Below are 230,686 nucleotides of genomic sequence, written 5' to 3'. Positions count from 1 at the left end.
TTAGGAGGTTATGCGATGACCCTAAAAGACAAGCGAATAGAATGGAAAGCGCGGTATGATGCCTGGAAAAAAAGCGGACAAAGTATATCTGAATGGTGCCGAGGGAAAGAAATTAAAACGCATCAGATGTATTATTGGGTGCAACAATTTCGTGAGCACGGCAAAACTTCCATCAAGAAAAGCGCATCCAGGGAAACACAATGGCTAACCGTTCAAATGGGTGATTTTCCACTTGTACCACCTCACGAGAAAGAACCAATCTTTATTCACGTTGGTTCTACCTCCATTGAAGTGCGATCAGGAACGGATATGAACTTACTCTCGGATATTATTCATGTTTTAGGGAAGTAATCACGTTCATGAATATGCCATTTGAAAAAGTGTATTTAGCTTGCGGTAGCACAGATATGCGTAAATCGATTGATGGACTTGCTGCCATTGTGATAGAATGCTTCGATTTAGACCCTTTTTCTCCTTGCCTGTTTGTATTTTGTAACCGAAAGCGTGATAAGTTAAAAATACTGCAATGGGAAGTCAACGGATTTTGGCTGTATTATCGTCGGCTTGAAAAAGGAACATTTCAATGGCCATCCGATAAAGACTTAACGCCTATATCTATTAGCCCACGTCAATTTCGCTGGTTGTTGGATGGTATGTCGATGAACCAGCACCAAGCACACAGAGAAGTACTAGCGCGCACGATTCTATAAAAAATTGAAATATAGAAATACGGGAATTCGACTAGGCAAGTCGGGTTCTTTTTCGTATACTAATTTTATGGATAAAACAGCGGAAACAAACAAGAAAACAATGGAATATTATCAAGAGCTCAACGAAAAGCTAGAGTTGGAAAAAGAAGAGTTAGAAGCAAAATTAAAATGGTATGAAGAACAATTTAGATTGCTTCAACAACAAAAATTCGGCTCTTCTAGCGAGAAGACCAATTCTGACCAACTGTCTCTTTTTAACGAGGTAGAGGACACTTCGGATTCCAACCATGAAGAGCCTACGGTGGAGACGATTACATATAAACGCAAGAAGCAAAAAGGGCAACGCAAGGAGCAATTAGACAACCTGCCTACGGAAACGGTAGAATACCGTTTACCTGCTGAGGAACAGGTGTGTTCGTGTTGCGCTGGTGAACTGCATGAAATGAGCACGCAAGTGCGTAAAGAATTAAAGGTTATTCCTGCGCAGGTGAAAGTGGTGGAACATGTCCAGTACGTCTATAGCTGTCGTCATTGTGAACAACATGAGATACAAACGCCTATTCAAACAGCTAAAATGCCAGCGCCTGTGTTTCCAGGGAGTTTAGCCTCTCCTTCCGCCATGGCCTATACGATGTCGCAAAAATACGTGGAAGGAATGCCGTTGTATCGCCAAGAGAAGCAATTCGAACGATTTGGCGTCTTTATTCCACGTCAAACACTAGCTAATTGGGTCATATATGGTGCGACCACTTGGCTTACACTCATTTACAAAGAGATGCATACCGCCCTATTAGAATTGGATACCATACATGCAGATGAAACAGTTGTACAAGTTTTATCTGAACCAGGTAGAAAAGCTACTTCCAATTCGTATATGTGGCTGTATCGCTCTGGACACACGGATGTGCCAATCATTTTGTATGAGTACCAGCAAACAAGAGCATCCAAACATCCACGACGATTCCTACAGGGATATCAGGGCTACTTAACAGTAGACGGTTACCCTGGTTATAATGGAATAAAGAATGTCGTACTGATTGGTTGCTGGGCGCATGCACGTCGTAAATTCACAGAAGCATTACAATCGCTTCCCGAATCTTCGACCACTACAGCGGTAAAAGCGAAAGAAGGCTTAGACTTTTGTAATCAATTATTCGATATCGAACGCGACCTAAAGAGCGTTAGCCCACAGGAACGTTATGAACAACGTTTGGAGCGCAGTCAGCCCGTGCTGGATGCTTTTTCAGCATGGCTAAAACAGCAAACGCCGCGTGTTCTTCCGAAGAGTAAACTAGGCAAAGCTGTTACCTATTGCCGTAAACAATGGGATCGCTTAGAAGGATTTTTAAAGGATGGAAGATTGGAGATAGACAACAACTGCGCAGAGCGGTCGATCAAGCCTTTTGTGATCGGAAGAAAAGCTTGGCTGTTTAGTAATACCGCCAAAGGAGCTACATCCAGTGCCATTGTTTATAGCATAGTGGAAACAGCGAAGGAAAGCGGATTAAATCCATTCCATTATCTTAGCTACTTATTTGAACGACTTCCCAATATAGATACAACAGATAGGGAACAACTAACCCGACTCTTACCGTGGTCAACCACGCTGCCTCAAGAGTGTCGTGTTCCTACGAAATCTAAGTAAATCTTAACATAGGCCCACATCTACATAATAGGTGTGGGCTGTTTTACGCTTACTTTAATGGCACATCAATAATTGGAGGGGAAGCGATAAACATGTGATGCGGATTTCCTGCTTTCTCAGCTACATAAGCCCAACCAACAGCACCCCCTCCACCGGGTTTATTTACTACGCCAATATCTTGCTCTATCATCCCTTCTTCCTCAAATATTTTGGCAGTCATTCTCGCAGTTGTATCCCAGCCACTCCCAGCACCAGCAGGAGCGACAACCTCAATCGATTCTTTTGGAGACCATTCCCCACTAACCGCTTTATTATTATTAGAACAAGCGATTAAAGTAACCATGCTTACAAACACTAAAATCAAACCCCATTTTTTTCCCAACGTAATCACCCTTTCATTTTTGTATAACAAACTCGCCTGTAAGTGCTTTTCATAGTAGAATCATTTGTTCATAGAGATACAAAAACTATCATGCCTTCACCCAAAAAAGTAGTTGAAAATAGATAATTCCCAAAAAGGTCGATTTTTAAAAAATCATATTTTCAAAACACCGTATATAGTTGCTTGTTCAATAAATGGAATACTATATGCCGACATGAAATAATCTAATGACCTTTTTGGGGTAAGAATCAATCAAACTTTTATCGCGCTATTGAAACAGTCACTTTTTAGGTGCACTAATCAATTCAAATTTTATTTGACTTGCTAGTAACCCCGTTGTGCATTGCATAATATTCATTTATATATTTCAATTTTTATAAGGAATTAGATCACTTCTTTATCATTTTGTTTTTCCTTATCAATAGCATAAAAAATATCTGGAAAAAGTTTTTTTATATCTTCGTTGAAAAATAATTCATACTTCACCATTGTATCTCGACCAGGATCAGCATCTCCTTTTTCTATTTTTCTAACATAGATAGTTGAAATACCCAATTCTTTTGCTAATTCTTGTTGAGTCAATTGATGCTTTTTTCTGAGCTGTGTAAGTGCTTTTCGTTCCATTAACTATTCTCCCTCCATTTGATAACTTTTTTATCATTACAAATACTATAAAAGATAAACTAATTATCGTCAATGATTTTTAGAAAATTTTATTATCATAGATAAACATTTTATCGGTTGTCCGTTATAATAGAGGTAATTTGAGGTGATCATGTGAAAAAGAACTCTCCTGTATTTGGAAATAGATTGAAATTTCTACGGAAGCAAAGAGATTTAAAACAGGAAGATGTTGCAAAATCTCTGGGTATTTCTCGTGCTAGATATTCCCATTACGAGAACAATCATGTAGAGCCAGATATAGAAATGCTTAAAAATTTATCACAATTTTATAATGTAAGTATTGATTACTTGGTAGGAAATAGCATTAAAAACAAGAATAAAGATGAAATTTTAAATATTGATCCAGAATTAGAACTCTGGTACAAAGAATTACCAAGCAATGGAGAGGAGGATATGCGACGTCTTAAAAAAATTTGGGATGTTTTTAAAGAGGAATAAAATTGGTGTCGTAAACTTTCTTCATTTTAGAGTGTATAAGAAATTTTTCTATTGGAGTTTGGTTTCAAAAAGGCGTTCAGAAATTTGCTTTATATAATACGTCAACAGATAACTAAAACTTTCATGACCGCCTTTTGTGTATTCATTAATTGTTCTAAATACAAAAATTTTTACATAATATACTTGGTGCGAACCCCAAGTGCACATAAAAACCCAGGGGGATTCGCACCAAAATCCGCTTGCTTTTTTGATGATTTTTGTAATAATATTGAAGATAATTAGTAATATTTAAGATTTTCAACTTAAAAATGGACTGTTTTTGATTATTTTTGTTAGTTTTTAGGATAAAATCGCAGTCGCACCTTATATAGGTGCGTGGATTGAAATTGTTAATTCTATTTTTGCAGGTTTTTTGTTTACGTCGCACCTTATATAGGTGCGTGGATTGAAATTTACAAGTAGTGAACGAAAGAAAAGTAGCGTTGAGGTCGCACCTTATATAGGTGCGTGGATTGAAATACATATGTACCAAAATCTAGAAACTCCATAAAATGTCGCACCTTATATAGGTGCGTGGATTGAAATTGTCCTTAAAGATTGACTATCTTTGTCGAATATCATGTCGCACCTTATATAGGTGCGTGGATTGAAATTTACTTTCTATATTTATTATACCACTAAATTTTTGTCGCACCTTATATAGGTGCGTGGATTGAAATATCAAGCTTACACAAACCCTTACGAATCATTTGAGTCGCACCTTATATAGGTGCGTGGATTGAAATTTGAGAGTCGCTTTATCTGGCGCTTCTTTAATTGTCGCACCTTATATAGGTGCGTGGATTGAAATACCCTTTCCGCTTCTAGTTGTTAAATGATAAGCTAGTCGCACCTTATATAGGTGCGTGGATTGAAATATCCTCTTTTCCGACTATTTTTATAGATAATTCTTCGTCGCACCTTATATAGGTGCGTGGATTGAAATACTATTAATTTTTAGATCCGTAATGCGTATTTATTGTCGCACCTTATATAGGTGCGTGGATTGAAATCCCTGTTTGGTAGTCCATAAAGTGCAAGCTGAACCGTCGCACCTTATATAGGTGCGTGGATTGAAATAATAATCCTGTAGACATCAAAAAAACATTTGCTAGTCGCACCTTATATAGGTGCGTGGATTGAAATACGATGTAATTACGAATCGTATCCTCTTTACTCGTCGCACCTTATATAGGTGCGTGGATTGAAATACGATGTAATTACGAATCGTATCCTCTTTACTCGTCGCACCTTATATAGGTGCGTGGATTGAAATCGTACCCGATATAGTTTTACGTATTTCTACTTTCATGTCGCACCTTATATAGGTGCGTGGATTGAAATATTTTTCGTCATCCTTTCGGCTTAAATTTGCGCAATGTCGCACCTTATATAGGTGCGTGGATTGAAATATCATGCCTATATGTCTTATCACCATAAATAACTTGTCGCACCTTATATAGGTGCGTGGATTGAAATTGGTTAAAAGAATATGTAGAACTAAACCTCAAACACGTCGCACCTTATATAGGTGCGTGGATTGAAATTACAAATTTTTTCACCATTTCGTTTAATTTCATTGTCGCACCTTATATAGGTGCGTGGATTGAAATCTTGCGGTCCTCTATCACCTTTTGGTCCTGTTGGGTCGCACCTTATATAGGTGCGTGGATTGAAATACACTGGGAGCTGGGTAAGCTCCTTGACGATGAAGTCGCACCTTATATAGGTGCGTGGATTGAAATTAAAGAAGCGCAACATTCATGTGAATAAACTGAGGGTCGCACCTTATATAGGTGCGTGGATTGAAATTGGTTGAACTCGTCAATCATGTCGATTTTGCGCCGTCGCACCTTATATAGGTGCGATGGAAATTACAGCTGGTATAATAGCCATTTTTAGCTTAAAATAATTCAGAATTATCCACCATATCCTTTATTGAAGATGTTTGTAACTTCCCCCTATAAATTTGTAGTTGCCACTAGTAAACCAAAGTTTTTAGTGATCAAGTATTAAAAACATACCTATACATAATTTGAAAACTTGCAGGTGTTTCTTAGCCATGTATAGAAGTCTACTATAATAAAAGAGTTAAGGGGAAAGGCGAGTTTTATTATTGAGACAAGAACTATAACTGGGTTATTTACATTTGTTTTATTAATGTGCATTTCAATGGCGAATATCAAGATTTGAAGCACCAAATCGGAAAGGAACATTTTTTTAAGTTCAATGTTAGAGGATATCCTGACGGTGATAACGGAAAAGCCGAATTGTATCTAAGCAAAACAACGTATTGTTTAAATTCAGTAAGCACGAGATGGTATGATTAATTATACTTGTAGCATAGGCATAACATATTAAGGGGTGATTCATTTGAAAAAGTATGCCAACCTTATACCAGTTTGCTTAGAGAATTGATGAAAACGCTCTGCTAATTCTCCACGATAAAAAGACTCCCCGTAGCTATCTGCTATTTCCTGTAATGTCGTTCCATGGTTTGGCGCGTACCATATTTCACCTGCTGCAGGTGCTTTTCCTTTAGGTGCAAAAGTTGTAAACCATTCTTTAAATAAATCATCTGTCAATTTCCGTTTATAAAAGAGCAAGTACCAACATCTGGTGAAATCATTGTACATTCAGATAAATATGAAATGATACCAGGAGATTATGTGTCTAAAGGAGAGCCAGAAATACAGTCTGTAGATACTCCCTCCGTATTGGAACTTTCCGAAGAATTCGAAACACTTACGGTCAATAAGAATAGTAGTATAGAAATTATTGTTAAAGAAAATCCATCACTTACTGTTTTTCAGTGGAACGAAGATGAACAAACAAAAGAAGTTGCTCTTAAAGACAATAAACTAAATGTCCCAAAAAAAGAAGGAATTTATATTTATGAAGTGAAAGCCAAGTGGGAAAACGGGGAGGCATCGTTTATATTTGATGTAGAAGTTAAATGACCAAGTACTATCATAAAGCAGTAAAAGCAAATATCTTGTTAATAACTCGCACCCGGATAAAAAATAACCATCTACTACTCCAACAAAGTTAGTTATTTTTAACAAACAGAAATGACTAGCGAAGGAAAAATATTAGAAAAAACCTGGCTTTCGCCAATTCTAATAGCGACAACCTTTGTAATTCTTATACTATCATCTACAAAATTCTATGTTTCCCTACAGTTCAAAAAACCGCACAAGATGTGCGGCATATTTTAAACAGTAATTAATCCAATAGCTACGGTGCTTGCTAAGAGAACAATACTAAGCCCCCATAGCCAAAACAGGGAATAGCGAATATGACGTCCCATTTCCAAGCCTGCCAATCCCAGAGCCAACCAGACTGCTGGTGAAAATGGACTAATAAACGTTCCAACAATATTGCCAACAATCATCGCATAACCAGTAGATAGAGAATCAATCCCAAAGCCAGTTGCAATTTGTTCGACTACTGGCATTAATGCGAAATAATACGCATCCGTGCTTAACAACAAATCAAATGGAACACCAAAGAAGCCGATAATTAAATGAATATACGGCGCAATGAATGCTGGGATTACTTTGACCACATCTTCTGCAATCGCATTCAACATTCCCGTACCAGTTAAAATCCCTAAGAAGGTTCCAGCTGCTAGTATAATTGTCGCCATCATTAAGGCATTTGGAGCATGAGCGCGCATGCGATCCATTTGATCTTCCATGTTTGGATAATTTAGCGGTAGCGCTAAGCTTACCCCAATCATAAATACAAGCCCTGCTGGGATAATGCCCCATACTAATGTCCCTACAACGGCAATGGCTAATAAAATGTTAAGCCCAAATTTCCAAGCAACAGTTTCTGACGCTTTGTTTATAGTTTCTGACGTACCGTCTACGTTGGTTACATCAGGCTCCATAGCTGCCGCCGCTTCTACGGATCCGTATGCTTTCGTAATCCGCCTTTTTTCCCGATATCCAAGAACAATCGCTAAAGCAATCATAAGTACAAGTCCAATGGCTTGAACAGGTATTAACGGTCTCCATAATTCCGTGACATCCATATTTAACACAGAAGCCGACCTGCCCAACGGCCCTGCCCATGGTAACATATTCATAATGCTTGCGCTTCCTGCAATCAATAGCAGAAGTAAATATGGATTCATCTTTAACTTTTTATAAAGCGGCAACAATGCTGGTATGGTAATAAGAAATGTAGATGCCCCAGACCCATCTAATTGAGCAATGGCAGCAATAAAAACACTACCAACACTAATTGCGATGACATTCCCCTGCGATACAGTAATCATCCCTCGAATTAATGGATCAAATAGTCCAACATCTTGCATAATACCGAAAAAAAGAATTGCAAAAATAAACATAATCGCAACATGTACAACATCGGCAATCCCATCATTAAAAAATGTTCCGATGTCTTCTAGACCAAATCCAGCAATGACTGCAGCTATGATAGGTGTCAACACTAATGCTATAATTGGCGCCACACGTCCGCTAATTAATAATAGTACAATAATAATAATCGTCAAAAATCCAATGATACTTAAAACTCCCATGATATCCCCCTTCTGCATAGCAAAGCGGTATGTAAAACCCCAAAGTCACGCAAATGTTATCTTCTAACGTTTTCTCAACTAGTTTTATGAGAAACAATGCTTTTCACGATACAAGTTAGCGAAAAGTATTAGATTAGTAATTAAAATATCACGGAATGTAAGCGGTTAAAATATTTTGTCGATAAGTATATTAACTATTATTTGTTTCATTTTGTTCATAAGTTTCACAAAGGACATAACGCCTTTCTGGTCTGCCTACATTTCCATACAGCAGTGTTGTCTTAATCTTTTTTAAGGAAACGAGATACTCTAAGTATCTTCTGGCAGTTGATCTGCTCGTCCCAATTTGTTCACTTAACTCCATAGCTGTAATTCCTTTTACCTTTTTAGTTTGAAATAGATTGGTAACTTCATCTAACGTAATTGAATCAATTCCTTTAGGCAACTGGCCATGCGTTTTTTTGGTAGGAGAGAAACCCCCAATCTGTCTTTCAATCAGACCATCAATTTCGTGCTGTTCTAAAACTTCTTTCGACATCAGATAACGACGCCTTTGTTGATACTGCTTCAACATCTTTGTAAACCGCTCTGCATCCACAGGCTTAATGATATAATCAATCACGCCACCACGTAGCACTTCCTCAATGACATTTTTTTCTATCGCAGCGGAGATCACCACAATATCTACTCGTTTACAGTGGGTACGCAATTGCCAAAAAAGTTCCAACCCTTCTACATCGGGGATATAAATATCCAATAATATGAGATCTATTTCTGCCCCTGGCTCTCGCAAATAATGATACGCTTCTTCAGCTGTTTTGACACTTTTTACAACCTGATAACCTTCTACTTGTTCCACAAATTGTTGATTGATCGCTGCAACGCGAAAATCGTCTTCAATAATTAGTACCTGTATCCCCTGTTTCTCCATGCCTTTCCGCTTCCCCTTTCGGCATAATGATGATAAAACGAGCCCCTCCTAATTCGCCTTCTTCCACTAAAATTTCTCCTCCAACACGTTCTACAAGATGTTTACTTAACGCTAAACCAACACCACGATGAGCCCCATCTTTGGTCGTATAACCTTGTTCAAAAATAGGATCGATATTCTGATGTGAAAGCCCGCTTCCCGAATCATCCACCTCTACAATGACATCTTCTCCAATATCTGTAAAGAGAACCGTCATGTTACGATTCGATTTTTCCTCCTTTTTCACAGACTCGATAGCATTCTCAAGCAAATTACCGACCGCTGTTAAAAACGCCCGCTGCTTTTCTCCAACAAAACTAGTAGAAAGCTGGCTCTCTGGATCAATCGCCATCGTAATGCCAAGTTCACTGGCTTGATCCCATTTCCCTTGAAGCAACCCTTGAACCATTGGATCAGCTACCTGTTCCAGTAAAAATCGCGAAAGTGTCGCTTGGGTTTTGTTTTCTTGCTTTATATATGTAATCGCTTCTTCCTGTTTATCTAGCTGTAACAAACCTAGAATAGTATGCAATTTATTGGAAAATTCATGGGTTTGTGCACGTTGGGCATTGGCATATTGTTTCATTTGCGATAACTCTTTTGTAATGCTTTCCAGCTCCGTTTTTTTACGAAATGTAGTAACTGCACCAATGATAGTATGTTGATGAAAGATAGGTGTTCGGTTTGTCAAAACAACGACATCGCCAAGGATCATCTCTTTATTAAAATGCTTCTCACCTGTTTTCAAAACATCAAATAACCCCGTATGAGGTAAAAATTGATCAACGGTTTTCCCTACATACGACCGCTTATCTATTTCTCGATCAAATAAAATAGTTTGCGCAGCATCGTTCATCATCATCATTCTTCCTTGGTTATCCACAGCAATAATGCCTTCATGTGTAGACTGTAAAATGGCCTCTTTTTGCAATAATAGTTGAGTGATTTCCTCTGGTTCCATTCCCGATAGCAATTTTTTTAAATACGTTGCAATCAGGATAGCACCTATAACCCCTATGAAAAGAATACCAAATAGCATTAACCAAACAGATCTAATTTGATCCTCAATAATATGTTGCACTTTTTCATTTAAAAATCCAACCGATACCACACCAATAATTTCTCCATCCTTATCTCTAATAGGTGTTTTTCCGCGAATGGATAATCCCAATGACCCTTCACGCTTCGAGATATATGACTCCCCCTCTTCTAAAGCACGAGCATTATCCCCACCAACCATTGGCTTTCCAATTTTTTTCGGGTCTGGATGTGCATAACGAATGCCCTCCTTATTTCCTATAACTATAAACTCTGCACCAATATTTTGTTGAAGGGGTCCGACAATATTTTCCATGACCGTTTCCGGACGCTCTAACTCAAAAGCATCGCGTACACTTGGCATATTCGCGACACTTTTAGATACGCTTAACGCCCGCTTTGCTATTTGATCTTCCATCGTTGTTGCTATAAATGAGCGAAGAAACAATCCAAAAATAACAAACATCCCTATAAGCAAGATACTTATAAGCATGATCATTTTCACCTTTAAACTGAAATATCGTTTATTAGCAATAATATCTTTCTTCTTATGTAGAATAAACATCTTTACGCCCCTTTTCATCCTCTCTCTTACTAGTATAATGACATGTTTATGATAGGAAGAAAGAATTTGCTTTAACGAACCGATTGTAGACAGGATAAAAAGAAAAATGGATGCTACTGTGAGCAAAATCTTCTCCCTTTGCAATTAAAAACACCCTTCTTTCGTCATATGAGGATATACTCATTTTTCAAAAAAATCCCTCTCTTCACTTTCATTTGCTAGTGGTCAACTATATACTATACATAACTAAAAATATGGTTCATATTGGTAAATCATCTATTTATCGGAGGCTAAAATGTGAAGAAGCAACGATACATTTTTTTACTACTATTATTCATAATTTTCTTAGGAGGTTGTCAAATGGCAAGCGAGAAAACAAAGAAGCCTTCAGAAATGAACCCCGAAGACCTGCCTGATGTGAGAGCATTTCAAGATGAATTTACCCGAGGTTTTTTACAATCGACAGAAGAAATAAGACCTGGCTATTATCCATTTTTGTCTGGAACGGGGAAATATGAAATGGATTTTCCTGAAGGTGGAATAATTAGCGAAAGAGCATATGCACGAAAAGAAAAGGTACATGAAGGATACTCTGTTCATATTCTAAGTGATGTTGTTGGAGGCGCTGACACTACAATTTTTTATTATTCTGATGATACGACAGATGAATTAGATATGAATTTAGAAAGCTTCAGTAGTAGGATTGGAAAAGATATAAACTATAAAGAAATAGCCGGAGATGGTCAGTCACTTTATTACGGAAACTTTGAGCGAAATGGATTTCATACTTACGCTGGGTATGTACAAAATGAAAAAGCTGATGGAGCACTTGAAATTATTTACCAAATTGATTGTAGGCAAGAGCTAAAAGAAAAATGCAATAAAAACAAAACAAAAAATGAAAAATACGTTTTGGATTGGCTGAAAACGATCCGCTTTATAGATGAGAATAAGGAAGTGAATATTTCATAAGCCAAAGAAATATATTACAAGAACACCTGCTATTTCCTCCACCCTAAACCTTCTTTCGTCATATGACGATATACTCATTTTTCAAAAAACCCCTCTCTTCACTTTCATTTGCTCATAGTCAACTATATACTATACATAACTGAAAATATGGGTCATATTGGAAAATGGCTTATTTATCGGAGGCTAAAATGTGAAGAAGCAACGATACATTTTTTTACTACTATTATTCATAATTTTCTTAGGAGGTTGTCAAATGGCAAGCGAGAAAACAAAGAAGCCTTCAGAAATGAACCCCGAAGACCTGCCTAATGTAAGAGCATTTCAAGATGAATTTACCCGAGGTTTTTTACAATCGACAAAAGAAATAAGACCTGGCTATTATCCATTTTTGTCTGGAACGGGGAAATATGAAATGGATTTTCCTGAAGGTGGGATTATTGGTGAACGAGGATATTTTGCAGATGATAAAGAGTATGAAGAACTCTCTGTCCATATCTTGAATGGCGTTGTTGGAGGCGCTGGCATTACTATATTTTATTTTTCAGACTACACGGCAGATGAATTAGACATGAATTTAAAAAGCTTCAGTAGTAGGATTGGTGAAGATATAAATTATAAAAAGATAGCAGGAGATGGTCTATCACTTTACTATAGCAACATTGATAAAAGTGAGTTTTATGCATACGCAGGATATATACAAAATGAAAAAGCTGGTGGAGCACTTGAAATTATTTACCAAATCGATTGCCGGCAAGAACTAAAAGAAAAATGCAATAAAAACGAAATAGAAAATGAAAAATATGTTTTGGATTGGCTGAAATCTGTCAGCTTTATAGATGAGGATAAGGAAGTGAATGGGGATGGGTCGTAGAATTATGCATTCACCGGAACTGCGGTTAAGATTAACTCAGTTAGGATACGATGATAAGTTATCGAAGGCGGAATTTACAGAAAAAGTAAAAAGAATATATTTAGAAGAAACAGGTAAGAAACTACATGCCGATGTTAAAGTATATACCTCAAAAGAGGCAAGAACTAGTAAACAATCCGGATATGATGGGTTGGCAATTTATTTAGATGCTAAGGAAAATAAAAAAGATGAATTATACATTGTTTCACAAGGGTCTACGGATATTAAAGATTGGGATTATAATATTAAAGCAATGTTAGCAGGAAGAGATATTCGGCAAGCTAATTCAACGAATAGATTTGTATTAGCCGCAAAACATCATTTTAAGCTCAATAATAATGAAAACTCAACACCTGTTATTGGTTTATCACATTCATTAGCTCATAATAATAATACCACTGCCCATTTAATGCATAATACTTTTGATAAAGTGTATAGTGTTAATGGTGCTCAAACAAATTATTATCAACTCTATTTCGCAGATAGAAAATTTGCAAATGATGTAAGAAGTTATTTTTCTATGTCATACGATAATCCTAATGCCATCTACGACATAGACCCAAACCAACTTCGACAATTTGCAGAAAACCACTATAAAGACAAAGCAAAAAATATCCACCAATTCATCTCAAAGGATGATCCACTTTATGCGGCAAGTGCTGTACGTGGTTTCTTTACACTTGGGAATGTCGAAATGGTGGACACCAACCCTAACTATCCAGGGTTGCGGTCACTAGTAGAGGATATTCCAGATGAAGTAATACAGGACTTTCAAGAACTAGCCATCCAGTACACCACTGCTTCTAACCAAGGTGGAATAAACGGAGTTATGCAAGAGATTTTTGGTGTTAATATGAATGTTGTAAACAAAATCGGTGATAATTCCCTTAAAACTTATATGACAAATCAAACTGAAATTGATGGAATGATCCGCCAGTTAGATAAAAAAGTGCCAGGACTACTTCAACAAGTAAAAACAATTACAAGTAATGCTAATTTAATTTTTGGTAGATTAGAAGATGCAGGATATATAACCAATGCACAAAGGCAACTTATCGTTGAAGAAGTCACCAACATAGAAACAGAGCTAGAAGGGATTCAAGAGACATTATCTAGCATAGTAGATGTGCGAGGCACTGGGAACTTTATCACACAAATCGGCGGGGACATTGCAGCAGCGCTAAAAATAAAGGGACATATGAACGCGATCAAAGATAGTCTCAAAGTGTTAAATCAAGAGGATCTTCTGAAGGTTTTAGATGAGTTAAAGGCTAGCCATAGTATTATGGAAGTTTTAAATGGTTTGTCGCATGGTAAAAAATCCTATTTAGGAACAGATATGCTTTTCACTACCAATCATGGGAATAAAGAAATAAAAGTAAATATTTCAGCCGCTTTGCGTATGTATCAAGAAGGAAAAACCGTTTTAGAAGAAAAGCTATCTAAGATTCGTCAGTTTCAAGCAGCAATAGATAGAGAAATTCCTAAATCCTATAACAGAAACAAATATAAAGTGATGCGCAAAATAGATGACATAGAGGCAAATCCTAGTGTATATACACATATTCTTAGAAAGCATCTTTACTTTTCACGATTAGATAAAAAAGTAAGGCGGATTCAAGTCCACGACGTATTTTTCCCATTAGAACATAAGAACCTAGATGAAGAAATATACGAACTAAAGCAAAGTGTACAAGAAAGCTATACATATATTGAAAATTATCGCAAAGCCATCGAAGATTTGTTTACGGAAGAAAAAGAAATCGCTACTTTATTTCGGTTAGTAGAGGGAGAATGACATGAAAGATATAGAATCAATTACAGTAACAGAAAAAATTGTTGCAAGCGAGAATCTCATGCATAAGAAGCAAATTCTACGTAAATACACAGAGGAGATATTTAAAATCGATAAGACTTTTTTCAATCTTATGGATGATATTATTGTCAATGAAGATCAAAAGGGTGAGATTGTGGAAGCAATGAAAGAAGAAACAAAAAAGTTAACGACGTACAATCGTAATTTACTAGAACACATCGATAAACGTATGAATAAGATTGTGCAAAGACTAGATGAACAAGTCGATGAAATAAAAAGCCAACGCATGACCATTACCTATGAAAATACACCGTCTGCGTAACATGCACTCCAGCCTGTGGTATAAAGGCAAATTATTCTCCCCCTATCAGTCATCATCCCCCGCCCTCACTGGAACATATATCTATAGGGCTGTCAGCTCCCGCTTTTGCATATGTGAACGGGCAGCGCAAGAACAGCCCCCTGAATATTTACCTATTCAACTGCATTTATTGATTTGGGGAAATGAATATGGCTTCACCACTGATAATCGTGGCCATCTGTTTGTTTGCGGACTTAACCGTTGAACTAACTGCTCGCATTCTATTTTTTTCGTGCATGCTCACGTTCTTTCCGCATGACCTGACCGTTTAATACAATTCACATTCCTTTTTCGTACCCAACGTAACAGTCATATCATTTCAGCAAATTTGAATTTATATGATATAATACATGTTTTTTCAGTATACTTCCCTGCTTCAGCTTTGGGTGATCAAAATCTTTTACATATTGCATACCTATTTTTCTCATGACATTTTGTGAAGGGGTGTTCACCTCAGCTGTAAAGCTATAAATATTAGTAAAACCTAACTTCGTAAATCCATATTGCAAACAAGCTGCTGCCCCTTCTGTAGCAAAACCTTTTCCCCAAGCAGCTTCTTTTAGTCGCCAACCCATTTCAATACAAGGTGTAAAATCAGCTGCAAAAGTGGCTCGATGAAACCCAATAAATCCTAAAAATTCATTCGTTTCCTTTTCTTCCACAGCAAAGAGTCCATATCCATTAGCTTTGATCTTATCTACGATTAATATGTAAAAAGCTTCTGTTTCTTCGGTTGATAATGTTTTAGGAAAATACCGCATCACATTTCCATCCGCATTAAGTGCCGCAAATGGAACTATATCTGTTTCATCCCAGTCACGCAATTTTAATCTAGACGTCTCTACATATAACATTTTTCACCTCACCTCTTTGAAAAACTTCTTTTCATATCATACAATTTTCCTACAAAACTGCTATGAATTGATACAAAAAACCAGCGTAAAAGTAAAACACGCTTCCACTGATTCTTCCTTTTTCTAGTAAACTTACTTACCATACTAATTAATCATCTGTCATTGTCTTTTTAAAGCAACTATACATGAACAACGCTGCAGCAAAAACCCAACCAGCAATAATTGCTAGTGGCATCCAAGAGCTCGTATCGTGGAATTCAATAGCTTGCATAATTGGAAAAGTATCAGTAATTTTCATAACGATCCCATCCTCGTCTAGCTGAAGAGAACCAAGGATAGGTGTAAAGCCAAACAAAAGCATGACAGGCATGGTATATGCAGACGTTGCAGAAATAGATTTAGAAAATAAGCCAATACCAATACCTAAAAATAGAAAGAACAAAAACAATAAAAGCAACGCAAGAATAGCTTTCCCGTTTAAGAATGGGTCACTCCCTATAATGGCTAAAGACACTGTTAAAGAGACAAAAGTTACGAGTCCGACGACGAGACTTTTACCAACAAGAATGTCTACCATGGAGGCAGGTGACTGAATCAGTCCGCGTAATGTTTTCTTTTCATTTTCTTCAGCCATCATGGTCATCATACAGGTTGACGTAACAGAAGAATACGCTATCCCTACATTTAGATACAAGAAATAGATTGGAAACTCTTCCCCATTACTCATCTGCTTATATAATAAGGCTAGTCCTATTGGGATAAGCGGCATCATCAATAGCATCATATTTTTCATAAAATCTTTTATATCTTTTTCAAAAATAGCGCTTATGCGTTGAATATTCATCATACCAGCTCCTCCCCTGTTACTTTCAAAAAGACTTGCCCTAATGTTGGTTTATCTGTCTGCATGGATTTCACCCGATTATATACAATCAATTCCTTTATTCGCTCTGCATTGTCTGGCGTATTTTTAAGCACAAGCCGCTCTCCTTCATATGTTTCGATATGAAAGGTGTGCGTTGAATGCTTGTAGCGAAGCTCATCGGGATCATCCAATTCGACTATTTCCCCTTCGTGAAGAAAAGCAACACGATCGCATAAGGAATTCGCTTCTTCCATATTATGCGTAGTTAGAAAAATCGTCGTTCCTGCTTCATTCAATTTCCGTAATCCTCGATGAATATGCGCCATATTTCCAGGATCTAAAGCAGATGTTGGTTCATCTAAAAACACGAGCTTTGGTTTATGAATGAGCGCTTTAGCGAGCAGTACACGCTGCTTCATTCCTCTGGATAATTTCGATACCGTTTTTCTGCGTTCATCATATAAATTCACCTCGCGCAAAATAGCATCTATTTGCTTTAAAGGCGCATGGTATAATTTACAAAATAATTTCAAATTGTCATAGATCGTTAAGCGCTCATAAAGGGAACTATTATCAGATAATATACCAATTTTGGATTTAAAATCAGCGGTTCTCATCTGTTTCGGACCCATTCCCATTACCATTACGCTACCTGTTGTTTGACCAAGTTCTCCCGTTAAAATTTTAATCGTCGTTGTTTTCCCCGATCCGCTTGGTCCAAGCAAGCCAAAGATTTCTCCTTCTTTCACATGAAATTGCACATCTTTCAGTGCTACATGTTGTCCGAACGATTTTTTCATTCCTTCCACTGCTATAATACTTTCCAATTGAAAACCTCCTTCGCTGAACTGCTTCTAGCTTAGCCGATAAAGCTAGCGAATGCAGCAAACGGAGGATGAATTGTACCTTTAAGAGGGTGAATTGTACCCTTGTTTTTCTACTCTCTGCCATCAATACGGCACTACCTTATTTAGCCAAGTTACCTTTTAATCTGCATTTTAGCTGAATGGTAACATAAATGCTGCGAACTGTACTAATCATTTGTCAAATACTCCAGTACCTAATAGCTTTTCTTCATATTGGTTAGAAAAACGTGCCTTACCGCCAAATACTCATGGCAAAATACGCTACGTTTTCCTATACGATCAACCTTCAAATAGGATGCTTTCCTATAGAAAGAAACACGCAAGCGCCCAATTAGCAACGTAGCGACTGGAACGAATCAACGAAAGATGTAAGAATCATGCCACTAAAACAGGGGGGGATGTCGACGCATGAAGGCAATACCGTTTTTAGTTGGCTTTCCTCTTACCAACGAACCATTGATGACTTAACTTAGGGCAATTGGTGAGTCACCTAAATGCTTGGTGCTGTAATCGGACGTGGCTTATTCAGTTATTTCCTTAGCGAAGCACCTAATTTTGTACTTTCTTATATAGGAAAAAGAAATGGTATGTACCCAGTTATTCATAATCACCACATGAAACGAACCTTACTTTAAGCTAAATTTGTCCTGAATTTCTTGTATTTTGGTTCGTGACAGCGGAATTGTCGATTGGGATTGATTATCAATTCGGAGAGAATACGTATTTTTTGACCAGGTAATAATTTCACGAACCTTTTGCAAATTAACAATGTAAGAACGGTGACAGCGATAAAAACCGTACACGGCTAATTTTTTCTCCATATCCCCAAGTGTGGCATCCAAGGCATAAGATGCATCATTTACAACGATCATCGCTTTCCCATCTTGGCTCTCAATATAATCCACTTCCAAAGGGTCAAACAAAATCATTTTATCATCGACCTTTGCTGGAATTTTGAAAAAACTAGTCGTCATTGATGTCCCAGCACTATTACTTTCATCTTCTTCACTTGCCTCTCCCTCATCCAGTTCAATTTGCTGGAGACCGCTTTTTTGCAATTTGTACGCTATATCACCGAGCAACAATGCGTGTTCCAGGTTTGAAACTAAAATTAACAGCGGAACTTGTTTTTCCTTTAACTTTTGTAACATATAGATAAAAGTATCCATTGTTCTCACATCTGCACCATGGATCGGTTCACGAAAGATCATCGGCTGCATGCCGCTCATGAAATACTTTGCGTAATAAACCCGACGTATTTCTGATTCCGTACAAGTGTGCAACGGCTTCTTTGCACTGCTTTGCAAAGCAAACAATACGAGAATTTCCGCTAAAGGCGTCTTACATTGGAACCATTTATGAAAAAAAACGATGTTTCCTTCTATGGTAAGACGTTGATACAAGCCTTCCTGTAGATCAAAAATAGAAAAATCACCATTATTTTGCAGGACTTTGGTCAGCTCCTCCTGCATATCCATGTCACTATAAACCGTAGCTGTATACGCCCCATCAATGGTGAGGGAAAACGACGGCAATAACTCGCTATCTATCATCTTTTCATGAATTGTAAACTGTGTCATATGCAAACCCCTGTTCAAACGAATAATCTTTTACAATGATTAGTATAACATGAAGTACTTTACAAAAGTTTATTCATAAGCGGGAAAAAACAGAATCCATAATAGCTATCTATACATATCAATTCTGTCTGAATAAGAAGGAAAAGACATGTCCAATACACTCCCCATCACTTTGCTTGGTTATAGATGGATTGCACCTGACATGTTCTTTTAGATTTAGTGTCACGCTATACGTTACCAATTTAGAATTTATTAAAAGCACGCATTTCCAAACGATGCTTTTCCTTGCTACAATTCCCTTCCTGTAAATGCCGGCAACGGGTCATAAAGTGTATTCCAATCGTATTTCATCTCTTCATCGGTTAGCAAACACTGATCCAACCCCTTGGTAATCATCTCTTTATCCATATCAACACCGATAAATACCAACTCCGTAAAACGGTCTCCATATTTATCATCCCAACGCTCAGCTAACTCAGGATCTTCATGCAAAATTTTCATTTGTTCCTGCTCAGGATAGGTTGCGATCCAATCTCCTGCACTTTGAATTGAAATGGAGGTCCCAGCCTGCGATAACAAACCAGATACATTATTTCTAGAAGCTAACCAAAAGAATCCTTTGGCACGAACGATACTGGCTGGGCATTCTTCCAACCAGTTCAACCAGCGCTCTGGGTGAAACGGCTTCCTTCTTCGATAAACAAAAGAGTAAATACCGTACTCCTCCGTTTCAGGGACGTGTTCCTCATTTAGTTCTTTTATCCACCCTGCCCCCTGACTTGCTTTTTCAAACGAAAATAGTCCGGTATTCAACACAGACTCCAAAGGAACTGTGCTATAACTAGTATCGATAATATGAGCTTCCGAATTCAACTGTTTTATTACTGCTTTTAATTCTTCTTTATCCTCTCTATCTACTAGATCTATTTTATTTAATAAAATAACGTTAGCAAATTCAATTTGGTCAATTAATAGATCAATAACTTCTCTAGCATCTTGCTCATCTACTCCTTGGTTACGATCAAGCAAGCTTTCGCCAGATCCATAATCATCCCAAAAACGATTTGCATCTACAACTGTCACCATCGTATCCAATTGACAATGCTCTCCAAGATTAATACCTAGCTCGTCGTCCTTATAAGTGAAGCTCTGAGCAACAGGGATTGGTTCAGACACCCCTGTCGATTCAATTACAATATAATCAATATCAAGCTTGGCTAACTTCTCTACCTCTTTAATTAAATCTTCTCTTAATGTGCAACATATACAACCATTTTGCAGTTCAATCAATTTTTCTTCTGCCCTACTAAACTTTCCTTGCTTCACCATATCTGCATCAATATTTACTTCGCTTAAATCATTAACAATAACAGCTATTTTCAGTTCCTCTCTATTGGTTAATAAGTGATTTAATAATGTCGTTTTTCCTGACCCTAAATAACCACTTAGTACAGTAACTGGTATTTTCTTCTGCAAAATATTCTCCTCCTATGCTTGTTGTACAATGCGTTTTGCTGCTTTTCTAGCTCCAACGATATTTCTTAAAACAGGTCCAATCTCTAATTCAGCAAGTGCCAAACAACAAAGCGACCTTGCTTCCATTCTAAAGAAGACAGAACAATAGGAAAGCCACAAGGAGGAAAATTCATTTGCTTGATACCTGGCTGGAGCCAATCTTCCCCAGGTATACCGCTTTCTGCACCTGTTGACAGTAAAAGAGAGTGAACTTTTATCGTCTCGCCATTTGTCATATAAATAGTCGAGTAGCCACACATCCTTAACTCCTCCACCTATAGATATAAGCAAGTCCCTCCTTTTTACCAACTCGACTTTTTCACACCTGGAATCTGACCTTTATGTGCATATTCCCTAAAAGCAATTCGAGACATTTTAAACTTTCTCATATACCCACGAGGTCTCCCAGTAATCGCACACCTTCCTGTTAAACGTGTAGGGGAAGAATCCCGAGGAAGTTTTCTAAGCGCCTCATAATCTCCTTTTTCTTTTAATTCTTTTCGTAGTTCAGCATATTTTGCTACCATTTGTTGTCTTTTCTTCTCTTTTGCAATTTTTGATTTTTTTGCCATTAATCTCACCTATTTCTATTATTTTTAAAATCAAATCCAATTTCATGTTTGGTCTAGTTTTATCATCTTAACTTACCGTAGCATCTCAATGGACTACCATTTTCTCTAACTTAGATGTTCCACGTGTAAGGGTCTTCCATCTCGGTCCAATCTTCTTCCATTTCTTCTGCAGTTAGTAAGCATTGATCAAGCTCCCTAATAATTTCTCCTTTTTCAAGGTCAACTCCAATAAATACAAGATTTGTCTTTCTATCTCCAAATTCTGGATCCCAATCATTTAAAATACTTGGGTTTTGCTTGATCGTACTGTCCTTTTGTTCTTTCGGTAGTGAAGCAACCCAATAAGAAACCGGTTCAACAGAGACGGATGGGCCAGCCTGGGAAAAAAGAAGAGCGAAATCATTTCTGGTGGCACACCAAGCAATCCCTTTAGCTCGAACGATGGATACAGGCATCTGTTTGATCCAATCATAAAAACGTTGCGAGTGAAACGGAAGTCTTCGTCTATATACAAACGAGTTAATCCCATATTCTTCTGTTTCCGGAGTATGTGCTTCTGGTCCTGTCATTAACTCCTTCAGCCACCCAGCTGATTGACTCGCTCTTGCAAAATCGAATCGACCAGTATGCAATATTTCTGCAAGATCAACTTCTCCGTAAGTGGTATAAATCATCTTAGCATCTGGTTGCAGTGTTTCGAATACCCTAGTTAAAGAATCAAGCTGTGCTTTTGTAACCATGTCGCATTTATTTAATAAGAGTACATCACAAAATTCTATTTGATCGATCAGCAAATCGGCAAGATTACGATCATCTGCTTCTCCTATTGCTTGCTTTCGATCAAGCAGACGATCACCAGACTCATAATCATGCCAAAAACGATAAGCATCTACGACAGTAACCATCGTATCCAGCTGACAGAATTGTGAAAGATCAATACCCAGTTGTTCATCAATATAGGAGAATGTCTGAGCAACTGGGACAGGCTCACTAATCCCTGATGATTCGATCACAATATAATCGATGTTTCCCCGTTTCGTGATTTTTTCTACTTCTATCAGTAGGTCTTCTCTTAACGTACAGCAAATACACCCGTTGGACATCTCGATTAAGTTTTCTTCAACCCTAGAGAACTGTCCTCCCTTCTCCACCAAACGTGCATCCATATTTAGTTCACTCATATCATTTACTATTACAGCGACTTTCATATTCTTTCGATTGTTTAAAATGTGATTCAGAAGCGTTGTTTTTCCTGCCCCCAAATAACCACTTAAAACAGTAACCGGGATTTTCTTCATCCATTTTTCCCCCTAGCATTCCATTAAAATATAAAACTGAGAAGTATTAGAGTCATTCGTTGTAAATTGTAAGCCTTACGATTTGAAGCTTAAAAAAATCTATTTTACAATACATGCACGAAACTGCATGGTAAGTTTTTCTTTATCGAGATTCTTCCCAATAAATACAAGCTCACTTTTACGTTGTTCATTGCCCCAATTATTTTTTACTTCCCCTGCAAAAATCATATGAACGCCTTGAAAAATAAACCGTCTATCTAACCCATCTATGTTTAATATCCCTTTATACCGATATAGATTTTCTCCTTGCAGTTGAACAAGATAAGAAAACCACATGTTGAGTTTCCTTAAATCAAGCGGTCTCAACTCCTGTATGGAGAAAGATGTTACTTTCTCATCATGATGACCTCGATCGGAGGAATAGGTGCTTAACGTGAATTTTTCATGCAGATTATAAGAAAAAATATTTACTACTTTATACAAATCTACCTGACTGTTTACAGATAAATGTGTAGAAGCAGCAGGGTTGATTCCATCCAAACGGGTTATTAGCTTTTCTAAATCCTCTTTCGTTACTATATCTGTTTTGTTTACAACAATCACATCTGCAAAAGCAATTTGAATTAATGCTTCATCCTTTTGGTCTAAATGGTAAGAAATATGTTTAGCATCAACAAAGGTACAAACACTGTCGATAACGTATTCCTCCACCATGCTCTCATCCATCAAGAAGGTTTGCACAATTGGCGCAGGATCTGCTAATCCAGTTGTCTCTATCACTATTCTGTCAAACTCAATCATGTTCTGTTCTCTTGAGAAAGAAAGCATAACCAATCCATCTATTAAATCTTTACGAACATTACAGCAGATACAACCGCTATTAATTTCGATAATTTCTTCTTTGGTTCTTTCAATGAGCTGATAGTCTATACCAATATCACCAAACTCATTCACAATAACTGCCACCTTTTCTTTCGTTTGCTCTAAAAGATGATTAAGAAAGGTTGTTTTTCCTGATCCTAAATATCCCGTCACAATAGTGACAGGGGTTCTCGTCTCCATTTACTTTAACATCCTCCCTTCCTCTCTTGATTAAAGATGGACATAAATAGTAGCTTCAAATTAATGGCGTATGCTCTGCCAAATTTTAAATCGTAATTATTACGATTTAATTATGTGCTACTTACTTTAACATGAAACATGCAAATGAGCAAGCTATAAAATAAAACGAGGTTTACTTTGTTAGGTAAGACAATTCAGATTCTAGCGCCGTGCCCCTTAAGCATCGTCTAGGTTATATTGCCAATTCTATTGATACAAGTGTAGGGGGCTGATAAAATCATAGTTAAAAGCTCATAAGACTTGCCTCAAAAATGAAGTGATATTTTTGCGTAAAATCTATTCGTTCAACTAACCAGAATCCCTCAAGGCAATTTCAGCAACTGAACGAAACTGGAATGGATATTATTTTGAAACACCATAAAAATCATCAGAATGAATTATGCAGTAAAGCTTTATAGAGAGCGAGATACAACTGTAAATCAAATTTGTGAATTTGGGCTTTATTTTATATAGAAAGCTCTCGGAAAGGAACAGTTGATGATTTATACCAAATATTAAATTTCATATAAAGGTGGAATTATATGCCTAAAATTGACAATATGTTAGCAATTCTATGGATGCTTCGTTCAGGTAAAAAAATTACTGCCAAACAAATTTCTGAAAATCTAGAAATAAATATAAGAACTGTGTATCGTTATATTGATACAATTTCAACAAGTGGCGTACCTATAATTTCAGAACCAGGACATAACGGTGGATACACTTTATTGAACCATTTTATGGAGGCACCTCTTTTTTTTGATTTGGAGGAGCAAACTGCACTATTTCACGCTGCTGTTTTTGCAGAAGAAGCTGGATATTATGGAGGTGAAGCGCTAAATAGAGCCATTTCAAAACTAAGTAAATACTCAAATCAAGAGCAGAAAACAAAAGTAAACCAACATTTTAATAGTCTTGAAGTAATAAGTCGATTAAGTTCACTCTCTAAGGAACCTTTTTTGAAGGAGTTGGAGCAGGCCGTAGCTGACGGGTACTCAGTAAAAATTCTTCACCATAAAAGCGGCAAAAAGCAATTAAATAATAGATTGATTGATCCGTACAGAATGATCTATTGGAATAATAAGTGGTATGTGATTGGGTTTTGTCATCTTCGAAATGATATCCGTAGTTTTAGAGTGGATCGAATTGAAAATCTAATGCTAACCGAAAATAAGTTTAACCCCCCAGAAAATTTTTCTGCACGTGACTTTTTTATGAAAAACCTTCTTCCAACTATAGAAGATAAGGAAGGAATTATTTCTTTGGTTATTAGTGGAGATAAAAGTGTATTGACTGATATTTGCCAACATTGGTTTTTAGGACATTATTTACAAGAACGGACTTCAAATCAAGCAGTTTTTCTGCTTGAAAAAGATATGATACATACATATGTACCTTATTTACTATTACCGTACAATAAATCTATTCAAGTTATTGAGCCAATCAGTCTAAAGAAGAGACTGATTGAAGTTCTTTCGGAATTAATTAAATTTCATCAAGTATGATAACTTCCCTGACGTTAGCTGTCAGGGAAGTTATATTATAATAGCTATATCAATTGGGATTGGAGTGTTATTAGATGCAAACAAAAAAAGCATTTTTATATGTATTTCATACCATGTCGGACTGGGAATATGGATATTTAATTGCTGAACTAAACTCAGGAAGATATTTCAAAAAAGATGTAGCGCCTTTAAAAGTAATTACAGTAGGAGCTAATCAAGAAATGATTACTACGATGGGAGGGTTGAGCATAAAACCAGATATTTCCCTTGATGAATGTACGCTTGAGAGTAAAGATCTATTAATTTTACCAGGAGGTACTACTTGGAATGAAGAAATTCATCAACCTATCTTAGAAAGAATTGGCCAAGCTTTAAAGCTTGGCACTATTGTTGCTGCAATTTGTGGTGCAACTGATGCCCTCGCGAATATGGGATACTTGGATACTAGAAAGCATACAAGTAATAGCTTAGAATATACTAAAATGGTCTGTCCCAACTATAAAGGAGAAAAGTTCTATAAGATGGAATCTGCGGTATCTGATATGAATTTAGTTACTGCATCAGGAATAGCCCCTCTGGAATTTGCAATGGAGGTACTAAAAACAATGGATGTATGTACACCAGATGCATTACATGCATGGTATAACCTAAATAAGACGCATAAACCTGAATACTTCTTCCAGTTAATGAATTTAATAAATAAAGGAAATAACTAAAAAGCTTAATTTCTCTAATTTTAATTTACAGAGAAGTTTGGCTTTTTAGTTTAGAATTTCATTACCGTTGTAAATCTGCATTTACTTGACGCTATCCCAATAAGAATGCACGTATATGTAGAGCTCACATACTATTATTAGTACTATCTTGTTCGAACGATATCCCCCGATTACAACTTGATTAACTGGTCATAGAGACTATTTGTTAATTTTTATTATTGAACAGTCGCCTTAGACTTTTTCCTGTAGATAACATATTAGAGCGCATATCTATACGGCAATATGCGCTCTTTGCACTTACACGAAATGTATTAATTTCATTACATTTTCACATCTTCAATCGACATGCTAAACGTTGGACTTGGAGGACGTGATGCAGTTTCCTCATCTAGTTTAGTCGTAAATAAAAAACCACTGATTAATAGAGCCCCACATGCCATTGTTAGTACTATTTTTTTCAAACGATACCCCTCCCGATCACAACTTAATTAATTGGTCATAACTGCTGTTTGCTAATTTATAATATTCAACAGACTCCTTATATTTCCCCTTTTCCTCTAGATGAGTAGCTAATAACTTCGCATAAAACACTAAATTGCTATAATCTCCTCGGCGTGTTAAATAAGGGATAAAATCATCCGTTAATATCGTTTTAAATTTTTTAAAATCATCGTAAAGTAAACATGTATATACTTGAATCATGTAATTGTGATATCCATTATAAAAGTCATTGTATTTACATTTTACTAATTCTAATATCTTCTTAGCTTGCTTTACGTACGCTTTTGCTTTTTCATATTCTCCAATCATATAAAGCTCCTGAACTAAATGAGTAAGTGCATCTAATTTAGTTTTATCCGCTAAATCTTTCGTTTCTATCGCTAATGTGTAATGTTTAATCGCTTCTTCTGAATTTCCCATCATGGAATAAAGGTAACCGAAATTATAATGCGCTAAATAAACGATTGTTTCATTCTTATTTAATTCTCCTAAGTGTAATGCCAAATTATAGTTTTTTATTGCAGCATCTAAATCTTTTACCCTTTGATATGATATACCTAATATAATATGACATTGCGCACAGTACATAAAATTATAATTCTGCTGAAATACCGTCATTGCACGATTCGCATAATCTACAGCCTCTAAATCTTCCCGAAGATAATTATGCGTTATCGATAATGCATAATGTAAATTAGCTATTTCTTTATCGGCAATATTAGCTAAACGAATAACTTTTTCTGCTAATTTATAATTTCGCAGTGCTTCTTGATGAACTTCCTTATGTGTATAATAATTTCCTTTAAATTTATGCCAATAATAGCTTTCTTCATAATTAAAGGAATCAGCCATATCATGCAGTTTATTCATTATATGTAAAGCTTTCCCTAAATCACGTAAGACGATATAATAACGTATGGTATGTATTTCAAACATAATCGTATGTTGATTAATTTTACGTTCCATTAATGGTTGTAATTCTTCATACTTTTCTGTTATCACCTTTTTATCATTCTTATCAAACAACATCTCGTACCATTCTTTACACTTCTCTTCTATTTCTCTATCTGTGTCTTCGGAAATTTCAATCCCTAATCGATCACAGAGTAACTGGAGAATTTCAGGGCTTGCATTTGTCTTTTGATTCTCTATTTTTGATAGATAGGACAAGGAAACGATACCCTCCGATAATTCTTCTTGTGTCATCTTGCATTTCAATCGGTGCAATTTAATAAATGAGCCAATATGCACTAGATTCACCCACTATCCTTAAACTAATAACTTATCTAGTTATATTATACCATTAATTCAGAAAAATCATATTGGTAAAATAATCTGATTTTATCGCGTTTTCTGAGCTGAATTACGCTAATAATTTGTTGATTTTCTTCAAAGAGGAAAATCAACAAATTATTTTTATCTGTTTAAATAAGAGGAAGAGTGGATATCTTACGTCACGTTAAATAAATATAAAAAAATACAGCTTTCACCAAAAGGGTTGGAAGAAGCTGCTAAACTATGAATAAGCTAACATGTTATATTCCTTTTCATGACTGTTTCAAGAAACCTTTCATCTATCTATATGGGAAATAATGCATACAACCATTAAACAGGTACACTAAAACCATTGTTCTTTTCTTCCGTTGATTGCTCCCCATTTTCCTTTATTTGTTCTTGAACCGTTTGGAGCTTCTCTTCTAACTTTATTAATTTTTCTTGCTTTCTTTCACTATAAATTCCTCTATTTGCATCTAACTTCATTTCACTTTCAAGCGTGTTTTTTTCCCGCTCTAGCCCTTTGAAAACATGATTCATTTTTTGCGTTTGATCTAATGCAAAGGCTTGGGTAAATAACTGTTCTTCCTCCGATTGTGGAGTCTCATTCTTCTTTACATCTTTTTCCTTCCCAAGTGCTTTCTCTTGCTCTTTCATCTGCTGTTTAACAATTTTATTGTCAAGTTCGGCAATTTGCTTTTCAAATTCCTTCAACTGCTCTTGAATGCTTTAATATCTTTTCCAGATTCAAGTGTTTTCTCCGTCAAATTCTGCTTCATCTCCACTAGAGATTCACGATGTTTCATCAAATTTTCGATGAGGAAATTCTTTTGTTGTCCTTTACTACCATTAAATAATTGAAGCGACTGACTGCTAATATACACACCGTCTTTTTTGGTATTGGATAAATTAGTATGGGAAGCAGCTGGAATAGATTTTGTAAAAAAAGGTACACTAACTCGCATTTCATTACTATGAATCTTCACTTTTGTTCCTCCCCTCTCTTTTATTATCGGGAGGTCTTTTTAAAAGTAAAGACAAGTGATACCTTTTTACAATAGCATCAGACTCATCAATAGAAACTTTTATCAAGCTAACCTTTGCTATAAACGATGAGTTTTAGATACTTATTCCTCGGACACTAGATAATAAATATGCAATACATCCATTTTAATCACCTATCCGTACTATAAAGTGACTAAGTGAATCGTCAAGCAATGTTTTGTTTTCATCTTCCCTAAATACTAGTAGTCCAAGCATATTGCACAAAGGCCTCTGAACGAAACCGAGATTTAATCAACAATTTTACAAGCTCAACTTTTCCATCATTGAAGTGAGAGTCTTTGCAGCACAATTTCAGAATCCACCATATTTTCAAACACTCATCTTCCTACATTTATTTTTCTTTCGTTTTCTTCCCCTAGCACCAAGTATCTCAATTCTGTCTCAGGTATCGCATGATATTCTTTTCGCTTCAGTAGATAAAAGCTTAATCCAAGTACAATCCAAATGACTAGTGCTACTCTAGATTCTATCCCCAAAAATGCCGGCGAACCTGGCACTAATAATAATCCAATAAATACCAAACTAAATAATGCACCTGTTAAAGCAAACAATTTTTTTACTGGGGCTACCTGTTTCTGAGGATTCCTTGCCCTATTTGACCATTGTAATAAAGAATAAGCTGTAAAACAGGTGTAAAAATATGCGATGGACACGCCTATAGAAGACATATCTACTACCCATAGCAATACTTCCCGACCAAACCATGGAGCTAGCATAGCAATGATGACGGTGAAAATGATTCCTGCATATGGTGTTTGGTACTTCGGATGCAGCTTGGAGAATATTTGAGGTAATATCTTCGCACGAGACATCGAAAATAATAAACGGCTTGTCGAAATAATAAATCCATTTAAACCAGTAAATATTCCCATACTTAATGCAACTGTTAAAATAATCAGACCTACAACACCAAGTTCCTGCTTAATAACAGTTCCTGTCCCCCAAATAAGTTGTTCGTTCACGACATCTAGCCAAGGCATTGGCATAGCAGTCGTTATTACCATGAGACTATAAATCAATGCCGCAGCAGTCAGGGCAAAAATAATCAGCCCGAACGCTTTCTTGGATGAAAAATTAAACTCTTCTGCAACCTGTGGCACATTATCAAACCCTACATACGCCCATGGAGCAATGGCGACAATCGAAATAATAGCTCCAAAAGTCGTTAATTCAGGATGAAATACAGGTTGGATATTTTCGAAACTAGAAGTAGGTGACACACTGACCATACTAAATAAAACAAGAATGCTTGCCACCATGACAAAACAGAAGATGAACTGAGCGCTACCAGTCAATCCTGTTCCACGGATATTAAAATAGGCAAAAACAAGTAAGGCGGTCGTGGCAATAAGAATTTCGGTAACATACACATCCCAACCGCCTATTTCATACAATTTATACGTTTGTACAAAGGAAGGAAATACATATTTAAACATTAATGCTAACGCAGATGCATTTAATGCAACAATACATATATACCCTAACGTAAGAAACCATCCACTTATAAAAGCATGCGTCCGCCCTAAACCGATAAATGCATAAGCAAATCCACCACCCGAAACAGGGTAGTGCTTAATCAAAAAACCATAACTTACAGCAATTACCATCATTAATAAGGCACCAATAACCATTCCAATAACCACACCAAGTGGGCCTGCTTGCCCCATCCAGTTGGTTGGTTGTACAAACGCCCCCCAACCAACGGACGAGCCTAACGCAATTGCCAATACCCATTGCGGTTTCATTGTCTTCTTCAACGTTGTTCTCTCTTTCATATTCTCCTCCATGTATGTCTAAGTCTGTTAACAAGTTGCATTTCATCATCGTCTTCTCTATTTTTATGAAAGAGGGAAAGCCTTTCTTCTAATAAGAACCTATGGACTCGAAATCGTTTGTAGTCTAAACTCCTGCTATCATATCATGAACTTTAGCAACTTCTTCAGCTGGGACTTGATAATAATAAATACCGCCAATGTTCGTGCCGCTTCCTTGCATCATATAGCTGTTCACATTTTTTCGTACGTCTTTATACCCGAATAACAAGTCTTGCATATCATCAAAATCCATATTTGTTGCCATGTTGTTACCTAATACATCAATTACGCCATTAATTTTATTCACAGAGCCAACGCTTGCACCCTTATTAATAATTCCTTCTATTACTTTGCGTTGTCGTTCTGTACGTCCGAAATCACCTGCAGGGTCTTGCTTTCGCATACGGACAAAATGCATCGTTTTATCGCCATCCATTTCTACAGGGCCTTTGGTAAAGTGATAATTGCCGTCATCCCATTCAACTTCATTATCGACATGAATCGTTCCTAATTGATCGACAAGTTCCTCTAAACCTTCCATATTCATACGTACATAGTAATCTAAGTCAATATCAAGGAAGTTCTCCACTGTAGCTACAGACATATCCGCCCCACCAAAAGCATAGGCGTGATTAATCTTATCTTGGACACCTTTTCCGACAATGGTCGTTCTTGTATCACGTGGTATGCTTACCAATTGCATGGTATCTTCTTTTGGATTTAACGAAAGCACCATTAACGCATCTGAACGCCCACGATCGCCGCCTCGTTGATCGACACCAAGCAACAATATATTTAATGATTCTGTCGCTTTAATTTTCTTTTTTGCTACTTTTGTATCAATAGCATCTACTGGTTCATTAATTTTGTCGTTTACAGTCGACTTCGCATTATTGTAAATCGAAAATGCATACGCACCCCCGCCAAGTACAAGAATTAATATAATCGCAAGCGGAATTTTCAGCCATAGCTTACGAGATTTCTTGCGTTCACTTCGTTTCATCCGTTTTCACCTATCCATTTCTTTTCTATATTTTCAGTTATTAATTTGTTGTATGCAACTATAATCCTACTTAAAAAGTATACCATAGTTCGTCAAACACAATTGACCTAATGACAACTCGAAGGCTGTCATTAGGTCTAAACTGTCATCATACGAGTGAATGATTAATCTCTACTAAACAAGTCTCTTGTATATACTTTATCAGCGGTATCACGAATGTGATCATCTAAACGGTTCGCAACGATCACGTCCGCTTCTTTTTTAAACGCTTCAAGGTCATTAACTACACGAGAATTGTAGAAAGTTTCTTCCTGTAATACTGGTTCGTATACAATAACTTCTACGCCTTTCGCTTTAATCCGTTTCATAACGCCTTGAATCGCAGAATGACGGAAATTGTCTGAATCTGTCTTCATCGTCAAGCGATAAATACCTACGACATTCGGCTTGCGATCTAATACCATATTCGCAACATGATCTTTTCGCGTACGGTTTGCCTCTACAATAGCTTGAATAATATTATTTGGTACATCTTCATAGTTTGCTAGCAACTGTTTCGTATCTTTTGGCAGGCAATATCCTCCATAACCAAATGATGGGTTATTATAATGCCCACCAATTCTTGGGTCTAGCGCTACACCATCAATAATTTGCTTGGCGTCCAAACCACGTAGTTCTGCATAAGAATCAAGCTCGTTAAAGAATGATACGCGCATAGCCAAATATGTATTAGCAAACAACTTAATTGCTTCTGCCTCTGTTGAACTTGTAAACAAGACAGGTATATCTTCTTTTTCTGCACCTTGAACTAATAAATCCGCAAAGGCTTTCGCCCGATCTGACTGCTCCCCGACAATAATGCGAGAAGGATGTAAGTTATCATATAAAGCCTTTCCTTCGCGTAAAAATTCTGGGGAAAAGATAATATTGCTCGTGGCGAATTCAATACTAATCTCTTTCGTATAACCTACAGGTACGGTAGATTTAACAATCATCACTGCATTAGGATTGGTATCTAATACATTGCGAATCACCGATTCAACGGTTGATGTATCAAAGTAATTCTTATCTGGATCATAATTTGTCGGAGTGGAAATCACCACATAGTCTGCATCTTTATATGCTTCTTCCATATCTGTTGTAGCACGTAAATTCAATTCCTTATTTTTAAGGAAACTATCAATCTCTGCATCGACAATAGGAGATTGTTTACTATTGATCATATCTACCTTTTCTTGCAGAATATCAAGTGCTACTACTTCATTATGCTGTGCTAAAAGTACGGCATTTGCTAAACCAACATACCCTGTTCCTGCAACTGCAATTTTCATGAGAAGTTCCTCCATTGGTTAAGTTCTTTGAGTTTACTAAATAATAACTTATAAACTCCAATAACTGAAGCCTTGTTTTTCACATTCTCTTTGTTCAAAAATGCTCTTAATATCAACAAGCACTTTTTTGTCTGTCTTAAACATTTTATTAAGCACATCTAACGTATAGTTTTCTTTAAACGTTTCATGTGGTACAGCTAAAACTACGCAATCTAAGTTGTTTAGTTCTTCTTTGTCAACCAGCGTAATGCCAAATTCATCGTAAACGTCTGTTGATTCAGCTACTGGATCATGAACGAGGACGTCAATACCATACTCTTTTAATTCGTTAATAATATCAATGACTTTGGTATTACGCACGTCAGCAACATTTTCTTTAAATGAAATACCCAAGATTGCAATTTTTGCATGATTGACTTCTTGTTTGGCTCTAATCATCTTTTTAATGATGTTGTTAGCAATAAATTTGCCCATGTCATCATTAATTTTTCGACCAGATAGTATGATTTGTGAATGGTAGCCTAGCTGTTCAGCTTTGTATGTAAAGTAGTAAGGGTCTACCCCGATACAATGGCCACCAACTAACCCTGGCGTAAATTTCAAAAAGTTCCATTTTGTTCCTGCTGCTTTTAATACAGCATTCGTGTTAATATCCATCTTATCAAATACCATAGCAAGTTCATTCATAAAAGCGATATTAATATCTCGTTGTGAGTTTTCAATTACTTTTGCAGCTTCAGCAACTTTAATGGACTCTGCCTCATGAATGCCTGCTTCAATAATAGAACCATATACAGCTGCAATTTCCCTTAAAGAATCACCATCACAACCAGATACAATTTTTGTGATTTTTGTTAAAGTGTTCACTTTGTCACCAGGATTAATACGCTCTGGAGAGTACCCAACTTTAAAATCTGTTCCAAACTTTAATCCCGATTCTTCTTCAAGAATTGGAATGCAAATTTCTTCTGTTGTCCCAGGGTATACAGTAGATTCATAAACGACGATAGAACCTTTCGTTAATTGTTTACCTACAGTTCTACTAGCACCAATAACTGGATTAAGATCCGGGGTCTTATCTGTATTAATTGGTGTAGGAACTGCTACCACATGAAATTTACATGGTGCAATATCCTCTTCCTTACTTGTAAATGACATGGTTGTACGTTTCACCATGTCATCTCCTACTTCATTTGTAACATCTACACCAGATAAATATTTATCCAGCTTTTTTTCATTTAAATCAAAACCGACAACATCAAATTTCTTTGCAAATTCAATAGCTAACGGTAGGCCGACATAACCTAAACCAATGACAGAAATCTTTTCTTCTTTGTTTAGAATTTTTTCGTATAAACTCATGGTTTCATGCCTTCTTTCTATAATTGACTTATTACTAGATATTATATCCTATAAATTAACTAGTCCTAAATTAATTTATAATAATCTACATACCATTCAGCAAATTTTTGTAACCCTTCTTCAATAGATGTCTTCGGTTGAAAACTAACTGCTTGTTGCAACTGTTCTGTTGAAGCATATGTAGCAGGGACATCACCAGGTTTGATTGGTTCAAATATTTTTTCAAAAACTACTTCTTTATGGAGTGCATTACTTAAACATTTTTCCAACGTTTCAATAAAGACCATCAACTTTTCTGGATTGTTATTTCCAATGTTAAATACTTTATGTTCCACTTCTCCCTTAGGAGGATTGCTTAATAAACGTTCAATACCTTCAACAATATCATCAATATATGTAAAGTCACGGTAAAGATCGTTTTCAAAATCACCATTATTAAAAATCTTGATTGGCTCTCCATTAAAATACTTGTTGGCAAAACCAAAGTAAGCCATATCTGGTCTTCCCATCGGTCCATAAACTGTGAAGAATCGTAACCCTGTAGCAGGTATCTTATACAAGTGACTATATGTATGAGCCATCAACTCATTTGATTTTTTCGTCGCAGCGTATAACGAAACAGGATTATCTACAAAATCAGTCTCTTCAAACGGCACTTTTTTATTAGCACCGTAAACGGAACTAGATGAAGCATAGACTAAATGATCTACTGGATGATTTCTGCAGGCTTCTAAAATATTATAAAAGCCTATTATATTGCTTTCTATATAGACATCTGGATTTTCAATAGAGTATCTAACTCCAGCTTGCGCAGCTAGGTTTACTACAATATTTGGTTTGTATTCTGCAAAAGTGCTCATTATTAGTTCTTTATCTGAAATATCACCTTGAATGAAAGTGAAATTCTCATAAGGCTTTAATTGTTCCAAGCGAGCTTCTTTCAGTTTCACATCATAATAATCATTCATGTTGTCTAAGCCGATCACAGTAAAACCTTGGTCCAGTAGTTTTTTTGATAAATAGAAACCTATAAAACCACTAGCTCCAGTAATAATAAATTTTCTGTTTAAAAAAGACTTATTATGTTTTATTTCCATAAAATGTATACACCCTTTTATATTTTACTAATAATTTTAGTTTTGTTTTTTAAAATATTGTAAATATCTTTAAAAAATATAGTAATCAAAAGAAATGTTGGGATGATTCCCACAACGATATTCCACCAAAAGTTTGTAATGAAAACTGAATATAGAGCATAACATGAAACTATTAGCGTCATAATATAAATTTTAATAGTTGGATAGTTTACCTTATAATACCGCTGTGATAGCTGTGTTCTAATTGTAAAGAATATTATAAAAGAAAAAGCTGTTGATATAGATGCTCCAAGAGCTCCGAATTTAGGAACCAAAACCCAATTCCCAAGAATGTTAAAACTACAAGCTATGACAGCTATTAGAATATGCATTTTTGTTTTTTTATAAAAATTAATACCTATTACAGTGGTTTCAGATATTGTATAAAATATAGGCATAAATACTAAAAATGGCATTATAGATGATGCATTTTCATATTCACTTCCTAACAAGCTAACAAGTACATCTTTTATAGAAATACTAACAATAGCCAATAAAAATAATATAAAGGAAATAATTATAGTAATCTGCCTAAAAAACAATCTATCTTCTGGTGCTTTCTCAAATTTTTCATATGCAACTGGCGTCCAAAACGTAGAAAAAGTCTGCCTCACCACCATAATGAGAGCAACCAACCTCATAGCCGCTGCATATAAACCCAATTCTTCAAAATCACTCCACTGTCTGAGCGCTATTTTATCAAACGATTCAAACAGCCAAGAAATAAAAATAGTCAACACAAAGGGAGCACCAAATTTAAAAATTTCCATCTGAGAATGCTTGGTTTCTTTGTCTCTAATATTGTTTAACTTCCAGAAATTCTTACCAATGTATATCCCTACTATAACTAATAGCATAATTGTAATTATTTTTGATAATATGAGAACCTCAAATTTATTACCCATAGCATAAAAGAATATCAATATAAAAGATAGGTTAAAAACTTTCTGGAGAATTTGAATTAAAGAGTAAAGATTACCCTTTTGTTGCATTCTTATTACTAATTGTGTGTACCTAAATAGTAATTGTGCAATAATACCTATGACTAACCACACTGCAACTTTTATACTTGGTTCTTCTACCAAAAAAAATGTAATAGGTTCGAACCAAGTAATAATAACTAAAGTTAACAGCAAAGTACAAAATAAAGGAATTCTTAGGGTTTTATATAATAATGCCCCACGCTTTTGAGAGTCCTCTTCATAAAAAAAACGAACAAAGGCTTGGTCTGCGCCAAATATAGTGATAATCATTCCAACTTTAAGAAGTAATTCAAACATAGTCACTTTCCCAAAAGCCTCTGGTGGAAATAAACGAGTTGTTAACATTGTGGTTGCTAACCCTAAAAATAACCCAATCAGACTTCCATAAGAAAATTTCAAAAAATTTTTCAGCAAACTTCCACTCATAAGTTACCTCTTTTATATAAATATAGATTATTAATTTACTATTTCTCAAAGAATTTAATATTGTATATTTCCATAACTTTTTTTAACTGCTTATCATTTTCTCCTTTGTCTACATTTGTTTTTGCTAAGCCGGTTTTTGCTGCAACTTTTGTAGAAAGCAAGCGAGGATATGACTTATGTACTTTTATAGTCGATGTCCCTTTTAAATAACTCATACACTTTAGCCATATATCATCTGCTGTAGGACAATATTTAATTATTGCATCTTTATTAAAAACTTCTTTACTTATACTACGTGGTGGGTATAAAGCACCTGCCCCATTAGTAGCCATAAGTAACATACTTGGACCAGATATTCCAGGAGATTGAAATAACCAATCTTTATAACTGTTTACATGATTATTTGTTAAAGTAATAAGGTGTGCACGATAACAAACTATATTGTTTGGGAATTCCTTATGTTTTTTTAGTAAATTTTCAACCAAATTTTCTGGTTGAAAAATATCATCATCTACAGTAATTATTAAATCATCATTATACTCTAACATAGTGTAATAATACTTTTTATGTGATTTGAGATCATCACAAAACCTTATTTCGAGCCCTCTATCTTTCATTTTCAGCACCTTTTTATTTATACTTGAAGTATTGGGAAACTGATCATGGGCTAGCCAAAGAATTATTTTATCTGGTTTTTTACTTTGTCTTAATAGAGATTCAAGCACAACCCATAAATTACCCATCCTTGGTGGAAACGAGGTTAAAGAAATAATTATTTTTTGAGAATCACTTGATTTATTTTCAGCTATTCCCAGTTTATTTGTGCGAAACACCGTATAATATATTGGTAAAAAAACTCTAATTGCTCGACTTAAGAATCTAAATGCATTTAATTTTAAAAATTCATTTTCTGTTTTTTCTGCTTGATATAAAATGTAATAAAAAAATCTAATAACCATTTTAACCACCTTATACAAATAAATCTATCAACTCTTGAAGAACAATATAAAAATTACAAATAAACTAAATCATTTAAACTAAACTAGCATCAATTACTATAATACCTATTTAATTTCACCAAAAAGATTGCAAAAATTATTTAATTAGGCTTAAGAACATACTTTCGTATTTTTTAACAATTATATTAGCCTCAAAGTATTCTGCTCTTTTATAACCTTTTTCTATATAATACTCTATTTCATCATTGTTTTGTAAGAGTTCATAAATTTTTTCAGCCATAGCATTATAATCTCCAACAGGAACTAACAAACCATATTTATTATTTTCAATTATCTCTCCAGGACCCGAATTACAGTTCGTTGAAATTACAGGTGTGCCAGTTGCCATAGATTCTACAATTACATGACTAAATCCTTCCCATTTTGAACTTAAAACAAATATATCGGCTTTTTTAATATATTTATATGGATTTGATTTAAAACCTATAAATTTCACTTTTTGGTGAATTTCTAAGTTATATGTAAACTGCACTAATTCTTTTAATAGTGGACCTTTCCCTACAATTACCAATAATATATTTTCTTTCACTAAAGTTAACTTTTTAAATGCTTTTAGCAATGTATAATAGTCTTTTGCTTCCGCAAGTCTACCTACGGATATCAGAATTTTGTTTGTTTCAAAATCCAAATCATCCTCCTCAACGTTTTCATCACTTAATTTTTTTATACTCGATATTTCTACTGGATTATAAATAACATCAATTTTATGTTTGTTTACATAAAAGTGAGTTATCAAATCATCTTTAACACCTTTAGATAGAGCAATGACTTTATTAGCAAAAACATTGTAAAAAAAGCTGGTGGTTAATTTATTAAAAAATGTAACCTTCTTTGATTGTGTTCGATTACTGGCTTCTCTTACAACTATCGGTATCTTTTTAAAAGTAAGTAGCTTTGAACAAATCAAAATAATATTATTTTCAATCAATGTACTAAATAACAAATCTGGCTTCTCTTGTAATATTGCTTTTCTTAATTTAAATATACAAAATCTTAATTTACTGGAGTTTAAATATTTAACCTTTACTTTATTAGACAACAAATTAATGTAATCATTGCCTTCAGCAGTCCCTAAGATTAAAATGACTTCAAACTTTTCTTTATTCAAATTATTTATTATATTTACAACAGTTCTTTCAGCTCCACCTCCTTTTAATGAGAACATAAAAAAAAGAATTTTATACTTCATAAAAGCCGCCCCTTCTCTATAATGAATAAAACGTTTGTATTTATCATGAATCTCTCACCATTCTTTTATATAGAGCTTGATATTTATTTGACATTGCCTTACCGCTTAAATTTTCTTTTATTATATTGGCTGCTGCTTTCTGCATAGCAGTATACTCATCTCCAGTTAATTTATTTAGTTTTTTTAATAGTTTAGATAAGTTGTTTTCAGTAAAGAGGTAGCCTGCTTTTGAATTATAGTTGAGTATCTCTTTATGAGGACCAATATTAGAAAGTAGAACTGGTACCTCTGTAGCAAGAGATTCTAACACTGTGTTTGGTAACCCTTCTGACTTTGAAGCAGTAATATAAAAGTCTGACAACCTCAAATAGTCACCAACATCACTTGTTGAACCTGTAAATATAATGTCATTTCTTCCTTTGGCAGCCTCCTTACACTTCTCTAATAGATTACCGTCCCCCACCATAATCAAAATACAGTTTTCTTCTTCAGACAATCTTAAAAATTCATTTATAATTAGTTCTGGTGATTTTCTTTTAATAAATGAACCTACTGATATAAACACTCTTTTGTCTTGGGAAATTCCAAACTTTTTTCGGAGTCTTGCCTTTTCAACTAAGCTCGCTTTTTTAAATTGAAAAGTATCAACGCCATTTTGAATAACATCAATTTCTAAACCATGCTCATTTAAAAATTTTTCTTTCAAAGTATAAGAGCAAAGAATAGGTTTAATAGATTTTTTTATAACTTTAAAATGTTTTTTAGCCATTAGATAGCCCTTTATCCTTCCAAACTTCATAACATAATCTTCAAAGGGGTAATTTCTTATTGTTGAAACAACTTTAAAATCTTTTAAATAATTTACAGCTATTTCATCTGCTCTTATCCCCTGTGTGTGGATGATATCAGGATCTAACTTGCTAATTTCATTTTGTATTTTTCGCCCTGCAATAAAAACTCCTTTTACTCTAGTCAAATTTAAAGATTTAACAGTTAAACCATGTCGCAAAAACTCTTGTAGCATCGAATCCTGTGGTTCTGGAGATAAAGTTATAATTGCACAATCAAAGTTAACTGCATCTAAATTTTTTACAATATTAAACAATTGATTTGTTGGACCGGTTCTCTTTAATGTGGAAACAATATAAAGTACTTTCATGCTATATCCTACTCTCATATTTAATGTATACAATTGAATACGTTAAAAAAAATATTATAGTTGGGGATCTTAAAGGATTGCTTATTATCAAAGCCGTAAAAACATATATTGAAACAAATAACAAAAAAATGACTGACCAATAATTGTTGGGATTGAATAAATACTTGCATAATATCACCATAATGCTTAAAAACAAAAAAACTAAAGCTAAAATAAATAACCATTTTCCTTGTGCATAGTATGTTAGATAGCCTGAATCAATTGATCCAAAAATTCGTATAGGAGATATTAATGTACCAATTGGGAATGTTGTATCCAAGATTTCTAATATATTATCCCAGTTAACTAGCCTAGCTTTCATTGAATAATCGTTTTCTAATCCATCTTGAAGCCTAATAAATCTAGAAAAAAACATATCAAATCCTACGGACTTATTTATAAAAAATAAAACTGCAGTACTTATACTGCTTATTATTATAAAAAACTTCCATGATTTGCGTATATTTATTAATAATGCAACGACTAGTATTACAGTAGCTGATATATAAGCCATGCGGGATGTAGAAACAATAATTAAAGTTAAAGCAGCCGCTGCATATAAAAGGTCTTTATTATAGTGGAACTTTCTATATTTAGCCAGAAAATAACTCATAGATATTAAGCCAAAAACAGATAAAGATGTTGTGTTAACAAAAAAACCACTAGCACGAATTCCATCAATAATTTGGAAATGTTCATCTACTGTCCATTGCTCAAAATATTTGGTAACTAGCATATTTTCTGGAAAATAGTTGAATACAACCAACAACTGAACCATGGAATATATAAAATTTGCAACAATTACTATTTTTAAACTGTTGGATATCCTATTATCAAGTATCTCTATTCCCTTAAGTCCATATAATAGGAAATAAACTATAATGGGCAAGTACAATATCAATATACGAAACCCACTAGCTATATCAGTTAAATCCGCAGAAAATGCTCCTATAATAGGAAGTATAGTTTCTAATAGAATAAACGGTATAATTGGTAGAAATATCTTTGGATGTATTCTAATTTCCTTACGTAGTATAATTAAACAGACTCCTATAAATATAAATGCGAAAAGTATAATGTCAGAAATCCTTATACTAATACTGTTTAAATTTATTCCATAAGTATAGCTAAAGCATAGGGCTAATAAATACAAAATAAGCATTTTTTGCATAAAGTTATGTGTTCTATTAATACTAAACAAAATTCTTTTTTTCACTTTATTCACCATATTTGCAGACCATCTTAAATAACATTAAGTATTAAAGAATATATCCCTTTAATAGAGTTAATAATCTGGTGTTAGAATTTTAAAATATATCATTGTTTATTAACGTTAATTTCATATATATTTCGCTTTCTTTCAAAAACTGAATCAATACATATTTTATTTCCACTTCTGCTCCATCTTGGATGGAGGTCACATCTCACATCGTTATCATATCTAAACGGAGCAAACACTTTAGCAATTGAACTGATATCATCGCCTTTTATACAATATACTGAAGCAATTCTTTTTCTATCTGGATATGTATCTGTTATTACCATTTTCCCATCAGGGGAAAAACTAGGATGTCCGTCTGATTGTAATTCAGGCCATAATTTCTGGTATGTACTTGTTTTATCTCTCATCAGATAGTAGCCATTACCTTCATTCTTCTTGTTAGCAAATGCAAGAATTTCACCATCATTCTTCCAACAACAATGGGATGTCATGTTATCATCGTTTAAATTATAGATATCAGACCCATTAATATTTGCTGTAACCAAACGAGTGTATCTGTTATTATTATTAATCCATCTATGCAAAACCATAAAACGATCGCCTGATGGGTTTATCATTATATGATTAACCTTATGCTCGGCGTTAACCATTTCAGTTCTTGGTTCAAAACCTGCAAAATCCGTATACTTTAAAATAGGTTTAGTTTGACCACTATTTAAATTTACATGCCATATGCAAAAATCATCCGGGCATTTCTCATTAACATATTTATCTTTTAAATTTGAATATCCATAACCGGGTCTCAGACGGTGTAATCTTGCAAAATCGAGAGTAAGTGCAAATTGTCCTTCTCTATCTACACTATAAACTGGCATTGCAATAATTTTTTCTTGTTTTGTCTCAAGGTTCAATATTACTGAACAATATTTTCCATCTCTAAAGTCGTTATAAATAATTCTCCTTGAATAGTCGGGACCTAGCCATTGTAGCATACAACCCTGCTGTACATTCCATGAACGAGTAGTACCTAATATTTGATAAGAATTATCGTTTTCAGTATCAAATAGCACTATTTCAGCAGGTTCATTCGGCGCTACCGACGAATATGAATTTTTTACTCTTAAGCAAAGCATGTACCTATCAGTTATATCCCACGGTGATTTGTCATAATAACCAAAGAAGTATTCCATACCATCATCTGGAGATATTCTTTTTATATCTCCTTTATATTTAATTTTAGGCGAGATAGCGTACATCCCTAATTGATATAATCTTTTAACCACTTTCTTCATCACAGGAAGTTTATTTAAGTATGCATTTAACTTTGCTTCTATTGCCATCTACATCAGCTCTTTCATTACTTCATTCTTTTTTTCTTAAAAATTTATTAGAAATCCACTCTAAAAATTTCAATGGTGCAATAAAAATTATAGCTTGACTTACTACTACTATAATTAAGTCAAATATAGAAGAATATCCTTTTTTCCAAAAGCCATAAATCATACTCACATAGCTTTTTATCTTTACCCAACTTTTTCTTCTAATTAAATTATCTTTATTTGCTCGAAATAACACCAGTGAACTATCTATATTTTCTGCTTTGTATCCTTTATTGAGCATTCTAACAAACAAGTCCAAATCTTGATTCCTTCTAAAATCCCCGTAGCCTCCACAAGCTAAAACTTCTGTTTTTTTATACATTACAGTAGGATGATTAAAAGGATTTCTCCTTCTAGAAAATTTCAAAATATCTTTATGTTTTATAGGCACTTGCCTAGAAGAATTGACATTGTTGGGATTTTCATAAAACTCGTCAATATGGGAACCTACAATGCTTAAATCTTCATTAGAATGAAACTTCTCTAACTGCAATTCGCACCTGTTTTTTTTAGATATATCATCTGTGTCCATCCTAGCAACGAACTCATTTCTACATTTTTTCAGCCCCTCATTTAATGCAAGCCCCAAACCAATATTTTGAGGTAATGAGACAACTGATAATAAATTAGGATATTCTGATTTAAATGAATATATCATTTCATCAAGTTCGTTAGTTAAGTCGCCATCCTTTACTAATACAATTTCATCTGGCGGAATAGTCTGTTCTAACATGCTATTAATACTGTCTTTAAGAAAAATAGGATTTTCTTTATAGTAAACAGACATCAAAACACTATATTTTTTGCTTTTCATTAACTGTTTCTCTCCATACTTTCTGTTAGTTTAATTGAATCATTAAAATCGATATCATAACAAATGTTATAAGACGACATCGATTTATCATAAATCAAATCACCAAACACTTTGTTCACAACATTAATGCCACCTAATATTTTAATGATAGGGTTAAATAGTTTTGTTAATATGATCTTTTTATCATGTTCTAGTGAAATTAATTCAACTAGTTCACTTGTATTCACGTAATCACTATTTTGCGGAAAAAACAATCCAGTTTTCTCCTTATCTATTAAAACTCGGATGAATTCAGATAAATTGTCGACATATATCATACTACGCTTATTATCAACCTTTGGAAATATTGGCGACTTAATAGCTATTTTTGCTAAACGTGGGTAATTACCCTTACAGTTTTTACCATAAATCATAGGCGGACGTAAAATAGCAAGTTTAAAAGAGCTATCTTCAAGCATTCTTATTTTTTCTTCTGCTTGGAGTTTTGATTTGCCGTAGTTTGTTTTTGGGTTAGGCACGGTATCAATGGTTATCTCTCCAGTTTCCATTCCATAAACGCTCATGGAACTAAGAAACACAAAATATGTAACGCCATTGTTTTTGGCTTTTTCAGCTAACTTATAAGTTAAATTTGTATTTACATCGTAGTATAAATTTGCATTTTCTTTTGTTTCTTTTCGATGCGCTATCCCCGCCACATGCAAAACAACATCATACTTGGAAAAGTCTACTTCTTTCCATAAATCATTTCGTAAACTAATCTTATCAATCTCGTATTGATCAGGGTACTGCTGCGCCCATTCTGCAAATGAATTGCCTACATAACTATTTTTTCCGGTGATGAGTATTTTTTTCATTTAGAAGCAGTCTCCTTATTGGAAGCCATTTCTTCCTTCGCTTTGGTACCTGTTCCGCCTTCTACAACACCGTCACTTTTTGCCACACTAATAAAAGTGCCAATAAAGCATTTTACATCAAAAAAGAAATTCATGCGTTCTACATATTCACCGTCAAGTTTAGCCTTTACTTCAATCGGCAGTTCATCTCTTCCGTTGATTTGTGCCCAGCCAGTTAATCCTGGTTTTACATCATTAGCTCCATACTTGTCACGTTCTGCAATTAAATCGTATTGATTCCACAACGCAGGGCGCGGGCCGATAACGCTCATTTGCCCTACAAAGATATTCCATATTTGTGGCAACTCATCAAGGGAAGTTTTTCTTAAAAACTTCCCTACTTTGGTTATATATTGCGCCGGATCCTCTAATAAATGGGTAGGTGTATCTTTTGGTGTGTCAATTCGCATCGTTCTAAATTTCAAGATATGGAAATGTTCTTTATGTAAGCCTACGCGTTTTTGTTTAAATAAGACAGGTCCTTTGGAATCGATTTTTATAGCGATCACCAATAGAAGAATGACTGGTGATAAGAGCACAATTCCAATAAAGGACAATAGAATATCTACCAATCTCTTAAACTTTAAATACATCATTTATGAGAATCCTTTCTATGAGAAAAATAGACTTGCAGTGCATCTATTTAAACTGACGCTTTTTCTTCCTGCACTTTCTCCACTAAATACTTCAATAAGTCGTCACGAATTTCTTCGTTTTCTAATGCTAAATCGATCGTTGTTTTCACAAAACCGAGCTTTTCACCAACATCATAGCGTTTTCCTTCAAAATCATACGCATAGACGTTTTGTTCTTCGTTTAGTTTTTGAATAGCGTCGGTTAATTGAATTTCACCACCAGCACCGATTTCCTGTTTATCTAAGTAGGTAAAGATTTCTGGCGTTAATACGTAACGTCCCATAATCGCCAAGTTAGATGGAGCAGTACCTTGTTTCGGTTTTTCCACAAAGTGATCGACTTGATAACGACGGCCTTCAATCGTATTCGGATCGACAATACCATACCGATGTGTTTCGCTATCTGGCACTTGCTGTACGCCAACGACAGATGATTGTGTTTCTTCAAATTGATCTATTAATTGGCGCAGCCCAGGTGTATCAGCTTGTACGATATCATCACCAAGTAATACGGCGAATGGCTCGTTGCCGATAAATTTACGTGCACACCAAACCGCATGCCCTAATCCTTTTGGTTCTTTTTGACGGATATAATGAATATCCACTTTGGAAGGACGTTTTACCTTTTCTAGTAAATCAAACTTTTCCTTTTTGATCAAGGAATCTTCTAGTTCAAAATTGTTATCAAAATGATCCTCGATCGCACGTTTACCTTTTCCCGTTACGATAATAATATCTTCAATTCCTGATTGTACGGCTTCTTCAATGATGTATTGAATGGTTGGTTTGTCTACAATTGGAAGCATTTCTTTCGGCATCGCTTTCGTCGCTGGTAGGAATCTCGTCCCTAATCCTGCCGCTGGAATGATCGCTTTTTTAATCGTACGCATGAATGAATCCCCCTTCTTCGTTTACGAACCTTTCACTGTGACATAATCATGTTCCATATAAACAATCTGCATAAGTGCATCTTTTAAATCTTTTCGAGTGTAGTTTTCAAAAGTATTCATAATTCCTCTAATGACGTCCTGATCGACAGCGGACGTTTTGCCAACGTAAATTTTTTCATAGACCGCTTCTGAATGTACTTCATCTTCGCCGAGCAGTTCTTCGTACATTTTTTCCCCTGGGCGAATGCCAGAAAATTGAATCGGAATTTCTGCTTCTGTATAGCCGGATAGCTTGATCAAATTTTTTGCGAGGTCGACGATTTTTACTGGTTCGCCCATATCGAGAACGAATATTTCGCCACCTTTCGCTAGTGTACCTGCTTGGATGACGAGTCGAGAGGCTTCTGGAATCGTCATAAAATACCGCGTCATTTCTGGGTCCGTCACCGTAACAGGACCACCATTAGCAATTTGCTTCTTAAATAATGGAATGACACTACCACGACTTCCTAGTACGTTACCAAAGCGCACTGCGGTAAATTTCGTTTTACTCCGAACTGCTAAGTCTTGAATGACCATTTCCGCAATACGTTTCGTTGCGCCCATCACATTTGTTGGATTGACCGCCTTATCCGTGGAAACTAATACGAATGTATGTATACCGAATGTATCTGCAGCTTCAGCGACATTTTTAGTACCAATAATATTATTCTTTACCGCTTCATGCGGGTTTTGTTCCATTAACGGTACATGTTTGTGCGCAGCTGCATGATACACAATGCGCGGTTTGTACGTTTCCATAATTTCAAACATCCGATCACGGTCTTGTACATCACCGATAACAGGTACGATTTCAATGCCTGCGTCACGATATTTTCCCCGTAATTCCATATCAATCGTATAAATGCTGAATTCGCCATGTCCTACTAAGATTATTTTACTCGGGGAAAATTTCATCACTTGTCGACATATTTCGGAACCAATCGACCCGCCCGCACCGGTGACCATGACCGTTTGTTCACTCACATATTTGGAAATCGCACGAATATCGAGCTGTACTGGTTCGCGACCAAGTAAGTCTTCCACTTCGACATTTTTTAAGCTGCTTACGGTTACTTTGCCAGTCATTAAATCTTCAATTTTCGGGATCATTTGCACTTTCGCATTCGTCTGGTTACAAAAATCTACAATTTTCTTCAATTGGCCATTACGAAGCGACGGAATGGCAATGACGATGTGTTCGATATGCATATCGCCAACCACTTCCGGGATATCTCGTACTTTCCCTTGAACTGGTATATTGTATAATTGCATTCGCTGTTTCGTTAAATCATCATCAACAAAAGCAACTGGTTGAAGCTCGGTTTCCTTACTCTGATCACGCAATTGCCGTGCAATCATTGCACCTGCTGCTCCAGCACCGACAATAAGTGTCGGTTTATGTTCGTGGTTATCTTTTATATATCTGTCGCGTACGACGCGCCAAACAAATCTAGAACCACCAATAAAGATAATATGTAACATCCATGTGACGAGCAATGCACGTCTGTAAATACTAAAGTCATTCGCAAGATATTGTACAATCGTTGCACCAAGAACAGAAAAAGTTACTGCTTGTACAATAGCGATTAACTCGCCAACACTGGCGTAAGCCCATACTTTGTTGTACAGCTTAAAAATGTACGCAAATACATGATGAAAAATTAAAAGTGCAACTGCGCTAATAATGATTGCGTCCATGCTGACAACATCGGTATAAGGGTATACGACCCACGATGCAATAAAAATAGCAGTCGTGACAATTACTGAGTCTAGCAACATCAATAGACCCAGTCTTGATTTGTACCCCATAAATAATACTCCTTCCTGTCTCTCTATTGCTGTAGAATAAGCTACTTGTAAATTGCCTCCGCCTAAAAAATAATCAGCAGGGAGGTATTCTTGAATTTTAGTGAACAATAAAGGAGAGATAGTCCTATAACAGTATTTAAAGCGAAGCGTGATCATGGAAACTTCACCAACAGAAGTCTCTTTTTTCAGTACTTGTTAATAGCAGAAAAGCGTAACGTAAAGAGAAATCATGTGTCACTTCGGCTATTTTGAAAGTGCCTACTTTCTATATGATTGAAACAAAATGAATTACTAAACAATTACATGCATTAAAAACAGCACCATTCGACACGCTGTCATTTTATGTATCTTTTTATCAAATAGATGCCGTAACACTTTCTGTTACTATGAAACAGTATATGTTTGGTAACAACCTTCAAAACGTCCAAAAAATAAAACAGCAATTCTATTTTAATACGTTTATGTAATAATTTCCAGTTAAACTACGTACAATGTTGTGCTTTAATCACATTCCTATAATACTATATACCCAGTCATATTATTAGTGACTTTTGCAAATAAAAGTCATAATTTTATAATCGCTTGTGAATAGAAAAAGCATCATAATGCTTTTTCGTAATGAAAGCGCTGTATCGATAACGTGACTACACCTATGGCATTTTTCACGAAATCGGCTTCTTTTCTAACAATTCCTTAAAATACGTGATGAGTTGCTTGCGATTATTCGTTTGAAACGTTTGATATATGCTACTAATATAATTTTTCACCGTACCCTCACTTAAAAATAATCGGTTGGCAATATCCTTATTTGAAACACCTTCTGTCAGCAAATAAGCAATATCTAGCTCTCGATTCGACAAATAAACCCCTCTATTTTTTAATGCCTCATCAAGCAACTCTCGTCTATCGAGTTTGCGTTCTAGTATACGTTTCGCCAAAATTTGTGCAGCCTCTCCAGAGAAGACAACCTCATCTTGCATAACAGAGCGCATGCATGCAATCAAATGCTCCCCGTTTAGTTTTTTTAGGACAACCCCGTCTGCACCAGCGTATATAGCAGCCACAATGAGATCTTCATCTGCAAATGAAGTAAGGACAAGAATTTTCACATTAGCAGCAGACTCTTTCATATGTACAATAAGTTTGATCGCATCTGTATGTGGCATATGGATATCAATGAGCACGAGATCTGGTTGATATGCTTTGAATTGAAGAATAGCCGATTTCCCATTTGTAGCTGTCGTAACAACTTGCATACCCTCTTCTTGGATTAACAATGCTTCGACACCATCCATAAAAAGCTGCTCGTCATCGACTAGCATGATCCGCATCAATGAACACCCCCCATTAAAAATAAAAAGGCTCTTTATTTCAAGTATGAAACAGGTTGGTGTGTTTCAAAAGAACCTACACCAACCTAGAGACTTCGGCACAAACCTTTATGCAATGTTGCATTTAAAAGAAGAACACCTTCAGAATTCCACTCACATTTCAAGAATAGTTGACTTTCTTTCGCGAAATCCGCAACTCGTTCACCGGGATTTCGATTACTAATTCATAGTAATCGCTCTCATACGTTAGAAATTCGCTCCCGTACGTTGATTCTTCAATCGCCATCTCCATGACATTCGCGCTTGTCCGCTCAATTTTCACCCGTCTCAACGTAAAAGTACTAACCTTCGCCGACAACTTGTTGCTATCTCATGCGGGTGAATTCACCGCGCTTCCTTATACGATTAAGTACAAACCTTAAAATAGACCAAGGAATTTCTTTTTCTTTTTCACTCGCATTGGCTCCAAGCGATTTACATGGTTGTTATCGACAAGTAGATTACTATTTTCTAGAAACATGTAATAATAGTCTGAGCCAAAGTTTTTCTTCACATCTTCAAACGCCTCTCGTAGGTAGAAAGAACGTGAAGTCGTATTATGCGCATCAGATGCAATAAAATGGGTTAAATTCGCTTCGATGATTTGCGTAGTAAACTTTTGAATATCTTTTCCAAACTTACCTACTACACTACCAGCTGTAACTTGGGAAAGTGCACCTTTGGACACCAAATCATATAATAGATTCGGATGTTCGAGAAGTGCTCGATTTCTTTCCGGATGCACAATTATTGGTGTATAACCTTCTACTTGAATATCAAATATAAGTTGTGTGGTGTATCGTGGTACAGCATCAGAAGGGAACTCCACAAAAAGGTATTTACCGTAGTTTAACGGGAGTAGTTCGTTTTGCCTAATGCCATCTACCATTTCCCCATAAATACGTGTTTCCTGACCAGGCAATACCGTTAGCGACACACCTTCTCTATTAAACAAATCATTTAATATTTCTACATGGTTTTCAATTTCCCAACGAAAATTATTGAAAGCACCATTTTGATGATGTGGTGTAGCGATAATAGTGTGAATCCCTTGGTCTATAGCTACCTTAGCCATTTCCAAACTATATTGTTCTGTCTTCGCTCCATCGTCTACACCTGGTAATATATGACTATGAATATCGATCACTTGTATTCACATCCTATGAATTAAACATTTTCTATTGAATAATTAGGTAGATTATAACAAATATAATTATAAATTGCACTTTAGAGAGACTAAACTTAAAAATATTTTTGCAAATTCGAATAATGCAACATTAGCTCGTCCGTATTCTCTTATCACTGACAAGAGTATTTCAAACACACGAAGAAATATTTTTTTTGGTTTCGTAACATGTTAACGACAATACTGTTTTTCAACGCTTTATTTAGGAAAAAAGTCGCCTTCAAGTGCTCTCATCGTTGGGACTGTTTTGAAATGCATGCATACATTCAAAACAACTCGCTTCATTTTGAAATCCTCTTTTTTTCACAATGACATGTAAACAGGAACTTCAACAAAACTCCTTATCCAAGAGAATAAGGAGTTTTGCTTTATTTTGCTCCGTAATAGTAATAATAATTGGACTGTTTCTTTTCACGGTCATTAAGCACTGCACCTAAAAGTTTTGCTTTAGCAGGCTGTAATGCTTCGATCGCTTTTTGCGCGCCTTCAATTTCCGTATGTTTGCTGCGAACGACAAGAATGGAACCATCTACAATGTTCGCCATAATTTGCGCATCCGTCACAGCTAAAACTGGTGGCATGTCGAAAATGACCATATCATAATTTCCTTTTAGCTCTTCTAACAAGTTTTTCATCTTCTTGGAAGCTAATAATTCAGATGGGTTCGGGGGTATAGGTCCACAAGACATTACATCCAAGTTATCTACATCGGTTCGCTGAATCACCTGATCCAAAGAGTTTTCTCCAACTAATAGATTACTAAGCCCCCGTAAATTATCGATGCGAAACGTATAATGTACTGTCGGTTTACGTAAGTCAGCGTCAACTAACAGCACTTTTTTTCCTTGTTGAGCGTATACAACAGCTAAATTAGCAATTGTCATAGATTTTCCTTCTGCAGGGCCTGATGACGTTACAAGTAAGGAACGGATTTCATTATCAACAGAAGCAAAGTCTATATTCGTACGAATCGTACGATACTGTTCAGAAATAGGTGATTTTGGATTTAATTTGGCGATTAGATGACGCATCTTCGTTCCAGGTCTAGACGGATTTTTTCCGCGTAACATGTTGGCTCCCCCTCTCCAGATTTCTTGGTTGTGGGCGGAATTGTTGCTCGCTAATATCTTTTTCTTGAACAGTTGAAATTGTGCCGAGGACAGGAATATCAAGGTGCTGCTCAATGTCGTCTTCGGTTGTAATTGTGTTATCCAAATATTCTAATAAAAACGCAATTCCAACACCAATCATCGCACCGAGCACAATTGCAATCGCTGTATTTAACATTGGATTTGGTGAAACAGGAGACGGATTTGTTCCAAGTTCTGCCTCCGACAAAATATTCACATTGTCGACATTCATGAGTTCTGGAATCTCATCTTGAAATGTAGTCACCGTTGTATTTGCCATTTCAACAGCACGTTCAGGACTTTCATCCGTAGCAGTTACCGTCACAACCTGTGACTGTTCCTCGCTAGATACTTGAATTTTTTGTGCTAACTGACCACTTGTCATGTCCAAGCCCAGTTCGTCTACTACCTGACTCAAAATGCGTGGGCTTTTAATAATGACATTATATGTATTAATGAGTTCCACGTTTGTTCGTATATCATTGACATTATATGGCGTTTCCGCATCTTGCTGGCTTTGGTTAACGATAAAGGAAGAATCTGCTTCGTATGTTGGTGTCAACACCAAATAGCTAACGACAGCGGCAATCACCGCAGCCCCAAATATACAAGCTAAAATAAGCAACATTCGCTTTTTTAAGACAGCAAATATCTCCTTTAAGGAAATCGTCTCTTCCATAAAGTTACCTCCATTTTTATTCTTCTATACATTGTTTTATGAATAAACCTAGTTATGAATTATAACATAAAACGACATAGAATAGTTGGTAAATTTATGAATTTGAAAAGATATGTTGCAAAAAAACGCTTGAATTAAACAGTAAACCGTTAAATTAAATTCTGATTACAAATAAACCTCGATATTTCGAACATGTTATCAAATCTAGCACTTCGTCAACATGCAACATGAATTACTAAAGTATTAAATATCTAGCGATTTAGGTCATAAGGCGTAGGTACTGCATCGTTTCAAGCAAGCGATAACAGTATCTAAGTACCCATCTTATTTAAGTCCTTTAGACCATGTACGATAAATTTTTCTAGAGTTACAAATCTAGTGCTTTTTGTTTCCAAAGCTACGATAATACCGTTCACATCCGCTCTATAATAACGTTTCGCTTACTATGAACTTTTTTCTCTCCTGTCCATTAATAGACGAAAGAACTAATTATATTTTTCTACTTTTTTCCCTAAAGTGATTTAACAATAGGGAAATTGAACCGATATAATATGAAAACACATCTTTTATACTGGTTCTTTAGTATGATTGGGTAACGTCATTAGTAAACAATTACTAATTTAGTAAAAAATATACAGCAAGAAACAACGTGGCAGTGCTAGTAAAGAAATACAGACACAGTAATTTGTTTAGTTTTATAAGAGAAAGGTTTTGTATCATCATCATTTCATGTCTGTACTAGGCGAATTTTGTCGTATTGAGTTCTTGGTTGGGAGAGGAATAGTAATTCATGCGTTCATGGTTATTCAGCAACATGGCAAAAGAAAAACTTTAGGGATTGCTCTTTTTTAGAATGAAACATGCCGAATGGGAAATTGCATTTTTAACATCTATGAAGCGTACGATTTCGCAAACAAACATGACTAGAAAAATAGTATGAAAAGTACTTTTGAACCAAACAACAAAGGGTTACTACCTAATATGAACTATAAGAAAGTATAAATTGCTAAAAGTTTATCGGACTCGCATTGGGGGAGCGACCATTTAAAAGGCACTTGCAGCGTTTTCGCTATAAAGAATTTGCGATAAGTCAAGTCTTTTATAAGAAATGAGACTGCGTCAAAGGTCATTGATTTTTTAACTTCCTCCATTTGGAGTGGTTAAAAAATATTTCAACATAAATAGGGAGGAATAATGAATGAATAATAAGAAAATGTTAATGTCTGTAACAGCAGGAGCAGCAATTGCATCAATCATTTTTACCGCGGAAGAGGCTGAAGCCGCATCCTATAAAGTAAAAAACGGTGATTCTTTGTGGAAGATTGCCCAAAAGTATAATACAAGCGTTTCAGAACTAAAATCGATCAACAACTTATCTAGTAGCTTAATCTTTCCTAACCAAATCATTGAAACAACCAAAAATGGAAGTTCTTCCAACCAGTCCAGTTCAAATAATTCCAGTACTCATTCCAATAACTCGAATAGCAGTTCTAGCAGCAATGCCAAGAAATACACTGTAAAACGCGGTGATACTTTGAGCGGTATAGCTTTCAAACACAATATATCTATACGAAACCTAATGAAATGGAACAATTTGAATTCCACCCTCATCTACCCTGGTAATGTTTTCGTAGTGAGCAAAAATGGGACAAGCAGTAATGCGGGATCAAGTAACCATTCAGGTGGAAATTCAAGCTCTGGAAGTAGCTCATCCAGCGGATCTAGTAGTTCCTCAAAGACGTATGTCGTTAAATCTGGTGACACACTATCTGGAATCGGAGCAAAATACAACGTATCAGTATCCAATTTAAAACGTTGGAACAACTTGCGCTCAGATCTCATTTTCGTCGGTCAAAAGCTTCATATTGGAAAAAAAGCAAACTCTAATTCTGGTAGCTCCAACGGATCATCAAGTGGAAATAGCGGAAGTGGCTCAACTGGAAACGCGAACGTAGATTTTAATGTCAATAAAGTCGTTAGCACTGCCAAAAGCTTTCAAGGTGTACCTTATGTTTGGGGCGGATCAAGCCCTTCTGGATTTGATTGTAGCGGCTTCATCCACTACGTCTACAATAAAGGTGGAAAAAGCATGGGCCGCACATCTAGTGACGGGTATTACAACAGATCCTATCACATTAACAATCCAAAAGTAGGCGACCTCGTTTTCTTCGCAGGCACCTATCGCCCAGGAATCTCGCATCTAGGCGTTTATTTAGGAAACAATAATTTCATTCATGCAGGAGCAAATGGCGTAGAAATTAGTAATCTAAATAACTCCTACTGGAAAAGCCATTTCGATAGCTTTAAACGTTTTTATTAACATAGACTACAAGATAAGTTATAAAGAAGCTTTGCAATGTTTTGCAAAGCTTTTTATCGTGGTTTCTGGTTAAATGGGTGGAACGTCCGGTAAAGGGAGGTTTCCTTGGACATGAGCGAGATTTCGCGCGGGATGAGCGTGTTCTACTCGGGCGGGAGCGATTTCCTGCGCGCGAGGGGCGTTTTCTACTCGGACAGGAGCGAGTTTCTGCGCGCGAGGGGCGTTTTCTACTCAGACGGGAGCGAGTCTCAGCGCGCGAGGAGCGGTTTCTACTCGGACGGGAGCGAGTCTCAGCGCAAGAGGTGCGTTTTCTACTCGGACAGGAGCGTATTTCAGCGCGCGAGGGGCGTTTTCTACTCGGACAGGAGCGTATTTCAGCGCGCGAGGTGCGTTTTCTACTCGGGCAGGAGCGAGTCTCCGTGCGCGAGGAGCGTAATCCACTCAAACGGGAGCGTTTTCAGCACACGAGGAGCGGTATTCTCTCAGACGGGAGCGAGTCTCAGCACGCGAGGTGCGTTTTCTACTCAAACGGGAGCGTATCTCCGCACGCGAGGTGCGTTTTCTACTCGGACGGGAGCGAGTCTCAGCGCAAGAGGTGCGTTTTCTACTCGGACAGGAGCGAGTCCCCATGCAAGAGGTGCGTTTTCTACTCGGACAGGAGCGAGTCCCCATGCAAGAGGTGCGTTTTCTACTCGGACAGGAGCGAGTCCCCGCATGCGAGGTGCGTTTTCTACTCGGACAGGAGCGAGTCTCCATACGCGAGGTGCGTTTTCTACTCGGACAGGAGCGAGTCTCCATACGCGAGGTGCGTTTTCTACTCGGACAGGAGCGAGTCTCAGCGCGAGAGGAGCGATTTCTACTTGGACGGGAGCGTATCTCAGCGCGCGAGGTGCAATTTCTACTTGGACGGGAGCGAGTCTCCGCATGCGAGGTGCGTGTTCCACTCGGGCAGGAGCGAGTTTCTGCGCACGAGGAGCGGTATTCTCTCGGACAGGAGCGAGTCTCCGTGCGAGAGGTGCGTTTTCTACTCGGACGGGAGCGAGTCTCAGCGCAAGAGGTGCGTTTTCTACTTGGACGGGAGCGAGTCTCCGCATGCGAGGTGCGTGTTCCACTCGGGCAGGAGCGAGTTTCTGCGCACGAGGAGCGGTATTCTCTCGGACAGGAGCGAGTCTCAGCGCACGAGGAGCGATTTCTACTCGGACGGGAGCGAGCCCCCGCATGCGAGGTGCGATTTCCACTCGGGCAGGAGCGAGTTTCTGCGCACGAGGTGCGTGTTCTACTTGGACGGGAGCTAGTTCCTGCACGCGAGGTGCGGTATTCTCTCGGGCAGGAGCTAGTTCCGCGCACGATGAGCGAGTTCAACTCAAACGGGAGCGAGTCTCAGCACGCGAAGAGCGTTTTCTACTCGGACCGGGAGCTAGTTCCTGCACGCGAGGAGCGGTATTTTCTCGGACAGGAGCGAGTCTCCGTGCGCGAGGAGCGTAATCCACTCAAACGGGAGCGTATCTTCGCACGAATGAGCGAATTAACCTCGATTAAAACGGCTTATTCGAACATGAGATTTGCCCTAGTTTATTCTGCTGTTTGTAAACTTAATTAGGTAATTTCCATAATTTATCCTTTTCATCAAAAATGAGGTTCATAGATTGAAGTATTCTGTTAGCGGTAAATCGTGAGGAAACATGTAAAAACTCCCTACATGTTTTATTTGTTATATATGGTTGTATGAGGAGAAAATAGTCTTTAATAGCTTGCCTATGGGCGTATCTCCATTTTTTACGACAAGGCTCACAATGCCAGTTCCCATGCACTCGTTGTAATTTCAAATTATTGCAATCTGAGCACTGAACTCCGGATAAAATCCATTTTTTATTTATGTTGTGTACTGCAAGAATATCTTTGTCGAACGTCATACTTTTTTCCGCAATTATCTTGCCAATTTGCGCATGAGCAAGAGGTGTAAAATCCTTATTCTTAAAAATGCGTTCATATTCACTAATTTTTTGCGGAATGAACTCAGCATGCATGACGGTTTCTCTAATCTTATTCTTATCTCCGTCGACTTTTATAACTGTACTAGGACGACTAATAGCTATAAAAGAGTAAATGGGAATATCTATATAATCGTGCTTATGAAGCCATTGTTTGAGTAGATTTGCCTGCGTTGTAGCTTGTGTAATAGGAGAGCGAAAACCTTCTTCTTTTGAACCGTTATAGCGTATGAGTTGATCGAAAAAAGTGTCAAATGTTAGGATGCCGTCAAAATTCTTTATTTCTATAATGTAAACTGCATAAGTAGTAATTACAATAGTGTCCATCTGAAATGAGTTTCCTCTAAACTGGAGCTGAACATTATAGAGAATGGTACTCCTATCTTTTAGCCGATCAGTTTGTCTATCTACTAATAATTCACCGTGATAACCTTTCAATTGTTTTCTAAAAGCTGCTTCAACGTCAGATATTTGATGAAAAGTAGGAGGCAGACGCCTTAATAGAGCTTCGTATTTTTTTAACACGATAGGATAAGTTCGTTTTCTTATAATCAACTTATATTACTCCTTCCCTTTTTCTTCATTCTATCGTAAAAAATGCAAACTGAAAAATTAGCAAAAAATACGATTTAATGCACAGCCAAGACTAATTCGCGCTTTTACATATAAATAGAGCGTTAACTTTTTAACAATAAGCTAGCAATCCCTATCTATTTTCCCATTTATCATATACATTGCATATTATTAATTTTTAATTGCTATAAGGAGCAATGTTTAGACGAACAGGAAGGAAATTCACTCAAACAGGGGCGAGGTCCACTCCGGCGGAAGGGAATTTTCGCGCGGGATGAGCGTTTTCTACTCGGACGGGAGCGAGTCTCAGCACGCGAGGGGCTTTTTCTACTCGGACGGGAGCGAGTCTCCGTGCGCGAGGGGCGTTTTCTACTTGGACGGGAGCGTATCTCCGTGCATGAGGTGCGGTATTCTCTCGGACAGGAGCGAGTTTCTGCGCGCGAGGGGCGTTTTCTACTTGGACGGGAGCGAGTTCCTGCATGCGAGGAGCGTATTCCACTCTGGCAGGAGCGAGTCTCAGCGCACGAGGTGCGTGTTCTACTCGGGCAGGAGCGAGTTTCTGCGCACGAGGTGCGGTATTCTCTCGGACAGGAGCGAGTCTCAGTGCGCGAGGTGCGGTATTCTCTCGGACAGGAGCGAGTCCCTGCACGCAAGGAGCGGTATTCTCTCGGACAGGAGCGAGTCTCAGCGCACGAGGTGCGTGTTCTACTCGGGCAGGAGCGAGTCCCCGCATGCGAGGTGCGATTTCCACTCGGGCAGGAGCGAGTCCCCGCATGCGAGGTGCGTTTTCTACTCGGACAGGAGCGGGTCCCCGCATGCGAGGTGCGTTTTCTACTCGGACGGGAGCGGGTCCCCGCATGCGAGGTGCGTTTTCTACTCGGACGGGAGCGTATCTCCGCACGCGAGATGCGGTATTCTCTCGGACAGGAGCGTATCTCCGTGCGCGAGGTGCGATTTTCTACTCGGACAGGAGCGTATCTCCGTGCACGAGGTGCGGTATTCTCTCGGACGGGAGCTAGTTCCAGCGCACGAGGTGCGTGTTCCACTCAGACAGGAGCGAGTCCCCGCGCGCGAGGTGCGGTATTCTCCCGGGCAGGAGCGTATTCCATATCTCGACGTACGGGGGGGCGACTTATCTCGGAGAAGTTGACGATGTTCAGTTTACACCAACTCCATCACAATATTATAAATGGTAATTAAAATAATGATTAACAGTGTTATATTAAAAATGCGTTCTACAACACTTGTGGATATTTTTTTGACTAAATTACTTCCAATCATTCCGCCAAGAATTCCACCAGGAACCATAAACCAAATCATGGATAAATCATAGGGCGCATATCCAGTCGAAATTGCTACTAAAATGAGTGAAGATAGTTGCGAGAAAAAGATAATAAATATGGAATTAATACTGGCATCCTTTGTATTCATAGAAAAAATGTATACTAACAGAGCAACATTTAAAGGTCCTCCTCCAATGCCTAAAAAAGCAGATAATAAACCAAGAATAAGCCCAATAAATAATATGAGGGCACGATTTTGCACCTGGTATGTTTTAATTCGATGATTATACTTCATAAAAATAAAGATAATGATTAATAAAATAGCTAATAGTATAGATTGAATCATACCTATAATTGTAGATAAGCCTGATTGGACAACGAAATAATTAAAAATGCCTTTTCCAATGAAACCACCTGCAATCGAGCCAATTGCAATGAATAAACTATTTGTCCAATTGATATGTAAACTAGAATTTCGCACTTTGACTATGGAAACGACAGACATAGAAAAAACTGTTGCTGCAGAAAGTATACCAATCGTCGATAAATCGTAATGCCCTAACATATCTAATAAAGGCTTCATAATAATTCCCCCGCCTAAGCCAGCCATTGCTCCAGCGGTGCAGGCGATCAACCCTATTAAGAAGTAAATTATAAAAATGATCATCATCTCACTTTCTAAGTTGTGGGGCAGTAAATTATGTCATGTTCTTCATGAAGCCGGACAGAGCGCGTTCGGTTGTTTGGTTACGCCATAGCATCAAATTTGATGCTTTCTTATCTTTCAAGAAAAACTTGGCTTATCGCCAATTGTTTATGATGAAAGCCGTCCGTTATCGTTCTCTGCAAACAGGCCACTGGTTATCCCAAATACCATATAGAGTATATAATTACCCAATAAAATCTCATTCTATTGGGTTTATTGAATGAAAGTCCATTGTTTTTCTTACAGATAAACCCGGAATTTGTATAAAAAATTCGTCTTCAAGTTCTTCCTTATCAGATGACGATCTTAATACTATACAGTTATAAAAAAAGCTTCCATCAGCACGGTTTTCTCTCACCCCCGCCAATTGTTTCGTACTTCAACGTATAACCTAAAAAGGAAGTAGGTGCTGCTATCTTCCCATCAGCTTCACTCACATCTACCGACATCTTACAGTAGAGAAACTTCAATGCATAAGTTGTTCTAATTGACTCTGCAATCCTTCACTTGACATCTTTAATACTTCAAGCGCCAATCTTACAGCACCTCATTTCGACATCCATGCAACATCTTTTATTTTAGCACAAAAACATAAAAATCTTGTGAAGGGTGTTTGAACAGCGATATTCTTCCTCTGTTTTGTTTCTTCATCAGCAGGTTATCATGATAATATGAACGAAAAGGGGGCTATTTTGCAAAAGAAGTTGCTGGCTAGTCGTCACACTCACTGCAAGTAAAATGAAATGCGCATTTTTTAGAAAAACGCGGCTTATCGCCAAATTAAACCTTTATGGATATGTAGTTTTCTTGTAACATGAACGAAAGGATAAAGTTTGTAAAGTAACTTGCTGCGCATCCTTTTTCCACTCAGCAGCCAATGCTAACAAAAAATTGTTGTTTGGTGACATTTTCGTTAACCAAACGCTTCTTCCTATTAAAAGGTAAACTTACATGCAGAAAGGATGTTTACATTGCAAAAAACATTTACACTTACAACGCATCGTCATACTGATATGATCGATATCACAATCCAGCTGGAACAATGGATTCATGAATTAAAGGTTATTAACGGAATGATGGTTGTATCTTCCTTGCATACAACTGCAGGAATTACGGTGAACGAAAATGCTGATCCCGATGTAAAAACAGACATGCTGATGCGATTAGATGAAATTTATCCTTGGGAACATGCAGAGGATCGGCATATGGAAGGCAACACTGCTGCACATTTAAAAACAAGTACGGTTGGTCATGCGCAAACGCTCATTATCCAAGATGGAAAACTTGTTTTAGGTACATGGCAAGGTGTTTACTTTTGTGAATTTGATGGTCCACGAAAGCGAAAATTTCATGCTATGGTGATTCCAGAATAAAAAAAATTGGAGAGAAGCTTTTAAAGTCGATCATAAAATAACTTGTCACACGCTCGAAGCAATGCAGTTTTATCTCAACACATTTAAGGGAACTTGTCCCATGGTTTTAAGAGGACAAGCCCCTCTTTTTAATCTGTTGGATAAATTTGATCCACCAAGCGGTTATGATACTATCATTTTGCTTATCCAATAGTGCTTTGTTCAACAGATGAAACAAGAAATGGTTCCTATTATCAAACTTGATGTTAGGAACCATTAAAAAAAGTCCTGCCATTACTTCGGTGTCAGTGTCGAAGTAGTCCTTCTTCGTTCTTTTCCAAAGTCACTTAAAAAACTTAGCTATCAAAGTCTTATATCGACAGAATACTATCGTTTTGCTTATACTATTAACCCGTAAAAAATTTGCTAAAGTACAAAAAAAAGCTAGTTTCGTTCCCTTTTTACTTGTCGTAATGGAAGTAAACTTCCTACGAATGCAATGGCAGCAGCAGCTAGAAATAATTTGTCAAAGCCGAAAACTGCTATTGTCGCCACACTACTAAAAACAAGCAAATCACAAACCGAATCAATAATAGACAGCAATGAGATCGTTGTTGCTCTTACCTTTGAAGGAATCATATCATTAGCTAATTGCGCATATACCGGGTAGCGTACAGCGCCAACAAATCGAAGCAAAACCATAATAAGGAGTAAAATCCAAAGATTTTCACGGTAAAAAGCCGCTAATAACAATCCGAATACGGCAAGAGCACCCGTTATATATAAAAATAGAATTCGAGAAATGCGAGATGTCATCCACCCAATAGACCGAGAAACGAAAAAGCTAAATACGGAAAGTCCCGCAAGCGAAAAACCAATGAAATAGACAGGCAAGCCGGCGTCTAGAAGTAACTTGTCACTAAAGTTATCAAAAATTGCTACAGATGGGATAAATACCAGTGTGATATTTAAAAACATCCATAACAGCTGAGGTGCTTTTTTTATCGCTAACATCCCTTCTTTCACTTGTTTAAAAGGATTTTCGCGATAGCTCCCATGTTCTGGTGGATTTTTTGCAAAAGTTAACAATACAATTTGCAAGCTTTGAAAAAAAACACCTAATGCAATAAGCAGGACAAATTGCTCATCTGTCAAATCTTGAGCTATAATAGCGCCTAGTATTAATACAATAACCATGACCATAAATTGCGCGGATTGGATAATTCCAAGTGCTTTATCTAGCATATTTTCTTCATTTGATTCTTTTAAAGATTCATAGATAAAAGCTTCATCAGCACCACTAAAAAACGTTACACTGAATCCACTTAAAAGACTACTAATGACAAATACCCATGGGTCGTATGCCCAAATTAACATTGCATGACTAATAATACTTAGAAATGCTCCAATCATAAACGACATTTTAGCACCATATCGATCCGCAAACATACCTGTTGGAATTTCACCAATTAATACGCCAGTACTCCAAAAGAGTAATAACCATAATATAGATGCTTCATCCAGTCCACGAGAAAAATAAAATAATGCTAAGACTGGTTGAATAAATCGAACACTGCCAAATAATTCCGCCCAAAATAACACACGAATGTTTCGTGAAGCTAATGTACCTTGTTTCAATGTTTCATCCTCCTGCTTCCTGTTTATTTCGCTATAAACAAGCAGGAGTGAACAACGATGGAATTTTTTTAACTCTGCTTACCCATTTTTTATCTATGCTATGCAAAAACCACATATATCCCATTTGAAATGACTTACAACTGAAAATAAAAAGCATTTTCAAGCGCGTTTTAAATACAACCGCTTAACTCCATGGACATTTTTGCAGACAGCATGTTGGGTAATCCGTTATTTTTCTTATCCTAATTTTTCACCCCTACTTGTTGGTTTGAGAAAAATCGTTTGTCTTTTTTGCACGTTAATGACCTCCTAACAAAATATATACTTTAATTATACAGAAGTGAATCAAATAGAAAAGACATAAATTTTTATAACTTAATACAGGTTAAACATTGAAGAAAATGTTTTTTAAACACAACTATCCAAAAAACCATAATACGGTGTAGTTTCATTAAATATCCACATAATATATGTAGCACAAAAATGTGTGACCCTTTTGCGAGAACGAAGATTAAGGGAGCGCGCAGATGCACGCTCCCTTTCATTTACTACTTCTGTCTATTTGCGAGATCTTGTTCCGCCATTTTTATCATACGCTTCACCATCTCGCCACCCACGGAACCATTTTCTCTTGCAGTAGTATCGGCTCCAAGATCGACATTAAATTCATTAGCGATCTCATACTTTAGAGAGTCGACTGCTTTTTCTGCACCTGGCACTTCTAACTGATTACGGTTTCGTCGAGCCATCGGAAACACTCCTAATGGGAAAAGTAGTAGAACAGTAAATACTGTTCAGTAATAGTATGCGTGGGTGCAGCTGGTACATACATGGCAATATAAGGATGCATGATTATGTGTCAATGCATTATCGCTATGTGATAACAGACAACTTTACGCTTTCAAATGCATTCAAGGTGAGTAACATCTTGATGTATAAGACGAAAAACTTCTACTTTTATACGCTGAACCAGTAAGCTTCTATTTTTTTGCCCCATAGTTATTTATATAGAACGCATGAATTATTTATTGAGCGACATTGATATATACCACACAAATTTCTAACCTCCGCTCGCACGGTTACCAACGATGGGCGGTTCTCGATATATGCCGAAACACTTTTACTTTGGCTTCGGTCCGCATCCAAAGCATCCATATATTTCTTTTCCCTGCATCATTCTTTATTGCAAGAACAAAGGCTCGGGGGCGCCCGGTTAGCAACGTAGCGAGTGGAACGAAACGGCTAAAGTTTTAGGAATCATGATGAGATGGTGTTGACGAACCAATGATGACTTATCGTAGAGCAACAGACAACTTTACGCTCTCAAATGCATACAAGGTGAGTAACAACTTGATGTATAAGACGAAATACTTCTACTTTTATACGCTGAACCATTAAGCTTCTATTTTTTTGCCCCATAGTTATTTATATAGAACGCATGAATTATTTATTGAGCGACATTGATATATACCACACAAATTTCTAACCTCCGCTCGCACGGTTACCAACGATGGGCGGTTCTCGATATATGCCGAAACACTTTTACTTTGGCTTCGGTCCGCATCCAAAGCATCCATATATTTCTTTTCCCTGCATCATTCTTTATTGCAAGAACAAAGGCTCGGGGGCGCCCGGTTAGCAACGTAGCGAGTGGAACGAAACGGCTAAAGTTTTAGGAATCATGATGAGATGGTGTTGACGAACCAATGATGACTTATCGTAGAGCAATGGAGTGAAGTCGCCTAGTTGCTGGGCGCTGGAGCCAGACGTGGCTAAATAACTTAGTAAGTTTATCCACAGCTGCAAATTTTTTTAATTTCCTAGACAACAAAAGAAAAAAAGCTTATCTCCTATTGGAGATAAGCTTTTTTATTATCTATTATAGACGAGTTACGTTAGCTGCTTGTGGTCCGCGGTTTCCTTCTACGATTTCGAATTCAACGTCTTGACCTTCTTCAAGAGTTTTGAAACCGTCAGCTTGGATAGCTGAGAAGTGAACAAATACGTCGTCTCCGTCTTCACGCTCGATGAAACCGAATCCTTTTTCTGCATTAAACCATTTTACTTTACCAGTCATTAAAATGACCTCCTTATTCAAATATCGTGCAAAGTAATTGAATCATGAATACTTTTACACCACTTTGATAAAGAGATCGTAAAGTATTATATCCAAACTTCAATTTCCTTTTGCACCTTTAACTTTACCCTTTTCTGAAACAAAATGCAAGTGTATACATCTAAAATTTGTAATATTTTTTTCCATTAGTAGTTTTTTTTGAAATTTCCCGCAAAAATATTACCTATTTCTGTATTTAAAAAGCACTGCAAAAACCTAAGACAATGCCTTTATGAGCATTATTTATACAACAACATCATAACCTTGTTCTTCCACTGCTTCCCGCATTGCTTGAATGTTTGTTTGTACATCATCATAAGTTACATCTACTTTTCCTGTATTTAAATGTACTTCTACTCCTGTCACACCTGGTAATGCTTCGAGTGCTCCTTTTACTGCTTTCTCGCAATGACCACAAGTCATTCCTTTTACATCTAAAGTTGTTTGCATAGCGCAAATCTCCTTTCAATATTTTTAAGATTTATCTTCAACAAGTCTGATCAAACAACAACTATCGATGCTTTTCGTACGAATAGCGTTTAATCAGTTCCTGTTGAAATATTTATAGAGAAGCTAATAGGGAAATGTTTTTTCCCTATAGCTTTACCCGCTTTAATCGTAAGGAATTTGATACGACACTTACAGAGCTAAATGCCATTGCCGCACCTGCAATCCAAGGTGCAAGTAAGCCAACTGCTGCAATCGGAATTCCTGCTGTGTTATAAGCAAAAGCCCAAAATAAGTTTTGGCGAATATTTTTTATCGTTGCATGACTTGCTTTAATCGCCTTTGGAATCAATAATAATTCGCCACCTAAAATAGTTACATCAGCAGCTTCTATTGCCACTTCTGTACCTGTTCCAATTGCAATACCAATATCAGCAACAGCTAATGCTGGAGCATCATTAATACCATCACCAACCATCGCTACATGCTTGCCCATTTCCTGTATCATTTTTACTTTATCCGCTTTTTCCTCTGGTAAAACTTGCGCAATCACATGATCAATACCAACCTGCTTGGCGATTGCCTTCGCTGTTCGTTCATTATCGCCTGTTAGCATAATAACTTCAAGTCCTCCGTCTTGTAGCTGACTAATCGCTTCTTTCGCTGTTTCTTTCACCGTGTCCGCTACGGCGACAATTCCTTCAAACTGACCATCTACAGCAATTAACATGGCAGTTTTCCCATTTTTTTCAAAGGATTGCATGGTCGTTTCTTCCTGCTGGTAAGCAATGTTGTATTTTTCCATTAAAGTCCTTGTTCCTACAAGAATCGTTTTTCCATTCACTTGCGCAGAAATACCGTGACCCGGTATTGCTTGAAATTCTTCCGTATCGAATAACTCCAAGCCCTTTTCTGTTGCCCCAGAAACAATTGCTTCTGCTAATGGGTGTTCAGAACTTTTTTCCGCACTTGCAACTAACTGTAAAACTTCATCCGTGCCCGTGAAATCTGTTATTTCTGGTTTCCCTTTGGTAATTGTTCCTGTTTTATCAAAAATGATAGCATCTAGTTGGTGCGTACGCTCTAAATGTTCCCCACCTTTAAACAAAATCCCCTGCTCGGCTGCTTTACCAGTTCCGACCATAATTGATGTTGGCGTTGCTAAACCGAGTGCACACGGGCATGCAATGACTAACACAGCGATGGATGCGACTAATGCTGGCTCCAACTCCCCTGGTGTCACAAAAGCAATCCAAATAATAAATGTGAGCATTGCGATACCAACAACAATTGGTACGAAATAACCCGAAATAACATCTGCCAAACGTTGGATCGGTGCTTTTGAGCCTTGTGCGTCTTCCACTACTTTTACAATCGAAGCTAAAGCCGTATCTTTTCCTACCTTAGTCGCTTCCATTTCTATTGTTCCATTTTTATTCATCGTTGCGCCAATTACTGTATCTTTTAAATTTTTTTCCACAGGTAAAGATTCACCAGTAAGCATCGATTCGTCAACAGCCGTACGTCCTTTGGTAACAACGCCGTCTACAGGTATTTTCTCTCCTGGCTTCACAATAAGTCGGTCACCGAGAACGACTTCTTCAACAGGTATCATCGCTTCTTCATTATTTCGAATGACACGTGCCTGTTTTGCTTGTAGATTCAATAATTTAGAAATTGCCATCGTCGTTTTACTTTTCGCTTTTGTTTCTAAATACTTTCCAAACAAGATAAGCGTAATTAAAATCGCACTTGTTTCGAAATAAAGATGTGGCATATAGTCAGGATTGCCAATCGTTTTTATTGCTTCATATAAACTATAAAAATAAGCAGCACTCGTTCCTAAAGCTACGAGTACATCCATATTGGCTGCTTTATTACGAAGATTTTTATATGCGCCGTCATAAAATTGCCAGCCAATAATAAATTGTACAGGTGTCGCTAAAGCAAATTGGAACCACGGATTCATAAAAATACTTGGTAGGCTAAGTCCAAACAAATGATCAAGCATCGTTACCAAAAGAGGTATAGATAAAATAGCCGATAGGATAAGTTTCGTTTTCATACGTTGGATTTGCTTTTCTTTATGGCTTTGCTTTTCTTCTTTATTTGCTCTTGGCTGGGCTTGGTAACCTAATTTTTCAACTATGCCAATCAATTTTTCTTCGTCAATGAATGACGGCTGATATTCGATAACAGCTGTTTCATTAGCAAGATTTACTGTCGCATTCTCCACACCTTGTTGTTTGGACAAGACTTTTTCAATCCGGTTCGAACATGCTGCGCAAGTCATACCCGTAATATCAAATTCAACCTTTTCCGTTTCCACACCATACCCTAGTTTTTCAATTTTTTCCGTAATATCTTCTAAGGAAACTTTTTCCGGATCGTAATTTAAGTTTGCTTTTTCGGTTGTTAAATTCACCTGTGCTTCTACGCCGTCCACCTTATTCAGTACTTTTTCTATGCGACTAGAACAGGCCGCGCAAGTCATACCAGTTACTCCAACTGTTACATGTTCCTTCTCTTGCATTCTCCTTCACCTCACTTATTGACTCATACCTTAAGAAAATAATATCGCTAAGTCTTTATGACGAGCAAATACACGATACAGCTTAAAGATTTTATACTTTAGATTATTTCGCCAGAAGGCTAAAAATTTTGCTTTTCAAAGTGAATATTTTTTAAAAGAACACTTTTAGGAGTGCATGACCTTTTTATTTGGACAGCTGTTTTAACACTTCCATTAATTCATCAATCGCTGCTTCCCCTTGTCCTGATTGTACTGCATGCGATACACAATGCTTCGTATGCCTTTCCGCAATGGAAAAACCTACTTTTTTAAGCGCTGCATTAATGGCACTAATTTGGACTAAAATATCAATACAATATCTATCTTCTTCCACCATTTTCTGCACGCCTCGAACTTGACCTTCTACCCTTTTCAGCCGGTTCGTTATCGCGGATATTTCATCCTTTGTTCGAGGCGTTACAGGATGTTCTGGTTTTGCCGTTGTCATCTATATCAACTCCATTTCTTATTTTTTACTACTCACACTTATACTATACCCCCCTATTGTATTTTATGCAATATGTATGCTTATGAAAAATGTATAACAAATATAAACTGCTGCAAAATTAAAAGCTGGGACTGAGTTAGAGATTATAACCACCCGTTTTTTGCCAATTTCTCAAATTTAAAATTACATCACCATGAACAAAGGCTCGGGGCGCCCGTTTAGCAACGTAGAAAGTGGAACGAATCAACGAAAGTTTTAGGAATCATGCTGAGATGATGTTGACGAACCAATGATGACTTATCGTAGGGCAATGGAGTGAAATCGCCTAGTTGCTGGGCGCTCGAGCCAGACGTGGCTAAATAACTTAGTAAGTTCATCCACAGCTGCTAAATTTTATAATTTCTTTGACCACAAAAAAACCTTTCCAGCAAAAATTTGCCAAAAAGGTTCATAGTTAGTTTCGTAAATAGCTTCTGCAACGAGTAGCCCTAAAATGCATAAACAAAAAACGCAATCAATCCTACCAAAATGGTCACTGCATATATCCAGATGAGTATTGGCACATTTGATTTCAACGATTTCGTTTCATATTCCATCGAACGTTGCAATTCACTTTGAGCGGTTTCACCTTCTGCTTCATATTGCTTCATTTTTCTCTCTTCCTGCTTAAACACGTACAACGTGCCCCCAAGAGCAACAAGAAATAAACAAAATAAGAAAATAATTAATGCCATATTCATAGTAATAATCCCCCCACGTTTACACGTATTTTCAATAAAAATTAACGATTGCTATGTCGATCATTACAATATACGTTTTATTATGTTCATTCGAGTAATTAGAAAAACGTGAATTAACGCCAAGCTTCCATGGAGAGTCTACGTTTCACTTAAAACTTCTAATTTCCTTAATATGAAATAAAACTTTTTAACATTGTAAGTTCTCGACTGCCCCTTCATTTATAGCTATCATAACTTTTACATGAATAGGAGCAATTTGCAATTCTTTTCAAGCAATTGTCAAAAAAAGTTAACGTTTTCATGATTTTCTGTCTACGCTAATTTGTATGGAAGGAATTATTTACTTATGCGTGCGCAATTTAGCCAACATGAGAATGGAGAGAGCAATTTTCCGAAGTATGGAGGGTTAATTCTTGCGTATGGTGAGCGTTTTTTCGTTCGAGGTGAGCGTCTTTACGCTCGGGCGAGCGCTTTTTCGTTCGAAATGAGCGCCTTTACGCTCGGGGCGAGCGCTTTTTCCTACGGAGCGAGCGTCTTTATGCTCGGGAGAGCGCTTTTTCCTACGGAGCGAGCGTCTTTATGCTCGGGCGAGCGCTTTTTCCTACGGAGCGAGCGATTTTACGCTCGGGGTGAGCGCTTTTTCCTACGGAGCGAGCGTCTTTATGCTCGGGCGAGCGTTTTTTCGTTCGAGATGAGCGTTTTTACGCTCGGGGCGAGCGCTTTTTCCTACGGAGAGAGCGTCTTTACGCTCGGTGCGAGCGCTTTTTCCTACGGAGAGAGCGTCTTTACGCTCGGGGCGAGCGCTTTTTCGTTCGAAATGAGTGCCTTTACGCTCGGGGTGAGCGCTTTTTCGTTCAAGATGAGCGATTTCATACTCGGGATGAGCGCTTTTTCGTTCGAGATGAGCGCCTTTACGCTCGGGGCGAGCGCTTTTTCCTTCGAGGTGAGCGCTTTTTCGTTCGAGGTGAGCGCCTTTACACTTGGGGCGAGCGCTTTTTCGTTCGAGATGAGCGATTTTACGCTCGGGGCAAGCGCTTTTTCCTACGGAGCGAGCGTCTTTATGCTCGGGCGAGCGCTTTTTCGTTCGAAATGAGCGTTTTTACACTCGGAGCGAGAGCTTTTTCATTCGGGATGAGCGCCTTTACGCTCGGGGCGAGCGATTTTTCATTCGAAATGAGCGATTTTACATTCGAGGCGAGCGCTTTTTCGAAGAAGGGCTTTTTAAAAAATGTGAAAAGCCACTCGTCCAGTTTTTTCCAATAGGCAATTTCTAATAATGGCTCATTTGTTTAACAAATTTATTCTTCCTTATTTATACTACCTCTTGTTTCGTTTCCAAAATTAAATTAGCATGTACGAGACGTTTTCGTACAGCGATTCCTATCCAGCTAGCTAATGCAGCTTTCATCAATCCAACGATGATAAATGGATAGACCCCAGCTACTAATGCTGCATTCCATGAAAGATCTAAAATAATTTTCAATTGCGTTGTCCCAAATGCTAATGTAATAAACATACCTATTATATTTGCAATTAAAGCATTTTGGAAACGAAAGCTTGTCTTTTCGAGAATGAAACCTGTAACATATGCTGTAGCAATAAAACCAAAAATATATCCTCCTGAAGGGCCGACTAACACATGTGCGCCACCGCTAAAGCCAGCAAAAACAGGCACCCCTGCACCTCCAATTACCGCATAGCAAATCATCGCTAACGCACCTTGTTTACTGCCTAAAATAGTTGCCGTAATTCCGACTGCTAAAGTTTGTCCACTTATCGGTATTAGTGGTAATGGTATTTCTATTTGTGCCAAAATAGCTGTGAGTGCTGCAAACAAAGCACAGTTAAGCATGAGGCGAAGTCTTTTTCGTTGCTGTTCCATGTTAATAAATCCCCCCATTTCACATAAACGTTCATGTTTTTTCAAAATTGTACTTGGAAAAAAGAATATTGTCAACTTCACTAACGTGATAGTTTACATTTAGAGTGAGCAATTTGTTGTTTAAACGTTCTATATTAGGGAGAAGCAATAATACGTCATTCAGTAAATGCCATTAATCGATGCATTTTTAAATAATTAAAATATAAATGAATATTGAATATAGCAAAGAGTACTAGAGATAATGATAGTTATTCAGTCTTCTTTTTCGTTTAAAAGTAACTTATTTTAAACCGGCTACTTCCTTATAGCGTTAAACGTACTTAACCAGGAGACGAGCGACTTTTACTCGTTCATGAGCGCTTTTCGGATCACGGCGAGCGCTTTTTCGACGTGATTGAGCGATTCTCGGATCATGGCGAGCTACTTTTACTCGTTCATGAGCGATTTTCGGATCACGACGAGCTACTTTTCGACGTGCTTGAGCGATTCTCGGATCACAGCGAGCGCTTTTTCAACGTGCTTGAGCGATTTTTGGATTACGGCGAGCGCTTTTTCAACGTGCTTGAGCGATTTCTGGATCACGGCGAGCGACTTTTACTCGTTCATGAGCGATTTCAGGATCATGGCGAGCGACTTTTACTCGTTCATGAGCGATTCTCGGATCACGGCGAGCGCTTTTTCGACGTGCTTGAGCGCTTTTCGGATCACGACGAGCGCTTTTTCAACGTGCTTGAGCAATTTTCGGATTACGGCGAACGACTTTTACTCGTTCATGAGCGATTTCTGGATCATGGCGAGCTACTTTTCGACGTGATTGAGCGATTCTCGGATCACGGCGAGCGCTTTTTCAACGTGATTGAGCGATTTCTGGATCATGGCGAGCTACTTTTCGACGTGATTGAGCGATTCTCGGATCATGGCGAGCTACTTTTACTCGTTCATGAGCGATTTTCGGATCACGACGAGCTACTTTTCGACGTGCTTGAGCGCTTTTTCAACGTGCTTGAGCGATTTCCGACGTGTGGGAGTGATTTTCTAATGATAGAAATGTGTAGTTTGAATCTATTCTTTCAAATAGATATACTTACAATACAAGTAATAATCAATGGAGAGGGGTGGCTTATGATGGGGCAACAAATTAAAGGAAAGACGGCGTATATTACAGGTGCTGGTAGCGGTATTGGAAGAGCAACTGCACTTGCTCTTGCTAAGGAAGGTGTTCATGTAGGCTTCATTGCGCGTACGGAATCCAAATTGGAAGCTGTTGCAAGAGAAGTAGAAACATATGGCGTTAATACCAGTTATGCTGTTGCTAATATAGCAAAGTTGGAAGAAGTAGAGGAAGCTGTTGCGAAGCTAGAAACGTCGCTTGGGTCTGCAGATATTTTAATAAATAATGCAGGTATTGGAGCATATGGCGATTTTCTAGAAATGGATCCAGAAACGTGGAAACAAACTATAGAAGTGAATGTTTTCGGTACGTATCACGTTACTCGCGCCGTCTTACCACATATGCTCAAGAAGAATCAAGGCGATATTATTATGATCTCTTCCAGTAACGGATTAAAAGGGACAGCAGGTTCGACTTCTTACAGCGCTTCCAAATTTGCCATTCAAGGTATGTCCGAAGCTTTAATGCAAGAAGTGCGCAGAAATAACATTCGCGTTTTCACATTAAATCCAAGCCTTGTTGCTACAGAGCTTGCTTTCGGCGAAAAGTTAGCGGAGAAAAATGACGATAAATACATGCAACCCGAAGATTTAGCTGAATACATGGTAGCCCAATTAAAATTGCATCCGAGAATGTTTATTAAACAGTCGTTACAATGGGCTACGAATCCGTTCTAAAAACCAAAACTGTTGCAGACGTTTAACAAAAACGATTTGCAACAGTTTTTATAATTTGCTTTTCGTTTCCTATTCAGAGACTTATAATTCTAATTATTGTAACGGTAACATCTTTTAACTCCAGTTAATTGGCATAACTAACCAGGGATTTAGGCACCAGCTTAGATCTTCCCCTTCTTAAAGCATGAGTTGAAATAAAACTGCTGCTCTCGTCTTTTCTTTTGTAGTCTGAAAAAGAATTCAACTAGATTTAAGAAGCTTTTTTTAGATTTTTCAATGTAACTGTTTCCGCTTGTACTAACCGCGGAGCACTACCTAAAATCACCACTAAAACAATTGCGCAAAAAACAAATGCACCTACAAAAGTCGTGCCATTGGCGATAAAAGAATAAACGAGTGGCGAAGTTCCCTTAGGAGCGTAATCCCCCCAGAAAATGACACCTGCAAGAAAATGCCAAAAATACCTTGCCATGCTGCCCACAAACACTGCTGCTACCCCCCATGTCAAGGCCACTTTTTTACGTCCATTTGCAAAACTTTTTTGAATGAATGGCGAGAGTAATCCTGCAAAACCAACGCTAGCAAAAGCAATAAAATATTCAATTAAAAATTGGGTCGGTGTGAGAATTGTTGCATCACCGAGCATCACCTGTAACAACCCCCATAAGAAACCCGCTAATATCCCTGCTAGCATCCCCCTCCGAAATGCAAGAATAAATATGGGTACCATAGCAAAAGAAATGGATATAGCTGGTGATAATTTAATGGAAGGAAGAAAATCCAAAATCATTGCGAATGCTGCAAAAAAAGCCGCCTCAACCATTACTAATAAGCGAATATTTTTCATTAAAAAAGCTCCCCTTTCACGGAAACCCCAAGGGAAGCATCATTGTTCGACGTAGTTGTTCATTTATTGTGTAGAAGGTAAATGCTTACAAATGCCCGCTTTACATACAGGATCTTCCTGCACCTAAATCGAACTAGCATTTTATGCATAAACCTAAACATTGTTGTCCACATCCCTACGCAAGTGCTAACTAAACAGGTTCAAAGGGTCTCAAACATTTCGTTTCATCTCAGCCAAATGGCTCCCCTTGTGGTTTCTATATATATGATTTTCATCTATTATAAGCGATAAATTGTTCTTTGAACAGTTTTTAGATTCTTTATAAACCAAAAATTTTTTCAACAACAAGTCGTGTTCACATAAATAGTCAGAAAAATAAAGCTAACTTCTTAAATTATTCTAGAGGTTGTGCAAATTTCTCAATTGGGGACGCATATTAAAACGTTTGTATCGATATGCGTATTTCATCAGTGCTTGCATTCCTATCGTCTAGGCGCCTTTTTCTGATTCCAGCACCCTAGGACTTATCTTTAGTTTCAGAACTCCAATATTAAGCGTACGTTGTTTCTAACACGCACATATCCATTGTATTTCTAATTCCGGCACTCATATCGAGCGTGTTTCTTTCACCAGCGTTCGCATACCCTAGCCACCTACGCACATTCCTCATGTTGGTGATAGTTTTTCGACGTTAAAAAGACATGTCTCATATACGGAGCAATGACCTGTCAAAGTCAAAGAAGTATATCTAACATGTCTACAACTAGAGAGCGAGTGATGACTCATTTTCATGTACTTTAAATAAAGTTCGTTTGAAAGATATAGAAAGATAAAACGAGGATCCTCGTTATGTCATGTTGGTAGTATAGCCAAAAGAAAGAATCGTAGGTGGTTTGACATGGAGCTTGGCGAGCACAATTGATGAGCCAAACATGCTATCATGGACCGCTACTCCATGTAAAACCTCTTAAACTACCTGCCGCTTCCATACACTAGTGAAGATAAATACCTATTTATCAATCTATCTATCTTTATAACGATCACTACTTCGTGTTTCATCGTACCAAGCAAATGTGTCGCCAAATCAGACAGATGAACCCAAAACTGTTCACATGCAAAACAGCAGGCTCAAAAAGCAACAGCTTATGCTTTTTGAGCCATCACGCCTTGACAACATTCGACCTGCTGTTTTCTCACTCATTTGTACCTCAAATTCATTCTTTACCTTTTTATTAGTTTACACCAACGCGGTCCCACGCACGAGCAACTTCCTGAGCAGCGCTTTCCCCATACAAATCTTGAGCAGATTGAACGAGTGCTTGCCTTGCATCTTGGAAACTACTATTCGGCGTTAAATAGGTCGTTAATGCACGATAATAAACTTGTTCCGCCTTACTTACACCTATACCATGAACAGTGAAATAAGCCGCTTTATTCGGAATTCCACTATTAATATGAACTCCACCCCAATCACCGTCTCGGGTGTTTGGTAAATGTTGATAATCGTTCATATGATCTGGCTGATTATACCTTGTTGGGTTAGCTAAACTGCGTAGTGCATCCCCTTCAATACCAGGTGTATATACATCTTCACCAATTAACCAATCACCATCCACAAAATAGGCAAAAACATCAGCAAACGATTCATTTAACGCACCAGATTGGTTGGCGTAGACAAGATCAGCTGTTTCGTCAATCACTCCATGTGTAAGCTCATGAGCTACAATATCATTTGCACCAGATAACGGAGCAAAACTTCTTCCATCTCCATTACCGTAAATGATCTTATCACCAAGCCATGCTGCATTATTATAGTTGTTTCCATAATCAACTATCGACCGAATTGTCGAACCGTTGTCATCATAACTAACCCGACCAAATGTATTATAGTAATAATCAAATACTTGTCCAGCATGATAATGAGCATCAACAGCCGCCTGTTGTTCTTGATTCGTGAAACGATTATCTTCATCTTTCACATAAACACCTGGAAGATTTCTATCGCCTCTTCCTTGATTCGTGAACGTTTCAATGACGCCATTCATTCGTTTTGTCGTATCATAGAGATAATAGTCCCCTTGATGATAAAACGTATTTAACTGTCGCTGATGTCCAAGGACACCTATTCCACTTCCAGTAGAAGAAATTTCTTGCGCCTGATTGATCGCTTTTAAAACCTCTCCACTCTCTGCATTCACCCAAATATTCCAGTACGCTGGTTCCGGTTTGGCAAATTGAAGCTCTACGCGGTATGCTAACGTGTACTGTTTATTATCATCATGATAGACAACTAAATCAGCAGTTTCTTCCAGCGTATTAAACGTTTCTCCAGTTAATGATGCCATTTTTTTATCTGCTTCACTACGCTTTATATCAATGTGTTTCCATGCATTATTAATTGCTTGTTGTTTAGTTAGTTTTTGTTTTTCTGTTAATTTTTCAGGAGCATTAGGATGAAACTCCCCGTTAATTGCTGTAATTTTTTTGTCTTTATTCACATGTACGGCAATTTTAGAATTATCTATTGGTATATTTTGAATTTTCGGTTTATAAATGTAATGAGTCATCCCTATATCATCTACATTAGATTCTATAAAATCTAGTTTTGTTTCCGAGTTAATTTTAAAGAGTTTTTTATTTTCTAGCAAAAACTTCCTTACATCTGCCTCTTTCGTCACTTTTCGTTCGGATAACTCTCCGTTAATAAACGAAGGCCCTTTTTGCTCATTTTCTTGCTCCCATTTCGTCTCAACATCTGAATTAATTTCCCATTCATCCCCTGAATCAGTAGCATGGGTTACCTGAGCATTACTTACAATTAATGTAGTAGCTAAGGTGATCAAACCCATTCGATGAAGCCATTTCTTTTGCATTTGCAATCACTCCTTTTTTGGAAACTATTGGTATTTCTTGTGGAATAATAGTATCGTAGATTGTATTATATGACAATGAATCAATCGGCTCATTCTCGGTTGAATGTTTAGGTATTAATACCTACAAAATTACTTAAAAAAGTCAAAACATAGACATTGGTTAAAAATTAAATTACATAAAAAATGTCACTTATATAGGTTTTTTGGGGAGTTTTTCATATTCTTTATACTACATCGTTTCATGCTCTCCTTTCATATAAAAATGTTCTATTATAAAAGTATTAATCTATAAATAGCGTGACTTATTTTATATTTTATAATTACAAATACCTATTATTTGCACACACTCTGAATTAAAAATGTTTGATAAGTTAGTCTACTATGCATCAATTTGTGTTATCATTAACAACTTAGGGTATATAAATGGTCATTTTAGTTACTTATATGGAAACATGTTGGACTTTTTTCATTTTTCAATTGTTCCACCTACTTCCTTTTTCATTTTTTTATGCTATAATTTGGATTACAACACATGACATATAAGGTATTATCTTACATTTACTACGTAAGACTTTATAAATCTCTTAACAGTTCCGATATTCTAATTACTATGACTAACAATGAAAAGGTAGGCGATACAAATCTTATACTAGTTGAACTATGTAGAAATATGATTTTCCCTTTGTGTGTCCTTACGCACCAATAATCTCGTTCACTATTTAACAAAATGAGGCGCTTGCTAACTACCAAAAGGGTAAAATTAGAGATTTTGACTATGTCGGGGGTCTACGATGAGTTATAGAACTACACCATTAGAAGAAGGTATTAAAAATCTTTATATGAAACTAGGAATTACAGAACCAGAATATCCTATTGAAGAACTTGCGGTAAAATTAAACATTTATATAAGTTACCAAAAAAAACCTTGCCTACAACAAAGAGGAACCATATATTTAAACCCTTATTTGTCGAGTGAAAAACAGAAAGAACTATTTTTTTATGAATTATCACATGTCCTTCCACATGTAGGGATACAATTATTTATGCCAAAATTATTTAAAAGTTTGCAGGAACATAAAGCAAACTATATTGCTCTACATTTAGCAATACCAACCTTCATGTTACAAAAGGTAAATTTCCCTCTATATCATGAAGATGCAATTGCAAATGTTGCTAACCAATTTAAAGTAACAACTGAATTTTCACAAAAACGGTTACATGAATATAGAAATCAAGTAAATCAAAACTTAAACATTCTCTAATAGTTGTTCTAGAAGTTATCATTCTACAATGAATTAATTTAAACAAGATGTATTTATTTAAAATTCATAATCTAAAGACGTTTCGCAAGTCGAAGTAAAATTTTTAAAAAGTTGTACTACATTTCAAAAAAATCGATGCGTCTATGAGGAAAGCGCATACTTTAAAAATTTACAAGCCTCCTTTATTCTCCAGGTTGTGTAGATGGTTTTTTGACATAAATGCTTTTCCAATTAGATGCAGTAAACCGATAAGAGGAGGAATAACGTTGAAAAAAATAGGCTTAACTTTTATTGCATTAGGGATTGTTTTTCTTGTAAAAAAAGGGTTCTCATTGAAAGTAGAAGTAAAGCGAACATAACAAATACGATATTGGTAAATCCAAGCTTACCGCTAAGCTTCCATGACACGATCCTTCGTCGTCTGTTAAAGTTCTATCCTTTTTATCGTGTATAACTTTCATGAAAATGCAAAAAAGATGGGGCATAAACAAAACGTATTTAAGCACCATCTTTCCTTCATATATTACAGGCTCTTCTCCCCTTTTAATCATTTTAGAGTTGTAAAACACCTGCATATCTTGTCAATATTCCCTTCCTTCCAAATAAAAACACCTATATATTGCGCTTTAAAAAATCGGTTTTCTCTGCCCGCCCACCGACGAGCAGAAATACAGCCATCGATATACAACTCGAAACTTTTACAAATCGCTTGTCGAATAGAAAAAACCATGACTCGTGCTCGATATATCGTGATTCACACGATTATGTCTTCTATGGATATTTCTATTGACAGAAATGATGAGCGACTGTTCTTTCCAACCCTTTTCTATATCTTTAAGTTGGGGATTCTAGGTGACATCTCCGCTTACATGTAACCTATCCAGATCTTAAACAAACTCCCTAAATTATGTGTCATGTTTTTCTTAATATAGTTATAACCTCTATGCTACTGGCTACACATATACCTATGGGAAATTTTATACTTCCTCAAAGTAAAAAATAAGGGAAACCCCCTATAGTATGAGAAGCTATTCAATCGTACAATAAATATAGATATGAAAAATAACTTTGTAAAGCGAGGGGGAGACATATGTCCAAACATTATCAAGTTCTCATCGTAGGTGGCGGTACTGCTGGCATAACAGTTGCAGCTCAGCTGTTACATTACTCCAAACATTTCAAGCATAAAATAGCAATTATTGAACCAGCAGAAGAGCACTATTATCAACCTTTATGGACACTTGTCGGGGCAGGTGTTTCTAATATCGAGACGACAAAACGATCCATGGAAAGTGTTATACCAGAAGGGGCAGACTGGATTCAGGAAGAAGTGGTTTCCTTTGATCCAACAAATAACAACGTTTACACCAAAGAAGGCAACCATATTCAATATGACTACCTTGTTGTTGCAGCAGGGATTGACATTAACTGGCAAGCAATAAAAGGATTACCAGAAACGTTAGGGAAAAATGGCGTTTGCAGTAATTACGCTTTTGAGCACGCTCCTTATACATGGGAAGTTATTCGTAACTTTACAAGCGGAAATGCTATATTTACGCATCCAAACTCACCAGTAAAATGCGGTGGCGCACCACAAAAAATTATGTATCTTGCAGAAGAATCTTTTCAAAAAACCGGTGTTCGGGATCAAGCAAATGTACTATTTTATTCGGCGAACCCTGCCATTTTTGATGTTAAAAAGTACCGTAATGCCTTAGAAAAAGTCATTGACCGAAAGCAGATTCAACCACACTTTCGTCATCATTTAATTGAAGTACGTGGCGAAGAAAAAGTAGCCGTTTTCGAATCATTAGAAACTGGCGAGCAACAAACCGTCTCCTTCTCCATGTTACATGTTACGCCACCAATGCAAGCACCATCTTTTATTAAGGATAGCCCAATTGCAGATGATGGAGGCTGGGTGAATGTGCACCCGTATACGTTACAACATACTCAATATGCGAATATTTTCGGCATTGGTGATTGTAGTAATTTACCGACATCGAAAACCGGAGCGGCGATTCGTAAACAAGCACCTGTTGTTGTACAAAATATTATTTCTTCGATAAAGGAAAAACCGCTTGCAGCAACGTATGACGGGTACAGCTCCTGCCCACTTGTAACAGGGTATAATAGCTTAATTTTAGCCGAATTTGATTATAATAAAAATCCACAAGAATCGATGCCATTTAACCAAGCAGTAGAGAGAAAAAGTATGTATTTATTCAAAAAAGATTTCTTGCCAATTATGTATTGGGATGGCATGTTAAAAGGAATTATGTAAACGGAGAAGGGGGATGAAACAATGCCACATACTGCTATCCATTCAGATGAAAATAAAGACCTTCTTCATGAGTTAAAACAACCGGAAATCCATCAAGCTTTAACGGGTATTATTCATCGGTTACCTGAAATCGAACGCACGTTACAATCGCTAGAGCAATTGACACAATTTTCGATGGATGTCGTAAAAGACCAAACTACGATGGAAGCTTTAGAGGAACGATTACAGTTATCTAGAATCGATGAATCATCATTGGAAGCGCTTGTCGCTTTATTAGCCAAACTGCCTACTATACTAGAAATGGTCGAGCAAATAGAAAAGATTGCCTTGTTTATCAAACATGTTGTCCATGATGAACAATCCATGGAGCAAATAAAAACATCGATGGCAGAGCTTCCGTTCATACAACAACAGAAGGAAGTAAAAGATTTCTTCGAAGCCGTGCAAACGAGACACGAATCGATCGAGCAACACATTTCTATTTTTACCATTATCAAATGGATGAAAGAACCTCATGTACAAAAATATTTAAAATATATGCAAGCTACTTTAGACGTTTTAAAAGCGAAAAAATAATCTAGTGCTGACGTTAAATTAAGCAGTAAATGTTAAAAATCAACGTGCTTTCAACAAGTCTTATTTAAATATGAGATATAAAAAGGAGTTGTCTATCATGTTATTACAATATTTTTATGATGATAAGTTAGCCCAAGCATCCTATTTGGTCGGATGCCAAGCAAAAGGAGAAGCGGTTGTTGTTGATCCAGCTCGTAACATAGAAGCATATTTATCTACTGCTGAAAAAGAAGGATTGAAAATTGTAGGTGTGCTAGAAACACATATTCACGCTGACTATGTATCTGGTGCTAGGGAATTTGCTGATCGCGTAGGCGCTACCTTGTACGTATCCGATGAAGGGGATGCAGATTGGAAATATGAAAACCTTAATAGCTTTTCTTATAAACTACTAAAAGATGGCGATATAATTACACTTGGTAATTTAACGTTTAAAGTCATGCATACACCAGGGCATACACCAGAGAGTATCTCCTTCTTACTAACGGATGGCGGCGCTAATGCCGACGAACCGATCGGCATTTTCACAGGGGATTTTGTGTTTGTCGGAGATGTCGGTCGCCCTGACTTACTAGAAAAAGCTGCTGGCGTGCAAGGAACGAGTGAACCTGGCGCAAGAGACATGTTCCATTCATTAGAACGATTTAAGCAGTTACCGGATTTCTTACAAGTTTGGCCAGCACACGGAGCTGGTAGTGCATGTGGAAAGTCGCTCGGAGCAGTTCCATCTTCTACTGTCGGCTATGAAAAACGATTTAATTGGGCATTACAGCACGAGAATGAAACGGACTTTATAAAAGCATTACTGGCAGGACAACCGGAGCCGCCTGTCTACTTTGCGATTATGAAGCATGTTAATAAAGTAGGACCAGCAATCCTTCGCGATCTGGAAAAACCAGAAGTTATAACTGATGGAAACCAAATTGAAACACTCTTAAATGATGGAGCACAGGTTTTGGATACACGTGAAGCAGAAGCATTTAGCCAGCAACATATACCAGGTACGATCAACATTCCATTTAACCCGTCATTTACAAATTGGGCTGGATGGCTCATCAATTATGACGAACCTTTATATTTGTTATGTGATCCAAATCAAACGGATGACATATTAACTGCCCTTCGCTCCATTGGAATTGATTTAGTTAGAGGATTTATGGATGCGGAGCAAGCTATCAAACAAGCGAAAAATCTAGAATCATATGCAAATATCTCACCACAAGAAGCGAAACAATTACTAAAAACAGAAGCTATCACGTTCATTGATGTTCGCAATCAATCAGAATGGGATGAAGGGCATATCGAAGGCGCAAAACACATCATGCTTGGAACATTAAAGAATCGCCTTGACGAAGTTCCAAATAATGGCACGATTCTCCTTACATGTCAGTCAGGTGGTCGTTCTGCAATTGGAGCGAGCTTATTACAAGCTAAAGGGTATAAACATGTACAAAACGTGACAGGCGGATATACTGCTTGGACGGAGCAAGATAGCTAAGCGAAAGAGAACGGAACACGAAGGTAACGGGGGTATGCTGGAAAAGAGTAGCCCCCTTTTCCAAATACTTATTCATGACGGAAGGTTTCGTTTGGTTGATACAAACATATACTCCTATAGGGCTTTGAATATACCAATCTAATCATTGACTCCCTTACTAAATCATTGGCTTGTACAATAACATACAAGCACAGATGCAGAAAAGAGGAAAGTCATCGCCTATAATGAAAGGAGAAGTGCTACTATTTTTTGTACGTAAAGGGGGTAATCGCCGTGTGTTCTATTCAATATGAGAATAAATATTTACATCAAATCTTCGAAAACATTCAAGATGGGATCATAATTATGGATCAGAGTCGTAAAATTTTAGCTATGAATCCTTCTGCAAAGAAATTAACAGGCTGGTTATTACATGATCGTGTACCGTATTGTTCTTTTTGTGAAACGCGTTTGTTACAAGGAAATGAAAATAAATGTTATTTAATTGCGCATGATGAAGTGCCTTATTTTCTTTCTGATATGCCGACGTATCATGGTAAAAAAATTAATGTGGAAATGAGCACCGCATTAATGTTCCACGATGCTACAACACATGAAAAAGAGTATTTACTTGTCTTACGCGACCAATCTCTCATGCAAAAAGAAAAAGAAGCACAACTCTCAAAAAAAATGATCCAAAAATTAATTGAAGCAAAAGAAAATGAGCATAAGCGGCTTGCCCAAGAGCTTCATGACGGGGTTGGTCAAGCACTCTACAGTATTTCTGTCGCTTTACAAGCCATTGAATCCTTTGTAAATGATACGCGAATTCAAAGCTATGTCGATGAAGTGCAAGATGAACTAAATCACGTGATGAACGATATTAAAGCCTATTCTTATCAACTACGGCCCCAGAGTATTGATCGTTTGGGATTAGTTGCAACGATACAAGGGCTTATGCATACGTTAGAAAAAAGTAATCCAAACATTACGATTACTTTCACCACCACCTTAAAAAATCGACTTCCTTCTTTAATGGAGATTAATTTATACCGAGTTATTCAAGAAGCCTTACACAACACGATTAAATATGCGAACGCGACACAAGTTGTCATTGAACTTATAGACATGCCTCATAAACTAGAATTAACCATACGAGATAACGGAAAAGGGTTTGATACAAGCAAACGTTCCATGGGATTAGGCCTAAAACATATGGAAGAACGAGTGAATTTACTTCGAGGTTCATTTCAAATTGCTTCTGAGTTACAACAAGGTACCATTATTCGTGCATCAGTCCCAAAGGAGGATCACCTTCTATGATTCGTGTATGCATTGTAGATGATCATCGGTTAATTCGTCGAGGACTTCAGTTATTGCTCGAAGCTTATCCGGATATTCAAGTTGTTGGCGAAGCAGAAGATGGAGACGAAGCGATACAGCTCATGCATCAATTGGAAGTTGATGTTATGTTAATGGACGTATCCATGCCTAATGGGATAGATGGATTTACAGCTTCTGAAGTTATCTTACAAAACCACAAACATGTCCATATTGTTCTTTTAACGATGCATGATGAAGAAGTATACATACAAAAGGCCATTCAACTCGATATTGGGGGATACATTTTAAAAAATAGTAAAGGCAACGAATTACATGAAGCCATACATGCCGTCCATCGTGGCGAAAAATACTATAAAGTAGGCTTACCTGAAGATCAAATCGCTAAATTATTTAAACATAGCAAAAAAGATTATTCGATTTTATCTGTTAGGGAAAAAGAAATTGTTCGACTTACTGTGCTTGGCTATACAAATAAACAAATGTCGCAACGTTTATTTATTAGTCCAAAAACAGTGGAAAACCACAAAGCAAATATTATGCACAAACTCGAGTTAAAATGTAAATCTGAATTAATCCAATACGGTCTAACGAATCATTATCACACAATATAGTTGTTTATTTTTTGTATAAAGTAAACCTTCAATCAGAGGGGGGGTCGAAGTTTCTCTCTTCCCACACTGATTGTTAGGTGAACGAAATCGCGGACGTAGGTGCTGTTATCTCCCACTTAGACTTGTTCAGCTCACATCTTCCAATGCTTGTAGCGGGTTTCTTACAGCACCTTATACCCAGAATAAAAAACTTGCCACAATGGGGAAATCACTTTTCATAAGAAATAGTAGCCATGGCAAGTTCTCATAGTCAACTAACAAAACAGCGGAGGGAAAGCAATTGAGTTTTGATTTTATGTTACTCATTTTTTTCATTGGTTTTATCGGTTCATTTATTTCAGGTATGGTAGGAATTGGCGGTTCGATCATTAAATATCCCATGTTACTGTACATCCCTCCCCTCCTCGGATTCGTAGCTTTTAGCGCACACGAAGTATCAGGTATTAGTGCTGTACAAGTATTTTTTGCTACGATTGGTGGTGTTTGGGCGTATCGCAAAGGTGGATATTTGAATAAATCACTCATTCTGTACATGGGAATTAGTATTTTGCTTGGGGGATTAATTGGGGGTTATGGTTCCAATATCTTAGCGGAGTCTACCATTAACATTGTATACGCCATCTTAGCTACTATCGCTGTTATTATGATGCTACTACCAAAAAGTAACGATGATAATACGGATTTACAAGACGTAACGTTCAATAAGCCGCTTGCAGCTGGTTTATCTTTTATCGTCGGAATCGCAGCTGGCATTGTTGGGGCAGCAGGCGCTTTTATTCTCGTTCCGATTCTGATTACCGTCTTAAAAATACCAACGAGAATGACAATCGCCAGCTCACTTGCCATTACGTTTATTTCTTCCATTGGTTCTACAGTCGGGAAGCTAGCTACCAATCAAGTATTATTTATCCCCGCGGTCATTATGATTGTTGCCAGTTTAATCGCTTCTCCACTTGGCGCAGAATTTGGAAAGCGTATAAATACAAAGATACTGCAACAGTTATTGGCAGTACTCATTTTTGCTACAGCGGTCAAAATTTGGTGGGATATTTTTTGAGCAGTTAGAGCATAAAAGAAGCATATTTGTACATAGTATAAAATGACTTCAGTCGGGGTTTCCTTGTTCATTCTTTAGAAAAACGTAGTTAGCTATCGCCAAGTCGTTATGGCGATGGCCGTAGTTTTTCTTATACTATAATCCATAATTTCCTAGAGTGCAAAAAAGTGGATTTAAATACTGCGATCTCCCTCCTGCACTACAACGCATCCCTTCTAATTCAATTCTAAGGTGGGATTCTTCCGGTAAAAAGCAATGCACGATACATTATCCTTATAGAAAATGAGGAATTCTATGTTTAAATATGCTATGTTACTAATTTATCTGCTTTTATCATTTTTTCCGACTACTGAAAACCTACATGCATATACAGAAGAAAGAATAAAGTATGAGAAGTCAGGAGATGTTATATGGGAAGGTTATACGGATGAAAAAGTGGTTGCAATAACGTTTGACGATGGGCCAAGTCCGTTATATACGCCACTCATTCTTGACATTTTAGACAAATTCAATGCCAAAGCAACCTTCTTTGTCGCTGGTTCCAACGCCAAAAAATATCCCTACCTTATTTACAGACAGTATTTAGAAAATCATGAAATTGGAAATCATACATTTAACCATGATTATCGAGCAGAGAACTTGAAAGAAGAGCTCGCTAAAACAGCAACCATTATTTATGAAATCACTGGTACATCGCCTACTAATTTCCGCCCACCGGAGGGCGTGTATAATGATGAAATTGTTGCCATCGCAAGCGAACAAGGATATACCGTTGTCTTATGGTCTTGGGATCAAGACCCAAAAGACTGGGATCGCCCCAGTGTTGATGCAATTGTAAATCATGTCACATCCAATATTTCTTCAGGCGATATTATTCTTTTACACGATTCAGGAGGAAACCGAAGCCAAACTGTAGAAGCACTACCAAAAATATTGGAGTTTTTAGATGAAAATGAATATAAGACGATAACAGTATCTGAATTGATTGAACGTACAAACTAATTGAGATTGCCTGGAAACTGCTGCTGGGCAAGATATCGCTCAACTTCGCGACTTTCCCGCTCATGTCTGGCTATTTTCGCTCACCTTTCAGACTTTTCCGCTCTTGTCTCGCTATTTTCGCTCATCTTTCAGACTTTTTCGCTCATGCTAGCTATTTTCGCTCACCTTTCAGACTTTTCCGCTCATGCCTAGCTCCTTTTCGCTCATCTTTCAGACTTTTTCGCTCATGCCTAGCTATTTTTCGCTCAACTTCTAGACTTTTTCGCTCATGCTAGCTATTTTCGCTCAACTTTCAGACTTTTTCGCTCTTGTCTAGCTCCTTTTCGCTCAACTTCCAGACTTTTCCGCTCTTGTCTAGCTATTTTTCGCTCAACTTCCAGACTTTTCCGATCATGTCTAGCTCCTTTTCGCTCAACTTCCAGACTTTTTCGCTCATGCTAGCTATTTTCGCTCAACTTCCAGACTTTTTCGCTCTTGTCTAGCTCCTTTTCGATCGCCTTCTAGACTTTTTCGCTCTTGTCTCGCTATTTTCGCTCACCTTTCAGACTTTTTCGCTCATGCTAGCTATTTTCGCTCAACTTCGAGACTATTTCGCTCATGTCTAGCTATTTTTCGATCGCCTTCCAGACTTTTTCGCTCTTGTCTCGCTATTTTCGCTCACCTTCAGGATTTTGACGTATCCACTGTATCGATTATTATTAAAATCACTGGTCTAGTCTAAAAAATACCAAATCACTATAAAAATTGTGATCTGGTATCTTTGTGTAACAAATAATACTCGTTCTTCATATCTTGACAAGTAACATAGCAAATGCCTTATTCTTCTGTTTCTTTCACAGTAATCACAAGTCCACCAAATTTTCCAGCAAATAAATTGTAGATTAAAGCACTTAGCAGTGCAACTAATACATAAATCCCTACAAATATGACAATGCCTAATAAAGATCCGATTGCAACGAGGGTCCCCATACCATCGCCCATCGAAAAGGTCCCTACAATTCCAATCATGGATAATAACCAATACATTATTGCAGGTATGATTGCGAAGTAAACCGTTACCTTCGCTACACTTCCATACGAAAATTTTTTAATTTCCTTTTTTGTCATTTCTTCCATCCCCTTATACTTTATTATTTATAATAATGCTGCAAACATATTACCCTGTATTTGGAAAATTAAACCTTAATATATGACAAAAACCTCCTATATTAGAGTTATGCCTGTAGCGCAAATAGTATGAATGAAACAGGCTGCCTTCTTCCCTTTCAAAAACTTACACTCTTGTCTGCAGATGATGGTTGTTGTCTCACAACCACAGGTTTAAAACTTTGCACTCATGACTCCATTCATTTGCAACCAACCTATCACTATGAAGTCTCTAGTAAACGTTTATACTTTTATCCTGCTAAAGACTTGTATAGATTGAAGTATATAGATTACATTGAACCACTCGTAAACGCTATCAAATTATTACAATACGTTTCGTTTATAAGATCATGCGAAATAACAAATACAATTTTATCCTTGTACTCCTCTAGTAAAGTGAAAAAGATTCCTTGTTGAGCATCTTTATCGATATTACTAGTTACCTCGTCTAATATGATAAAATCAAAATAGGATTATGCGCTAAAAATTCAGAGCATTATTTATTTTTATAACATTATTTTTGTCAATTACTTTTAATAATAATACCTTCAACTTTAATTGAAATTCTATTTCCGGCAAAAAAGGACAATCCATTCTCGCCTATTATTGGGTTTTTAATAATCGGATAATTTTAGAATAGAATTTATATCATTAATAATATAATTATTATTTTTTTCTAAATTGTACAATAGTATAATAATGATGATGTTATATATTTTCATTATATACATAAGTTGTTTGGGATTAAAAAAACAAAAGGAGGAGTTTTTACATGAAGATAGTTAATATTATCATTGGAACTTTAGTGCCAGCTGTGATAAGTACGGTAATAATCTTAGTAATTAGTTTGATCAAGCTGATGTTTACTCATGATGAAGTTGGATATACAACATCATTTTTCGATTCGTTATTTGTAAAAGTCGATGAAAATACCGATGGCTGGGATTTATATACAACTCTAGGGGTGAATACCGATAATTTAACACCTATTATTTTAACGATTATCTTTTTTTGGTTTTTCTATTTAATTTTAACTAAGGTCTATTTAGATAGAAAAAAGAAAATGTAAAGTAACAGATTATGGTAGAGCAAAGAAGGATAGACAGATATCATATGAGTATATCAATGGACTCTTAAATTTAACCAGAGACACAAATTGTAAACACATAGAAACAAATGAGAACCATGCCATGATTGAAGTAACTCCAGTCGATCATACGCAAAATTGTCCATATTACCATGCAGCATCTGTTCAACAGAAATGGCACTCCTTATTAAAGTAAGCATAAAATATCTTACGCTTACATTTATTAAAACAATCATTTTACCTACAAACCAAATATCTTTTCATGCCTATGAAGGGTGCTTTAAATCAAGCTGACGCTAGCAATGTACTTAAGTAAAAAGTTTGAGCAGTTAATTCTACTGCACGTGTAAGAGCTTGTATGATGTACCGCAATTTTGTTGTAGGTCTCAACTGTTTTTATTGGCAATAAGCTTCGTCAATTCATACCGACTCCTTAAAACTGTTTGTACAAAAAATCACAAACTAGAATATATCTAAAAAACATGCTACAATGTACAATTGCAAGATAGAAAAATGAATAACGACTACCATACATTTGTATCTTGCAAATATAAATGATAGGTGGTAAACAACATGGAAAGTAATATGCCATACGAGGTTTTATTGTATTATCATTATGTTCACATCGAGGATCCAGAGGGATATGCTGCTGAGCATTTGAAGTTTTGTAAGGAATTAGGTTTAAAAGGAAGAATTCTTGTTGCCCATGAAGGCATTAATGGCACATTGTCTGGCACAAAAGAGCAAACAAAAGCATACATGGATATGATGCATGCCGATCCTCGCTTTGCCGATATGGTGTTTAAAATTGATGAACATGATGGGCATGCGTTCAAAAAAATGCACGTACGACCACGAAAAGAATTAGTTACCTTCCGTCTTGAAAAGGATGTTGATCCACATGAGACGACAGGAAACTATTTGTCACCAAAAGAATTTTACGAGGCAATGCAGCATGAAGATACAGTCGTCATTGATGCGCGTAACGATTACGAATATGATTTAGGTCATTTCCGCGGCGCTGTGCGTCCAGATATTAAAACATTTCGTGAATTACCAGATTGGATTCGCGAGCACAAGGACGAATTTAAAGATAAGAAAATTTTAACCTATTGCACTGGTGGCATACGTTGTGAAAAATTCTCCGGTTGGTTAAAAGAAGAAGGCTTTGAAGATGTAAATCAACTACATGGTGGGATTGTCACATACGGCAAGGATCCGGTAGTACAAGGTGAATTATGGGACGGTAAATGCTATGTCTTTGACGAGCGCATTTCTGTGCCAGTCAATCAAAAAGAACATGTTGTCGTCGGTGTCGATTATTTTGACGGCGAACCATGTGAGCGTTACGTCAACTGCGCTAACCCAGAATGTAATAAACAAATTCTTTGCTCGGAAGAAAATGAGCATAAGTATTTGCGTGGTTGTACACATGATTGTCGCGTAAGCCCACGTAATTTATATGTGAAAGAGCACGAACTATCGGAAGAAGAAGTAGAAGCGCGCCTTGAGGCTATAGGTGAAAGCTTAACAATGAAAGCATAACATAAAGGCTTGTTTCATATGCTAGAATCTAACATATGAAACAAGCCTTTTCTATCTTCTGATGAAACGCATTTTCAAAAAGCGCCCTTTAACGCACCTATTCAAAAAAATCCTCATCGTACAGTTTGCCTACTTATTCAAATTTGTTAACGAGTTCTTGCAATTCTTCCGATATTTTTGCTAAGTTTTCTGCGGATGATTCCACCTCTTCTATTGAGGCTAGTTGTTCCTCTGTCGCAGCAGAGACAGTTTGTGTTTGCTCACTCGTATTTGTCACAACTTCTTTAATCTCATTCATAGAAGTTTGCAAATTCATTGCTCCTGACGACAACTGATTAATGTTTTCACTAATTTTCGCAAATTGATTTATAATGCGATTAAATGTACTTTCTATTTTTTCAAACGTACTACCAGCTTCATGGACGACGGTCGTCCCAGTTTCTACAGCTGCATCTGTAACGTCCATAGACTCCATCGTTTCATTCGTTTCGTTCTGGATATTCTCAATTAAGTGCGTGATCTGTTTAGCAGATTCGTTGGACTGCTCAGCAAGTTTCCTTACTTCTTCGGCAACGACAGAAAACCCTTCTCCATGTTCCCCCGCTCGTGCAGCCTCAATGGCAGCATTTAGAGCTAATAAATTCGTTTGCGATGCTATATCCGTAATAGTTTGGTTCATCGCATTAATTTCCGTTAATCTGCTACTCAAACCATGGATAGTTTTCCCTAAGTTAGTTACGTTACTACGAATGACTTCCATTTGATCAATGACATCATTCATCGCATTTTCCCCTCTTCTAGACAATTCCGCTGACTCTTTAGCTTGACTAGAAACAACAGTCGTATCCTCAGTAATTTTTTGAAAACTGGAAATCATCGTATCCATCGTATTAGCAGTCTTCTCAATATGTTCGAGCTGATTCGCTGATCCGGCTGCTATCTCTTGAATAGCAGAAGCAACATGTTCTGAAGCATGTGTATTTTGCCCAGCACTAGCACTTAATTGCTCAGAAGACGCGACGATAGTTTCAGACGCTTCTTGTGTCGACGATAGTAAATCCTTAAATGTAGTAATCATTCCATTAAAGGCTGTCACTAATTGCCCAAGTTCATCATTTGCTTTATAATTGCTTATTACTAGTTCACCTTGTTCGGCAGTCTTCATAATATGTCGTAAATGCTTCACTGGTTTAATAATCGTTTTAACAATCCATAAGCTAAAAGCTATAAACAGAATAATTCCTATTGTTGTTACTGCTATGAAGATCATACTTACTTCTTTTAGATGGCTTTGATTATGTTGATTCATATCATCCGCTTTATTCGTAAAGTATTCTTGAATTTTTGTCATTATACCGTCAAGCTCTATACGTTTACTCATAACATGATCTACATAGTAATTATATCCAGCATCTTGATCATCTTTTGCTAATTGAAGTGCATTATTTCGCCCTTGAATATAATCATCTTGTAGCATAGAATAACTATCAATGTTTATCACCTTTTCAGGATATAAGTCTTTCGTTTCTAGTTTTTCATTTTCACTCGCAAGCTCATCAATACGCTTTTTTAAATCACTATATGTATCAGGATCATTTGTTAGCAAAGCTTCCATGGAATACGCATCAATAGTAGCATTGTTTTTTTGAATGACCCCAAGTTTATTAATAGAAATTAAATAGTTATCATACATTTCTTTAGAATCATCTGCCATATCATGTACATATATAAACCCTACGACACTAATAATGGTCGATAAGAGGACAGCAAATGTAATGAGTAAAACAAACTTTTTTGCAATTTTTAAATTCCGCATCGTTCTTTCTCCTTCCAATGTAAATGAACACCTTTAAAAAAATACAATTACAGTAAATAATTTGTGAAGCATTGATCAAAATTTGAAATGGAATAGGCCCCTTATCATTTCCGTTACAATGTGGACTAATCAACACATATAGTTATATATACCTAAACTAGATGCTAGCAGCAACCCTATCATAGCCTTTTTTCCTACTTATTTCAATTATTTCAACCTAATAAATAGACTTTTAGAAGTCAATACGTTACTAGGTCTTTTAAATGATTTTTCAAACAAAACTCTAAACGATATTTTTGACAGTTTATTTGCTTATTGCTATTCTTTTTTTAGAAAGACTTAGCTCATTAGGTGGAAAAACACCGTCGTTTTTCTGACACTATAACACTTGGAATTTTTTAATTTTCTATAGTGCAAAAAGGAGGCTTTGTTATATGTCTATATACGATTTCGATGTAAAAACGATAGATGGGAAAGAGAAGTCGTTAGCTAATTATAAAGGGAATGTTCTGCTTATCGTAAATACAGCAAGCAAATGTGGTTTTACTCCGCAATTGGAAGGTTTACAACAGTTATATGATGCATACAAAAATGAAGGATTTTATGTACTCGGCTTTCCATGTAATCAATTTAAAAATCAGGACCCAGGCTCAGAGGAAGAAATCGCTACGTTTTGTCAATTGAATTATGGTGTCACTTTTCCGATGTTTGCAAAGGTGGACGTAAAAGGGGAGCATGCGCATCCGATGTTTAAGTATTTGACAGATGAAGCAAAAGGGATGTTTACGAAGCAAATTAAATGGAACTTCACAAAGTTCTTGATCAATCAGCAGGGCGAGGTTGTTAATCGCTACGCACCACAAACGAAACCAGAAAACATAAAAAAAGATATTGAAGCAGCTTTACAATCGTAAAAACCGCCTGTTTAGTAAAGTGGTGGAAAACGTTTTTTTAGTAGAAAAAGTGTTGGATGACATAGGGAAGTGGACATTAGCTTTTATAGCTAGTTTGCTTCTTTAATTATCCAACTAAAAAATGAGCAATTCGTTAGATGCTATATGTTTGCCTTTCTCTCGTAAGTTCATTGCTCTAGATAATTCTATATCCACTACCCTTCACCTCTTTCCTCATCCAAACGTACCTTAAAATGAATCATGTCAATACCATTTCCACTTTATGTTTATAAAATTACAACCAAGGTTGTGCAACTATCAGAAATGCACAAGCATACCTCGGCAAATACATGCGCTTTAGAGCTTTTATTGAGCATAAATGGGCTCAGTGCTTCCACTTTCTTATGTCAGAGCAGCACAGATATACTTTTCTGTCTGTGTTGCTTGCGTGTTTACTTGTCAGAGGCCAAAATATTACATCCTAGGTCGAACATGCTTACTTAAGACGCATTCTATTTATAAAACTTTATCCAAAAAATCTTTTGCTCGTTCTGTTGCAGGTGCTTGAAAAAAAGTAGAAGGATCTGCTTCTTCAATCAGCTTTCCTTGGTCTAAAAACAGAATACGATCTGCAACCTCTTTTGCAAAATTCATTTCATGTGTGACAACAACCATGGTCATACCAGTATTTGCTAAATCTTTCATCACATCGAGTACTTCCTTCACCATCTCTGGATCAAGCGCTGACGTAGGTTCATCAAAGAGCATTATTTCTGGTTCCATAGCAAGTGCCCTAGCGATGGCTACACGCTGCTTTTGTCCACCAGATAAGCGATTCGGGTAGGCTTCTTCTTTATCCGTTAAGCCTACTTTTGCTAATAGGTTTTTTGCTATTTGATAAGCTTCTTGCTTGGATATTCCTTTTACTTTTTGTGGTGCATAAGCCACATTATCTAATACTGTCATGTGTGGGAATAAATGAAAATGTTGAAACACCATACCGATATGCTTTCGGACAGCTAATTTATTTTGCTTTGGATCGGTAATTTCTTGCTTGTTAAGCCAAATCTTTCCTTCCGTTGGGAGTTCCAATAAGTTTAAGCAACGTAAAAATGTCGATTTACCAGATCCAGACGGGCCAATGACAGCGACAACTTCTCCGTGCTGAATCGTTGTCGATATATTTTTTAATACGGTTTGTTTGCCAAATTTTTTCGTTATATTTTCCGTTTTAATCACTTTGACGAAGCCTCCGTTCTAGTAATCTACCAAATTGTGTAAGAATAAAGACCATCACCCAGTAGATTAAGCCTGCGAATAATAATGGTTCAAAATTGCGATATAAGTCTGAACCAACCACTTGCGCACGGCGCATTAAATCTAAATAACCGATTGTAGATACGAGGGCGGATTCTTTTGTTAATGTAATAAATTCATTCATCATCGCTGGCAATATATTTTTAAATGCTTGTGGCAAAATGATATGTGCCATCATCGGACGATAAGGAATTCCCAACGCCTCTGCTGCTTCAGTTTGCCCTTTTTCCACTGCTTGAATACCACCACGAATGATTTCAGAAATATAAGCAGCTGAATTGAGACCAAATGCTAATACGGCAGAGATAAATGCGGATATATCATAGCCTGTTAACTGTGGAACAGCATAATAAATAATCATTAATTGTAAAATGAGTGGTGTGCCACGAAAGATGGACGTATACGCATCTGCAAAAGGTTTTAACACAGGAACTTTTGTTACTTTACATAAAGCTAGTAATGTACCTAAAATAAATCCAATGACTATAGATACACTAACGAATTTTAATGTTGCCCCAATTCCTTCTAATATAAAAGGAATGTAAGGCACGATTTGGCTGAAATCCAAATTCATGCCTTATCACCTCACTTTTCTCTCTCTATGTTTTTTCATCTATGTTGCATTTAGAAGTTACCCAACTTTGGCCGTATATCAAGTGAAGCTTCTTTTCAGTGGGGAATTCTTTCATCCCAGCTAATGTTTAGCCCTCAAGGGTAGAACCTCAAAAAGGGGAATTAGGTGGTTATCTTTCCATTAGACTTGATTAACCTCCATCTTTTCATTCTGGAGGTGGGAGATACCAATACTTTATATCCTTGATACATGTGTCAACTTCTGGTCACTTATCTATTGCAATTCTTTCAACCACTTATCTTCTAGCTTTTGAATTTCCCCATTTTCTTCAAATTTGGCTAGTACATCATTTACTTTTTCTACCAATTCACTTCCCTTTGGAAAAGCAATTCCCATCCCTGGGGAACTCTCTGTTGGATCATCAAAAAACTTTAAATCTTGTTCTTTTACATAACCAGCTGCAACAGTTTTATCCATATAACCGACATCAATCCGATTAGCGTTTAATTCTTGAGGGAGAAGTCCAGCTTTATCTACTGCTTTCACTTCAAATCCATATTCTTTTGCTAGTTTTTTTGCTCCTTCCTCTTGAATCGTTCCGAGCTGTACACCGACTGTTTTTCCTTTTAAATCATCAATTGTTTCAATTTCAGAGTCTTTCGTTGTTAAAAAGCTTTCGCCTGAACGATGGTATTCTGTTGAAAAATCGACATTCTTTTTCCGTTCCTCTGTTGCACTCATACCAGACATTACCATATCCACTCGATCTGCTTGTAACGCTCCAATTAACCCGTCAAATTGCATATCTTCTATTTCTAATTCATAACCTAATTCTTCCGCTATCATTTGTCCTAATTCAATGTCAAATCCTTCGAAATTCCCCTCTGGATCACGCGTTTCAAATGGAGGAAAGTCTGCTGATGTTGCCATTTTCAGTACCTTTTTCTCTTTTTCTGCTTCTCCAGATGCTTTATCATCGCTGCTTCCACAAGCTGTTATTATTCCAGTTAAGAGAACGACAAAAACTACTAGGATCATTTTATGTTTCATTTTATTCACTCCATTTTTTGTTTATATATGTCTCTAGATTTGCAAAACTATTTTTTAATTATGAATAGTGATTTGTTCCCATATAAGGCATGATAATTTTATCGTATAGAATGCATAACTCTTTCTATTGATCTCGCTATTTATGATGGCAACCTTGCATGTTTTTTAAGCCCTGTAAGCTGTTACTTCAACTTTTCTCACTTCACATAATCAAACTTTGAGATGATTTTTACGTATCCTTCGTAAACAGGTAACCGACAATTGTGAAATTTTCCTTTGCAACTTAGCTGTCATCGATGAACGAATGCTGTACTTAGGGAAAATTAGGCTTATCCTTTATGAGGAAAACCGACCAAAACCGCGAACTTTTAATCGTTTTTATAGTTCCTTAACACTTGGTTTTGCGAAATTCTTGTTGAATTTCTGCAAAAAGTTTTGCGTCTGTAATTACTTCAAAACCGGTCTGTGCTAGAGCCAGTGCTCCATCAGCAATCATTTGATGCCCTTTATCTGTAATTGTCATATCTGCAAACGCTTGTGTATGTGCCGTTAAACCAGGCATATCAAAGCCAATATATGGATGAATCGCTGGCACCACATGGCTTACATTTCCCATATCTATTGATCCATAGCCTTCTTTTGCAGGAAAAACAGGCTGAGCGGTGATTTTCTCTATATGTTTTGTAAAGGATTTGGATAGAGCCTGATTGGTTATCATATTGTCGTAGCTTAATTCATAATTAGAAACTTCTAATCTAGCACCTGTCATTAGTGCCGCACCTTCAGCAATGTGTTGTACTTTTTCTACTATTACATCTAATTCCTTTCGTTCTTTTGCTCGCACATAAAATTGTGCCACTGCTTTATCGGGGACTACATTAGCTGCCTCACCACCGTCTGCTATAATGCCATGAATGCGTACATCTGTTGGAAGATGCTCGCGCAATGCGTTAATCCCATTAAACAGCTGAATGACGCTATCCAGTGCATTAATTCCCTTTTCTGGTGCAGCAGCTGCATGAGACGTTTTACCGAAGTAGGAAAATTGAATCGCGTCCATTGCAAGTGCCTCTCCGCTTTCATACGATTGATCGCCAGGGTGAACCATCATTGCAACATCAATGGAATCAAAAAAACCTTGTTCACTCATTGGCACTTTAGCACCATTCGTTTCTTCTGCTGGTGTGCCTAAAACAACGACACTCCCCCCAGCTTCTGCTACCTGTGTACTTAAAATAATCCCCGCTCCAACACTCATCGTGCCAATGATATTATGACCACAACCATGTCCAACTCCGGGAAGTGCATCGTATTCAGCTAGGTACGCAATAGTAGGGCCAGGTTTTCCACTATCAAATGTAGCTTTAAATGCAGTGTTTCTCCCAGCTACATCTGTTTCTACCTCAAACTGATGCTCCTCAAGTAATTTCGTTAATAATTGCATCGATTGATACTCTTGATCGCCTAACTCTGGATGGTGATATAAATAGTCACTAATATGGCATAAATCACCATGGATATCTTGTATTGTTTCTTTTAACGACTTCATCTTCGTCCCACCTACATGTATAATTATTAATATGTAGGTATATTTATACCATTAAATGCATCATTATGCAATCTTTTTTTCTTTTTTTATGAAGAAAAGTATGTTTGTACTGTTATTTTCCGTTTTCAATTGTATTGCTGATTAATTAGCGTGATTTGCAATAACATGTCCCTTTAAACCATAAATTTTATGCATCAAGTTATGCCTTTTGCAAAAAATTCCTATTATCTCGTTAACGGAACCGTCGATTTTCTTTCATCTACTGCTTGTTCGTACAACAAGGGCAAGGGACGCTTTCTTATCTACAGAGGATAAATTGATTTTCTACATAGTAGCGTAAATTAATATGAGACATACCTAGTAAGAGAACCTATAAGGAAAGGAAAACTGTTGTAATTGAGAGGGATTTATCTATGAAGACTATCGATTTGTAGGAAAAGACTTGCTTGAAATGCATTTCATAGCAGTGCAAGCCATTAGGGGCGCTTATTAGAAAAGCTTGGCTTATCGCCCAGTAATATGGCGGCGCCGTGGTTTTATCCTAGAAACCTTAATACTTTTCCTAGTAGTGGATAAAAACGACCAAACCGCGCTTCATTTCAGATATTAAAAAAGAGAGGAACATCCCTCTCTTTTTTAATATGCTTTAGCCCAATACACTAACTCTTTCGCTTCTTTTCCACAGCATACGCATGTATCTGCTACTTTTTCTTGTTCAAGTGGAATACAACGAGAAGTTGCTAATGTTTCTTCTTTAATTTTTTCCTCACATGCTACATCGCCGCACCACATTGCTTTAATGAATCCAGCTTGTTCTTCTAAAACAGCTGCAAACTCATCCATGTTCGTTGCGGTATTTGTTTTTTCATGCAAATAATCTTCTGCTCGTTGATATAAATTCGCTTGTACTTCATCAAGTAGTGCAGGTAAACGAGTTGGTAATACAGCCAATGGAACAAATTCTTTTTCACCTGTATCACGTCGTACAAGGACTACCTGTTCTTTCTCGATATCCTTGGGCCCCATTTCAATCCGAACTGGTATACCTTTCATTTCATACTCATTAAATTTCCATCCAGGCATTTTATCACTAGCATCAATGTCTACGCGCACAATACCTTTTAATTGGTCACGAAGATCATATGCTTTATCCAATACGCCTTCCTTATGCTGGGCGATTGGTACGATCATCGCTTGTGTTGGAGCAATGCGTGGGGGTATTACTAAACCGCGGTTATCACCATGAACCATGATTAATGCACCCATGATTCGAGTGGATAATCCCCAAGAAGTTTGATGAACATATTGACTGTCTCCATTTTCATCTAAATACGTAATGTCGAAAGCTTCAGCAAAGCCTGACCCGAAATGGTGGGAAGTCCCTGATTGCAATGCTTTTCCGTCATGCATTAAGCTTTCAATCGTCAGTGTGTATTTAGCACCTGCAAATTTTTCTTTATCTGTTTTCTTCCCTTTAAGGACTGGGATCGCTAAATATTTTTCCACAACATCCGCATAAATTCCTAGCATCCGCTCTGTTTCTTCCGATGCTTCTTCATCTGTCGCATGTGCTGTGTGCCCTTCTTGCCAATGAAACTCGGAAGAACGTAAGAAAGGACGGGTTGTTTTTTCCCAACGGACAACATTCCCCCACTGATTGTACAGCTTTGGCAAATCACGATAAGAGTGAATGTTTTTCGAATAATAATCACAGAACAACACTTCTGACGTTGGACGTACCGCAAGACGCTCTACTAATTCTTCATCTCCACCGTGCGTAACCCAAGCAACTTCAGGTGCAAAGCCTTCCACATGATCTTTTTCCTTTTGTAATAGGCTTTCTGGAATGAATAATGGAAAGGCCACATTCGTATGACCAGTTTCTTTAAATTTTTTATCTAATACATCGCGAATATTTTCCCAAATGGCAAAACCATATGGGCGAATGATCATTGTTCCACGAACTTGGCCATAATCGACCAATTCAGCTTGCTTGACAACATCGGTATACCATTGCGCAAAATCCTCTTCCATGGCGGTTATTTTTTCTACAAATTGCTTATTTTTTTTACCCAAAACATAACACCTCATTTGAATAGTTTTATCTACATGTCGATACTATTTTTTGCAAATATGAAACCTTTCCGTTTTACCTAACTTTGTAAACACGTGCTTCAAACAATAAACTTACTACGAAATGGTGATTTACATTCATTGCTAATATTTTTCTAGCAGAAGCGGTGTTGTTTATGAAAGATCTTTTTTCAAAGGAAGTGATGGCTTTCCCTATAGTGAACGATGGCGCTTTTCATTCGATAAACCAAGGAAAGTGTTGCTTGTGAGCACCCTTTCACTTTTTCTCTATAAACATAAAAAATCCTCCATCCGATAAGGGACCGAGGTTGGTGGTACCACCCTTGTTTGCAAAAATAAACTGCACACTTCATTGGATAACGGGGTATCCCCGCGCTATTTTACAGCATAAAGCTTTCTAATAGCGAACTCCGAAGCAGGTTCCATTGATTATCTTTGGAAATTTCCACCATCCATTTCCTCTCTATAAAAGACGTTTCAATATACTAATCTTCATCTACGTTTGTATGACATAATTGTACTTACACTATATAATTTGCCACAAAGAAAGTCAAGGTTAATGGAACTTCTTATTTCAACAGAAAAAAGCACACATGCGTTAACGCGATATGTTGTTTTAGAAAAACTTGGCTTGTCGCCAAGTCTTATGGCGAATGGCATCGTTTTCCTTTTACTATAACCCTTAAAACTTTTATACGTTCTTAATACTATAGTGAGAAAATGATCTGTCTACAACTGGTTTTCATCGTAAATCCGTTTTCCCAATGTGTGCCATAACACTTTTAATAAAAGAACTAAACAACCTTTGCCCCCAACGTGTTTTTGAAGTGTCCAAGTGCCCATTCATGTCCTGCTTGATTAAAACTGGCAACGGCATCTTGATGAACAACAATGGCAAAGCCCTTATTATAGGCATCGATCGCCGTATGTAATACGCAAATGTCTGTACAGACACCAACAATATGCACTTCTTGAATACCACGTTCACGCAGTTTCAGTTCTAAATCTGTGCCAGCAAAAGCACTATATCTTGTTTTATTAGTATAATATACATTATCCTTATTCTGGTACTCATTATAAAGCGTAGCAAGCTTTCCATATAACGCTTTCCCTGCTGTACCGATGATATTATGTGGTGGAAATAAGTTTGCTTCAGGATGAAAAGCGTCCCCTTCTTCATGTGCATCAATGGCAAACACAACATAATCGCCATTTTTAATAAATTGTTTCGTTAACGAAACCACGTTGTCTTCAATAGCTTGTCCAGGTACACCACACGTTAATTTTCCATCTTCTGCTACAAAATCAATCGTATAATCTACATTTAAAAGCGCCTTTTTCATGAATGAAATCATCCTTCCACTTTGAAATAAACTATTTTCGTCACATCTTTATCTTAAAAGATAATTACCACAAAGAACCAAACAATCATAACAAATTGAAGTACAATTTTAGCAACTGCCCCACCTAGAAATCCGATTAAGGAACCGACTGAAGCACGGAACGCTTCCAGTACAGTCCGTTGCTGTAATAACTCGATAATAAAAACGGTTAAAAACGGCACAATAAGAATTCCAAACGGTGGGATGATAAAGGAACCAACAATAACAGCAACAGCGGCACCACGTTCTCCCCACTTGCTACCGCCATACTTTTTGACAAAATAACTATTTGCAATAATATCAGCGCCGACTAAAAGTGCTGTAATAATACCCATTCCAATCCAAAAAGAAAGTGTTAATTCATTGGAGTTGAGAGCAAACTGATACAAAAGGAAACCGCCCCAAAGCACAAACACAGACGGAATAATTGGGAATATAATCCCTGCAAAGCTTAAAACAAATAAAGCAATAATTAAAATCCAAATAACGATCTCCAAAATAACATTTCCTCCCGCAACGACTAGTTTTTACGAAACATACTTGATAGCTTTGTCTCCTGCTTTGTTACTATACGTCGAAAGTTCTCCATATGTTTCATGATACTTAAAATAGATAAAAAAATAACAATTAAAGTTGGTTCTACGCCGAAAAATATATACGTCGTCAACAAGAAAGAAAGATACATAACAAGAACACCCATTACTAAATAATCGGTAGCAATTGTAATAACAAGTAATAGTCCAATACCGATTACAGCGACCCTCCAATCGACAGCGAGTAAGATACCAACGAGCGAAGCAGTTCCTTTACCACCACTAAATTTCATCGTAATCGGATAATTATGTCCTAAGATGACAAATAATGCCGTAACATATATAAGCAGTATTCGTTCATCTCCGCTTATACCATGCGCATCTAAGAGATATAATACAACAAAAATGGCAAAAGTACCTTTTAAAATATCAAAGAGGGCGACAAATATCCCATACTTCCAGCCCAATAAAATCGTCGTATTTGAGGCTCCAGCATTTTTAACACCTGAATTCTTAATATCTACACGTTTATATAAACTAATAAGTTGTGAACCGTGTATGCAGCCTATGAAGTAACCAATCATAGCAACTAGTGCCGTAACCATGGGTCCCCTCCTTTTTTCTTATTATATCGTAAAAATTGCCATTTCGTAATGACAATTTGTTATTATGCAAACAGTCCTTCATTTGCTATGCTAATAGTATATAATATGTAAGCTTATACGTTTATTACATAAGAACAATTTTCTGTATATACGAAATGAATTACAAATTCACGCCGATGAAAGGTTAACAACCAAAAAGGAGTTTTCTAAAAACGGCTTGCCGAGGGGGGCGCCGGCATACTCCTGTTGCAGGAGCATGATTCCTAAAACTTTCGTTGACTCGTTCCACTCGCTCCGTTGCTAACCGGGCGCCCCGAGCCTTTGTTCGTGAAAATTTATGAACGAAATGTTTAAATCTAGTATTTTTTCCTTTCTTCTTCAGCGGGGACTATAAATACCTTTTGAACAATGGGAGTATTTTCCTCTTGCGAGTTGTGTAGAATAATTTTTTGAAGCGAAAAGTATTACAGTATCATTCTATTGGAATCACATGAACAGATCCATGTATTATTATGAAGGAGATACATGCAGCATGAAGAGAATTCAACGAACATTATTACCATGGCTTATTATTTTAATCGGACTCCTTATTTTGTTTGTCATATACAATCAAAAGCAAACCGCTGATATAGATAAAGAAATGCCTACTCAGCTTCATCCAGTGGTTCAAGAAAAAAAAGAGGCATTCATAAATAAGGCAGCCTCTAGAAATATAGAGGTTGTCATAACAGATGGTTTACGTACCATACAACAACAAAATGAATTATATGACCAAGGAAGAGAGACAGAAGGAAGAACGGTCACCAACGCAAAAGGTGGACAATCCTACCATAATTATGGATTAGCAATCGATTATGCACTAAGAAGTGAGACTGGAGAAGTTATTTGGAACATTGATTATGACGGAAACGGAAACGGCAAATCCGATTGGTTTGAAGCTGCTTCTATTGCCAAAGAGCTCGGCTTTGAATGGGGCGGAGACTGGAAAAGATTTAAAGACTATCCCCATTTGCAAATGACATTTGGATTAAGCATTAATCAATTACAACGTGGAATTCGCCCAGAAAAAGAACGCGAGTGATCACGCTGTATGCGACGATGAGCGAATTTGCGACGAACAAGAGCGAACTTCTCGCGAGAGCGAGCAAATTTACGACGAGCAGGAGCGAACTTCTCGCGAGAGCGAGCGATTTTGCGACGAGCAGGAGCGAACTTTTCGCGAGGGCGAGCGAATTTACGACGAGCAGGAGCGAACTTCTCGCGAGGGCGAGCGATTTTGCGACGAACAGGAGCGAGTTACGTGCGGAGCGAGCGATTTTGCGACGAGCAGGAGCGAACTTCTCGCGAGGCCGAGCGAAGTTATGACGAGCAGGAGCGAAATTCTCGCGAGGCCGAGCGAATTTACGACGCACAGGAGCGAACTTCTCGCGAGGCCGAGCGAATTCACGACGCGCAGGAGCGAACTTCTCGCGAGGCCGAGCGATTTTGCGACGAACAAGAGCGAGTTACGTGCGGAGCGAGCGATTTTGCGACAAGCAGGAGCGAACTTCGTGCAAGGGCGAGCGATTTTGCGGCGAGCAGGAGCTATTCACGCGAGAGCAAGCGATTTTGCGACAAGCAGGAGCGAACTTCGTGCAAGGGCGAGCGATTTTGCGGCGAGCAGGAGCGATTCACGCGAGAGCGAGCGATTTTGCGACGAGCAGGAGCGAGCTTCACGCGAGGGCGAGCGATTTTGCGACGAACAGGAGCGAACTTCGTGCAAGGGCGAGCGAATTTACGACGAGCAGGAGCGAAATTCTCGCGAGAGCGAGCGAGTTACGACGCGCAGGAGCGAATCTCACGCGAGGCCGAGCGATTTTGCGACGAACAGGAGCGAACTTTTAGCGAGGGCGAGCGAGTTACGACGAGCAGGAGCGATTCACTTGCGGAGCGAGCGAATATCGACGAACAGGAGCGAACTTCTCGCGAGGCCGAGCGATTTTGCGACGAGCAGGAGCGATTCACGTGCGGAGCGAGCGATTTTGCGACGAACAGGAGCGAACTTCGTGCAAGGGCGAGCGAATTTACGACGAGCAGGAGCGATTCACTTGCGGAGCGAGCGAATATCGACGAACAGGAGCGAACTTCTCGCGAGGCCGAGCGAATTTACGACGAGCAGGAGCGAAATTCTCGCGAGAGCGAGCGATTTTGCGGCGAGCAGGAGCGATTCACTTGCGGAGCGAGCGAATTTACGGCGAGCAGGAGCGAAATTCTCGCGAGAGCGAGCGATTTTACGACACGCAGGAGCGAAATTCTCGCGAGGCCGAGCGAATATCGACGAACAGGAGCGAAATTCTCGCGAGGCCGAGCGAATTTGCGGCGAGCAGGAGCGATTCACGCGAGAGCGAGCGAATTTACGGCGAGCAGGAGCGAAATTCTCGCGAGAGCGAGCGATTTTACGACGAACAGGAGCGAACTTCTCGCGAGGCCGAGCGAGTTACGACGAGCAGGAGCGATTCTCACGCGAGGCCGAGCGAGTTACGACGAGCAGGAGCGATTCTCACGCGAGGCCGAGCGAATTTACGACGAGCAGGAGCGAACTTCTCCCGAGGCCGAGCGAATTTACGACGCACAGGAGCGAAATTCTCGCGAGGGCGAGCGATTTTGCGACAAGCAGGAGCGAACTTCTCGCGAGGCCGAGCGAGTTACGACGAGCAGGAGCGAGCTTCACGCGAGGGCGAGCGATTTTGCGACGAACAGGAGCGAACTTCTCGCGAGGGCGAGCGAATTTACGGCGAGCAGGAGCGAAATTCTCGCGAGGCCGAGCGAGTTACGACGAGCAGGAGCGAATCTCACGCGAGGGCGAGCGATTTTGCGACGAACAAGAGCGAACTTCGTGCAGAGCGAGCGAGTTACGACGAGCAGGAGCGATTCACGTGCGACAAACGAGAGCGAGTTTCTATCGAACAAGAATGGCTCTCCGATATCGATAGTAAAGGTCGCATTCTTGTGCGACCTTTACTATCGATCCTTATTCATCAGGAAAATGGATGCCATTTTCCTGTCTCATTTTTGTTGTTAATTGTGCGACAGTTCTGCTTCTTTCTAAAAAGGCGTCATGCGAATCCCAATCATTATTTGTCACCATTCTCACAAATGCTTCCACTTCAAATATCATATCTGCATCATATTGCTCGTTTGCCAGTTCGCTGACACGCGCTGTTTTCCTATCATAAAACTGTATTTGAGATATCGGTGCAATAGCATCTATCATCAGTGTACCTTCTTCGCCATGTATTTCGGATTTCATAAATGCATTCGTTATCTTAGAAGTTAATAAAGTTACGACAAACCCTTCATATGTAAGGACCATCGTTCCACTTCCATCAATGCCATTTTCTAGTAAAACAGGGTGGTATGTTGCATTTATAGGTTTACCGAATAAGTCAACAGCCATGCTTAACGGGTAAACGCCCAAATCCATTAACGCCCCTCCTGCAAATTGTTGCGAGAATACATTCGGTTCTGCTCCGTCTTTATACTTATCATACCGAGATGAATATTGCATATATTGGAGCATTGCGCTACGAATGGTGCCTATGCTTGTTAATGCTTCTTTTAGACGCTCGTAATTCGGTGAAAACAAGTGACGAAATCCTTCAAACACAAATACTTGATGTTCTTTAGATAGTTGAGCAATTTCTTGCCACTGCTTATCGGTAAACACCATCGGCTTTTCACAAAATACATGCTTTCCGCTATGTATGGCTAGTTTAATATGATCCGGATGCAAAATATTCGGAGATGCTATATAAACAAAATCACTGTTATCATCTGCCAGCATTTCCTGAATATTTGTAAATGCACTAACTTCTCCATATTTATTAGCAAACGCTTGTGCAGATTCCCATTTCCTTGAGTAGACGGCCACTAACTGCGCTTTCCCACTACGGTGGGCTGCTTCAATAAATGCTTCTGTAATCCAACTTGTGCCAATGGTACAAAATTTCATAATGTACTCTCCCCTTCTTAAGTGCCTTTCTCATTGTTGTCATTGCCTTCTTCAGGCAAAGGGTCGATTTGATGTTTATATGCGTACCCTTTTTTTATGGTGATTAAAGATAAAACAAGTACGAGAATAACTACTACGAAAGATATCGTACTTACAATCATTATCGTTGACATAACTATACCTCACTTTACGTCCTATTTTCAAACGGTTTAATGATACCATGAATAACTTTCATATATGTAAGCTCCAATTGCTTCGCTTTTGCTAAACGAATGGCGCCACCATGTAAATGATCGAGTTCAAGCGGTAACTCTTTCCGTAAATCTTGGTGCATAGACGAAGTAGCATCAGCATCAAGTTGGTGCATTAACTTTATTGCTTCTGTCACATCTTGATCTGTGATTTCAACACCATACTTCATGGCTACATGTTTCATTTCTTCTAATAGATGTATAGCGATTTGGAAAGTTTCTTCATGCTTTCGAACCACTCCTATTGGTAAGTTCGTCGCTGTTGTAATACCAGAGAAAGCGTTAATAAACATATACTTTTTCCATAATTCATACAAAATATTATTGGTTTGTTTTCCTCCTACAATCGCTTTATCACACAACGCTTCTAAGTTTGCGATTACTTTTTCTTGTTTTGCACCGAGCGCTCCAAAGATCAGATCGTGAAAATTACCAGTATGAACGACATGACCTTTATCATTTAATGTAGCAATAATAAAAGCTAATCCGCCGAGTACGTTATCTTTGCCAAGTTCCCGTTGCAAAATAGAGATATGTTCAATCCCATTCAAGACCGGCAAAACATAAGCCCCTTTATTTACAAGCGGGCGCAGCTGATCTAATGCGCCACGGAGATGGTATCCTTTTACACTTACTAAAATGACATCAGCGCTTGGAATAACGGATGGATCTGTTTCCAAATTTAATTCCTTAGCAAATATATTACCATGTGGACTTTGCATAGCTAACCCATACTTCTCCAGTTGGTTAGCTCTTTTTTGTCGCACTAAAAACGTCACCTTTGCACCTGCCTCTTGAAAACGCAACCCAAAATAAGCTCCCAATGCACCAGCACCTAAAACAACGATATGCATGATTCGTCCCCCCTTAACATGAATCATACATGGAATTGAAACGGGCGTCTATTCATATCAATTCACCGGGGACAATTTTTGACCATAGGGTAGGATTGTTGATCATCGTACAGTATATATACGTTAGTTAGACTTATCCTTGTAGGATCCATGGTTTTAACAATTAATTACAAATTATCAGAAAATATAGCGTTTGTGGTCGCCGTAAAATACCTGTAACATTTTTACTAGTACTGTTTAAAAAGTCAGATAATGGCGTGTGTTGGCGTTCATTTACAATGTTTTCGCTAAACGGACTGCTTTATAAAATTTTATCTTCTTTTGGAACAGATACTGTCAATTCCTTTACAGAAGGGAAATCACAAGGGAGGAAATGGGATTTATGAAAAGAATTTTACTTACATTTGTTTTAGGATGCCTATTTGTGCTCACTGCTTGCGGATCAGGGGAAGGGGACAGTGAAGCAAATGGAAACAAATTAGATGAACTAAAAGAATCTGGAAAAGTTACTATCGGTTTTGCCAATGAAAAACCATATGCTTACGAAGAAGATGGTAAACTCAAAGGCGCCGCGGTTGATATTGCTAAAGCTGTCTTCAAGGAATTAGGAATTGAAGAAATGGACAGTAAGCTAGCGGATTTCGGGCAATTAATTCCTGGCTTAAAAGCAGGGCAGTTTGACGTTATAACAGCAGGAATGGCAATTAATCCTGATCGTTGTGAAAATGCTGCTTTTGGTGAACCAGAAATGATGTATGGTGAAGGGTTAATTGTACAAAAAGGGAACCCGTTAAATTTAAAAAGCTATAAAGATATCGCGGACAATCCAGATGTTACTGTTTCTGTCATGTCCGGTGCTACAGAAAATGAATTTTTAAAATCAGAAGGTGTAAGTGAAGAGCAAATTACGAATGCAGAAGATATTCCCGCGACTTTTTCAGCAGTAGAATCTGGTCGAGCAGATGCGACAACTGGAACAGAAATGACCATTAAGATGGCTCTTGAATCCGCTAACTCTGATCAGCTTGAATTCGTGGAAGGTTTTGAACAACCAGATGTAGAGGGTGTTCCAAGCTATGGCGCTGCTGCTTTTCATCTCGATAATACAGAATTACGCGATGCTTATAATGAAAAGCTAGCTGAATTAAAAGCAGATGGTACTGTAGCGGAATTGCTAGAGGCGAATGGTTTTAGTGAAGAAAATAATATGGTAGCCGACGATATTACAACAGAAAAAATCTGTAGCGGAGAAATGTAAAATTTGGAACTGTGCTATGCCCCCCTAGAAAACAACTAATCTAGAAAGCAAAAAAGGGGGCTATTATAACAGCCAAGCATCCCTTTACTGTTACAAGATTTTAAATTAGTGGGGATTGCTTCTCCCCCACAGTTTAATTCTAGTGGAATTTCTAACTTAAAATCTTTGAGCGGACTGGGGGGAAGGATGAAAACTCACCTTTAACCTAAGATTCACGAAGGAGTGGTACAAATTAATACAATCATCGAGATTTTCCCTGATTTAGCAAAAGGACTAACAATTACCATTACCGTTTTAATTGGTGCAGCATTTTTTGGTTATTTATTTGCGTTTATTGCTGGACTATGCCGAATGTCCTCCAATGTCTTCCTCCGTAAATTCACAGGGTTTTATGTAGAGATATTTCGAGGGACTTCGCTAATCGTTCAATTATTTTGGCTTTATTACGCGATTCCGATGCTATTTGGTATTGAGCTAGGAAGCAATTGGTGGGCAGGCGTCATTGCAATTGCCTTAAACTACGGGGCATACATGTCTGAAATTGTCCGTGGATCTATTCTTGCAGTTGCAAACGGGCAGTCTGAAGCAGCAACTGCTTTAAATATGTCACGTTTTCAACGAATGCGATTGGTCATCTTCCCACAAGCAATTCGCATGATGCTTCCTGAATTCGGGAATTACTCCATTCAAATGTTGAAAGCCACTTCCCTCGTATCCCTCATTGGTATGGAAGATATTCTTTATCATGGAAATATTATTCGTAGCACAAATTTATCACAAGCACCTACCGTCTACTTGCTTGTCTTACTATTCTACTTTATTTTAGCGCTACCGCTTATCTTTTTAACTCGTAAGATGGAGGCGTTCTCAAAAAAGGGGGTGGCTAGCGGATGAGTAATTGGAGTTGGGAAGTAGTTGCAGAAGCATTCCCCAAAATCATCGATGGTCTTGGAATTACCCTCGGCTTAACGTTAGCTTGTTATGGATTTGCACTTGCATTTGGATTTATATGGCTATTTATGAGAAAGATTCCGATCAGGCCGCTTCGTTGGCTGATTACATGGGTGATGGAATTTATTCGTTCTACCCCACCTTTAGTCCAGCTATTTTTTATTTATTTCGCATGGCCAATGGTTCCCATTATAGGTTTCACCTTAAACGGATTTACGAGTGCCATACTCGGCTTAGGAATCCATTTTAGCACCTATATTGCAGAAGTATACCGCTCTGGAATAGAAGGTGTAGGGAAAGGACAATGGGAAGCTGCAAAAGCGTTAAATTTTTCTAAGCGGCAAAAGTGGACAAAAATTATTTTACCACAAGCAATACCGCCAACCATCCCAATGCTTGGAAATTATTTCATTATTATGTTTAAAGAGGTTCCATTAGCATCAACGATTGGTGTTGCAGGTATTTTGCATATTGCGAATAGCTATGGAGCAGAAAACTGGACCTATCTAGAACCCTTAACCATTGTGGCCATTCTTTTCTTAGCTTTGAGCTACCCATCTGCTATAATCATAAACAGGCTAGAAAAGAAATGGAACCGACGCTTTGATAAAAAAGAAGCTTTGACGAGAAGTAAAGGAGCGACAGCATAATGATAGAACCTATCGTCTCATTTCATGACGTACACAAATCCTTCGGGGATGTTAAAGTTTTAAAAGGAATCGATTTAGACATTCGACCAGCAGAAAAAGTAGCCATTATTGGTCCCAGTGGTTCAGGTAAAACGACGATCATTCGGATGCTTATGACGTTGGAAGAGCCTACATCTGGAGATATCATCGTAAATGGTACGAATCTGTGGAAAATGGAGAAAAAAGGGAAGCTTGTACGAGCTAATGAAAAGCATCTACGGGCAGTACGCGGTGATATTGGAATGGTATTTCAACATTTCAATTTGTTTCCGCATATGACGATCTTGGAAAACTGCATGACAGCTCCACTACATGTAAAAAAAGAAGGGAAAGAAGCAGTGAAGCAACGCTCCCTTGAAATGTTGGAGCGCGTTGGTCTAAGCGATAAAGTCGATCAATACCCGAGCCAACTATCTGGTGGACAAAAACAGCGGGTAGCGATGGCACGAGCACTTGTTATGCGTCCAAAAATCATGTTATTTGATGAGGTCACTTCCGCGCTCGACCCAGAATTAGTAGCCGAAGTACTACAAGTTATCCGTGATATCGCTAAAAACGATGATATGGCGATGGTTCTCGTGACACACGAAATGGATTTCGCTTTAGATATTGCCGATAAGGTGCTGTTCTTAGATGAAGGTGTGATTGCAGAACAAGGAACTGCTAGAGAAGTTATAGAGCATTCTAATAACGAACGCTTACAGGAATTTTTACATCGCTTTCGAGCGTAGGAATACTAGGTGGATTATACCAAAGGATCCCGTGACACTTTTTCATCTCACACCGCTAAGATATAGCTTAAAGGTTTCCGAAATGGAACCGATATGTACGCTGAAGTGACCCACGATCTAAATTTGCATCATAGGAAAAACTACTTCGTTCCAGAATAAAATGACGTGGTGCAAAGAGTTTTCCTCATACAGTTTGTATCGTTAATCTTGTGTAATCCTAGATTACGCCTTATGTCGTATGAAGCAGGCAATGACCGATGATGAAAATTTTCTAGCACGTATAGATGTTGCCAACCATTATTTTCAAGCACCCTACCTTGCATTTCCTTACGTAGGATGGGTGCTTGTTTCTTAAGAAAGCAGTAACTACATTGTCTATTCCTTATGAATACTGCTACTCTAATTATTGCTACGTCCTTGAACACCAGGTTTGGATAGATGTCGTTTATTGATCCAAACACGATCATGATTTGTATTTTCAGGAAATTTTTCCCCAGCTGTTAATTGAATTTGCTGTGGGTCATTTACATTGCTACCCGTTTCTCCGCATTCAATGTAAACACCATTGTTTGGCGCCTTATCTCCTGCACGAAATTGCGATTGTTCACCCATCATATCCCTCCTTACATCGTTTATGTTTCTTATTATGCTTCATTATTAAAAGTTTATAAATGTGTTTTCCTAAGTAATTGCAAATGGGTCTCCTATTTTAAATCTAAAAAACAGCAACCAATTTTAACTTGATTGCTGCTATCCATTATTTTGGGTCTTCCCCAATAATTCGTACTTCGCGTTCTAAATTTACGCCAAATTTTTCTTTTACCGTCGATTGAACAAAACGTATTAAGTCGATGTATTCTGTAGCTGTAGCATTATTTTTGTTTACAATAAAGCCTGCATGCTTGGTTGATACTTGCGCACCACCAATTTGCTTCCCTTGTAAATTACTATCTTGAATTAACTTTCCAGCAAAGTATCCAGGGGGGCGTTTAAACACACTGCCACAAGAAGGGTATTCCAGCGGCTGCTTCGATTCCCGTTTATAGGTGAGATCATCCATCACCGCTTTTATATCAGCCGCATCTCTTTTTTGTAATGAAAATGTTGCTTCTAATACGATGTACCCTTTATCAGGAATATTACTTGTGCGATAATGTAAATCAAGCGCACTAGCAGGTAATGACAATAGTTTCCCTTCTCGAGTGACTACTTTTGCACTTTCAAGCACATCTTTCACTTCTCCACCGTAAGCTCCGGCGTTCATGTATAAAGCTCCGCCAACCGAACCAGGTATACCACAAGCAAATTCCAGCCCGTGCAAGCTTTCCTGTAAAGCCTGACGAGAAACATCAATAATTTTTGCTCCACTTTGCGCAATCATTTTTTCTTCTTCTCGCCACATGGAACAGAGTTTTTTTAAATTCATAACAATTCCACGAATGCCGCCATCTTTAACAATTAAATTGGAACCATTTCCCAGTAATGTAAAAGCTATTTTTTCTTGATTGGCAAGCTTTACAATTGCTTGCACTTCTTCGTACGTTTCTGGTGTAACTAAGAAATCTGCTTTCCCACCTAACTTCGTATACGTATGATTTCTTAAGTGCTCATCCACCATCACATTTTTCTCGGAAGTCACTTCCGTCAATTTACCGTACATATGATGATTCCGTTCCACACCTATCATTCCTTTAACATTTATTCAGCCTATACCATTGTAAGCTATTGAACTTGATCTTGCCACAGAAATTCATAAATATAACGATCTACTCTTCTGCTTTCATGCAAATCGCTATGTCCTAATACATTATCGTCAATGACAATTTCTGTCAATTGTTGATTCGGTACCATTTTGCGTATCGCGCGGACACTTTCAGGTACTGCAACTATATCACCTGTACTAGAAATGCTGAGAACTTTTGTATGATTTGGAAATGAACGTTCCCTTAAATGTTGTAGCGCTTTGGAATTAGGTCGTAAATCGGTTGCTGCTGGATCATGATGAATACGAAAATATTCTTCACTGTATATTCCATCAAACGGACTTCCTACCGCCACAAACCTATGGACAGACGGATACGATTTTCCTTGAAATTGCTTCATATATTCTAATGACACAATTCCACCCATAGAATGTCCGACAATATTTACATCATCGACACCATATGTTTGCTGCATATCTTTTAGTACATTTGCTAACCAACTGGATGTCATTTCAAAGCTAGCCCGATTATTTTCAAAAATCACTTGGACATAGAGGGGCTTTTCTTCCCCAAGACGCGGTTGATATTTTTTCACTTCTCCTTGCTTAGTTACATAATAAATAAGTGCTTTATTTCCCCACTTATACTCATGCTCAAAGCGCTGTAGCATAAATCCAAATGAATTTTCAGTACCCTTATATCCATGCACGAATAATGTTGGGCGACTTTTGTTAAAATCGGAAATTGCTCTATTTGGCATGCCTATAAGCACGATAAAACCAATGATGACTAGACCAAAAGATGCCAAACTTAATATCTGTTTCTTATTCAAAAAAACCTTCCTCTTCCTCGTTTGCTCCTATAATTTCGCTCACGGTTTATATTATATCACGGTCGAAACGGATTTTCCTATTATAATAAAGTAACACTTTGTACACTTAGAAATATAGATAGCAATAATGGGGAACTTCAGCGAAAAAGTTGTGAACTTCAAACAATGTCTCTGTGAACTTCAGCGACTTTCTCCTAAACTCAAACAATTTTTTATAAACTTTAAGTAACTTTCCAGTTTAAACCATTAAATACGGTGGAAAGTTGGCTGTTTATCTTGAAAGGTTGTAACATATCGAAAACCAAGCTGTCGTAACAATTCTAGCCCATCAGACACACCGTACCCAACTGTTTGTGCACGATGAGAATCAGAACCAATCGTAATGATTTCTCCGCCGCATTCTCGATACAATTTTAAAATATCTTCACTTGGCATCGCACTTGGTAACCCATAGCGAAAACCAGATGTGTTTATTTCAATTCCTTTTCCAGCAAAAATGATTTCTTCAAAAATGTTCATCAATATATCATAAAAATAATCTTGAACAGGTTTATTTTTAGTATAACGTTTCACTAAATCAATATGCCCGATCACTTGAAAGTCTTTAAAATGTGACACACAATAAAGCAGTTCTTCATAATATTTTCGGTATGCTTCTTCCACAGGCTGTTTTTCGAAAAAATCACTTGTATGTAAGGAATGCTTATCGGTTGTATGCATGGAACAAATGATAAAATCAAACGGTGCAGAATGAACAGTTTGGCTACAATTTTTTACTAAATGGGGTTGAACGCCAATTTCCAATCCTTTACGTATTTTAATTCGTTCTCCGTATTCTCGTTGCATTGCTTGGATTTTTTGATGATAGCTTGCAAGGTCTAGCGAGAAATCAATTGTAGGGTCTGGGTAATCTTCATCTATATGCTCCGTAAAACAAATTTCGTGTAAACCTTCTTTTATAGCGTATTCTATTGTTTTTTCCATCGGCGTATTGCAATCAGCGGAAAAATCACTATGAATATGAAAATCAAACATAAAAATTTCGCTCCTTTTAGTTGACATTTTATTCTATAGTTATTAGAATACTATATAACTTTACTTAGATAAAGTGATAAAGTAATAAAATTATTTTCACAACAAAGTGAACCTTCTATCCATGGTAACAACACTTGCCACCATGGAGGCTTCATACGAAAGTATAGTACGTCATTCGTTTTTCTTATACTATAATCAATAATAATTTTTATACTTTCCTATAGTAGAACAAAGGCTCAGGTACCCATTTAGCAACGTAGCGACTGGAACGGAGCAACGAAAGTTTTAGGAATTATGCTCCTGCAATAGGAGCATGCCGGCGCCCTACTCCGGCAAGGCCGTCTTTAGTCGGCCTTCCTATTTAGAACGAACCGATGATGACTTAGCTTAGGGCAATGGAGTGAAGTCGCCTAGTTGCAGGGCGCTGAAGCCGGACGTGGCATTTATTCACAGTTGCAAAATTTTTATAATTTCCTAGACTATAAAAACGCTTAGCTTATCATCAAGTCTTTATGGCTAAAGCACCGTTACTTTGCTTATACGATAAAACCTAAAAAGAAAGGAGAAATACAAATGATGCACCCTCTGTTACATACACCTTATTTGGGTAATGGCTTACTTCAACAGCGTGATGCAATTATTGCTACACTAAAACAACGCTTTAAAACTTATGGCTATAAGCAAATACAAACAGCAGCGCTAGAGCCTTATGACCTTTATGTAGGGAATCCCAAAATTGGAAGTACTGACGATATGATAAAAGTGGTGGATACTTCTGGAAAAGTACTTGTATTACGACCTGATGTTACCATTCCAATCACACAGCAAATTGCTACCACACAAATGAATGGTAGTGAAGATACTCGGCTATTTTACATCATGGATGTCTTCAGTTACCGATTTGAAGACGATCAAAAACAACGTACACAAGCAGGAGTTGAATATTTTAACAACCGCACCCCTGCTGGTGATGCAGAAGTCATTGCCCTTGCAATTCATATATTAAAAGATTGTGGTTTTCCAGAATTTAAATTGGAGATTGGCCATGCTGGTTTTTTTCGAGCATTGCTAACCCAAGCAAATTTATCTAATGAACAAATTGCTCCCTTACAAACATATATTCAAACGAAAAATATTGCAGAAATGGTAGATTATTTAGCTACCCTCCCTATTCAAGAAACAGTTAAACAAGCAATGCAGTATATTCCATTTCTTTACGGAGAACCAAATGAAGTGATGGAAAAAATCAAGCAGCACGGGTTAAATGGGATCTTACAAGCAGAATTAACTTATTTGGTTAATGTGTATAACAGCATTCAAGCATACGGACTTACAGATCATATTGTGTTTAACCTTGGACTTATCAATGATATGAACTATTACTCCGATGTTATTTTTCAAGGATTTGTCAACCAAGTCGGAAAGCCTGTTGTTATGGGAGGAAGATACGATGGCTTAGGTGATTACTTCGGGGCTCGTATTCCAGCAATCGGTTTTGCCTTTGATGTTGATTTGTTACTTCATGCAGCAAAACAGCACGGTTTGTTGTCAACATTAATAGAGGAAGAGCCTATTGCAATCTATTATGATGTCGCCGCTCAAAAGGAAGCATTAGCTATCGCGCTAGCATTACGCGAACGAGGATACGCCGTCGTCACCTACTCAACAAATGACGACCGACAAGCTGCTTCTAAAGAAACCGTACACATTATTTGTGAAACTGATTCCTATAACCTTTATCACGGTGAGCAAGCTATTTCATTTCAGCATATTTCAGAATTAATCCAATTGTTACAAGAAAGGAGGAGTTAAATGGCTGCTTTTACAATCGCCGTTGCCAAAGGTCGCACAGCAGATCAAACGATTCTTTTACTAGACAGTATGGGGATTACATTCCAACAGTTAACTTCTTCTAGCAGAAAACTAATTTTTTATAACAGTGATGAAACGATTACATTAATCTTTGTCAAAGGTGTGGATGTACCTACCTATGTAGAAAAAGGAGCAGCAGATTTAGGCATTGTAGGTAAAGATAATATTTTAGAATCACAAGCTGAAATCTACGAAGTTCTCGATCTAAAATTCGGAAAATGTAAATTTGCCGTTGCTGGAAAGCCCGGACAACTTTTAGATACGATGAAGCCATTAACAATTGCTACAAAATATCCAACCATTGCCCGAAACTATTTTTCTCGTAAAGGAAAATCAATAGATATTGTGAAATTGAATGGTTCTGTCGAATTAGCACCGTTAATTGGCTTAGCAGATGTCATTGTAGATATTGTAGAAACTGGCAACACATTAAGGGAAAACGGCTTAATTATTTTAGAGGAAGTAGAACCTATTAGCACGAGACTGATCGTAAACAAGGCAAGCTTTGCATTAAAATCACAAGCAATCCATTCGTTTATTCAAGAAGTTCAGAAAAACTTAGTGTAACTTTCGACTAGAGGTGAAGTTCTCCATATTTGTATAAAGACTCGTCTACAAATATGTTTCATCGTAATCGGCTTAGCGTTTGCTTATGCTTTTTTATTACATTTAATCAGAATTTGTATGTAACACATTACTAATTGCAAAATCCTTAAACATCATCATTTCAAACCCTCGAAACATGTTTAGCAACTTAAAAAGAGAGGGTAGAAGCCCCTTTATGTTCAATAAATCTAAGTTTTACTATCTTAGCGCCAAAGATAAGGAAGCGGAACCTAAAATTTTATGCTTTCCTATAGTGTGAAAAAGGATGTAGATGTTGTTATTCCCATTTAGCTTTATACAACATCCGCAAAATGCTTCAAACGAAATAAAAAACGTTGGAGGAATTGATATGGAACGCTTAACGAAACATCAGTATTGGGATAAGAAAGAAAGAAGCGCACAACTTTTGGAAGAAAAAGAAGCAGTCCTAGACCAAACAGTAGTGGAAATTATTAAGCGCGTTCGAAACGAAGGAGATCCAGCCATTCGCTCTTTCACAGAAAAATTTGACCGTGTCCAAATCCTTGATTTCATCGTTTCGGAGGAGGAGTTTGCTGAAGCTAGAAAATCCGTCTCTCCTGCTTTTATGAAGGCAATTAAACATGCAGCAGAAAATATATCCCAATATCATAAAAAACAGTTAGAGCAATCCTGGTTAGATATGAGTGAGCCTGGAAAAGTGGTCGGACAGAAGGTTACGCCTTTGGATCGTGTGGCCATTTACATACCTGGCGGAAAAGCAGCATATCCTTCCACCGTATTAATGAACGCTATACCAGCCAAAATTGCGGGTGTAAAGCATATTTATATTACGACGCCACCGCAAGCAGATGGCAAAATCAATCCGCACGTATTAGTAGCGGCAAAAGAAGCCGGCGTTGAAAACATTTATAAGCTTGGCGGAGCACAATCAATCGCAGCTTTTGCTTACGGCACAGAATCCGTACCCAAAGTACAAAAGATTACTGGACCTGGAAATGCTTATGTAGCAAGTGCAAAAAAATGGGTGTATGGGGATGTAGCCATTGATATGATTGCGGGGCCGAGTGAAATTTTAGTCGTCGCTGATGAAACAGCAAACGCAAACTTTGTCGCAGCCGATTTACTCTCACAAGCAGAACACGATGAAGAAGCACGTGCCGTTTGTATAACGACAAGCGATGCACAAGCAGACGCCATTGAGCAAGCGGTGCGCTCACAAACAAAGAATTTAGCAAGAAAAGAAATTATTGAAAAATCACTTGCCCAGCACGGAAAAATCATTGTCGTTAATACATTAGATGATGCTTTTTCCATCGTAAATGATATTGCTCCAGAACATTTACAGCTCATGATTGCAAATCCAATGGAAAAACTTGGTGCGGTCAAACATGCAGGGGCTATCTTTTTAGGAAATTATTCACCAGAAGCGTTAGGCGATTACGTTGCCGGTCCGAACCATACGTTACCGACAAACGGCACGGCCACATTTGCTTCCCCGCTCGGCGTGTATGAATTTATGAAAAAGTCAAGCATTATTTATTATGATAAACCTTCACTACTTGCTAGTGCAGATACGATTATAGAGATTGCTAATACAGAACAGTTAACCGCACATGCACTATCCGTACAAATACGAAAGGAGGAAACAGATGCGAAACTATGATATAAGCCGGTCAACCACAGAAACATCGATTGATTTAAAGCTGGCTATTGACGGTACGGGGAAAAGCTCGATTCAAACAGGGATTGGTTTCTTTGATCATATGTTAACTCTTGCAACGAAACATGGATTAATGGATGTAGAAATTTCTTGCCAAGGAGATTTAGAGGTGGATCAACACCATTCCGTAGAAGATGTCGGCATCGCATTTGGTAAAGCATTCCGCCATGCACTAGGAGATAAAGCCGACATTACTCGTTATGCAAGTATTACGACACCAATGGACGAGGCGTTATCCACCGTATCATTGGATATAAGCGGTAGAGCCTACCTTGTTTATAAAGTAGAAGGTTTAAAAGATAAGGTTGGAAACTTTGATACAGAATTGGTAGAGGAATTTTTTCAAGCATTTACTAGCAATGCAAAGGTAACCTTACACATTCACCAAGTCTATGGAAAAAATACGCACCATATTATTGAATCCATTTTCAAAGGCTTCGGTCGAGCACTTAACACTGCAACAGAAAGAAGCGGAAAAATAACAGGAATTCCTTCTACAAAAGGAACGTTATAAAGTGGATCTCGCTTTTGCTTAATGGCAACTCGCTCCTTCCAGAAGACGGTTGGCTTTTGAAGTAGCTCGTAAAAAGACGAGTTTATTGCCAATAATTGCATATTGAAATCCGCTTTATAGAATAAGTGCGTTTCCCATCAATGGGGGCTATCACTCCAAGTGGATTATTCTATATCGTAAGTGAATAGTCGCTGTATGAATTAAAATTTTCAGGTTTTGGGACCTCCCATATCCGTGTGATCAACTCACATTTTCCAATTGTTGGAGTGGGAGACTGGCAACAGCTTATATTGTAAAGGAAGGAGCAAATCGATGATCTCTATTATTGATTATGGAGCTGGTAATATAAAAAGCTTGCAATTTGCACTAAATAAAGTTGGTATAGATTCACAAATTACCACTGATGAAACAACCATTAAAAAAAGTGATGCCATCATTTTACCGGGCGTGGGCGCCTTTCAGGATGCCATGCATGCATTAGACGATCAAGATTTAACAAGCTTCATTAAACAAGAGGCAGCCAGAGGCAAACCGCTTCTAGGTATTTGTCTTGGCATGCAATTGTTCTATGAATCTAGTGAAGAAGACGGAGTAACGAAAGGATTCGGATTTTTAACTGGAAAAGTAAAAAAAATCCCTAATAACGTAAAGGTTCCTCATATGGGCTGGAACAATCTCATTAAACACCGAAATAGTGCTTTATGGAAGCAAATGACGGATGAAGCATTTGTCTACTTTGTCCATTCCTATGCGGCTACAGATGTGGATACGAATACGTTAGTAGCTAGCACACCTTATGGAATAAACATTCCTGCAATCGTACAACAGAACAATATTATTGGTATGCAATTTCACCCAGAAAAAAGCGGAGCAACAGGGTTACAACTTTTAGCAAATTTTAAGGAGATGATAACATGATTCTATTTCCAGCCATTGATATTAAAGACGGGAAATGCGTTCGTTTAACACAAGGAAATTACGATCAAGTAAATGTGTATAGTGATTCGCCAGTTACTGTGGCAAAAGATTGGGAAGCGCAAGGAGCTGCCTATCTTCACCTCGTCGATTTAGATGGAGCTAAATCAGGTGTTTCCACGAACGAACCTATTATTAGAGAGATCGCTCAAAAGGTCACCCTGCCAATCCAAGTAGGGGGAGGCATTCGTAGTTTACAAGTAGTGGAAAACTACTTATCCGCGGGAATAGATCGCGTCATCCTCGGGACTGCCGCTATTAAAGACCAGTCTTTCTTGCAAACTGCTCTGTCTACATTTCCTCATCAAGTTGCTGTATCGATCGATGCACGAAATGGTTATGTCGCTACAGATGGATGGACAAAGACAAGTGAGAGAAAAGCCATTGATCTTGTGAAAGAATTAGAAGATCTAGGATTGCAAACAATTGTTTACACCGATATTTTAAAAGACGGCATGCTAAAAGGGCCCAATTTTCATGAATTAGAAAACTTACAAGCAATTACTTCTATCAATATTATCGCTTCTGGTGGGGTCACAACGATTGCCGACATAAAACAATTAGCACAAATGAACTTATATGGAGCAATTATTGGTAAAGCGCTTTATGACAATTCCCTTCCTTTAGAAGCGAGCTTGGAGGCAGTAAAACATGCTCACTAAACGAATTATCCCATGTTTGGATGTCGATAAAGGACGTGTCGTCAAAGGAAAAAAATTTACAAACATCCAAGACGTTGCCGATCCAGTAAAATTAGCGCAACGGTACAACAAGGCAGGTGCTGATGAGCTTGTCTTTTATGATATTACAGCTTCAAACGAAGATCGAGGTATTTTCATCGATGTCGTAGAGCAAGTCGCTGCTGAAATTGCGATTCCCTTTACCGTAGGCGGTGGTATAAGAACCATAGAAGATATTCATAGCGTATTACGTGCAGGCGCTGACAAAGTTTCGATAAATAGTGCTGCCGTACAGCAACCAGATTTGATTGAAGAAGCAGCTAAGAAATTTGGAAAGCAGTGCATTGTCCTATCCATTGACGCCAAACAAACAAATGACGGAAGATGGGCAGTCTATATCCATGGGGGCAGAAAACAAACTGCTTTAAATGCCGTGGATTGGGCTGAGCAAGGCGAAGCATTCGGTGCAGGAGAACTTGTGCTCAACGCAATTAATACAGATGGCGAAAAAAACGGCTACGACCTAGATTTAATGCATGCTGTTGCACAAGCAGTCAATATTCCCATCGTCGCTAGTGGAGGGGCTGGTAAAATGGAACATTTTTCGCAAGTTTTACAACCGACGTATGCAGATGCAGCTCTAGCAGCTTCCGTATTCCACTACGGAGAAATACCTATTCCCGCATTAAAAGCTTATTTAGCTACCCAAGGCATCACAGTAAGACCAAGTTAAAATTAGGACAATCCGCCAATAAGTGAGCAAATTTCGACGATCATGAGCGAAGTCCAGCGTGAGGTGAGCGCATTTCAGACGGTCGTGAGCGAAGTCCAGCGTGGGATGAGCGCATTTCAAACGATCATGAGCGAAGTCCAGCGTGGGATGAGCACATTTCAGACGATCATGAGCGAAGTCCACGCGGAGATGAGCGCATTTCAAACGATCATGAGCGAAGTCCACGCGAAGATGAGCGAAATTTCGACGATCATGAGCGAATCCAGCGTGGGATGAGCGCATTTAAGACGAACATGAGCGAGTTCAAGCGGAGGTGAGCGCATTTCAAACGATCATGAGCGAAGTCCATGCGAGTTCGAGCGCATTTCAGACGATCATGAGCGAAGTCCATGCGAGTTCGAGCGCATTTCAAACGATCATGAGCGAACACAGCGTGGGATGAGCGCATTTCAGACAAACATGAGCGAAGTCCACGCGGAGATGAGCGCATTTCAAACAAACATGAGCGAAGTCCAGCGTGAGGTGAGCGAAATTTCGACGATCATGAGCGAACACAGCGTGGGATGAGCGGATTTAAGACGAACATGAGCGAAGTCCAGCGTGAGATGAGCAAACTTTCGACGATCATGAGCGAATCCAGCATGAGATGAGCGAATTTAAAACAAACATGAGCGAAGTCCAGCGTGAGGTGAGCGAAATTTCGACGATCATGAGCGAACCCAGCGTGAGATGAGCGCATTTCAAACGATCATGAGCGAAGTCCACGCGGAGATGAGCGCATTTCAAACGATCGTGAGCGAAGTCCAGCGTGAGATGAGCACATTTCAGACGATCATGAGCGAAGTCCAGCGAAGATGAGCGAAATTCCGACGATCGTGAGCGAATCCAGCGTGAGATGAGCGCATTTCAAACGATCATGAGCGAAGTCCACGCGAGTTCGAGCGCATTTGAGCGAGTTCCATGAAAAGCACGCTTAAAAAGCAATACATAATCACTATATAGGGAGAGATAATGATGAAGCAAATAACGTTTGATGATAACGGGCTCGCTCCTGCCATTGTACAAGATGCAGATACGGGTCAGGTTTTAACGCTAGCGTATATGAATGAAGAAGCGCTTAACAAAACAATAGCGACAAAAGAAGCATGGTTCTATAGCCGAAAACGTCAAGAATTATGGCATAAAGGAGCGACGTCTGGAAATAAACAAGTGGTACAATCGATGTCTATCGATTGTGATAAAGATGCTATTCTACTGCAAGTGAAGCCACAGGGCCCTGCTTGCCATACAGGAGAAGAAACCTGCTTTCATAAGAATGTTTTCCAAGAACAGCCTGCCTCATTTATCATGATGAAAAAATTAACAGAAAAAATTAAAACTCGTAAAGAAAATCCTTTGCCAGGTGCCTACACAACATACTTATTTGCAAAAGGCATGGATAAAATTTTAAAGAAAGTGGGCGAAGAAGCAAGTGAGGTCATTATCGGCGCGAAAAATAACGATAAATCCGAAGTAACATGGGAGATTGCTGATTTAACCTATCATACGCTTGTGTTAATGGAGCTACTAGGTGTATCTGTTACAGATATTAAGCGTGAATTGTTAAAAAGGCATTTACAAAAAGGGGATGGAGAGCAATGAAATATTGGAGTGAAGCAGCTAAACGATCAACCCCATATGTTCCGGGTGAACAATCCAACGATCCAACTATTATGAAACTAAATACAAATGAAAACCCCTATCCTCCGTCGCCAAATGTGCAAGAAGCAATCAAACAAGAGATGAACAAAGCATTACATCTTTATCCATCACCAACTGTTGGCAGTTTAAGAGAAAGCATTGCCAAACAGGAAGGGACGAAAAAGGAATCTGTTTTTGTTGGAAATGGCTCCGATGAAGTACTAGCGTTCGCATTTATGGGGTTATTTTCACCAACTCGAACGATACGATTTCCAGCAATTACGTATAGCTTTTACCCTGTCTATGCCAATCTTTTTCAAATTCCATATGAAGAAATGCCATTAATGAATAATTTCACAATAGATGAAAAAGATTTTTTTCATACAAAAGGCGGAGTTATTCTACCAAACCCAAATGCGCCGACAAGCATTTTTACTAGCTTAGAAAAATTGGAAGCAATCATTCAACATAATCCAGATAATGTTGTTATTATTGATGAAGCTTACATTGATTTTGCACCTGAATCTGCCGTAACACTTACGCATAAGTATGAGCAGCTGTTAGTTGTAAAAACTTTTTCAAAGTCACGTTCTTTGGCTGGATTACGTGTTGGCTATGCGATCGGGCATCCAAATTTAATCGAAGCTTTAACCCGTATAAAAGACTCCTTTAATTCTTATACGTTAGACCGGCTTGCTATAGTCGGTGCAAAAGCAGCTATGGAAGATGCTGTTTACTTAAAAGAAACGACTCGGAAGATTATTCAAACTCGGAAGTGGACGCAAGAACAGATGGAAAAGCGCGGTTTCCATGTGCTCCCAAGCGCAACTAATTTTCTATTTGTCCAACATCCTGATTATAATGCGGAACAATTATATGAGCGTTTAAGAGCGAAAAAAATTCTCATACGCCATTTTCGTAAATCTGGCATCGAAAATTATATGCGAATTACCATTGGTACAGACAAGATGATGCAGCAGTTTTTGATAGTGTTGGATGAAATTATGCAGAAGACGTAAATGCTTTTACTTTTGTTTCAAAATCGTTTTCGCATCTAAAAATGGGTAACCGTCGACAGACTGGTTACCCATACAACGTATTCCATAAATATTGGGGTTCTTTCCCCCACTGATTGTTAGGAGACAACAAACGAAAATTTCCAGTGCTACTATCTCCCACTTAAACTTGTCCAATTTGCATTTTCCAATGCTTGAAGGAGGATTTTATAACACTGTATATCACGATTCGTATATTACAAAGCATCGTTTGACCAAAATGGTTCCCTATAATGTAGTGAAACGCTTATTAGATTATATCATTGTCTCTACATCAGCGTCTTCTTTTAATTTATCTACTCGCTTTTGCAATTGTTCGTTCGTTTTTTCATCCTTCAAGGTTTGTTTGATTTGATCTTTTACATCTTCCAACTTACCTATTTCTTCATTTTGTTCTTTCATTTGTTTATAATAATCTTCCACTTCTTTATCTGTTACTTCGATGTCAAATTCAGCATCTAAATATTGAGAAGTAATTAGATTATCTCTTAGCATGTTTTTAAACTGATCTTCATTAAGCTGGAACTGCTCTAGTGCAGTGCTTAAACGATCTTCACCTTCTTTTTTAATCGTATCAAATTCTTTCTGCACGTCATCATTAGATACTTCGATGCCTTTATCAGCAGCATCTTGATTAATCAATTGCTGGTTTATAAGCATATCTAACGTTTGTTTTTTTAGTTGATCCTCATTAACATCTTGATTGAATTGCGTATTCATTGTCTTTAACTGCAAATAAGCTGGGTTATAACGATCGCCTTTAATTTCTTCGCCATTTACGGAAACAACTGTTTCTCCATCATCAACTTTTTCCTTATCTGTTATTTTAACAGGTTCAGGCTTTTCTCCGCCCTCTTCTGTATTGCCTTCTTCTTGTTGCTCATCTTGTTCTGCGGTTTTATCTTCTTCATTATCTCCTCCGCAGGCAGCTAGTACGAATGCTAGCGTTATCGTAATCGCAAATATAATCCACTTTTTCATTCGATCCATCCCTCTTTCTCATTATGAATGTCCTTTCATTCAAACATATTCTGTCCAAACTTTGCAAGTAGCTTCATTTACATCATCGTCTTAAAAAGCTACTATGTCTCGTTTTAACACCTATCTTTACAGTTGAACAACAAATAAGAGATTTATTCCATTATTGTGCCACAACTTGGTATTTGTTACTATGATTCATTCTACACTACATTTGATATACAGTTCAAATAGATAGGACAAATGAATAGAATATATGCAAAACTATAACGTAAAAGATAAATAAACAACCAAGGATGCTACTATAAATGGAATAGGAAATGCGGGCGTTTTGAATGAATAAATACAATTTTGAATAAAAAAATAGGCTTTCCGATATAGCAAACAAGCCGAACAATCACTGCTCGGCTTGTTTGTACAAATCCTTTTATTCTAAGCTTGCTTCTACTTCTTTAATCATTTCTTGGACAGAGACGAGTCCACCACCGGACAGATACCAGAATTCTGGATCTAAGTACGCAATGTTGTCATTTTTATATGCTTTCGTTCCTTTTACTAATTCATTTTCGACCAAATTTTTAGCAGCTGGTTCTTCGCCAATCGCTGCACTACGATCGATAACATACAGTAAATCAGGGTTTTGCTCCATGACGTATTCAAAAGAAACGTTCATACCATGTGTAGACGCTTCGATGTTTTCATCTACTGGAGGGACACCAAAAACATCATGGATTAATCCAAAACGGGAGCTAGGGCCATATGCACTGATTTTATCATCATTAGCTAGTGTTATAAGCGCTTTTTGATCCATTTCTTCCGCTTTCGCTTTCACTTCTTCAATAGATGCATCAATAGCAGCAAGCTCTTCTTCTACTTCTGCTTGCTTATCAAAAATCTCACCTAGTGTGTTCATATTTGCTTTGAAAGACTCCATATAGTTAGCTGGATCTACACCTAAATAAACAGTCGGAGCAATTTCAGCTAATTGATCATATACAGTGGACTGTCGACCCGATATGAAAATAACATCTGGATTAATCTCATCAATTTTTTCAAAGTCCGGCTCTTTCAAGCTACCGATATTTTCATAGTCATCACTTGCATACTTGTCTAAATAAGTTGGGATTAAACCACCTTTAGCTACACCTGCAACATCAATCCCTAATGTATCCAATGAATCAAGCACACCATAGTCGAACACCACAACATTTTCAGGATTTTTGGGAACTTCTGTATCACCAAGCTCTTGTTTAATCTCCATTGTTTCCGACTCTTTCGCATCGGAACCTTTGCTATTACTACTATCTTTTTCTTCACTATTTGAACCACAAGCCGCTAAAGTTAACACGAGCAAACTTGCAAATATAAGCCATACAGTTTTTTTCAACATATATAATCTCCTCTTTCTTTGTTATTTTGCTTAAGTATTGTTCATAGAATATTTCTAATCATACTTATAAATGCTTCAGGAAAACTCGGATTTCACACAATGCGTTATATGTACATCAACCCAACCGTTTCCTATTTTCCTACAGACAAGATAAGGCAAATTCATTTACCTTTCGACATCCATTCGTTAAAATAGATGTATACGCTATCCTTCATCATGACTTGGCTTGGTCGTCAGTCATGGTGTGGGATTTTTATTTTGTTTTTCAAACTAGCCTTCCCCCATTAAAAGTAAACACAGATTCGTTTATTATCTATATCCTTAATGTCAATATCCATGTCATAGATATCTTTTAATACACATTTATCAATGACATCGCATGCTCTTCCTTGCTTAACGACTTTTCCATCCTTTAAAGCGACAATATTATCCGAATAACAAGAAGCAAAATTAATATCATGAATAACAATTAAAACAGTTTTGCCAAGCTCATCCACTAAATTACGCAACGTTTTCATAATTTGCACAGAATGGCGCATATCTAAATTATTTAACGGCTCATCTAACAAAATATATTCCGTATCCTGCGCAATGACCATGGCGATGTGTGCTCGTTGTCTTTGCCCACCACTAAGCTGATCTAGAAACTTATCTTGCATATCGCGCAGTTCCATATAATCAATCGCCTCATCAACTTTTTCCCAATCGTAATCATTTAATTTACCTTGAGAATAGGGGAAGCGCCCAAAAGATACGAGCTCACGTACCGTTAATTTTAAATTAATGGAGTTAGATTGTTTTAAAATGGATATTTTTTTCGCTAGCTCATTGCTTTTTGTTTGCATAATGTCTTTTCCGTCTATCGAGATATCCCCATTATCTTTTGCGATAAGGCGACTAACCATAGAGATCAACGTACTCTTCCCTGCACCGTTTGGACCAATAAAGGAAGTAATCTTTCCTTTTTCAATCGTCAGAGACACATCTTCAATCACTTTCTTCTGGTTAAATGACTTAAATACATTTTTAATATCTACCATGATTTATTCTCCTTTAACAAAAGATAAATAAAGTAAATACCACCGATAAAGTTTATAATGACACTAATCGTCGTTTTAAAGGTAAATACTTCTTCTACAATAAACTGTCCGCCAATTAATGCAATAATACTTATGAGCATGGAGCCAATTAAAATATAAAAATGACGGAATGTCTTTAAAAATTCATAAGCTAAGTTAACAACTAATAACCCTAAAAACGTCATCGGTCCTACTAAAGCTGTAGCCATCGAAATAAATACAGCAACGATAACGAGTAAATGCTTGACGACTCTTCCATAAGGAACCCCTAAGTTAACCGCGTTATCTTTCCCAAGTGCCAATACATCTAAGTATTTGTAATAACGCATCATATAAACAAGAAGGAGTACAAATAGAACGACAGATATATAGACAAGGTCTGTGTTTACGTTGTTTACGCTGGCAAACATTCGATCTTGAGCTACCATGAACTCATTCGGATCAATTAACACTTGCATAAATGATGTAATACTACTGAAAAAAGTTCCTAAGATCATTCCTACAAGTAACAGAAAATAAATATTATTTTGCTCGCTTGAAAATAACAACCGGTATAGGAGTAATGAAAATACAACCATTCCTCCAATGGAAACGAGGTAATTCACATGGCTATTCATCATAACTAACGAATTAGCCCCTACTACAAAGATAATAGCTGTTTGGATCAAGAGGTAAAGGGAATCCAGTCCTAATACACTTGGTGTTAAAATACGATTATTCGTTATTGTCATAAAAATCGTTGTCGCAAATCCGATTGCTGCACCTGTTAAAAGAATCGCCACAACTTTAATGATACGTCTCGGTAGAATGTATCCAATATTTCCAGTAAGGTCATAAAAAATATAAAGCAATGTCAATAATATAGCGATGAGAGTTAGAATAATTGTCTTCTGTTTATATCCCATATTTTTTTCTCCTAAAGAGCAGATAAATAAATAATCCGCTACCGATGACCCCTACCGTTAAACTTATCGGTATTTCATATGGATAAATAATAATTCGACCGATAATATCACAAATAAGAACGAAAATGGCTCCTAACAATGCGGTATGTAGCAAACTTTTTTTCAAATGATCCCCTTGGTAGATAGTCACAATATTAGGAATAATTAATCCTAAAAATGGAATCATTCCAACTGCCAATACAACGGATGCGGTTACAAGTGCTACGATAATTAAACCCAAATTGACGACTTGTCGATAGTTTAATCCAAGGTTTTTGGAAAAATCTTCACCCATACCAGCAATCGTAAATTTATTTGCATAAAAGAAAGCAATAATTAATATTGGAATGCTGACAAACATGAGCTCGTAATTCCCTGTCATAATCATGGAAAAATCACCTTGCATCCATGACGAGATGTTTTGAATTAAATCATAACGATAAGCAATAAAGGTAGACATGGAACTAACAATATTTCCAAACATTAAACCAATTAATGGGATGAATATCGCATCTTTAAATTTTACTTTTTCCAGTATCTTCATAAATGCAAACGTACCTAACAGAGCAAAAGCAAAAGAAACAAGCATCTTTTCAAATGGATTCGCAGAGGTAAATAACACCATGGATACTAATATTCCAAGTCTGGCGGAATCCAATGTTCCTGCCGTTGTTGGCGATACAAATTTATTTCTGCTTAATTGTTGCATAATTAAGCCGCAAATACTCATGCTCATACCAGCAATTAAAATACTTAAAAGTCTCGGAACTCTTGAAACCATTAATACTTTTGCCTGCTCCTCTGTTAGCTGAAATATATCTAGCGGAGAAACGTTTGATACACCAACAAAGATAGATACAAAGGAAAGTATAATTAATATGATTGTTAGATATCGTATTTTCATAGACTGCCCTTCACTTTCCACTTCCCCATTTTTTTAGAATCATTATTATCTTTGATTCGTTCTAATCAATAATGATATTCATTATCAATTAGATTCAACTAATAGTATAACAGATTTCCTCATTACGTCAATGAAAAAATGCCAAAAATCGCTTGCTCATGGACTCACAGGATAAATGGAAGTAAAGATTGAAGAAAGGAAGAATATTTAGAAGAAGACTAAGCAGTTTGTTGATTATCGGAGAAGTATTTATAAAGAAGTTGCTTCGTAGTAAGTTAAGCGACTTCCTATAACTAAAAAAGCAGGTTCCTACATTTAATAGAATACCTGCTTCCAATACATGTTTATTTATTCTTCTTCTATTTCACAACAACCCTCATCTGTACAGTACATTGTTTTTGACCCTTTAGGGTTCAATGATTGAAGTCTGTTTTCCATTTTCGCTTCTTGCCAAACTTGTTCCAAAACCTGGTCAAAAACCTCTTTTGGTTGCGCACCAGACAGCGCATATTTTTCATTAAAAACAAAAAACGGAACCCCTTTAACGCCCATTTCTCTCGCTTGATGTTGGTCGTCTTTTACATCTCTAGCATAGCTATTCGTACAAATAACCTCAGCGACGTTCTTTTTATTTAAACCGACTTTACTAGCAAGGGTCTGTAATGTTTCATGATCACTGATTAATTGAGAATCAGTGAAAAAAGCATGCATCAACGCTTCAGCCATGTTATTACCATTGCCCAGACGTGCTGCATACTTTACTAAGCGGTGAGCCGTAAACGTGTTTGTATGCTGCATGGTATCAAAATGATATGTCAGCCCTACATCTGCTGCTTGCTTTTCTATCTGTTTACTCATTTGCTTTATTTGTTCTATGGGAATCCCTTTTGTATTTGAGAGATATTCATACATATTTTGATTTGGCTTTTCTTCTGCGTTAGGATCTAATTGATAACTTTTAAACTCAACAACAATATCATTACGATATGCAAATGTTTCTAAGGATTGCTCCAATTTTCTCTTTCCAATATAACAAAAAGGGCAAACGAAATCAGACCATATCTCAATCTTCATACATACACCTCACTTTCAATTCATTGTAGCATAGCTATTCCCATTGCATGAACAATCCTGCTTATCCAAGAGGCATAACGACATAAACCACCATATGTTTAGAGCATTTAATAAAAGTTACAACTAATTACCTCTCTATAAACTCGGCTTTTCGTTAAATTTATAGAAGCTGGTGTTTTAGATCCTCAATTTGTTGTTACATATCAATACAATATAAGACAATATAGGAATAGATTTTACATGTAGCAGGGAGCACTTAATAAGCTTATCCTTTCCTCTTGATAAAATGGCTTTTCTAAGTTTCTGTAGGAAAACTATAGCTTGCACCCTCTTTTTTATAATAAAGTAAAAAAGAGGGTGTGATTACTGCTATAATCGCACCTCTTCATTCTTCCTATAGTGAACAAAGGAATTTACTCGACACGTTATTGATATAAGTTATTTTCTTTATCTACATACTTTCCATAATCAGGTATAGCTAGATCTGTAAATTGTTTAACAAGCCTGTCCAAGCCGTTTTTTAACTTTTTACCTTTCATACTCACACCATGGCCTGGTACCACTATTTCAGGGTTTAGTTCTGCTAATTTTTGTACAGATTCAAATGCTGCTTTCCAGTCGGTTGTATAGTATCTAGGTGGTCCATTCACTTCCGCTGTTTGCATCAGCACACGATAAAATGAATCCTGTCTTACAGTAATGAACGCATCTCCTGAAAACAATAGCCGATCATTCTCTCGATAAAAAGATACATGACCAGGTGTATGTCCTGGCGTATGTACCCATTTCCAATTTTCTAAATGAGGAACTTGATTGTTTTCAGGAAGGGCTTGCACCGCATTACCTAAATCAATCGGCTCATTCGGATATAGGTTAGCCATTTTCGCTAGTAGACCACCTTCTACGCTAGTGTCCGGTTTTGGGTAGCTTTTTTCACCACGTAAGTAAGGAAGTTCTTTAGAATGTGCATAAATAGGAACATCCCACTCCTCCAATAAAGCAGCTAACCCTCCTACATGATCAAAATGAGCATGCGTCAACAGAATTGCAGCTGGCTTACTACCTTTTCCAAATCGGTCTACAACAACCGATTTAATTTCTGAAGCTGCATGAGGTAATCCAGCATCGATAAGCACCCATTCCCCTTTTTCAGGATGGCCTACAAAACCAATATTTACCATTTGATCCGTATAATAGTATATATCGGCTTTCACCTGTACACCGCCTCCACTTGTAATGGAGGTCATCGGAATAAATTTGTCATGTTCACGTTGATGAAAATTTTGCTCCATGCTAACCTGTCTCCTCGCTTAAATAATTAGTCGTAGTATTTACAACACGAAAAAAAATAACCACATCATCTGATATGGATTACAAGTCACTAATTATTTTAAAAATCGGTTCTTAAAACTAAAGAGAGCTTGCACTTTGTAAGGTAGCTTCTTCCAATTAACAGCGAACGATCTTGAACAAAGGCTCGGGGAGCCCGGTTAGCAACGTAGCGAGTGGAACGAACCAACGAAAGTTTTAGGAACCATGCTACTGCAACAGGAGTATGCCGGCGCTCTCCGGCAAGCCCGTCTTTAGTCGGCCTTCCATTTAGAACGAACCGATGATGACTTATCGGAAGGCAATGGAGTGAAGTCGCCTAGTTGCTGAGCGCTTGCGCCGGACGTGGCTAAATAACTTAGTTAGTTTAAGCAACGCTAGTGTAATTTCCTAGACAAGGAAAAATTTGGCTTGTCGCCAAGTCTTATAGCAAAAGCTTGATTGTACCAGCAAATCTCCATAAAAAAGCCTTCGTCTGGCTCATACGATCCACCTTAAAACTTTGTGCTTTCCTATAGTAAGGATATCGGCTACATTTTTGCTTAGCAGCCATGAGATATGCGTTACAATTGTGAACTTCAGCGACTTTGTTGTAAACTTCGACCAACTTACTTGTGAGCTTCAGCGACTTTCGTGTAAATTCAAGCGAAATTAATGTAAATTCAAGCGATTTTACATTTTTTTGCAAGATAATCAGTCTTTTAGCAATGAGACGCCGTCGTTTTGCTTATACTATAAGCCTTAAAACTTTGATGGTTGGAACTATCTTTTTCATTATTTTTATTCCTAATCTCATCATGTAACGCACCCTCAAGAGAGATAAAAAATCTAGCCTCTTTTTTCTAACTTATCTTCCCAACCCGAAAAAACTTCAATATCATAATGGTTTAAATCTTCATCGGAAAGGTTACTCTTCATGTATGTTGCAACTTTTTCTATTTCTTCCTCACTACATACATCTATATCGATTGTTGCGGGCTCCTCGCCGACAATGTAACCCTGCACCTCATACTTATCCATGACAGCTTGTAGCACTTCATCTACCGTCCTATCCTTCGAAAAAGTAATAACAGAAAATGCTCCCAAAATAAGTAAAGTGCCGATCAACGTTATTACTCCGATTTTTTTCATTGTTTTTACTCCTTCCTTGTCCAATTTATTAAATTTCACTCTATTTCGAGTATAATTCACCATCCTATCTATGACAAGGAGTGTTCTTTTATGCAAAGATGAACATCTGGCTTGCTGTTCATGAAGGCGTTGCACTATCTTAAACACCCCCCTAAATGTATCTTCATCCATGCCGTTAATATCTTAGCCTTAGCGACAGATGTCAAAAAGGTATTAATGCTCTTTCAAAAGAAAAGGGGGAGGATGTATTTGATTGCACAATTTAATATAACGGATAAAGATTTAATTGCTCAACAAAAAAATGCAATAAAAATTAGTAAGTTCCATAGGAAAGCTAGATTAATGCAACTAATGGTTTTTTATCTATTTCTGGTATATATACTTGCATTTAGCCGTCTCTCAACAGATAATTTTATATTTGGGTTATCGTTATGTTTAATTCTCACCCCTGTAGTATGGAAATCTTATGAGTATGCTATAATTAGTCAATTTAAAGGTATTCTTAAACAACACAAGAATTCATTAGGTGATTTTACATTAAACTTATCTGCAGAAGAGTTTACTAAAGAATCGAGGAATATAACTGAAAAATTCCAATGGGAAGATTTGAAACAGCTTAAAGAAGATGGGGAACGTTATTTCTTATATTTTACCGACTTATTTGCAATAACAATTAAAAAAGAACTTAAAAATATGAATACAGAAGAAGTGAAGATGTAGCAAGAATTTATAAAAAGAAAAGTTAATAATTAAAAAGCTAGTTGCTGAGCAACTAGCTTTCTTCTAGCAGAGAATTCCCCATAATCGATACGCGCCTCGTTTGTTGCAATGCTTCTAATGAAGTTACACCAATTCCAAACATAGCCATTTTTAATTCCAATTCTATTTGTTCCATCGTTGTTATGACTGCCTCGGCAGATTCGGTTGCTGCCTGCAATAATTGACGTGCAAAACCGATCACATCTGCGCCAATAGTTATGGCTTTTGCAGCATCGACACCCGTTTTCATTCCTCCGCTTGCTACAAGAGGAACTTTTGGGAGCTTATTTCTTACTGACACGATACAATCTTTTGTTGGCAGCCCCCAGTTATTGAAAGCTTCAGCTGCAGCCTTGCGAAGTGGATCTTGCGAACGGAGCTTTTCAACTTGGCTCCATGATGTCCCACCAGCTCCTGCTACATCAATATACGCTATCCCAGCATTGTACAACTGTTCAGCCACGAAGCCATCAATACCAAAGCCAACTTCCTTCGCACCAACTGGCACGGTTAATTTACTGCAAATTTCTTCTACTTTTGGCAATAAATCAGCAAAGTTTAAGTCGCCGCCATCTTGTACAGCTTCTTGCAAACTATTAAAATGGAGAACAAGTGAATCAGCTTCCGTCCTATCCACAATACGCTGTGCTTCTTCAGCGCCGTAACCATAATTTAATTGTACAGCACCTAAATTGGCAATTAAAGGTACTGTCGGAGCTTGCTGGCGTATTAAGAATGAAGCTTGGTGGGCATCACTTTCTAGTAAAGCTCGTGTTGAACCAAGGGCAACAGCCCATCCCTTTTCTTCAGCAGCTAGCGCTAAGTTTTGATTGATTTTAGCAGCAAGCTCCGAACCACCAGTCATCGAACTTACCAAAAATGGCGCTTGTAACGATTTATTTAAAAAGGTTGTGTTGATTTGTATATCATCAAAATGAATCTCCGGAAGCGCATTATGTATAAATGAAATACCTTCTAACCCCGTCGATTTATTCACACCTTCTACATTCTCTGTTAAGCATAGCTGAATATGTTCGGTTTTTCTACGATTTATTCCCTCTTCCATGTTAAAAAACCTCCAATTTTACGACCTTGCATTCTATGATAACATAACTTAGATTCAAATCTTACTGTGACGATTTTTTAAAACTTATGCATGGTATAAAGCCATAAGGTCGAATTCCTTGTATAATGTATAAGATGTTAAAAGACGAGATAAATTTGCTAAACTTTGAAATAGTCGAACTGAATTCATTTTGTGTTCCAAAAGGCAGCAATATGGATTTAGATTTTCTAGGTAGCAACCTCTCAGAAATGCAATTCGTCATTTTTTGTGCCGTTTTTGGAGATGAGACATATTCTAAACGGTAGCATTTTTAATTTATCGTTTCATAAAACAAGCACAAGTACATTTCATAACAAGCGTAAAAGTGAAAGGAATTCGTTAAAATGATGAAAGATAAAGCAAAAGAATTTGCTACTAAAGCACATGAAGGACAATGGAGAAAAGGTTCCAAGGCACCTTACATCACGCATCCTATTCGTGTTGCGAATATACTTGAAGAAGCTGGTTGCAGTGAGGAAGTTATCTGCGCAGGTTATTTACATGATGTTGTAGAAGATACAGCTACAACCATACAAGAAATCGCCATCCAATTTGGTAAACACATTACTTCTCTTGTGTGTGCGCATACTGAAAATAAATCCCTACCTTGGGAAAAGCGAAAACAGCAAACGATTTACACTTTAAAAACATCAAATATGGAAGTAAAGCAGTTAATTATAGCGGATAAATTAGACAATTTATTAAGTATCGAGGCAGATTTGCAATCCTTTGGAGAGGCTGTATGGAATCACTTCCATGCGCCTTTGGATAAGCAGAAATGGTATTATCAGTCGATAAAAGAAGTTATGTATCATGGCATTTCAATGAAAGAAGCACCTGCTTTTTTTAACTATTATGAAGAGGCTGTGTCACGTGTTTTTTAACGATCTTGGGTATAAAGTGAACCTTCAATCAATGGGGGTTTTCCTCTATCCACCACAGATTGTTAGTACCACAAGGGTATGACCTAGAGTCCTCTGAACGAATTGGGCGATTTAGATGCTTTTCTCCCCCCCTTAGACTTGATCAACCCACATCTCCAATCCTTGAAAAGTTAATCTTACAGCACCTTATATTCGGGATAAAATTGAACGATGCCAAAAGCTTAAAACAGCTTTTGGCATACTCCTTAGCATAACTTTCTGTCTACTTGTATCCACGTTGATTGTACGTAGCTTTCATATTTTTTGCTCGCTGTTTCCATTTGTTTTTCTCTTCCAGCTGTGCCTTTTGATCCTGCTTTCTTTTTTCAAATGCTAATTCTCGTAACAATTTTTGATAACTATCAAACCGCTCCTGTGAGAGCTCACCTGAAGCAAGTGCTTCTTGAACACGACAGCCCGGCTCTGTATCATGCTGACAATCACTAAAAAAACAAGCACTAGCAAAATCTTCTACATCTTCAAAGGCAGTATCTACTGCTGCTTCTCCGTCCCAAAGCTGTAATTCTCGCATTCCTGGAGTATCAATTAACAAAGCGCCGCTTGCTAACACGAACAATTCACGATGCGTTGTGGTGTGTCGCCCTTTGCTATCATCCAAACGAACATCTTTCGTTTTCTGTACATTTCGCTCGGATAAAACATTGACTAAAGTCGATTTCCCTACACCAGAGGACCCTACTAAAGCGACAGTTTCAGCAGGTTTCAAGTAGGTATTTAAATCATGAATCCCTTCTCCAGTAATATTGCTCACAACAATAATTGGAACGCCAATGGCTACTGTCTCTACCTGAGCAATTAACGCTGGTAACTGCTCTTCTTCGTACGCATCCTTTTTCGTTAACACGATGACTGGAGAAGCGCCACTTTCGTAAACAGCTACAATATATCGTTCTATGCGGCGTATATTGAGATCATCATTGAGTGAACTTACAATAAATATCGTATCTAAATTTGCTGCAACTAGCTGCGCCTCTGTTTTATCCCCAGCCGCTTGTCGAACAAGCTGGCTTTTTCTTGGCAAAACATGTTGAATAACGGCTTTTTTCTCAAGCCTCAGCTTATCTACCGCTACCCAATCACCAACAGTAGGAAAATCAATTGCTCCATTTGCCGCATTCAAAAATTTACCACTAACGTGAGCCAAATACTCCATCTCTCCATCAGAAATGCGGTAACTATTTCTCTGCACCGTTATTACCCGGGCAATAATTGCTGGGTCAGTTTCTGTATACAAAGTCTCATTCCAACCAAGTTTGGTTAAATTATTATTCAATTATTTTCCTCCTTCAAAAATGGAAGTTCCACCGTGTAAGAAAACAGTTTTTACGTAAAATACAATTTTCTCGCACTGAACATCTGTTGTTAAGGAGGAAAGCCAAAGTGGATATCTACCTATTCCGACCGTTCCTCCATTTTGTTTATGTTTGTTTCCTTATTGAATACATGCATCAACATCAACTCCTTTCAAAATGGAACAACGCGTGTTGAACCTTACCTATGTTATAACTGATTTTAACTTCATTTGTAAAGTGTTTTTAACCGTTTGTTTCACATTCGAATAGGAACTATCTTATGTAAAGTGAAACACTTATCCGTATGGATTTCTTTTATCCCTCACGAATTGTTTCCTAGTCCAAGGGTAAACCTAATTGCCCGCGAATCGGAGGTGGAGGTCCACGTAGACTTGTTCAGCTGTCATCTGCCAAAATTTACAGCGGGAGTCTTATAGCATTTTTTTCCGGAATTACAAGCGATTTTCATACAAAGCGCACAGCGTGGCGGGCTTCCTTATCTCCAAACCTTTCTAGCTGAAACGATACACACAAAAAGCTGCCTTTTACTTTTAAGCGTAAGAGACAGCTTTTGTTTTAACGACTATTCATTTCACTCGGTTCTGGTCCTTTTCGTTCGCCTCGGTCCAATTTAGAAATGGCATCCATTTCCTCTGATCCCAGTTCAAAATCAAAAACAGCGAAGTTTTCCTTTATTCGTGAAGGTGTTACCGATTTCGGTATAACAATATGATTCGCTTGCAAGTGCCAACGCAACACGATTTGAGCAGGTGTTTTTTGATGCGCTTGGGCAATCTTTGTAATTTCTTCATTCTGTAGCACTGCGCCACCTTGCATAAGGGGACTCCAAGCTTCGACAGAAATATGATGTTGATCACAAAAATGCTGTAACTCTTGTTGCTGCAAGTATGGATGACATTCAACTTGATTAACAGTTGGAACAACTTCACACTCATCCAACAACCGTTGTAAATGTTCCTTGTTAAAATTGCAAACACCGATCGCTTTCACACGACCATCTTGATACAATTTTTCCAACGCTTTATAAGTTTCAACATATTGATCAAATGCAGGTGTTGGCCAGTGGATTAAGTATAAATCTACGTAATCTAATCCAAGCCTATCGAGACTTTCCTCAAAAGCACGAAGCGTGTTTTCATAACCTTGATCACTATTCCAAACCTTTGTTGTAATAAACAATTCTTCTCTAGGCACAGAGGTATTAGCTAGTGCTCTTCCAACTCCACGCTCATTGTCATAAATTTTAGCTGTATCGATGGACCGATACCCCACTTCGATTGCTGTTTCAACTGCTTTTGTTGCTTCTTCATCAGACACTTGCCATACACCAAAGCCAAGTTGTGGCATACGTAAACCATTGTTTAAGGTAATATACTGCATTGATTAGCCCCTCTCTATTCCGATACTTTTATAGTATCACAATTAACAATGGCAACCAAAAAATTCCTAACAAATAGGCGACTTTTAATTGAAAAGGGGAAATAGAAGCTAGCATGACACATTTTTTACACGAAATACAGTGACAGTACTTATTTACAGAGTGAATTACTTCGACCACTAAGATGCTTAAAGAAATTGAGGGAGCATTGTTTCTTAGGGAAATTTCGCTTTCATTCCCCTAAATAAAAGAATGATGGCTCCTTTTTATCTTGATTATTTTACGAGCGAAGGGATATTTGACTTCATTATCGCATTATGCCTTCTTTATCCACTCAACCTTATATCACTTAGCAGTATATATTTTCTCAAGTAAATGTTTCGTTTAACGCCTCACCGAAACTATCCCCTCCAGTTGGTTGGAGAGGAAGGTTTCTTTCGCAAGTACGTTAAATTCCGTTATGGAGCCAACGTTTTCGAGCATAGCTGTAATTTCCTTCAAATCTTTCCAATTGCTTATTTTCTAATACATATGTGATCGGAAAAAGTCGATCCAAAAAGTAACGGTCATGGGATACAGTAATAATCGTACCCCCGAACTGTTCTAATGCTTCTTCTAACATTTCTTTCGACTCTATATCCAAATGATTTGTCGGTTCATCTAAAATTAGGATATTATGATTTTGATACATTAATTGGGCAAGACGCAAACGTGTCTTTTCTCCTCCGCTTAAGTTTTCCGTCGTTTGAAATACCTTTGCGCCATAAAACAGAAATTGAGCCAATATATTTCTCGCCTCCCCCTCCTCTATTGGAACATGCTCGCGGAATTCATCAATTACCGTGCGTTTCCCTTCCATTTCTAGCATATGCTGTGACAAATAGCCAATAGACAAATTACTACCTAATTGCCGTTCTCCTGCATCTGCTGCTATCTTCCCTACTATTATTTGTAATAACGTTGACTTCCCCGTACCATTTTCTCCAATAATTGCCACTCGCTCTTGAAAGCGTACATGCATATTCACGTGCTGAAAAAGCATTTTATTCTGCACACTTTTTGAAACGCCTTCCAGCCGAATAACATCTTTTCCGCTACGATCTTGCATTTTAAAATCGATTTGCATACGTTTATGCTCCATTATGGGGCGTTTTAACCGCGTCATTTTATCCAAGGCTTTTTGCATACTCTTTGCTCTGCGATGCAATCCATCATTTGGTGGATTCGCTTGATTTGCCCATTCTTTCAATCGTTTGATGGTTTCTTTCATTTTCTTTATTTTCTTTTGCTGATCTTGATATTGCTGAAATTCCTGTAACAGCCTTTCCTCTCGTTCTTTTACATAATTCGTATAATTCGTCGCATAGGTATTTAGTTCTCCTTGATCTAATTCCCAAACCTTTGTGACAGTATCATCTAAAAAATAGCGATCATGGGAAACAATCATTACCGTTCCTGTGTAATTTCGAATAAAATCCGTTAACCATTCGATTGCTTGAATATCCAAATGATTGGTAGGCTCATCTAACAATAGTAAGTCTGGTGCTTGCAACAGTAATTGAGCTAAACCAACTTTTGTCCGTTCGCCACCACTCAAATGTTTCCAACACTTTGTTGCCAATTCTTCTATCTGCAAGCCACTCATGACCCTCCGAATACGAGCGTCGATTTCATAACCACCACGTTCTTGAAAGCTTTCTTGCATATCTCCATACTTTTCAATTAGCTTCGTTAATTTTGCTACGTTTGCTTCTTTTGCCATCAAGCTTTCCAAACGTTCCATTTCACCTTTTAGCAAGTTTAAATCCGTAAACACTTCCGTTAATAGCCCTTCAACCGTTGTTTCCTGTTCCTTGATAGGATTTTGCAACAGCAAACCAACGGAACTATTTTTCTTCCAAGTTATTCTTCCTTTAGCAGGTTCGGTTTTTTTCGCAAGTAACTGCAATAAAGTCGATTTCCCCGTTCCATTTCTTCCAATTAAACCAATTCTGTCTCCTTTCTTCACTTCTGCAGTAATCTGTTCAAAAATTTGATTAGCACCTATTATTTGGGTCACTTGTTGGATACTTACTGTTATCATTTTTTCTCTTCCTCCGCTCTAGAAGAGACAACGCTACCTATACGTTAGGAACAAAATTTCATTTTATTAGTAAGTGATTTTCTTAAAGCGTGTTCCTCTTGCATGAGAAGCTAGTAAAGTGGTGCATATGCAAACGCCACCAACCAATGATATTTTCGCGTTCATTTAGGCGACAATAAATGAACTGCTCATGAATACCGTTTAGAAACAGGTTTTCTGACGTTTTTCTTATACGATACACCTTAAAACGCAATCCGTTCTTCTAGTTGAAATATATGCATGATAAACCTGTGATGATAAAATATAAGTCTTGTCATCTCTCACTTAAATTAAATCATTTTTTACAGTGTGGTATTACAACTTGATGTAGACGTAGCTTATCACCAATTCTTCATAGAGAACGAATGCTTTAGAAAAACTGGGCTTGTCGCCAAATCGAAAGCCTTGTTTTTCTGAAAATTTTATACTTTCCTATAGTGTAAAAAATTCATAGCAAAACGACGTAAGTAGAGTTTTCTCCTTACGCCGTTTCATAAATCCACAAATAAGCATTGCACTTTACTAAGTACAATTGTTCACACACGTTACACTTATTTCCGTCCGGTTAGGTAGATGTCTCTCACTGATTTTTTCCATTATTTTGAACTCAAAAAGGGCATACGTATCCCGTTACTTTGATTATTGGAAAAAATTGCATAACGAATAGCAAGATATGCTTTCATTTTCGTTATACCACCAGTTTGATTCATCTACCTCACCTCCCTTTTATAATTGGTTTTAGTTTAACTGACCGCACTTTCTTTGTCAATCCTTATATTTTCATTACTTGGAATTCACTCTGTAAGACTGGCCAATTTTGGGCAAACGGGATTCCTAACACCCAAAACATAGCGCCTCTTATATCGTAATTAGCTATTCGTTCGTATTTTGCCTTTACGCTGCGGGCATCTTCAAACCAAACCTCATGCCTCTGCCCATTGTCATCTGTATAACGAAAATTTGGCGCTTGATAAATTTCATCATATTGAATAGCTTCTTTATAAATGAAAGCTAAATCGACAGCTTCCTGTGCGTTAATTGTTCGAGCGCGGGTTCCTTCTTGCCAAGGTATCTTCCAATCCCTTCCGTATAAAGGAATTCCCATCATTATTTTTTCTTTTGGTATGACAGTAACTGCATAATCCAATACTTTTTCGACTTCATTAATAGGCGCAATGGCTAGCGGTCTGCCTCCCGCCCATCCCCATTCATACGTCATCAAATTAATAAAATCGACTACTTTTCCTTGTGCTTCATAATCATGTGCTTCATATAGTAATCCCTTTTGATCGCTACTCGTTTTTGGAGCCACTGCTGTTGTTACAAGATATCCTAGAGGATGCAAACGACGAACCATTCGTTTTAAAAATTCCGTATACCGATCTCGATCTTCCGGGTATACATATTCAAAATTAATATTTATGCCTCTATATCCCTTATCGTTCATAATAGCTAACACGTTTGTAATTACTTTATCCTGTAACTGGACATCTCGTAAGATTGTTGCTGCTGTATCTGAATCAAAGTCCCCTGCTTTGATATTACTTAATACAAGTAATGGTGCTACATTCATTTCCTTTGCCGCTTCTAAAATGCGTTCATCAGATAAAGAAGTTAAACTACCATCTACATTCACTTGGTAAGAAAATGGGTTTACGTATGTCAGCAATCGACCATTCATTAACATATCTTGCTTTCCTTGTTGATCTAACTGGATAGTATAGGCACATACTTGTTTGTTAGGTTTTGCTGGAAAAGGAATTCGTATAATAGTACCTGGATAGATACTAGATGGTTGAACAAGGAAATTCACCTGCAAAATTTCTGCTGTTGTTACACCAAAACTGTGTGCAAGCTGCCAAATAGAGTCTCCAGGCTCAACAAGGTAGAGAAAATAAGGCAAGGATAACAATTGCCCCTCATAGATAATAGAAGTTTCTGTAAGGTTGTTAACAGCGGCCAGATCAGCTAATGCAACATGGTAATTCTCTGCAATCTGAGTTAATGTATCACCAGTTTGTACAACGTATTCTTTTGTTGGATCTGGTATGACCAAGCTTTGACCAACGACGAGCTTGTTTGCATCTGGTAATTGATTCAGTGTACGTATTTGTTGTACATCTAATCCATAGCGTTGCGCTATTTTCCAAAGTGTATCACCTCGATTTACCACATATATTCCCATACATCATCTCTCCATTTATTCGCTCTTCCTATAGCCTATTCCATCCATGTTTGTCCTGTTCGTAAACTCTGACCAATTACAGCCGTGGCGAATTGCTCGAATCGGAGACTGCTATCAGATTTAAGTTAAAGCGCATGCATGACGGCTTCTTTTTAGGCAGTTTATCGGAGTTAATGGTTTTCTATATGTTGTAAACGAACCGTATATATAGTATTCTACCTTTCGCTGGTATTGTTAAGCTGTCCCATTTTGATAAGCATTCAACGTCAGTTCTAACGCTTTTTTGTAAGGTGTTCTCGGCAATGCGCCTATTCTTTCTTCATACTTTTCCCCAATTAATATTACAGGGTGTTGGTTTAAATACTGCATTTCTATAAATTCTCGCATCTGCTGATTAAATATCCCTAATAACCGCAACATGTTCGTAGTTACTGTCCCTACGTTTTTCTCATATCCTGTCAAATCTCGAATCAACTTTATTAACTCCACGCCTTCTATAGGCCGAGTGGCTGGTATGTTCCAATGCTCCCCATAAGATTTGTCCTGTAATGATAGATTTACCAACGCCTTTGCTCCATCAAATGTGAAAAGATGCTCTCTTTCTATATGATGGCTTCCAATGAACCAAGCACGTTTGTTAGCAGCTACAGATTGTAATGTAAAATTCAACTGCGTATTTTCTGCATAAGGGCCAAAGAAGTCAGGAAAATGAGCGAGCACGTAAGGTACATTCGATTTCATAATTAGTTTCTCAACTTGTAGCCGTAACTTGCCTTTTTTCGTATGCGGATGTTTTATAGCTGTTTCCTTTATCGCTTCCATATGTTTTCCGTATGCGTAGATATTATCTACAATTGCGAGTTTTGCATTATTTTTCTTTGTTGCTTGTAAGATGTTCTCGGTTAATGGAAGAAGCTTATCTTGCCAATCACCATATGGTAAATTAATTGCATGAAAAATGATATCTTGGTTTTCGGATATTTGTGCTAATAATTTTTGATTGAACGCATCCCCATGAACAATGGTCACCTCTGAATAACGAGAAAACAACTTATTTAGCTTTTCTTTAGAAAGAGCGAAAACTGTTACGGAAAAGTCACGCTGAATCAATTCCCTCACTAATGCGTATCCCATTCCGCCAGAAGCGCCTAGCACAAGTGCTTTTTTCATTGTATCAACTTCCCTTCGTTTAATTAACCAATGGTCAATTAGAAGCTTAATAAAAACTTGGAACTTTCACCAAGTCTTTATGTACAGCTTTCAGTTCGGATAACTCAACTTTTTACATGTATAGTATAGGAAAACGACAGCTTCCCATAAAACTTGCCAGAAAACTAATTTTCCCCAATTACTTACGTTCGATTTACGTCATTTTGTCCATTGTAGAAGTAAACTAACATGATGTTTAGCCATTGCTTCAACATCTTCATAATTATTTACATGTCGTATATAATGCGTTACAAATCCATGTAAGGATAAAAACATTGACCAAATTACTTGAATGGATAACGCTTTACTACTCCACGCAGCAACAAAGTGGGCAAATCTTTGGTAAGCTTTCATTGGCGCTTCTTCCGTAAATGTCCGCACATCCGCATCTTTAATTAAAAACATAATCTCATAATGACTTTGATGAGTCAGTCCAAAAGCAATATAGTCCTGCATTAAATGCTTCAATTTTTCTTCATTAGAGAGCTCTTTTCTCTGAATAGCAAACATTCTTTCATCAAGTAGTTGAAAATGGTTTTCAACTAATGCAAAGAACAACTCTGCTTTGTTCTTAAAATGGTAATATAACGATCCATGACTGTAATTTAATTTAGTAGCGATTTGCCTCATTGACACATGTTGATAACCCTTTTTTACAAATAGGTCATTCGCTGCTTCAAGAATCATTTCACGCGTAAGTTCTTTCGAAACTGTTTTTCTAGCTACCATTTGTAATCCTCCATTTAATTGACCATTGTTCAATTAAATGGTATAGGAAGGTAAAAAGGTTGTCAAACAAAACGATAAATTATGTGTCATGTTTTTCTCAACTTTAACTTCCTCGAAAAAAAGGAGTTCGCTTTTTTCTGTGAGGTCTTCCCACTACGCTTTCCCACAGGCCAAAGAAAGCTACGACAGCGAAACATCTTGATTATTTGCAAGAGACCAAATGATTTTCCCTTTTTCTTCTTTATGATCAATACTTATGTCAAAATAATGCTTGGCGTAAAAATATTTCAACCGCTCCACATGATCAAAATCACGTTTAACGATATCACCAGTAATATAATGTTTATTTTCATCATAAGCAAGCTCTTTTAAATGGTTCATTAATACAGAACCGTAGCCTTTATTTTCTTCCCCTTTAATATCAGAAATGTGAAGGGTATTTTCTCGTTTATATTCAGCTTCAATAGCTGAATCCCATTTCCCACGAAATGGCTTCGTACATTCATGAAGCATCATTTGAATCGAATTTGCTTTTCGAATTGAATAGATGATGACCCAGTTAGCCTCTTTTGTTTGATCAATACTAACAATAGATGCTTGTTTGGCAATTTCTTTTACATTTTGTTGCATACGAAAGACTTGTACTTCCAATGTATTTAGTTCTTCCTCTAATTCTTGCTTGTTTTTTTCGCTTGCTATAAAAGCAGAAGCTTGCATCTTATCACCTACATCTTTATAATTACGCACACAATTTGACATTTTACACGAGAACGGCTTTTTAACGCAAATGGTAGCATGGTTGTCAATTATTTAAGTAGCGAGAAGTTCTCTACTAACTTTCTTTCAACAATTTATAATCATAACGCTTACCTGCTGAGATCGAACCTTTTTGCTCACCTATTGTAAAAAAATTTGCACTAATAGCTTTAATTATTTTCAAATTTAGTCGATATGTTAAAAAAGGCGGAATTATTTATAATGATAGAAATATTCTTTTCATCCTTTAAAAAGAACATAGTGAAATGCTCATACGTTAAAAAATCATACTGCATCAAGACTTTTGACACGCTACTAATCATATGAAACAAAGAACAAAGGCTCAGGGTGCCCGGCTAGCAGCGTAGCGACTGGAACGAATCAACGAAAGTTTTAGGAATTATGCTCCTGCAGCAGGAGTATGTCGGCGCCCTGCGGCAAGCGCGTCTTTAGTCGGCCTTCCTATTTAGAACGAATCGATGATGACTTAGCTTAAGGCAATGGAGTGAAGTCGCCTAGTTGCTGGGCGCTTGCGCCGGACGTGGCTAAATAACTTAGTTGGTTTATGCAACGCTAGTGTAATTTCCTAGACAATTAAAAATTGCCTATAAGTTTATTTTTTTAACAATGAAGTGGTGCCGGGTTAGTAATGAACGAATCAGACGAGTCAACGGGGCTAAAGGAATCATGCTAAAACAGGGGGGATTCTATGAAAAACAAAAAAGTCCATACAAAGGCAAAAACGCAAAAGAACTGGAAAAAGAAAGTCATTGTTGCTTGGGGAAATCTACGCATTCACAAAAAATATTTGTCTGTTTTCTTTTTAACGATTGCTTTAATGCTTACTTCTTCTCTTATTGTATATGTGCAATTAAAAGGAGGACAACAAGATATTCATAGAGTGAATGAACTACAGGAACAGACAGACCAAATTTCCCAATTAGCAATCATTATTCAGGCGAAAGATGTACAATCCGCCGACTATTTAATTACTGGGAATGATAAATATTTTACTCATTTCGAAACCTATCAAAAGGAATTTGAGAAAGTTGCCCAACAATTAGATAAAACGATGGATGATAAAAATCAGAAAGCTATTCTTAGCGATATTGTTGATAAAAACGAGTCCATTGATAAAGCATTTTTGGAGCGAATGGTAACCTCTGTCGAAGAAGGAAGAGAGCAATTTGCTAACACTATTCGTCACTATTCGGGAGGATTGCGAGAAGACACACTAACACTTGTCAATAATCTCCTCGATCAAACGCAACAACAACAAGCTAGAGCCATTGCTGAAACAGAAAACAGCTCAAACAGGAGTGTATACATACTAGCATTCTCCAATCTATTATCGCTAGCTATCGGTATACCACTCATGATTATGATTAGCCGTGGCATTACTTCCAGATTGCAGAGCATTGTTCACACTACAAAAGATATAGCAAATGGAAATTTGTATATACAACAGGAAGAGACTAAATCGAAGGATGAAATTGGTCAACTAGCTCAAGCTGTACATAGGATGCGAGATCGAATACGAACAATCATTCAGAGCGTCCAAAACGTTTCTTCCTCTGTATCAGCACAAAGTGAGCAATTAACGAAATCAGCTAGTGAAGTGAAAGAAAGTAACCATCAAATAGCTACAACGATGGAAGAATTAGCTAGCGGTACAGAAATGCAAGCAACAGGCGCAAGTGAACTGTCCGACAGCATGATTAAATTTGTTGACAATGTACACATTTCTGAACAAAGAGGAAGCGAAGTAATGACAGATGCTAGCGAAGTGCGAAAATGGACAACAGAAAGTTCTACCTTCATGCAACAATCTGTCCAGCAAATGAACCAGATTGACACCATTGTAGAAGAAGCAGTAACGCAAGTAAAAGGCTTGGATAATCAGTCAAGTCAAATATCCAAACTTGTGAAAGTCATACGAGATATTGCAGATCAGACGAATTTGCTCTCGTTAAATGCCGCCATTGAAGCTGCAAGAGCTGGTGATCATGGTAGAGGTTTTGCCGTAGTAGCAGATGAAGTTCGAAAGCTTTCAGAACAAGTTGCGCAATCTGTCGGGGAAATCACTACCATCGTGCAGCGGATTCAATCGGAGACCAGCGACGTCGTTTCTTCTTTAAATCGAGGTTATGATGAAGTAAAAACTGGAAAGCAACAGATTGAAAATACAGGAGCTAACTTCCAACAAATGAATAATGCGATAACAGGTATGATTGAAAAAATGCAAGCTATTTCCATGAAACTAAAAGAGAATACAGAAACAAGTAAAGATATGGAGCACCTCGTCAAAGAAATGGCTTCTATCTCACAGGAATCAGCAGCTGGAGTAGAAGAAGTTGCTGCTTCTACCGAAGAGACAACTGGTACTATGGAGCAAGTTTCGCACAATATTGAAGAATTAGCAGAATTAGCTAGAGACCTTCATAAACAAGTGAGTGTCTTTAAGCTTTGAATCTTGGAGAACAAAATAAATTGTTATACCTACAAAAAATTCACAATTTTAGATCGGATTTTTCATTTCTATAGTTACATGTATCTGGAAAATTAATCCTGCTTTAGCAGTGCTCATTACATACGCTTAGTCATTTCATTCGAGGAGCAAACGGACGCGACCCGACATACGATTTACTGCGTAAGCCACTTTTTCTGCAGAGAGCGAGCGACTTCTTGTGCAGGGTAGGCGACTTCTCCTCGAACATGAGCGTATTCTCGCGTAGGGGGGAGCGATTTTGCGACGAACGTGAGCGAGTTCGCGGTGCGCGAGGAGCGATTTTGCGACGAACGTGAGCGAGTTTCCGCGTGCGAGGAGCGATTTTGCGACGTGCGCGAGCGAATTTCAGTGCGAGATGAGCGATTTTGCGACATACATGAGCGAGTTTCAGTGCGCGATGAGCGCGTTCACCACATACGTGAGCGAGTTCCCGCGCGGGGAGAGCGATTTATCGACATACGTGAGCGAGTTTCCGCGTGCGAGTTCCGGCGCGCGAGGAGCGCGTTCACCACGTACGTGAGCGAGTTCCGGCGCGCGAGGAGCGCGTTCACCACGTACGTGAGCGAGTTTCCGCGCGCGAGGAGCGCGTTCACCACATACGTGAGCGAGTTCCGGCGCGCGAGGAGCGATTTCACCACGTACGTGTGCGAGTTTCCGCGTGCGAGGAGCGCGTTCACCACATACGTGAGCGAGTTCCCGCGCGGGGAGAGCGATTTATCGACATACGTGAGCGAGTTCCGGCGCGCGGGGAGAGCGATTTATCGACATACGTGAGCGAGTTCGCGGTGCGCGAGGAGCGATTTCACCACGTACGTGTGCGAGTTTCCGCGCGCGAGGAGCGCGTTCATCACGTACGTGTGCGAATTTCCGCGTGCGAGGAGCGCGTTCACCACGTACGTGAGCGAGTTTCCGCGCGCGATGAGCGCGTTCACCACGTACGTGAGCGAGTTCCGGCGCGCGATGAGCGCGTTCACCACGTACGTGAGCGAGTTTCCGCGTGCGAGGAGCGCGTTCACCACGTACGTGAGCGAGTTCCGGCGCGCGAGGAGCGATTTCACCACGTACGTGAGCGAGTTTCCGCGTGACGCGGGTCGAATTGCCCCGATCGCCCGCGTTCAGCGCGATTTGGACAAAAAGCAGTCTTTCGTATGATCATTGACCATACCTGTTGCTTGCATAAAAGCGTAACAAATGGTTGGCCCAACGAATTGGAAACCACGTCGTTTTAGATCTTTGCTCATTTGTTCGGATTCTGTCGTATATGCGGGCACTTGTTCATGCGTTTCCCAGTGATTAACAATTTGTTCCCCACCGACAAAGGACCATATATAGGAAGAGAAGTCTCCAAACTCCCGCTCTACTTGCAAAAAGGACTGGGCATTCTTAACGAAAGCATTTATCTTTCTCCGGTTACGAATAATTCCTTTATCTTGGAGGAGGGCTTCTATTTTCTGATTGCTATATTTACTTATTTTCAACGGATCGAAATGATCAAAAGCTTGACGATAATTTTCTCTACGCTTTAATATTGTAATCCAGCTTAATCCTGCTTGTGCTCCTTCCAAGCAAATCATTTCAAATAATTTTCGGGCGTCATACTGCGGGACGCCCCATTCATGATCATGATAAGCAATATAGACAGGATCATTTGTAACCCATTGACACCTTTGTTTTACCATGCATCTTCACCAATTGCGACTTCATTTTCATCATAAGAAATCCAATCACTGAAACTACCAGGGTATAATTTCACATTTTCATAGCCAAGTGATTTTAAGGCTAAAATATTAGGGCAAGCAGATATACCAGAACCACAGGAAACAATAATTTCTTCGTTTTTCTGAAGGGAAGCAAACTGCTTTTCTAGGGATTCCTTCTTTTTCCAAGAGCCATTTTCATCCAGCACTTCTTTCCAGAAATAGTTCTTGGCACCAGGGATGTGACCGGCTCGAGCATACATCGGTTCATAATCTCCTAAATAACGTTCTCTTGCACGTGAATCAATTAAAACAGCTTCGTTTCGAGTTACTTTTTGTTTCACTTCTTCCATATTTGCAATTTGATTGTCTCTTAATTGCAAGTGAAATACTTTTGGCGTTAGTGTTGGTACTTCGGTAGTTGTTTCATTGCCTGTTTTTTTCCAGCCACTATAGCCCCCGTCAAGAACATACACTTTGTCATGCCCCATATAATGGAATAACCACCATGCTCTAGCAGCAAACATATCATTATCTGCATCGTATATCACAACGGTTGTATCGTGATCAACACCTAATTTTCCTACTTTTCCTGCAAGCATTGTAAGGTCAGGAAGCGGATGGTTTCCACCATGTTTTCCTTTTTTTCCAGACAAATCTTTTTCTATATCCATAAAAACAGCGCCTGGGATATGATCTTGTAAATATGCTTTTCTGCCTGCATCAGGATCTGTTAACTGAAAACGCACATCGATAATTACTGTATTGTTTAAATGATTATGTAGACGATTCTTTAAACGGTCTACGCTAATAAGATAGCCCATTTTTTCTTCCCTCCAATAATTTTATAGCCATTCGTAATCCGTATTTGTTACTCTTATTTTATACGATAAGCTTTATTATGCCTACCCCTAACTTAGAGACTCGAACTATTTACGTTAGAAAATTTGTGTAATTAAGTTATAATAGAAAGCATACTATTCATGTTTACATGATGAAAAAATGAAATACATATTCTTATTTGATAGGAGTTGGCTTTATTGAAAAAAGAAATAATGGAAAGGTTTATTACGTATGCAAAGATGGATACGCAATCCGACGCAAGCAAGGACGCTACACCTTCTACACCTGGACAGTTTGATTTAGCGAATCTTTTAGTACAAGAGCTTCGGGAAATGGGAATGACAGACGTTGCTGTTGACGGCTTCGGCTATGTGATGGCAACACTTCCCGCAAACACGGATGGAGATATACCGACCATCGGGTTTTTAGCGCATTTGGATACAGCAACAGACTTCACTGGAAAAAATGTGCAACCGCAAATCACGGAGAATTACGACGGGAAAGATATTGTATTGAACAAGGGAGAAAATATTATATTATCAACTACCGATTTTCCAGAGCTTTCGCAATACAAAGGGCATACAGTAATCACTACAGATGGAACAACTTTACTTGGCGCTGATAACAAAGCGGGAATTGCTGAAATTATGACGGCCATGCATTATCTCATCACACATCCAGAAATCAAGCACGGGAAAATCCGCGTTGCCTTCACACCCGATGAAGAGATCGGCCGTGGACCACATAAATTCGATGTGGAACGTTTCGATGCTACATATGCCTACACGGTCGATGGCGGTCCATTAGGTGAGTTGCAATACGAAAGCTTTAACGCAGCTCAAGCTAGAGTAACCTTTAAAGGAAATAGTGTACATCCAGGAACAGCCAAAAACAAAATGGTGAACGCTGGGAAAATGGCAGCAGCGTTTATAAATGAAATTCCAAACGAGGAAGCTCCGGAATATACAGAAGGATATGAAGGATTTTATCACTTAAGCAGTATTACTGGTGATGTGGAAAATGCAGAACTGATCTACATTATCCGAGATTTTGATAAAGCAAAGTTTCAAGAAAGAAAAGATGTAATGCAAAAGATCGCAGAAAAACTTCAGTCGAAGTACGGAACGGAAGCTGTTAACCTTGAATTGCGAGATCAGTATTATAATATGCGCGAGAAAATTGAACCTGTGAAAGAAATTGTCGATATTGCTTATGATGCAATGCAAAATTTAAATATCGAACCAATTATAAAACCGATTCGTGGTGGTACAGATGGTTCGCAATTATCGTACATGGGACTGCCAACACCGAACATTTTTACTGGTGGAGAAAATTTTCATGGTAAATTCGAATACGTCTCGGTAGATAATATGATGAAAGCCTCAAAAACAATCATTGAGATCTGCAAGCTATTTGCCCAACGCTATTAATTAAGATTGATTAGAAAACACGGCTTACCCCCAATTTTTTATGTAGCAGAATGCCGTCGTTTTTCTATAGTATAAACCTTAAAACTTTATGCTTGCATAATAATGTAGAAAAGTGCCAAAGAAGTGCGTCTCCAGATGACAATCACACAGTTGGCACTTTTTTATATTATCCATCGTAAGAAGACCTGCACGGAACATTATGAACTTCAACGCATTTCCTTCCATGTACTTTAAAATGGTTTCGTAATCATTAAAATAATAATGATCATAAACAACAGGCTTTCGATTCTTTCATAGAAAAATAGCTTTCTAGATAATCGAACATATTCATCGGGGATCGTATTATCCGGATGCGTCTGTAATAGTTTTTTGATTGGTTTGGAACGCGGTGACAGCACGAGTGGACCGAATGCCAAAGCAAGCAAAAATAAAAGCAAGCTACCTGTAAACCAACCTTCTGCAAATAAATAGGGGCGTAGCACACCCATCATTAGCCCCGTTAGCAATAGTAATGTACCACCAATCATGACAGAGCCGTGTAATTTGTTTCGTATTTTATAACCATATTGCAATTCTGCCATCGTAGTTGCTGCTTTCACTGGCAAAATCATGAAAAAACCTGGACCCATACCGATAATAGCAGCAATGATGTGTATGAACACCATGAGGTCATAAAGCTCCATGTTATCTCCCTCTCCTAAATTCCTACATAATAACGCAAAATTTTATCAGCATTTGATCTGTAAACTTCTCTTAAATAAGTTTAGATGAACTAGTAAATAGATTAATTGATATAACGTGCTTACAATCTATGTAATAATCCGCTAATGTAAAAGAAGCTTTATAGGAAAACTTATAGAAAAACCACCGAATACTTTGGTAAAAGCTATATCAAAATATCTACTCCCAACTTAAATGGTGGATCAATAATATACAAGGAGCATGTGTTTCGGATTATATGATATTCGCTCAAACTCGTACAGAGTTCGCTCGACATCGTGCGAAAATCGCTCATCTTGCATGATATTCGCTCTACCTCGTACAGAGTTCGCTCGACATCGTGCGAAAATCGCTCAACTTGCATGATATTCGCTCTACCTCGTACAGAGTTCGCTCGACATCATGCAAATGTCGCTCAACTTGCATGATATTCGCTCAAACTCGTACAGAGTTCGCTCGACATCGTGCGAATGTCGCTCAACTTGCATGATATTCGCTCTTACTCGTACAGATTTCGCTCGACATCGTGCAAAAATCGCTCAACTTGTATGATATCCGCTCAACCTCATACAGATTTCGCTCGACATCGTGCGAATGTCGCTCAACTTGCATGATATTCGCTCTACCTCGTACAGAGTTCGCTCGACAACGTGCGAAAATCGCTCAACTTGTATGATATCCGCTCAAATTCGTACAGAGTTCGCTCGACATCGTGCAAATGTCGCTCAACTTGCATGATATTCGCTCTACCTCGTACAGATTTCGCTCGACATCGTGCGAAATCGCTCAACTTGTATAAAAATTGCTCAACCTCGTACAGAGTTCGCTCGACATCGTGCAAATATCGCTCAACTTGTATGATATTCGCTCAAACTCGTACAGATTTCGCTCGACATCGTGCAAATGTCGCTCATCTTGTATGATATTCGCTCAAACTCGTACAGATTTCGCTCGACATCGTGCGAATGTCGCTCAACTTGTATGAAATTCGCTCAACCTCATACAGATTTCGCTCGACATCGTGCGAATGTCGCTCAACTTGCATGATATTCGCTCAACCTCGTACAGATTTCGCTCGCCAACGTGCGAAAATCGCTCACCTTGCTTGAAATTCGCTCAACCTCGTACAGATTTCGCTCACCAAGTTGCTTGTCCGTATGTTCTGTTCTTGTAGACTTTATCAATGTTAGACCTTGCGCTTCTAAGCAAAAAAACGGTCAGGTAAAGCTTCATTTACCTTCATGAAAAAACGTTGCAGCTCCGTTTTCACCAAATAGGCATCGTTGATGGAGCCGCCAGACACTTTTTTCACACCCGTTCCATCCCCTTTAACAACTTCTTTCATGGCGGTTTTCATATCCTATAAACTCCTTTTTTTCATTCGAGTTACCACAGTTTATTCATAGGAAATTTTCATATCACCTGGTTGAATCCAACCTTTTTTCCGAAGTAAAGTGGCAATAAGTAAACTAATTATAGCAGGGATCATGATATGTAACATGAGCATACTCCAAAGCAGAGGCATGGAAAACCCCATCGATTCGATTGTCATAATTTGTCCAACAAAACCGCTTGTCCCCATACCAGCTCCAGAAGGGTTATTTGTTAACTCGAGCCAGACAGTAGCAAGCGGCGCAACAGCGGCTCCTGCTATGGTCGGTGGTAACAAAATAATTGGTTTTTTTACAATATTAGCAACTTGTAACATGGACGTTCCAATACTTTGCGCAATAAAGCCACCAAATCCATTATCTCGATAACTAGCCACCGCAAAACCAATCATTTGTGCGGAGCAGCCTACCGTAGCGGCGCCTGCAGCCAGCCCATCCAAAGATAGCATAATAGCAATAGCAGCAGATGAAATCGGCGCTGTTAGTGCTATTCCCATCAATACCGCTACTAAAATTCCCATGATAAATGGTTGCTGTTCTGTGGACCAATTAACCATTTCGCCAAAGCCTTCCATCAAACTACTTATCCCAGGTCCGATAAATTTACCCGTTACAAAACCAACTACAATCGTTACTAATGGCGTAACAATGATATCTACACGCGTTTCTTGATAAACTAATTTGCCAAATTCTGTTGCGAACACCGCACTCATGTAACTTCCAGCTGGCCCACCTAGTTCTGCACCAAATGCTCCAGCAAATAAAGCTGAAAATAGCACAAGGGGTGGAGCCTTTAATCCGTAAGCAATGGCGACACCGATAGCACCACCCATAATTTTGGTGTCCATTGCAAAACTTCCCATCTCCACAAAAACTTCTGCCAATGAAGGAGAAAACATGATGATGATCTGTTCACCAGCTGTCTTAATAATAAGTCCAATAATTAAGGATGAGAATAAACCTAACGCCATGTAACTTAAAGCGGTGATAAAATACGCTTTTCCTGTAATATGTACACCTTTACGCTGTAAAAATCGCTGCATCGTTATTCCTCCTATCATCGTGAATCTACTCACATAAATTCGTGCCTATAACTGACTTTTGTAAATGCTCCCTCATGGAATTTGCCATTATATCTCTTTTAGTTCACCTTTTTCTAGTTCTCCTTTACGCTTTTCTATATGTTCGTTGTTACCTACACGGTAATGCCACCCATTTTACTTCACTGCCCCTCATTGAAAATCATCTACCCCTACAATCGCTATCTTTATTCTCTCCTCATTTACAGTATTATCATCTATTATTACGTTATTCGAGTACTACTTCAAGCAGAATAACCCGCACATTGTTCTCATATATTGTATTACGATCGTAAATGAAGTCGTTTAGTTGCTTTTCTATACCTATTCGGCTACAATTTAACTGAAAATAATTATCAATTATATACATGTAACAAGGGAGATGAAAGATATGGGGAATACAAAGACAAATTCACAGCTGGCGAAGCTTATCCGCGAACGCCGTGCTGTTAAAAAAGGGTATAACGATAAAGAAGTAACCAAAGAGACGGTATTAGAAATACTAGAGGATGCGATTTGGGCTCCTACGCACGGGATGCGCCAACCATGGCGGTTTATTTTTGTAGGGAAAGATCAACTTCCAGCGTTTGCAAAAAAAGTTGCTGCTACGTACCCATCGGAAAGACAACAAAACAGAGAGGATTATTTAAACGAGCCGAATGCCATTCTTGTCGTGGTGATGGATGAACCAGAATTGCAAAAAGAATGGGAAGAAAATTATGGTGCAGTTGCTTGTATGATTCAAAATTTCTGGCTACTCGCTTGGGAAAGAAAACTTGGCGCGGTATGGAAAACAAACCCACATATTCAAGATCCGAAAGTAAAAGAAATCTTACATGTTAAGCCAAATGAAAAAATTGTTAGCTTCCTTCATTTAGGGTATTTTGATGAAGCACCGGCTCCTAAAGCCCGGATTAGCGTGGAGGATAAATTCTCGACTTACGAAGGATAAAGCAAAAGAGCCCTTCTCTCGCCAATAACTTAGGAACATTATCAACACTTTTGGAAAGCTATCGTTTCATTGCATGATAATGGCTTACACCATGCAAACAAGCTAGGCATGGAATTTGATCTGTTTCGAGCAAATCGTAAGTGTTGAAAATAGGCCATTAGAAAAACTTGGCTTGCCGCCAAGTCTCATAGCGGAAGCCTTTGTTTTCTTATAATCAATAATAATTTTACACTTATCTATAGTGTAAAAATAAAGCGGCATGAAATAGGATAGGGCATCCTCTTAAGGTGAAATCATCACAACTTAAGAGGAACATCTACCTTCGTATCATGCCTCTTATCTTTTGCTTACATTATTCCCAGACAGAACTTTTTAGCCCTTGGTTTCGGTTGTGCCGATCCATTGCTAGTTCAATTAATGTCGTAATTAATTCTTGATAAGAGAGCCCACTTACTTCCCATAATTTTGGATACATACTTATTTTTGTAAATCCAGGTAACGTATTGATTTCATTTAAATAAATATCGCCAGCTTCTGTTAAAAAGAAGTCTACTCTTGCTAAACCTTCACACTCTAACGCTTTAAACGCTTGAATAGCAACATTTTGCACACGCTTCGTTGTCTCTTTAGACACATCGGCAGGGATCGCTAATTCCGCCCCTTTTTCATCAATGTATTTCGATTCATACGAATAAAATTCAGTTTGTGGTAAAATTTCTCCTAGTAATGACGCTTTTGGTTCCTCATTTCCTAATACAGAACATTCTATTTCTCTACCAATAATGCATTCCTCGATAACAATTTTATGATCATAGCGAAATGCTTCTTGCACACCTTGATAGAACGCTTCTTCTGTCGTTACTTTGCTAATTCCAACAGATGAACCTTGATTAGCCGGTTTAATAAACATGGGATTCCCCAATGTTTCCACAGCTGTTTCGAAACTTATCTTATCTTGTTCATTTTTTCTAAAAACCAGTCCTTTAGCAACGTTGATTCCAGCTCCTTGTAACAAACGCTTCGCAACGTCTTTATCCATACAAACAGAAGAAGCTAAAACGTCTGGGCCCACAAATGGAAGGTCTGCTAAACGAAGCATTCCTTGTAGGCTTCCATCCTCTCCCAATGTTCCATGTACAATTGGAAACACAACATCTAATTGTTCTAGCTTTGTTGCGTTAGAAGTATGGATAAATTGTCTTTCTTTGTCTCCAGGAACGATAGCAACCGTATCATTCGATTTGTTTAATTGAACCAACTTTGGATCATCCGCGTGGAGTAAATAAGATGATGACTCATTTAATTGCCATTTTCCATCCTTATCAATCCCAATTAAAACAACCTCATACTTATCCCGATCTATCGCATCAACAATATTTTTAGCTGACTGAAGCGATACTTCATGCTCAGCAGATTTCCCACCAAAAATAATTCCTACTTTTTTCTTTCTCATATATTTTTCGTCCTTCCATCATCATAATTGTTCAAAAAGGACAGGCTGATTTTATGACAACATAAATGAATTGCCTGCAATTAAATAGAAAAATATAATAACCATGAAGGGTCACTGCCAACTATGTAAATACTTTCGAAACCTTTCACATTATTGCAAATCTCCACTTTGGTGTATTTATATTATATTCCTTTTTTGAACAACGTTTCTTTCATTACGCAAAAACTATAGCATACCATTAAAATAGCACAAAATTAGCTTCATAATAAAGAGAAAAGTGATTTTTACACACTTTGGTAAATTTGAAGCTATCATACAGCTGGTTTTTATCTGTTACTATGAAACAAAATGCGAAACGCTAAATAGTGCTTTACTTCCCATTATTCATATATCTGTGCCGCTCGTTATTATTATACTACGTATCCTATTATTTTGTTCTCGAATTAGCCTTTTAGCATACCTAGTATTATTTCAAACTCCTTTTTACTATTATCAATTAATACGTCCAAATTATTTTCTATCTCTGCTAATTCCGCTGTATCCATTGAATAATTACTGTAATTTGTTGAGCGATTCATATTTATAAACATATATGCCATGATCATTTGTAACGTATTATTTTCTAAGTATACAAAGCTACTATTAGGAGATGATGTATCTTCCTTTAATGCTTCTACGTGATTTTTAATCAATGAATAGATCGATTCTTTCCACAATTCTTCCATTTCTTCATTATTCATACCTTTTCCCCTCCTCCACTTTTCCACTAACACTGATTTGATTGAATGCGTGTACCCCTTCTTCTATTTCATCACCATATGAAAACCCTGTTACACTGCCGCTGTATGACCTATTTGGCATCCATTTCAATTGAAAGTTTGGAAAAGTTAATGTTTCTTGCGGATAAAGTATTTGCTGCTTACTTGGCTTTAGCCAAAATTCTTGTTGATCACTTGCTTCATTGAATCTCAACCAAGCATTTGCGAGCTTCATTTTTTGTTGGGTTTGTTCATAAAAATACTTACCAGAAAAGTCGAACTGATCTTCATCGTTTAGTTTGATGCATATATATGGGTGGTGCAACGGTTTAAAACCCAAATTAGTTATGTGATAAGAACCAATAATAAGATTTTCTCCATCTGGTTGATGGTTCAAATTAACAGAATAAGTAAAGTAACTCACAATATGAATATGCTTTTTCTGGACCTCCTTCGCTACTGTCTTTAGTTCCTTTAAATAGACGTCATTCATTTCCTGCAAATCACGTAGTTTCTTTTGAATTGCTCCTATTTTTTCCATTTCCAATCCCCCTATTTAGCATGAAACTTATTCCATGCATTTACTTCCTTCCGTATACAAGGTTTCAAAGGGCTAGTAATTTAATTACCTGCATCTGATGCTAGCGTTCCATATTCTCTTTTCCTTACATAAATGAACACTTTTTCTACGCGCGATGACTGACTGCTATAGTACCTCTCTAAGTGGACAAATGAAACCTTTCAATCTTACGCTTAGACATATTTGGCAATTTTAGCGTCAAAGTAAAAATAAAGAGAGGATATATTCCTCTCTTTATAAATATGCCAACTCCTTAATCATTAAAACCATTATTCGGGAAAATAACTGGACATTGTGGTGGCATAGTTGGCGTAGGGCATGGAGTTATCGGAAGAACATCTCTTGGCTCGCAGAAGTCTGCTACGATTTCAAGAGTGACGTCAAAAGTGGATTGAATGCTTTGGCATAAGCGAACAGTAAGCGTTACATCTAGTTCATTTGGATCGATCGAATCATCACAGGCCGCAGTACATACAAAGCAATCTAAGTCTGTGTAAGACACATCAATTTCTGTTCCTTCGGGTGCGCAAAGGACTACTTGCTCACAACGTGTAAAATATGCTTCACACACCTCCACTGTTCCACCGCAAACTTCTGGTAATAAATCAACAAATACTGTCACAACAAAGTTTTTACGAATATTAACCAGCTGCAAAGTCACCTCTGTACCATCAATGACAAATTCTTGATCTACTCGGTCCAAAATAACAATTGGCTCGGTAGCACAAGGTGTAACTGTACATGTAACTGTATCTATATCTATATCAGCACATGTCAACTGTTCACCCGTATTTGGATTTGCTGGCAATTCCATATCCATTAAGTTTAGATCAAATGTTGACTCATTTAGAATCCAGTCATATACCTTTTCTGTATTAATACATAGGAGCTCCTGACCCCCAGATAAATTATTTGCCTGCATTATAGCAAACACCTCCGAATAAGATTAATTTCCTTCACTGTAGCCTATGAACAAATCCCCAAAACGGTATAGTAATATAGCGGAAATTAAGATAAAAATCATGGAATTAGGTCTTCGTCTTATTAATAGGCTTCTGGACACTCTTTTGTCCCAATATTAATTTAGATTAAATCTAGAATGTTGTGCATAAACTAATTATGTTAGAGCAATGAAACTCTGAAATTAAAAAATGCACTTTTGTCACAGATTGCTGTTTAATAAATAGTATATTAATGTGCTGTTAAAGGGTGAATAAAAATGTATCGATATGAGTTGTACAATGTTGAGGAAATTGAAAAGTTAAAAAAAGAAATCGATGCCTACAAACAGACTATGGGATTTGTAACAGAAGGAAAATTAATGGAAGATTATCTTCAAACAAAAAAAGAATTTTATAATTTAAAGATGGAAATTTTTAAACTTAAAGGAGAAATGGATACGATGGAAAATAAACTGCAAGAAGAATATTTGCAACAGCAATTGGAAGAACAACGCCTTGCTAATCAGCAAGCATCTATTCTAAATACTTTAGAAGGATTAGATCAACGTTCTGAAATAATTAAACTTCAATTAGAGCAATTACCTTTAACTGAACTCTTTGAAAAAATAGATCAATTTCTAAAAGTACAAAACGAAAAATCAGAAGCACAAAAAAAAGAGCTTGAAAGTTTAAAAGAAGAGATGATACAAATAAAAGAATTAATGAAAACGCAAGATAGTACCACTTCTAAAAATAAACGTTCTATTCATAAATCAGAATATAAGCAATTACACAGTTTACTACAATATCCCAACCAAGTTGAACAACAATCCGTAACCAAAAAAAAAAATAATCAAGTAAGTAGACAGCACCATAGTCTGGCAAAATCAAACCGTGATAAAACTTATTATTCCCAACATTATGATACAAAAGATTCTGAGACGATATCTATGAATAAAGCAAAAAAGACATTTTTACATTCTCAATATAAATTAAATAAAAATATTGTTACTCGTACAGCTACTCCCAAAAGCAAGTCTCAAGTAAAGAATAAAGAAGATGAGCAAGATACCGATAACTCTACTTCTCATGAACTAGAAAACCATGTTGCTAATCCCACTCCCCCCCCTCAAGATGCAATGGATAACAATGCTAACAATCAGCCTCATGACGCAATAAGTAATAATGAGGCGAATCATGATCAAAACGCAGTTAGTCATCACTCTCAAAACACAGTAATTGATAATAATACTGCTCATCAGGGGCATGAGGCAGCAGTAGATACTCATGATCATAATCACCCTCAAGACACTATTGGTGATACTAATATTGACGATCAGCTACAGACTACAACGGGGGAAAAAGTAGTAGAAGGTAATGCAGTTTCACCTAACAACGAATTAGAAACAGACAAAAATAATACAGACTTTGCTGAAATACAACTAGAAGATACAGACAATAAGATAGATTTTACAAATAACCAAATAGAGAAAACAAACAGTAGTACAACATTACCTAAAAAATCAATAGAGGGCGCGGAGGTGAAACAGCAATACTTTACTAAAAAACAAATAGGTAACACAGAAAACAATCAATCTAATGAGTTAAACAAAAAATCAGATTCCTTCTCATCGTTACTTTCTTTATTTAAGAGAGGATAAAACGAAGCAAATAATGGCTTCCCGTTATTTATTCCCCACCTTCAAGCATTCGTATTACTTTATGACCGCGCAATATACTAGTAACCTGTCAAACTCTGTTTGGCAATTGGAGGCGAATTCAAAGCTTTAGTAAGCATGAAAGAAATATATTAAGATGTCCAGCTATCTTCCACTTTCACCCTTATACAGCACCAATAGACATTTCTAACCACCTCATAATCCACGTAACGGGCATTACTCTTATTAAATCAAGTGCTTCATCGTATCAAGTGAAGCTCTATGTAATGAGGAATGCCCTTTTCACTTAGAACTCTCATGTTAGCCCGACCACCATGCAATAGCATGCATATAATACATCATAACACCCAAGGAGTTGAGAATTGTTGAAGAAAAGAAGAGTAATGAAAGCAGAAGCTCGCTATACGAAAATTAATCCATCCAAAGACCCCATTGTACTAGAATCATCACCAACAATGAAAAAAGGAATATTCCGAAGAGGCGGCTGTTGCGGTAAAGCAAAATAAGCCAAAAGACCAATCACACCTCCGAATAGGTTCTTAGAACGGTCTTCATTAAAAGTGAATCTTCAATTAGGTGTTATTTTTCATTTATTATCGAATATTAGTTACACAAGAGAATAACCTAAAGTCCTCTGAACGAATAAAAGCTTAATCAAGTGCTGCTATCTCCCGCTTACATCCACCAAGTCTTAAGCGGGAGTCTTAGCACCTTCTATTCGAAATAAACCTTTCAGTTAATAAGATTATTCCATCCTTTACAAATTTTTTGAAGAGGATTCTTACCAAATGGCATCTTTAGACAACTCCTCCTTCTTCCTCAACAAAACCTACTCCTATGTGTGTCAAATGCTTTCCCTTTATCGCTTCCCTAAAACATGAAAAAATGATTCCTTTCGTCATTATTATGTACAAAGCTATAGCACAAATAACTATTTCTAAACATGTTGTATATATTCTACCTAGGAAGATGACTCAATAATAGAAAAGTCCAATCACAAAATGGCTTTCACTAATACAATAACCTTGAAATAACATTTTATTTTCTAACACAGATATTTCTCGAAAGGAGGGAGGATGTAATGTCCTCTAAAAAAAGATTTAATAACGTTGTAATGGCTGGCAAGCAAGTGAGATGCCACAAAAAACAAAATAAACATGATTGCTATGATTGCTCTAAGCGCGGCACTTGCGATTGTAATTTCAAAAAACCACAACTCAAAGAAACTAAATTAGACAGCGATTGTTTCTTAGTTAATTCAGTAGTAGGTACTAAAACAGTTCAAAAGGTGGCTGAAAGGACATTTTTACTAACAGATTTAGGTATTCCAGTTCTTGGAGATATCCTATCAGTAGACGTTACCCCTAATGTAGACGGAATAACTCAAAATGCTAGTATTATTAAAGATAAAGTTGTTAATATCGGACTTGTTCCTGCTACCATCTCTATATCAGTGTTGGGTGTAGCGCTTCCGATTACGTTCACAACTAGTATTCCTTTCCAAGCGCACACGGACTTCCCTGGAGCTTGTCCACAAGATATGGTAATGGAAACACCGTTGGAGGTGGAAGGGGTCTTCACCCAACAAGTTCCGGGCGTTGATATTGTCGGTGTAGATATATCTGGGCTATTGGTTAAAGTCATACTACGAACAACTATTACAGTTACTCGTCAAGTTATTAAAGATGCGCATGGACATTTTTGTGATGTCAATCCTCATCGCTGTGAGAAACAAGCTACTCCACCAACTTTTAACTTCCCAGCACCAAACGGTAACGGCGGCGGAATTACACCATAACACAACATGTCCAGTTACATCGGTGACACTACAATCAAGTGTTACCGATCTATTTTATTATCAGATTCATAGTCAGCAATTTTTAACACTTAACTTATATTCAACCTATTGTAATTAGCATTGCATTCGTTGAATTAATTTTGATTAGAATTATCACTAAATCTTCTATCACAGAAACACTGTCGTTTATCTTATACTATAAGCCCTAAAATTCTATATTTTCTATAGTGCAAAAAAGGGGTTGACTTTTTGATTCATTTATTCTAAAATTATCAACAATTCATTAAAATATGAAAGCAATGAAGAAGAAGAGTAAGCTTATGTTACACTTTAGAGAGCTGATGGATGGTGGAAATCAGTGTGTTAGCATTAGACGAATGGGCTTCTGAGCTACCAAACCGAACCGTTTATGTAGTAGGCTTTGGCGAATTCGTCTCATCGTTACCTGAGACTACTAGCATATATATTGCTATGATTAAAGTGAACTGTATTGCAGTTAATAAAGGTGGTACCGCGGTCCCTCGTCCTTTTTTAGTGACGAGGGGCTTTTTTCATTCATCTTTAGAAACATGGTGGATACGATATATGATGAAATATATCCATTAATGCTTGAAAAGATATTTTACCGCCAGGCAAATTACCGTTGTTCTTCGTTTTTAAAAAATTGGTTTATACGATAAACCTTAAAATTTATATCTCCTTATAGTGTACAATAAGAAAAATCGTTGCGTAAGAGAAGTAAGCTTGAAAAGGGCGTTACAGAGAACTAGTGATGGTGGGATACTAGTACGTAGGATCAAGCTGAATGGACTTACAAGAGGCTTTCTGAACCCTATTTCCATGTAGGAAAGCACGGAGCTCCGCCGTTATACGGATAAGATATCGGAAGAAGATCATATCCAGTCTTTTACTTCCCGTATCTGATGAAGATAAAAAGCTGCATGCTTTTTAAAAGAGGTGGCACCGCGGTCATCTATCGTCCTCTATAAACACATTACTTGTGTTTATAGAGGCTTTTTTGTTGGGGGAGATTATATAGTTTTTTCAATCGAAACTACTCGATTACCTTAAAAGGAGTGTAAAAAATGAGTCAAACACAACAACAAGGTCACTATAAATTACTAAAGTTAAATGCTGACACGTTAACACCAATAGAAATTTATATGCGGTTAGATGGTAGAAACAAATTTTTATTAGAGAGCACATTTGAGCATGAAACAAAAGGAAAGTATTCCTTTATTGGTTGCGATCCTTTTAAAGAAGTAATGGGCATTGGAGAGCAAACAACAAAAGTGATTCATCATTGCACAAATACTACTACCACCATTAAGCAAGATGCACTATCTTATCTAGAAACAGAGCTACCAAAAGTCAACCTCGATTTACCAGTTCCTTTTTATGGTGGTGCGGTTGGTTACATCGGTTACGACGCTGTTCGTACGGAAGAGTACATTGGAGAGCGATTACCAGATGAATTAACTATGCCTGATATTCACTTTATGTTCGTTCAAAATGTCATTGTCTTTGATCATGCTAGTGAAACAGTTTATCTTATAGCAATTCATCTAAATGGGGCACAGAACAACAATTTGAATAAACAATTAGATAATCTTAAAGCACAAATATTGCGTTCGTCCCCATTAAAAACAACAACAAATACGTGCTTACAATTCGTTACCGACACCGAAAAAAATAGCTTCATAGAAAAAGTAAAACGAGCAAAAAAACATATTGAACAAGGCGATATTTTCCAAGTCGTACTATCGCAACGAATGAGAGCGAAATTAAATACAGATCCTTTCTCGTTTTATCGACAATTGCGAAAGGTCAATCCGTCTCCTTACATGTTTTATATTGATTTTACCGATTATTGTTTACTTGGTGCCTCACCCGAAAGCTTGATTCAGACAAATGGAAACTCAGTAATGACAAACCCTATTGCTGGTACGCGATCACGAGGTAAGACAAAGAGCGAAGATAGCAAATTAATGAAAGAGCTCTTACATGATCCAAAGGAGATTGCAGAACATCAAATGTTAGTTGACTTAAGTAGAAATGACCTTGGTCGAGTATGCGAGGTTGGTAGTATCCATATCCCCACATACATGTCCATTGAAAAATACGAGCATGTCATGCACATCGTATCAGAAGTAAAAGGTAAATTAAGACATAATCAAACGCCTTTTGATGCTTTACGCGCTTGCCTTCCTGCAGGCACAGTTTCCGGGGCGCCCAAAATAAGAGCAATGCAGATTATCAATGATTTGGAGGACTGTAAACGGGGAGTTTATGGCGGAGGAATTGGTTTTATTAACTTTAACCATAACATCAGTATTGCTTTAGCCATCCGATCACTTGTCATAAAAGATAACTACGCTTATTTGCAAACGGGCGCAGGGGTTGTTTTTGACTCTGATCCAGAAAAGGAATATGAAGAAACTTTATTTAAAGCTAAATCGCTTACGGAGGTGCGTACCGCCGATGATTTTATTAATTGACAATTTCGATTCGTTCACTTTTAACATTTATCAATATGTCGCTGAATCTGGCTACGATATCCACGTCGTGCGCAATAATTATATTTCAGTTCATGAAATAAATGAGCTTTGTCCAGACGGAATCATTATATCCCCTGGACCAGGCTTACCACAGCAGGCTGGCGCTTGTCTAGAAATAGTTAAAGCTTATTACATGGAGTTACCTATTCTCGGTATTTGTTTAGGTCATCAAGTGATAGCCGAAGCATTTGGAGGTGAATTACGACAAGCCAAACAAATTATGCATGGAAAAACATCGCCGGTAACACATAAAGGAAGTGGAATGTTTCAATATTTATCACAGCCACTTGAAGTGATGCGTTACCATTCTTATACCATTGAACCGTCTTCCTGCCCAGAACAGTTGGACATTATGGCAACATCTATGGATGATCACGAAATAATGGCTATTCAACATACTATCTACCCCGTATATGGGGTGCAATTTCATCCAGAATCGATCGGTACCAAAGTAGGGAAGAAAATCATACAAAATTTTTTGGATCAAGTATCACAAAGTAAAACTTCCCTATCCAATTAATCCAAGACCAAAGATTTATTATCGTTCCTAGTTTACTTACGCTTCAAACGGTATCAGGAAGATTACAACAAGGGGATATTTCTGCTAGCCGTCCCTTCCTTATTTAAATACAAACGAGGTGAATGACGAATGAAAATGTATTTAGAGAAATTATTGCAAGGAAAGAATTTAACAATGGAAGAAATGAAAACCGCTACGCTTTCGTGTTTACACAATAATGTTACAGAATCGCAAATAGCCGCACTGCTTACTGCTTTGCAAGTAAAAGGGGAAACTGCTGAAGAAGTAAGTGGACTTGTCGAAGTAATTCGTGCTCAGTCCCCTTTTCATATCGAACTGAAAAAATCCGTACTGGACAACTGCGGAACTGGAGGCGATATGTCCGGAAGTTTTAACATAAGCACTACATCAGCTTTTGTAATTGCTGGTGCTGGAGTTACTGTTGCTAAACATGGAAATCGTAGTATCTCTAGTAGAACAGGGAGCGCAGACGTTTTAGAGCACTTAGGCATCTCATTGTTTTTTTCTAAAGCACAGATTGAAGAAACGTTGACGCAAAATAATATCGCCTTTCTCTTTGCCCCTCATGTACACCAGAGGCTAAAACCTTTTGTAAAAGTACGGAAAAATCTTGGCTTACCGACCATTTTTAATGTAATCGGGCCGTTAACCAATCCCGTAGAGTTAGATTCGCAATTGATTGGCGTCTATCACAGCGGAAAATTGGAAGTTGTCGCCCAAGCCCTTAAACATTTAGGTAGACAACGAGCACTCGTTGTTAATGGAGCTGGTGGGATGGATGAAGCTTCACTCGCTGGGGAAAACCGGTTCATTTTACTTGATAATAACAAGTTAACCCCCTTTACCCTTCATCCACATGATATAGGTTTACCTATCTATCCAAATGATGCGATTAAAGGAGGAGATGCCAAAGAAAATGCCTGCATTACACAACGTGTTTTACAAGGTGAGCCCGGTGCTTATATGGATACTGTTCTGTTAAATGCTGGATTAGCACTATTTGCTCATGGAAAAGCGGCAACCATTATGTCAGGCATCGAATTGGCTAGAAAAAGCATTCTGTCAGGTAAAGCATTAGCAGCATTAAACGACTTAATCTCTATAAGTAAAAAAACTTCAAGTAGCGAGGTGGTTTAAATGACGATATTACAAACGATTATCGTACAAAAGCAACAAGAAGTAGATTCCCTCTTGCAAAAAAAACAGCCGACATTTAAAACAACCAAGCAGCCAATTCCCTTTAAGCAGCGTGTGAGCAAAGCGAGAGATTTACAAATTATTGCGGAAATCAAGCGAGCTTCTCCTTCCAAAGGAGATATTCATACAGACGTTAACCCTGTTGAACAAGCTAAACAATATGCACTACATGGCGCTGCTGCCATTTCAGTACTCACGGATGCATCTTTTTTTAAAGGCTCTATGCAAGATTTAGCTGATGTGGCAAACGCAGTAGATTTGCCTGTCTTATGTAAAGATTTTATTATTCATCCTGTGCAAATTGACCAAGCCAAAGCAGCTGGGGCTTCCATTATTTTATTGATCGTAGCTGCGTTATCCAAACAACAGCTAAAGCATCTCTATCACTATGCAATTGATCATCATTTGGAAGTTATTTGTGAAGTGCACAACCTTAACGAACTTCAAACAGCTCTTGAATTAAATCCAGAAATGATCGGTATTAATAATCGAAACTTAAAGACGTTTGCAGTGTCGATGCAGACGACGGAAAAACTCGCAAAACATCTAAATAAAGAAGAGGTATTATTCATTAGCGAAAGCGGTATTCACACCAGAAACGATGCTTATGCGGCGAGCAAATCCGGAGCGGAAGCTTTACTTGTAGGAGAAACACTGATGCGTTCCAAAAACATCTCCAAAACATTCCAACAATTACAAGTAATGAAGCAAAAGAGGAGGAAGCATCATGCTCGTTAAGATATGTGGCATTCAATCTATAGAAGCTGCACAAGCTTCTGTTCTAGCAGGAGCCGATCTATTAGGATTTGTATTTGCTCCTAGTAAACGAAAAGTAACTCCTGAGCAAGCAGCTTCCATTGTTCAAACGATACCCCGTTCCGTAAAAATTGTTGGGGTGTTCGTCAATGAAAGGGTGACAGCAGTAAATGCGATTATAGCACAAGTTCCACTTGATTATGTTCAATTACATGGGCAAGAGACTGCAAGCGTTGCTTATCAATTACATGCGCCCATTATTAAAGCTTACTCGATTGATAAGTTGGAAAAGACGAAGCAAAAAGAGCTGACAAATTACCCTTATGATTATTTATTGATCGATAGCCCGTCAGAGCAATATGCAGGCGGAAGTGGGCGCCCATTTAAATGGAGCAAGCTAAAAACGAAACAAATCCCCTCAGAAAGATTAATAATTGCTGGGGGACTGACATCAACAAATGTAAACCAAGCCATTGCAACGTTAAATCCTTCAGGAGTGGATGTATCAAGTGGTGTAGAAACAAATGGAAAAAAAGACTCTCAAAAAATAATTCAGTTTATAACGCAAGCGAAAGGAATGGTAAAGGACAATGAAAAGCTATAGAATGCCTAATCACAACGGAAAATATGGAGACTTTGGCGGTAGATTTGTACCAGAAACATTAATGCCTGCTTTATTAGATTTAGAAACCGCCTACGAAGAAGCAATGAAAGATCCTACATTTACGAACGAATTAAATGGTTATTTACATCATTTTGTTGGTAGAGAAACGCCCCTTTACTTTGCTAACAATTTAACGCAAATTCTCGGAGGACCAAAGATTTATTTAAAACGCGAAGATTTAAACCATACAGGTGCCCATAAGATTAACAATACCATCGGACAAGCACTACTTGCCCAACGAATGGGAAAAAGAAAAATGGTGGCAGAAACAGGTGCTGGTCAGCATGGTGTTGCTACAGCTACCGTTTGTGCGCTACTCGGATTACAATGTGTTGTCTTTATGGGTGCAGAAGATATACGTAGACAAAAGCTCAACGTCTTTCGCATGGAACTACTAGGCGCAGAGGTGCGAAGCGTCAATGATGGAAGTGCAACATTAAAAGATGCAGTAAATGAAGCTTTACGCTATTGGGTTGCTCACGTAGAGGATACACATTACATCCTCGGATCTGTGGTGGGTCCTCACCCATTCCCAAAAATTGTTCGTGATTTCCAATCTGTCATCGGTAAAGAAACGAAACAACAGATGTTAGTGAGTCATGGTCAATTGCCAGATGCCATTGTGGCTTGTGTAGGTGGGGGGAGTAATGCCATGGGGATGTTTTACCCTTTTATAGAAGAACACCAAGTAAAACTTTATGGCGTTGAAGCTGGTGGCGTCGGACTAAATACGAACCAGCACGCATCCGTGTTTCATCACCCTACACCAGGTGTCCTTCATGGAACATTAACAAACTTACTTCAAGATGAACATGGCCAAATTCAAGAGGCTTGCTCGATTTCTGCCGGTCTAGATTATCCTGGTGTTGGGCCTGAACATAGCCACTTACACGCCATGAAGCGCGTAAATTATCAATCCATAACTGATGAAGAAGCCGTCACCGCTTTTCAGCAACTATCTCAAACAGAAGGAATAATTCCTGCCCTGGAAAGCGCGCATGCTGTAGCTTATGTAAAAAAGTTGGCTAAGGAAATGGAGCCTAATCAATCGATTGTAATATGCCTATCAGGTCGTGGAGATAAAGATGTTGAACAAGTCAAACAGATATTGGAGGGAAAGTAAATGGGTAAAGAAAAACTAACTAATTCGCTACAGCAACAAAAAGAAAAAGGTTCTAATTTATTTGTTCCTTATATAATGGCTGGTGATGGTGGCTTAGAAAAATTAAACGAACATGTCTTATTTTTACAAGACTGTGGTGTAGCAGCCATTGAAGTTGGCATTCCTTTCTCCGACCCTGTAGCAGATGGTCCAACTATTCAAAATGCTGGAAAACGTGCATTAAAACATGGCACAACATTAGCTAATTGCTTGCACACACTTGCGTCGTTTAAAGATAAACGTGATGTACCTATTATCGTAATGACGTATGTAAACCCCATTTTTTCTTTTGGAATAGAGCAGTTCGCAGCAACTTGTTTTCAATCTGGTATAGATGGCGTCATTATTCCTGATCTTCCTTTAGAAGAAGAAAGTTTACTAGCAGACGTATTGCAACAATATGATATCACATTTATCCGCCTCGTTTCATTAACTAGTCCGAAAGAAAGAGTAAAGGCAATAATGAACCGAGCAGAAGGATTTCTTTATGCAGTTACCGTGAAAGGTACGACAGGCGTACGCACATCTTTTGCAAACGAAGTAAATGCTTATTTACAACAACTAAAAAGCCAAAGTGATGTCCCCGTTTTGGCTGGATTTGGCATCTCCACAAGCGAACAAGCAAAAGCATTATCTTCCTATTGTGATGGTGTTGTTGTTGGTAGTAAAATTGTCGATTTATTTCACGAAAATAAACCAGAAGAGATTAGAGAGTTTATCCTCAAAAGTACGTAAATTTTAAAACGAAGCAGTTAAACTTAGCTGCTTCGTCTTTATCTTTATGTAAAATGAAAGTGATATTGGAAATAATATATATTCGTATACAAGCACAAATAAACGATAACTACATATCATGTAATAAACCACATTTATCAGGGGCCTATTTAGCCCCTGATAGAATCATGAACTATTTACTCAGAGGAATTGTCAAGTTCTTTTAGCATGCTGACAATTTCTCTGGTAGCATCTTTATCAATTACAACATTATCTTTATAATCGTTGAGGAAGTTTAACAAAATCACAATAGCTGCAATCGATAATGCATTTGCCTCATTTTTCACGATAACATTTGGATTTCCAATGTGTTCAAATTTTGTCCGATCACTTTGTGCCTGCCCTTGATACTGATCTTGATATTGATCTTGTGCCTGCCCTTGATACTGATCTTGGTACTGATCTTGGTTCTGGTATTGCTTTTGCTTCTGAAGTTGAAATAGAATATCCTTCAAAATCACCTCTAAGCGTCGGAAGTCTTCTCTTCTATCAAAGTCATGATGTCTTGAATTACAATTCATTTTCTCATCTCTCCTTTCTTTGTTTACAGTAGTAATATATGAATCTTAATTGACTGTGGTAGGGTATTCGTCTTTTTAGCATGGAATTGATAAAACTGAATACCAAAATTAAACAATATGTGCTAGTGTGGCAAATCGTATGAGATACATAGATTCTTTCAATAACATTAAATACTCCCCTCGTATGGAAGTATTAAACATTTCACTGCTACTTCCTCTTTTGAGCACATGACGTTAGAAAACTTTTATCACCAAATTTTTATGACAACATGCATCATTTTGCTTTTACAAAATTAATTTACTTTCCTATAAAGAAAAAAAGACATTAGCCCGACTTCATGTCGAACTAATGCCCAGTGGAACTGTCTAGCATATGGGTAGCGCTATTACAGTTATATCTTAGAGGAAAACTTTTCATGGGAAAATCAATACAAGCTTGTATGATTTATACTATGGTATGCTTTTACATTTAAACAGAAACGGCACTTTACTTACAGCGTGTATACATTTTTTTAGTCTAGTAAATCAATCTTGCTTCTTCCATATGCGCATTCCTTTATTATAGGGTAATTGCATGATTTTTTTAAAAATACACAATAATACAAGCTACATGAAAATAAATACATAAGTTATACTATAGCATTTCTTATAAACTTCACCGTATTATTGCAGATAATAAATAACAAAAAATAGTGTGAAGTTATCATGCTTATACAATTAAAGTAAGCGAGGTGAAAAGAGATGGGGTGCTCTAACCAAAATAATATCTACTCGACCAAACATCGAGAACATTGTGTATGCGATATAGTTCAACGCATTGTTTATGCACAAGACAAAGCAAACAAGGACAATTGTGATACGAGCTGTTACACATCGCTTCAACAATTAAGCCACAATAAGCCTTTCCATGTGCATACAACGATTCCATTTTTACTTTATTGCCGCAACAGTTGCAAGCCGTTTATTGGAAAAGGATTTATGACAAAGTATGATGACCATTGTTACGAAAAATCCTTCAAAGAAATTGAATCACCATTTTTTCGGGCAAAAAAATTCTTAAGAGGAAGTAAATGTTGTGTTCGTTTAGAACTTTTATTACCAATCAAAGATAAAAAGTCCTCGCAACCTTGTGATAACTGTTCTTATTGTGATGATCACAGTAATAAGAATATAACGGATTTCATAGCTACTGGAGTTTGTTTAACAGTGGATCTTAATCAATTTATTGGTATAACCTGCCTTGATCCAATAACTCCAATCCCTCCTAAGTAAAATTGTATGCAGTAGAGGGTGTTGTTCCACCTCCTACTGCATATAAATAACGCAAAATCCTATATCTACAAGCCCCTTTAAATTTATTGCAATTTAGTCCTAGTAATCAATACATGTATAGCCTAAGTTATATAAGTGGAAGTATAAACTATTTTGTATAAATGGGAAATGCACACATTAAAATATACAAAATTCACATGAAGAAGTGGGCGTGATACGCTCGTTTTTGCGTCCGCAATAGCTTTATTCTTTAAAAGTGTCTCCATCGCCAATTCATCATGCCCGCATCCACAAGGAATTTGAATTTACTCTAAATTTCAGAACAAATTATTCGGAGCCCTTGTTAACAGAAAATTCGTTAGAACCTGCTCGAGCAACCCAACTCGAAAACGATGCTGACCAACCTGTAATACAAACCGTTCAATTCAACGTTACAACACCTATTTTACATTTTAATGATGTCCTTATAGAGTCTTCCAAAATTTATGCACAACAAAATGGACTTACATTTATAAGACTGGCTGACAACATTCAATTTGTTAGTACATTGATCACTTGTTTAACAAGTGTAACATGTAAACAATCCAGCCTTAAATGGTATTGGAAGACAAGACTAGAAATTAATTTTCTCATTTCTATTCAAAATAGACAATGAAACAGCCGGGTTACAGTTAAAAGAATACACTGTATGGAAAGTCTTATTTAAAGGAGAGAAAACCATGCACTGTAATCACATAGAGAATGACTGTGTATGTGATGTTGTCAGAAGAATTGTTGTAGCGCAAAATAAAGTAGCACCTGATAGTGAATGCTGTAACACAAGTTGTGAAGATTCTATTGAAAAACTCCTAAGCCCAAATAGCACTACAAGTCCACAGCCCACAACTATTCCTATTATGCTTTATTGTACGTCAACTTGTGACCCATTCGTTGGAAAAGGAATAAAAAAATCGTATGCTGATTGTAATAACGGATACTTTTTCCCTGTCGAATCTTATGTTTTTCGAGCTAAGGATTTTGTTGAAGGTAGTTATTGCTGTGCAGTATTAGAAATTTTATCTCCATATTATGGAGATCACAGCTCTTGTAGTAACAAACCAAAAATTTATAAGCATACAAAACATCCGTCAGATTCTCCTTATGACAAATGGATGAAAGATAATAAAAAGAAAAGCATTAAAAATTTCGTAGCTACAGGCGTTTGCTTAACTGTTAATTTAAATAAATTTATCGGTGTAGCTTGTCTGGATCCAATTACTCCTATGAAAATGTAGGTGAATAAAACAAGCAAATACTCTCTATCTCTAACTATTAGTTAATTTCTCATGCCCTTTTTCTAGCATTTTAAGCAAAACGATACTTTATCCCTTAATCTTGTGGGAAAAGCCTTTAACAAGTTGTAATTTCCACCTAATCTATCATGGAAACCCTTAAAAACTACCTTAACCTTATTATCATAAACACGGTAGTTTTCTCAACATGATATATTTACCATATGTGATATGCTATAGGTAGGAGGGAAAAAGATGACCAACAACCACTTTACTATATTAGCTAATTTGCCTGATATTGATACGTTTATCGAACAAAACAAGCTCGCTTTTCTATATATTTCCCGCGAAGGCTGTAGTGTGTGTCACGGATTATTACCACAAGTTGAGGCGTTAATGGAGGATTACCCAGAAATTGCTACAGCGCATATCAAAGCCGAACAAGTGGAAGAAGTCGCTGGGAGATTCTCCGTATTTACTGTTCCTGTACTCTTACTTTTCGTGGAAGGAAAAGAATATTTGCGTGAAGCGAGAATTGTGCATATGGATTTATTTCAGGAAAAACTGGAACAAATTTATAGCCATGTGGTTGGCGCTAATTAAAGCACCAACCACCTCTACAATGACCACTTCTCCGCATAAAGTCACTTTGTTGAACGAACTTGCTTGTATAATATAAACCCATGTTCTGTTTAGTTGACCTTCATTCTTCTATTCTTGAAATGGGAGTCTTGCAGCATTTTAGAGGCTAGTTCCCCTTCTTTTTTCAACACTCATTGCTCATTTTCATACATACTTTCTATCATAAATAATGCATTTTTTGCCGCCTTATTTTTCGGGGTTAATTCTCCTTCATAACGTAAAGCCTTATCTTTTAGATCAATAACATACATTAGTGGCGGGTTACCTGATATATGTGAGGAATTGCTCTCTCCCTCCTTGGAGCTGTTCATATCATACAAGAGGTACAGCTTATCATGAATGATTTTCGTATACTTCATCATGTTGACATCGATAGCATCGGAAATGGCAACTTCAATTGGATCGCCCATTTGTTGTTCGGCGAATAGATAAGGTGTCACGCTTAGTTTGCCTTTCTGTTCGTGAAGAAAATAGAACGTTTCATCTCCCATATGAGCGACCACTTCTTGTTCGAGCATTTTTTTCGGCACATCAACCGACCATTCTTCCTGTTTTTCTATGTCAAATAACTGAAGCTGTTTTTTCTCGTCATCCTCGTCGAATTCACTCACCATAACAGCTATATATTTACTTGCCTGAAGTTCATCTGTATCATGCAATAAAGTTACTTCTCTACCTCCTGCCGAGCTTTCTTCCTTGTCGGAAAATAACCTTTGTTCACTCATTAATTTTTCATTTGTAAGATCGATCGTGTATAACCGCATTTCACTTTGACTTTCATCATCTATTAACATGCCATTTTGTGCAAGAACATAGAGCTTATCTCCCAAGACAGTTACCTCTCCCACATCCACGTAATTATACTGATCTTGATTGGGCAATTTGATGGAGAAAGAGGTTGTTTTATCGTCCCGCTTCGATAATGTTTCCACTTCTAAGGCAAAGTTGCTTTGTACAAATCGACTACTATCCCATTCCGAAGTTATATCAGCATATGCCAACAACTGTTCATTTTCATAAAAGTTATACGCATTTTCTGTCTTTCCACGCATAAACCCGCGATATTCCTGTTGTAACTGTTTGATTTTCAAATTATCCATTGCACCATTTAGTGTTTCTAAAAAGCTAAGTTGGCTTGCGTACTTACTTTTTTCTCCAGCAATCTGAATTGTTTCTTCAATATAGCTACCATCCTGGATATAAGCTTGCACCAATACATCTTCTAATACGTCATCATTTCCCTTCTGTTTTTTCCAAGTATATTCCGGTAGTTCTTTTTCAGCAAATGTATCATGCAAGTAAAAAAATCCAATGCCAAAAACAAGTAGGCAAGCAATAAACATAAGTTTCCAATACCGTTCCATCATTTTTCCTCCTCACACCGTAATTTTCTTCGTTAATAAATAGTGGCTTAGGAATACGGAGCTTGCCGTTACTATTATTCCTAAAATGATTTGCAAAAAGAGCCATTCTAATGGGTATAAAGGCAGTACGTTCCATACCTTGTTTAGGATAATGAGCGACATAAACATTGCTGTTGCAACGACTACATACCCGATTGCAAATAGCAACCCCTTCCAGCGATAACTTCGTTCGATAAGAATGGCCGTAAAAAAGACGAAGACAAACATTATTCCAGTACCGTAGTTTAGTAGAAACTCCATAAAAGTTGCTGGTAATATCATATATAAATGCATAGCAGTAAAACTTACTTCTGATACCCCCATCGTTTGCATAAATTCATTTGGGACCATCCATTCCAAAACAATGCCTGCGATATAGATAAGAAACGCTTGTAAAGCAAATAAGCCAAGCACCATCATGAAGATCGTTGTCGCTTTCGCAAAAAACAAATGGATTCTTTGCGTTGGAAGCATCAATAAGCGATAAATAAAGGTGTTTTTCCCCAACCAATCTCTGTACCATATGAGAAACATGTAAATTAGCAATGTAACAGCACAAACTGCTATCGGGGCTAAAAAAAACTTCGAGTTTGCCCAGTCTGCCAAGCTTATCATCCCCTGCTGTTCTATAAATGCTTGTTTTGATAACCCTTCTTGATAAATCATTTTATTTGCCTCGTTCATGTACTCCTTAGATACAACGATCACACCAATTATTTGAGAAACTATCGTCAATCCAATAAGTACGAGATAAAATGTAAAAAATCTGCCCAGTTCAAATTCCGTTAAGCGAAAATAGCTTTTCATCCTTGATACTCCTCTCTCATCACATCAATAACCGATTTCCCTTCTGTCTCCCGAACTTCTTCCGTATAGAATTGCTTTTTCACAACACCTTCATCAAGCAAAATAACTTTATCAATTAAATGCTCGATATCACCAATTTCATGGGTGGTAATTATGACACCACGGTCTTCGATTAAATGACTCGTAAACACGTTCGCAATTTGTTCTCTACTAAACATATCAATCCCTGAAAAAGGTTCATCCATGAGAATATAATCGACATCAAGTGCAAGTCCTAACAGTAAATTTGCTTTTGCTGTATTTCCTTTGGATAAAGAAGCTATCTTATCTTCTGGGTTCAATTTAAAAAAGGATAATAACTCCTGAGCTCGTTTTTCATTCCAAGTCGTATAATAATCTTTCATAAATTGCATCGATTCCGTAATCGTCATTTGTGGAAGTACCGTAATCGCATCAGGGATAAAGGTAATCTGATTAAACGTTTCTGGCTTTAGTTTTTCACCATCAATCAAGATTTCTCCTTGCTTTATCGGTGTCAAAGCCATGATCGCATTTAAGATTGTTGTCTTTCCGACGCCATTAATACCAATTAAGCACGTTATTTCCCCTTTTTCAGCCGTAAAGGATACACCTTTTAGCACTTGTTTACGACCAAATTTTTTCGTTATGTTGTTCACTTCAATCATGATCCTCTTCCCCCTTATCCGCATTTACTTGCTCATACTTTTGCTTTACAATGGTAATGATTTCATCAAACGGCACTTGTACAGATTGAACAGTTGTAACAAATTGATCCACCGCATCCATAATTAACTCTTCTCGCACAGCTTGAAGCACTTGTTCATTTCGTGTTATCTTACTTGGCAAATTTCGTTCTGTATAAATCAAGCCTTGCTCCTCCATTTCCTTATAGGCGCGTTGCACCGTATTGGGGTTGATTTTTAACTCGCCTGCCAACTCTCGACGTGAAGGGATTTCCTGACCCGGTTCTAGCATATTCTTCGCAATCTGCTGCTTAAAATGACGAACCACTTGCACATAAACAGGCTCTCTGCGATTAAAATTAATTTTCATAGCAACAGCTCCTCATTTCATCTTAGTGTATTATGTTATTAATACACTATAAACAAAAAAATAGTTGTATCTTGAATCGCCTAGAATAATCTACATTTTCCCAGATTTCCTTAAGGTTCCCTTTACTTTTACCTACAAAACGCTACATAGGATATCTACATTAGAACGAACATTCCTTCGTTTCATAAAATATAATAATATTTCTTCATTGCCCTCATTTGTCTACTACCACTTGTTCATTTTAGCCCATACACAATCACAACTGTATGAACCATATAATACAGTACTAAAGTGTATTATATGGTTCATACAGTTTTTTGTCAATGCCTTCTCTTTATATAAAATGAAAGTTTAACGTTTTTAGCCAAGAAGTCTCCATCTTCAATCGTGTGAAGAGTGAAATCCCAGCGGTAAGGTGGAGATGAATTGGCTTTCGGTCAAGTACGTCTTTAGACGTGCTAATTGACCGAACGCATGTTACCATAAGAGCATGAAGTGTTCTTTGAAAACTGGATATATGAGGTTGCATGGAGAAACTAATAATGCGAAAACCAAGCGAATCCTTCCATGCGTAAAATATCCAAGGTACGAAAGAAACTCCGATTCGTCGGACATCTAGGGCAGGAACTTCCCGAAGTAACGCTCATGGAGACGAAAGGTTGCTTTCGTCGTGGAAATGAGAAGCTCCCACTTCAAGCGAAGCTAAGTGGGGAGTAGTTCACTTAAACGTCTACCTCATTTACACCATTGCATTTCTAGTAATTTGTTTTGTTTATGCTACAATAATTTTGTATTTTCATTTCTTATGAAACATAAAAAAACAGTATTAGGCTAATTGATCTTTAGAAAAACTTGACTTATTACATCTTTATTGCGGTAGTTGCAAGTTTTTTAGTATCACAACTCTCCTAAAATGCAGAAAGGAATTAAAATATATGAAACTTGTATCTTGGAATGTAAACGGACTAAGAGCATGTATCCGCAAAGGCTTTCTGGACTATTTTCATAGCGTAGATGCTGATATTTTCTGTGTACAGGAAATAAAAGGCTCTTCGCTAAATACGATGAAATAGCATAAAACACAGTTTAATAGCTTCTATAAAATCTATGAAAAAACCAAATCAAAACCGGACAAGGGAACGGATTTAATTGCTTCGCTCCACAATCACCACCTGATACAAGTCCAATTAAGCAACATCTTATTCGATGTATAATTTTCTTTCTAGGTGGTATCCTAAGTATTGGACAAGGGAACGGGTTTGGTTGCGAGCGACACATGACTCCATACTGATACCTGTTCTTTTTATTTGATGGAAAAGTCTAGTTTCCCAGCAAGAAGATACACCATAGCTACAATATTTTTATCAGACCGGTACCCTCTTGCCTTTCGTTTAGCCGTCTGGAACAAGCTGTTAATACCCTCTAAAATACCATTATTTAATTGCGATTGAAACCATTGAACTACACCATCAAAATGCTTTTTTAACGTCTTTGCCAGCTTTATCATTGGTTCTAGTCGAGATCGTAATCCCCATTGTATCCAGTCTTCCAATACCATAGGAGCGATGGGAGCAGGGTATTGATAAATTTCTTGCAAACAAAGTCGCATACGATAAGCTTTGGCAGTATCTAATTCTGTATCTTTCAGTTTATCCAGCATGGCTTTTTGTTTCTTCGTTAAATTTTCTTCATTTTTCAACCAAGCATAACGGGTATTTTTGAGCTCAGCACATGTCTTACGCTCGTTGCGACGAACTTCGTCTACAGCTTTGTTAGCCTCTTGAATCACATGAAATTTATCAAAAGTGATAGAGGCTTCCGGAAAATAGTCAGAGGCGCCTTTAATAAAAGCAGGTGACATATCCATGCAGACTTCTGTTATATTTTTCGCATGACCACCTTGTTCTTCTAGGCGTTCTTTACACGTTTTCCATGTAGCAGCATCTTTTCCTTTGGCAACATGAATGACATTCTTTTTATCTGAGTCCACAAATATAGTAATATATTGGTGCCCGCGCTTTGATGACGTTTCATCCGTATTAATCTTAGTAACATGAGAAAGGTCTTGATGAGCCATAGCTTGATCTACATAATGATGTAATATTCGCCATAAACGTGTATCGTGCTCCCCCACTAAGCGACTTACTGCATTCATTGGCATGTCTTTAACAAGCATCATAATCCACGCATCAAATAGCTTTGTAAAAGAAGCTCGTGGTTTTATAGCCCAAGGGATAGAAACACGACGCTTTTTTCCGCAGTTTTCACAATCTGTACGTGGGTGTTCTGCATGAATATAGCATGGGTATTCTAAAAAGTTTAAATGACGCCATGTCCGGTTGTAATCAGCAATATCAAAAAAACGTTGATTTTTAGCCCCGCACTCCGAACATGAAAATAAAGCATCTCTATCTACTTTTAAATAGACATCTAGCTGTTGCTTTATTTCATCAAATATACAGACATGGATATACCAAGGTTCTGGAATATGGAACACATTTTCAATATCCTTAATTTCTATTAACATATGAAAACCACCTAACATTTTATTTTGATAGTTTTCAGTATGTCCAACCTTATTTCATTTTAATCAGCGAAGGGGCGAAATAAAATTACAAGCAGGACAACTTGATTTACCATTAGAAGGCTACTACCAATATTGGAACTACGCTGTCCGAAAAGGGTATTCTGGTACCGCTGTATTCACGAAACAAAAACCATTGACTGTCTCCTATGGCGTTGGTGACGCGGTTGCCGAAGTGGAAGGACGCATTATTACATTAGAATATGAAGATTTTTACCTCGTCAATGTCTATACTCCAAATGCGAAGCGAGATCTCTCTCGCCTAGACTACCGCTTACAGTGGGAAGAACAACTTTATGCTTATTTAGTAGAGTTAGATGAGAAAAAGCCCGTCATTTATTGTGGCGACTTAAATGTTGCCCATCAAGAAATTGATATTCATAATTATAAATCAAATGAGGGGAATTCCGGTGTCACCTTAGAAGAACGGGCAAAGATGTCGCGGCTATTAGACGACCGTTTTATTGATACGTTGCGTTACTTTCAGCCAAATACAGAGGGATTATACACGTGGTGGTCCTATATGAAAACCGTTCGGGAACGTAATATTGGTTGGCGAATTGATTATTTCCTAGTTTCCAATCGTTTAAAAGAACAATTAATACATGCAGAAATCGATTCAGAAGTATACGGTAGCGATCACTGTCCCATTCAGCTGGAACTGAAACAAGCTTAAAGGAACAGTAAACTCTGATTCGTTAGAAAATATAAAAACAAGTCTGCACCATACTTTTCATAGAAGATTCTATCTGCGAGAATCATAGTCATAAGAGGGTTCTTATACGATGAACTTTAATATTTCATGCTTTTTCCGATAGCACAAAAAGCAAAAAAAAGTAGCGTTGTTTACTTTCAGTGAAAATAAAAGAAAATCCATTTATTCATACTCCGTTCATAAAACTATGGTAGGATAAAGTGAAACAATCTATGACTTGATGAAATTGGGAGAAAAAGGGGTGCTATGGATTGAATACGTACAGTAAAACATTACTGCGATTTTCGGCTATTTTTGCTGTAATAGGAGCGTTTATTGGTTCACATATGGCAGGTGCGGGGGGATATGAATTTCGTACCGTTCATGCACATATTCTTCTCGTCGGCTGGCTTACTTTATTTGCTTGGGCGGTTTATTATAAAATTTTCATGCCTGCTAACAAAAAACTTGCAGCACTTCACGTATGGACAGCGATTATCGGTGCCATCGGTTTAACAGCTGGCATGTGGCTTTACTATTTACGTCCGTTTAACTTCAATGAAACAGTAATAACGATATTATTTATCGTGGGAGGTACCATTTTACTTATTAGCTTTGCGATTTTCCTTATTCTCACTTTCTTAAAAACAGAAGATGAGACATAAGGATTAAAAAAGCTTGGCTTAACCACATCGTTCTGGCGTAAACCTTAACTTTCATGCTGTTTAGTGAGATAAAGCCTGTTTCCTAGTGAACAGGCTGCTTATTTTTTTCTTGCTTTTGAAAATAATCAATGATACCTAGCGCACAAATTTGCATATCAACATTCAAAATGATGTATGTCTCATGGTCATCAGGAATTCCTTTCGCCCGCAGCTCCACGCGAATTGCCTCTAGCATCCGTTCAGCAAGTTTATCATAACCTACCCCTTCTGCATATGCATTTTCCGCAATTTCCATGAACGTGTTTAGCCATGTAAAAACTTGTTGTAATGCTTCATTGGGTTGTTCGGTCATACCAAAATGCCCATAGTAAATCCGATCTAATTGTAACTTTTCAATGCGCTCCCACGATTGACGTAATTCATTTGGATCAAATTGATTGGGAGAAGTCGATGGTAAGAAAAATGGCACACCTTGGTCGTCTAATAACTGATACCGAACCCCAGTAGTATCACCGGTAAATAAACCATTACTCATCGGATCATAGATACTAAAATGATGTCGTGCATGTCCTGGTGTATGTAAAAATTGCAATGTACAGTTTTTGCCGATGGTTAGTGTATCCCCATCTTCTTTTTCAATCATTCGTTCTTCTGGAATTGGCACAATGGGATCATATAAATCCGAAAAACTATCACCATACACAGCCCTAGCTCCTGCCGCAAGCTTTCTCGGATCAGCTAAATGCCGTTTCCCCCGTGGATGGATAACTACTGTCGCATTTGGACAAGATTTCAGCAATAACCCAGCTCCTCCTGCATGGTCTAAATGCACATGTGTGACAATAATGTATTTTACTGCATCTAATAAAAATCCTAATTTTTCTAACCCCGCTTTGATATGCTTAATAGACGGGCTAGGCCCCGTTTCGATAATGGTTAATTCATCCTCAACAAGAACATAAGCTCCTGTGCGATATGGTATGTTAAAATCGAAACCATCAATAAGATAAATACGATCATCTAAGCAAATAGGGTCTTTCGTTTGCATGTCGTAACCTCCCTAAAAAAAAGATTCATTTATTCTATCATAGCATAGGCCAGGATAGAGAGCTAAATAGCCGTTTCAATAACTATTTGTTAGAAACAACTTAGCTATACGTCAAGTCTTTAGGGGAATAAAACGCCTTCGCTTTGCTTATACTATACTGCTTAAAATTTTATTCTCCTATAGTGCAAAATAAAAACCCCTTTTAACCTCACTTGAATAAGATGATAAAAGAAAAATAGTGCATTCTTTATATACAAGGGAGGAGAAAAAATGATAATCAAAAAATCAAAACAAAAGTGTACTTCTCATTATCGTCATGATAACTGTAAATGTTGCAGAAAGAGACCGTCGCCTTGCAGTTGCTGTGATCAAGACATTAAAATTATTAACAATATTAACTGCTGTCCTCCTATTCCGCCCACACCACTTCCTCCATCTCAAGTTTTAAACGCAGAGACTTCCCAATACACAGCACTATCAGGTGGTGTAAAGACAGTATATACGAATCAAGATAAGGAGCCACAGTTTAGCACTTCAGATATTTTAAATCCCAACGATGTAACTTATATCAATTTATATATCAATGGCATTTTACAACCTAATTCCATCTATCATGTTCAAGCAGGAAAGCTCACACTGCTTGTAGGTCCAAATGAAGTGCCAAGAAATGGGGTACCGATTATTTTACAATTTATTAAGATTTTTCCTAGTTAGTCAATAAAAATGCTATTAAAGTATGTATAACCATTTTCACAATGATTCTTTTTCAATAAGCTAAACGTCGCTTCAAAAAAAGCACGAAAGCATATTGTATGTAGCAGGGAGTAACTCTGGAAATCTTCTTTATGTGACAAATAAAGACATGAAATATAGTATTCCCTAAAAACAGGAGGGATCAAGATGGCAATTGTTAAACAGTTTATGGGCGCAGAAAGGTTTGTTGCAACCATTGGGGATGGTACAGGTACTGGCGCAGGGTTTAATATTCTTGCAACAGATTTCACGGATGATACAGGCGCGGCAGCTACAGCATTTCCAACTGCACCAGCATACTACAATCTATACCTTAACGGCGTTCTTCAAACAGCTGACACTTCATCACTAACCACAACTGAAATAACGATTCCAGATGGTGATACACTTAACTCTGGAGTTCCAGTAATTGTCGAATGCGTTGTAAACTAAGCCCTAAAAGGGAAAAAAAGATAGACTATAAGAAGTACAGCTTAGAAAAATTGCGGCTATCGCCAAGTCATTATGGCGATAGCCCTAGTTTTGCTTATACGATAATCCATAAAATCTGAACTTTCATTTTGCATTGTTCGGATTTTCTTATTGTCGATATGAGCTAAGATGAATGACTCAAAGCTAATTTAGCTCAAGAATCCATTTTTCATTAAAAAGTCAACTATCTCTTCTATTAACCCTTCAGCTAGTGGCAATTTCGAATTTGTATATGTTCCCATATTTTCCTCGCGATCTTTCGGAGCGTCCTTTAAGATATGATTCATCTTTTCAAGCAATAATAATTCAGAGTTAGGTGCTGCTTCATGTAAGATGGTAGCTTCATTAGCAGGCACTTGTATGTCGCGCTCCCCTTGAACAATGAAAGTTGGTATTTGTAATTCAGCGATGACTGCTTGAGGATCATGCTTCATCCATGAGATTAAAAATGGCTGTACGGACGGTCGAAGTAATGGTTGTAATTCAGGGCCCACTTCATTTACCGTTTTTCCTTCTTTTAAGCTTTGCAAAATGCCTTTGCTTTCACGAAGCAGTTCTTTAGGTAGTTTAGGCTGTGCCTGCAACTGGTTATATATCCCTTCATCCGAGGGACTGCCAAAGCCAGCTAGCGAAATAAATACATCCATATCCTTTTCTAAACTAGCAAGCATACCTACTAAAGAGCCTTGACTATGCCCGATAACACCAATTTTAGTGAATCGGTTATCTGCTTCTAATTTGTCTATAAAAGCGGCAGCGTCGTCTACAAATTGGTCAAACTGTATATCTCTTTCATCAATAATTGCTTGACTGTTTTTTCCAACCCCTCGTTTGTCATAACGAATTGTAGCAATACCTTGATCCGCTAATCCTTCTGCTAACAGTTTTAAACTATTATTCTTTCCAGCTATACCAACTGTATTACCGTCACGATCTGTTTGCCCAGATCCAGGAATAATGAGCATTACTGGGTAAGGCTCTTTCCCATTAGGTTTCAGTAGCTCAGCAGACAATGTTCCAGCAGCTGTTTCTACTTGTAAAAATTCTTCGTCTTTCTCTGCAGTTTGTTTCGCTTTCGCTAATTGAAAGGGAAAAGATTGGCCATTTTGTTTAAAAGTCCCCGTAATCTGCTCGGCTTCTATTTCCCCTTCAAATGAAATGAAATGATTTTGTACTTTCGTTATAAAAGTAATCGCTTTCTCCCCATGCTGTTTAACTGTTGTTAAAGGATAATCAAGCAACCCTTGAACGGGAATGCTCATCATTCCAGATAGTTCACTATCTTGCTTTTGCAAGGTCACTTCGATGCCTAGGGGCTGATTTGGAATTTCAATTGCGCCTTCATAATATCCAGCAACATCCACTTTCGTTTCTTTTTCCCTATCTGCCTTATCTGCAGACTCACACGCTGTTAACAGCAACCCAAAAAAAACGATGACGATAAAACACCATATTTTCTGCAAAAAACCCTCCCTTTCCCTTATAAGCGAAGCATCCATCACCTAAAGTAGATCTCATTCTTGAAATCGATACTTTTTAAATCTATTTGTTTAGAAATTCAAACAGCGTCCCTTCCATTTACAAATTTAATGGTCCAAGTGCTTCCACCGTACTTCCCTTTATAAATCAAGCTCGTTTTATCACTTTATTACAAAAACAATGACACGAGCCAAGGTGCTGCATACAACGTCATAAATTGCACCCCATAATTCACTCCCTTACGATGCAAAAATCCAGCCACAAGTGCTACAACAATAACACCAGCTATATTTACAATTCCCGCATCCATATAGGCAAGCATAATGACAAGACCAAAAAATACACCTAACATAGCCTCATGTGGAATAAACCGAAATACAAAGGCACAAATTTGCTGTGCATATTTAATCGTAATATAAAACGTGATACTAATAGCAACAATGGCACCAATCAATGTAGCAACAATAAAATCAGACATAGACAACATATGGTGAAGATTATTTTCTTCTGTAAATACTGGTGGCGCATTAAACAAAGGACCACCCGGGCCAATTGCTGTAGGAGACAAAGGTAAACCTATGGCAATTAATGGGATAAGCGTCCCAGATAAATAAGCTGCGTTTGTCAGTCCATCCATACTGGAAATAGCTCGAGCCGCCTTTTTTACTGGGTCTTTTATTCGACTGGTTAACGTTTCACCAAGGAAAATGGTCATGCCAACAGGACTCATAAAAAAGGTGAGCACTCCTAAGATAGATGAGATCGAAGTTGTACCAATCTCCTTGCCGGTAAGGATTTTAAACGGATTTGGGAACCCTTTTACTTTTTCCGTTCGTCGCATCGCAATATCTTTTTTGCCAAAGCGTGGAAGCTTCCTTCTGCTCCTTCCATTAAGTAACTCTGCTAACTTTAAAATGACTGGGCCTATGGTTATTCCTAAAAAGAAGGATGTAAATACAGTTTGATCTTCAGGAACGATGCCTGTTTCCCAATAAAACATACGTAAGCCTTGAATCAGAAAAGCAAACGGTACAATGGAAAGCAGTGCAATCCAACGATGTTTCGTCATAAGCGCTAAAAAGATGGCACCACCAAGAAAAATTTGGCTCGCGTATTGCGTGATTTCATCAGATAAGGGAGCGATTAAATTCGCCATTAATAAACTCATAGGTACAGCAATCACAGTACCAATAACGGAACCCGATGCCATTTTTCGAATGCTCAGCTCAGGCATGCCATGTTTTTTTAATACCATCGCATGCTCAACCATCGGTGCCGACATCACCCCACCAGGAATTCCGGCAATGGCAACTGGGATAGAATCGGTTAATTTTTTTGCAACAATTGCGGCTATAAAAAAGGCTAGAATAACAATGGGTTCAAAACCTGATAGCACTAGTACTAATGTAACCGGCGCCAAGACAGCGGTTTCATCTGTTCCAGGGGCTATTCCAATAATGGTATACAAAATAGCTCCTGCCACAGAAGCAGCTATCAATTGAATAATTAATACAGCATCCATTGTCTATTCCTCCTCATCCATATAACGGAAATTTCGTTTCGGTTTAATGAGCAAACTGCTAATAATGAATCCTCCAACAGCACCAACTAGGCCAAATATAAGAGGTTTTGGTGGATCATTTGGTGCTATTATATAAGCACCGAGTGTTGTAATCGTAGATATAATAATCGCTATAACGAGATCTTTAATATGTACGAGGTCTTCCCACACCTCAATGTTTTCTTCTTCCTGTCTCTGTTGTGGCATATCGTTTTCTCCTTTACTTCAAACATAGTATCTGAAATTATATTATACAATGTACAGCTAAATTCTTGAAGTCGTTCACATGATAGAAATACATAACGATAACTTTCATTTCATCCTCCACTTTCTATTTCCCTGAAAACTCTTTCGCATATACATTAGCAAAAAGAAGCTGTAAAAAGGCACCGTCTCTTAGATATACTCTGAACCTTTTAACTTTTATGCTTTGCTATAGTGTAAAATAAAAATTCATCGCTTATTATCCTTTTCTATAATTCGTACTGATTTTGCGTCCTTTAAATTGGTAGTTCCTCCAAGACGTTACATGGGTATTGCAAACTTTAGTAACTGTAACTGCACACACATGTACAAAGTGATCTCACATTTTCTGTCCTCTAAATTTGACGTTGTTTTATCCAGTTAAAATAGTTTGTATATAAAATAAAAAATAAGAGTTGCTCTAAATATTTATACCTGTTTTGGGAATGATAACGCTTAAAGCTCGTTACCTATCCAAATTTATTCATTGGAGTGAACAGGCATACACAAACAAAATATTATTCTCCCTATCCATACTTTATACCCACTTTCTTTGCTTATCCACCGAACCCTTTGTACAATAGAATTATCATAAGAGAAGTGAGGAATATAAATCATGAGCAAGAAAAATGTCGAAGATTATCTCACAGAAGGAATGTATGGAACGAGACTGCCCAAAGACCACGAACGAAAGCAATTTTTAGGCACATTACGTGAAAGAATTGTGCTTGCGCTTACGAAAGGACAGGTAATGTCCAATAAAGGTTTAGAACAACTTGAAGAAGCAATGAAAAAAAATCCCGAAGCAAAATTGATTATAAACGGCCATGTTTCCCATCGCTTTTTAACAGAAGAAAAGAAAATTGCAGATAAATACGGCATCTCCCACTCTACAATTACCAATGAGGAAGCGGAAGATACAAATATTGGAGCCGTTTTAACTTATGACTATGCCATTGATAAAGAAGACATTTTCATTCAAGAAGAAACAGAACAACCAGACGATGAAGAAGAAAAGAGAGAAGAAGACGGCTCCTTTTTCACTAAAATAAGAAGCTGGTTTGATTAACAAATGCACTTACTAGTAGCAGGTAGCTTGTAAAAATTATTTCTTTTCTACAAGCTACCTGATTCTTTAATGCAAAATTAGTAAAAATAATCTTTAGCTGCAAGTACTTTCTAGCCCATATTTAACTAATTAGGCATATCCGTTTTAAAAGGCACTTTCAACTAGCTTATTTTTTCAGTCGATACTCTGCTCGAGCTGTTTTATAAAACGAAGCAGCCATTAATAGTATCACGATCGAGAAAGGCAATGCAGCAATAATAAGCATGTTTTGCAACCCTTGCGTGCCACCAAAATAAACAATAATGGCAGCCAAGGCGGATTGCATGACACCCCACATAATCTTTACCGAATTACGAGGATTCAACGTTCCGTTTGTGCTTAGCATTCCTAACACAAAGGTAGCGGAATCGGCAGAAGTAATAAAGAAAATAGCCACAACGAGGAGGGTAATTATTGACATAACAAACCCTAGTGGATATTGCTCTAAAACGCCAAAGGTGGACGTTTCAAGCGAAAACTCAGAAATCTTTGCCATGCCATTCTGTTCCAAGTTCAATGCGGAAACACCAAAAACAGAGAAAAAGATAAAACAAATGATGGATGGTACGGCGAGTACACCAATCATGAACTCCTTTACAGTTCTCCCTTTAGAAATACGCGCAATAAAAATTCCGACAAACGGAGCCCATGAAATCCACCAAGCCCAGTAAAAAATTGTCCAATTATTAATCCATGTTCGTTTATTTTCATCTTGCGGAGCTAAGCGTAAACTCATATCAAAAAAATCCGATACATAACTTCCTAAAGTATGTGTAAACATGTTCAATATATCTAAAGTCGGGCCTGCAAAAAACAACAGGAGTAATAACACAACAGCTAACCCCATATTGGCATTGCTCAAATATTTAATTCCTCTTCCGATTCCCGACCAGGAAGAAGCAATAAATAACACCGTTGCCGTACCTAAAATGAGTAGTTGCATCCAAAACGTTGCAGGAGTGTCAAATAAAAACGCTAATCCTCCGTTTATTTGCGCTGAACCAAATCCAAGTGTTGCGGCAACACCGATAACTGTCGCAAAAACTGAAAGTACATCGATCACTTTACCAAACATGCCACGCATGCTTTTCTCCCCAAATATGGGCATTAACGTCACACTAATCAGTCCAGGTTGATCTCGATGAAACTTAAAATAAGCCAACACGAGTGCAACAATACCATATACTGCCCACGCATGGATGCCCCAATGAAAAAATGTATACTTTAAACTTTCTCGAATAGCTTCGTCTGAACCAGGAGTCGGTCCAGGTGTACTTTTAAACGCGTGAGAAATTGGTTCTGCTGTTGTCCAAAACACGAGTCCTATTCCCATTCCTGCACTAAATAACATTGCAAACCAAGATGGTAAACTAAATTCCGGATCATCTTTTTCTTTACCAAGCTTAATATTTCCATATCGTGAAAAAATGAGATAAATACTAAAAGCCAATATGACCATAACAGCTAGTAGATAATACCAGCCAAAATAATCGGATACTGCCGCCGTTACATTTGCTGTGAAATTTTCCAAGCCTATAGGCGCTACCGAACCCCAAACAACAACTGCAATACATATAACTAAGGAATACCAAAATACACTAGTGACATTCTTCATCCATTCACCTCTTCACTGATTTAAGGGCTTTTCGCTTTCACTAGCATTACGTATACCCCGTTTTTAAATAATTAAAACAACTTTTTTACACGTAAATACGCTTAAAAAGCCTAACATTCTTTCTTAACAAGTTATTGTTTGATTCATAATATATTTGGTTTCAAACATCATTTAGCCAATTTCATCCAATCTGTCATTACTTTTTTAAGCTTTTTTTGTAAGATAAGAATGTAAGATTGTATATGAAAAACGGCGCCATTTCCACCTTGATTTTGGCAAAAAAGCATGTTTTATTAACGGTAAGGAGGTTGCTAATGTGAAGATAAACATTGATATTGATGCCAAACATAAGGACACATGCGTTACGATCCAAGCAAACGAATGGTCTAACGAGCTCAAAGCAATTGTGGATTATTTACAAGACAAAGAAGCTGCTCCAGCACGATTATTTGCAGTAGATAATGAACAAACGATTTTGTTACATCCACAGAAAATTGATTATATTTATGCTGCGAATAGAAAAATTTTTGCTGCTATCGGAGATAAACGTTTTGAAATAAGGATGAGATTATACGAAGCTGAAAAAACTTTAAAACATGCACATTTCATGCGCTTTTCAAAATCTGTTATTGGAAACGTACTTCGAATAGCGTATTTTGAACTACATTTTAATGGCAATCTATGTGTTTATTTTCAATCGGGTAATAAAGAATACGTGAACCATAAATATGTGAAAGCAATTAAAAGAAAACTAATGATGGGTGGAGAAAAAAATGTGGATTGAAGCCATAAAACGCTTAACAGTTGGCGTCGCTATTGCTGGATTAATCACGTTTATCGTGCTTACCGTTATTACCTTTCAAGACATCGAAATATCAATCATGCATTTTTGGAAAAGTTCGCTATCTACGCTATTCATAGCGTCTTACTTTGCATTAGCATCATTTCTATTTGAACGAGAGCATTGGAGTCCATTAAAGCAAACAAGCATTCACTACCTGTTGTCAAATTTATTCTTTTTTCCCATAGCTATTTGGGCAGATTGGCTACGTATGTCCATCATATCATTACTATTCGCAATTGTAACCTTCACTATTCTATACGCTATCATTTGGATTATTGGCATCTGGATACAAAAAAGAAACGTCTTGCAATTGAATAAGGCAATAAAGTAATGCTTCAAGCTCGAGTTTTTACCCTTCATTTATTTTCTATGTCCGAAAGACTTTTAACAAGTTGACATCCAAACTCTCGAAATGGTGCATCTTATGTCTGGAATAAAAAACTGTCTTTAGAAAACGAAGGCTTGTCGTCAAAGTTTTTATGGTGAGAGAACGCTGTCGTTTTTAAAAAGATTTTATGCAAGGTAACAGTTTATTTTCATCGTAGTCAGTGATTTATCCAATATACTTACGCATGATGGTTGCCCCAATTCTCTCTTTAATAGCTCCAGCTTTCTTGTAACGGGGATCGTTTGCTACAATAGTTATATACGGATACGGAGGGATACAATGCGATTAAAAAACAAACAAGTCATTGCACTTGTAGATCATGACTTTGAAGACTTGGAACTTTGGTATCCAGTCCTGCGTCTACAAGAAGAGGGAGCAACCGTTCATTTAGTAGGTAAGGAAGCTGAAAAAGTATACCATGGGAAATATGGTGTACCAGCTACTTCCGAATTCGCATTCTCTGACGTCTGCGTTGACGACTATGATGCTATTTTAGTCCCTGGAGGTTGGGCACCAGATAAATTGCGACGCTATTCAGAGGTAATTCAAATGGTACAAGCAATGAATGAACAACAAAAGCCAATCGGACAAATCTGCCATGCTGGATGGGTATTGATTTCAGCGAACATCTTAACCAATAAAAAAGTGACGAGCACTCCTGGCATTAAAGATGATATGATGAATGCAGGAGCTACTTGGATAAATGAGCCTGTCGTTGTTGACGGCCACCTCATTTCAAGTCGCAGACCACCAGACTTACCAGCTTATATGAAGACATTTTGTAATGTTTTAGCAAACAAAAACCAATAAAGCAGCCTTCATTCTTTTAGACAAGATTTATCCAGCACACATCTTCCGAAGCTTGTAGTGGGAGTTTTACAACACGCACTATTCGGAATACATGTACATTGTTTATAATTAGATGGTCTATGCATACTCCTGTGAACCAAATACGGTATACAGGAGTATTTTTCCTATTCATCTACACTTTACACAAAGAAATCGTTTCCATATAATAAAAGAAAGAATCATCTGATAAAATTAATGTCACATTTAAAAAAAGACAATCTAGTATCTCTTGTCTTGTTATTGGAACGAATTAAACGTAGAAGGCCGTTTTGCTTCCACTTTATCCCGAGAATTTGGAAAAAGGAAGCCTTACAGCAATTCAAAAAGGGGAACAAGGAGGGGCATGATGAAGAAAGTAAAAGAAGGGGAATTACTATGGGAACCAAGTTCAGAGAGAAAAGCAGCCGCAAAAATAAACAGCTACATGCAATGGTTACATGAACATAAAAATTTGTATTTTCAGGATTATCACAGTTTATGGAATTGGTCTGTAAAAGAAATAAAAGTATTTTGGGAAAGTATTTGGGAGTATTTCGATTTGCAAGCAAAAAAAGACTATCAAACTGTGTTGTCTTCACATCATATGCCAGGAGCAAAATGGTTTCCTGAAGCGACTGTGAACTATACAGAGCACATTTTTCGAAATAGATGCCATTCGGATCAACCAGCTATCATCCATACCTCTGAACGTAGAAAAGTGTCTGAAGTCTCTTGGCACAAATTGTATCAAGATACAATAGCTATACAACAAACATTGAAACGGCTGGGCATTCAAAAGGGAGACCGTGTCGTTGCTTATATACCAAACATTTATGAAGCTGTCGTTGCCTTCCTAGCTACTGCAAGCCTCGGAGCAGTATGGTCGAGTGCTTCTCCAGATTTCGGCACGCAAAGTGTTATTGATCGGTTTCAACAAATTGAACCGACGTTATTTTTAACGGTAGACGGGTACCAATATGGCGGAAGAATATTTGACAGAACAGACGTAGCAGCAGAAATTCAATCCAGTCTGCCAACCTTAAAAGCGACGATCGCTATTTCCTATTTAGATGATCAGGCTACTTTTTCTTCATTACAACATGTTGTGCATTGGGAAGAAGCAATCAGCCAGGCAGTCAAAGGTGATATTGAATATACACATGTTGCGTTTAATGATCCTTTATGGGTACTCTTTTCTTCTGGAACGACTGGAAAACCGAAGCCGATCGTTCACAGCCAAGGCGGTATTTTATTAGAACATTTGAAAGCATTGACATTTCATGCTGACCTCGGAGAAAGTGACCGCTTTTTTTGGTTTACCACAACGGGATGGATGATGTGGAACTTTCTAGTAGGTGGTCTACTGACTGGAAGTACGATTATCTTATATGATGGAAATCCTGCTTACCCTTCCAAAGAAAGATTATGGCAATTAGCGGAAGAAACGAAATTGACCGTGTTTGGAACAAGTGCAAGTTATATTACAGCTTGCATGAAGGACGCTATAAAACCGTCTCAACAATATGACTTGAGCCATTTAAAGAACATAAGCTCTACCGGATCACCACTTCCACCTGAAGGTTTTCTATGGTGTTATGAAAATGTAAAAAAAGACCTATGGATTGCCTCTGCCAGCGGTGGTACGGATGTATGTACGGCGTTTATTCTCGGCGTACCTACTTTACCAGTCTATGCGGGCGAATTGCAGTGCCGTGGCTTAGGAGCTAAAATTGAAGCTTTTGATGATAATGGTGTGCCTCTTATTGAGGAAGTTGGTGAACTTGTCTTAACAGAGCCTTTTCCTTCCATGCCAATCTATTTTTGGAATGATCCAGATGGGGAACGTTTAAGAGAAAGCTATTTTGACATGTTCTCAGGTATATGGCGACATGGTGATTATTTAAAAATAACGGAACGAAACACGTGCGTCATCTATGGAAGATCAGATGCAACCATTAATCGCGGTGGCGTGCGTATTGGAACGAGTGAAATATATCGAGCAGTTGATCGCATTCCAGACATTGAGGATAGTTTAATTGTAGATATTCCTAGTAGAGACAGTGATTCATTTGTTCCTTTATTCGTCGTTATGAAAGATGGATACCTATTAACAGACGACCTAAAACAGAAAATCAACCAGCATATCCGTGCCCATTGCTCTCCACGTCACGTTCCTACTGCTATTTATGAAGTACCAGAATTACCAAGAACGTTAAACGGTAAAAAATTAGAGATTCCCGTAAAGAAGATATTACAAGGAAAACCAATGGAACAAATTGTTAACAAAGGGTCTTTGCACAATGCAAGCGCATTGGATGCATTCTTTCAGTTTAAAGAAAAAATGAAGATGTAAACGTAGAAGCCCCCTATTGATTAGGGGGCTTCATTCATGGTCTAGGAAATTACAAAATTTTTCATCTGTGGATAAACTAACTAAGTTATTTAGCCACGTCCGGCGTAAGCGCCCAGCAACTAGGCGACTTCACTTCATTGCCCTAAGTGAAGTCATCATCGGTTTGTTTTAAATAGGAAGGCCGACTAAAGACGGGGCTTGTCTCCTGTTGCAGGAGCATGATTCCTAAAACTTTCGTTGCTTCGTTCCACTCGCTACGTTGCTAAACGGGCGCCCCGAGCCTTTGTTCCTAAAAGTACTTGTATGATGGAATGGTTATAAATGCGTCAGTTATAACATACGCATCCTCACTGTTTGCTTTTGCGTAAGTAAGCTAACCACGACATAAACAAAGAAAGAAATGACGACTGGCATAACCACCGAATGGAGACCGAATGGCTGTGGAAAGAATAGATCAGAGATGATATACAATCCTACGCCAGTAATCATGGATGCAAGCGCGCCATATTTATTGCCTTTTTGCCAATACAATCCAAGCACAATCGGCCAAATAAATGCTGCCTCTAAGCCACCAAAAGCAAATAGATTTAACCAAATAATTAGGTCAGGCGGGTTTAAAGCCATCAAGAAGATGACTGCACCAAGCAAAGCTGTAATCCCTATACTCATTCGTTTAATTGTCTGTTGAGAGGCATCTGGCTTCACATAGTTTAAGTATACATCTTTCACAATCGTTGAGCTTACTAGAAGTAATAACGAATCTACTGTTGACATAATCGCTGCCATAGGTGCAGCAAGTACGATTCCTGCCAACCAATTCGGCATCACTTCTAAAGCAATTAATGGCATAACCTTATCGCCAACTTCAATGCCTGGTAAGATAGGTCTAGCAAAAACACCGATTAAATGCATATTAAGCATGATAAATCCTACTACAACGGTACCAATAATAATCGCACGATGCATCGACCGAGCGTTTTTATAAGACATAGCTCGTACAGCAATTTGTGGTAAAGCAACCACACCTACACCAACTAGAATCCAAAATGAGGATACATAATTAGGTGTTAATTGCCCTTCAGAACCATAAGGGGTGATTAAATTCGGGTTTTCAGCAGTTAAATCAGCAATAAGTGCTGGGACTCCACCGCCTGCGATAATGACTGCAATAAGTAAAATAAGTGTACCACCAAACATGATACTTCCTTGGATTGCATCTGTTAATGCTACGGCTCGAAACCCGCCAACCGTAACATAGATTAATACTGATACAGCAAAAATGAATAATGCGCTCGTATAGTCAATTCCAATAAGCGATTCAATTAATCTTGCACCGCCAATCCATTGCGCAGCCATCGCTGAAAATAAGAAAATAATAATACTAAGTGCCGAGAAAATAACGACCCACTTGGATTGATAGCGTTCCTTTAAGAAATCCACCATCGTTAAAGCTTTATACTTTCTTGTAACAACAGCAAATTTCTTTCCCAAAATCATTAAAACAAAATAACCAGTTGCCACCTGTGACATAGCGAGCAATACCCAGCCAAGCCCTTCATTATAAGCTGTTCCAGGTCCACCAATAAAACTGCTTGCGCTCCCATACGTTGCAGTCATTGTCATAGCCAGCACAAATCCTCCGAGACTTCTGCCGCCTAAAAAATAATCCTGTGCAAAATTAGTAGATGTCTTTAAGTAACCACCTGCCCATATTCCTGCTCCAAAAATAATAATAAGTATTGCAATTAACGGTATGAGTGATTCCCAATTCATTCTTCTATCTCCTCATCAAATGGAATGGCTACGAAATATTTCTTTACAATGACTGTTACGAGCACCGCCATAACCATAAACCCAAGGATACAGCTATAGAAGAACCATGCAGGAAAGCCGAGAATATATGTATATTGATTAGGTTCTTTATTACCCAAGCCATAAGCAAAAGCAAACCACCATATAAAATTAAAAATAACCAAACCTACGCCTATCCACGCTTCTCGATTGGCGATTTTTTCATCCTGCTTCTTCAAAGACTTCACTCCTTATACGTTTCTACAAGTTTCATTAACATTAATATATCGTAATTATTTCATGAATGTAAAGAATGAGAAAGATAAATGTCTTTGGGAATAGCTGATAGATGCTACTCCACATTGTACAAAAATGACTGTTTAAGTATGTAGAATTTGAATGAGTAACTGCATAAACGTTTCCGAAGTACATATTATGTACATTAAGATAATTATAAACATAGATTTGAACCTCTCGTGACTTAAGTCATGAGAGGTTCAAAATATCTTCTGTTACCACTTCTACGGTAGCATAAGATATTTTCTTGTAGATACCCCTAACATTTCTTTTTTAACGTTTTTAGCCAAGAAGTCTCCATCTTCAAGCGTGTGAAGGGTGAAATCCGTGTTGTGACAACCATTTCTTTGATGGCTGCATTTCTTTTGCTCCTGGGTATGCATGCCTTCTAAAAGGGTCTAAACCAGCTCTTTCAGCTGTGCAAAATACAGCTCATATTGGTCTAATAAGCTGTACAGTTCTTTCTTGGCAGAACGTAAGCCGATTTTAAAAAAAGATAGCTCCCTACTCGCTAATTTAAATTTATTGACATTAAAATACACCTTGTAGGTACGTTGCCATCCATTTACCATTTTGTTAAGGTGTATTTTCTGAATATTTTTTACTTTTTAACGTGATTCCGAACCACTCTACAAGCGTTAAAGCTTGTAGAAAGAAAATAGAGTACAAAAACCAGTTCCTACGTAAAAGATTAAGCGTACCAAAAGCGGACATCTAAGGTTAAGACGCTCCGAAGTAACGCGTAAAGAGACGGAAGGTTACTTTCGTCGTGAAACTTACCATCTTCAAGCTAAGTGGGAATAGTTCATACATGCTAACTTTAAACACACAAGAAATTTTGAAGTGATTCAAATTACATTGTGAGGGGAGTATTCATTTTTGATATGACGCAGAAATAGGCTTAGGGGCCTTAAAAACAAATCGTGGCTCACACTCTTTTCCTAACAATTCAATCGTCACATCAGAAAAAGCATAAATATTTAAACAAGCTGCTATACGTATGCTGATCCCCATGCAACATTTGCAATTTTGTTCATGAGAAATATATTCTGCTTTGCATTTCATTTTTAAAACATTACAAGAAATGTCTGTTCCATTTGGAGCACACATATAAAAAGTCTCTACTTCCCAAAAAGGGCAAACATACCAACCGCATCGTACTCCCTTTTCATTTAAAAATTCCAGTGTTATAAAACCTTGAATTAAAATTTCTACTTCTTGTAGTTTAACAATATGCCCATTCATTATTACTTCTATGCTCTCACGTTTAGAAGGGTTTGAATGCTCCGTACAACTAATTGCTCCTTCTTCCAAAACATTTAACGGGTTTCCTTCATGATCAGATAAAAAACAATTTATGTGCTCACATTCTTTTTCGGCTATTTCAGGTCTATATACAATTTGAATATCTAAATTTCCCTTACAATAATTAATTGCAGTATCGCCTTTACATTGTGCTTCAATTAATTGTAAATCACATACTGTGGCACTTATTGATTGCCCACCAGTTAACGTAGTCTTATAATCCCCATTGATAAATAGTTCAATTTCTCCTTCACATTTTTTATCAATGACAACTACAAATGTGCTAAGGACGCCTTTTAACTCTACACCACTCCAAAGAGTCGACCTTGTTCCATCACTAGGAACATTAAATTTGAAACAGATGTTATCCTGAATACATATTCCCTTTTTAATGGGTACTTTTTCTTTTAATTTAATGTTCGTTAGCTCACTTATCCAATCATACACCCTACTTACACGTACACATTGTAAATCAGGTTGATAACTCATCTTACTTTTCCTCTCATATAGTATATTTAGACGGTAGATTTCGCCCACTATTTTTAACATTTATTTGTTATGAATACCTTATACTTTATACAGTGCAAAAATTATATCTCTATTGGATGCGCTACTACGACGAATCAAATTTAAATGTTAGGAAAGCGTAAATATATGAAGGTTAGATAACTTTTATATCCATTCGTTAAATTTAAGCAATTTATATTTTATTACTGCTTTTGTTACCTGTTGATTTTTTAAAGCATTCAAATCACAACTTTATAACCTCATATTAAAATATTTTATAATTGACGTTCACCGCAATTTTTTCAAATCCGTTAAAAATAAATTATTATTCAAGATTATACTATTATTTAAAGAATTTTAGTGATTGGACTTTATATTAATTAGGTAATAAATCCAAGCTTATAATGAAAAATATGACTTAATAGTTTGTGCTAACTAGCAGTAGACTATCCATTTGAAGAATCCTCTTTATAATTATTTTGTAAGGATTTTATACGTAATAGAATTCTTAACATTCTTCACTTTACAACATTCTTTATTTGTTGAAAATTCCCAAGGAAGGGATATTCTCTTCCTTGGGAGATTCATTCAATTCATATGATGAATAATACACTGCATAAAAGTTGTGCAAATCTATTTCTACGATAATCTCAAAAATATCTCAGTAAACTCATTTTGCTGTTTTTGGGTAGCAATTACTTTTAAATTATCCTTTTGAGAATATAACCAATCTATTTAATGGCTGTTTTTCAATTAACTCTGTTTTAAATTATGCAAGAGTGTCATCTATTCTAATTATCGTTAAGGCTGCACCTTGACCACTTTGCAATGTGGCTGCACCTAATAAACCAAATAACTGTAGTGTAATCGTGCTACCTGCATTTAAATTTGTTATAACATCTGCACTTAAACTACTCACTGATACAACAGGACTTCTTTGGGAACTAGTCAAAGGAACGTTATTTACCAGTATACGTGCACCTATTAATAATGCTAAGGTAAAGTTTACATTGTACGAAATATAGTAACGCCCTACGGATGGAATTGTAAAAACTGTATTTGCACCATTTACTGTAATATTATTTAAATTTTGAGAGTTCGGCAAAGGAACCGGTGTTCCACCAAGTACTACGGCAATTAATGATTGTGAGGTATTTGCTGCAAATCCTGACGTTTCAGTAATGACTTCCCCTGTTGGACCTGTGGCTCCTGTTGGTCCTGTGGCCCCTGCTGGACCTGTGGCTCCTGTTGCTCCTGCTGGACCTGTGGCTCCTGTCGCTCCCGCTGGACCTGTGGCTCCTGATGGACCCGTGGCTCCTGTCGCTCCCGCTGGACCTGTGGCTCCTGTCGCTCCTGATGGACCTGTGGCTCCTGTCGCTCCTGCTGGACCTGTGGCTCCTGTCGCTCCCGCTGGACCTGTGGCTCCTGATGGACCTGTGGCTCCTGATGGACCTGTGGCTCCTGATGGACCCGTGGCTCCTGTCGCTCCATCTGCCCCTGCTGGGCCTGTGGCTCCTGTCGCTCCCGCTGGACCCGTGGCTCCTGTCGCTCCCGCTGGACCCGTGGCTCCTGTCGCACCTGCTGGACCTGTGGCTCCTGTCGCTCCTGCTGGACCTGTGGCTCCTGTGGCCCCCGCTGGACCTGTGGCTCCTGTCGCTCCATCTGCTCCCGTTGGACCTGTCGCTCCTGCTGGACCTGTGGCTCCTGTCGCTCCCGCTGGACCCGTGGCTCCTGTCGCTCCATCTGCCCCCGCTGGACCCGTGGCTCCTGATGGACCCGTGGCTCCTGTCGCTCCCGCTGGACCCGTGGCTCCTGTCGCTCCCGCTGGACCCGTGGCTCCTGTCGCTCCTGCTGGACCTGTGGCTCCTGTCGCCCCCGCTGGACCTGTGGCTCCTGTGGCCCCCGCTGGACCTGTAGCTCCTGTCGCCCCTGCTGGACCTGTGGCTCCTGTCGCCCCCGCTGGACCTGTGGCTCCCGATGGACCTGTGGCTCCTGTCGCTCCCGCTGGACCCGTGGCTCCTGTCGCTCCTGTTGGACCGGCGGGGCCTCTAGGTCCTCTTACGCAACCACCACAGTAACTATTATCAAATCTTATATTTGACAAATAAATCACCTCTTTTTTCGTTTTAAGAGCATTTATTATTTGAAAATAATTGTATTTACATTGTTTTAGCCTTCCTCTTTACAACCTTTAGTGAAGTAAATCAAAGACTTGAACTTCATTTTTATTGAAAAATTCAAAAAAATAATACCCTGTCAAAGTTTATTATTTTAAAACCTTATTGAATACATACTCATATCTTTTTTAATTGCTATCTATTTCATAGCGAGGAGTAATACAAATTTGCCCAGATGATATGTTACCAGGATTTCCTATCGGTATCGTAACTTCAATACGTGTAAAATTATTACTAGTAAACCCTACACTACTTCCTTCATATACTGTTAACGAATTACCGATTTGTATATTATTATTAAAAAATTTAAATATAACAAAATCTGAGTTCCCTTCATCATAAGCTAAAAAACCCGAAGCAAAAATTTTTACATTTGGAGAAACATATACATCTTGGCTATTAGCTTCTGGTACACTCCAACCTGTACATATGCGATCCATCACAAATGTAGAGGGTTCTTTTTCACAACTATATGAGCAACAAAAACTGCTACAACAACAAGACATTTTTATTATCACACCCTTCATAAATAGCCTTTTATGATAATCGAATAACAGAAAGCGAAGCGCCTGTTGCTCCTCCTCCTAATAAGGTAGCAACACCTATAACCCCAAATAGTTGCAATGAAATAGTGTCATTCTGATTTAAAAAAAGTATGACATCACTGTTGAAATTGGAAGTGGAAATAATAGGTGAAATTATAGAACCTGGTATTGGACTTCCATTTCTTATTAATCTCGTATTCGAAAGAAGGGTTGCCGTCGTATTTACTTGATAGGTTAGATAATATCTGCCACTTACCAGTACTGTAAAAATAGTATTTGCCCCATTTACTACAAACCCATCAAGATCTTGATTGTTTGGCAAAGATACAAGGGTCCCTCCAAGAACTACTACAATTGTAGTTCCAGTAGTATTGGAAGCATACATAGAGTTATTCGTAACATCTTTATCTGTAAAATTAGATTTATCATTGCAAAACGGTATTTGAGCACACATCGACAAAATGCCCCCCTTTCAAGACTAAATATTTTATCCGATTATTAAAATTTATAATTAATTGAAAAGGATATTTTCACATTTGAACTACCAGTTCCGCTTCCTACAATTCCAATAGAATTAACTCCCTCTAAAGTTATAGAACGACACTCTCCAGGATCCACCACAAAACCTGAAACTGCTGTACCATTTACATATAGTTCTGCTGTAGGTGATCCAACTACCAATCCATTGTTCTCAATTACAATAGTTGCATTTATGATAAAAGTAGATACGTTTTCCCAAACAGAAATCGGTGTAGTAGCTGTATCTTCTAAAGAGATCGTGCAACAAACCGCATCATTAATACAGCAAAGTGAATCATTATTACAAAGTCCCAATTGCGCCATCATATACCATCCCCTTTTTGTATTCATCATATTTTATGAGTGGCGCAATGAATTGGAGTGGATGAATGTGTTTTTAATAGAAAAAATGTACGTGCGTCTATTAGCACAGGAATTAAAACATATACCTGTTAAATAACATGAGAAATAACTTTATATTTTAATATTGCAGTCTGTGATTCCGACTCAAAACTTCAAAAAATAACAATCATTTTATGTGAAAACAGATGGAAAGGTAAAAACAAATAATAAATATCCTATGATGGATACTAGTTTCTAAGGATTAGGATATCTAGAGGGGGTTATGCTGATCTAGAAAAAACAGATGAATTTTGAAAAAATAAATACGAGTATCCAATCAGCTAATCAAGTTAGTAGCGTTTTAATAAAATACGTGGAGATTTATTTATTCTGTTTTTAATGTACGCAGTAAAAATAGCGGTGGATAATTAAAAGCTAACTACAAAACACACAAGAACAAAGGCTCGGGGCGGCCGTTCAGCAATGTAGCGAGTGGAATGAATCAACGAAAGTTTTAGGAATCATCTCTGCAACAGGAGTATGCCGGCGCCCTCCGGCAAGCCCGTCTTTAGTCGGCCTTCTTATTTAGGAGGAACCGATGGTGACTGATCGTAGGGCGATTCGTAAAGTCGCCTAGTTGCTGGGCGCTGGCGCCAGACGTGGCTAAATTTTATAATTTCCTAGACCAAAAAAACCCCTTATAGTAATAAGAAGTTAATAACTTTTATTTACAAGGCAGCCTCCATTCTTTACTGAAGATGTTAGTGTTAAGGAGCAATAGCTGAAAATCGAGATTGGAAAGCATCCTATTGAGTCATGAATCTTTGCACTTCTATTCGTAATTTTTAATTTTATTTTCAACCATTTCCCTTAGCATCATGTCTATTTCCAGTTGAAAACTTCCCCGCACTAAATAATTAGAAAAACGATGCTATTCGCCAAATTTTATGGCGAATAACATCGTTTTTCTTATATGATAAACCTTTTAACTTTTATGCTTTCCTATAGTGTAAAAAATTCTTGTCATCTTTATAGACCAGAGTTCTTGCTTTAACTTTTCAATATTATTCACATGTACAATTCGTATTATAATATTTTATATTCACTCTTTTTCAGCACATTAATATACTATTTACGAAACATCAATATATGACAAATGCGGATTTATTAAAACTCAAAAAAATATTTATCTTGTAGCAACTTATCACCATTTTCGCATTTTAAACTAGATAACCTATTTGATGTTTTATTTACATTAAAAGAAAGAAATTGATCTTACTCGGAGGTGTTTGCTACGATGCAGGAAAATAATATAGCTGGATGTCAAGAGCTCCTATGTATTAATACAGAGAAAGTATATGACTGGATTTTAAATGAATCCTTATTTGATTTGAACTTAATGGATTTACATTTGCCATTAAATCCGAATACTGGTGAGCATTTAACATGCGAAGATATTGATGTAGACACTGTCACATGTAAAGTTACACCTAATTGTGTGGAACCAATATCTATTTTAAGCCGTGTAGACCAAAACTTTATAATTGATGGAACTGAAGTAACGCTACAACTAGTAAATATCCGAAAAAATTTTAAGGTAACAGTTTTTGTAGATTTAATTTCAGAATTAGGAGAAGGAACAATTGAAGTATGCGAAGCAGAGTTCACTCGTTGCGAACAGGTAGTTCTTTGCGCCCCTGAAGGAACAGATATTGATGTATACTTCACAGATTTAGATTGTTTTGTATGTACTGCTACATGTGACCAGATGACACATCCAAACCAACTTGACATTACGCTACAAGTTCGTCTTTGTCAAAGCATCCAATCCACGTATGACGTTACCCTAGAAATTATAGCAGAGTTCTGTGAACCAAGAGATATTCTTCCAATTGCTCCTTGCCCAACCCCATCTATGCCACCACAATGTCCTGTTATATTTCCACACAATTGCGATTATTAGCATAGCGAGAAAGAGAGGAAACTATCCTCTCTTTCCTTTTATTATGGCCTTAGAAAGGGATTTTTTTCTTCCATCCCTCCAACTGATTGTTAGTGCCCAAAAATTAAAAGCCTTAAAACATTTTGTTCAGCTCGCGTCTTTCAATGTTTGAGAAGACAGTCTTACAGCACCTAAATCTCCTTTTTTAAAGTACCTTTAAATTAAATCCATGGTCTACTTACAATTAATAAAGATGCAAGAAAAACTACTCGATTGAAGGGTACACTTTCTAATAAAAGTTAGCCCCTTTTCTGAAGTATTTCTGTAACAATTCAACACATAAATTCTTAAGAACGTATTTTTAACATGCGAATTGCATCACAATAGAAATTATCATATTTCATAATGGATTTCATTTAGCAGAAACATAAATATCAATAGGGCTATTTAAGTGAATACAAGCTTATTATGATTCTACTTATATACATGCGTGGAAAGCTTTTATTTGGGCTCTTCGCTAAATACGATGAAATAGCATAAAACACAGTTTAATAGCTTCTATAAAATCTATGAAAAAACCAAATCAAAACCGGACAAGGGAACGGATTTAATTGCTTCGCTCCACAATCACCACCTGATACAAGTCCAATTAAGCAACATCTTATTCGATGTATAATTTTCTTTCTAGGTGGTATCCTAAGTATTGGACAAGGGAACGGGTTTGGTTGCGAGCGACACATGACTCCATACTGATACCTGTTCTTTTTATTTGATGGAAAAGTCTAGTTTCCCAGCAAGAAGATACACCATAGCTACAATATTTTTATCAGACCGGTACCCTCTTGCCTTTCGTTTAGCCGTCTGGAACAAGCTGTTAATACCCTCTAAAATACCATTATTTAATTGCGATTGAAACCATTGAACTACACCATCAAAATGCTTTTTTAACGTCTTTGCCAGCTTTATCATTGGTTCTAGTCGAGATCGTAATCCCCATTGTATCCAGTCTTCCAATACCATAGGAGCGATGGGAGCAGGGTATTGATAAATTTCTTGCAAACAAAGTCGCATACGATAAGCTTTGGCAGTATCTAATTCTGTATCTTTCAGTTTATCCAGCATGGCTTTTTGTTTCTTCGTTAAATTTTCTTCATTTTTCAACCAAGCATAACGGGTATTTTTGAGCTCAGCACATGTCTTACGCTCGTTGCGACGAACTTCGTCTACAGCTTTGTTAGCCTCTTGAATCACATGAAATTTATCAAAAGTGATAGAGGCTTCCGGAAAATAGTCAGAGGCGCCTTTAATAAAAGCAGGTGACATATCCATGCAGACTTCTGTTATATTTTTCGCATGACCACCTTGTTCTTCTAGGCGTTCTTTACACGTTTTCCATGTAGCAGCATCTTTTCCTTTGGCAACATGAATGACATTCTTTTTATCTGAGTCCACAAATATAGTAATATATTGGTGCCCGCGCTTTGATGACGTTTCATCCGTATTAATCTTAGTAACATGAGAAAGGTCTTGATGAGCCATAGCTTGATCTACATAATGATGTAATATTCGCCATAAACGTGTATCGTGCTCCCCCACTAAGCGACTTACTGCATTCATTGGCATGTCTTTAACAAGCATCATAATCCACGCATCAAATAGCTTTGTAAAAGAAGCTCGTGGTTTTATAGCCCAAGGGATAGAAACACGACGCTTTTTTCCGCAGTTTTCACAATCTGTACGTGGGTGTTCTGCATGAATATAGCATGGGTATTCTAAAAAGTTTAAATGACGCCATGTCCGGTTGTAATCAGCAATATCAAAAAAACGTTGATTTTTAGCCCCGCACTCCGAACATGAAAATAAAGCATCTCTATCTACTTTTAAATAGACATCTAGCTGTTGCTTTATTTCATCAAATATACAGACATGGATATACCAAGGTTCTGGAATATGGAACACATTTTCAATATCCTTAATTTCTATTAACATATGAAAACCACCTAACATTTTATTTTGATAGTTTTCAGTATGTCCAACCTTATTTCATTTTAATCAGCGAAGGGGCTTTATTTGTTTACTTATGTCATCGGCTAGCTTTAAAGTTTGTAATCCATGAAGGGCAGTAACGGTTGGAGATTTTTGTAGCTTGATTGAATTTATAAAGTCTTGTAGCTGTAACTGTAATGATTTTTGTTTTTTAAATGATATTGTCTTAGATGATAGAGAATCTGTAATTTCCAATTTATTAGCCAAAAGATCAGCTTGAATAAACGTATTTTCTGTAAAAACATGAATAGATCTTACTTTCTTTTTTGATTGAAAACTTGCTGACAATTGAATAATAATATCATCAGGAATAGATGCGATAGCTACAGCATGCGTTAAATTATTATTGCTCATTCTCCCCATTGATTCAAATTCGAAGCATTTGTTTTTAAAAATTTCTTGTACAATATAAATATCGTGCATCATTAAATCTTTGACTACATTTGCTTGTTCAGTTCTTTCACTATAAGGATGCATTCTATGAAACTCCATTCCAATAACAGATTCATTTTTTAAATGCATCATTAAAAATTGAATTAAAGGATTAAATAGTTCAATATGTCCTATCTGAAGACATAAATTCGTTCCTTTAACTTTACTAATCAGTTGTTCTGCTTGATAAATAGTCTCAGTAATTGGCTTTTCCAACAGCATGTGTACATTATACTCTACACAAACAGAACTAATAACATAATGATATTTAGTTGGAACTGCAATGCTTATTGCGTCCACCTCACTTAATAGAGATTGCAAGGTTTGAAATGATTGTACTCCATATTTGTTGGAAATTTCTTTTGCTTTTTCCTCATTATTGTCATAAATACCAATGAACTTACAATATTGGTCAAGCTTTAAATATGTTCGTACATGATTTTCACCCATTTTACCTGTGCCAACGACACCAACTTTAATCATAATTTATCTCCTCGCTCATAATTACTTTCAACTTAAAAGCTTTTTTAAATAAAATGTTAGGTTTGTCGCTTAAGGGTAACTACAGCTTGAGCTATAAAGAAATGGTGATAAGTTAATGAAATGACTACTATAAAAAGCTTTCACTTAATGGCAAATTCGTTTCCATATAAATTTTTAATACAAAAAAAAGAAGAAAGGATTTCTTATTTATTCTATGCAGAATACGCAAAAGATAAATAGACCCCTATAACAATTACAAAAATTGGACGAAATTTTGAAGTAACGCTTTTATTTCAATATGAAAAGGAATGAGCTTGATCTGGATGAAAGAATTTTTTGTAGAAGACTCCCCTTTATACGGAGTACATTCGAAGGTATAGTATTTTTAGAAAGTAGACATATTTTTCATTACCATTTCATAATATGTTCAAAGAGTTCACTTTAAGAAAGCGTTGATAAAATACACTAAAAAAACCTTTTGGAATCCCTTGCTACTCGTTTCTTCATTACTTGGAAAAGAGAAGTATTTTCCACGTCATAATGTTATTCAGACATGTATATATGAGTGCTTATGTATGAACTTATCTCTACCACATCCATATCCGTAGAAATTAAAGGCAAACATTAAAATTTCACCGCTCAACCTTATTCGCCACCATAGCGTATTTGTATAACAGGAAGAAATCTAAGGCACTTTATTATCTTATACAGCAATGTTTTTTAGTTCATACTTATCATTACGAATTATATGTAAATAACTGCTATTTTTTATATCGTGAGGTAAGAGTAAGAGAAAATAATGATTGAATACATTTAATTTTACCAACTAATAAACCATCCTTTTGTGTCCGCTCCCTTGTTTATATCAATGAATTGTGGAATTAGATACTGTTATCTCTCACTTATACTCTTCAAATCAAAACTTCAATTTTTAAAGTGGACTTTTACAGTACCTTATTATTGGGATAAATCAGTGTGATTGCAGGTTATAGAGGAGGTTTTTTATTTGAATAATATCCATGACAGCGTGCGATTAGGTGAATACGTGGTTATTGAGGATGGAGTAACAATAGGTGAAAATGTAGTTATCGGCCATCAAACAACTGTTCTAAAAGGAACTATTATTGAAGACAACGTCATGGTCGGCTGTAATTGCATTCTTGGCATTAAACCTCATGTCAATAAGCGCATTCGAAAAAGTACTGTGGAAAATGTGCTTGTAATTAGAGAAGGGGCAAGGTTAGGTAACTTAGTAACCATTTATGCTGGAGCTTATATTAGCAAAGATGTTTTCATAGGTGACCATGCCAGTATACGGGAAAACACTTCTATTGGAGAAAAAACTATTATAGGAAGATGCGCTACGGTGGAGTTAAACACAATGATTGGCAGTAATTGCACTATTCAAACTCAAGCTTATATAACTGGAGACACATTTTTAGAAGATAATGTTTTTATTGGCCCTTGTGTTTCAATGGCTAATGATAAATATATGGGAGCTGCACAATACGCATTAAAAGGACCATATATAAAAGCGGGTGCCAAAATTGGAAATAATGCTTCCTTATTACCTGGTATAACTATAGGTGAACAATCTATTATTGGTGCAGGTTCCGTAGTAACTAAAAACATACCTAATAAAATTACTGCAGTTGGTAATCCAGCAAAAAGGCTTAATCGCGGTGAAGTTGAATAAGATTAATGCGTATAGAGTTTAAATCAAAGCAAAGGGGATGGGATGGGAATTCAACTTATATCAATCATCAATGACAGATGAAAAATTATTTACAACAGGAAAATTTTCTTTACAGATATAGAGACGCTTGTTCTAAAAGTGTACTAAAAATGGTACATCAGACTTATTTATAAGATTGTTTTGGATAGCTTACACTTAGTTGGGCAGATTCATTAAGGTTATGTAAACTCCCATAAAAAGGAGGAACTCAAAATAAATGGTGGAAAATAAGTTCAGACCCATTCCAATGGTTGATATAAAAAAAGAAATACAGCTAATGAAAGCTCACTTAAACCAATCTATCATGGATGTCATGGAAAGTGGCATGTTCATATTAGGAGAAAAAGGAAAAGAATTAGAAAAAAAATTGGCTTATTATCTAAAATCCAACTATGGTATTGGGGTAGCAAACGGAACAGATGCTTTACAGCTAGCCTTGCTTGCCTTAGGTGTTGGTAAAGGAGACGAAGTTATTACAACACCTTTTACGTTCTTTGCTACTGCAGAAGCCATTGTCCAGGTAGGAGCCAAACCTGTATTTGTTGACATAGATGAAAAAACTTATAACATTAATTCTGCAAAAATTGAGGACGCTATAAATAAAAACACGAAAGCTATTATAGTAGTTCATTTATTTGGAAAAGCAGCAAATATGGACGAAATCATGGCGATTGCAAAAAAAAATCATTTAAAAGTGATTGAGGACGCCTGCCAAGCAATTGGAGCGGAATATGGGGGGAAAAAAGTAGGAACAATTGGGGATATTGGTTGCTTTTCTTTTTTTCCATCGAAAAATTTGGGAGCTTTTGGAGATGCAGGCTTCATTACAACGAATGAAAGCAGTATATATACGATTATTCACAAATTGAGAAACCATGGAAGTGAAGGAAAATACGATCATAAATATATTGGAATGAATAGTAGGTTGGACGAAATTCAAGCCGCAATTTTATTAACGAAATTAAATTATTTAGACAAATTCTTGCGTCAAAGAAAAGAAGTTGCTATGAATTATACAAAAAATTTAAATTTTTTTGTAAAATCACCAGAAATACCTAAACATAATGAACATGTTTTTCATCAGTATTGCATTGAATTAGATAATAGAGATGACCTCAAAATTACATTAGAAAATAACGGGATAGCAAGCGCTATATATTATCCTATTCCCTTACATTTACAAACATCCCTTCACTATCTAAATTATAAAACAGGTGATTTTCCAATTACAGAACATGTGTCAAAAAAAATATTAGCACTTCCTATATCTCCTATGCTTTCTAACAAAGATCAAAATTATATCATACAAACAATACGTGCATTTTTGAATTAATTTCTAATGTTAAGCAAGTATGATTCTTTCTAAAATTTAAGCTGTATGTTTCGTTTTGATACCAGCAATATAACTATTTCCTCCTCGGTCATCACAGCCTTAGTATCTAGAACCCTATACAAGAAAGGCTTACTGGTAATTCGCCAGTAAGCCTTCTTGTAGTCTAGGAAATTATAAAATTTTGCAGCTGTAGATAAACGTACTAAGTTATTCACCACGTCCGGTTCCAATATATTTGAAATAAAAATGTTTGTAACTATGATAATGACCTAATCAAAGTGAACAAAAATGAATAAGTTAAAAATGAAGGTTTTCGAAAGCTCATTTGAATTAAAATTAAAGGAAAATTCTTATGAAAACACGCCGATAAAATGAACCTTCCATCAGTAGGATTTCCTTTCCCCTCTGATTGTTCGTAATCCAAAGATTTCACCTAAAGGCCACCTCACAAAAGGAAATATAGACGCCGTTACTTTTTAGTGCTTAGACTTGCCCACACATCCTCCGTTTTATGGAAACAGGAATTTCACACCACTTTTATATACAAGATCACTTTGTTTTCTAAAAGGTCTGAGAACTTAACTGAGAATTACCTTGTACTTTTTATAATGAAATAAAAATGGAGGGAAACCAATGCATTCTATAAGCTTGTGTATGATTGTTAAAAATGAAGAAGAAGTCTTGGAGCAATGTTTGCGCAGTGTAGAATCTATTTGCGACGAGATTATTATATTAGATACTGGTTCAACTGATCGTACAAAAGAAATCGCATTACAATTTACAAATAAAGTATTTGATTTTGAATGGGTAGATGATTTTTCTAAAGCTAGAAATAAATCATTTAGTTATGCAACAAAAGATTACATTTTATATCTAGATGCAGACGATGTCGTTCTTCCAGAAGACCTTGATAAACTAAAAAACCTAAAAGAAACAGAATTAAATGACACTATTGATGCCGTATCCATGTACTACCACACTTCATTTGATCAACAAGGAAATCCTACTTTTAAGTTTAGAAGAAATCGTCTTTTAAAAAGAAGTAATCATTTCAAATGGTTTGGAGCTGTCCATGAATACATTTTAGTATATGGTAATATATACCATTCCGATATAGCTATCACTCATCGTAAAGAGGATAAAGAAATAGACCTTTCTACAAGAGATCGCAACTTAAAAATTTACGAAAAACAATTGGAAAAAGGGGTTGAATTTACTCCCCGAGAATTATTTTATTATGCGAATGAATTAAAAGATCATCAACGCTTTCTAGAAGCCATTAATTATTATAAAAAATTCTTAAATTCAGAACGTGGTTGGATAGAAGATGCAATTCGCGCATGTATCTATATGGCTGACTGTTATAAGGCACTGGGTGAAATAGATGAGGAGACAACAGCTTTACTGCATACGTTTAAATTTGACCTCCCTCGGCCAGAAGTGCTTTGTAGACTTGGTGACCATTTTATGAATAAAAATAGTTTTCAAAAAGCAATTAGATGGTATATGTTAGCTCTTACAATTGAAGTAGAGAACGATGCAGGATTTACTAATACCGCTTATACTACCTGGTACCCACATTTACAAATGTGTGTATGTTATTGGCAATTGGGAAATAAACAGAAATCATATGAGCATCATCTAAAAGTAAAAGAGCATGATCCATATTCTGAATTCGCTATTAAAAATGAAGAATTCTTTAAAGACATTCATTAAATGAAAAATCTTGTCACTTATGTTTTTATAAGACAATGTAACAGAACCCGTCAAATACTTTTTAAATCTAAACGCTCTTGATTCACATCCTATTCAGACCACGAAACAATGATGCTGGTATCTCCCACTTAAATTTGTCCAGCTCGAATCTTCTAATTATTTAAGTGGGAGCCATACAGCATCTATAACCGTTATAAATTGCCCTTGCATGGATTGTTTTTCGCAAACATCTGCACATTAGTAAAGCCCTTGCCTTGCGAGATCTTTAAATCATGCTGTTCACACAGGATATCTTGATAAAACTTGCGTACACCAAGCTGACCATAGTGTTGTATAAAATGGATTATCAGCTTTATTCACCACAAGTTATGTTGGTAAGTCACTACACTTTCTTTAATATACGAAGCGTAATAACGAGAGCAATGATTGTAATCAATGTTAGTGCTAAAAAAACATCTGAATAAAACGGCGCATCTAACTCATAAATAGGGTTAATGGCATTCTCCCCTTTACGACGTATGGCTAAGAAAGCCCCCATCAACGCTGAACCTACACCTGTACCTAAGAATAAAGCGCCTTGGAATAATCCCATTCCTACTCCTACCAGTTCTTTGTTCAATGTAGATACAGCAAAGTTATTCGCAGGAGAATTTATGAGCGAATAAGCAATCCCGCTTCCTAACACGCCTATCGATAACATAATGGGGGATCCTCCTGCAAAAAGGGAGAGAAAGAACGTAGAGGCACCCATACATAGCAGACCAGCTATTAACAGAAGTTCATGTTTTATACGGTCAGATAATCTTCCTATAATTGGTGATAAAATGGCAACAGCCGCTCCTCCTGGTAACAGGAGCATTCCAGCCTCACCGGGTGAAAGTCCATTCACTTCCACAACTAACAGTGGAATAAATACAAGAATAGGGAAATAAGCAAACATGGACAAAAAAATGATGAGCACAGAACGAACATACGCATAATTTTTTAACAAGATCGGTGGAATAAATGGTTGACTAGCGGTTCGTATTCGAATGATTAAAATAACTAGAGCAACGAACGATACACCTAAACATATCATCGTTAAATAAGAAGTTAAACCTTGATTTTCAGATAAAGTAACACCTAACAAAAAGAAACCTATCGTTAGACCGAGTGAAATACCACCTATGACATCAAATGTTTTGTTTCTTTCACTCTCTAAAGGATAAATTTTTTGCATGGAAATCTGCGCACTTATTGCAATAAGCACCCCTAAAATAAATGTGATCCAAAATAAAGCTTTCCAACCTAGCCATTGTCCGACAAGTCCTCCAAAAATTGGGCCGCCAGCAGTTCCGATACCAATACTACCAGCAACAATTCCTAAAACGATACCACGTTGACCTGGTGGATACACTCTAGAAATAACGATAATAGAAACGACGGACACGGAAGCCATTCCAGCGCCTTGAATCATCCTTCCAAATACTAGCATGTTTAGATCCATCGCAAGTGCAGCAATAAGATTGCCTAATGTTAAAATGAATACACCTATCGTGAACAACTTTCTCGCCTCTACAAAATCAGAAATACGTCCATAAAAAGGAATGGCTATTGCCAAAACAAGTGCAACACCACCAACTATCCAACTCGTTTGAGCTTCAGACGCCCCTAAGTCATTACCAATCATACCTAATACAGGCGTAACCATGTCGACAGTAACCCCAGATAATAACACGGAGAATGCTAAAGTCATGATTAACAAAACATTTTTACCGTGTTGCGTGTTTCGATTATAATTTAATTGTTTATCCATTATTTTTCCTCCTAAATAGTGTAATACAATTTTAGGAGGAAATTTCTATTGTTTTAACCACTTCCAACACTCCTGAGAAGATAATATAAGTACTTCGCTCTTTTTAACGTTTTTAGCCAAGAAGTCTCCATCTTCAAGCGTGTGAAGGGTGAAATCCCAGCGGTAAGGTGGAGATGAATTGGCTTTCGGTCAAGTACGTCTTTAGACGTGCTAATTGACCGAACGCATGTTACCATAAGAGCATGAAGTGTTCTTTGAAAACTGGATATATGAGATTGCATGGAGAAACTAATAATGCGAAAACCAAGCGAATCCTTCCATGCGTAAAATATCCAAGGTACGAAAGAAACTCCGATTCGTCGGACATCTAGGGCAGGAACTTCCCGAAGTAACGCTCATGGAGACGAAAGGTTGCTTTCGTCGTGGAAATGAGAAGCTCCCACTTCAAGCGAAGCTAAGTGGTGAGTAGTTCACAACTAAATCTATCATACCATAAAAAAAACCAAAAAAACTAAGCGTTAATTTATATATTTCTTAATATTAAAACGGAATGACGTAAAGTGTTTTCACACCACTCCTGCTATTTTTCATCCATATTTTAGTCAACGTGAGGCATTTTTATTTGTCTAAGCTGTAGAACCTCCTTGCAAAACTTTAACTCCTTTAACTAAATTGAGAATAAAATAATATGCATTTATAACCACTACTGTTGCTATCGCTAAAGTGGTTACATTTTCATTTAAGTTACTTATCAAAAGAGCAATGAATGCTCCAATAACCGTTATCGCAGGAATTAAATGTATAAACAAAGCACTTTTAGCATGGTTTTTAATACCTCTATCTGATAAGAAATAAACAACAATGGGAAAAATAAACGGAGCAAAAAATACGCTAAAATAACAAAGTGAAGATAAAATGTGTTCGGATTTCATTGTCATTTCACCTCATCGATTGATTTGATAAATTTATATTACCATAAAAATAGGCGAAATTACCTTACAATGTCGAAAGGTTGATATAACATTTCATCTACCTTTAACACATTTCCAGCGATATGAAGGAGATGTTTTTTTGTTTTAAAAAGAAATAATATCGCACGATATTTTAGAACATCATTTTCATTGGGGCATAACCTATTATGGAAATGTAAATTTGGGAGGTATATAATATAGTAAAAGAAGAAGCTCGGCAACTATTGAATCAACTCATTCAGATTGAGCATATATCAACAACTTTGCATTTAGCTATGTTAGCCTACTTAGATCGTAAAAACTACACTGGTATTGCAAAGTGGTTAAGGTTGCAATCGGAAGAAGAGAGAACGCATATGCTAACTTTAATTGATTTTTTAACTGGAAAAGACGGCATTGTGAAGCTAAGTGATGTTCCTCAACAACCAAGTGATTTCGGAACGCCACTTGAAATTTTTAAAAAAGTTCTTGAACATGAACAATATGTAACAAATGCTTATGGACAGGCTTATCATTATATAACACAAGTGGATCCACAAACAACTGTTATCGTTCTTGAATTTTTCAGAGAGCAAATTGATGAAGAAGCGCAAACATTAACGATTGTCGAACGATTGAAATCGGCAAACAATACTCCATCAGCCTTATTGCATTAAGTCAAAGACAGAATGCAGGAGGTACTGCATGATTGCGTATCATAGCGGACTGACGCACTCTAATGTGTGATAAATCTTGAACTGCGTGGACTAAATGTCGCCTGTCTCATTATAGATAGAATATCCTTCATGAGACAGGTGTAAATCTTAACGAATCCCTCTCATAAACTCTTGAATTTTTGGTGACATTAATAGTAAAATTACTCCTAGTAAAATTGCACCCCCGCCAATAACACCGAAATAAATAATTTCCGTAGTTGGCTGATAAAGTTTCACAATTTGCGCATTAATTGCTTGGGCAGAAGCGTTTGATAGAAACCACAGACTCATTGTTTGGGCTGAAAATGCAACTGGTGCAAGTTTGGTAGTTGCCGATAAACCGACAGGCGATAAACATAGTTCACCAATAACAACGAGTAAAAAGCTAAGCACTAGCCAGATAGGATTCACTAACGTTTCCGTTCCATTAATAGCTGCTGGAATAATCATGACTAAGAATGATAGCCCAGCAAAAAACAGACCGAGAGAAAATTTTTTGGACGTTGATGGTTGTCGTTCACCCATCTTAATCCATATTCCAGCAAATACAGGCGCTAAAACAACAATAAATAATGGGTTTAACGATTGAAACCACGATGAGTGTAGCTCTATACCTAAAAATTCCAATTGTGTCCGTTTGTCTGCATATTCAGCTAGAATGATAGATCCTTGCTCCTGTATTGCCCAAAACATGATCGCGGCAATGAATAAAGGAATATAAGCAAGCAGACGTGATTTTTCATCTTCATTTGTTTTAGGGCTACGATACATGACAATAAAATATATGGTAGGAATAAGAATTCCGAGTATGCTCACAAGGTAAGTAAATCGGTTAATTGTTAATATGCCTGTCGATATAGTAACAAAGCCTAATATAATAATAAGAATAATTCCAATCGTCATTTGGCCAAATACTTTTTTCTTTTCATTTTTAGCGAGTGGATTAGGTACATACGTGCCGGCTAAACCGAGGTATTTCTTTTTTGTAATTACAAAAACAATGAGACCTAATAACATACCAATTGCTGCTACACCGAAGCCTAAATGAAAGTTATATTCTTGGCCTAATGTGCCAACAATTAAAGGTGCAATTAGTGCCCCCATATTTATACCCATATAAAAAATACTAAACGCTGAGTCCCGTCTTACATCCGATAAGCGGTAAAGATCACCAACTACACTAGAGACGTTCGGCTTCAACAAGCCTGTACCCATAATAATTAAAAACATAGATAAGAATAATCCTGTTACTCCAGCAGGTAACGCTAATACAATGTGACCAACCATAATTAATACCCCACCATAAAACACCGTTTGCTGTGTTCCTAATAGCCTATCAGCAATCCATCCTCCAATAATTCCTGACATATACACAAGTGATCCGTAAATTGCCATAATAGATTTAGCAGTATCATCAGCGATACCTAATCCACCACTTGCAATCTCGGTATACATGTAATAAAGTAACAGCGCGCGCATTCCATAATAGGAAAAACGTTCCCAAAATTCGGTGAAGAAAAGTGTAAACAAACCTTTTGGATGACCAAAAAACCCCGTCTGGGGGACGCTATTTACAATTTCTTCTTTACTATATGCTGACATGATTCAAACTCCTTCAGAATAGACTGATAATTTTTCTTCAAGATGTTTTTATGGTACTCCTCCCATTTTTAAACGTCAAATGGCGGAAAAATCAGACATTTAAGCATATACATTTGTTTTCCCCATTTGTAAAAAGGTTGGCTAACTCTATTGTAATAATAGTTCCATGCGTTCTAAGACAACGCATCTATTTAGCATGGCATTCGTGTTTCTGTGGGAGTAACATTCAATAATTCGTCATTTTTAAATATTTTTGCAGCATTTCATGGTTCATATACTTGAAATAATATCCGCAATTATTTATAATAAGACTTATGTTTATATTTGGGGTCATAGCTCAGCTGGGAGAGCGCTACGCTGGCAGCGTAGAGGTCAGGGGTTCGATCCCCCTTGACTCCATTAATAAAAAGGGATGCAGTAATATTACTTACTGCATCCCTTTTGCCATAATATGAAGAATGTGATAGCATCATCCAGCTCTTTCTAATCTACTTATCAGTTACATCTCTTATTGCTTCTGACTTTTGTCCCTTCATTTAAAACAAAATCATCCCAAATATGTGTTTCTATATTTCTCACCGTATTTATAAAAGCCGTACCGTTTGCAGTGACACCCGTTTAATATTTTCGTTCTCCCTTAGCCTCAAATTTTATACCTTCTTATACTATTCACCCTAAAAAATGTATACTTCTTATAGTTCATGGAACTACTCAGGAGCTACTAGCTCCACTTTTATTCGATCTGGGTCCTCAAAGTATACAGCATAGTGGTCATCTCCACCAGCAAATGGATGCTGCTTTTTATACAGTATAGCAATTCCTTTATTTTTTAATTTCTCCGTCATATCATCTACGTGTTGACGTGAGTCAGCATAAAAGGCAAGATGATTTAAACCAACTCGACATCTATGATAAGTCACATCCAGAAATCGTTCTTCTGCTTGTACAAAAACAATGTATGTCTCACCTTTTTTCCAACTTTGTCCACTTTCCCATTTTTGAAAAGCACTGTATCCCAATTCCTCCAGAAACCATCCCCAAAAATGTGTGGATGTTTTTAAGTTAGAAACGTATAACTCTATATGGTGAATAAGCCCTTTTGACAAAAATAACACTCCCATCACCTTCAATTTTTATCCGTTTCATGAAAATAATATTATTTTAGTTGTAAATAATTATACATTTTTGTGTCATATTAAAGGGTACAGTTTTCTCTATGAGGTGATTGGATGGAACACGGATTAGAAATTTTAAAAATTTTAGGTCGAATAGTCACCATTTTACCACTAGCACTATTTGCGACTATTTTTATGGGAAAACGCTCCATTGGAGAATTGCCAGTGTTTGATTTTTTAGTTATTTTAACTTTAGGTGCTGTAGTTGGTGCTGATATTGCAGATCCAGAGGTAAATCATATTTATACAGCCATTGCAATTATAGCAATTGCTTTACTTCAGAAGTTAGTGGCAATGTGGAAAATTAACAATCGCAAAATAGGCCGTTTGTTAACATTTGAACCTACAATGGTCATTTATCAAGGACAATTTTTAGTGAAGGAAATGAAAAAAATACAGTACCCCATTGATACTATTTTACAGATGTTACGAGCCCAACAAATTTTCAATGTAAAGGATGTTGAAATAGCGATCATTGAAGCAAATGGATATTTATCTATTAAATTATATCCTGAAAAGGAAGCTGCACGTGCCGAACATATTATAACGCAACCAAGAAGTCCCGCTAAGGGGATTGATGTACCAGTTGTTATTGATGGAACAATTTATGAACACGTTCTTTCTTCGAGAAATTTAAATACAACTTGGCTTTATCAAGAATTGGAAAGAAAAAATATTTTTGATGTAAAAAAAGTGTTTTATGCAGCTGTTAACGATCTGAATGAACTCCATGTTAGCATAAAAAACTCAAATAATCCGCCAAACCTACCACCTATTCTACATTAGAAAGCTTAGCTTATTGCTAAGTATGACAAAACACGATAAAACCTTAAAGCTATATGCTTTGGTATGGATGGAAAAGGATGTATCCTTTTCCATCATGAGGGAGTACTTCAAGCAAACCTATATAAAGTAGCAAAACCGTCCACACCCTCCCGCCTTGAACTTCTTCTATCTTTTTGCACAGCACGAAAGGTTTATTTACTCTTTAGATGCCCGTAATCACTCTCTTATATCGTAATGATCCAACAAGAATCCTGCTTGCTTTAAAGCCATTTCTGCTTCGTTAATTTGTTCTTCTTTAGTAGCAACTAATGTATGCAGATGCACCCCTTCTGTAAGCTGAGACAGATATGCTGCACCAGTAGAAGTAATTTTTTTAATAAATTGCTCTACTTCCTTACGATTGGATACCATAATCGAAGCTGTTAGATCGCCATATACGAGATGTTCAATCGTTACATCCTTTACTGTCACACCATGGTCAACAATAATATGTAATTCCGCCTCTGCCTCATCAGGGGTATGCTCGCAAGCGATGGTCTTTTCTACACTCTCGGTAGCTGACGCTTGTAAATACATATACCCTTGACTTGTTGCAATAATTGGTTCGCTTCTCGCTTTTAACAAAGTCACATCATTAACAATAACTTGCCGGCTGACATTTGTTCTTTTAGCTAATTCACTACCAGTAATCGGTTTGCTCGCATCCTTTAATACGCTTAAAATGAACTGCCTGCGTTCTTCACCAAGTACTTTTTTCTGTTTTTGCAAACTCCTTCACCTACTTCTTGATTTCAAGTTACAATTTCCTTTAATATTTTTACCAATTCCATAACGTCTTTTTCTTTCGTATCTTTTCCAAAAGAAATACGGATAAATTCCTTCTGCCTTTCCTGTGTATAACCCATTGCTAGCATTGTTTTCCCAGCTGTCGGTAACGCTTGACCACATGCGGAGCCAGTTGATATACAAACACCTTTGCGATTACATTGTAACATAATGAATTGTCCTTCATAATGATGCATTGCCAAACCAACAATATGAGGAAGTTGCGATACAGACGATTCAATCACTTGATAGCAATCCTTCAACTCACGCTTTAACTTTATTAAAAACAGTCGACGTAAAGCATCTGCATGATCTACTTCTGCTCTCGTATACTTTACTGCTGCCGCAACAAAAGCTGCAATACCTGGGGTGTTGACGGTTCCACCACGAACACCGTGCTCATGTGTTTGTAAAGGAAAAATCCCTTTAATCGCCAACCTCGGTTGTATGTAAACTGCCCCCACACCTTTTGGACCATACAATTTATGTGAAGAAATGGAAAAACTGTCAACAACCTGATGCAGCTTGGAAAAATCCACTTTACCAAAGGCTTGGACAGCATCGGTATGGAAAACAATTTCTGGAGGTAGTAGCTGTTGAATTTTTTGAAGTGGTTGAATAGCGCCAATCTCTGCATTGACATAGCTAATGGTTACCATAATCGTATCCGATCGAATTGCTTTTTCTAGTTGCTGTACATCTACTTGTCCTTCTTTTGTATATGGAATCTTTGTTATTTCAAATCCCTTATTCTCCAAATAAGCTAATGCTGAAAAAACCGAAGCATGTTCTGCTTGCGATGTGATAATGTGCTTTCCGTTGTTCGACTGACTTAAGGCAAGGGACACAATTGCTAACTGATTGGATTCTGTACCGCCTGATGTAAAATAAAGCCCTCTTACCGGAACATGTAATAACCTCGCTAACTTTTCTCGGCTGTTTTCTAGTATTTCTTTTGCTTCTCCCCCAATATGATGTAAGCTACTCGTATTTCCCCAATAGTTTGCAGCAACTTGCTGATAAATAGCTAACGCTTCCTCATCCATCGGCGTTGTCGCAGCGTAATCAAAATATAGCATGTTTATCTCCCCTCTTTCTTTCTGAAATTTATATTTTTAGAGAAAAGAGCTCCTTTTATCTCCCTTCTTAGAAAACAACGGAAGTCAAAACAGTTTTTAGTAAAAAAACACTTGTATTTAGTTTAATTGTATGTAATGATATGTGTCAAGACACATGTAAAAAGGTGAATTTACAGTGAAAAAGACAGACATCATTATTATTGGTAGCGGAATTGCTGCATTACAACTTGCCAACCAACTTCAAGAGCAATTAAATGTGACAATAATCACAAAGAAAGCTATAACAAGTAGTAATTCCTATCGTGCGCAAGGTGGTATAGCTGCTGCTATTTGTCCAGACGATGACACCTTCAACCATTATCAAGATACGATCATTGCTGGCGATCAGCACGGGAATGCCACAGCGATTTATGATTTAGTTACAGAAGGCAGGCTATTCATGCAAAATTGGGTTAAACTTGTCCCATTTGATACACATGCAAACGGAAAAATTTCTTTAGGCTTAGAAGGTGCCCATAGTAAAGCTAGAATTGTTCATTGTGGCGGGGACCAAACGGGTAAATATGTCATCCATTTTTTGCTTGACTCATTGCGTTCCTCTACACGTGTTCACTGGATAGAAAACGAGATGGTCATCGATTTATTACAAAATGAATCAGGTCGATGTATTGGCGTTACAACAAAAGACACAAATGAAGTCTCTCATATGTATATGGCTAACCATGTCGTGTTAGCAACAGGCGGTGCTGGTGAACTGTATACAAATACATCTAATGCTTCCTCTGTTACAGGCGATGGAATAGCGCTTGCTTACCGAGCAGGGGCAAAAATTTGTGATATGGAATTTTTTCAATTTCACCCAACACTGCTCTATATAAATGGGAAAAGTGTTGGACTTATTTCTGAAGCTGTTCGCGGCGCAGGTGCTAGATTAATCAATGATGCAGGCGAACAAGTTATGAAAGATGTTCATCCACTAATGGACTTAGCACCAAGGCATATCGTTGCTCAGCAACTATTTCAACAAATAAATAGTCGCAGAAACATATATTTAGATATTCGACAGGTAAAAGATTTCTCTACCAAATTCCCAGCTATAACAAAGATGTTGCAACAGCACGGAATATCTATAAAAACAGGTAAGATTCCTGTTGCCCCAGGTGCCCATTTTATGATTGGAGGTGTCCTAATTAATGAATATGGAGCTACCTCCGTAAAAGGTTTGTACGCCATTGGTGAAGTAGCCGCTAGTGGCGTGCATGGTGCCAATCGCCTTGCTAGCAATTCTTTATTAGAAGGACTTGTTTATGGAAAGCGCCTTGCATCCTATTTACAACAGGTGAGCAGTTCGCAGACGATGGATTTTACACCAAAGAAACAACATCGTGAGCAACTAACCGACATCCCTTTTACCAAAAGAGAAATCCAACAATCCATGATGCAAGCTGTTGGAATTATTCGTGATCATGATCGTTTATCCAAACAATTAAGCTGGCTAAATAAGCATCCCAATGACACTTTTAGACAGATAGAACAATGTAGTCTTTCCACCATTCAAAATTATTTTATGTGGATTGTCGCACGTCTCATGACAGAATCTGCCTTACTTCGGACAGAAACAAGAGGCTGTCATATTCGCGCTGATTTCCCGAATAAAGATAACGAACATTGGCTACAAAAACGAATCATTCATTACCAAAGTAATGACAGAATGGAGGTCACTTATGATACCCCTGATACAATTAAAAGCCATGCTTAATTCATTTTTTCTAGAAGATATTGGACATGGTGATATCACAAGTCAACATTTATTCGATTATCATACGCAGGGGACACTTACATTGCTTGCGAAAGAAGAAGGCATTTTTTGTGGGGCAGAAATAATCGACGTTGGCTTTCCGATAGTGCATCCGCTTGTGCAAATAGATCGCAAAAAGAATAACAGTGATCAACTAGTGGCTGGTGATGTAATCGCAACTGCAACAGGACCCATGATCCATCTATTACAAGCAGAAAGGGTTATACTGAACCTCATTCAGCGAATGAGCGGTATTGCTACACGCACATACAAAGCAGTAGAAATGGTCAAAAACACAGATGTGAAAATTTGCGATACAAGAAAAACCACACCTGGATTACGTATGTTAGAAAAACAAGCGGTGCGCTCTGGTGGTGGATATAATCATCGCTACGGTTTATATGACGCCGTGATGATTAAAGATAATCATATTGCCTTTTCGGGCTCTATAACCAATGCCGTACAACGAATAAAGTCCAAGCTCGGTCACACCGTCAACATTGAAGTTGAAATTGAAACAAAGGATCAATTGCTAGAGACAATCTCTAATAAAGTCGATATCATTATGTTTGATAATTGTTCTCCAGAAACTATTAAACGTTGGATACACCATGTTCCAAAAACAATCATTACAGAAGCATCTGGTGGGATTTGGTTTGATCAATTACTTGCATACGCGAATAGCGGTGTAAATTATATTTCATTAGGTAGCTTAACCCATTCAGCACCTTCACTGGATATTAGTGCGTCTGTATATCGTTAACGCATGCACATGGATGTTCCCGTCTTATGCAAGTGTAACAACGCGATCAGAAGAAAAAATTATAAAGTCATTGTTATTAACGAACTGACAACAAAAATCGCTAGAAAAACTTAGCTTAACACCAAATCTTTATGGAAGAAAAAAATGCCGTTCTACTTATGCTATTAACCAAAAATGTATACATTTTATATCGTGTAAACGAAAGGGGTTTTTTATACATGGATCTACTTCAAGAACTGATTTCATCGACCAACTCTATTCCAGAAGAATATTTGCATGTATCACAACAAGAAATGGAGGAACGGGTGAAACAAATAAAGAATGATTTAGGAGAAGCCTTATTCATCCCCGGTCATCATTATCAAAAAGACGAGGTTATCCAATTCGCCGATGCTGTTGGAGATTCTCTTCAACTTGCCCAAGTCGCGGCACAAAATAAATCTGCCTCTTATATTGTATTTTGTGGGGTGCATTTTATGGCAGAGACGGCTGATATGTTAACCACTGATGAGCAGATCGTGCTCTTACCAGATAGAAGAGCAGGCTGTTCTTTAGCAGATATGGCTGATATTTACCAAACGGAACGTGCTTGGGAGAAACTGATGCAACAATTTGGCGAATCCATCCTCCCGTTAACCTATGTCAATTCAACAGCAGCAATTAAAGCATTTGTTGGTCAACATGGGGGAGCTACGGTTACATCTTCCAATGCCCATCAAATGGTGAACTGGGCATTTACACAAAAAGAACGGATTTTATTTTTGCCTGACCAACATTTAGGTAGAAATACGGCTTCTGATCTCGGGATTGTTGAAACAGAAATGGCAGTATGGGATCCAATCCAAGAGGAACTTCTTTTTTCTGGGAATGTGAAAGATGTTAAAGTAATTTTATGGAAGGGACATTGCTCTGTACACGAAAATTTCACGTTAACCAATGTTGAATATATAAGAAAAGAACATCCCAGCATGCATATCATCGTTCACCCCGAATGCAAAAAGGAAGTGGTTGATGCCTCTGATTATAATGGTAGCACGAAATATATTATTGAAACGATAAAACAGGCAAAAACAGGATCTGCCTGGGCAATTGGAACAGAGATGAATCTTGTCCAACGAATCATTCACAACCATCCAGATAAACATATCATTTCACTAAATCCGTATATGTGTCCATGCTTGACTATGAATCAAATTGATTTACCACACCTCCTTTGGTCTTTAGAAAGTATAAAGAAAGGAAAGCCTGTCAATCAAATTACAGTCGATAAACAGACAGCTTGCCAAGCTCGTTTAGCACTTAATCGTATGTTGGAAAGGGGATAAGCGTAGACTTTTCTAAAAATAAAAAATCGTGGAGAACACCAAAGTTGTTGTGATCCACGATTTTTAAATTTACTGGGGCTTGTACTTCATCCTTTTCACTCAAGGAACACTCTTTTTTTTCTTATACTATAGACCTTTAAATTCTTATACTATTCTATAGTGAATAGTGATAAAAATGGTTCCAATCTTTAAAGACAACAATGATTGGAACCACTCTTCATAAATTTCATCTATTTATATCTCTAACCCTTTCTCCAAAACAGTCAACTTGCTTTGTTTGCTATATATCTTTTTCTTAGATACAACGCTACACCGCCACCCAAAAGCGCTAATCCAATGAATATCAGATTATAAAGATTAGTTGCTGTGTTTGGTAATTTACTTCCATCATCATGTTGACTTCCTGCTGTTCCTAATGCAGTATGTTTCGTACCTCCTGTCAACGTGCCATTACCGTTGTCACTCATCGAGCTGTTGTCGTCATTATCTCCATTATCATCATAGTTATCTTTCCCTAGCGTGTTCCCACCATCATGCTTCTCTTGCTTATTGGCGTTGTTACCGTCATTTCCAACATCAACATTTGTTCCATCACCGTTATCGCCATTGTCTGTTCCTGGATTTTTTGTCGGTTCTTCTTCATCTTTTGCAACGGAAATTCTTCCTTCCGCTGCATATAAAAACGGGTCATCCTCTGTGGAGTTTAAACTTTTAACAAATTCAACTGTTGCATCAAGATCAGTCGGACCCATGACAGGGTTTTTACCACGGTCACTAATCGGACGATATTTCGACCCTTTTGAAGTTCCCATAAAATTATTCACCGTTAAAGTAAACGTTTTGTCTTCCTCAATTGGCGTTCCATCTGGATACGTAACATTTACCACTTTGCTCGCCTCGGGGTCCCACGTATAATGAAAACCGCTAATGCTATAATCCGGTCCGTATTCTTTCGACAGTTGTGCATTAATAATTGGTACTAAATCTTTTCCTTTAATTTCAAATTTCATTAGTGTATTACCGAATGGCTGAATATTGTACAAGTCTCCCCACGTTACTTTTCCAGCTAATAAATCGTCGCGAATGCCGCCACCATTCATCATTGCAAAATCACTATTCATAACCGACTTCATTCCATCTGCTAGCAGATTCCCCAACCCGTGATCACCATCATTGCTGTAATCACCCGTTAAATCTGTTGCATTATAGCCAATCACTTCATTCATCATCGGCGCAATTTGATGTTCATATTTGGTTAAAATTTTACTGACATTCGGATCTGCTTCGTAATCGCTTTGCTTTACAAATACTACTTCTGCATCTTTTTTCACAATATCACCAGTCGTGCGATCAATTTCCACATCTACATCAGCAAAAGCTTTTCCATATTCGGAAGCTTGAACAATAAGCTTATTATCCACGACACCATCTACAACTTGATGATTATGCGCAGCAAAGATAATATCCACAGCATCATTTACTTCTCTTGCTAGATTAGCAGCTTCACCAGTTGCCCCGTCACCTGCTTGATCAGCTGGAATATGTGCTAATACCGCAATTGCTTCGACACCTTGCTGCTGTAATGTAGCTACTGCTTCATTGACAGCCGCCACTTCATCCGTAAATTGGATATCAGCAATTCCATCAGGCATGACCATACTAGCTGATGCTTGTGTGTTCACACCGATAAAACCGATTTTTTCACCATCCACTTCTTCAATATGAAATGGTGGTAAAATCGTCTCGCCACTCTCCTTATCCACACAATTCGCACAAAGCTGTGGGAAATTCATTCCATCATAGCCTTCTGTACCTTTCCCTTCTGGGTGTTCGCCACCGTTTACCATGCGCATAAATTCTGTCGTTCCTTCGTCAAACTCATGATTTCCAACTGTACCGACATTAAAGCCAATTTCTTCTAAAATTTCCACCGTTGGCTCATCTTGTAGTAGTCCTGAAACAGGTGAACTTCCACCAATCATGTCACCAGCATGTACCATGAACGTATTCGGATTATCCTGCTCTCTTTCCTTTAAAGCTGATGCCACAAAATCCATGCGCCCATACGTATCAAAAACACCGTCCCCATCAGGATCTAAATTGTATTGCTGATCAATTTTCCCATGTAGATCATTCATGCTTAAAAATTGTACAAGCAGATTATCTTCGGATGGATTTTCTGTATTAATAGGTTGATACCCATAAGATTCTGCTTCTTCCGGACTGGAGAAGAACACACGCTTTTCTACCGGCACATCTTCCCAATCATCTGGTACTACATATTCTTTTGTAGCTGAATTACCGACATAACGTAAAAAGCCTTTTTGATCATCATTTGCGCGGAAAGCAAACGGTAATTCCAATAATGGATTGGCTTCATCCCAAATACCTAAGCCTTGATCTTTTGCTTCTTTCACCGCTTGTTGATATTTTGGATATGCTTTTTCATCCATTGGTGCAATAAAGTAAGAGACAGCATAGCCATCACGAACCATTTCCAAGTTTACATTTTCCCCATCAGCAGTAATGACTTCTGCAAGGAGACGACCGTAATCATCTGTCGGCTGTTCTCCGACTTTGACGGTAATTTTGTCCCCAGGTTGAATATAGGTTTGAATATGCTTTGTCGCTTCATCACCATGATATTTTTGATTTTCATTTATTTCCTGACGTTCTGGAGCTTTATTTTTTGCTGCATAGGTCTCTGGCGTATCCATATTAACAAACCGAACACGGTCACTACCGAAGACAGGATCAGCAATGCGGATCGTATCGCCATCTGTAATTTTTTCCACCGTTGTTTCATATTCGCCAGCTGCTGAAGGTGGCTCGGGCTGTTGCTGCGCTACTTGTACGTCAGCTTGCTCCGTTGGAAAAATCTGATAATCGTTGTATTGACTAACAATTCCCGTAACATCATACCACTGTTTCTCAGCAACTTGACGAATATCTATCGCATTTTCCATGATTCGTAATAACATCGCATTATAGTCTTGATCAATAAATGACACATTATAGCCGCCACCCGCTGGAGAGCTAGGAATAGAAGAAATATATCCATTGACACGTACGAGCTCGCCTTCATAGGATTCGGCTACCTCTTTATTTTGTAAATCTTCCAACGTTATATGCTGTACTTCTGGTAAAGCCTGTCCTTGTTCAAGTACTTCAATCGAAGCTGGAACAACTTCCTTTAGCCCCTTATAGGAGGCTGTAGTTCCGATTACCTTCACACGATCTCCTTTTTGTACCTCAGGTAAGTCTCCTTGTTCAAAGTTAAACAGATTAACCCCAGCGGTTTCATCCTGCATGTATGTACTAAACTGGTTGCCATTGCTCAATGCTTCGGAATTAGCTGTCACAATCCCTTCCACAACAACTTCGGAACCATTCGCTAACTGTCTTGCTTCCGCAATCGTGCTCACTTCTGGATCAGGGTCTGGATCCGTTGGTTCACCTGGATCTTGTTCCCCTTCCCCGTCCATCGTATGGCTTCCTAAATAAGTAAATATATCTTTCCCATAATCCGTCCATTGGTCTATACGAAAAGTAGCAGTTGGTGAGGACACATTAGCATTTCTGACGAACGTCTTGTCTTTAGCAAAATCAGAATCATCCCCTATTTCACCAAAAACATCGATGATTTCGCCATTCTTTTCTAACGCAATCGCGTCGTTTCCATTAAAGTTAACCACTGCTGATGTAAGATCCGTTACTTGTTGAACAGCAGCATCTGCATCTCTATGCGAGAGTACGAACACATCGCCATTTTTAAGTATCCCTTTTAAGGTTTCCGTATTTGTAGGTTCTGTTTTGCCATTACTGTACAAATGCAACTGATAGTTTGCTAGATTCACGTCAGCTCCTGTACCATTATAAATTTCAATGGCTTTATTAAAAGAGCTCCCTTCTACATACTCAGTTATAAACAAATCTTCTGCTTCCACATCACCTTTCTCTGCTGCAATCGCAGTCGATGTTGGAACTAGATTTGAAAATACCAAAGCAATAATGAACACCACGTAACATAATTTCTTTCTTAATTGGTTCCCCATACATACCCTCCATTTTAGTAGATGATGATAACACATCCATACTATGACATAGAGGAAACAAATTTTCTATAAAATTATGCATAATTTTTTGTAAAGTTAATAAAATAAAGCAAGCAGGACTACTCATTCTGCTTGCTTTATTTATACAACGTAATAATAACGCCACCTATGTTATCCCCAGAAATGGTATAGTTATAATCTTTTGGGATCTTTACCGTTCTTGTTTTGTCTACTTTATAGTATCGAATATCATATTCTTTTCCATCTACCACCCCTATAATTTGTTCTTTTTTTCTTAGATAATCTAAATATTCTTCTAACACAAAGTTCTTATCTTGCATAATGACACTGTGCGGTTTCCCAACATAACGAATATGCCACGGTTCATATTGAATGCCAGTAATGTCCGTTTTATCTTGCGGATACCGCAACACAAAACCATAACGCCATGCATTTTCTGCAATCCACTTTCCTTCTTCCGATTCAGCCATTGACCCTTCAGCCGAACCTACATCAAGCGCTAAGCCTAGTTGATGTTCGCTAAAACCTCCTGGTAGGGCATAATCTTCTCCTTTTTCTTTATATAGTTTTGTTTGCTCTTCAAATGACCGAAACCCACTACTAATTAAAAAATCATCTACACCGTCTTTTTTTGCACCCGCAATCATTTCATTAAAATAATTCGTAATTTCTTTAGACAGCTCTATATCTGTCGAAAGTAAACCATAATCACCCATTAAATCTTGATTATCAAATAAGTTTTTAATATCTGTTTTAATACTCTCCTTGATTCCGTGCTCCTTATTCACTAATAATAGTTCTCCTTTATGAACATCTGCTACATCTATCTTTAACGATTTCACATTTTCTACTTGTTTTTCTTCATTTACAGGACTTTTATAAATAACCGGATCATCATTTCGGTTAAACCATAAAATAGCAAGAATAATAGCTATTGCAATAACAAATAACAACTTTATGCTTTTTTTCATTTTCATTTCCTCCCTTACTTTTTAAGCATAGAGAGGAGAATTTAATTTTTTTATAGGTAAAACCTTAAATTTTTCTTAAACTTCATTCCTAGACGATTCTTTCATTCCTCACATCGTTCTTGCATCGCAAAGGTTAAGGTTAAAAATACGAAAAAGAGCAGTTTACCACTCCAATTTGCTCCATTTATCTCCTCATCTTAAAACAATTATAATAGGACTTTTTACTCTCTCGGTAAGCGAACTTCAAATACGGTTCGAATAACGGTACTATCTACACTAATACTTCCACCATGTTGTTCAACAATGTTTTTCGCAATAAACAAGCCTAGTCCTGTACTACCGGCTTTATGAACTCTTGATGGATCTTGCTTGAAAAACATTTCAAAAATATGTGGCAGTACGTCTTCTGGAATACGATCGCCATAATTGGTAACTTGAACCACGATGTTTCTCTCCTCTTTAAAAGCTACAACATCAATATATTTGCCATCCGTACCGTAACGAACCGCATTGGTAAACAGATTTTCAAACACTCTAGCAAGTTTTTCACCATCTGCTGTCATGATTAAATCTGGTTGTATATCCAGCCGTGTCTGCACGTGATGCTTTTCAAACATTGGATAAAATTCTTCGTTCAACTGTTGAATTAGTCCCCCAAGATTAATTTTTGTTTTATTTAATTGTAGCATGCCATAATTCATCTTCGTTATATCGAATAACTCATTAATTAGCCCTTCCAAACGCTGTGATTTCTTCAAGGCAATGGACAAATAATGCCTTTTTTGCACATCTGTTAAATGCTCATTTTTGAGCACCAAATCCAAATACCCAAGTACAGATGTTAACGGCGTGCGTAAATCATGGGCTAAATTAACAATTAACTGATCCTTACTACTTTCTGCAAAATCACCACGTTCAACAGCTTGCTGCAACTTTTTAGTTGCCGCATTAATATCTGTCGCTATTTTATGAAATTCATCCTTCGTGTTAATTTGTACATGATGACTAAAATTTCCGTTCGCAAGTTCATGAATACCATAGGATATTTCTTTAAAATAAAGCGAATACCGTTTCGTAAGCAAAAAGAAAAACATAATTGAAAGCGGGATAAATAACAAAAGAAAAAAATTAAAGTCGCCTACCTCTCTTATTACATTTCGTACATCTGCTAATGGATCGCCTGCAACTACATAGTTACGATAGTAAAAACGAAGTCCTAAAAAGAAAAGAAATGTTATTAGACCCGCAAACAACATACTTATTCCAACCAACCATACCATCTTAAAGCGAAAATTTTTTATCTTTTTATCCATTAAAGCTGTACCCCACTCCCCAGACGGTTTTAATCCATTTATCCTTTCGATCGTCTTCCTGTAGCTTTTTTCTTAACGTTCGTATGTGTACCATGACCGTATTTGCGCCTTCAAAGTACAAATCATCCCATACTTGTTGAAAGATCGTTTCCACATCAAATACTTTTTTTGGATGGCTAGCTAAAAGAAATAAAATATCGAATTCTTTCGGCGTTAAATCAACTTCTTTGTCGTACAAAGTTACCATTCGTTTATCTTTATCTATGCGCAACGCACCGAATTCTAATACGTTGTTTCTTTCTTCTTTTGCCCCGTTTAACACGGTATATCGTCTTAATTGCGCCTTTACGCGGGCTACTAATTCCATCGGTGTAAATGGTTTTGTCATATAATCATCTGCACCAATTACAAGCCCTTGGACTTTATCAAAATCAGACGTTTTTGCGCTAACAAAAATAATTGGCATGCGGTAATGCTCGCGTATCTTTTTTGTCACTTCATATCCATCCATATTTGGCATCATAATATCTAAAACAACTAAGTGAATGACTTTCTCATGTATCGTTTGTAGCGCTTCAACACCATCAGCTGCAGTAACGACATTATATCCTTCTTTTTTCAAATGAATAGATATTAGATCAGCTATTTCC

General features: G+C 37.5%; 200 protein-coding genes, 1 tRNA gene, 4 pseudogenes, 1 CRISPR repeat array, 1 riboswitch and 3 other annotated features (1 of these 210 running past the window's edge). Of the genes and pseudogenes, 81 read left to right on the top strand and 124 right to left on the bottom strand.

From position 1 onward, the window contains the following. The first annotated feature begins 15 nt into the window (after positions 1-15). The 3 genes from D9780_RS02055 to D9780_RS02045 all read left to right on the top strand — a co-directional run bounded on the left by D9780_RS02055 (position 16) and on the right by D9780_RS02045 (position 2,355). A complete protein-coding gene (locus D9780_RS02055) occupies positions 16-351 on the top strand; it encodes an IS66 family insertion sequence element accessory protein TnpA (protein WP_121639107.1) in 336 nt (111 codons plus the stop codon). Between the two features lie 8 nt (positions 352-359). Next, the gene (tnpB, locus tag D9780_RS02050; RefSeq protein ID WP_162985763.1) at positions 360-710 is read left to right on the top strand and encodes an IS66 family insertion sequence element accessory protein TnpB; all 351 of its coding nucleotides are present in this window, start codon (positions 360-362) and stop codon (positions 708-710) included. A 67-nt stretch (positions 711-777) separates the two neighbouring features. Further along, positions 778-2,355, top strand: a complete 1,578-nt coding sequence (locus D9780_RS02045) for an IS66 family transposase (RefSeq protein ID WP_121639106.1) — start codon at positions 778-780, stop codon at positions 2,353-2,355. A gap of 49 nt (positions 2,356-2,404) precedes the next feature. Here D9780_RS02045 and D9780_RS02040 read toward each other — a convergent pair whose 3' ends face one another. Both D9780_RS02040 and D9780_RS02035 read right to left on the bottom strand, forming a co-directional pair. Then, positions 2,405-2,737, bottom strand: a complete 333-nt coding sequence (locus D9780_RS02040) for a type 2 periplasmic-binding domain-containing protein (RefSeq protein ID WP_121639105.1) — start codon at positions 2,735-2,737, stop codon at positions 2,405-2,407. A 384-nt stretch (positions 2,738-3,121) separates the two neighbouring features. After that, positions 3,122-3,361, bottom strand: a complete 240-nt coding sequence (locus D9780_RS02035) for a helix-turn-helix transcriptional regulator (protein ID WP_073006584.1) — start codon at positions 3,359-3,361, stop codon at positions 3,122-3,124. A 153-nt stretch (positions 3,362-3,514) separates the two neighbouring features. Between D9780_RS02035 and D9780_RS02030 the strand changes: the two genes are divergently transcribed. After that, positions 3,515-3,859, top strand: a complete 345-nt coding sequence (locus D9780_RS02030; protein ID WP_121639104.1) for a helix-turn-helix domain-containing protein — start codon at positions 3,515-3,517, stop codon at positions 3,857-3,859. Between the two features lie 355 nt (positions 3,860-4,214). Then, positions 4,215-5,776: a CRISPR direct-repeat array (repeat unit 32 nt; unit sequence GTCGCACCTTATATAGGTGCGTGGATTGAAAT). Between the two features lie 491 nt (positions 5,777-6,267). Here the strand turns inward: D9780_RS02030 and D9780_RS02025 are convergent. Beyond that, positions 6,268-6,504: a gamma-glutamyltransferase gene (locus D9780_RS02025; protein ID WP_240458765.1), complete on the bottom strand. Its 237-nt coding sequence runs from the start codon at positions 6,502-6,504 to the stop codon at positions 6,268-6,270. A gap of 63 nt (positions 6,505-6,567) precedes the next feature. Between D9780_RS02025 and D9780_RS02020 the strand changes: the two genes are divergently transcribed. Further along, positions 6,568-6,858, top strand: a complete 291-nt coding sequence (locus D9780_RS02020; RefSeq protein WP_121639102.1) for a hypothetical protein — start codon at positions 6,568-6,570, stop codon at positions 6,856-6,858. Positions 6,859-7,112: 254 nt separating this feature from the next. Here D9780_RS02020 and D9780_RS02015 read toward each other — a convergent pair whose 3' ends face one another. The 3 genes from D9780_RS02015 to D9780_RS02005 form a co-directional block, all read right to left on the bottom strand. Next, entirely contained in the window at positions 7,113-8,447 is a 1,335-nt protein-coding gene (locus D9780_RS02015; protein ID WP_121639101.1) for a CitMHS family transporter, read from the bottom strand. 190 nt (positions 8,448-8,637) lie between these two features. Beyond that, positions 8,638-9,378 (bottom strand): response regulator, encoded by a 741-nt coding sequence (locus D9780_RS02010; protein ID WP_121639100.1) that lies wholly within the window; start codon positions 9,376-9,378, stop codon positions 8,638-8,640. Beyond that, positions 9,344-11,146 (bottom strand): ATP-binding protein, encoded by a 1,803-nt coding sequence (locus D9780_RS02005; protein ID WP_371413697.1) that lies wholly within the window; start codon positions 11,144-11,146, stop codon positions 9,344-9,346. The genes D9780_RS02010 and D9780_RS02005 overlap by 35 nt, the downstream gene beginning before the upstream one ends. A 234-nt stretch (positions 11,147-11,380) precedes the next feature. Here D9780_RS02005 and D9780_RS02000 point away from each other — a divergent pair, with 234 nt between their 5' ends. The 4 genes from D9780_RS02000 to D9780_RS01985 all read left to right on the top strand — a co-directional run bounded on the left by D9780_RS02000 (position 11,381) and on the right by D9780_RS01985 (position 15,040). Continuing rightward, complete coding sequence (locus D9780_RS02000; RefSeq protein ID WP_121639098.1) at positions 11,381-11,992, top strand: hypothetical protein; 612 nt, start codon at positions 11,381-11,383, stop codon at positions 11,990-11,992. A gap of 253 nt (positions 11,993-12,245) precedes the next feature. Beyond that, positions 12,246-12,863, top strand: a complete 618-nt coding sequence (locus D9780_RS01995; protein WP_121639097.1) for a hypothetical protein — start codon at positions 12,246-12,248, stop codon at positions 12,861-12,863. After that, positions 12,853-14,700 (top strand): DUF6792 domain-containing protein, encoded by a 1,848-nt coding sequence (locus tag D9780_RS01990; RefSeq protein ID WP_121639096.1) that lies wholly within the window; start codon positions 12,853-12,855, stop codon positions 14,698-14,700. Before D9780_RS01995 ends, D9780_RS01990 begins: the two co-directional genes overlap by 11 nt. 1 nt (position 14,701) lies before the next feature. Beyond that, positions 14,702-15,040 (top strand): hypothetical protein, encoded by a 339-nt coding sequence (locus D9780_RS01985; protein ID WP_073006563.1) that lies wholly within the window; start codon positions 14,702-14,704, stop codon positions 15,038-15,040. Positions 15,041-15,393: 353 nt separating this feature from the next. On the opposite strand, the gene D9780_RS01980 is transcribed toward D9780_RS01985, so the two are convergent. The 9 genes from D9780_RS01980 to D9780_RS01940 all read right to left on the bottom strand — a co-directional run bounded on the left by D9780_RS01980 (position 15,394) and on the right by D9780_RS01940 (position 23,691). After that, on the bottom strand, positions 15,394-15,933 hold the full coding sequence (locus D9780_RS01980; protein ID WP_121639095.1) for a GNAT family N-acetyltransferase: 540 nt from the start codon (positions 15,931-15,933) through the stop codon (positions 15,394-15,396). A gap of 148 nt (positions 15,934-16,081) precedes the next feature. Next, the gene (locus D9780_RS01975; RefSeq protein WP_240458764.1) at positions 16,082-16,780 is read right to left on the bottom strand and encodes an ABC transporter permease; all 699 of its coding nucleotides are present in this window, start codon (positions 16,778-16,780) and stop codon (positions 16,082-16,084) included. Further along, positions 16,777-17,625, bottom strand: a complete 849-nt coding sequence (locus D9780_RS01970) for an ABC transporter ATP-binding protein (protein ID WP_121639094.1) — start codon at positions 17,623-17,625, stop codon at positions 16,777-16,779. The genes D9780_RS01975 and D9780_RS01970 overlap by 4 nt, the downstream gene beginning before the upstream one ends. 665 nt (positions 17,626-18,290) lie before the next feature. Then, on the bottom strand, positions 18,291-19,244 hold the full coding sequence (locus D9780_RS01965; RefSeq protein ID WP_121639093.1) for a response regulator transcription factor: 954 nt from the start codon (positions 19,242-19,244) through the stop codon (positions 18,291-18,293). Between the two features lie 288 nt (positions 19,245-19,532). Then, the gene (locus tag D9780_RS01960; protein WP_121639092.1) at positions 19,533-20,720 is read right to left on the bottom strand and encodes a GTP-binding protein; all 1,188 of its coding nucleotides are present in this window, start codon (positions 20,718-20,720) and stop codon (positions 19,533-19,535) included. A gap of 83 nt (positions 20,721-20,803) precedes the next feature. Continuing rightward, on the bottom strand, positions 20,804-21,019 hold the full coding sequence (locus tag D9780_RS01955; RefSeq protein WP_121639091.1) for a hypothetical protein: 216 nt from the start codon (positions 21,017-21,019) through the stop codon (positions 20,804-20,806). Between the two features lie 42 nt (positions 21,020-21,061). After that, entirely contained in the window at positions 21,062-21,331 is a 270-nt protein-coding gene (rpsN, locus tag D9780_RS01950) for a 30S ribosomal protein S14 (protein ID WP_121639090.1), read from the bottom strand. Between the two features lie 110 nt (positions 21,332-21,441). Further along, a complete protein-coding gene (locus D9780_RS01945) occupies positions 21,442-22,629 on the bottom strand; it encodes a GTP-binding protein (protein ID WP_121639089.1) in 1,188 nt (395 codons plus the stop codon). A 99-nt stretch (positions 22,630-22,728) separates the two neighbouring features. Further along, complete coding sequence (locus D9780_RS01940; protein ID WP_121639088.1) at positions 22,729-23,691, bottom strand: CobW family GTP-binding protein; 963 nt, start codon at positions 23,689-23,691, stop codon at positions 22,729-22,731. A 338-nt stretch (positions 23,692-24,029) separates the two neighbouring features. Between D9780_RS01940 and D9780_RS21335 the strand changes: the two are divergent. The 4 genes and pseudogenes from D9780_RS21335 to D9780_RS01925 form a co-directional block, all read left to right on the top strand. Beyond that, positions 24,030-24,098: pseudogene (locus D9780_RS21335) on the top strand (recombinase family protein); the annotation flags it as partial. A gap of 3 nt (positions 24,099-24,101) precedes the next feature. After that, positions 24,102-24,229: pseudogene (locus D9780_RS21570) on the top strand (recombinase family protein); the annotation flags it as partial. Between the two features lie 43 nt (positions 24,230-24,272). Beyond that, the gene (locus D9780_RS01930) at positions 24,273-25,235 is read left to right on the top strand and encodes a helix-turn-helix transcriptional regulator (RefSeq protein ID WP_121639087.1); all 963 of its coding nucleotides are present in this window, start codon (positions 24,273-24,275) and stop codon (positions 25,233-25,235) included. 74 nt (positions 25,236-25,309) lie between these two features. After that, entirely contained in the window at positions 25,310-25,951 is a 642-nt protein-coding gene (locus tag D9780_RS01925) for a type 1 glutamine amidotransferase family protein (RefSeq protein WP_121639086.1), read from the top strand. Positions 25,952-26,271: 320 nt separating this feature from the next. Here the strand turns inward: D9780_RS01925 and D9780_RS20925 are convergent, their stop codons facing one another. The 24 genes from D9780_RS20925 to D9780_RS01810 form a co-directional block, all read right to left on the bottom strand. Beyond that, positions 26,272-26,412: a hypothetical protein gene (locus D9780_RS20925; RefSeq protein WP_162985762.1), complete on the bottom strand. Its 141-nt coding sequence runs from the start codon at positions 26,410-26,412 to the stop codon at positions 26,272-26,274. 16 nt (positions 26,413-26,428) lie between these two features. Continuing rightward, positions 26,429-27,712 (bottom strand): helix-turn-helix domain-containing protein, encoded by a 1,284-nt coding sequence (locus tag D9780_RS01920; protein WP_162985761.1) that lies wholly within the window; start codon positions 27,710-27,712, stop codon positions 26,429-26,431. A 345-nt stretch (positions 27,713-28,057) separates the two neighbouring features. Next, positions 28,058-28,441 (bottom strand): hypothetical protein, encoded by a 384-nt coding sequence (locus D9780_RS01915; RefSeq protein WP_121639084.1) that lies wholly within the window; start codon positions 28,439-28,441, stop codon positions 28,058-28,060. Next, entirely contained in the window at positions 28,438-28,713 is a 276-nt protein-coding gene (locus D9780_RS01910; RefSeq protein WP_121639083.1) for a hypothetical protein, read from the bottom strand. The genes D9780_RS01915 and D9780_RS01910 overlap by 4 nt, the downstream gene beginning before the upstream one ends. Before the next feature lie 396 nt (positions 28,714-29,109). After that, on the bottom strand, positions 29,110-30,567 hold the full coding sequence (locus tag D9780_RS01905; protein ID WP_121639082.1) for an APC family permease: 1,458 nt from the start codon (positions 30,565-30,567) through the stop codon (positions 29,110-29,112). Positions 30,568-30,691: 124 nt separating this feature from the next. Beyond that, positions 30,692-31,609 carry an LCP family glycopolymer transferase gene (locus D9780_RS01900; protein ID WP_073006543.1) on the bottom strand — a complete coding sequence of 306 codons (918 nt, stop codon included), beginning with the start codon at positions 31,607-31,609 and terminating at the stop codon, positions 30,692-30,694. Between the two features lie 164 nt (positions 31,610-31,773). Further along, a complete protein-coding gene (locus D9780_RS01895) occupies positions 31,774-32,940 on the bottom strand; it encodes a nucleotide sugar dehydrogenase (RefSeq protein WP_121639081.1) in 1,167 nt (388 codons plus the stop codon). A 48-nt stretch (positions 32,941-32,988) separates the two neighbouring features. After that, positions 32,989-34,302 (bottom strand): nucleotide sugar dehydrogenase, encoded by a 1,314-nt coding sequence (locus tag D9780_RS01890; RefSeq protein WP_121639080.1) that lies wholly within the window; start codon positions 34,300-34,302, stop codon positions 32,989-32,991. Positions 34,303-34,367: 65 nt separating this feature from the next. Then, the gene (locus D9780_RS01885) at positions 34,368-35,399 is read right to left on the bottom strand and encodes a GDP-mannose 4,6-dehydratase (RefSeq protein WP_121639079.1); all 1,032 of its coding nucleotides are present in this window, start codon (positions 35,397-35,399) and stop codon (positions 34,368-34,370) included. A 17-nt stretch (positions 35,400-35,416) separates the two neighbouring features. Beyond that, entirely contained in the window at positions 35,417-36,847 is a 1,431-nt protein-coding gene (locus tag D9780_RS01880; protein WP_121639078.1) for a lipopolysaccharide biosynthesis protein, read from the bottom strand. A 38-nt stretch (positions 36,848-36,885) separates the two neighbouring features. Further along, a complete protein-coding gene (locus D9780_RS01875; protein WP_121639077.1) occupies positions 36,886-37,806 on the bottom strand; it encodes a hypothetical protein in 921 nt (306 codons plus the stop codon). A 136-nt stretch (positions 37,807-37,942) separates the two neighbouring features. Continuing rightward, positions 37,943-39,055, bottom strand: coding sequence for a glycosyltransferase (locus tag D9780_RS01870; protein ID WP_121639076.1), 1,113 nt, complete (start codon positions 39,053-39,055; stop codon positions 37,943-37,945). A gap of 43 nt (positions 39,056-39,098) precedes the next feature. Beyond that, a complete protein-coding gene (locus D9780_RS01865) occupies positions 39,099-40,214 on the bottom strand; it encodes a glycosyltransferase family 4 protein (protein WP_162985760.1) in 1,116 nt (371 codons plus the stop codon). Position 40,215: 1 nt separating this feature from the next. After that, a complete protein-coding gene (locus tag D9780_RS01860) occupies positions 40,216-41,481 on the bottom strand; it encodes an O-antigen ligase family protein (protein ID WP_121639074.1) in 1,266 nt (421 codons plus the stop codon). A gap of 89 nt (positions 41,482-41,570) precedes the next feature. Then, positions 41,571-42,815: a TolB family protein gene (locus tag D9780_RS01855; protein ID WP_121639073.1), complete on the bottom strand. Its 1,245-nt coding sequence runs from the start codon at positions 42,813-42,815 to the stop codon at positions 41,571-41,573. 22 nt (positions 42,816-42,837) lie between these two features. Further along, on the bottom strand, positions 42,838-43,668 hold the full coding sequence (locus D9780_RS01850) for a glycosyltransferase (protein ID WP_121639072.1): 831 nt from the start codon (positions 43,666-43,668) through the stop codon (positions 42,838-42,840). Beyond that, positions 43,668-44,525 carry an NAD-dependent epimerase/dehydratase family protein gene (locus D9780_RS01845; RefSeq protein ID WP_121639071.1) on the bottom strand — a complete coding sequence of 286 codons (858 nt, stop codon included), beginning with the start codon at positions 44,523-44,525 and terminating at the stop codon, positions 43,668-43,670. Before D9780_RS01845 ends, D9780_RS01850 begins: the two co-directional genes overlap by 1 nt. After that, positions 44,522-45,157: a sugar transferase gene (locus D9780_RS01840; protein WP_121641405.1), complete on the bottom strand. Its 636-nt coding sequence runs from the start codon at positions 45,155-45,157 to the stop codon at positions 44,522-44,524. The genes D9780_RS01845 and D9780_RS01840 overlap by 4 nt, the downstream gene beginning before the upstream one ends. A gap of 50 nt (positions 45,158-45,207) precedes the next feature. Beyond that, positions 45,208-46,089: a UTP--glucose-1-phosphate uridylyltransferase GalU gene (gene galU, locus D9780_RS01835; RefSeq protein WP_121639070.1), complete on the bottom strand. Its 882-nt coding sequence runs from the start codon at positions 46,087-46,089 to the stop codon at positions 45,208-45,210. A 21-nt stretch (positions 46,090-46,110) separates the two neighbouring features. After that, positions 46,111-47,940 (bottom strand): polysaccharide biosynthesis protein, encoded by a 1,830-nt coding sequence (locus D9780_RS01830; RefSeq protein ID WP_121641404.1) that lies wholly within the window; start codon positions 47,938-47,940, stop codon positions 46,111-46,113. A gap of 662 nt (positions 47,941-48,602) precedes the next feature. Beyond that, a complete protein-coding gene (locus tag D9780_RS01825; RefSeq protein WP_121639069.1) occupies positions 48,603-49,271 on the bottom strand; it encodes a response regulator transcription factor in 669 nt (222 codons plus the stop codon). Positions 49,272-49,689: 418 nt separating this feature from the next. Next, positions 49,690-50,457, bottom strand: a complete 768-nt coding sequence (locus D9780_RS01820) for a tyrosine-protein phosphatase (RefSeq protein ID WP_121639068.1) — start codon at positions 50,455-50,457, stop codon at positions 49,690-49,692. 407 nt (positions 50,458-50,864) lie between these two features. Then, positions 50,865-51,566, bottom strand: a complete 702-nt coding sequence (locus D9780_RS01815) for a CpsD/CapB family tyrosine-protein kinase (protein WP_121639067.1) — start codon at positions 51,564-51,566, stop codon at positions 50,865-50,867. Continuing rightward, a complete protein-coding gene (locus tag D9780_RS01810) occupies positions 51,541-52,305 on the bottom strand; it encodes a YveK family protein (protein ID WP_073006517.1) in 765 nt (254 codons plus the stop codon). Before D9780_RS01810 ends, D9780_RS01815 begins: the two co-directional genes overlap by 26 nt. A 1,198-nt stretch (positions 52,306-53,503) precedes the next feature. Between D9780_RS01810 and D9780_RS01805 the strand changes: the two genes are divergently transcribed. Next, positions 53,504-54,625 (top strand): C40 family peptidase, encoded by a 1,122-nt coding sequence (locus tag D9780_RS01805; RefSeq protein ID WP_121639066.1) that lies wholly within the window; start codon positions 53,504-53,506, stop codon positions 54,623-54,625. 1,592 nt (positions 54,626-56,217) lie between these two features. Here the strand turns inward: D9780_RS01805 and D9780_RS01790 are convergent. Beyond that, a complete protein-coding gene (locus D9780_RS01790) occupies positions 56,218-57,171 on the bottom strand; it encodes a nuclease-related domain-containing protein (protein WP_121639063.1) in 954 nt (317 codons plus the stop codon). A 1,179-nt stretch (positions 57,172-58,350) separates the two neighbouring features. Then, positions 58,351-59,139 carry a sulfite exporter TauE/SafE family protein gene (locus tag D9780_RS01780; protein ID WP_162985961.1) on the bottom strand — a complete coding sequence of 263 codons (789 nt, stop codon included), beginning with the start codon at positions 59,137-59,139 and terminating at the stop codon, positions 58,351-58,353. 1,010 nt (positions 59,140-60,149) lie between these two features. Here D9780_RS01780 and D9780_RS01775 point away from each other — a divergent pair. Beyond that, a complete protein-coding gene (locus D9780_RS01775) occupies positions 60,150-60,551 on the top strand; it encodes a secondary thiamine-phosphate synthase enzyme YjbQ (RefSeq protein WP_121639061.1) in 402 nt (133 codons plus the stop codon). A 423-nt stretch (positions 60,552-60,974) separates the two neighbouring features. Here D9780_RS01775 and D9780_RS01770 read toward each other — a convergent pair whose 3' ends face one another. The 7 genes from D9780_RS01770 to D9780_RS01740 form a co-directional block, all read right to left on the bottom strand. Beyond that, positions 60,975-62,168 (bottom strand): MFS transporter, encoded by a 1,194-nt coding sequence (locus D9780_RS01770; RefSeq protein WP_121639060.1) that lies wholly within the window; start codon positions 62,166-62,168, stop codon positions 60,975-60,977. A gap of 548 nt (positions 62,169-62,716) precedes the next feature. Then, complete coding sequence (locus tag D9780_RS01765; RefSeq protein ID WP_073006504.1) at positions 62,717-62,917, bottom strand: alpha/beta-type small acid-soluble spore protein; 201 nt, start codon at positions 62,915-62,917, stop codon at positions 62,717-62,719. Between the two features lie 1,130 nt (positions 62,918-64,047). Then, entirely contained in the window at positions 64,048-64,245 is a 198-nt protein-coding gene (locus D9780_RS01760; protein ID WP_050351294.1) for a cold shock domain-containing protein, read from the bottom strand. Between the two features lie 282 nt (positions 64,246-64,527). Then, entirely contained in the window at positions 64,528-64,734 is a 207-nt protein-coding gene (gene copZ, locus D9780_RS01755; protein ID WP_073006502.1) for a copper chaperone CopZ, read from the bottom strand. A gap of 145 nt (positions 64,735-64,879) precedes the next feature. Further along, on the bottom strand, positions 64,880-67,264 hold the full coding sequence (locus D9780_RS01750) for a heavy metal translocating P-type ATPase (protein ID WP_121639059.1): 2,385 nt from the start codon (positions 67,262-67,264) through the stop codon (positions 64,880-64,882). 184 nt (positions 67,265-67,448) lie between these two features. Further along, positions 67,449-67,751, bottom strand: coding sequence for a metal-sensing transcriptional repressor (locus tag D9780_RS01745; RefSeq protein ID WP_073006498.1), 303 nt, complete (start codon positions 67,749-67,751; stop codon positions 67,449-67,451). Positions 67,752-68,239: 488 nt separating this feature from the next. Next, a complete protein-coding gene (locus D9780_RS01740) occupies positions 68,240-68,491 on the bottom strand; it encodes a hypothetical protein (protein ID WP_116279041.1) in 252 nt (83 codons plus the stop codon). Positions 68,492-68,837: 346 nt separating this feature from the next. On the opposite strand from D9780_RS01740, the gene D9780_RS21285 reads away from it, so the two are divergent. After that, positions 68,838-69,584, top strand: coding sequence for a hypothetical protein (locus D9780_RS21285; RefSeq protein WP_205601112.1), 747 nt, complete (start codon positions 68,838-68,840; stop codon positions 69,582-69,584). A gap of 219 nt (positions 69,585-69,803) precedes the next feature. On the opposite strand, the gene D9780_RS01725 is transcribed toward D9780_RS21285, so the two are convergent. Beyond that, positions 69,804-70,373: a biotin transporter BioY gene (locus tag D9780_RS01725; protein ID WP_121639058.1), complete on the bottom strand. Its 570-nt coding sequence runs from the start codon at positions 70,371-70,373 to the stop codon at positions 69,804-69,806. Positions 70,374-71,498: 1,125 nt separating this feature from the next. On the opposite strand from D9780_RS01725, the gene D9780_RS01720 reads away from it, so the two are divergent. Next, a complete protein-coding gene (locus D9780_RS01720; RefSeq protein ID WP_121639057.1) occupies positions 71,499-72,221 on the top strand; it encodes a 3-ketoacyl-ACP reductase in 723 nt (240 codons plus the stop codon). Positions 72,222-72,471: 250 nt separating this feature from the next. Here D9780_RS01720 and thiT read toward each other — a convergent pair whose 3' ends face one another. Together thiT and D9780_RS01710 are read right to left on the bottom strand one after the other, a co-directional pair. After that, positions 72,472-73,068 carry an energy-coupled thiamine transporter ThiT gene (gene thiT / locus D9780_RS01715; protein WP_121639056.1) on the bottom strand — a complete coding sequence of 199 codons (597 nt, stop codon included), beginning with the start codon at positions 73,066-73,068 and terminating at the stop codon, positions 72,472-72,474. 155 nt (positions 73,069-73,223) lie between these two features. Continuing rightward, positions 73,224-73,326: riboswitch (TPP riboswitch) on the bottom strand. A 974-nt stretch (positions 73,327-74,300) separates the two neighbouring features. After that, the gene (locus D9780_RS01710) at positions 74,301-75,941 is read right to left on the bottom strand and encodes a M4 family metallopeptidase (protein WP_240458762.1); all 1,641 of its coding nucleotides are present in this window, start codon (positions 75,939-75,941) and stop codon (positions 74,301-74,303) included. Positions 75,942-76,732: 791 nt separating this feature from the next. Between D9780_RS01710 and D9780_RS01705 the strand changes: the two genes are divergently transcribed. The 8 genes from D9780_RS01705 (at position 76,733) to D9780_RS01670 (ending at position 85,554) form a co-directional block, all read left to right on the top strand. After that, positions 76,733-77,203, top strand: a complete 471-nt coding sequence (locus D9780_RS01705; RefSeq protein WP_073006488.1) for an ImmA/IrrE family metallo-endopeptidase — start codon at positions 76,733-76,735, stop codon at positions 77,201-77,203. A 1,090-nt stretch (positions 77,204-78,293) separates the two neighbouring features. Next, complete coding sequence (locus D9780_RS01700; RefSeq protein ID WP_121639055.1) at positions 78,294-79,487, top strand: NAD(P)/FAD-dependent oxidoreductase; 1,194 nt, start codon at positions 78,294-78,296, stop codon at positions 79,485-79,487. A 21-nt stretch (positions 79,488-79,508) separates the two neighbouring features. Next, complete coding sequence (locus D9780_RS01695; protein WP_121639054.1) at positions 79,509-80,063, top strand: hypothetical protein; 555 nt, start codon at positions 79,509-79,511, stop codon at positions 80,061-80,063. A 97-nt stretch (positions 80,064-80,160) separates the two neighbouring features. Further along, the gene (locus D9780_RS01690; protein WP_121639053.1) at positions 80,161-81,561 is read left to right on the top strand and encodes an MBL fold metallo-hydrolase; all 1,401 of its coding nucleotides are present in this window, start codon (positions 80,161-80,163) and stop codon (positions 81,559-81,561) included. Positions 81,562-81,834: 273 nt separating this feature from the next. Further along, positions 81,835-82,863, top strand: coding sequence for an ATP-binding protein (locus tag D9780_RS01685; RefSeq protein ID WP_240458761.1), 1,029 nt, complete (start codon positions 81,835-81,837; stop codon positions 82,861-82,863). Further along, positions 82,860-83,495: a response regulator transcription factor gene (locus tag D9780_RS01680; protein ID WP_073006471.1), complete on the top strand. Its 636-nt coding sequence runs from the start codon at positions 82,860-82,862 to the stop codon at positions 83,493-83,495. Before D9780_RS01685 ends, D9780_RS01680 begins: the two co-directional genes overlap by 4 nt. 295 nt (positions 83,496-83,790) lie before the next feature. Beyond that, entirely contained in the window at positions 83,791-84,552 is a 762-nt protein-coding gene (locus tag D9780_RS01675; protein ID WP_205601126.1) for a sulfite exporter TauE/SafE family protein, read from the top strand. A gap of 294 nt (positions 84,553-84,846) precedes the next feature. After that, positions 84,847-85,554, top strand: a complete 708-nt coding sequence (locus tag D9780_RS01670) for a polysaccharide deacetylase family protein (RefSeq protein ID WP_121639051.1) — start codon at positions 84,847-84,849, stop codon at positions 85,552-85,554. 816 nt (positions 85,555-86,370) lie between these two features. On the opposite strand, the gene D9780_RS01665 is transcribed toward D9780_RS01670, so the two are convergent. Next, entirely contained in the window at positions 86,371-86,661 is a 291-nt protein-coding gene (locus D9780_RS01665; protein ID WP_116278189.1) for a hypothetical protein, read from the bottom strand. 811 nt (positions 86,662-87,472) lie between these two features. Here D9780_RS01665 and D9780_RS01660 point away from each other — a divergent pair. Together D9780_RS01660 and D9780_RS01655 are read left to right on the top strand one after the other, a co-directional pair. Further along, positions 87,473-87,769, top strand: a complete 297-nt coding sequence (locus tag D9780_RS01660; RefSeq protein WP_073006463.1) for a hypothetical protein — start codon at positions 87,473-87,475, stop codon at positions 87,767-87,769. 591 nt (positions 87,770-88,360) lie between these two features. Beyond that, entirely contained in the window at positions 88,361-89,332 is a 972-nt protein-coding gene (locus D9780_RS01655) for an oxygen-dependent tRNA uridine(34) hydroxylase TrhO (protein ID WP_121639050.1), read from the top strand. A gap of 133 nt (positions 89,333-89,465) precedes the next feature. Here the strand turns inward: D9780_RS01655 and D9780_RS01650 are convergent, their stop codons facing one another. After that, entirely contained in the window at positions 89,466-91,148 is a 1,683-nt protein-coding gene (locus D9780_RS01650; RefSeq protein WP_121639049.1) for a methyl-accepting chemotaxis protein, read from the bottom strand. A 434-nt stretch (positions 91,149-91,582) separates the two neighbouring features. Here D9780_RS01650 and D9780_RS01645 point away from each other — a divergent pair, with 434 nt between their 5' ends. Next, a complete protein-coding gene (locus tag D9780_RS01645) occupies positions 91,583-92,062 on the top strand; it encodes a glutathione peroxidase (RefSeq protein WP_121639048.1) in 480 nt (159 codons plus the stop codon). 495 nt (positions 92,063-92,557) lie between these two features. Here the strand turns inward: D9780_RS01645 and D9780_RS01640 are convergent, their stop codons facing one another. The 8 genes from D9780_RS01640 to D9780_RS01605 form a co-directional block, all read right to left on the bottom strand. After that, positions 92,558-93,280 (bottom strand): amino acid ABC transporter ATP-binding protein, encoded by a 723-nt coding sequence (locus tag D9780_RS01640; protein ID WP_121639047.1) that lies wholly within the window; start codon positions 93,278-93,280, stop codon positions 92,558-92,560. After that, entirely contained in the window at positions 93,273-93,932 is a 660-nt protein-coding gene (locus D9780_RS01635) for an amino acid ABC transporter permease (protein ID WP_073006454.1), read from the bottom strand. The genes D9780_RS01640 and D9780_RS01635 overlap by 8 nt, the downstream gene beginning before the upstream one ends. A 273-nt stretch (positions 93,933-94,205) precedes the next feature. After that, entirely contained in the window at positions 94,206-94,982 is a 777-nt protein-coding gene (locus D9780_RS01630) for a transporter substrate-binding domain-containing protein (RefSeq protein ID WP_121639046.1), read from the bottom strand. A gap of 388 nt (positions 94,983-95,370) precedes the next feature. Continuing rightward, positions 95,371-96,531 carry a M20 family metallopeptidase gene (locus D9780_RS01625; RefSeq protein ID WP_121639045.1) on the bottom strand — a complete coding sequence of 387 codons (1,161 nt, stop codon included), beginning with the start codon at positions 96,529-96,531 and terminating at the stop codon, positions 95,371-95,373. Positions 96,532-97,167: 636 nt separating this feature from the next. Beyond that, positions 97,168-98,607, bottom strand: coding sequence for a proline--tRNA ligase (gene proS / locus D9780_RS01620; protein ID WP_121639044.1), 1,440 nt, complete (start codon positions 98,605-98,607; stop codon positions 97,168-97,170). Positions 98,608-98,919: 312 nt separating this feature from the next. Further along, positions 98,920-99,133, bottom strand: a binding site (T-box leader). 286 nt (positions 99,134-99,419) lie between these two features. Further along, on the bottom strand, positions 99,420-99,968 hold the full coding sequence (locus tag D9780_RS01615) for a cysteine hydrolase family protein (protein WP_121639043.1): 549 nt from the start codon (positions 99,966-99,968) through the stop codon (positions 99,420-99,422). Between the two features lie 53 nt (positions 99,969-100,021). After that, complete coding sequence (locus tag D9780_RS01610; protein ID WP_073006444.1) at positions 100,022-100,507, bottom strand: DUF456 domain-containing protein; 486 nt, start codon at positions 100,505-100,507, stop codon at positions 100,022-100,024. Between the two features lie 20 nt (positions 100,508-100,527). Next, positions 100,528-101,145: a glycerol-3-phosphate acyltransferase gene (locus D9780_RS01605; protein ID WP_116278178.1), complete on the bottom strand. Its 618-nt coding sequence runs from the start codon at positions 101,143-101,145 to the stop codon at positions 100,528-100,530. Between the two features lie 532 nt (positions 101,146-101,677). Between D9780_RS01605 and D9780_RS01600 the strand changes: the two genes are divergently transcribed. Next, positions 101,678-102,226 (top strand): M15 family metallopeptidase, encoded by a 549-nt coding sequence (locus tag D9780_RS01600; RefSeq protein ID WP_121639042.1) that lies wholly within the window; start codon positions 101,678-101,680, stop codon positions 102,224-102,226. Between the two features lie 1,929 nt (positions 102,227-104,155). Here the strand turns inward: D9780_RS01600 and D9780_RS01590 are convergent. The 3 genes from D9780_RS01590 to D9780_RS01580 are packed head-to-tail and all read right to left on the bottom strand — an operon-like array spanning position 104,156 to position 106,241. Beyond that, positions 104,156-105,136 carry a Gfo/Idh/MocA family protein gene (locus D9780_RS01590; RefSeq protein ID WP_121639040.1) on the bottom strand — a complete coding sequence of 327 codons (981 nt, stop codon included), beginning with the start codon at positions 105,134-105,136 and terminating at the stop codon, positions 104,156-104,158. Between the two features lie 17 nt (positions 105,137-105,153). After that, a complete protein-coding gene (gene ytzI, locus D9780_RS01585) occupies positions 105,154-105,309 on the bottom strand; it encodes a YtzI protein (protein WP_073006437.1) in 156 nt (51 codons plus the stop codon). A gap of 14 nt (positions 105,310-105,323) precedes the next feature. After that, on the bottom strand, positions 105,324-106,241 hold the full coding sequence (locus D9780_RS01580) for a ketopantoate reductase family protein (RefSeq protein ID WP_121639039.1): 918 nt from the start codon (positions 106,239-106,241) through the stop codon (positions 105,324-105,326). A gap of 382 nt (positions 106,242-106,623) precedes the next feature. On the opposite strand from D9780_RS01580, the gene ehuB reads away from it, so the two are divergent. The 4 genes from ehuB to ehuA all read left to right on the top strand — a co-directional run bounded on the left by ehuB (position 106,624) and on the right by ehuA (position 109,870). Then, positions 106,624-107,499: an ectoine/hydroxyectoine ABC transporter substrate-binding protein EhuB gene (gene ehuB, locus D9780_RS01575; RefSeq protein WP_121639038.1), complete on the top strand. Its 876-nt coding sequence runs from the start codon at positions 106,624-106,626 to the stop codon at positions 107,497-107,499. A 231-nt stretch (positions 107,500-107,730) separates the two neighbouring features. Then, positions 107,731-108,393 carry an amino acid ABC transporter permease gene (locus D9780_RS01570; RefSeq protein WP_121641400.1) on the top strand — a complete coding sequence of 221 codons (663 nt, stop codon included), beginning with the start codon at positions 107,731-107,733 and terminating at the stop codon, positions 108,391-108,393. Beyond that, positions 108,390-109,100, top strand: coding sequence for an ectoine/hydroxyectoine ABC transporter permease subunit EhuD (gene ehuD / locus D9780_RS01565; RefSeq protein ID WP_121639037.1), 711 nt, complete (start codon positions 108,390-108,392; stop codon positions 109,098-109,100). The genes D9780_RS01570 and ehuD overlap by 4 nt, the downstream gene beginning before the upstream one ends. Further along, entirely contained in the window at positions 109,100-109,870 is a 771-nt protein-coding gene (ehuA, locus tag D9780_RS01560; RefSeq protein ID WP_121639036.1) for an ectoine/hydroxyectoine ABC transporter ATP-binding protein EhuA, read from the top strand. Before ehuD ends, ehuA begins: the two co-directional genes overlap by 1 nt. Before the next feature lie 399 nt (positions 109,871-110,269). Here the strand turns inward: ehuA and D9780_RS01555 are convergent, their stop codons facing one another. The 4 genes from D9780_RS01555 to D9780_RS01540 form a co-directional block, all read right to left on the bottom strand. After that, positions 110,270-110,482, bottom strand: a complete 213-nt coding sequence (locus tag D9780_RS01555) for a YjzC family protein (RefSeq protein ID WP_073006428.1) — start codon at positions 110,480-110,482, stop codon at positions 110,270-110,272. A gap of 145 nt (positions 110,483-110,627) precedes the next feature. Next, positions 110,628-111,557 (bottom strand): UDP-N-acetylmuramate dehydrogenase, encoded by a 930-nt coding sequence (gene murB / locus D9780_RS01550; protein WP_205601111.1) that lies wholly within the window; start codon positions 111,555-111,557, stop codon positions 110,628-110,630. A gap of 35 nt (positions 111,558-111,592) precedes the next feature. Further along, positions 111,593-112,405 (bottom strand): alpha/beta fold hydrolase, encoded by an 813-nt coding sequence (locus D9780_RS01545; protein WP_073006424.1) that lies wholly within the window; start codon positions 112,403-112,405, stop codon positions 111,593-111,595. Positions 112,406-112,651: 246 nt separating this feature from the next. Continuing rightward, positions 112,652-113,440 carry a histidinol-phosphatase HisJ family protein gene (locus tag D9780_RS01540; protein WP_116278169.1) on the bottom strand — a complete coding sequence of 263 codons (789 nt, stop codon included), beginning with the start codon at positions 113,438-113,440 and terminating at the stop codon, positions 112,652-112,654. A 573-nt stretch (positions 113,441-114,013) separates the two neighbouring features. On the opposite strand from D9780_RS01540, the gene D9780_RS01535 reads away from it, so the two are divergent. The 9 genes from D9780_RS01535 (at position 114,014) to hisC (ending at position 123,221) form a co-directional block, all read left to right on the top strand. Further along, positions 114,014-115,252 (top strand): ATP phosphoribosyltransferase regulatory subunit, encoded by a 1,239-nt coding sequence (locus D9780_RS01535; RefSeq protein ID WP_121639034.1) that lies wholly within the window; start codon positions 114,014-114,016, stop codon positions 115,250-115,252. Beyond that, the gene (gene hisG / locus D9780_RS01530; RefSeq protein ID WP_121639033.1) at positions 115,253-115,879 is read left to right on the top strand and encodes an ATP phosphoribosyltransferase; all 627 of its coding nucleotides are present in this window, start codon (positions 115,253-115,255) and stop codon (positions 115,877-115,879) included. Between the two features lie 388 nt (positions 115,880-116,267). Continuing rightward, positions 116,268-117,563: a histidinol dehydrogenase gene (hisD, locus tag D9780_RS01525; protein ID WP_121641399.1), complete on the top strand. Its 1,296-nt coding sequence runs from the start codon at positions 116,268-116,270 to the stop codon at positions 117,561-117,563. Further along, on the top strand, positions 117,550-118,134 hold the full coding sequence (gene hisB / locus D9780_RS01520; protein ID WP_121639032.1) for an imidazoleglycerol-phosphate dehydratase HisB: 585 nt from the start codon (positions 117,550-117,552) through the stop codon (positions 118,132-118,134). The genes hisD and hisB overlap by 14 nt, the downstream gene beginning before the upstream one ends. Before the next feature lie 312 nt (positions 118,135-118,446). Beyond that, the gene (gene hisH, locus D9780_RS01515) at positions 118,447-119,052 is read left to right on the top strand and encodes an imidazole glycerol phosphate synthase subunit HisH (RefSeq protein ID WP_121639031.1); all 606 of its coding nucleotides are present in this window, start codon (positions 118,447-118,449) and stop codon (positions 119,050-119,052) included. Continuing rightward, positions 119,049-119,771, top strand: coding sequence for a 1-(5-phosphoribosyl)-5-[(5-phosphoribosylamino)methylideneamino]imidazole-4-carboxamide isomerase (hisA, locus tag D9780_RS01510; protein ID WP_116278164.1), 723 nt, complete (start codon positions 119,049-119,051; stop codon positions 119,769-119,771). The genes hisH and hisA overlap by 4 nt, the downstream gene beginning before the upstream one ends. Continuing rightward, a complete protein-coding gene (gene hisF / locus D9780_RS01505) occupies positions 119,761-120,522 on the top strand; it encodes an imidazole glycerol phosphate synthase subunit HisF (RefSeq protein ID WP_116278163.1) in 762 nt (253 codons plus the stop codon). The genes hisA and hisF overlap by 11 nt, the downstream gene beginning before the upstream one ends. A 1,011-nt stretch (positions 120,523-121,533) precedes the next feature. Next, on the top strand, positions 121,534-122,163 hold the full coding sequence (hisIE, locus tag D9780_RS01495) for a bifunctional phosphoribosyl-AMP cyclohydrolase/phosphoribosyl-ATP diphosphatase HisIE (RefSeq protein ID WP_121639029.1): 630 nt from the start codon (positions 121,534-121,536) through the stop codon (positions 122,161-122,163). Then, positions 122,160-123,221, top strand: a complete 1,062-nt coding sequence (gene hisC / locus D9780_RS01490; RefSeq protein ID WP_121639028.1) for a histidinol-phosphate transaminase — start codon at positions 122,160-122,162, stop codon at positions 123,219-123,221. The genes hisIE and hisC overlap by 4 nt, the downstream gene beginning before the upstream one ends. A 291-nt stretch (positions 123,222-123,512) precedes the next feature. On the opposite strand, the gene D9780_RS01485 is transcribed toward hisC, so the two are convergent. The 8 genes from D9780_RS01485 to D9780_RS01445 all read right to left on the bottom strand — a co-directional run bounded on the left by D9780_RS01485 (position 123,513) and on the right by D9780_RS01445 (position 132,086). Then, positions 123,513-124,238 (bottom strand): SurA N-terminal domain-containing protein, encoded by a 726-nt coding sequence (locus tag D9780_RS01485; RefSeq protein ID WP_121639027.1) that lies wholly within the window; start codon positions 124,236-124,238, stop codon positions 123,513-123,515. A gap of 424 nt (positions 124,239-124,662) precedes the next feature. Then, complete coding sequence (locus D9780_RS01480) at positions 124,663-125,625, bottom strand: siderophore ABC transporter substrate-binding protein (protein ID WP_121639026.1); 963 nt, start codon at positions 125,623-125,625, stop codon at positions 124,663-124,665. Positions 125,626-125,909: 284 nt separating this feature from the next. Beyond that, positions 125,910-126,665: an iron ABC transporter ATP-binding protein gene (locus D9780_RS01475; RefSeq protein ID WP_073006391.1), complete on the bottom strand. Its 756-nt coding sequence runs from the start codon at positions 126,663-126,665 to the stop codon at positions 125,910-125,912. Beyond that, entirely contained in the window at positions 126,659-127,609 is a 951-nt protein-coding gene (locus D9780_RS01470) for an iron chelate uptake ABC transporter family permease subunit (protein WP_073006390.1), read from the bottom strand. The genes D9780_RS01475 and D9780_RS01470 overlap by 7 nt, the downstream gene beginning before the upstream one ends. Next, positions 127,599-128,552 carry an ABC transporter permease gene (locus D9780_RS01465; RefSeq protein ID WP_121639025.1) on the bottom strand — a complete coding sequence of 318 codons (954 nt, stop codon included), beginning with the start codon at positions 128,550-128,552 and terminating at the stop codon, positions 127,599-127,601. Before D9780_RS01465 ends, D9780_RS01470 begins: the two co-directional genes overlap by 11 nt. Before the next feature lie 348 nt (positions 128,553-128,900). Next, the gene (locus D9780_RS01460; RefSeq protein WP_121639024.1) at positions 128,901-129,626 is read right to left on the bottom strand and encodes a DsbA family oxidoreductase; all 726 of its coding nucleotides are present in this window, start codon (positions 129,624-129,626) and stop codon (positions 128,901-128,903) included. Positions 129,627-130,051: 425 nt separating this feature from the next. Continuing rightward, positions 130,052-130,918: an MBL fold metallo-hydrolase gene (locus D9780_RS01455; protein ID WP_121639023.1), complete on the bottom strand. Its 867-nt coding sequence runs from the start codon at positions 130,916-130,918 to the stop codon at positions 130,052-130,054. A gap of 865 nt (positions 130,919-131,783) precedes the next feature. Then, positions 131,784-132,086: a YolC/YozM family protein gene (locus D9780_RS01445; protein WP_162985758.1), complete on the bottom strand. Its 303-nt coding sequence runs from the start codon at positions 132,084-132,086 to the stop codon at positions 131,784-131,786. Positions 132,087-132,335: 249 nt separating this feature from the next. Here D9780_RS01445 and D9780_RS01440 point away from each other — a divergent pair, with 249 nt between their 5' ends. Continuing rightward, on the top strand, positions 132,336-132,806 hold the full coding sequence (locus D9780_RS01440; RefSeq protein ID WP_121639020.1) for a YcxB family protein: 471 nt from the start codon (positions 132,336-132,338) through the stop codon (positions 132,804-132,806). A gap of 52 nt (positions 132,807-132,858) precedes the next feature. Here the strand turns inward: D9780_RS01440 and fni are convergent, their stop codons facing one another. Next, complete coding sequence (fni, locus tag D9780_RS01435; protein ID WP_121639019.1) at positions 132,859-133,911, bottom strand: type 2 isopentenyl-diphosphate Delta-isomerase; 1,053 nt, start codon at positions 133,909-133,911, stop codon at positions 132,859-132,861. A gap of 383 nt (positions 133,912-134,294) precedes the next feature. Here fni and D9780_RS01430 point away from each other — a divergent pair, with 383 nt between their 5' ends. Further along, a complete protein-coding gene (locus tag D9780_RS01430) occupies positions 134,295-134,834 on the top strand; it encodes an HD domain-containing protein (RefSeq protein WP_309545283.1) in 540 nt (179 codons plus the stop codon). A gap of 262 nt (positions 134,835-135,096) precedes the next feature. On the opposite strand, the gene rsgA is transcribed toward D9780_RS01430, so the two are convergent. The 8 genes from rsgA to D9780_RS01395 form a co-directional block, all read right to left on the bottom strand. Beyond that, positions 135,097-136,167, bottom strand: coding sequence for a ribosome small subunit-dependent GTPase A (gene rsgA / locus D9780_RS01425; RefSeq protein ID WP_121639018.1), 1,071 nt, complete (start codon positions 136,165-136,167; stop codon positions 135,097-135,099). 595 nt (positions 136,168-136,762) lie between these two features. Next, entirely contained in the window at positions 136,763-137,587 is an 825-nt protein-coding gene (locus tag D9780_RS01420; protein ID WP_121639017.1) for an aldo/keto reductase, read from the bottom strand. Positions 137,588-138,033: 446 nt separating this feature from the next. Then, complete coding sequence (gene abc-f, locus D9780_RS01415; RefSeq protein ID WP_121639016.1) at positions 138,034-139,668, bottom strand: ribosomal protection-like ABC-F family protein; 1,635 nt, start codon at positions 139,666-139,668, stop codon at positions 138,034-138,036. A gap of 635 nt (positions 139,669-140,303) precedes the next feature. Then, on the bottom strand, positions 140,304-140,417 hold the full coding sequence (locus tag D9780_RS21530; protein WP_305847184.1) for an RAxF-45 family protein: 114 nt from the start codon (positions 140,415-140,417) through the stop codon (positions 140,304-140,306). Between the two features lie 62 nt (positions 140,418-140,479). Then, the gene (locus D9780_RS01410) at positions 140,480-141,892 is read right to left on the bottom strand and encodes a LysM peptidoglycan-binding domain-containing protein (RefSeq protein WP_121639015.1); all 1,413 of its coding nucleotides are present in this window, start codon (positions 141,890-141,892) and stop codon (positions 140,480-140,482) included. Between the two features lie 234 nt (positions 141,893-142,126). Then, positions 142,127-143,062: an NAD(P)H-binding protein gene (locus tag D9780_RS01405; RefSeq protein WP_121639014.1), complete on the bottom strand. Its 936-nt coding sequence runs from the start codon at positions 143,060-143,062 to the stop codon at positions 142,127-142,129. A gap of 198 nt (positions 143,063-143,260) precedes the next feature. Further along, positions 143,261-143,830 (bottom strand): TetR/AcrR family transcriptional regulator, encoded by a 570-nt coding sequence (locus tag D9780_RS01400; protein WP_121639013.1) that lies wholly within the window; start codon positions 143,828-143,830, stop codon positions 143,261-143,263. A gap of 180 nt (positions 143,831-144,010) precedes the next feature. Then, the gene (locus tag D9780_RS01395; RefSeq protein ID WP_371413689.1) at positions 144,011-144,577 is read right to left on the bottom strand and encodes a hypothetical protein; all 567 of its coding nucleotides are present in this window, start codon (positions 144,575-144,577) and stop codon (positions 144,011-144,013) included. 718 nt (positions 144,578-145,295) lie between these two features. On the opposite strand from D9780_RS01395, the gene D9780_RS01390 reads away from it, so the two are divergent. Further along, positions 145,296-147,056, top strand: a complete 1,761-nt coding sequence (locus D9780_RS01390) for a methyl-accepting chemotaxis protein (RefSeq protein ID WP_121639011.1) — start codon at positions 145,296-145,298, stop codon at positions 147,054-147,056. A 1,154-nt stretch (positions 147,057-148,210) separates the two neighbouring features. Here D9780_RS01390 and D9780_RS01385 read toward each other — a convergent pair. Further along, complete coding sequence (locus D9780_RS01385) at positions 148,211-148,774, bottom strand: DNA-3-methyladenine glycosylase I (protein WP_121639010.1); 564 nt, start codon at positions 148,772-148,774, stop codon at positions 148,211-148,213. Continuing rightward, entirely contained in the window at positions 148,768-149,616 is an 849-nt protein-coding gene (locus D9780_RS01380) for a sulfurtransferase (RefSeq protein WP_121639009.1), read from the bottom strand. The genes D9780_RS01385 and D9780_RS01380 overlap by 7 nt, the downstream gene beginning before the upstream one ends. Before the next feature lie 216 nt (positions 149,617-149,832). On the opposite strand from D9780_RS01380, the gene pepT reads away from it, so the two are divergent. Continuing rightward, the gene (gene pepT, locus D9780_RS01375; RefSeq protein ID WP_121639008.1) at positions 149,833-151,065 is read left to right on the top strand and encodes a peptidase T; all 1,233 of its coding nucleotides are present in this window, start codon (positions 149,833-149,835) and stop codon (positions 151,063-151,065) included. Between the two features lie 230 nt (positions 151,066-151,295). Here the strand turns inward: pepT and D9780_RS01370 are convergent, their stop codons facing one another. The 3 genes from D9780_RS01370 to D9780_RS01360 form a co-directional block, all read right to left on the bottom strand. Beyond that, entirely contained in the window at positions 151,296-151,748 is a 453-nt protein-coding gene (locus D9780_RS01370; protein ID WP_121639007.1) for a DUF2269 family protein, read from the bottom strand. Positions 151,749-152,986: 1,238 nt separating this feature from the next. Next, a complete protein-coding gene (locus D9780_RS01365; protein ID WP_121639006.1) occupies positions 152,987-153,142 on the bottom strand; it encodes a fructosamine kinase family protein in 156 nt (51 codons plus the stop codon). Positions 153,143-153,181: 39 nt separating this feature from the next. Continuing rightward, a complete protein-coding gene (locus D9780_RS01360; protein ID WP_121639005.1) occupies positions 153,182-154,219 on the bottom strand; it encodes a PTS sugar transporter subunit IIC in 1,038 nt (345 codons plus the stop codon). Between the two features lie 427 nt (positions 154,220-154,646). Between D9780_RS01360 and D9780_RS01355 the strand changes: the two genes are divergently transcribed. After that, on the top strand, positions 154,647-155,207 hold the full coding sequence (locus D9780_RS01355) for a nitroreductase family protein (RefSeq protein WP_121639004.1): 561 nt from the start codon (positions 154,647-154,649) through the stop codon (positions 155,205-155,207). 352 nt (positions 155,208-155,559) lie between these two features. Here the strand turns inward: D9780_RS01355 and ddlA are convergent, their stop codons facing one another. The 4 genes from ddlA to D9780_RS01335 all read right to left on the bottom strand — a co-directional run bounded on the left by ddlA (position 155,560) and on the right by D9780_RS01335 (position 158,920). Then, positions 155,560-156,660: a D-alanine--D-alanine ligase gene (gene ddlA, locus D9780_RS01350; RefSeq protein WP_121639003.1), complete on the bottom strand. Its 1,101-nt coding sequence runs from the start codon at positions 156,658-156,660 to the stop codon at positions 155,560-155,562. 443 nt (positions 156,661-157,103) lie between these two features. After that, positions 157,104-157,400: a hypothetical protein gene (locus D9780_RS01345; protein ID WP_121639002.1), complete on the bottom strand. Its 297-nt coding sequence runs from the start codon at positions 157,398-157,400 to the stop codon at positions 157,104-157,106. Beyond that, positions 157,393-157,959, bottom strand: a complete 567-nt coding sequence (locus D9780_RS01340; RefSeq protein ID WP_121639001.1) for a hypothetical protein — start codon at positions 157,957-157,959, stop codon at positions 157,393-157,395. Before D9780_RS01340 ends, D9780_RS01345 begins: the two co-directional genes overlap by 8 nt. A 292-nt stretch (positions 157,960-158,251) precedes the next feature. Further along, positions 158,252-158,920, bottom strand: a complete 669-nt coding sequence (locus D9780_RS01335) for a BMQ_0737 family morphogenetic spore coat protein (RefSeq protein WP_121639000.1) — start codon at positions 158,918-158,920, stop codon at positions 158,252-158,254. 297 nt (positions 158,921-159,217) lie between these two features. Here D9780_RS01335 and D9780_RS01330 point away from each other — a divergent pair, with 297 nt between their 5' ends. The 10 genes from D9780_RS01330 (at position 159,218) to trpA (ending at position 170,029) form a co-directional block, all read left to right on the top strand. Continuing rightward, a complete protein-coding gene (locus D9780_RS01330; protein WP_121638999.1) occupies positions 159,218-160,600 on the top strand; it encodes a hypothetical protein in 1,383 nt (460 codons plus the stop codon). Positions 160,601-160,983: 383 nt separating this feature from the next. Further along, positions 160,984-161,124, top strand: coding sequence for a hypothetical protein (locus tag D9780_RS20920; RefSeq protein WP_162985757.1), 141 nt, complete (start codon positions 160,984-160,986; stop codon positions 161,122-161,124). A gap of 575 nt (positions 161,125-161,699) precedes the next feature. Beyond that, on the top strand, positions 161,700-162,416 hold the full coding sequence (locus D9780_RS01325) for a hypothetical protein (protein WP_121638998.1): 717 nt from the start codon (positions 161,700-161,702) through the stop codon (positions 162,414-162,416). Between the two features lie 290 nt (positions 162,417-162,706). Continuing rightward, positions 162,707-162,948, top strand: a binding site (T-box leader). Positions 162,949-163,132: 184 nt separating this feature from the next. After that, positions 163,133-163,403 (top strand) — a binding site (T-box leader). Positions 163,404-163,501: 98 nt separating this feature from the next. Continuing rightward, positions 163,502-164,914 carry an anthranilate synthase component I gene (gene trpE / locus D9780_RS01315; RefSeq protein WP_121638996.1) on the top strand — a complete coding sequence of 471 codons (1,413 nt, stop codon included), beginning with the start codon at positions 163,502-163,504 and terminating at the stop codon, positions 164,912-164,914. After that, positions 164,898-165,494, top strand: coding sequence for an anthranilate synthase component II (locus D9780_RS01310; protein WP_121638995.1), 597 nt, complete (start codon positions 164,898-164,900; stop codon positions 165,492-165,494). The genes trpE and D9780_RS01310 overlap by 17 nt, the downstream gene beginning before the upstream one ends. Before the next feature lie 129 nt (positions 165,495-165,623). Then, positions 165,624-166,652: an anthranilate phosphoribosyltransferase gene (gene trpD / locus D9780_RS01305; RefSeq protein WP_121638994.1), complete on the top strand. Its 1,029-nt coding sequence runs from the start codon at positions 165,624-165,626 to the stop codon at positions 166,650-166,652. Next, on the top strand, positions 166,653-167,450 hold the full coding sequence (trpC, locus tag D9780_RS01300; RefSeq protein WP_121638993.1) for an indole-3-glycerol phosphate synthase TrpC: 798 nt from the start codon (positions 166,653-166,655) through the stop codon (positions 167,448-167,450). It abuts the gene before it with no gap. Further along, entirely contained in the window at positions 167,440-168,072 is a 633-nt protein-coding gene (locus D9780_RS01295) for a phosphoribosylanthranilate isomerase (RefSeq protein WP_121638992.1), read from the top strand. The genes trpC and D9780_RS01295 overlap by 11 nt, the downstream gene beginning before the upstream one ends. Further along, positions 168,059-169,255: a tryptophan synthase subunit beta gene (trpB, locus tag D9780_RS01290; protein ID WP_121638991.1), complete on the top strand. Its 1,197-nt coding sequence runs from the start codon at positions 168,059-168,061 to the stop codon at positions 169,253-169,255. Before D9780_RS01295 ends, trpB begins: the two co-directional genes overlap by 14 nt. Next, entirely contained in the window at positions 169,256-170,029 is a 774-nt protein-coding gene (gene trpA, locus D9780_RS01285; RefSeq protein ID WP_121638990.1) for a tryptophan synthase subunit alpha, read from the top strand. A gap of 176 nt (positions 170,030-170,205) precedes the next feature. Here trpA and D9780_RS21280 read toward each other — a convergent pair whose 3' ends face one another. Continuing rightward, the gene (locus tag D9780_RS21280; RefSeq protein WP_205601110.1) at positions 170,206-170,523 is read right to left on the bottom strand and encodes a hypothetical protein; all 318 of its coding nucleotides are present in this window, start codon (positions 170,521-170,523) and stop codon (positions 170,206-170,208) included. A gap of 807 nt (positions 170,524-171,330) precedes the next feature. On the opposite strand from D9780_RS21280, the gene D9780_RS01275 reads away from it, so the two are divergent. From D9780_RS01275 to D9780_RS01260, 4 genes are all read left to right on the top strand, one after another. Further along, positions 171,331-171,861: a CotY/CotZ family spore coat protein gene (locus D9780_RS01275; RefSeq protein ID WP_121638989.1), complete on the top strand. Its 531-nt coding sequence runs from the start codon at positions 171,331-171,333 to the stop codon at positions 171,859-171,861. A 340-nt stretch (positions 171,862-172,201) separates the two neighbouring features. Further along, positions 172,202-172,516: a hypothetical protein gene (locus tag D9780_RS01270; RefSeq protein ID WP_121638988.1), complete on the top strand. Its 315-nt coding sequence runs from the start codon at positions 172,202-172,204 to the stop codon at positions 172,514-172,516. 64 nt (positions 172,517-172,580) lie between these two features. Beyond that, on the top strand, positions 172,581-173,135 hold the full coding sequence (locus D9780_RS01265; protein ID WP_121638987.1) for a CotY/CotZ family spore coat protein: 555 nt from the start codon (positions 172,581-172,583) through the stop codon (positions 173,133-173,135). A 252-nt stretch (positions 173,136-173,387) separates the two neighbouring features. Continuing rightward, the gene (locus D9780_RS01260) at positions 173,388-173,735 is read left to right on the top strand and encodes a thioredoxin family protein (protein ID WP_121638986.1); all 348 of its coding nucleotides are present in this window, start codon (positions 173,388-173,390) and stop codon (positions 173,733-173,735) included. Positions 173,736-173,905: 170 nt separating this feature from the next. Here D9780_RS01260 and D9780_RS01255 read toward each other — a convergent pair whose 3' ends face one another. Genes D9780_RS01255 through D9780_RS01240 form a run of 4 tightly spaced genes read right to left on the bottom strand, consistent with a single transcriptional unit; the run spans position 173,906 to position 177,058 of the window. Then, positions 173,906-175,141 (bottom strand): hypothetical protein, encoded by a 1,236-nt coding sequence (locus tag D9780_RS01255; protein ID WP_162985756.1) that lies wholly within the window; start codon positions 175,139-175,141, stop codon positions 173,906-173,908. A gap of 9 nt (positions 175,142-175,150) precedes the next feature. After that, a complete protein-coding gene (locus tag D9780_RS01250; protein ID WP_121638984.1) occupies positions 175,151-175,984 on the bottom strand; it encodes a hypothetical protein in 834 nt (277 codons plus the stop codon). After that, positions 175,981-176,670 (bottom strand): ATP-binding cassette domain-containing protein, encoded by a 690-nt coding sequence (locus D9780_RS01245; RefSeq protein ID WP_121638983.1) that lies wholly within the window; start codon positions 176,668-176,670, stop codon positions 175,981-175,983. The genes D9780_RS01250 and D9780_RS01245 overlap by 4 nt, the downstream gene beginning before the upstream one ends. Continuing rightward, the gene (locus D9780_RS01240) at positions 176,663-177,058 is read right to left on the bottom strand and encodes a GntR family transcriptional regulator (protein ID WP_121638982.1); all 396 of its coding nucleotides are present in this window, start codon (positions 177,056-177,058) and stop codon (positions 176,663-176,665) included. The genes D9780_RS01245 and D9780_RS01240 overlap by 8 nt, the downstream gene beginning before the upstream one ends. Positions 177,059-177,993: 935 nt before the next feature. Here D9780_RS01240 and D9780_RS21330 point away from each other — a divergent pair. Next, positions 177,994-178,104, top strand: a pseudogene (locus D9780_RS21330) (exodeoxyribonuclease III); the annotation flags it as partial. Between the two features lie 257 nt (positions 178,105-178,361). On the opposite strand, the gene D9780_RS01230 reads toward D9780_RS21330, so the two are convergent. Further along, positions 178,362-179,585 (bottom strand): ISL3 family transposase, encoded by a 1,224-nt coding sequence (locus D9780_RS01230; protein WP_121638963.1) that lies wholly within the window; start codon positions 179,583-179,585, stop codon positions 178,362-178,364. A 76-nt stretch (positions 179,586-179,661) separates the two neighbouring features. Between D9780_RS01230 and D9780_RS01225 the strand changes: the two are divergent. Continuing rightward, a pseudogene (locus D9780_RS01225) lies at positions 179,662-180,318 on the top strand (exodeoxyribonuclease III); the annotation flags it as partial. Positions 180,319-180,608: 290 nt separating this feature from the next. Next, positions 180,609-181,001 carry a hypothetical protein gene (locus D9780_RS01220; protein WP_121638980.1) on the top strand — a complete coding sequence of 131 codons (393 nt, stop codon included), beginning with the start codon at positions 180,609-180,611 and terminating at the stop codon, positions 180,999-181,001. 82 nt (positions 181,002-181,083) lie between these two features. Here the strand turns inward: D9780_RS01220 and D9780_RS01215 are convergent, their stop codons facing one another. Beyond that, positions 181,084-182,049 (bottom strand): MBL fold metallo-hydrolase, encoded by a 966-nt coding sequence (locus D9780_RS01215; RefSeq protein ID WP_121638979.1) that lies wholly within the window; start codon positions 182,047-182,049, stop codon positions 181,084-181,086. A gap of 270 nt (positions 182,050-182,319) precedes the next feature. Between D9780_RS01215 and D9780_RS01210 the strand changes: the two genes are divergently transcribed. Together D9780_RS01210 and D9780_RS01205 are read left to right on the top strand one after the other, a co-directional pair. After that, positions 182,320-182,763 carry a DUF4183 domain-containing protein gene (locus tag D9780_RS01210; RefSeq protein WP_121638978.1) on the top strand — a complete coding sequence of 148 codons (444 nt, stop codon included), beginning with the start codon at positions 182,320-182,322 and terminating at the stop codon, positions 182,761-182,763. Positions 182,764-182,949: 186 nt separating this feature from the next. Next, positions 182,950-183,234: a DUF4183 domain-containing protein gene (locus tag D9780_RS01205; RefSeq protein ID WP_121638977.1), complete on the top strand. Its 285-nt coding sequence runs from the start codon at positions 182,950-182,952 to the stop codon at positions 183,232-183,234. Positions 183,235-183,422: 188 nt separating this feature from the next. Here D9780_RS01205 and D9780_RS01200 read toward each other — a convergent pair whose 3' ends face one another. The 3 genes from D9780_RS01200 to D9780_RS01190 form a co-directional block, all read right to left on the bottom strand. Continuing rightward, entirely contained in the window at positions 183,423-184,736 is a 1,314-nt protein-coding gene (locus D9780_RS01200) for an alpha/beta hydrolase family protein (protein ID WP_162985755.1), read from the bottom strand. A gap of 185 nt (positions 184,737-184,921) precedes the next feature. Then, complete coding sequence (locus D9780_RS01195) at positions 184,922-186,274, bottom strand: tripartite tricarboxylate transporter permease (RefSeq protein WP_121638975.1); 1,353 nt, start codon at positions 186,272-186,274, stop codon at positions 184,922-184,924. Between the two features lie 3 nt (positions 186,275-186,277). Next, complete coding sequence (locus D9780_RS01190) at positions 186,278-186,520, bottom strand: hypothetical protein (RefSeq protein WP_116279015.1); 243 nt, start codon at positions 186,518-186,520, stop codon at positions 186,278-186,280. Between the two features lie 652 nt (positions 186,521-187,172). Between D9780_RS01190 and D9780_RS01185 the strand changes: the two genes are divergently transcribed. After that, a complete protein-coding gene (locus D9780_RS01185; RefSeq protein WP_116279016.1) occupies positions 187,173-187,625 on the top strand; it encodes a YueI family protein in 453 nt (150 codons plus the stop codon). A gap of 166 nt (positions 187,626-187,791) precedes the next feature. Here D9780_RS01185 and D9780_RS01180 read toward each other — a convergent pair whose 3' ends face one another. Further along, on the bottom strand, positions 187,792-189,279 hold the full coding sequence (locus D9780_RS01180; RefSeq protein WP_116279017.1) for a BCCT family transporter: 1,488 nt from the start codon (positions 189,277-189,279) through the stop codon (positions 187,792-187,794). Positions 189,280-189,595: 316 nt separating this feature from the next. Here D9780_RS01180 and D9780_RS01175 point away from each other — a divergent pair, with 316 nt between their 5' ends. The 4 genes from D9780_RS01175 to D9780_RS01160 all read left to right on the top strand — a co-directional run bounded on the left by D9780_RS01175 (position 189,596) and on the right by D9780_RS01160 (position 193,692). After that, positions 189,596-190,063 carry a LytTR family DNA-binding domain-containing protein gene (locus D9780_RS01175; protein WP_121638974.1) on the top strand — a complete coding sequence of 156 codons (468 nt, stop codon included), beginning with the start codon at positions 189,596-189,598 and terminating at the stop codon, positions 190,061-190,063. Then, positions 190,053-190,454, top strand: coding sequence for a DUF3021 domain-containing protein (locus tag D9780_RS01170; protein WP_073006251.1), 402 nt, complete (start codon positions 190,053-190,055; stop codon positions 190,452-190,454). The genes D9780_RS01175 and D9780_RS01170 overlap by 11 nt, the downstream gene beginning before the upstream one ends. Before the next feature lie 336 nt (positions 190,455-190,790). Continuing rightward, complete coding sequence (locus D9780_RS01165; RefSeq protein WP_121638973.1) at positions 190,791-191,321, top strand: type 1 glutamine amidotransferase domain-containing protein; 531 nt, start codon at positions 190,791-190,793, stop codon at positions 191,319-191,321. A 385-nt stretch (positions 191,322-191,706) separates the two neighbouring features. Further along, positions 191,707-193,692: an acetoacetate--CoA ligase gene (locus D9780_RS01160; RefSeq protein ID WP_121638972.1), complete on the top strand. Its 1,986-nt coding sequence runs from the start codon at positions 191,707-191,709 to the stop codon at positions 193,690-193,692. A gap of 330 nt (positions 193,693-194,022) precedes the next feature. On the opposite strand, the gene panF is transcribed toward D9780_RS01160, so the two are convergent. The 7 genes from panF to D9780_RS01120 all read right to left on the bottom strand — a co-directional run bounded on the left by panF (position 194,023) and on the right by D9780_RS01120 (position 201,157). Further along, positions 194,023-195,465, bottom strand: a complete 1,443-nt coding sequence (gene panF / locus D9780_RS01155; protein ID WP_121638971.1) for a sodium/pantothenate symporter — start codon at positions 195,463-195,465, stop codon at positions 194,023-194,025. Continuing rightward, positions 195,462-195,731 carry a YhdT family protein gene (locus D9780_RS01150; protein WP_371413688.1) on the bottom strand — a complete coding sequence of 90 codons (270 nt, stop codon included), beginning with the start codon at positions 195,729-195,731 and terminating at the stop codon, positions 195,462-195,464. The genes panF and D9780_RS01150 overlap by 4 nt, the downstream gene beginning before the upstream one ends. A 922-nt stretch (positions 195,732-196,653) precedes the next feature. Further along, positions 196,654-197,574, bottom strand: a complete 921-nt coding sequence (locus D9780_RS01145) for a BMQ_0737 family morphogenetic spore coat protein (RefSeq protein WP_121638969.1) — start codon at positions 197,572-197,574, stop codon at positions 196,654-196,656. 787 nt (positions 197,575-198,361) lie between these two features. After that, positions 198,362-199,687, bottom strand: coding sequence for a BclA C-terminal domain-containing protein (locus D9780_RS20915; protein WP_240458811.1), 1,326 nt, complete (start codon positions 199,685-199,687; stop codon positions 198,362-198,364). Positions 199,688-199,897: 210 nt separating this feature from the next. Next, positions 199,898-200,296 (bottom strand): S-Ena type endospore appendage, encoded by a 399-nt coding sequence (locus tag D9780_RS01130; RefSeq protein WP_121638966.1) that lies wholly within the window; start codon positions 200,294-200,296, stop codon positions 199,898-199,900. Between the two features lie 10 nt (positions 200,297-200,306). After that, positions 200,307-200,768 (bottom strand): BclA C-terminal domain-containing protein, encoded by a 462-nt coding sequence (locus D9780_RS01125; protein ID WP_121638965.1) that lies wholly within the window; start codon positions 200,766-200,768, stop codon positions 200,307-200,309. Between the two features lie 44 nt (positions 200,769-200,812). After that, the gene (locus tag D9780_RS01120) at positions 200,813-201,157 is read right to left on the bottom strand and encodes a DUF3992 domain-containing protein (protein ID WP_121641398.1); all 345 of its coding nucleotides are present in this window, start codon (positions 201,155-201,157) and stop codon (positions 200,813-200,815) included. 1,315 nt (positions 201,158-202,472) lie between these two features. Between D9780_RS01120 and D9780_RS01115 the strand changes: the two genes are divergently transcribed. Continuing rightward, the gene (locus D9780_RS01115; protein WP_121638964.1) at positions 202,473-203,138 is read left to right on the top strand and encodes a BMQ_0737 family morphogenetic spore coat protein; all 666 of its coding nucleotides are present in this window, start codon (positions 202,473-202,475) and stop codon (positions 203,136-203,138) included. A 744-nt stretch (positions 203,139-203,882) separates the two neighbouring features. On the opposite strand, the gene D9780_RS01110 is transcribed toward D9780_RS01115, so the two are convergent. Together D9780_RS01110 and D9780_RS01105 are read right to left on the bottom strand one after the other, a co-directional pair. Next, complete coding sequence (locus D9780_RS01110) at positions 203,883-205,106, bottom strand: ISL3 family transposase (RefSeq protein ID WP_121638963.1); 1,224 nt, start codon at positions 205,104-205,106, stop codon at positions 203,883-203,885. 63 nt (positions 205,107-205,169) lie between these two features. Continuing rightward, entirely contained in the window at positions 205,170-206,078 is a 909-nt protein-coding gene (locus D9780_RS01105; RefSeq protein ID WP_121638962.1) for a Gfo/Idh/MocA family protein, read from the bottom strand. A 1,006-nt stretch (positions 206,079-207,084) separates the two neighbouring features. Here D9780_RS01105 and D9780_RS01100 point away from each other — a divergent pair. The 3 genes from D9780_RS01100 to D9780_RS01090 all read left to right on the top strand — a co-directional run bounded on the left by D9780_RS01100 (position 207,085) and on the right by D9780_RS01090 (position 210,862). Further along, complete coding sequence (locus tag D9780_RS01100) at positions 207,085-207,774, top strand: acyltransferase (RefSeq protein WP_121638961.1); 690 nt, start codon at positions 207,085-207,087, stop codon at positions 207,772-207,774. Positions 207,775-208,030: 256 nt separating this feature from the next. After that, positions 208,031-209,146: a DegT/DnrJ/EryC1/StrS family aminotransferase gene (locus tag D9780_RS01095; RefSeq protein ID WP_121638960.1), complete on the top strand. Its 1,116-nt coding sequence runs from the start codon at positions 208,031-208,033 to the stop codon at positions 209,144-209,146. A 633-nt stretch (positions 209,147-209,779) separates the two neighbouring features. Continuing rightward, positions 209,780-210,862 (top strand): glycosyltransferase family 2 protein, encoded by a 1,083-nt coding sequence (locus D9780_RS01090; RefSeq protein ID WP_121638959.1) that lies wholly within the window; start codon positions 209,780-209,782, stop codon positions 210,860-210,862. Positions 210,863-211,244: 382 nt separating this feature from the next. Here the strand turns inward: D9780_RS01090 and D9780_RS01085 are convergent, their stop codons facing one another. Both D9780_RS01085 and D9780_RS01080 read right to left on the bottom strand, forming a co-directional pair. Further along, on the bottom strand, positions 211,245-212,657 hold the full coding sequence (locus D9780_RS01085) for an MFS transporter (RefSeq protein WP_121638958.1): 1,413 nt from the start codon (positions 212,655-212,657) through the stop codon (positions 211,245-211,247). Positions 212,658-213,283: 626 nt separating this feature from the next. Further along, entirely contained in the window at positions 213,284-213,589 is a 306-nt protein-coding gene (locus D9780_RS01080) for a magnetosome magnetite crystal formation protein family (RefSeq protein WP_073013107.1), read from the bottom strand. Positions 213,590-213,825: 236 nt separating this feature from the next. On the opposite strand from D9780_RS01080, the gene D9780_RS01075 reads away from it, so the two are divergent. Then, positions 213,826-214,284: a ferritin gene (locus D9780_RS01075; RefSeq protein WP_121638957.1), complete on the top strand. Its 459-nt coding sequence runs from the start codon at positions 213,826-213,828 to the stop codon at positions 214,282-214,284. A gap of 147 nt (positions 214,285-214,431) precedes the next feature. Here the strand turns inward: D9780_RS01075 and D9780_RS01070 are convergent, their stop codons facing one another. Continuing rightward, the gene (locus tag D9780_RS01070; RefSeq protein WP_121638956.1) at positions 214,432-215,925 is read right to left on the bottom strand and encodes a peptide MFS transporter; all 1,494 of its coding nucleotides are present in this window, start codon (positions 215,923-215,925) and stop codon (positions 214,432-214,434) included. A gap of 326 nt (positions 215,926-216,251) precedes the next feature. On the opposite strand from D9780_RS01070, the gene D9780_RS01065 reads away from it, so the two are divergent. Then, positions 216,252-216,324 (top strand) — tRNA-Ala (locus D9780_RS01065). A gap of 308 nt (positions 216,325-216,632) precedes the next feature. On the opposite strand, the gene D9780_RS01060 is transcribed toward D9780_RS01065, so the two are convergent. Next, on the bottom strand, positions 216,633-217,031 hold the full coding sequence (locus D9780_RS01060) for a VOC family protein (RefSeq protein ID WP_121638955.1): 399 nt from the start codon (positions 217,029-217,031) through the stop codon (positions 216,633-216,635). A gap of 123 nt (positions 217,032-217,154) precedes the next feature. Here D9780_RS01060 and D9780_RS01055 point away from each other — a divergent pair, with 123 nt between their 5' ends. Continuing rightward, positions 217,155-217,886 carry a DUF421 domain-containing protein gene (locus tag D9780_RS01055; RefSeq protein WP_121638954.1) on the top strand — a complete coding sequence of 244 codons (732 nt, stop codon included), beginning with the start codon at positions 217,155-217,157 and terminating at the stop codon, positions 217,884-217,886. A gap of 216 nt (positions 217,887-218,102) precedes the next feature. Here D9780_RS01055 and D9780_RS01050 read toward each other — a convergent pair whose 3' ends face one another. Beyond that, entirely contained in the window at positions 218,103-218,654 is a 552-nt protein-coding gene (locus tag D9780_RS01050) for a transcription repressor NadR (protein WP_121638953.1), read from the bottom strand. A 23-nt stretch (positions 218,655-218,677) separates the two neighbouring features. Continuing rightward, positions 218,678-219,790, bottom strand: coding sequence for an IscS subfamily cysteine desulfurase (locus tag D9780_RS01045; RefSeq protein ID WP_121638952.1), 1,113 nt, complete (start codon positions 219,788-219,790; stop codon positions 218,678-218,680). A gap of 175 nt (positions 219,791-219,965) precedes the next feature. On the opposite strand from D9780_RS01045, the gene nadB reads away from it, so the two are divergent. The 3 genes from nadB (at position 219,966) to nadA (ending at position 223,676) form a co-directional block, all read left to right on the top strand. After that, the gene (nadB, locus tag D9780_RS01040; RefSeq protein WP_121638951.1) at positions 219,966-221,549 is read left to right on the top strand and encodes an L-aspartate oxidase; all 1,584 of its coding nucleotides are present in this window, start codon (positions 219,966-219,968) and stop codon (positions 221,547-221,549) included. Further along, entirely contained in the window at positions 221,518-222,351 is an 834-nt protein-coding gene (nadC, locus tag D9780_RS01035) for a carboxylating nicotinate-nucleotide diphosphorylase (RefSeq protein ID WP_121641397.1), read from the top strand. Before nadB ends, nadC begins: the two co-directional genes overlap by 32 nt. Positions 222,352-222,569: 218 nt before the next feature. Continuing rightward, positions 222,570-223,676 carry a quinolinate synthase NadA gene (nadA, locus tag D9780_RS01030; protein WP_121638950.1) on the top strand — a complete coding sequence of 369 codons (1,107 nt, stop codon included), beginning with the start codon at positions 222,570-222,572 and terminating at the stop codon, positions 223,674-223,676. 263 nt (positions 223,677-223,939) lie between these two features. Here nadA and D9780_RS01025 read toward each other — a convergent pair whose 3' ends face one another. The 4 genes from D9780_RS01025 to D9780_RS01010 form a co-directional block, all read right to left on the bottom strand. Continuing rightward, positions 223,940-227,731 (bottom strand): 5'-nucleotidase C-terminal domain-containing protein, encoded by a 3,792-nt coding sequence (locus D9780_RS01025; protein WP_121638949.1) that lies wholly within the window; start codon positions 227,729-227,731, stop codon positions 223,940-223,942. A 137-nt stretch (positions 227,732-227,868) separates the two neighbouring features. Continuing rightward, positions 227,869-228,723, bottom strand: a complete 855-nt coding sequence (locus tag D9780_RS01020) for a M15 family metallopeptidase (RefSeq protein ID WP_121638948.1) — start codon at positions 228,721-228,723, stop codon at positions 227,869-227,871. A 221-nt stretch (positions 228,724-228,944) separates the two neighbouring features. After that, positions 228,945-230,036, bottom strand: coding sequence for a HAMP domain-containing sensor histidine kinase (locus D9780_RS01015; RefSeq protein WP_121638947.1), 1,092 nt, complete (start codon positions 230,034-230,036; stop codon positions 228,945-228,947). Continuing rightward, positions 230,029-230,686, bottom strand: the 3' portion of a protein-coding gene (locus D9780_RS01010; RefSeq protein WP_121638946.1) for a response regulator transcription factor. 38 nt of this gene lie beyond the right edge of the window; only the last 658 of its 696 coding nucleotides appear in the window; its start codon lies off the right edge, out of view; the stop codon is at positions 230,029-230,031. The genes D9780_RS01015 and D9780_RS01010 overlap by 8 nt, the downstream gene beginning before the upstream one ends.

Origin of the sequence: Virgibacillus sp. Bac330, assembly GCF_003667845.1 — a bacterium.
GTDB lineage: Bacteria > Bacillota > Bacilli > Bacillales > Amphibacillaceae > Virgibacillus > Virgibacillus chiguensis.
Note: the sequence above shows the minus strand (reverse complement) of the source record. Positions and strands in the feature narration are given on the sequence as shown.

What these genes read in the sequence shown, in the direction of transcription:
- D9780_RS02055 (WP_121639107.1), top strand. Translation starts at nt 16, where the DNA reads ATGACCCTAAAAGACAAGCGAATAGAATGGAAAGCGCGGTATGATGCC.
- tnpB (WP_162985763.1), top strand. Translation starts at nt 360, where the DNA reads ATGAATATGCCATTTGAAAAAGTGTATTTAGCTTGCGGTAGCACAGAT.
- D9780_RS02045 (WP_121639106.1), top strand. Translation starts at nt 778, where the DNA reads ATGGATAAAACAGCGGAAACAAACAAGAAAACAATGGAATATTATCAA.
- D9780_RS02035 (WP_073006584.1), bottom strand. Translation starts at nt 3,361, where the DNA reads ATGGAACGAAAAGCACTTACACAGCTCAGAAAAAAGCATCAATTGACT.
- D9780_RS02015 (WP_121639101.1), bottom strand. Translation starts at nt 8,447, where the DNA reads ATGGGAGTTTTAAGTATCATTGGATTTTTGACGATTATTATTATTGTA.
- D9780_RS02010 (WP_121639100.1), bottom strand. Translation starts at nt 9,378, where the DNA reads ATGGAGAAACAGGGGATACAGGTACTAATTATTGAAGACGATTTTCGC.
- D9780_RS02000 (WP_121639098.1), top strand. Translation starts at nt 11,381, where the DNA reads ATGGCAAGCGAGAAAACAAAGAAGCCTTCAGAAATGAACCCCGAAGAC.
- D9780_RS01995 (WP_121639097.1), top strand. Translation starts at nt 12,246, where the DNA reads ATGGCAAGCGAGAAAACAAAGAAGCCTTCAGAAATGAACCCCGAAGAC.
- D9780_RS01990 (WP_121639096.1), top strand. Translation starts at nt 12,853, where the DNA reads ATGGGTCGTAGAATTATGCATTCACCGGAACTGCGGTTAAGATTAACT.
- D9780_RS01985 (WP_073006563.1), top strand. Translation starts at nt 14,702, where the DNA reads ATGAAAGATATAGAATCAATTACAGTAACAGAAAAAATTGTTGCAAGC.
- D9780_RS01980 (WP_121639095.1), bottom strand. Translation starts at nt 15,933, where the DNA reads ATGTTATATGTAGAGACGTCTAGATTAAAATTGCGTGACTGGGATGAA.
- D9780_RS01975 (WP_240458764.1), bottom strand. Translation starts at nt 16,780, where the DNA reads ATGATGAATATTCAACGCATAAGCGCTATTTTTGAAAAAGATATAAAA.
- D9780_RS01965 (WP_121639093.1), bottom strand. Translation starts at nt 19,244, where the DNA reads ATGACACAGTTTACAATTCATGAAAAGATGATAGATAGCGAGTTATTG.
- D9780_RS01955 (WP_121639091.1), bottom strand. Translation starts at nt 21,019, where the DNA reads ATGTGTGGCTACTCGACTATTTATATGACAAATGGCGAGACGATAAAA.
- rpsN (WP_121639090.1), bottom strand. Translation starts at nt 21,331, where the DNA reads ATGGCAAAAAAATCAAAAATTGCAAAAGAGAAGAAAAGACAACAAATG.
- D9780_RS01945 (WP_121639089.1), bottom strand. Translation starts at nt 22,629, where the DNA reads ATGAAGAAAATCCCGGTTACTGTTTTAAGTGGTTATTTGGGGGCAGGA.
- D9780_RS01940 (WP_121639088.1), bottom strand. Translation starts at nt 23,691, where the DNA reads ATGGAGACGAGAACCCCTGTCACTATTGTGACGGGATATTTAGGATCA.
- D9780_RS01930 (WP_121639087.1), top strand. Translation starts at nt 24,273, where the DNA reads ATGCCTAAAATTGACAATATGTTAGCAATTCTATGGATGCTTCGTTCA.
- D9780_RS01925 (WP_121639086.1), top strand. Translation starts at nt 25,310, where the DNA reads ATGCAAACAAAAAAAGCATTTTTATATGTATTTCATACCATGTCGGAC.
- D9780_RS01905 (WP_121639082.1), bottom strand. Translation starts at nt 30,567, where the DNA reads ATGAAAGAGAGAACAACGTTGAAGAAGACAATGAAACCGCAATGGGTA.
- D9780_RS01900 (WP_073006543.1), bottom strand. Translation starts at nt 31,609, where the DNA reads ATGAAACGAAGTGAACGCAAGAAATCTCGTAAGCTATGGCTGAAAATT.
- D9780_RS01895 (WP_121639081.1), bottom strand. Translation starts at nt 32,940, where the DNA reads ATGAAAATTGCAGTTGCAGGAACAGGGTATGTTGGTTTAGCAAATGCC.
- D9780_RS01890 (WP_121639080.1), bottom strand. Translation starts at nt 34,302, where the DNA reads ATGAGTTTATACGAAAAAATTCTAAACAAAGAAGAAAAGATTTCTGTC.
- D9780_RS01885 (WP_121639079.1), bottom strand. Translation starts at nt 35,399, where the DNA reads ATGGAAATAAAACATAATAAGTCTTTTTTAAACAGAAAATTTATTATT.
- D9780_RS01880 (WP_121639078.1), bottom strand. Translation starts at nt 36,847, where the DNA reads ATGAGTGGAAGTTTGCTGAAAAATTTTTTGAAATTTTCTTATGGAAGT.
- D9780_RS01875 (WP_121639077.1), bottom strand. Translation starts at nt 37,806, where the DNA reads ATGGTTATTAGATTTTTTTATTACATTTTATATCAAGCAGAAAAAACA.
- D9780_RS01870 (WP_121639076.1), bottom strand. Translation starts at nt 39,055, where the DNA reads ATGAAGTATAAAATTCTTTTTTTTATGTTCTCATTAAAAGGAGGTGGA.
- D9780_RS01865 (WP_162985760.1), bottom strand. Translation starts at nt 40,214, where the DNA reads ATGAAAGTACTTTATATTGTTTCCACATTAAAGAGAACCGGTCCAACA.
- D9780_RS01860 (WP_121639074.1), bottom strand. Translation starts at nt 41,481, where the DNA reads ATGGTGAATAAAGTGAAAAAAAGAATTTTGTTTAGTATTAATAGAACA.
- D9780_RS01855 (WP_121639073.1), bottom strand. Translation starts at nt 42,815, where the DNA reads ATGGCAATAGAAGCAAAGTTAAATGCATACTTAAATAAACTTCCTGTG.
- D9780_RS01850 (WP_121639072.1), bottom strand. Translation starts at nt 43,668, where the DNA reads ATGAAAAGCAAAAAATATAGTGTTTTGATGTCTGTTTACTATAAAGAA.
- D9780_RS01845 (WP_121639071.1), bottom strand. Translation starts at nt 44,525, where the DNA reads ATGAAAAAAATACTCATCACCGGAAAAAATAGTTATGTAGGCAATTCA.
- D9780_RS01840 (WP_121641405.1), bottom strand. Translation starts at nt 45,157, where the DNA reads ATGTATTTAAAGTTTAAGAGATTGGTAGATATTCTATTGTCCTTTATT.
- galU (WP_121639070.1), bottom strand. Translation starts at nt 46,089, where the DNA reads ATGCGTACGATTAAAAAAGCGATCATTCCAGCGGCAGGATTAGGGACG.
- D9780_RS01830 (WP_121641404.1), bottom strand. Translation starts at nt 47,940, where the DNA reads ATGGGGTACAAATCAAGACTGGGTCTATTGATGTTGCTAGACTCAGTA.
- D9780_RS01825 (WP_121639069.1), bottom strand. Translation starts at nt 49,271, where the DNA reads ATGCGGATCATGCTAGTCGATGACGAGCAGCTTTTTATGGATGGTGTC.
- D9780_RS01815 (WP_121639067.1), bottom strand. Translation starts at nt 51,566, where the DNA reads ATGTTACGCGGAAAAAATCCGTCTAGACCTGGAACGAAGATGCGTCAT.
- D9780_RS01810 (WP_073006517.1), bottom strand. Translation starts at nt 52,305, where the DNA reads ATGGAAGAGACGATTTCCTTAAAGGAGATATTTGCTGTCTTAAAAAAG.
- D9780_RS01805 (WP_121639066.1), top strand. Translation starts at nt 53,504, where the DNA reads ATGAATAATAAGAAAATGTTAATGTCTGTAACAGCAGGAGCAGCAATT.
- D9780_RS01780 (WP_162985961.1), bottom strand. Translation starts at nt 59,139, where the DNA reads ATGATCATTTTTATAATTTACTTCTTAATAGGGTTGATCGCCTGCACC.
- D9780_RS01765 (WP_073006504.1), bottom strand. Translation starts at nt 62,917, where the DNA reads ATGGCTCGACGAAACCGTAATCAGTTAGAAGTGCCAGGTGCAGAAAAA.
- D9780_RS01760 (WP_050351294.1), bottom strand. Translation starts at nt 64,245, where the DNA reads ATGACTGGTAAAGTAAAATGGTTTAATGCAGAAAAAGGATTCGGTTTC.
- copZ (WP_073006502.1), bottom strand. Translation starts at nt 64,734, where the DNA reads ATGCAAACAACTTTAGATGTAAAAGGAATGACTTGTGGTCATTGCGAG.
- D9780_RS01750 (WP_121639059.1), bottom strand. Translation starts at nt 67,264, where the DNA reads ATGCAAGAGAAGGAACATGTAACAGTTGGAGTAACTGGTATGACTTGC.
- D9780_RS01745 (WP_073006498.1), bottom strand. Translation starts at nt 67,751, where the DNA reads ATGACAACGGCAAAACCAGAACATCCTGTAACGCCTCGAACAAAGGAT.
- D9780_RS01740 (WP_116279041.1), bottom strand. Translation starts at nt 68,491, where the DNA reads ATGAATATGGCATTAATTATTTTCTTATTTTGTTTATTTCTTGTTGCT.
- D9780_RS21285 (WP_205601112.1), top strand. Translation starts at nt 68,838, where the DNA reads ATGCGTGCGCAATTTAGCCAACATGAGAATGGAGAGAGCAATTTTCCG.
- D9780_RS01725 (WP_121639058.1), bottom strand. Translation starts at nt 70,373, where the DNA reads ATGGAACAGCAACGAAAAAGACTTCGCCTCATGCTTAACTGTGCTTTG.
- D9780_RS01720 (WP_121639057.1), top strand. Translation starts at nt 71,499, where the DNA reads ATGGGGCAACAAATTAAAGGAAAGACGGCGTATATTACAGGTGCTGGT.
- thiT (WP_121639056.1), bottom strand. Translation starts at nt 73,068, where the DNA reads ATGAAAAATATTCGCTTATTAGTAATGGTTGAGGCGGCTTTTTTTGCA.
- D9780_RS01710 (WP_240458762.1), bottom strand. Translation starts at nt 75,941, where the DNA reads ATGCAAAAGAAATGGCTTCATCGAATGGGTTTGATCACCTTAGCTACT.
- D9780_RS01705 (WP_073006488.1), top strand. Translation starts at nt 76,733, where the DNA reads ATGAGTTATAGAACTACACCATTAGAAGAAGGTATTAAAAATCTTTAT.
- D9780_RS01700 (WP_121639055.1), top strand. Translation starts at nt 78,294, where the DNA reads ATGTCCAAACATTATCAAGTTCTCATCGTAGGTGGCGGTACTGCTGGC.
- D9780_RS01695 (WP_121639054.1), top strand. Translation starts at nt 79,509, where the DNA reads ATGCCACATACTGCTATCCATTCAGATGAAAATAAAGACCTTCTTCAT.
- D9780_RS01690 (WP_121639053.1), top strand. Translation starts at nt 80,161, where the DNA reads ATGTTATTACAATATTTTTATGATGATAAGTTAGCCCAAGCATCCTAT.
- D9780_RS01680 (WP_073006471.1), top strand. Translation starts at nt 82,860, where the DNA reads ATGATTCGTGTATGCATTGTAGATGATCATCGGTTAATTCGTCGAGGA.
- D9780_RS01675 (WP_205601126.1), top strand. Translation starts at nt 83,791, where the DNA reads ATGTTACTCATTTTTTTCATTGGTTTTATCGGTTCATTTATTTCAGGT.
- D9780_RS01670 (WP_121639051.1), top strand. Translation starts at nt 84,847, where the DNA reads ATGTTTAAATATGCTATGTTACTAATTTATCTGCTTTTATCATTTTTT.
- D9780_RS01665 (WP_116278189.1), bottom strand. Translation starts at nt 86,661, where the DNA reads ATGACAAAAAAGGAAATTAAAAAATTTTCGTATGGAAGTGTAGCGAAG.
- D9780_RS01660 (WP_073006463.1), top strand. Translation starts at nt 87,473, where the DNA reads ATGAAGATAGTTAATATTATCATTGGAACTTTAGTGCCAGCTGTGATA.
- D9780_RS01655 (WP_121639050.1), top strand. Translation starts at nt 88,361, where the DNA reads ATGGAAAGTAATATGCCATACGAGGTTTTATTGTATTATCATTATGTT.
- D9780_RS01650 (WP_121639049.1), bottom strand. Translation starts at nt 91,148, where the DNA reads ATGCGGAATTTAAAAATTGCAAAAAAGTTTGTTTTACTCATTACATTT.
- D9780_RS01645 (WP_121639048.1), top strand. Translation starts at nt 91,583, where the DNA reads ATGTCTATATACGATTTCGATGTAAAAACGATAGATGGGAAAGAGAAG.
- D9780_RS01635 (WP_073006454.1), bottom strand. Translation starts at nt 93,932, where the DNA reads ATGAATTTGGATTTCAGCCAAATCGTGCCTTACATTCCTTTTATATTA.
- D9780_RS01630 (WP_121639046.1), bottom strand. Translation starts at nt 94,982, where the DNA reads ATGAAACATAAAATGATCCTAGTAGTTTTTGTCGTTCTCTTAACTGGA.
- D9780_RS01625 (WP_121639045.1), bottom strand. Translation starts at nt 96,531, where the DNA reads ATGAAGTCGTTAAAAGAAACAATACAAGATATCCATGGTGATTTATGC.
- D9780_RS01615 (WP_121639043.1), bottom strand. Translation starts at nt 99,968, where the DNA reads ATGAAAAAGGCGCTTTTAAATGTAGATTATACGATTGATTTTGTAGCA.
- D9780_RS01605 (WP_116278178.1), bottom strand. Translation starts at nt 101,145, where the DNA reads ATGGTTACGGCACTAGTTGCTATGATTGGTTACTTCATAGGCTGCATA.
- D9780_RS01600 (WP_121639042.1), top strand. Translation starts at nt 101,678, where the DNA reads ATGAAGAGAATTCAACGAACATTATTACCATGGCTTATTATTTTAATC.
- D9780_RS01590 (WP_121639040.1), bottom strand. Translation starts at nt 105,136, where the DNA reads ATGAAATTTTGTACCATTGGCACAAGTTGGATTACAGAAGCATTTATT.
- ytzI (WP_073006437.1), bottom strand. Translation starts at nt 105,309, where the DNA reads ATGTCAACGATAATGATTGTAAGTACGATATCTTTCGTAGTAGTTATT.
- D9780_RS01580 (WP_121639039.1), bottom strand. Translation starts at nt 106,241, where the DNA reads ATGCATATCGTTGTTTTAGGTGCTGGTGCATTGGGAGCTTATTTTGGG.
- ehuB (WP_121639038.1), top strand. Translation starts at nt 106,624, where the DNA reads ATGAAAAGAATTTTACTTACATTTGTTTTAGGATGCCTATTTGTGCTC.
- ehuD (WP_121639037.1), top strand. Translation starts at nt 108,390, where the DNA reads ATGAGTAATTGGAGTTGGGAAGTAGTTGCAGAAGCATTCCCCAAAATC.
- ehuA (WP_121639036.1), top strand. Translation starts at nt 109,100, where the DNA reads ATGATAGAACCTATCGTCTCATTTCATGACGTACACAAATCCTTCGGG.
- D9780_RS01555 (WP_073006428.1), bottom strand. Translation starts at nt 110,482, where the DNA reads ATGGGTGAACAATCGCAATTTCGTGCAGGAGATAAGGCGCCAAACAAT.
- murB (WP_205601111.1), bottom strand. Translation starts at nt 111,557, where the DNA reads ATGATAGGTGTGGAACGGAATCATCATATGTACGGTAAATTGACGGAA.
- D9780_RS01540 (WP_116278169.1), bottom strand. Translation starts at nt 113,440, where the DNA reads ATGTTTGATTTTCATATTCATAGTGATTTTTCCGCTGATTGCAATACG.
- D9780_RS01535 (WP_121639034.1), top strand. Translation starts at nt 114,014, where the DNA reads ATGATGCACCCTCTGTTACATACACCTTATTTGGGTAATGGCTTACTT.
- hisG (WP_121639033.1), top strand. Translation starts at nt 115,253, where the DNA reads ATGGCTGCTTTTACAATCGCCGTTGCCAAAGGTCGCACAGCAGATCAA.
- hisD (WP_121641399.1), top strand. Translation starts at nt 116,268, where the DNA reads ATGGAACGCTTAACGAAACATCAGTATTGGGATAAGAAAGAAAGAAGC.
- hisB (WP_121639032.1), top strand. Translation starts at nt 117,550, where the DNA reads ATGCGAAACTATGATATAAGCCGGTCAACCACAGAAACATCGATTGAT.
- hisH (WP_121639031.1), top strand. Translation starts at nt 118,447, where the DNA reads ATGATCTCTATTATTGATTATGGAGCTGGTAATATAAAAAGCTTGCAA.
- hisA (WP_116278164.1), top strand. Translation starts at nt 119,049, where the DNA reads ATGATTCTATTTCCAGCCATTGATATTAAAGACGGGAAATGCGTTCGT.
- hisF (WP_116278163.1), top strand. Translation starts at nt 119,761, where the DNA reads ATGCTCACTAAACGAATTATCCCATGTTTGGATGTCGATAAAGGACGT.
- hisIE (WP_121639029.1), top strand. Translation starts at nt 121,534, where the DNA reads ATGATGAAGCAAATAACGTTTGATGATAACGGGCTCGCTCCTGCCATT.
- hisC (WP_121639028.1), top strand. Translation starts at nt 122,160, where the DNA reads ATGAAATATTGGAGTGAAGCAGCTAAACGATCAACCCCATATGTTCCG.
- D9780_RS01485 (WP_121639027.1), bottom strand. Translation starts at nt 124,238, where the DNA reads ATGAAAAAGTGGATTATATTTGCGATTACGATAACGCTAGCATTCGTA.
- D9780_RS01480 (WP_121639026.1), bottom strand. Translation starts at nt 125,625, where the DNA reads ATGTTGAAAAAAACTGTATGGCTTATATTTGCAAGTTTGCTCGTGTTA.
- D9780_RS01475 (WP_073006391.1), bottom strand. Translation starts at nt 126,665, where the DNA reads ATGGTAGATATTAAAAATGTATTTAAGTCATTTAACCAGAAGAAAGTG.
- D9780_RS01470 (WP_073006390.1), bottom strand. Translation starts at nt 127,609, where the DNA reads ATGGGATATAAACAGAAGACAATTATTCTAACTCTCATCGCTATATTA.
- D9780_RS01465 (WP_121639025.1), bottom strand. Translation starts at nt 128,552, where the DNA reads ATGAAAATACGATATCTAACAATCATATTAATTATACTTTCCTTTGTA.
- D9780_RS01460 (WP_121639024.1), bottom strand. Translation starts at nt 129,626, where the DNA reads ATGAAGATTGAGATATGGTCTGATTTCGTTTGCCCTTTTTGTTATATT.
- D9780_RS01455 (WP_121639023.1), bottom strand. Translation starts at nt 130,918, where the DNA reads ATGGAGCAAAATTTTCATCAACGTGAACATGACAAATTTATTCCGATG.
- D9780_RS01445 (WP_162985758.1), bottom strand. Translation starts at nt 132,086, where the DNA reads ATGAAAAAAATCGGAGTAATAACGTTGATCGGCACTTTACTTATTTTG.
- fni (WP_121639019.1), bottom strand. Translation starts at nt 133,911, where the DNA reads ATGGAAGAGGGAATAAATCGTAGAAAAACCGAACATATTCAGCTATGC.
- D9780_RS01430 (WP_309545283.1), top strand. Translation starts at nt 134,295, where the DNA reads ATGATGAAAGATAAAGCAAAAGAATTTGCTACTAAAGCACATGAAGGA.
- D9780_RS01420 (WP_121639017.1), bottom strand. Translation starts at nt 137,587, where the DNA reads ATGCAGTATATTACCTTAAACAATGGTTTACGTATGCCACAACTTGGC.
- abc-f (WP_121639016.1), bottom strand. Translation starts at nt 139,668, where the DNA reads ATGATAACAGTAAGTATCCAACAAGTGACCCAAATAATAGGTGCTAAT.
- D9780_RS21530 (WP_305847184.1), bottom strand. Translation starts at nt 140,417, where the DNA reads ATGAATCAAACTGGTGGTATAACGAAAATGAAAGCATATCTTGCTATT.
- D9780_RS01410 (WP_121639015.1), bottom strand. Translation starts at nt 141,892, where the DNA reads ATGGGAATATATGTGGTAAATCGAGGTGATACACTTTGGAAAATAGCG.
- D9780_RS01405 (WP_121639014.1), bottom strand. Translation starts at nt 143,062, where the DNA reads ATGAAAAAAGCACTTGTGCTAGGCGCTTCTGGCGGAATGGGATACGCA.
- D9780_RS01400 (WP_121639013.1), bottom strand. Translation starts at nt 143,830, where the DNA reads ATGGTAGCTAGAAAAACAGTTTCGAAAGAACTTACGCGTGAAATGATT.
- D9780_RS01390 (WP_121639011.1), top strand. Translation starts at nt 145,296, where the DNA reads ATGAAAAACAAAAAAGTCCATACAAAGGCAAAAACGCAAAAGAACTGG.
- D9780_RS01385 (WP_121639010.1), bottom strand. Translation starts at nt 148,774, where the DNA reads ATGGTAAAACAAAGGTGTCAATGGGTTACAAATGATCCTGTCTATATT.
- D9780_RS01380 (WP_121639009.1), bottom strand. Translation starts at nt 149,616, where the DNA reads ATGGGCTATCTTATTAGCGTAGACCGTTTAAAGAATCGTCTACATAAT.
- D9780_RS01370 (WP_121639007.1), bottom strand. Translation starts at nt 151,748, where the DNA reads ATGGAGCTTTATGACCTCATGGTGTTCATACACATCATTGCTGCTATT.
- D9780_RS01365 (WP_121639006.1), bottom strand. Translation starts at nt 153,142, where the DNA reads ATGAAAACCGCCATGAAAGAAGTTGTTAAAGGGGATGGAACGGGTGTG.
- D9780_RS01360 (WP_121639005.1), bottom strand. Translation starts at nt 154,219, where the DNA reads ATGCAGCGATTTTTACAGCGTAAAGGTGTACATATTACAGGAAAAGCG.
- D9780_RS01355 (WP_121639004.1), top strand. Translation starts at nt 154,647, where the DNA reads ATGGGGAATACAAAGACAAATTCACAGCTGGCGAAGCTTATCCGCGAA.
- ddlA (WP_121639003.1), bottom strand. Translation starts at nt 156,660, where the DNA reads ATGAGAAAGAAAAAAGTAGGAATTATTTTTGGTGGGAAATCTGCTGAG.
- D9780_RS01345 (WP_121639002.1), bottom strand. Translation starts at nt 157,400, where the DNA reads ATGAATAATGAAGAAATGGAAGAATTGTGGAAAGAATCGATCTATTCA.
- D9780_RS01340 (WP_121639001.1), bottom strand. Translation starts at nt 157,959, where the DNA reads ATGGAAAAAATAGGAGCAATTCAAAAGAAACTACGTGATTTGCAGGAA.
- D9780_RS01335 (WP_121639000.1), bottom strand. Translation starts at nt 158,920, where the DNA reads ATGCAGGCAAATAATTTATCTGGGGGTCAGGAGCTCCTATGTATTAAT.
- D9780_RS01330 (WP_121638999.1), top strand. Translation starts at nt 159,218, where the DNA reads ATGTATCGATATGAGTTGTACAATGTTGAGGAAATTGAAAAGTTAAAA.
- D9780_RS01325 (WP_121638998.1), top strand. Translation starts at nt 161,700, where the DNA reads ATGTCCTCTAAAAAAAGATTTAATAACGTTGTAATGGCTGGCAAGCAA.
- trpE (WP_121638996.1), top strand. Translation starts at nt 163,502, where the DNA reads ATGAGTCAAACACAACAACAAGGTCACTATAAATTACTAAAGTTAAAT.
- D9780_RS01310 (WP_121638995.1), top strand. Translation starts at nt 164,898, where the DNA reads ATGATTTTATTAATTGACAATTTCGATTCGTTCACTTTTAACATTTAT.
- trpD (WP_121638994.1), top strand. Translation starts at nt 165,624, where the DNA reads ATGAAAATGTATTTAGAGAAATTATTGCAAGGAAAGAATTTAACAATG.
- trpC (WP_121638993.1), top strand. Translation starts at nt 166,653, where the DNA reads ATGACGATATTACAAACGATTATCGTACAAAAGCAACAAGAAGTAGAT.
- D9780_RS01295 (WP_121638992.1), top strand. Translation starts at nt 167,440, where the DNA reads ATGCTCGTTAAGATATGTGGCATTCAATCTATAGAAGCTGCACAAGCT.
- trpB (WP_121638991.1), top strand. Translation starts at nt 168,059, where the DNA reads ATGAAAAGCTATAGAATGCCTAATCACAACGGAAAATATGGAGACTTT.
- trpA (WP_121638990.1), top strand. Translation starts at nt 169,256, where the DNA reads ATGGGTAAAGAAAAACTAACTAATTCGCTACAGCAACAAAAAGAAAAA.
- D9780_RS01275 (WP_121638989.1), top strand. Translation starts at nt 171,331, where the DNA reads ATGGGGTGCTCTAACCAAAATAATATCTACTCGACCAAACATCGAGAA.
- D9780_RS01265 (WP_121638987.1), top strand. Translation starts at nt 172,581, where the DNA reads ATGCACTGTAATCACATAGAGAATGACTGTGTATGTGATGTTGTCAGA.
- D9780_RS01260 (WP_121638986.1), top strand. Translation starts at nt 173,388, where the DNA reads ATGACCAACAACCACTTTACTATATTAGCTAATTTGCCTGATATTGAT.
- D9780_RS01255 (WP_162985756.1), bottom strand. Translation starts at nt 175,141, where the DNA reads ATGATGGAACGGTATTGGAAACTTATGTTTATTGCTTGCCTACTTGTT.
- D9780_RS01250 (WP_121638984.1), bottom strand. Translation starts at nt 175,984, where the DNA reads ATGAAAAGCTATTTTCGCTTAACGGAATTTGAACTGGGCAGATTTTTT.
- D9780_RS01245 (WP_121638983.1), bottom strand. Translation starts at nt 176,670, where the DNA reads ATGATTGAAGTGAACAACATAACGAAAAAATTTGGTCGTAAACAAGTG.
- D9780_RS01240 (WP_121638982.1), bottom strand. Translation starts at nt 177,058, where the DNA reads ATGAAAATTAATTTTAATCGCAGAGAGCCTGTTTATGTGCAAGTGGTT.
- D9780_RS01230 (WP_121638963.1), bottom strand. Translation starts at nt 179,585, where the DNA reads ATGTTAATAGAAATTAAGGATATTGAAAATGTGTTCCATATTCCAGAA.
- D9780_RS01215 (WP_121638979.1), bottom strand. Translation starts at nt 182,049, where the DNA reads ATGCAAACGAAAGACCCTATTTGCTTAGATGATCGTATTTATCTTATT.
- D9780_RS01210 (WP_121638978.1), top strand. Translation starts at nt 182,320, where the DNA reads ATGATAATCAAAAAATCAAAACAAAAGTGTACTTCTCATTATCGTCAT.
- D9780_RS01205 (WP_121638977.1), top strand. Translation starts at nt 182,950, where the DNA reads ATGGCAATTGTTAAACAGTTTATGGGCGCAGAAAGGTTTGTTGCAACC.
- D9780_RS01195 (WP_121638975.1), bottom strand. Translation starts at nt 186,274, where the DNA reads ATGGATGCTGTATTAATTATTCAATTGATAGCTGCTTCTGTGGCAGGA.
- D9780_RS01190 (WP_116279015.1), bottom strand. Translation starts at nt 186,520, where the DNA reads ATGCCACAACAGAGACAGGAAGAAGAAAACATTGAGGTGTGGGAAGAC.
- D9780_RS01185 (WP_116279016.1), top strand. Translation starts at nt 187,173, where the DNA reads ATGAGCAAGAAAAATGTCGAAGATTATCTCACAGAAGGAATGTATGGA.
- D9780_RS01180 (WP_116279017.1), bottom strand. Translation starts at nt 189,279, where the DNA reads ATGAAGAATGTCACTAGTGTATTTTGGTATTCCTTAGTTATATGTATT.
- D9780_RS01170 (WP_073006251.1), top strand. Translation starts at nt 190,053, where the DNA reads ATGTGGATTGAAGCCATAAAACGCTTAACAGTTGGCGTCGCTATTGCT.
- D9780_RS01165 (WP_121638973.1), top strand. Translation starts at nt 190,791, where the DNA reads ATGCGATTAAAAAACAAACAAGTCATTGCACTTGTAGATCATGACTTT.
- D9780_RS01160 (WP_121638972.1), top strand. Translation starts at nt 191,707, where the DNA reads ATGAAGAAAGTAAAAGAAGGGGAATTACTATGGGAACCAAGTTCAGAG.
- panF (WP_121638971.1), bottom strand. Translation starts at nt 195,465, where the DNA reads ATGAATTGGGAATCACTCATACCGTTAATTGCAATACTTATTATTATT.
- D9780_RS01145 (WP_121638969.1), bottom strand. Translation starts at nt 197,574, where the DNA reads ATGAGTTATCAACCTGATTTACAATGTGTACGTGTAAGTAGGGTGTAT.
- D9780_RS01130 (WP_121638966.1), bottom strand. Translation starts at nt 200,296, where the DNA reads ATGAAGGGTGTGATAATAAAAATGTCTTGTTGTTGTAGCAGTTTTTGT.
- D9780_RS01125 (WP_121638965.1), bottom strand. Translation starts at nt 200,768, where the DNA reads ATGTGTGCTCAAATACCGTTTTGCAATGATAAATCTAATTTTACAGAT.
- D9780_RS01120 (WP_121641398.1), bottom strand. Translation starts at nt 201,157, where the DNA reads ATGGCGCAATTGGGACTTTGTAATAATGATTCACTTTGCTGTATTAAT.
- D9780_RS01115 (WP_121638964.1), top strand. Translation starts at nt 202,473, where the DNA reads ATGCAGGAAAATAATATAGCTGGATGTCAAGAGCTCCTATGTATTAAT.
- D9780_RS01110 (WP_121638963.1), bottom strand. Translation starts at nt 205,106, where the DNA reads ATGTTAATAGAAATTAAGGATATTGAAAATGTGTTCCATATTCCAGAA.
- D9780_RS01105 (WP_121638962.1), bottom strand. Translation starts at nt 206,078, where the DNA reads ATGATTAAAGTTGGTGTCGTTGGCACAGGTAAAATGGGTGAAAATCAT.
- D9780_RS01095 (WP_121638960.1), top strand. Translation starts at nt 208,031, where the DNA reads ATGGTGGAAAATAAGTTCAGACCCATTCCAATGGTTGATATAAAAAAA.
- D9780_RS01090 (WP_121638959.1), top strand. Translation starts at nt 209,780, where the DNA reads ATGCATTCTATAAGCTTGTGTATGATTGTTAAAAATGAAGAAGAAGTC.
- D9780_RS01085 (WP_121638958.1), bottom strand. Translation starts at nt 212,657, where the DNA reads ATGGATAAACAATTAAATTATAATCGAAACACGCAACACGGTAAAAAT.
- D9780_RS01080 (WP_073013107.1), bottom strand. Translation starts at nt 213,589, where the DNA reads ATGAAATCCGAACACATTTTATCTTCACTTTGTTATTTTAGCGTATTT.
- D9780_RS01070 (WP_121638956.1), bottom strand. Translation starts at nt 215,925, where the DNA reads ATGTCAGCATATAGTAAAGAAGAAATTGTAAATAGCGTCCCCCAGACG.
- D9780_RS01055 (WP_121638954.1), top strand. Translation starts at nt 217,155, where the DNA reads ATGGAACACGGATTAGAAATTTTAAAAATTTTAGGTCGAATAGTCACC.
- D9780_RS01045 (WP_121638952.1), bottom strand. Translation starts at nt 219,790, where the DNA reads ATGCTATATTTTGATTACGCTGCGACAACGCCGATGGATGAGGAAGCG.
- nadA (WP_121638950.1), top strand. Translation starts at nt 222,570, where the DNA reads ATGGATCTACTTCAAGAACTGATTTCATCGACCAACTCTATTCCAGAA.
- D9780_RS01025 (WP_121638949.1), bottom strand. Translation starts at nt 227,731, where the DNA reads ATGGGGAACCAATTAAGAAAGAAATTATGTTACGTGGTGTTCATTATT.
- D9780_RS01020 (WP_121638948.1), bottom strand. Translation starts at nt 228,723, where the DNA reads ATGAAAAAAAGCATAAAGTTGTTATTTGTTATTGCAATAGCTATTATT.
- D9780_RS01015 (WP_121638947.1), bottom strand. Translation starts at nt 230,036, where the DNA reads ATGGATAAAAAGATAAAAAATTTTCGCTTTAAGATGGTATGGTTGGTT.